195 protein-coding genes, 1 tRNA gene, 1 pseudogene and 2 riboswitches (2 of these 199 running past the window's edge) are annotated in these 226,267 nt (G+C 72.7%); of the genes and pseudogenes, 82 read left to right on the top strand and 115 right to left on the bottom strand.

Annotated elements, in window-relative coordinates; all coding sequences use genetic code 11:
* From ACFYUV_RS28610 to ACFYUV_RS28600, 3 genes are all read left to right on the top strand, one after another.
* On the top strand, window positions 1-1,243 hold the 3' portion of the coding sequence (locus tag ACFYUV_RS28610) for a hypothetical protein (protein WP_387673100.1). 5 nt of this gene lie to the left of the window's left edge; the window shows 1,243 of its 1,248 coding nt (coding positions 6-1,248); its start codon lies beyond the left edge, outside the window; the stop codon is at window positions 1,241-1,243.
* A gap of 4 nt (window positions 1,244-1,247) precedes the next feature.
* Window positions 1,248-2,858, top strand: a complete 1,611-nt coding sequence (locus ACFYUV_RS28605; protein WP_387673097.1) for a carbamoyltransferase — start codon at window positions 1,248-1,250, stop codon at window positions 2,856-2,858.
* A gap of 84 nt (window positions 2,859-2,942) precedes the next feature.
* Entirely contained in the window at window positions 2,943-4,004 is a 1,062-nt protein-coding gene (locus tag ACFYUV_RS28600; RefSeq protein WP_387673094.1) for a GNAT family N-acetyltransferase, read from the top strand.
* A 34-nt stretch (window positions 4,005-4,038) separates the two neighbouring features.
* Here the strand turns inward: ACFYUV_RS28600 and ACFYUV_RS28595 are convergent, their stop codons facing one another.
* The gene (locus tag ACFYUV_RS28595) at window positions 4,039-4,623 is read right to left on the bottom strand and encodes a carboxymuconolactone decarboxylase family protein (protein ID WP_387673091.1); all 585 of its coding nucleotides are present in this window, start codon (window positions 4,621-4,623) and stop codon (window positions 4,039-4,041) included.
* A 212-nt stretch (window positions 4,624-4,835) separates the two neighbouring features.
* On the opposite strand from ACFYUV_RS28595, the gene ACFYUV_RS28590 reads away from it, so the two are divergent.
* On the top strand, window positions 4,836-6,053 hold the full coding sequence (locus tag ACFYUV_RS28590) for a multidrug effflux MFS transporter (RefSeq protein ID WP_387673088.1): 1,218 nt from the start codon (window positions 4,836-4,838) through the stop codon (window positions 6,051-6,053).
* Between the two features lie 32 nt (window positions 6,054-6,085).
* On the opposite strand, the gene ACFYUV_RS28585 is transcribed toward ACFYUV_RS28590, so the two are convergent.
* Window positions 6,086-7,018, bottom strand: a complete 933-nt coding sequence (locus ACFYUV_RS28585) for a MerR family transcriptional regulator (RefSeq protein ID WP_387673085.1) — start codon at window positions 7,016-7,018, stop codon at window positions 6,086-6,088.
* A gap of 82 nt (window positions 7,019-7,100) precedes the next feature.
* A riboswitch (ZMP/ZTP riboswitch) is annotated at window positions 7,101-7,187 on the top strand.
* A 22-nt stretch (window positions 7,188-7,209) separates the two neighbouring features.
* Between ACFYUV_RS28585 and ACFYUV_RS28580 the strand changes: the two genes are divergently transcribed.
* Complete coding sequence (locus ACFYUV_RS28580; protein WP_387673082.1) at window positions 7,210-8,664, top strand: glycine hydroxymethyltransferase; 1,455 nt, start codon at window positions 7,210-7,212, stop codon at window positions 8,662-8,664.
* Between the two features lie 35 nt (window positions 8,665-8,699).
* Here the strand turns inward: ACFYUV_RS28580 and ACFYUV_RS28575 are convergent, their stop codons facing one another.
* Window positions 8,700-9,203: an NUDIX domain-containing protein gene (locus ACFYUV_RS28575; protein WP_387673081.1), complete on the bottom strand. Its 504-nt coding sequence runs from the start codon at window positions 9,201-9,203 to the stop codon at window positions 8,700-8,702.
* Between the two features lie 58 nt (window positions 9,204-9,261).
* The gene (locus ACFYUV_RS28570; protein ID WP_387673078.1) at window positions 9,262-10,593 is read right to left on the bottom strand and encodes a hypothetical protein; all 1,332 of its coding nucleotides are present in this window, start codon (window positions 10,591-10,593) and stop codon (window positions 9,262-9,264) included.
* Between the two features lie 125 nt (window positions 10,594-10,718).
* Between ACFYUV_RS28570 and ACFYUV_RS28565 the strand changes: the two genes are divergently transcribed.
* Both ACFYUV_RS28565 and ACFYUV_RS28560 read left to right on the top strand, forming a co-directional pair.
* Window positions 10,719-12,197 (top strand): hypothetical protein, encoded by a 1,479-nt coding sequence (locus tag ACFYUV_RS28565; RefSeq protein WP_387673075.1) that lies wholly within the window; start codon window positions 10,719-10,721, stop codon window positions 12,195-12,197.
* A 97-nt stretch (window positions 12,198-12,294) separates the two neighbouring features.
* Window positions 12,295-13,101 carry an alpha/beta fold hydrolase gene (locus ACFYUV_RS28560; RefSeq protein ID WP_387673074.1) on the top strand — a complete coding sequence of 269 codons (807 nt, stop codon included), beginning with the start codon at window positions 12,295-12,297 and terminating at the stop codon, window positions 13,099-13,101.
* An 83-nt stretch (window positions 13,102-13,184) separates the two neighbouring features.
* On the opposite strand, the gene ACFYUV_RS28555 is transcribed toward ACFYUV_RS28560, so the two are convergent.
* Window positions 13,185-13,655: a PPOX class F420-dependent oxidoreductase gene (locus tag ACFYUV_RS28555; protein ID WP_387673072.1), complete on the bottom strand. Its 471-nt coding sequence runs from the start codon at window positions 13,653-13,655 to the stop codon at window positions 13,185-13,187.
* 136 nt (window positions 13,656-13,791) lie between these two features.
* On the opposite strand from ACFYUV_RS28555, the gene ACFYUV_RS28550 reads away from it, so the two are divergent.
* Window positions 13,792-16,059, top strand: a complete 2,268-nt coding sequence (locus tag ACFYUV_RS28550; protein ID WP_387673069.1) for a WD40 repeat domain-containing serine/threonine protein kinase — start codon at window positions 13,792-13,794, stop codon at window positions 16,057-16,059.
* Between the two features lie 46 nt (window positions 16,060-16,105).
* Entirely contained in the window at window positions 16,106-17,086 is a 981-nt protein-coding gene (locus tag ACFYUV_RS28545) for an endonuclease/exonuclease/phosphatase family protein (protein ID WP_387673246.1), read from the top strand.
* A gap of 62 nt (window positions 17,087-17,148) precedes the next feature.
* Here the strand turns inward: ACFYUV_RS28545 and ACFYUV_RS28540 are convergent, their stop codons facing one another.
* From ACFYUV_RS28540 to ACFYUV_RS28520, 5 genes are all read right to left on the bottom strand, one after another.
* Window positions 17,149-18,666 carry a glycoside hydrolase family 13 protein gene (locus ACFYUV_RS28540; protein ID WP_387673067.1) on the bottom strand — a complete coding sequence of 506 codons (1,518 nt, stop codon included), beginning with the start codon at window positions 18,664-18,666 and terminating at the stop codon, window positions 17,149-17,151.
* A 34-nt stretch (window positions 18,667-18,700) separates the two neighbouring features.
* The gene (locus ACFYUV_RS28535; RefSeq protein ID WP_387673065.1) at window positions 18,701-19,660 is read right to left on the bottom strand and encodes a carbohydrate ABC transporter permease; all 960 of its coding nucleotides are present in this window, start codon (window positions 19,658-19,660) and stop codon (window positions 18,701-18,703) included.
* Window positions 19,661-19,662: 2 nt separating this feature from the next.
* A complete protein-coding gene (locus tag ACFYUV_RS28530) occupies window positions 19,663-20,583 on the bottom strand; it encodes a sugar ABC transporter permease (protein WP_352325894.1) in 921 nt (306 codons plus the stop codon).
* 71 nt (window positions 20,584-20,654) lie between these two features.
* The gene (locus tag ACFYUV_RS28525; RefSeq protein ID WP_387673062.1) at window positions 20,655-22,028 is read right to left on the bottom strand and encodes an ABC transporter substrate-binding protein; all 1,374 of its coding nucleotides are present in this window, start codon (window positions 22,026-22,028) and stop codon (window positions 20,655-20,657) included.
* Window positions 22,029-22,169: 141 nt separating this feature from the next.
* Complete coding sequence (locus ACFYUV_RS28520) at window positions 22,170-23,162, bottom strand: LacI family DNA-binding transcriptional regulator (protein WP_387673059.1); 993 nt, start codon at window positions 23,160-23,162, stop codon at window positions 22,170-22,172.
* Between the two features lie 235 nt (window positions 23,163-23,397).
* On the opposite strand from ACFYUV_RS28520, the gene ACFYUV_RS28515 reads away from it, so the two are divergent.
* The 5 genes from ACFYUV_RS28515 to ACFYUV_RS28495 all read left to right on the top strand — a co-directional run bounded on the left by ACFYUV_RS28515 (window position 23,398) and on the right by ACFYUV_RS28495 (window position 33,524).
* The gene (locus tag ACFYUV_RS28515) at window positions 23,398-26,967 is read left to right on the top strand and encodes a discoidin domain-containing protein (protein WP_387673056.1); all 3,570 of its coding nucleotides are present in this window, start codon (window positions 23,398-23,400) and stop codon (window positions 26,965-26,967) included.
* A gap of 166 nt (window positions 26,968-27,133) precedes the next feature.
* Window positions 27,134-28,714 (top strand): carbohydrate binding domain-containing protein, encoded by a 1,581-nt coding sequence (locus ACFYUV_RS28510; protein ID WP_352325889.1) that lies wholly within the window; start codon window positions 27,134-27,136, stop codon window positions 28,712-28,714.
* 205 nt (window positions 28,715-28,919) lie between these two features.
* On the top strand, window positions 28,920-30,254 hold the full coding sequence (locus tag ACFYUV_RS28505) for a xylan 1,4-beta-xylosidase (protein WP_387673054.1): 1,335 nt from the start codon (window positions 28,920-28,922) through the stop codon (window positions 30,252-30,254).
* A 127-nt stretch (window positions 30,255-30,381) separates the two neighbouring features.
* Window positions 30,382-31,971 carry a carboxylesterase/lipase family protein gene (locus tag ACFYUV_RS28500; RefSeq protein WP_387673052.1) on the top strand — a complete coding sequence of 530 codons (1,590 nt, stop codon included), beginning with the start codon at window positions 30,382-30,384 and terminating at the stop codon, window positions 31,969-31,971.
* Window positions 31,968-33,524 (top strand): PQQ-binding-like beta-propeller repeat protein, encoded by a 1,557-nt coding sequence (locus ACFYUV_RS28495; protein WP_387673049.1) that lies wholly within the window; start codon window positions 31,968-31,970, stop codon window positions 33,522-33,524. The genes ACFYUV_RS28500 and ACFYUV_RS28495 overlap by 4 nt, the downstream gene beginning before the upstream one ends.
* On the opposite strand, the gene ACFYUV_RS28490 is transcribed toward ACFYUV_RS28495, so the two are convergent.
* On the bottom strand, window positions 33,511-34,536 hold the full coding sequence (locus ACFYUV_RS28490) for a LacI family DNA-binding transcriptional regulator (RefSeq protein ID WP_387673047.1): 1,026 nt from the start codon (window positions 34,534-34,536) through the stop codon (window positions 33,511-33,513). The genes ACFYUV_RS28495 and ACFYUV_RS28490 overlap by 14 nt on opposite strands.
* The gene (locus ACFYUV_RS28485) at window positions 34,523-36,934 is read right to left on the bottom strand and encodes a glycoside hydrolase family 3 N-terminal domain-containing protein (RefSeq protein ID WP_387673044.1); all 2,412 of its coding nucleotides are present in this window, start codon (window positions 36,932-36,934) and stop codon (window positions 34,523-34,525) included. Before ACFYUV_RS28485 ends, ACFYUV_RS28490 begins: the two co-directional genes overlap by 14 nt.
* Before the next feature lie 353 nt (window positions 36,935-37,287).
* On the opposite strand from ACFYUV_RS28485, the gene ACFYUV_RS28480 reads away from it, so the two are divergent.
* The 3 genes from ACFYUV_RS28480 to ACFYUV_RS28470 are packed head-to-tail and all read left to right on the top strand — an operon-like array spanning window position 37,288 to window position 40,446.
* Window positions 37,288-38,640, top strand: coding sequence for an extracellular solute-binding protein (locus tag ACFYUV_RS28480; RefSeq protein WP_352328308.1), 1,353 nt, complete (start codon window positions 37,288-37,290; stop codon window positions 38,638-38,640).
* A complete protein-coding gene (locus tag ACFYUV_RS28475; RefSeq protein ID WP_387673041.1) occupies window positions 38,637-39,560 on the top strand; it encodes a carbohydrate ABC transporter permease in 924 nt (307 codons plus the stop codon). Before ACFYUV_RS28480 ends, ACFYUV_RS28475 begins: the two co-directional genes overlap by 4 nt.
* Before the next feature lies 1 nt (window position 39,561).
* Window positions 39,562-40,446: a carbohydrate ABC transporter permease gene (locus tag ACFYUV_RS28470; RefSeq protein ID WP_387673038.1), complete on the top strand. Its 885-nt coding sequence runs from the start codon at window positions 39,562-39,564 to the stop codon at window positions 40,444-40,446.
* Here the strand turns inward: ACFYUV_RS28470 and ACFYUV_RS28465 are convergent.
* The 5 genes from ACFYUV_RS28465 to ACFYUV_RS28445 all read right to left on the bottom strand — a co-directional run bounded on the left by ACFYUV_RS28465 (window position 40,407) and on the right by ACFYUV_RS28445 (window position 45,220).
* Window positions 40,407-41,396, bottom strand: coding sequence for a lysophospholipid acyltransferase family protein (locus ACFYUV_RS28465; RefSeq protein WP_387673035.1), 990 nt, complete (start codon window positions 41,394-41,396; stop codon window positions 40,407-40,409). The genes ACFYUV_RS28470 and ACFYUV_RS28465 overlap by 40 nt on opposite strands.
* Complete coding sequence (locus tag ACFYUV_RS28460) at window positions 41,393-42,109, bottom strand: GNAT family N-acetyltransferase (protein WP_387673033.1); 717 nt, start codon at window positions 42,107-42,109, stop codon at window positions 41,393-41,395. The genes ACFYUV_RS28465 and ACFYUV_RS28460 overlap by 4 nt, the downstream gene beginning before the upstream one ends.
* Before the next feature lie 101 nt (window positions 42,110-42,210).
* Window positions 42,211-43,215 carry a TerC/Alx family metal homeostasis membrane protein gene (locus ACFYUV_RS28455; RefSeq protein ID WP_364336855.1) on the bottom strand — a complete coding sequence of 335 codons (1,005 nt, stop codon included), beginning with the start codon at window positions 43,213-43,215 and terminating at the stop codon, window positions 42,211-42,213.
* A gap of 277 nt (window positions 43,216-43,492) precedes the next feature.
* Complete coding sequence (locus ACFYUV_RS28450) at window positions 43,493-44,068, bottom strand: HD family hydrolase (RefSeq protein WP_387673030.1); 576 nt, start codon at window positions 44,066-44,068, stop codon at window positions 43,493-43,495.
* Window positions 44,069-44,080: 12 nt separating this feature from the next.
* Window positions 44,081-45,220: a helix-turn-helix domain-containing protein gene (locus ACFYUV_RS28445; protein WP_387673027.1), complete on the bottom strand. Its 1,140-nt coding sequence runs from the start codon at window positions 45,218-45,220 to the stop codon at window positions 44,081-44,083.
* Between the two features lie 666 nt (window positions 45,221-45,886).
* Between ACFYUV_RS28445 and ACFYUV_RS28440 the strand changes: the two genes are divergently transcribed.
* Together ACFYUV_RS28440 and ACFYUV_RS28435 are read left to right on the top strand one after the other, a co-directional pair.
* The gene (locus ACFYUV_RS28440) at window positions 45,887-46,627 is read left to right on the top strand and encodes a lytic polysaccharide monooxygenase (RefSeq protein ID WP_364336853.1); all 741 of its coding nucleotides are present in this window, start codon (window positions 45,887-45,889) and stop codon (window positions 46,625-46,627) included.
* Window positions 46,628-46,722: 95 nt separating this feature from the next.
* Window positions 46,723-47,844, top strand: coding sequence for a hypothetical protein (locus tag ACFYUV_RS28435; protein ID WP_387673024.1), 1,122 nt, complete (start codon window positions 46,723-46,725; stop codon window positions 47,842-47,844).
* A gap of 4 nt (window positions 47,845-47,848) precedes the next feature.
* On the opposite strand, the gene ACFYUV_RS28430 is transcribed toward ACFYUV_RS28435, so the two are convergent.
* Genes ACFYUV_RS28430 through ACFYUV_RS28420 form a run of 3 tightly spaced genes read right to left on the bottom strand, consistent with a single transcriptional unit; the run spans window position 47,849 to window position 49,440 of the window.
* Window positions 47,849-48,319 carry an SRPBCC family protein gene (locus ACFYUV_RS28430; protein WP_387673021.1) on the bottom strand — a complete coding sequence of 157 codons (471 nt, stop codon included), beginning with the start codon at window positions 48,317-48,319 and terminating at the stop codon, window positions 47,849-47,851.
* Entirely contained in the window at window positions 48,312-48,659 is a 348-nt protein-coding gene (locus ACFYUV_RS28425; RefSeq protein WP_387673018.1) for an ArsR/SmtB family transcription factor, read from the bottom strand. The genes ACFYUV_RS28430 and ACFYUV_RS28425 overlap by 8 nt, the downstream gene beginning before the upstream one ends.
* Before the next feature lie 34 nt (window positions 48,660-48,693).
* Window positions 48,694-49,440, bottom strand: coding sequence for an SDR family NAD(P)-dependent oxidoreductase (locus ACFYUV_RS28420; protein WP_387673015.1), 747 nt, complete (start codon window positions 49,438-49,440; stop codon window positions 48,694-48,696).
* 171 nt (window positions 49,441-49,611) lie between these two features.
* Here ACFYUV_RS28420 and ACFYUV_RS28415 point away from each other — a divergent pair, with 171 nt between their 5' ends.
* Window positions 49,612-52,506, top strand: a complete 2,895-nt coding sequence (locus ACFYUV_RS28415; protein WP_387673012.1) for a M36 family metallopeptidase — start codon at window positions 49,612-49,614, stop codon at window positions 52,504-52,506.
* 49 nt (window positions 52,507-52,555) lie between these two features.
* On the opposite strand, the gene ACFYUV_RS28410 is transcribed toward ACFYUV_RS28415, so the two are convergent.
* The 8 genes from ACFYUV_RS28410 to ACFYUV_RS28375 are packed head-to-tail and all read right to left on the bottom strand — an operon-like array spanning window position 52,556 to window position 60,092.
* Complete coding sequence (locus ACFYUV_RS28410) at window positions 52,556-54,016, bottom strand: aldehyde dehydrogenase family protein (protein ID WP_387673009.1); 1,461 nt, start codon at window positions 54,014-54,016, stop codon at window positions 52,556-52,558.
* Entirely contained in the window at window positions 54,013-55,110 is a 1,098-nt protein-coding gene (gene pcaC, locus ACFYUV_RS28405; RefSeq protein ID WP_387673244.1) for a 4-carboxymuconolactone decarboxylase, read from the bottom strand. Before pcaC ends, ACFYUV_RS28410 begins: the two co-directional genes overlap by 4 nt.
* A 2-nt stretch (window positions 55,111-55,112) precedes the next feature.
* Window positions 55,113-56,300, bottom strand: coding sequence for a 3-carboxy-cis,cis-muconate cycloisomerase (gene pcaB / locus ACFYUV_RS28400; RefSeq protein ID WP_387673006.1), 1,188 nt, complete (start codon window positions 56,298-56,300; stop codon window positions 55,113-55,115).
* Window positions 56,287-56,811: a protocatechuate 3,4-dioxygenase subunit alpha gene (gene pcaG / locus ACFYUV_RS28395; RefSeq protein ID WP_358292527.1), complete on the bottom strand. Its 525-nt coding sequence runs from the start codon at window positions 56,809-56,811 to the stop codon at window positions 56,287-56,289. The genes pcaB and pcaG overlap by 14 nt, the downstream gene beginning before the upstream one ends.
* Entirely contained in the window at window positions 56,808-57,560 is a 753-nt protein-coding gene (gene pcaH / locus ACFYUV_RS28390; RefSeq protein WP_352328074.1) for a protocatechuate 3,4-dioxygenase subunit beta, read from the bottom strand. Before pcaH ends, pcaG begins: the two co-directional genes overlap by 4 nt.
* Window positions 57,561-57,565: 5 nt before the next feature.
* Entirely contained in the window at window positions 57,566-58,714 is a 1,149-nt protein-coding gene (locus ACFYUV_RS28385; protein ID WP_387673002.1) for a thiolase family protein, read from the bottom strand.
* Window positions 58,711-59,340, bottom strand: coding sequence for a CoA transferase subunit B (locus ACFYUV_RS28380; RefSeq protein WP_352328076.1), 630 nt, complete (start codon window positions 59,338-59,340; stop codon window positions 58,711-58,713). The genes ACFYUV_RS28385 and ACFYUV_RS28380 overlap by 4 nt, the downstream gene beginning before the upstream one ends.
* The gene (locus ACFYUV_RS28375; protein ID WP_387672999.1) at window positions 59,337-60,092 is read right to left on the bottom strand and encodes a CoA transferase subunit A; all 756 of its coding nucleotides are present in this window, start codon (window positions 60,090-60,092) and stop codon (window positions 59,337-59,339) included. The genes ACFYUV_RS28380 and ACFYUV_RS28375 overlap by 4 nt, the downstream gene beginning before the upstream one ends.
* 141 nt (window positions 60,093-60,233) lie before the next feature.
* Here ACFYUV_RS28375 and ACFYUV_RS28370 point away from each other — a divergent pair, with 141 nt between their 5' ends.
* Window positions 60,234-61,703, top strand: a complete 1,470-nt coding sequence (locus ACFYUV_RS28370) for an IclR family transcriptional regulator C-terminal domain-containing protein (RefSeq protein WP_387672996.1) — start codon at window positions 60,234-60,236, stop codon at window positions 61,701-61,703.
* Window positions 61,704-61,746: 43 nt separating this feature from the next.
* Here the strand turns inward: ACFYUV_RS28370 and ACFYUV_RS28365 are convergent, their stop codons facing one another.
* The 7 genes from ACFYUV_RS28365 to ACFYUV_RS28335 form a co-directional block, all read right to left on the bottom strand.
* The gene (locus ACFYUV_RS28365) at window positions 61,747-62,712 is read right to left on the bottom strand and encodes a helix-turn-helix domain-containing protein (protein WP_387672993.1); all 966 of its coding nucleotides are present in this window, start codon (window positions 62,710-62,712) and stop codon (window positions 61,747-61,749) included.
* A 54-nt stretch (window positions 62,713-62,766) separates the two neighbouring features.
* On the bottom strand, window positions 62,767-63,501 hold the full coding sequence (locus ACFYUV_RS28360) for an SDR family NAD(P)-dependent oxidoreductase (protein WP_364336828.1): 735 nt from the start codon (window positions 63,499-63,501) through the stop codon (window positions 62,767-62,769).
* Window positions 63,498-64,547 (bottom strand): 2,3-butanediol dehydrogenase, encoded by a 1,050-nt coding sequence (locus tag ACFYUV_RS28355; RefSeq protein ID WP_387672990.1) that lies wholly within the window; start codon window positions 64,545-64,547, stop codon window positions 63,498-63,500. The genes ACFYUV_RS28360 and ACFYUV_RS28355 overlap by 4 nt, the downstream gene beginning before the upstream one ends.
* Window positions 64,544-65,785, bottom strand: coding sequence for an MFS transporter (locus ACFYUV_RS28350; RefSeq protein WP_358292510.1), 1,242 nt, complete (start codon window positions 65,783-65,785; stop codon window positions 64,544-64,546). The genes ACFYUV_RS28355 and ACFYUV_RS28350 overlap by 4 nt, the downstream gene beginning before the upstream one ends.
* A gap of 36 nt (window positions 65,786-65,821) precedes the next feature.
* A complete protein-coding gene (locus ACFYUV_RS28345; protein WP_352324601.1) occupies window positions 65,822-66,355 on the bottom strand; it encodes a 2,4'-dihydroxyacetophenone dioxygenase family protein in 534 nt (177 codons plus the stop codon).
* A gap of 115 nt (window positions 66,356-66,470) precedes the next feature.
* Entirely contained in the window at window positions 66,471-66,722 is a 252-nt protein-coding gene (locus tag ACFYUV_RS28340; RefSeq protein WP_352352674.1) for a hypothetical protein, read from the bottom strand.
* Between the two features lie 78 nt (window positions 66,723-66,800).
* Window positions 66,801-67,163, bottom strand: a complete 363-nt coding sequence (locus ACFYUV_RS28335; RefSeq protein ID WP_364336820.1) for a hypothetical protein — start codon at window positions 67,161-67,163, stop codon at window positions 66,801-66,803.
* A gap of 115 nt (window positions 67,164-67,278) precedes the next feature.
* Between ACFYUV_RS28335 and ACFYUV_RS28330 the strand changes: the two genes are divergently transcribed.
* Window positions 67,279-67,758, top strand: a complete 480-nt coding sequence (locus tag ACFYUV_RS28330; protein ID WP_358292506.1) for a proteasome activator — start codon at window positions 67,279-67,281, stop codon at window positions 67,756-67,758.
* A 19-nt stretch (window positions 67,759-67,777) separates the two neighbouring features.
* Here the strand turns inward: ACFYUV_RS28330 and ACFYUV_RS28325 are convergent, their stop codons facing one another.
* Window positions 67,778-68,803: a DUF6221 family protein gene (locus ACFYUV_RS28325; protein ID WP_387672985.1), complete on the bottom strand. Its 1,026-nt coding sequence runs from the start codon at window positions 68,801-68,803 to the stop codon at window positions 67,778-67,780.
* Window positions 68,804-68,946: 143 nt separating this feature from the next.
* On the opposite strand from ACFYUV_RS28325, the gene ACFYUV_RS28320 reads away from it, so the two are divergent.
* The 4 genes from ACFYUV_RS28320 to ACFYUV_RS28305 all read left to right on the top strand — a co-directional run bounded on the left by ACFYUV_RS28320 (window position 68,947) and on the right by ACFYUV_RS28305 (window position 73,682).
* A complete protein-coding gene (locus ACFYUV_RS28320) occupies window positions 68,947-70,188 on the top strand; it encodes an SRPBCC family protein (RefSeq protein WP_387672983.1) in 1,242 nt (413 codons plus the stop codon).
* Window positions 70,189-70,373: 185 nt separating this feature from the next.
* Entirely contained in the window at window positions 70,374-72,557 is a 2,184-nt protein-coding gene (locus tag ACFYUV_RS28315) for a transglycosylase domain-containing protein (RefSeq protein WP_387672981.1), read from the top strand.
* A gap of 98 nt (window positions 72,558-72,655) precedes the next feature.
* Window positions 72,656-73,261, top strand: coding sequence for a superoxide dismutase family protein (locus tag ACFYUV_RS28310; RefSeq protein WP_387672978.1), 606 nt, complete (start codon window positions 72,656-72,658; stop codon window positions 73,259-73,261).
* Window positions 73,262-73,349: 88 nt separating this feature from the next.
* Window positions 73,350-73,682: a putative quinol monooxygenase gene (locus ACFYUV_RS28305; RefSeq protein WP_358292493.1), complete on the top strand. Its 333-nt coding sequence runs from the start codon at window positions 73,350-73,352 to the stop codon at window positions 73,680-73,682.
* 4 nt (window positions 73,683-73,686) lie between these two features.
* Here ACFYUV_RS28305 and ACFYUV_RS28300 read toward each other — a convergent pair whose 3' ends face one another.
* Complete coding sequence (locus ACFYUV_RS28300) at window positions 73,687-74,073, bottom strand: DoxX family protein (RefSeq protein ID WP_387672975.1); 387 nt, start codon at window positions 74,071-74,073, stop codon at window positions 73,687-73,689.
* Window positions 74,074-74,099: 26 nt separating this feature from the next.
* Window positions 74,100-75,095, bottom strand: a complete 996-nt coding sequence (locus ACFYUV_RS28295; RefSeq protein WP_387672972.1) for an NAD(P)H-binding protein — start codon at window positions 75,093-75,095, stop codon at window positions 74,100-74,102.
* A 117-nt stretch (window positions 75,096-75,212) separates the two neighbouring features.
* On the opposite strand from ACFYUV_RS28295, the gene ACFYUV_RS28290 reads away from it, so the two are divergent.
* The 3 genes from ACFYUV_RS28290 (at window position 75,213) to ACFYUV_RS28280 (ending at window position 79,482) form a co-directional block, all read left to right on the top strand.
* Window positions 75,213-75,992 (top strand): CPBP family intramembrane glutamic endopeptidase, encoded by a 780-nt coding sequence (locus ACFYUV_RS28290; RefSeq protein WP_387672969.1) that lies wholly within the window; start codon window positions 75,213-75,215, stop codon window positions 75,990-75,992.
* A 176-nt stretch (window positions 75,993-76,168) separates the two neighbouring features.
* Entirely contained in the window at window positions 76,169-78,133 is a 1,965-nt protein-coding gene (locus ACFYUV_RS28285; RefSeq protein ID WP_387672966.1) for a glycosyl hydrolase family 28-related protein, read from the top strand.
* 86 nt (window positions 78,134-78,219) lie between these two features.
* A complete protein-coding gene (locus ACFYUV_RS28280; RefSeq protein WP_387672963.1) occupies window positions 78,220-79,482 on the top strand; it encodes an FxsB family cyclophane-forming radical SAM/SPASM peptide maturase in 1,263 nt (420 codons plus the stop codon).
* A gap of 15 nt (window positions 79,483-79,497) precedes the next feature.
* Here ACFYUV_RS28280 and fxsT read toward each other — a convergent pair whose 3' ends face one another.
* Window positions 79,498-82,077 (bottom strand): FxSxx-COOH system tetratricopeptide repeat protein, encoded by a 2,580-nt coding sequence (gene fxsT, locus ACFYUV_RS28275; protein WP_387672960.1) that lies wholly within the window; start codon window positions 82,075-82,077, stop codon window positions 79,498-79,500.
* Window positions 82,078-82,364: 287 nt separating this feature from the next.
* Here fxsT and ACFYUV_RS28270 point away from each other — a divergent pair, with 287 nt between their 5' ends.
* The 3 genes from ACFYUV_RS28270 to ACFYUV_RS28260 all read left to right on the top strand — a co-directional run bounded on the left by ACFYUV_RS28270 (window position 82,365) and on the right by ACFYUV_RS28260 (window position 86,692).
* The gene (locus ACFYUV_RS28270) at window positions 82,365-82,544 is read left to right on the top strand and encodes a hypothetical protein (protein WP_358292479.1); all 180 of its coding nucleotides are present in this window, start codon (window positions 82,365-82,367) and stop codon (window positions 82,542-82,544) included.
* 186 nt (window positions 82,545-82,730) lie between these two features.
* Complete coding sequence (locus tag ACFYUV_RS28265) at window positions 82,731-85,856, top strand: NACHT domain-containing protein (RefSeq protein WP_387672957.1); 3,126 nt, start codon at window positions 82,731-82,733, stop codon at window positions 85,854-85,856.
* Window positions 85,857-85,897: 41 nt separating this feature from the next.
* Window positions 85,898-86,692 (top strand): SDR family oxidoreductase, encoded by a 795-nt coding sequence (locus tag ACFYUV_RS28260; RefSeq protein WP_387672954.1) that lies wholly within the window; start codon window positions 85,898-85,900, stop codon window positions 86,690-86,692.
* 106 nt (window positions 86,693-86,798) lie between these two features.
* Here the strand turns inward: ACFYUV_RS28260 and ACFYUV_RS28255 are convergent, their stop codons facing one another.
* Genes ACFYUV_RS28255 through ACFYUV_RS28235 form a run of 5 tightly spaced genes read right to left on the bottom strand, consistent with a single transcriptional unit; the run spans window position 86,799 to window position 91,509 of the window.
* On the bottom strand, window positions 86,799-87,326 hold the full coding sequence (locus ACFYUV_RS28255) for an NADPH-dependent FMN reductase (RefSeq protein WP_387672952.1): 528 nt from the start codon (window positions 87,324-87,326) through the stop codon (window positions 86,799-86,801).
* Complete coding sequence (locus tag ACFYUV_RS28250; RefSeq protein ID WP_387672950.1) at window positions 87,323-88,654, bottom strand: LLM class flavin-dependent oxidoreductase; 1,332 nt, start codon at window positions 88,652-88,654, stop codon at window positions 87,323-87,325. Before ACFYUV_RS28250 ends, ACFYUV_RS28255 begins: the two co-directional genes overlap by 4 nt.
* Complete coding sequence (locus tag ACFYUV_RS28245) at window positions 88,651-89,664, bottom strand: ABC transporter permease (protein WP_387672948.1); 1,014 nt, start codon at window positions 89,662-89,664, stop codon at window positions 88,651-88,653. The genes ACFYUV_RS28250 and ACFYUV_RS28245 overlap by 4 nt, the downstream gene beginning before the upstream one ends.
* Window positions 89,657-90,493 carry an ABC transporter ATP-binding protein gene (locus ACFYUV_RS28240; RefSeq protein WP_387672945.1) on the bottom strand — a complete coding sequence of 279 codons (837 nt, stop codon included), beginning with the start codon at window positions 90,491-90,493 and terminating at the stop codon, window positions 89,657-89,659. The genes ACFYUV_RS28245 and ACFYUV_RS28240 overlap by 8 nt, the downstream gene beginning before the upstream one ends.
* Window positions 90,490-91,509: an ABC transporter substrate-binding protein gene (locus tag ACFYUV_RS28235; protein ID WP_387672942.1), complete on the bottom strand. Its 1,020-nt coding sequence runs from the start codon at window positions 91,507-91,509 to the stop codon at window positions 90,490-90,492. Before ACFYUV_RS28235 ends, ACFYUV_RS28240 begins: the two co-directional genes overlap by 4 nt.
* Window positions 91,510-91,941: 432 nt before the next feature.
* Here ACFYUV_RS28235 and ACFYUV_RS28230 point away from each other — a divergent pair, with 432 nt between their 5' ends.
* On the top strand, window positions 91,942-92,136 hold the full coding sequence (locus ACFYUV_RS28230; RefSeq protein ID WP_387672939.1) for a hypothetical protein: 195 nt from the start codon (window positions 91,942-91,944) through the stop codon (window positions 92,134-92,136).
* 130 nt (window positions 92,137-92,266) lie between these two features.
* Here ACFYUV_RS28230 and ACFYUV_RS28225 read toward each other — a convergent pair whose 3' ends face one another.
* Window positions 92,267-92,956: a hypothetical protein gene (locus ACFYUV_RS28225; RefSeq protein ID WP_358292460.1), complete on the bottom strand. Its 690-nt coding sequence runs from the start codon at window positions 92,954-92,956 to the stop codon at window positions 92,267-92,269.
* A gap of 81 nt (window positions 92,957-93,037) precedes the next feature.
* On the bottom strand, window positions 93,038-94,213 hold the full coding sequence (locus ACFYUV_RS28220) for an Ig-like domain-containing protein (RefSeq protein ID WP_387672936.1): 1,176 nt from the start codon (window positions 94,211-94,213) through the stop codon (window positions 93,038-93,040).
* Between the two features lie 209 nt (window positions 94,214-94,422).
* Here ACFYUV_RS28220 and ACFYUV_RS28215 point away from each other — a divergent pair, with 209 nt between their 5' ends.
* Window positions 94,423-95,340 carry a polysaccharide deacetylase family protein gene (locus ACFYUV_RS28215; RefSeq protein ID WP_387672934.1) on the top strand — a complete coding sequence of 306 codons (918 nt, stop codon included), beginning with the start codon at window positions 94,423-94,425 and terminating at the stop codon, window positions 95,338-95,340.
* 47 nt (window positions 95,341-95,387) lie between these two features.
* On the opposite strand, the gene ACFYUV_RS28210 is transcribed toward ACFYUV_RS28215, so the two are convergent.
* Complete coding sequence (locus tag ACFYUV_RS28210) at window positions 95,388-96,014, bottom strand: hypothetical protein (RefSeq protein ID WP_387672931.1); 627 nt, start codon at window positions 96,012-96,014, stop codon at window positions 95,388-95,390.
* Window positions 96,015-96,241: 227 nt separating this feature from the next.
* On the opposite strand from ACFYUV_RS28210, the gene ACFYUV_RS28205 reads away from it, so the two are divergent.
* The 3 genes from ACFYUV_RS28205 to ACFYUV_RS28195 are packed head-to-tail and all read left to right on the top strand — an operon-like array spanning window position 96,242 to window position 98,887.
* Window positions 96,242-97,720, top strand: a complete 1,479-nt coding sequence (locus ACFYUV_RS28205; protein WP_387672928.1) for an aldehyde dehydrogenase — start codon at window positions 96,242-96,244, stop codon at window positions 97,718-97,720.
* Window positions 97,717-98,451, top strand: a complete 735-nt coding sequence (locus tag ACFYUV_RS28200; RefSeq protein WP_387672925.1) for a gamma-glutamyl-gamma-aminobutyrate hydrolase family protein — start codon at window positions 97,717-97,719, stop codon at window positions 98,449-98,451. The genes ACFYUV_RS28205 and ACFYUV_RS28200 overlap by 4 nt, the downstream gene beginning before the upstream one ends.
* Window positions 98,429-98,887 (top strand): GNAT family N-acetyltransferase, encoded by a 459-nt coding sequence (locus ACFYUV_RS28195; protein ID WP_387672922.1) that lies wholly within the window; start codon window positions 98,429-98,431, stop codon window positions 98,885-98,887. The genes ACFYUV_RS28200 and ACFYUV_RS28195 overlap by 23 nt, the downstream gene beginning before the upstream one ends.
* 84 nt (window positions 98,888-98,971) lie before the next feature.
* On the opposite strand, the gene ACFYUV_RS28190 is transcribed toward ACFYUV_RS28195, so the two are convergent.
* Genes ACFYUV_RS28190 through ACFYUV_RS28175 form a run of 4 tightly spaced genes read right to left on the bottom strand, consistent with a single transcriptional unit; the run spans window position 98,972 to window position 103,006 of the window.
* The gene (locus ACFYUV_RS28190) at window positions 98,972-99,820 is read right to left on the bottom strand and encodes a fumarylacetoacetate hydrolase family protein (RefSeq protein WP_387672920.1); all 849 of its coding nucleotides are present in this window, start codon (window positions 99,818-99,820) and stop codon (window positions 98,972-98,974) included.
* Entirely contained in the window at window positions 99,813-100,721 is a 909-nt protein-coding gene (locus ACFYUV_RS28185; protein WP_387672917.1) for a 3,4-dihydroxyphenylacetate 2,3-dioxygenase, read from the bottom strand. The genes ACFYUV_RS28190 and ACFYUV_RS28185 overlap by 8 nt, the downstream gene beginning before the upstream one ends.
* Window positions 100,714-102,174 carry an aldehyde dehydrogenase gene (locus ACFYUV_RS28180; protein ID WP_387672914.1) on the bottom strand — a complete coding sequence of 487 codons (1,461 nt, stop codon included), beginning with the start codon at window positions 102,172-102,174 and terminating at the stop codon, window positions 100,714-100,716. Before ACFYUV_RS28180 ends, ACFYUV_RS28185 begins: the two co-directional genes overlap by 8 nt.
* A 25-nt stretch (window positions 102,175-102,199) precedes the next feature.
* Window positions 102,200-103,006 (bottom strand): acetoacetate decarboxylase family protein, encoded by an 807-nt coding sequence (locus ACFYUV_RS28175; protein WP_352352640.1) that lies wholly within the window; start codon window positions 103,004-103,006, stop codon window positions 102,200-102,202.
* 127 nt (window positions 103,007-103,133) lie between these two features.
* Between ACFYUV_RS28175 and ACFYUV_RS28170 the strand changes: the two genes are divergently transcribed.
* Entirely contained in the window at window positions 103,134-104,459 is a 1,326-nt protein-coding gene (locus ACFYUV_RS28170; RefSeq protein ID WP_387672912.1) for a glutamine synthetase family protein, read from the top strand.
* Between the two features lie 4 nt (window positions 104,460-104,463).
* Here ACFYUV_RS28170 and ACFYUV_RS28165 read toward each other — a convergent pair whose 3' ends face one another.
* The 3 genes from ACFYUV_RS28165 to ACFYUV_RS28155 are packed head-to-tail and all read right to left on the bottom strand — an operon-like array spanning window position 104,464 to window position 108,792.
* Window positions 104,464-106,728, bottom strand: a complete 2,265-nt coding sequence (locus tag ACFYUV_RS28165) for an arylsulfatase (protein WP_387672909.1) — start codon at window positions 106,726-106,728, stop codon at window positions 104,464-104,466.
* On the bottom strand, window positions 106,725-107,678 hold the full coding sequence (locus ACFYUV_RS28160) for an aldo/keto reductase (protein WP_387672906.1): 954 nt from the start codon (window positions 107,676-107,678) through the stop codon (window positions 106,725-106,727). The genes ACFYUV_RS28165 and ACFYUV_RS28160 overlap by 4 nt, the downstream gene beginning before the upstream one ends.
* A 10-nt stretch (window positions 107,679-107,688) precedes the next feature.
* The gene (locus ACFYUV_RS28155) at window positions 107,689-108,792 is read right to left on the bottom strand and encodes a zinc-binding dehydrogenase (protein ID WP_387672903.1); all 1,104 of its coding nucleotides are present in this window, start codon (window positions 108,790-108,792) and stop codon (window positions 107,689-107,691) included.
* An 83-nt stretch (window positions 108,793-108,875) separates the two neighbouring features.
* On the opposite strand from ACFYUV_RS28155, the gene ACFYUV_RS28150 reads away from it, so the two are divergent.
* The gene (locus ACFYUV_RS28150; protein ID WP_387672900.1) at window positions 108,876-110,237 is read left to right on the top strand and encodes an amidohydrolase; all 1,362 of its coding nucleotides are present in this window, start codon (window positions 108,876-108,878) and stop codon (window positions 110,235-110,237) included.
* 42 nt (window positions 110,238-110,279) lie between these two features.
* Here ACFYUV_RS28150 and ACFYUV_RS28145 read toward each other — a convergent pair whose 3' ends face one another.
* Window positions 110,280-111,026 carry an SDR family NAD(P)-dependent oxidoreductase gene (locus ACFYUV_RS28145; RefSeq protein WP_387672897.1) on the bottom strand — a complete coding sequence of 249 codons (747 nt, stop codon included), beginning with the start codon at window positions 111,024-111,026 and terminating at the stop codon, window positions 110,280-110,282.
* A gap of 114 nt (window positions 111,027-111,140) precedes the next feature.
* On the opposite strand from ACFYUV_RS28145, the gene ACFYUV_RS28140 reads away from it, so the two are divergent.
* Window positions 111,141-112,112: an aldo/keto reductase gene (locus tag ACFYUV_RS28140; protein ID WP_387672895.1), complete on the top strand. Its 972-nt coding sequence runs from the start codon at window positions 111,141-111,143 to the stop codon at window positions 112,110-112,112.
* Between the two features lie 126 nt (window positions 112,113-112,238).
* Here ACFYUV_RS28140 and ACFYUV_RS28135 read toward each other — a convergent pair whose 3' ends face one another.
* Genes ACFYUV_RS28135 through ACFYUV_RS28120 form a run of 4 tightly spaced genes read right to left on the bottom strand, consistent with a single transcriptional unit; the run spans window position 112,239 to window position 117,500 of the window.
* The gene (locus ACFYUV_RS28135) at window positions 112,239-113,150 is read right to left on the bottom strand and encodes an ABC transporter permease (RefSeq protein WP_387672892.1); all 912 of its coding nucleotides are present in this window, start codon (window positions 113,148-113,150) and stop codon (window positions 112,239-112,241) included.
* A complete protein-coding gene (locus ACFYUV_RS28130; protein WP_352329439.1) occupies window positions 113,147-114,091 on the bottom strand; it encodes an ABC transporter permease in 945 nt (314 codons plus the stop codon). The genes ACFYUV_RS28135 and ACFYUV_RS28130 overlap by 4 nt, the downstream gene beginning before the upstream one ends.
* A gap of 10 nt (window positions 114,092-114,101) precedes the next feature.
* The gene (locus ACFYUV_RS28125) at window positions 114,102-115,706 is read right to left on the bottom strand and encodes an ABC transporter substrate-binding protein (RefSeq protein WP_387672889.1); all 1,605 of its coding nucleotides are present in this window, start codon (window positions 115,704-115,706) and stop codon (window positions 114,102-114,104) included.
* Between the two features lie 57 nt (window positions 115,707-115,763).
* Complete coding sequence (locus ACFYUV_RS28120) at window positions 115,764-117,500, bottom strand: dipeptide ABC transporter ATP-binding protein (protein ID WP_387672887.1); 1,737 nt, start codon at window positions 117,498-117,500, stop codon at window positions 115,764-115,766.
* Between the two features lie 214 nt (window positions 117,501-117,714).
* On the opposite strand from ACFYUV_RS28120, the gene ACFYUV_RS28115 reads away from it, so the two are divergent.
* Window positions 117,715-118,704, top strand: a complete 990-nt coding sequence (locus ACFYUV_RS28115; protein WP_387672884.1) for a methyltransferase dimerization domain-containing protein — start codon at window positions 117,715-117,717, stop codon at window positions 118,702-118,704.
* A 52-nt stretch (window positions 118,705-118,756) separates the two neighbouring features.
* Here ACFYUV_RS28115 and ACFYUV_RS28110 read toward each other — a convergent pair whose 3' ends face one another.
* The 4 genes from ACFYUV_RS28110 to hpaD all read right to left on the bottom strand — a co-directional run bounded on the left by ACFYUV_RS28110 (window position 118,757) and on the right by hpaD (window position 121,708).
* Window positions 118,757-119,344, bottom strand: a complete 588-nt coding sequence (locus ACFYUV_RS28110) for a TetR/AcrR family transcriptional regulator (protein ID WP_352329644.1) — start codon at window positions 119,342-119,344, stop codon at window positions 118,757-118,759.
* 71 nt (window positions 119,345-119,415) lie between these two features.
* Entirely contained in the window at window positions 119,416-120,081 is a 666-nt protein-coding gene (locus ACFYUV_RS28105) for a GntR family transcriptional regulator (RefSeq protein ID WP_358292395.1), read from the bottom strand.
* Entirely contained in the window at window positions 120,078-120,833 is a 756-nt protein-coding gene (locus ACFYUV_RS28100) for an alpha/beta fold hydrolase (RefSeq protein WP_387672881.1), read from the bottom strand. Before ACFYUV_RS28100 ends, ACFYUV_RS28105 begins: the two co-directional genes overlap by 4 nt.
* Window positions 120,834-120,847: 14 nt before the next feature.
* Window positions 120,848-121,708 (bottom strand): 3,4-dihydroxyphenylacetate 2,3-dioxygenase, encoded by an 861-nt coding sequence (gene hpaD / locus ACFYUV_RS28095; RefSeq protein ID WP_387672878.1) that lies wholly within the window; start codon window positions 121,706-121,708, stop codon window positions 120,848-120,850.
* 161 nt (window positions 121,709-121,869) lie between these two features.
* Here hpaD and ACFYUV_RS28090 point away from each other — a divergent pair, with 161 nt between their 5' ends.
* The 4 genes from ACFYUV_RS28090 (at window position 121,870) to ACFYUV_RS28075 (ending at window position 127,063) form a co-directional block, all read left to right on the top strand.
* Entirely contained in the window at window positions 121,870-123,282 is a 1,413-nt protein-coding gene (locus ACFYUV_RS28090) for a fumarylacetoacetate hydrolase family protein (RefSeq protein ID WP_387672875.1), read from the top strand.
* A gap of 20 nt (window positions 123,283-123,302) precedes the next feature.
* Window positions 123,303-124,214, top strand: a complete 912-nt coding sequence (gene dapA, locus ACFYUV_RS28085; protein WP_352352622.1) for a 4-hydroxy-tetrahydrodipicolinate synthase — start codon at window positions 123,303-123,305, stop codon at window positions 124,212-124,214.
* Window positions 124,214-125,680: a 5-carboxymethyl-2-hydroxymuconate semialdehyde dehydrogenase gene (gene hpaE, locus ACFYUV_RS28080; RefSeq protein WP_387672873.1), complete on the top strand. Its 1,467-nt coding sequence runs from the start codon at window positions 124,214-124,216 to the stop codon at window positions 125,678-125,680. Before dapA ends, hpaE begins: the two co-directional genes overlap by 1 nt.
* A 123-nt stretch (window positions 125,681-125,803) precedes the next feature.
* Entirely contained in the window at window positions 125,804-127,063 is a 1,260-nt protein-coding gene (locus ACFYUV_RS28075) for a lamin tail domain-containing protein (RefSeq protein ID WP_387672870.1), read from the top strand.
* A 62-nt stretch (window positions 127,064-127,125) separates the two neighbouring features.
* Here the strand turns inward: ACFYUV_RS28075 and ACFYUV_RS28070 are convergent, their stop codons facing one another.
* The 9 genes from ACFYUV_RS28070 to ACFYUV_RS28030 all read right to left on the bottom strand — a co-directional run bounded on the left by ACFYUV_RS28070 (window position 127,126) and on the right by ACFYUV_RS28030 (window position 137,400).
* Complete coding sequence (locus ACFYUV_RS28070) at window positions 127,126-129,879, bottom strand: DUF5682 family protein (RefSeq protein ID WP_387672867.1); 2,754 nt, start codon at window positions 129,877-129,879, stop codon at window positions 127,126-127,128.
* The gene (locus tag ACFYUV_RS28065; RefSeq protein ID WP_358292378.1) at window positions 129,876-130,988 is read right to left on the bottom strand and encodes an AAA family ATPase; all 1,113 of its coding nucleotides are present in this window, start codon (window positions 130,986-130,988) and stop codon (window positions 129,876-129,878) included. The genes ACFYUV_RS28070 and ACFYUV_RS28065 overlap by 4 nt, the downstream gene beginning before the upstream one ends.
* A gap of 14 nt (window positions 130,989-131,002) precedes the next feature.
* The gene (locus tag ACFYUV_RS28060) at window positions 131,003-132,304 is read right to left on the bottom strand and encodes a VWA domain-containing protein (RefSeq protein ID WP_387672864.1); all 1,302 of its coding nucleotides are present in this window, start codon (window positions 132,302-132,304) and stop codon (window positions 131,003-131,005) included.
* Window positions 132,301-133,740, bottom strand: coding sequence for a hypothetical protein (locus ACFYUV_RS28055; RefSeq protein ID WP_387672861.1), 1,440 nt, complete (start codon window positions 133,738-133,740; stop codon window positions 132,301-132,303). The genes ACFYUV_RS28060 and ACFYUV_RS28055 overlap by 4 nt, the downstream gene beginning before the upstream one ends.
* Complete coding sequence (locus ACFYUV_RS28050; protein ID WP_387672859.1) at window positions 133,740-134,243, bottom strand: hypothetical protein; 504 nt, start codon at window positions 134,241-134,243, stop codon at window positions 133,740-133,742. The genes ACFYUV_RS28055 and ACFYUV_RS28050 overlap by 1 nt, the downstream gene beginning before the upstream one ends.
* Window positions 134,244-134,424: 181 nt before the next feature.
* A complete protein-coding gene (locus ACFYUV_RS28045) occupies window positions 134,425-134,838 on the bottom strand; it encodes a cupin domain-containing protein (RefSeq protein ID WP_387672856.1) in 414 nt (137 codons plus the stop codon).
* A gap of 16 nt (window positions 134,839-134,854) precedes the next feature.
* Window positions 134,855-135,670, bottom strand: a complete 816-nt coding sequence (locus ACFYUV_RS28040; RefSeq protein ID WP_364339389.1) for a phosphoenolpyruvate hydrolase family protein — start codon at window positions 135,668-135,670, stop codon at window positions 134,855-134,857.
* Window positions 135,670-136,893, bottom strand: coding sequence for a Tm-1-like ATP-binding domain-containing protein (locus tag ACFYUV_RS28035; RefSeq protein ID WP_387672853.1), 1,224 nt, complete (start codon window positions 136,891-136,893; stop codon window positions 135,670-135,672). The genes ACFYUV_RS28040 and ACFYUV_RS28035 overlap by 1 nt, the downstream gene beginning before the upstream one ends.
* 30 nt (window positions 136,894-136,923) lie before the next feature.
* A complete protein-coding gene (locus tag ACFYUV_RS28030; protein WP_387672850.1) occupies window positions 136,924-137,400 on the bottom strand; it encodes a nuclear transport factor 2 family protein in 477 nt (158 codons plus the stop codon).
* 97 nt (window positions 137,401-137,497) lie between these two features.
* Here ACFYUV_RS28030 and ACFYUV_RS28025 point away from each other — a divergent pair, with 97 nt between their 5' ends.
* The gene (locus ACFYUV_RS28025; RefSeq protein WP_387672848.1) at window positions 137,498-138,046 is read left to right on the top strand and encodes a TetR/AcrR family transcriptional regulator; all 549 of its coding nucleotides are present in this window, start codon (window positions 137,498-137,500) and stop codon (window positions 138,044-138,046) included.
* 78 nt (window positions 138,047-138,124) lie between these two features.
* On the opposite strand, the gene ACFYUV_RS28020 is transcribed toward ACFYUV_RS28025, so the two are convergent.
* Both ACFYUV_RS28020 and ACFYUV_RS28015 read right to left on the bottom strand, forming a co-directional pair.
* Window positions 138,125-138,844 carry a CHAP domain-containing protein gene (locus ACFYUV_RS28020; RefSeq protein WP_387672845.1) on the bottom strand — a complete coding sequence of 240 codons (720 nt, stop codon included), beginning with the start codon at window positions 138,842-138,844 and terminating at the stop codon, window positions 138,125-138,127.
* Window positions 138,845-138,858: 14 nt separating this feature from the next.
* Window positions 138,859-138,996: riboswitch (cyclic di-AMP (ydaO/yuaA leader) on the bottom strand.
* 260 nt (window positions 138,997-139,256) lie between these two features.
* Window positions 139,257-139,604: a luciferase family protein gene (locus tag ACFYUV_RS28015; RefSeq protein WP_358292351.1), complete on the bottom strand. Its 348-nt coding sequence runs from the start codon at window positions 139,602-139,604 to the stop codon at window positions 139,257-139,259.
* A 242-nt stretch (window positions 139,605-139,846) separates the two neighbouring features.
* On the opposite strand from ACFYUV_RS28015, the gene ACFYUV_RS28010 reads away from it, so the two are divergent.
* The 5 genes from ACFYUV_RS28010 to ACFYUV_RS27990 all read left to right on the top strand — a co-directional run bounded on the left by ACFYUV_RS28010 (window position 139,847) and on the right by ACFYUV_RS27990 (window position 147,690).
* On the top strand, window positions 139,847-141,805 hold the full coding sequence (locus tag ACFYUV_RS28010) for a glycosyl hydrolase family 18 protein (RefSeq protein WP_387672841.1): 1,959 nt from the start codon (window positions 139,847-139,849) through the stop codon (window positions 141,803-141,805).
* A 174-nt stretch (window positions 141,806-141,979) separates the two neighbouring features.
* Entirely contained in the window at window positions 141,980-143,023 is a 1,044-nt protein-coding gene (locus ACFYUV_RS28005) for a PP2C family protein-serine/threonine phosphatase (protein ID WP_387672838.1), read from the top strand.
* A gap of 119 nt (window positions 143,024-143,142) precedes the next feature.
* Window positions 143,143-145,437: a chitinase C-terminal domain-containing protein gene (locus ACFYUV_RS28000; protein ID WP_387672836.1), complete on the top strand. Its 2,295-nt coding sequence runs from the start codon at window positions 143,143-143,145 to the stop codon at window positions 145,435-145,437.
* Between the two features lie 220 nt (window positions 145,438-145,657).
* Window positions 145,658-147,055, top strand: a complete 1,398-nt coding sequence (locus ACFYUV_RS27995) for an APC family permease (RefSeq protein WP_387672833.1) — start codon at window positions 145,658-145,660, stop codon at window positions 147,053-147,055.
* Entirely contained in the window at window positions 147,052-147,690 is a 639-nt protein-coding gene (locus tag ACFYUV_RS27990; RefSeq protein WP_387672831.1) for a GPP34 family phosphoprotein, read from the top strand. Before ACFYUV_RS27995 ends, ACFYUV_RS27990 begins: the two co-directional genes overlap by 4 nt.
* 26 nt (window positions 147,691-147,716) lie before the next feature.
* On the opposite strand, the gene ACFYUV_RS27985 is transcribed toward ACFYUV_RS27990, so the two are convergent.
* The 3 genes from ACFYUV_RS27985 to ACFYUV_RS27975 form a co-directional block, all read right to left on the bottom strand.
* Window positions 147,717-148,079, bottom strand: a complete 363-nt coding sequence (locus ACFYUV_RS27985; protein ID WP_387672829.1) for a hypothetical protein — start codon at window positions 148,077-148,079, stop codon at window positions 147,717-147,719.
* Window positions 148,076-149,854, bottom strand: coding sequence for a hypothetical protein (locus ACFYUV_RS27980; protein ID WP_387672827.1), 1,779 nt, complete (start codon window positions 149,852-149,854; stop codon window positions 148,076-148,078). Before ACFYUV_RS27980 ends, ACFYUV_RS27985 begins: the two co-directional genes overlap by 4 nt.
* Window positions 149,855-150,338: 484 nt before the next feature.
* Entirely contained in the window at window positions 150,339-150,740 is a 402-nt protein-coding gene (locus ACFYUV_RS27975; RefSeq protein WP_387672824.1) for a hypothetical protein, read from the bottom strand.
* On the opposite strand from ACFYUV_RS27975, the gene ACFYUV_RS27970 reads away from it, so the two are divergent.
* The 3 genes from ACFYUV_RS27970 (at window position 150,733) to ACFYUV_RS27960 (ending at window position 152,932) form a co-directional block, all read left to right on the top strand.
* Entirely contained in the window at window positions 150,733-151,065 is a 333-nt protein-coding gene (locus ACFYUV_RS27970; RefSeq protein ID WP_387672821.1) for a hypothetical protein, read from the top strand. The two genes, ACFYUV_RS27975 and ACFYUV_RS27970, sit on opposite strands and share 8 nt — an antisense overlap.
* Window positions 151,066-151,164: 99 nt before the next feature.
* A complete protein-coding gene (locus ACFYUV_RS27965; RefSeq protein ID WP_387672819.1) occupies window positions 151,165-151,767 on the top strand; it encodes a hypothetical protein in 603 nt (200 codons plus the stop codon).
* Window positions 151,768-151,924: 157 nt separating this feature from the next.
* Complete coding sequence (locus ACFYUV_RS27960) at window positions 151,925-152,932, top strand: endonuclease/exonuclease/phosphatase family protein (protein WP_387672816.1); 1,008 nt, start codon at window positions 151,925-151,927, stop codon at window positions 152,930-152,932.
* Between the two features lie 19 nt (window positions 152,933-152,951).
* On the opposite strand, the gene ACFYUV_RS27955 is transcribed toward ACFYUV_RS27960, so the two are convergent.
* Both ACFYUV_RS27955 and ACFYUV_RS27950 read right to left on the bottom strand, forming a co-directional pair.
* Window positions 152,952-153,263 carry a hypothetical protein gene (locus ACFYUV_RS27955; RefSeq protein WP_387673241.1) on the bottom strand — a complete coding sequence of 104 codons (312 nt, stop codon included), beginning with the start codon at window positions 153,261-153,263 and terminating at the stop codon, window positions 152,952-152,954.
* A gap of 174 nt (window positions 153,264-153,437) precedes the next feature.
* Window positions 153,438-154,393, bottom strand: a pseudogene (locus ACFYUV_RS27950) (AMP-binding protein); the annotation flags it as partial.
* A 212-nt stretch (window positions 154,394-154,605) separates the two neighbouring features.
* On the opposite strand from ACFYUV_RS27950, the gene ACFYUV_RS27945 reads away from it, so the two are divergent.
* Together ACFYUV_RS27945 and ACFYUV_RS27940 are read left to right on the top strand one after the other, a co-directional pair.
* A complete protein-coding gene (locus tag ACFYUV_RS27945; RefSeq protein ID WP_387672813.1) occupies window positions 154,606-157,443 on the top strand; it encodes an AAA family ATPase in 2,838 nt (945 codons plus the stop codon).
* A gap of 93 nt (window positions 157,444-157,536) precedes the next feature.
* Complete coding sequence (locus ACFYUV_RS27940) at window positions 157,537-158,448, top strand: alpha/beta hydrolase family protein (protein ID WP_387672810.1); 912 nt, start codon at window positions 157,537-157,539, stop codon at window positions 158,446-158,448.
* Window positions 158,449-158,544: 96 nt separating this feature from the next.
* Here ACFYUV_RS27940 and ACFYUV_RS27935 read toward each other — a convergent pair whose 3' ends face one another.
* Entirely contained in the window at window positions 158,545-159,366 is an 822-nt protein-coding gene (locus tag ACFYUV_RS27935) for an SDR family oxidoreductase (protein ID WP_387672807.1), read from the bottom strand.
* A 126-nt stretch (window positions 159,367-159,492) separates the two neighbouring features.
* Between ACFYUV_RS27935 and ACFYUV_RS27930 the strand changes: the two genes are divergently transcribed.
* Both ACFYUV_RS27930 and ACFYUV_RS27925 read left to right on the top strand, forming a co-directional pair.
* On the top strand, window positions 159,493-160,218 hold the full coding sequence (locus tag ACFYUV_RS27930; RefSeq protein WP_387672804.1) for an MgtC/SapB family protein: 726 nt from the start codon (window positions 159,493-159,495) through the stop codon (window positions 160,216-160,218).
* 89 nt (window positions 160,219-160,307) lie between these two features.
* Entirely contained in the window at window positions 160,308-161,210 is a 903-nt protein-coding gene (locus ACFYUV_RS27925; RefSeq protein WP_387672801.1) for an NAD(P)-dependent oxidoreductase, read from the top strand.
* On the opposite strand, the gene ACFYUV_RS27920 is transcribed toward ACFYUV_RS27925, so the two are convergent.
* Window positions 161,203-162,033: an AraC family transcriptional regulator gene (locus tag ACFYUV_RS27920; protein WP_387672798.1), complete on the bottom strand. Its 831-nt coding sequence runs from the start codon at window positions 162,031-162,033 to the stop codon at window positions 161,203-161,205. The genes ACFYUV_RS27925 and ACFYUV_RS27920 overlap by 8 nt on opposite strands.
* A gap of 17 nt (window positions 162,034-162,050) precedes the next feature.
* A complete protein-coding gene (locus ACFYUV_RS27915) occupies window positions 162,051-162,935 on the bottom strand; it encodes a fumarylacetoacetate hydrolase family protein (protein WP_387672795.1) in 885 nt (294 codons plus the stop codon).
* 66 nt (window positions 162,936-163,001) lie between these two features.
* Between ACFYUV_RS27915 and ACFYUV_RS27910 the strand changes: the two genes are divergently transcribed.
* Together ACFYUV_RS27910 and ACFYUV_RS27905 are read left to right on the top strand one after the other, a co-directional pair.
* Window positions 163,002-163,709 carry a FadR/GntR family transcriptional regulator gene (locus ACFYUV_RS27910; RefSeq protein ID WP_387672792.1) on the top strand — a complete coding sequence of 236 codons (708 nt, stop codon included), beginning with the start codon at window positions 163,002-163,004 and terminating at the stop codon, window positions 163,707-163,709.
* Window positions 163,710-163,728: 19 nt separating this feature from the next.
* Window positions 163,729-164,988, top strand: coding sequence for a DUF3500 domain-containing protein (locus ACFYUV_RS27905; protein WP_387672790.1), 1,260 nt, complete (start codon window positions 163,729-163,731; stop codon window positions 164,986-164,988).
* On the opposite strand, the gene ACFYUV_RS27900 is transcribed toward ACFYUV_RS27905, so the two are convergent.
* A complete protein-coding gene (locus tag ACFYUV_RS27900) occupies window positions 164,967-165,863 on the bottom strand; it encodes a cation diffusion facilitator family transporter (RefSeq protein ID WP_387672787.1) in 897 nt (298 codons plus the stop codon). The genes ACFYUV_RS27905 and ACFYUV_RS27900 overlap by 22 nt on opposite strands.
* Window positions 165,864-166,083: 220 nt before the next feature.
* On the opposite strand from ACFYUV_RS27900, the gene ACFYUV_RS27895 reads away from it, so the two are divergent.
* The 3 genes from ACFYUV_RS27895 (at window position 166,084) to ACFYUV_RS27885 (ending at window position 168,727) form a co-directional block, all read left to right on the top strand.
* Window positions 166,084-167,373 (top strand): cytochrome P450, encoded by a 1,290-nt coding sequence (locus tag ACFYUV_RS27895; RefSeq protein ID WP_387672784.1) that lies wholly within the window; start codon window positions 166,084-166,086, stop codon window positions 167,371-167,373.
* Window positions 167,374-167,429: 56 nt separating this feature from the next.
* Window positions 167,430-168,122, top strand: coding sequence for a TetR/AcrR family transcriptional regulator (locus ACFYUV_RS27890; RefSeq protein ID WP_387672781.1), 693 nt, complete (start codon window positions 167,430-167,432; stop codon window positions 168,120-168,122).
* Between the two features lie 116 nt (window positions 168,123-168,238).
* Window positions 168,239-168,727 carry a S26 family signal peptidase gene (locus tag ACFYUV_RS27885; RefSeq protein ID WP_387672778.1) on the top strand — a complete coding sequence of 163 codons (489 nt, stop codon included), beginning with the start codon at window positions 168,239-168,241 and terminating at the stop codon, window positions 168,725-168,727.
* Here ACFYUV_RS27885 and ACFYUV_RS27880 read toward each other — a convergent pair.
* The 6 genes from ACFYUV_RS27880 to ACFYUV_RS27855 all read right to left on the bottom strand — a co-directional run bounded on the left by ACFYUV_RS27880 (window position 168,643) and on the right by ACFYUV_RS27855 (window position 174,216).
* Window positions 168,643-170,535: an ABC transporter ATP-binding protein gene (locus ACFYUV_RS27880; protein WP_387672775.1), complete on the bottom strand. Its 1,893-nt coding sequence runs from the start codon at window positions 170,533-170,535 to the stop codon at window positions 168,643-168,645. The genes ACFYUV_RS27885 and ACFYUV_RS27880 overlap by 85 nt on opposite strands.
* Window positions 170,532-171,059 carry a TlpA family protein disulfide reductase gene (locus ACFYUV_RS27875; protein ID WP_387672773.1) on the bottom strand — a complete coding sequence of 176 codons (528 nt, stop codon included), beginning with the start codon at window positions 171,057-171,059 and terminating at the stop codon, window positions 170,532-170,534. The genes ACFYUV_RS27880 and ACFYUV_RS27875 overlap by 4 nt, the downstream gene beginning before the upstream one ends.
* A 9-nt stretch (window positions 171,060-171,068) precedes the next feature.
* A complete protein-coding gene (locus ACFYUV_RS27870) occupies window positions 171,069-171,593 on the bottom strand; it encodes a MauE/DoxX family redox-associated membrane protein (RefSeq protein ID WP_387672771.1) in 525 nt (174 codons plus the stop codon).
* Between the two features lie 28 nt (window positions 171,594-171,621).
* Entirely contained in the window at window positions 171,622-171,795 is a 174-nt protein-coding gene (locus tag ACFYUV_RS27865) for a hypothetical protein (RefSeq protein ID WP_352318817.1), read from the bottom strand.
* A gap of 158 nt (window positions 171,796-171,953) precedes the next feature.
* A complete protein-coding gene (locus tag ACFYUV_RS27860) occupies window positions 171,954-173,618 on the bottom strand; it encodes a protein kinase (RefSeq protein WP_387672769.1) in 1,665 nt (554 codons plus the stop codon).
* A gap of 277 nt (window positions 173,619-173,895) precedes the next feature.
* Window positions 173,896-174,216, bottom strand: a complete 321-nt coding sequence (locus tag ACFYUV_RS27855; protein ID WP_387672766.1) for a hypothetical protein — start codon at window positions 174,214-174,216, stop codon at window positions 173,896-173,898.
* A gap of 195 nt (window positions 174,217-174,411) precedes the next feature.
* Between ACFYUV_RS27855 and ACFYUV_RS27850 the strand changes: the two genes are divergently transcribed.
* On the top strand, window positions 174,412-174,972 hold the full coding sequence (locus ACFYUV_RS27850; RefSeq protein ID WP_387672763.1) for a GNAT family N-acetyltransferase: 561 nt from the start codon (window positions 174,412-174,414) through the stop codon (window positions 174,970-174,972).
* Between the two features lie 304 nt (window positions 174,973-175,276).
* Here ACFYUV_RS27850 and ACFYUV_RS27845 read toward each other — a convergent pair whose 3' ends face one another.
* Entirely contained in the window at window positions 175,277-176,641 is a 1,365-nt protein-coding gene (locus ACFYUV_RS27845; RefSeq protein ID WP_387673239.1) for an MFS transporter, read from the bottom strand.
* Between the two features lie 67 nt (window positions 176,642-176,708).
* On the opposite strand from ACFYUV_RS27845, the gene ACFYUV_RS27840 reads away from it, so the two are divergent.
* From ACFYUV_RS27840 to ACFYUV_RS27830, 3 genes are all read left to right on the top strand, one after another.
* Entirely contained in the window at window positions 176,709-177,443 is a 735-nt protein-coding gene (locus tag ACFYUV_RS27840; protein WP_387672760.1) for a helix-turn-helix domain-containing protein, read from the top strand.
* A gap of 87 nt (window positions 177,444-177,530) precedes the next feature.
* On the top strand, window positions 177,531-177,968 hold the full coding sequence (locus ACFYUV_RS27835; RefSeq protein ID WP_387672757.1) for a hypothetical protein: 438 nt from the start codon (window positions 177,531-177,533) through the stop codon (window positions 177,966-177,968).
* Window positions 177,956-178,117, top strand: coding sequence for a hypothetical protein (locus ACFYUV_RS27830; protein WP_387672754.1), 162 nt, complete (start codon window positions 177,956-177,958; stop codon window positions 178,115-178,117). The genes ACFYUV_RS27835 and ACFYUV_RS27830 overlap by 13 nt, the downstream gene beginning before the upstream one ends.
* Window positions 178,118-178,537: 420 nt before the next feature.
* Here the strand turns inward: ACFYUV_RS27830 and ACFYUV_RS27825 are convergent, their stop codons facing one another.
* Window positions 178,538-179,074, bottom strand: a complete 537-nt coding sequence (locus ACFYUV_RS27825) for a hypothetical protein (RefSeq protein ID WP_387672752.1) — start codon at window positions 179,072-179,074, stop codon at window positions 178,538-178,540.
* Between the two features lie 390 nt (window positions 179,075-179,464).
* On the opposite strand from ACFYUV_RS27825, the gene ACFYUV_RS27820 reads away from it, so the two are divergent.
* Window positions 179,465-181,519, top strand: coding sequence for a bifunctional polysaccharide deacetylase/glycosyltransferase family 2 protein (locus ACFYUV_RS27820; RefSeq protein WP_387672749.1), 2,055 nt, complete (start codon window positions 179,465-179,467; stop codon window positions 181,517-181,519).
* A 563-nt stretch (window positions 181,520-182,082) separates the two neighbouring features.
* Here ACFYUV_RS27820 and ACFYUV_RS27815 read toward each other — a convergent pair.
* Both ACFYUV_RS27815 and ACFYUV_RS27810 read right to left on the bottom strand, forming a co-directional pair.
* Complete coding sequence (locus ACFYUV_RS27815) at window positions 182,083-182,781, bottom strand: response regulator (protein ID WP_387672746.1); 699 nt, start codon at window positions 182,779-182,781, stop codon at window positions 182,083-182,085.
* A complete protein-coding gene (locus tag ACFYUV_RS27810; protein ID WP_387672743.1) occupies window positions 182,778-184,037 on the bottom strand; it encodes a sensor histidine kinase in 1,260 nt (419 codons plus the stop codon). The genes ACFYUV_RS27815 and ACFYUV_RS27810 overlap by 4 nt, the downstream gene beginning before the upstream one ends.
* A gap of 546 nt (window positions 184,038-184,583) precedes the next feature.
* Here ACFYUV_RS27810 and ACFYUV_RS27805 point away from each other — a divergent pair.
* From ACFYUV_RS27805 to ACFYUV_RS27790, 4 genes are all read left to right on the top strand, one after another.
* Window positions 184,584-184,772: a hypothetical protein gene (locus tag ACFYUV_RS27805; protein ID WP_387672740.1), complete on the top strand. Its 189-nt coding sequence runs from the start codon at window positions 184,584-184,586 to the stop codon at window positions 184,770-184,772.
* On the top strand, window positions 184,748-185,599 hold the full coding sequence (locus tag ACFYUV_RS27800) for a monooxygenase (protein ID WP_387672737.1): 852 nt from the start codon (window positions 184,748-184,750) through the stop codon (window positions 185,597-185,599). The genes ACFYUV_RS27805 and ACFYUV_RS27800 overlap by 25 nt, the downstream gene beginning before the upstream one ends.
* Window positions 185,596-186,561 (top strand): Rieske 2Fe-2S domain-containing protein, encoded by a 966-nt coding sequence (locus tag ACFYUV_RS27795; RefSeq protein ID WP_387672734.1) that lies wholly within the window; start codon window positions 185,596-185,598, stop codon window positions 186,559-186,561. The genes ACFYUV_RS27800 and ACFYUV_RS27795 overlap by 4 nt, the downstream gene beginning before the upstream one ends.
* Before the next feature lie 196 nt (window positions 186,562-186,757).
* Window positions 186,758-188,935, top strand: coding sequence for an MMPL family transporter (locus ACFYUV_RS27790; RefSeq protein ID WP_387672731.1), 2,178 nt, complete (start codon window positions 186,758-186,760; stop codon window positions 188,933-188,935).
* A gap of 304 nt (window positions 188,936-189,239) precedes the next feature.
* Here ACFYUV_RS27790 and ACFYUV_RS27785 read toward each other — a convergent pair whose 3' ends face one another.
* On the bottom strand, window positions 189,240-190,373 hold the full coding sequence (locus ACFYUV_RS27785) for an acyl-CoA dehydrogenase family protein (RefSeq protein WP_387672729.1): 1,134 nt from the start codon (window positions 190,371-190,373) through the stop codon (window positions 189,240-189,242).
* On the bottom strand, window positions 190,370-193,804 hold the full coding sequence (locus ACFYUV_RS27780; RefSeq protein WP_387673236.1) for an indolepyruvate ferredoxin oxidoreductase family protein: 3,435 nt from the start codon (window positions 193,802-193,804) through the stop codon (window positions 190,370-190,372). Before ACFYUV_RS27780 ends, ACFYUV_RS27785 begins: the two co-directional genes overlap by 4 nt.
* A 141-nt stretch (window positions 193,805-193,945) precedes the next feature.
* Between ACFYUV_RS27780 and ACFYUV_RS27775 the strand changes: the two genes are divergently transcribed.
* Window positions 193,946-194,392, top strand: a complete 447-nt coding sequence (locus tag ACFYUV_RS27775; RefSeq protein ID WP_387672726.1) for an Lrp/AsnC family transcriptional regulator — start codon at window positions 193,946-193,948, stop codon at window positions 194,390-194,392.
* 39 nt (window positions 194,393-194,431) lie between these two features.
* Here ACFYUV_RS27775 and ACFYUV_RS27770 read toward each other — a convergent pair whose 3' ends face one another.
* Both ACFYUV_RS27770 and ACFYUV_RS27765 read right to left on the bottom strand, forming a co-directional pair.
* Complete coding sequence (locus tag ACFYUV_RS27770) at window positions 194,432-194,890, bottom strand: GNAT family N-acetyltransferase (protein ID WP_387672723.1); 459 nt, start codon at window positions 194,888-194,890, stop codon at window positions 194,432-194,434.
* A 72-nt stretch (window positions 194,891-194,962) separates the two neighbouring features.
* Window positions 194,963-195,949, bottom strand: coding sequence for a polysaccharide deacetylase family protein (locus tag ACFYUV_RS27765; protein ID WP_387672720.1), 987 nt, complete (start codon window positions 195,947-195,949; stop codon window positions 194,963-194,965).
* 253 nt (window positions 195,950-196,202) lie between these two features.
* Between ACFYUV_RS27765 and ACFYUV_RS27760 the strand changes: the two genes are divergently transcribed.
* On the top strand, window positions 196,203-197,477 hold the full coding sequence (locus ACFYUV_RS27760) for a C39 family peptidase (RefSeq protein WP_387672717.1): 1,275 nt from the start codon (window positions 196,203-196,205) through the stop codon (window positions 197,475-197,477).
* On the opposite strand, the gene ACFYUV_RS27755 is transcribed toward ACFYUV_RS27760, so the two are convergent.
* Window positions 197,478-198,800 (bottom strand): FAD-binding oxidoreductase, encoded by a 1,323-nt coding sequence (locus ACFYUV_RS27755; RefSeq protein WP_387672714.1) that lies wholly within the window; start codon window positions 198,798-198,800, stop codon window positions 197,478-197,480. It abuts the gene before it with no gap.
* A gap of 204 nt (window positions 198,801-199,004) precedes the next feature.
* Between ACFYUV_RS27755 and ACFYUV_RS27750 the strand changes: the two genes are divergently transcribed.
* Window positions 199,005-199,925: a sigma-70 family RNA polymerase sigma factor gene (locus ACFYUV_RS27750; RefSeq protein WP_387672711.1), complete on the top strand. Its 921-nt coding sequence runs from the start codon at window positions 199,005-199,007 to the stop codon at window positions 199,923-199,925.
* Between the two features lie 4 nt (window positions 199,926-199,929).
* On the opposite strand, the gene ACFYUV_RS27745 is transcribed toward ACFYUV_RS27750, so the two are convergent.
* The 5 genes from ACFYUV_RS27745 to ACFYUV_RS27725 form a co-directional block, all read right to left on the bottom strand.
* A complete protein-coding gene (locus ACFYUV_RS27745) occupies window positions 199,930-200,991 on the bottom strand; it encodes an amidohydrolase family protein (RefSeq protein ID WP_387672708.1) in 1,062 nt (353 codons plus the stop codon).
* On the bottom strand, window positions 200,988-202,280 hold the full coding sequence (melA, locus tag ACFYUV_RS27740; protein WP_387672706.1) for an alpha-galactosidase: 1,293 nt from the start codon (window positions 202,278-202,280) through the stop codon (window positions 200,988-200,990). Before melA ends, ACFYUV_RS27745 begins: the two co-directional genes overlap by 4 nt.
* 3 nt (window positions 202,281-202,283) lie before the next feature.
* Complete coding sequence (locus ACFYUV_RS27735) at window positions 202,284-203,228, bottom strand: alcohol dehydrogenase catalytic domain-containing protein (RefSeq protein WP_387672703.1); 945 nt, start codon at window positions 203,226-203,228, stop codon at window positions 202,284-202,286.
* Between the two features lie 244 nt (window positions 203,229-203,472).
* Window positions 203,473-204,687, bottom strand: coding sequence for a cytochrome P450 (locus ACFYUV_RS27730; RefSeq protein ID WP_387672700.1), 1,215 nt, complete (start codon window positions 204,685-204,687; stop codon window positions 203,473-203,475).
* A gap of 131 nt (window positions 204,688-204,818) precedes the next feature.
* Complete coding sequence (locus tag ACFYUV_RS27725) at window positions 204,819-206,924, bottom strand: ATP-binding protein (RefSeq protein ID WP_387672697.1); 2,106 nt, start codon at window positions 206,922-206,924, stop codon at window positions 204,819-204,821.
* 138 nt (window positions 206,925-207,062) lie between these two features.
* Between ACFYUV_RS27725 and ACFYUV_RS27720 the strand changes: the two genes are divergently transcribed.
* A complete protein-coding gene (locus ACFYUV_RS27720; protein ID WP_387672694.1) occupies window positions 207,063-208,034 on the top strand; it encodes a PP2C family protein-serine/threonine phosphatase in 972 nt (323 codons plus the stop codon).
* An 82-nt stretch (window positions 208,035-208,116) separates the two neighbouring features.
* The gene (locus ACFYUV_RS27715; protein ID WP_387672691.1) at window positions 208,117-210,099 is read left to right on the top strand and encodes an amino acid transporter; all 1,983 of its coding nucleotides are present in this window, start codon (window positions 208,117-208,119) and stop codon (window positions 210,097-210,099) included.
* Between the two features lie 62 nt (window positions 210,100-210,161).
* On the opposite strand, the gene ACFYUV_RS27710 is transcribed toward ACFYUV_RS27715, so the two are convergent.
* The 4 genes from ACFYUV_RS27710 to ACFYUV_RS27695 are packed head-to-tail and all read right to left on the bottom strand — an operon-like array spanning window position 210,162 to window position 214,560.
* Window positions 210,162-211,172: a phosphotransferase family protein gene (locus ACFYUV_RS27710; protein ID WP_387672688.1), complete on the bottom strand. Its 1,011-nt coding sequence runs from the start codon at window positions 211,170-211,172 to the stop codon at window positions 210,162-210,164.
* Entirely contained in the window at window positions 211,159-211,305 is a 147-nt protein-coding gene (locus ACFYUV_RS27705) for a hypothetical protein (protein WP_387672686.1), read from the bottom strand. The genes ACFYUV_RS27710 and ACFYUV_RS27705 overlap by 14 nt, the downstream gene beginning before the upstream one ends.
* Window positions 211,306-211,354: 49 nt before the next feature.
* Window positions 211,355-213,832 carry a PEP/pyruvate-binding domain-containing protein gene (locus tag ACFYUV_RS27700; protein WP_387672684.1) on the bottom strand — a complete coding sequence of 826 codons (2,478 nt, stop codon included), beginning with the start codon at window positions 213,830-213,832 and terminating at the stop codon, window positions 211,355-211,357.
* On the bottom strand, window positions 213,829-214,560 hold the full coding sequence (locus ACFYUV_RS27695; RefSeq protein ID WP_387672681.1) for a TetR/AcrR family transcriptional regulator: 732 nt from the start codon (window positions 214,558-214,560) through the stop codon (window positions 213,829-213,831). The genes ACFYUV_RS27700 and ACFYUV_RS27695 overlap by 4 nt, the downstream gene beginning before the upstream one ends.
* A 114-nt stretch (window positions 214,561-214,674) precedes the next feature.
* Here ACFYUV_RS27695 and ACFYUV_RS27690 point away from each other — a divergent pair, with 114 nt between their 5' ends.
* The 3 genes from ACFYUV_RS27690 to ACFYUV_RS27680 all read left to right on the top strand — a co-directional run bounded on the left by ACFYUV_RS27690 (window position 214,675) and on the right by ACFYUV_RS27680 (window position 216,398).
* Window positions 214,675-215,220 (top strand): hypothetical protein, encoded by a 546-nt coding sequence (locus ACFYUV_RS27690; RefSeq protein WP_357979448.1) that lies wholly within the window; start codon window positions 214,675-214,677, stop codon window positions 215,218-215,220.
* A 46-nt stretch (window positions 215,221-215,266) separates the two neighbouring features.
* Entirely contained in the window at window positions 215,267-215,647 is a 381-nt protein-coding gene (locus ACFYUV_RS27685) for a hypothetical protein (protein ID WP_387672678.1), read from the top strand.
* 79 nt (window positions 215,648-215,726) lie between these two features.
* Entirely contained in the window at window positions 215,727-216,398 is a 672-nt protein-coding gene (locus tag ACFYUV_RS27680) for a DUF6766 family protein (RefSeq protein WP_387672675.1), read from the top strand.
* Here the strand turns inward: ACFYUV_RS27680 and ACFYUV_RS27675 are convergent.
* Window positions 216,332-217,168 carry a 1-aminocyclopropane-1-carboxylate deaminase/D-cysteine desulfhydrase gene (locus ACFYUV_RS27675; RefSeq protein WP_387672672.1) on the bottom strand — a complete coding sequence of 279 codons (837 nt, stop codon included), beginning with the start codon at window positions 217,166-217,168 and terminating at the stop codon, window positions 216,332-216,334. The genes ACFYUV_RS27680 and ACFYUV_RS27675 overlap by 67 nt on opposite strands.
* A gap of 43 nt (window positions 217,169-217,211) precedes the next feature.
* Here ACFYUV_RS27675 and galK point away from each other — a divergent pair, with 43 nt between their 5' ends.
* Window positions 217,212-218,324, top strand: coding sequence for a galactokinase (gene galK, locus ACFYUV_RS27670; RefSeq protein ID WP_387672669.1), 1,113 nt, complete (start codon window positions 217,212-217,214; stop codon window positions 218,322-218,324).
* Between the two features lie 54 nt (window positions 218,325-218,378).
* Here the strand turns inward: galK and ACFYUV_RS27665 are convergent, their stop codons facing one another.
* The 5 genes from ACFYUV_RS27665 to ACFYUV_RS27645 all read right to left on the bottom strand — a co-directional run bounded on the left by ACFYUV_RS27665 (window position 218,379) and on the right by ACFYUV_RS27645 (window position 224,132).
* Entirely contained in the window at window positions 218,379-220,208 is a 1,830-nt protein-coding gene (locus ACFYUV_RS27665; protein WP_387672666.1) for a glycoside hydrolase family 15 protein, read from the bottom strand.
* A gap of 24 nt (window positions 220,209-220,232) precedes the next feature.
* A complete protein-coding gene (locus ACFYUV_RS27660) occupies window positions 220,233-221,270 on the bottom strand; it encodes an NAD(P)-dependent alcohol dehydrogenase (protein ID WP_387672663.1) in 1,038 nt (345 codons plus the stop codon).
* 157 nt (window positions 221,271-221,427) lie between these two features.
* Window positions 221,428-222,201 carry an enoyl-CoA hydratase-related protein gene (locus tag ACFYUV_RS27655; RefSeq protein ID WP_352352551.1) on the bottom strand — a complete coding sequence of 258 codons (774 nt, stop codon included), beginning with the start codon at window positions 222,199-222,201 and terminating at the stop codon, window positions 221,428-221,430.
* Window positions 222,202-222,242: 41 nt separating this feature from the next.
* Entirely contained in the window at window positions 222,243-223,385 is a 1,143-nt protein-coding gene (locus ACFYUV_RS27650; protein WP_387672659.1) for a nitric oxide synthase oxygenase, read from the bottom strand.
* A 675-nt stretch (window positions 223,386-224,060) separates the two neighbouring features.
* Window positions 224,061-224,132 (bottom strand) — tRNA-Asn (locus ACFYUV_RS27645).
* A gap of 126 nt (window positions 224,133-224,258) precedes the next feature.
* On the opposite strand from ACFYUV_RS27645, the gene ACFYUV_RS27640 reads away from it, so the two are divergent.
* Window positions 224,259-224,576 carry a YtxH domain-containing protein gene (locus tag ACFYUV_RS27640; RefSeq protein ID WP_352318894.1) on the top strand — a complete coding sequence of 106 codons (318 nt, stop codon included), beginning with the start codon at window positions 224,259-224,261 and terminating at the stop codon, window positions 224,574-224,576.
* A gap of 56 nt (window positions 224,577-224,632) precedes the next feature.
* Here ACFYUV_RS27640 and ACFYUV_RS27635 read toward each other — a convergent pair whose 3' ends face one another.
* On the bottom strand, window positions 224,633-225,106 hold the full coding sequence (locus tag ACFYUV_RS27635) for a hypothetical protein (RefSeq protein ID WP_387672656.1): 474 nt from the start codon (window positions 225,104-225,106) through the stop codon (window positions 224,633-224,635).
* Window positions 225,103-226,267, bottom strand: partial view of an amylo-alpha-1,6-glucosidase gene (locus ACFYUV_RS27630; RefSeq protein WP_387672653.1) — the 3' portion only. Its footprint extends 110 nt past the window's final position; only the last 1,165 of its 1,275 coding nucleotides appear in the window; its start codon lies beyond the right edge, outside the window; its stop codon occupies window positions 225,103-225,105. Before ACFYUV_RS27630 ends, ACFYUV_RS27635 begins: the two co-directional genes overlap by 4 nt.

Raw genomic sequence — 226,267 nt, 5'->3', positions numbered from 1 at the left:
CCAGACCAGTGCCGACGCCCATGCCGCGGCCCGCCTCCGGCCGGCGGCGGTGCTGCGGCTGCTGGCGGGGCGGGGCGCGTTCCGGGCCGGTACGCAGGTCGCCGCGGCGGCGCCGGCGGCCGTGTGGGACGGGGCGGCGTTCGGCCACTACGCCACCGCGCTCGGGCTGTGCGGATGGCTGCTCCTGGTCGCGGACGCGCCGGAGAAGGCCGCGCTGAAGACGCTGGCGCGGGTGAGGCGGACCGGTCCGGCGGTGGCCAGGCTGACGGTGGCCATGTCCGCCGCGCCGGTCGCGGTGCTGCTGGCGGTGCTCGTTCCCGTGGCGGTGACCGCGCCGCTGTCGACGGCGGCCCTCTGTCTCGCGGCCGGGGCGTGGTCGGCCTGCACGGGCCTGCTGATGACGGTCTCCGGGCTGCACCGCGTGCGCGGCCGGCCCGTGCTGGACACGATGGCGTTCGTGGCCAGCGGCGGCGTGGTGCTCGCCGTCACCGCCGCCACCCTGTGGACCGGCTGGCCGCCACAGACGCACCTGCTGCTCGTCCTGGCCGGGACGGTCGCGGTGACCTGCGGGGCGCTCGCGGCGCTCCCCCGCGACTGGCTGCGCCCGCCTGCCGGTCATGGGCGGCGGGCGTTGCTGCGTCCCCTGTCGCGGGCCGCCTGGCTGCTGGGGGCGGCCGACCTGTGCGACGCGCTCTGCTTCGCGGTCGTGTACCTGGTGCTCGGCGTCTCGGGGCGGGCGGGGCAGAGCGGCGTGCTGTATCTCGCGCTGCTGCCGGCGGTCGCGGTCTGCCAGCTCGTCATCTACCTGCTGCGGGTCGCGCAGCCGGCGACCTCGCGGCGGCTGCGCGGGCTCGCCGGACGGGCCGGGCGGGCGCGGGCGGCACATCTCCTGGGCCGGGCCGGCTGGGCTGGGGCCGCCGCCGCCGTCGCCTGCGCGGCCCTGCTCCGGTGGGCGCCGGACGGGCTCGCGGCGTCGCCGGTGGTCCTGGCCGGGCTGGTCGTCGTCGTGCTCGCCCTGTTCCTGACCGTGATGTACGCGGCCTTCCTGGTGGAGAACACGAACAACGACGTGCTCGCCGTGACGTCGGCGGGCGCGTTCGCCGGGCTGGTGGCCACCGCCTCGCTGGCGGTCGTCGTCGTGCCGTGGTCGGGGGCGGCCGGGGGCCTGGTGGCGCTGGCCCTCGGGGTGCCCGTGAAGGCCCATGTGATGCGCCGGATGCTGATCTCGCGGAACTCGGAGTGACGACATGTACGTGATGGGCATCTCCCGGGCGCACGACTCCGCGGCGGCGCTGGTGCGCGACGGCGAGATCGTGGCGTTCGCCGAGGAGGAGCGGCTCACCCGCGTCCGGCACGACGGCCGCTTCCCCCGCCGGGCGGTCGCCTACTGCCTGGAACAGGCGGGGATCGGGCTGGACGAGGTGGACCACGTGGCCTTCCACGGGCCGCGGACCGGCTCCCCGCCCGGCTGGGAGGTCAGGGAGGCCGCCGGGCACGCCGGGCCGGCCGGGTTCGGGGTGCACCAGGTGGAACACCACCGCGCGTACGCGGCCGGCGCCTTCCACGTGAGCCCGTTCGACTCGGCCGCCGTGCTCACGATGGACGGGACCGGCACCTGCCTGGCCGTCGCCGACGGTGACCGGATCAGGCACCTGCGGCACGTCGGTCACCCCCACTCGCTGGGCGCCCTGTACGCGGCGGTCACCGGCTACCTCGGCTTCCGTCCCGGCCTGGACGAGGACAAGGTGATGGCGCTGGCGGCGTACGGCGGCGACACCTACGTGCAGCCCTTCGCCGACCTGCTGCGCCTGACCCCGTACGGCGGCCACGAGCTGGACCTGAGCTGGTTCGAGCCGCACGCGGGCGGCGGGCGGCACACCGTCTCGGCGAGGTTCCTCGACGCCTTCGGCCCGCCGCCCCCGCCCGCCGGGAAGATGCTCACCCAGCACGCCGTGGACATCGCCTTCGCCCTCCAGGCCACCCTTGAGCGGGCCGGGCTGCACCTGGCCCGATGGCTGCGCGAGACGACCGGGGCGACCCGGCTCGCGGTGGCCGGCGAGACCGCGATGAACCCGATGCTGAACGGCCGTCTGCTGGCCGAGTCCGGCTTCGAGGAGCTGTTCGCCCAGCCCGCCGCCGCCTCGCTCGGCGCGGCGCTGGAGGTGAGCGTCGGCCGGTACGGCCGGCCCCGCCCGGCGGGCGGTCACGTGTTCGCCGGGCCCGGCTTCACCGCGGAACGCATGGAGAAGGCGCTGCGCGACGCGGGCGTGGACTACCGGCGGCCGGACGACATCGCCGGGCACGCCGCCGCCCGCATCGCCGACGGCCTGATCGTGGGCTGGTTCCAGGGCCGGACGGAGTGCGGGCCGCGCGGCCTGGGCAACCGCTCGCTGCTGGCCGACCCGCGCGACCCCACGTCCGCCGCGCGCATGAACGAGCGGGTCAGGCGCCGGGAGCCGTTCCTGCCGCTCGCGCCGTCGTGCCTGGCCGAGCGGTCCGCGGACTACTTCGCCGGGGGGCATCCCTCGCCGGTCATGCTGCTCGGGTTGGACGTGCTGGACCACCGCCGCGGCGAGGTGCCCGCGATCACGCACGTGGACGGCAGCGCCCGCGTGCAGACGGTGAGCCGGGCCGCCAACCCGCTCTTCCACTCCCTGATCACCCGCTTCGAGGCGCTGACCGGCGTGCCGATGCTGGCCGGCGCCTCCTTCCGGGACGACGACGAGCCGATCGTGTGCACGCCCGAGGACGCCGTCGCCTGCTACCTCAGGACGGGCGCGGACGCGCTGGCCCTCGGCCCGTTCTGGGCCCGCAAACGCCGGACGGACGACCGGGCCGGCCGGGAGGCGGGCCGATGAGCGGCGGGAGGTCCCTGCGCCCGCACCCGCCCCGGCCGGTCCTGTGGCGGGTGCTCACCGCCGGGCGGGCGGGCGAGGCGGGCGATGTACAGCGTTGAGGTGGCGGCCTCCATCGGCGAGGTCGGGGCCGGGGAGTGGGACGCGCTCGCCGACGGCGTGCCCTTCGTGCGGCATCACTGGCTGGCCCTGGCCGAACGCGTCCTGTCCGGGCACCGGCCGCGCTACCTGCTGGTCCGCAAGGACGGCGGGCTCGTGGCCGCGGCGGTGTGCGCGCTGGAGCACCGGCTGCACAACCCGGTGCTGGAGTCCCGGTTCGGGCGGCTGACCAGGAGGTGGCCGTTCCTCCAGGTCCAGGCGCCGATGACGGCGACGTCCGGGCTGCTGGGCGGTGAGGGGCCGCAGCGGCGGGTGCTGCTGCGGGCGGTGCGGTCGCTGGTCAGGCGCGAGGGGCTGCTGTTCTGCGTCGTGGACCACCTGCCGTACGCCGCCGGGCAGCCGGGCTACAGCCGCCTGGGCTGGTTGCCGGAGACCCTGCTGGACCTGACGTGGCCGTCGTACGAGGCGTACCTGGACCATCTGCCGCGCAAGAGGCGGGCCGAGATCCGGCGCACGCAGCGCCGGGCCGCGCGGGAGGGCATCGAGGTCCGGCCGCTGACGGCCGGGCCGGGCGGGGAGCCGGACCGGCTGCTGGACCGGCTGGGCCCGATGGTGGCCGCGGTGGACCTCCGCCACGGGCCGCACGTCTTCTACCGGCCGCGTCTGTTCACCGAGGCGGCCGGCGCCCTGGGCGCGGACCTGACCGTCCTGGCCGCCCGCCGTGACGGCGCGCCGGCCGGCTGCGTCGCCCTGCTGCGCGACGGCGACGAGCTGGTCGCCCGGTGGATCGGGCGCGACTACGCCCTCACCGAGGGCACCGCCGTCTACCACGCGCTGCTCACGGCGTGCGTACGGGCCGCCGTCGGCTCGGGCGCGCGCAGGCTGCGGCTCGGCGGCGCGGCGTACGAGACGAAGAAGCAGTTCGGGGTGCGGCTGGAGCCGCGCAGCCGGTTGTTCGCCGCCCGCAGCGCGATGGTCACCCGGCTCGTCGGCGGGCTGGGCCACCGCCTCGACCCGCCGCAGCTCCCGTCCCCGCCGTCCAGCACGTGACCCGGCAAGGACGAGGGCCGGTGCGCGCCGCCGTTCAGCGCTCGCGGCGCTCCGGGGGGAGCTCGCCCGCGAAGACGCGTAGCTGGAGGGCCAGCGTGGCGTAGTAGCCGACCAGGGTGGTCAGCTCGAACAGGCCGCGCTCGCCGAGCGCCGCCGTGACCGCCCGGTAGTCCTCCTCGCCCAGCGTCCCCGTCCGGGTCAGCTCGCGGGCGGCGAGCACGGCGGCGCGTTCGGCGGGGTCGGCCAGGCCGGGCGGACGTCCCTCGCGCACCGCGGTCAGCTCGGCCTCGGTCAGGCCGCAGGACCGGCCCACCGCCTCGTGCGCGTCGCGTTCGAAGTCGCTGCCCCAGTGGGCGGCGACCACGAGGATCGCCAGCTCCCTGGCCCGGTCCGGCAGCACCGAGCCGTAGCGCACCGCCGCGCCCAGCGCCTGGAGCGCGCCGCCGACCGGCGGGCTCAGCAGCATGGCGTTGAACGGGCCGCGCAGCCGTCCCCGCTCGTCGGCGAGGGGGAAGACCTGGGGGCCCGCCGCCCGGGGGCCGCCGGTGATGGCGCGGTAGACCTCGGTCTGGGCGTCGTCCAGGTCTTCCGGGGGAAGGGCGGGCAGCCGGGCGGTCATGCGGTGCTCCTGTCTCGGCGACGCGGGCCACCCGGGCTCCGCCGGCGGGTGGACCTGCGGTGACGTCTCGCGCTCGGGTTCCGGTGGCGCGGTTAGCCGTGGCCGGATCACGGAACATCCTAGGTCTCTAGCCGCGCGGCCGTCTTGGAGATCATGACCATGGAGTTCGCCACTCCCCACCGCCACCGTCACCGCCCGCCGGGGCGTGTCTCGTGACCAGGACCGGGGTGTCCGGGCCGCTGCTGGTCGTGCTCGGCCTGCTGTCGGCGGTGGCGCCGCTGGCCACCGACATGTACCTGCCCGTGTTCACCGACCTGGCGGCCGACCTGGGGACGGGCGCGGCCGGCGTGCAGCTCACGCTGACCGCGTTCCTCACCGGGCTGGCGCTGGGGCAGCTCGTCATCGGGCCGCTGTCCGACCGGTTCGGCCGCCGCCGGCCGATCCTGCTGGCCACCGCCGCGGCCCTGGCCGCCTGCGTCCTGTGCGCGCTCGCGCCGGACATCCGGACGCTCGTCGCCCTGCGTTTCGTGCACGGGTTCGCCGGGTCGGCGGGCATCGTCATCGGCCGCGCGGTGGCGGCCGACCTGACGTCCGGCCGGGCGGCGGCGCGCATCTTCTCGCTGCTGGCCTCGGTGGTCGGCGTCGCGCCCGTCGTGGCCCCGCTGATCGGCGGCGCGCTGTCGCCCGCCGGGTGGCGCGCGGAGTTCTGGGTGATGGCCGGGATCTCGGCGGTGATGCTGCTCGGTTCGGCGCTCGTCGTGCCCGAGACGCTGCCGCCCGGACGCCGGCACGCGGGCGGCCTGGCCGCCACCGGGCGGACCGTGCGGCGGCTGTTCGCCGACCGGGGCTATCTCGGTTACGCCTTCTCCTTCGCGTTCGGCTTCGCGGGGCTGATGGGGTACATCTCGGCCTCGCCCTTCGTCGTGCAGAACGTCCTGGGCCTGTCCACCCCCGCCTACACCGTGACGTTCGCGGCCAACGCGCTGGGCATGACGCTGACCGGCCTGGCCGCGGCGCGCCTGGTGCGCCGGTTCAGCCCGGAAGGGCTGCTGCGGACCGGGCAGGGGGTCGTGCTGGGGCTGTCGGCCGTGCTGCTGGTGCTGCTGGGGGCGGGGGTGGCCGCGGTGGAGGTGCTGCCGGTGCTGTTCGCGCTGGTCAGCTCGTTCACGCTGATCATGGGGAACGCGGCGGCGCTGACGGTGGGGCGGGCGCCGTACGCGACCGGCACGGCGGCGGCCGTGATGGGCGCGTTGCAGTTCGCGCTCGGGGCGCTGGTCTCGCCGCTGGTCGGCCTGGGTGGCGCGGACACCGGGCTGCCGATGGGCGTCACGCTGGTCGTCAGCGCGCTGCTCGGCATCGGCGCCCGCCTGCTGACCCGGGGTCTGCCCGAGGCCGGCCCCACCACCGCCGAGGCCCCAGCCCGCGGCTGAGCCCCGCACGGTGGTGTCTTCCGGGCCCGGGTTCAGGGGGCCGGGTGGGTGCGCAGGGCCGTGTCGAGCCAGTCGAAGGCCGGGGCCGACGGGGCCGGGGGCGGCCAGGCGTTGATCACGGCGAGCAGGCGGAGGTAGCGCTCCCTGCGGGGGTCGTTCGCCGCCGTCAGCCTGGCCAGCAGCCGCTGCCGGAGGCCGGCGTCGTCGGGACGGCCCAGGAGGCGTGCGTACTCGCCGGCGACCGCCGCCACGATCGGCGCGGACTCGGGCGCGGCGGGATCCACGCCCACCGCCAGCGCTTTCCCCGCCGCCCACACGCCCCGCGACACGGCGTCCCGCAGCATCCCTTCCCCATGGCCCGCGGCGTGGTCGGTGGCGTGGTCGGTGGTCAGGTCGTGCAGTTTCGCGCGGAAGGACGGGTCCGCCATCAGCTCGGCCAGTTCCAGCCACGCCTCCACCTGCTCCGGCTCGGCGTCGTCCGGCAGTTCGGGGGTCAGCGAGACCCGCATCCCCGCCAGTCCCGGCCCGGCGTCCGGGACGGCGGCGTCCAGGAAGTCGCCGACCAGGCGGCGGCGTTCGTCCTCCGACAGTCCTGCGAGTCTGTGCATGAGCTCCATCTCCTCGGGCCCCGAGCCGCGCCGGGCCACCGCCGTCAGCACCGCGCGCCGCATCCGCAGCGTGCGGATCCGCACCGCCAGGGCCTCGGCGTGCGCCGCCGCGACCTGCGCGAGCGTCAGCTCCCGGTCCACGACCTTGCGGACCGTGACCAGGTCCACCCCGAGGTCGCGCAGCGTGCGGACGAGGTCGAGGCGGGCCGCGGCGGCGGCGTCATAGAGGCGGTAGCCGGCCGGGCTGCGTTCCACCGGCGGCACGATCCCGCGGTCGGAGTAGAACCTGATGGTCCTGACCGGCAGTCCGGTCCGCCGCGCCAGGTCGCCGATCGTGTAGAGGGTGCCGCCGTCCATGGCTCCACCTTGACGTCTCCCCCTGGTGGAGACTCAAGCGCCTCCCTCGTCGCGCGGCTCCGGCCGATGACCGTGGTGTCAAGCCTCGGATCGTGACCGGCGTGATCGTAAGGTGGGACTGACCACCGGGGAGCGGTCCTGGACGTCGCCGCGCGCCTGGGTGCCCTCACTTCGACGGCTCGGGAGAAGTCATGGCTGAAGAGCACCCCCATTCCTACGGCGCCCACGACGCGGCCACCGTGTCGGCCGCCTACCGCAACGCGCTCGACGTGATCGCCGCCGTGGAGCCCGGCGTGGCCGGCGCGATCCGCGCCGAGCTGGCCGACCAGCGCGCCTCGCTGAAGCTCATCGCGAGCGAGAACTACGCCTCCCCGGCCGTCCTGCTCACGATGGGCACGTGGCTGTCCGACAAGTACGCGGAAGGCACGATCGGCCACCGCTTCTACGCCGGTTGCCAGAACATCGACACCGTCGAGCAGCTGGCGGCCGACCACGCCAAGGCCCTGTTCGGCGCCGAGCACGCCTACGTCCAGCCCCATTCGGGCATCGACGCCAACCTGGTGGCGTTCTGGGGCATCCTGGCCCACCGGGTGGAGGCCCCGGCCCTGGCCGCCGCCGGGGCGCGGCACGTCAACGACCTGTCGGAGGACGACTGGGAGACCCTGCGCAAGGCCCTGGGCGACCAGCGGGCCCTCGGCATGTCGCTGGACGCGGGCGGGCACCTGACCCACGGCTTCCGCCCCAACATCTCCGGCAAGATGTTCCACCAGCGCTCCTACGGCACCGACCCGGAGAGCGGCCTGCTCGACTACGACGCGCTGCGCGCCACCGCCCGCGAGTTCCGCCCGCTGGTGCTGATCGCCGGGTACTCGGCCTACCCGCGGCGCATCGACTTCGCCCGCATGCGGGAGATCGCCGACGAGGTGGGCGCGGTCCTGATGGTGGACATGGCGCACTTCGCCGGGCTGGTCGCGGGCAAGGTGTTCACCGGCGTGCACGACCCGGTGCCGTACGCGCACGTCACGACGACCACCACGCACAAGTCGCTGCGCGGGCCGCGCGGCGGCCTGGTGCTGTGCCAACGGGAGTACGCCGACTCGATCGACCGGGGCTGCCCGATGGTGCTGGGCGGCCCGCTCGGCAACGTGATGGCGGCCAAGGCCGTCGCCCTGGCCGAGGCGCGGCAGTCCGCGTTCGCCGACTACGCGCGGGCGGTGGCCGGCAACGCGGTCGCCCTGGCCGAGGGCCTGGCGCGGCGCGGCGTACGGCTGGTCACCGGCGGCACCGACAACCACCTGGTGCTGCTCGACGTGTCCACGTACGGGCTGACCGGCCGGCAGGCGGAGTCGGCGCTGCTCGACGCCGGGATCGTCACCAACCGCAACGCGATCCCGCGCGACCCCAACGGCGCCTGGTACACCTCGGGCATCCGGGTCGGCACCCCGGCGCTCACCTCGCGCGGGTTCGGCACGCAGGAGTTCGACCAGGTCGCCGAGCTGATCGTCGGCGTGCTGACCGACACCACGCCGTCGGCCACCTCCAAGGCGAAGTACGACCTGCCGCAGAGCACCGCCGAGAAGACCCGCGCCGCGGCGGCCGAGCTGCTGGCCGCCCACCCGCTCTACCCGGGCCTCGACCTGAGCTGACCCACCGGCCGCCCACCCCGCTCACTCCGGCCCGCTCACTCCGGGCCGCGACGGGCCCGTCCCGTGAAGTAGGCGGCCGCCGCCCGGGTGTGGGCGGGGAACGCCAGCTCGGCGGGCCCGTCGATGACCAGCCACTCGCTCGTCTCGTCCGTGGCCTCCATCGGCGGCAGCGCGGACGCGGTGACGCGCGGGCCGAGCCCGAAGATCAGCACGGTTCCGTCCGGGGCGCTGACCACGTCGAAGAGCGTGACGTCGGCGGCCTCGGCCACCACGCCCGTCTCTTCGCGCAGCTCGCGCACGGCCGCCTGCTGCCAGGACTCCCCCAGGTCGATGAACCCGCCGGGCAGGGCGAGCCGGCCGCGGCGCGGCTCGACGTCCCGGCGTACGACGAGCAGCCCGTCGTCGACGGGCAGCAGCGTCACCGCGACCGGCAGCGGGTTGAGGTAGCTGGTGTTCCCGCAGGCCGCGCAGGTGCGGGGCCAGGGCTGGCCGGGGGCGAAGGCGGCGCCGCAGAAGGAGCAGTACGCGTTCCTGATCACGCCGCGATCCTAGAGCCCGGCCCGGCGACCGGGCCGGCTGGACGACGGTGCCATGGGGTCAGCCCGCGACCGAGCGGTCCGCGCGGCTGACCAGGGGGTTGCCGCGGTGGGGTTGCCAGGCGGCACGCAGGCCGCGCAGCTCCTCCCGGACCCGGGCCGAGGAGATCAGCCGGATGTCGTCGCTCAGGTCGAGGACGGTGGCCGCCGCCTGGTCCACCTCCCCCGCGCGGAGGAGGGAGTGGGCGGCCCGCAGCCCGATCAGGGCACGGGTGCGCAGCTCGACCGGCCGTCTGGCCCGCATGGACGCGGCGAAGTGGCGGGCGGCGGTGGCGTGGTCGCCGAGCTGGGTGAGGGTCAGGCCGATCTGGTGCTCCAGGGACTCGCGCCGGTAGTTGCCCGTCCATTCCGACTCGGGGACGGAGTCGGCGCGTTCGAGCTGGGTCTCGGTACGGCTGAGCAGCCTGAGCGCGTCCCAGCGGGTGCCGGCGGCGGCGTGGGTCTCGGCGCGCATGCCGGTGATCCACGCCTGGGTGCGGGCGGGACCGTGCCCGGCCAGCGCGGACGCGGCCGCCTCGGCCAGGGCCAGCGCCTCGCCGTCGTGGCCCAGCTCGGCCGCCTGGACGGCCATGCTGCGCAGGGCGGTGGCGCGCAGCAGCAGGTCGGCGGCCTCGTCGGCGAGACGCACGCTGCTGATGTAGTAGCGCTGGGCCAGGGCGTGGGCGCCGGCGTCCATGGCCATGTAGGCGGCCAGGTAGCTGAGCTCGGCGGCGGCGGTGAACAGGTCGGGCCTGCGGCGGCCGGTCGTGCCGTGCAGCAGGGGCGTGACCTCGCGGGACAGGTAGGCGGCGACCGCGGCGCGGGCGTGGCCGCCGCCGTAGCGGTCGTCCAGGTCGGCGAAGGCGCGGGTGGTGGCGCGGATCCGTTCGACGTCGCCCGCGCCGGCCCGGCGGGCCGCCGCGCGGCCGCCCGCCCGCCGCGCGGCCAGGACCGATAAGCCCGATAAGCCGGACAACGCGGCCAGGGTGAACGTGCGCCGGTTGAGCAGGTCGTCCTCGCCCAGCACGGCGAGCCGGGCGACCGGGTCGCCACGCCAGGGATCGTCGGCGGACGGCGGCCCGCCCGGCTCCGGCCAGCCCAGATGCGCCGGGCGCAGGCCGGGCCTGCCCAGGCGGCGGCGGAACGCCTCGACCGCCGCGCGCACCGCCTCGGGACGCGGGATCGTGCCGGTCAGCCAGTGGCCGACCGCCGAGCGGTCGTAGTGCACGCGCTCGCCACTCTCGGCGGCGACGGCGTTGACGTGCCGCGCGGTGGCCGCGTGGGTCCAGCCCGCCTGCTCGATCAACGCCGCCAGCGCCCGGTTGACGACTGGGTGGGTACGGCGGGGCGGCATCTCATCTTCACATCGCTTCACATCACTGTGGCCTCGACGGTGCGCCGGACGTGGCTCACCGTCAAGAGTGCGGGCCGTGCCCCTCGCGGGACGGCCCCGTACGCAGGACGGCGAGGGAGGGGCTGATGGACGGGCTGCACGGCGCGGGCCGGCACGAGACCGGCCTGGAGGAGGCGGCGCAGGAGGAGCTGACGGCCGCGCTGGCGGGCCGCCCGCTGGTCTGCGTCGAACGGTTCAGCACCGCGCTGCGCACCGGCTACACCGGCCCGGCCCCGGTCGAGGTGCTGCGCCCGGCGCTGAGCATCGGCTGCTACTCGGCGTGGGACCCGGCGCTGCCCGGCATGGTCGTCGCCGCCGAGGAGCGCACCAGGACCCGGTCGGTCGCCGAGCGGCACGCCTGGCTGCCCCGCGTCCGGCACGAGGCCGCCCGGCACCTGCTCAAGCTGGACCGTCCGCCGGTCGTCTTCACCTGGTACGACAACGCCCGCCTGCGCGAGCTGGCCGGCCCCGGCGGGGTGGTCGCGGCCATCGACGCCGACGTGCGGGCCGCGATCGAGGCCAAGCACCTGCTGGACGACCTGCTGCGGGCGGCCGGCGTGCCGGCGGTGGCCCGCGTCCCCTGCGTGCACGTCGAGCGGCTGCCCGGACTGGCCGAGCTGCGGCGCGCGGTCGGCACCGAGCGGGTGGTGGTGCAGGCGGGCCGGCGGGCGGACCGGCACGGCACCGTGGTCGTCGCGGGCGAGGACGACATGCCGCGCGCGGCCCGGCTGCTCGGGCCGTACCGGGTGGCGGCGTACGTGCCGGGGTGGCCGTGCACGATCGCGGTGCTCAGCGTGCCCGACCGCGACGGCGGCGTCCGGGTGTACGCCGACCGGCCCGCCCACACCTCGGCCGGGATCGCCGAACTGGGCGCCGGGCCGATGCGCAGCACGGGCGACGACTGGTCGCGCCCCTGGCCGACGCCCGCCGCCGCGCTGCTCATCGAGTGCGCCGAGCGCATCGCGTCCTGGGCCTGGCGCAGGTACGGCGCGGCCGGCCTGTTCAGCGTGGAGGCCATCCTCACCCCGGGCGAACGGGTCCACCTGACGGCGATCAAGTGGCGGCACCAGGAGGGCACCGAGGTGGCGTCGGTCAACCAGCAGGCCGCCGGGCTGCCCCCGTTCGTGCTGGCCCACCTGTCGGTGATGCTCGGCGGGCCGGTGACCTGGCTGGGGGACGCGCAGGAGTTCAACCAGCGCACGCTGCTGCGCTCGGCCCGGCCGGGCGGGCCGTTCCACGTCCGGGTCCGCCTGGCCCGCGACACCCCCGTACGCGTGTCGGCCGCCCACGGCCCCGGCGTCTACCGTCTGGACCGGTCGGGGAGCCTGCGGTGGGTGCGGCGGGGGGCGCACCCGTCGCAGGCGCGGGCGAGCCAGGGCGAGTTCCTGCTGGCCAACCTGCCCGAGCCGGACGTCGTCTGCCATCCGGGGGCCCACCTCGCCACCGTCGAGGGCGTCGCCGAGGACGGGGCGCACCCGTTCGACGGCCCGGACACCGCCTCCCTGGCGACCCGGCGGATCGTCGCGGCCGTCGAGGAGCTGTTCGACGAGGTCAAGGAGCTCTGATCGGCACGTTGCGACAGGGAGCCCGCGGACCGATGAGTTCTCCCGTCCCCGGTGGTCCAACCTGGTGTCACCCGACTCCGCGGAAGGACCCACACCGATGAGCACCACGCACATTCTCGACATACCGGGCGGACGCCTGCGCTACCACGTCCGCGGCAGCGGCCCGCTGCTGCTGCTCGTGGGCGCGCCGATGGACGCCGCCCCCTTCGCCCCGCTGGCCGAGGAGCTGGCCGGCGAGCACACCGTCGTCACCCACGACCCGCGCGGCGTGGCCGGCAGCACGCTCGACGACCCCGGCCAGGACTCCACCCCCGACCTGCGGGCCGGCGACGCGCTCGCGATCATCGACGCGCTCGGCGCCGAGTCGGCCGACGTGCTCGGCAGCAGCGGCGGCGCGGTCACCGGCCTCGCCCTGGTCACCCGCCACCCCACCCGCGTGCGCACCCTCGTCGCGCACGAGCCGCCCGTGCTGGAGCTGCTGCCCGACGTGGCCCGGCGCCGTGCCGAGGTGGACGACATGATCGAGACGTTCCGCCGGGAGGGCCCGGGAGCGGCGTTCGGGAAGTTCATGGCCACCGCGGGCTTCCAACCCGGCGAGGACGCCCCGGCCCCGCCGCCGAGCGAGTCGCCCGAGCAGGACCTGGCCGACGCCGCCCACTTCTTCCTGCACGAGCTGCGCGGCACCACCCGCTACGTGCCCGACGTCGCGGCGCTGAAGGCCGGGCCGGCCCGCGTCGTCGTGGGCGTCGGGGCCGACTCGGGCGGCCTGCTCACGCACCGCACCGCGCAGGCGCTGGCCGACCTGCTCGGCACGCCGCCGGTGGTGTTCCCCGGCGAGCACACCGGCTTCGTCGACCGTCCGAAGGAGTTCGCCGACGTGCTGCGCGAGGTGCTGGCCCGCTGACGCGGGAGGCCCGCCGAGGCGGCGGGCCCCGGGCGGCAGGCCCCGGGCGGCGCGCTCCTGGTGGCTCGCTCCTGGTCGGGCGCTCAGCCGCCGGGGGTCAGGTTCGCCGGGAAGCCGCCGGTCGCGATCGGCCCCCAGCGGTCGATCGTGATCCGGATCAGCGACTTGTCCTGGCGGCGCATGGCCTGCCGGTACTCCTCCCAGTCGGGGTGCTCGCCGGCGATGCACCGGTAGTAGTCCACCAGGGCGTCGAGGGCCTCGGGCATGTCCAGCACCTCGGCTCGCCCGTCCACCTGGACGTAGGGGCCGTCCCAGTCGTCGGACAGGACGCACATCGAGACGCGCTCGTCGCGCCGGGCGTTCGCGGCCTTGGCGCGCCCGGGGTAGGTGGAGACCACGATCCGGCCCTCGTCGTCGACGCCGCACGAGACCGGCGAGAGCTGGGGACGCCCGTCGGCGCGGGTCGTCGAGAGCAGGCCGTGGTGCCGGGGGCGGAGGAAGTCGAGCAGTTCGGGCAGATCGACGCGGCGGGCGGTCGCGATCCTGGGAGCCATACGGGACGCCTTTCCTGTGCGGTGCCGGCTTCGATCCTGCCATCCGGCGCGGGCCCCGGCTTCCGGGGCTCGCCCAGGCGGCCCTATGGTGTGGTTCGCTGGCATATGCCGGTACGCGCCCGAAGGGAGGAGCGGAATGCCGGAAGTCCGTCCGCTCCGGCCGGGCGATCCCGACAGGATCGGCGACCACCGGCTGCTCGGCGTGCTCGGCTCGGGCGGGCAGGGGGTCGTCTACAAGGGCGTCGACGGCGCGGGCCGCGAGGTCGCGATCAAGCTGCTGCACAGCCACCTGACCCAGGACGACGACGTCACCCGGGGCCTGCTGCGCGAGGCCGAGGCGGCGCGCCGGGTGGCCGCGTTCTGCACGGCCGCCGTGCTGGACGTGGGGGTGGCCGACGGGCGGCCGTACATCGTGAGCGAGTACGTCGCGGGCGACACGCTGCAGAGGCTCGTCCGGGAGTCGGGGCCGCGCACGGGGGGCGCCCTGGACCGGCTGGCGATCTCCACGCTGACCGCGCTGGCCGCCATCCACGAGGCCGGGATCGTGCACCGGGACTTCAAGCCGGGCAACGTGCTGATGGGGCCCGAGGGGCCGATCGTCATCGACTTCGGCATCGCCAAGGCCCTGGGCGCGACGACGCAGGCCTCGGCGCCGATGGGAACGCCGGCGTACATGTCGCCCGAGCAGTTCGCGGGCGAGCGGGTCGGGCCGGCGTCCGACGTGTTCAGCTGGGCGGGGACGATGGTGTTCGCCGCCACCGGCCATCCGCCGTACGCGGGTGAGACGGTCGCCGCCATCCTGCACAAGGTCATGAGCGGGACGCCCGACCTCACGGACGTGCCGGCCCGCCTGGTGGACCCGATCCGGTCCTGCCTCGCCAAGGACCCCGCCGCCCGTCCCACCCCCGCTGCCCTCCTCCGCCACCTCATCAGCGCCCCCGGCACCGCGGGGCCCGGTGCGCCGATCCCCCCGCCCGGAGCCGGAGCGACGGCCCGTCCGGCCGGACCCGGATCCGGTGCGACGGTTCCGCCGCGCGGGCCTGGGGCGACGGTTCCGCCCGCCGGGGGCGGAGCTGGGGCGACGGTTCCGCCGGCCCTGGCTGGGGCGACGGGGCCGGCGTTTCGTGGGGAGGCGACCAGGCCGGGTACGGATCGGCGGGTGAGCCGGCGGGCCGTGGTGGTCGGCGGTGCGACGGCCGCGGTGGCTGCGGCGGCGTCCGCCTTCCTTCTTCTGCGCCCCGCGAACGGCCTCGCCGACGACCCGTCCCCCCGCCCCACCGGCGACCCGACCGGCCCCCCGGCGACGGGCACGCCGACGACGCAGACCACGCCCACGACAGCGGCGACGAGCCCAGCGCCCAGCACGTCCGCCACGGAGTCCCCCACTGGGTCGCCCACCGGATCCCCCACGGCGTCCACCACCCGGTCCCCCGCCGCCGAGCCGTTCGGCGCGCCCGTCAGGGAGCCCGTGGCGCTGCCGGCGGGCAGCGGGACGCCGGCCGTCCTGGCCGCCGCCGGCGCCACCGTCGTCTGCGGCACGTCCAAGGGCACGGTGCTCGTCTGGGACCTCGGCCCGGCGTCCGCGCCCGTGCGCAGGCTGGGCGACGGCGGCGCCGCCGCGACCGCCGTGGCCTGCGCCGACGGCAAGGCCGCGTCCGGGCACGGCGACGGCGCGATGCGGCTGTGGAACCCGGCGGGCGGCGCTCTCCACACGAAGAAGGCGGCCGACCCGGTCATCGCCGTCACCACCGCCGGACGCGCGGTCGCCGTCACCCAGAAGTACGACAGCCTGAAGGACCTGCACAGCGTCGTCCGCCTGTGGGACCTCGCCACCGGCCGCCAGATCGGCCCCGCCGTCACCGACCACTTCCAGGGCGTCAACGGCCTGGCGTTCGGCCGCCTCGGCGACGAGGAGGTGCTGGTCACCGGCGACGGCGCCAACCGCGTCCGGGTGCGCCGCCTGTCAGACGGAAAGGTGACACATACCTACAAGACCGGCGAGATCGGCGGCATCGAGCTGCTCGCCTGCGGCGAGCTGGACGGCCGTCCCGTCCTGGTCTCCACCCACCTCGACGCCACCCTGCGCGTCTACGACCTGGCGACCGGCAGGCGCAGGAAGAAGTGGAACTTCAGCCGCCGCAGCCCCGACGACCGGGGGGCGTCCGCGCTGGTCGTGGGCGCGCTCGGCGGCAGGCCCGTCGCGGTCGTCGCGCACGCGCCGGGCGGCGGCGAGACGGTCGTCCGCGTCTGGAGCCTGACCGACGGCAAGGTCGTCGGGGAGCTGGGCCCGGGGCCGGGCGCCGAGGTGCGGGCCCTGGCGCTGGCCGAGCTGGAGGGCCGTCCCGTGGTCGTGGGCAGCGGCGGCGACGCTCTGCTGAGCGCGTGGAGCCTCGGTCCCGCCTGACGCTCATCCAGGTTTAAGAATCGCGGCCTAGGGTTCGGCTGTGCTCATGGACGAAGTGGTGAAGGAGCCCGTGCGGACGCGTCCGCGCCGGGTCTGGCGGCGGCGGCTGGCGACGGCGGTCGCGGTCCTGTTCGCGGCGGGGACGGCGGTCCGGCTCGGCGGCCTGGAGTCGGGCGTCCTGCTGGTCCCGCTGGTGTCCTTCACGCCGTACTTCGGGGTGGCGGCGCTGCTGATGCTGGGGACGGCCGCGCTGGCCCGCAGCCGGGCGGCGGTCGCGGTCATGCTGGCGGTGTGCGTGTGCCTGGCCTGGCTGGTGCTCCCGCGCGCCCTGCCCGGCGGTACGGACGCCTCGACCGGCCGCCCGTTGCGCGTGCTGACCGCCAACCTCAACGGCGGCCGCGGCGACGCCCGCACGATCGTCGACCTGGTCCGCACGCTGAACGTGGACGTGCTCAGCCTCCAGGAGCTGACCTGGGCGGAACGCGACCGGCTGGCGGCGGCCGGGCTGGAGACGCTGCTGCCGTACCAGGTCACCAAGCCGGAGACGTGGGGGCCGGTCGGCAGCGGCGTGTACGCGCGCCACCCGCTGCGCGAGCGCACGGGCCTGTTCCAGCCGGTCGGGCACCACATGCCGGTCGTGGAGGCGGCGCTGCCCGGCGGCGCGGTGGAGGTGGTGGTCGTGCATCCGGTGGCGCCGGTGCCCTCGACGGTGCCGGAGTGGGCGGCAGGGGTCGGGACGCTGCCGCCCGCGCCGTCCACGGGCGCGCCCCGGATCCTGGCCGGGGACTTCAACGCCACGCTGGACCACGCCGTGTTCCGGCGGCTGCTGGGCACCGGCTACACCGACGCGGCGGCGGCCACCGGCAAGGGGCTGGTCCCCACGTGGCCGATGCGCCGGATCCCGCCGCTGGTGGCAATCGACCACGTGCTCACGGACGGACGGGCGCGGGCGGTGGACGTGCGCGTCCTCGACCTGCCCGGCTCCGACCACCGCGCCCTGTTCGCCGACCTCCGCCTCCAGAGCTGACCCGCCGGAAGCCCGCGTCCGCCGACCGGCCGGGCACGGACCCCCGGACGGGCCGGGCGGTGTCAGGCGATCCAGGCTGCCGTGTCGGTGGGCAGGCGGTCGCCGTCCAGGGCGCCGCTGGCCAGCAGGACCGTGCCGTGGGCGGGCAGCGGCACCGGGTCGGCGCCCAGGTTGACCACGCAGGTCAGACCGGAGTCCCGGGTGAAGGCGAGCACGTCGGGCCCGAGGTCGAGCCAGGTGAGCGTGCCGTCGCCGAGCCGCTCGGCACGGATGCGCAGCCCGTCCCGGTAGAGGTTGAGCATCGAGCCCAGGTCGGCGGTCTGGGCCTCGACGGTGAGCTTGTTCCAGGCGTCCGGCTGCGGCAGCCACGGCGTGGCCGTGCCGAAGCCGAACGGCGGCTCGTCGCCCGACCACGGCAGCGGCACCCGGCACCCGTCGCGGCCCTTCACCGTGTGGTTCGAGCGCCGCCACATCGGGTCCTGGCGCAGCTCGTCGGGGATGTCGTCCACCTCCGGCAGGCCCAGCTCCTCGCCCTGGTAGATGTAGATGCCGCCGGGCAGCGCCATGGCCAGCAGCGCCGCCGCGCGCGCCCGGCGGTAGCCGAGCTCCAGGTCGGAGGGGGCGCCGTCCCTGCGGTCGGCGTGGTCCCAGGAGGTGTCGGCGCGGCCGTACCGGGTGACGACGCGGGCGACGTCGTGGTTGGACAGCACCCAGGTGGGCGGGGCGCCGAGCGGGGCGTGGGTGGCGAGGGTCTGCTCGATCACCTGGCGCAGCCCGGCGGGCTCCCAGGGGCAGGCCAGGAACGGGAAGTTGAAGACGGTGTGCAGCTCGTCGGAGCGCAGGTAGCGGGCCAGGCGCTGCTGGTCGGGCAGCCAGACCTCGCCGACCAGGACGCGGCCGTCGTACTCGTCGTTGATCAGGCGCCAGCTCCGGTAGACGTCGTGGACCTCGTCCAGGTCCTCGTACGAGCCGGTCAGGCCGTCGGGCTTGGCGAGCAGGGCGGCCGAGTCGATGCGGATGCCGTCCACGCCGCGGTCGTACCAGAAGCGCAGCACGTCGTGGAACTCGCGGTGGACGTCCGGGTTGGTCCAGTTGAGGTCGGGCTGGCCGGGGTCGAACAGGTGCAGGTACCACTGGCCGTCGGGCACCTGGGTCCAGGCGGGGCCGCCGAAGATCGACTGCCATTCGCCGGGCTCGTCCCGGAACCAGAACCGGTCGCGCACGGACGGGTCGCGCAGCGCCTCCTGGAACCACGCGCTCGCGGTCGAGCTGTGGTTCGGCACCACGTCGATGATGATCCGGATGTTCAGGGCGTGCGCCTCGGCGATGAGCTCCTCCGCCTCGGCCAGGGTGCCGAACACGGGGTCGATGTCCCGGTAGTCGGCCACGTCGTACCCGCCGTCGGCCAGCGGCGACGGATACCAGGGGTTGAGCCAGATCGCGTTCACCCCGAGCGCCGACAGGTACGGCAAACGTGCCCGCAGCCCCGCCAGGTCGCCCACGCCGTCACCGTTGCCGTCGGCGAAGCTGCGCAGGTAGACCTGATAGATCGCGGCTCCCCGCCACCACGTTTCGGACATGCTGAAGACAACTCCTTGCCATAGGTGGAGGCACTCAGCCCTTGAGGCTGCCGGCGGTGAGTCCCGCCATGATGTGCCGCTGGAAGATGAAGAAGACGATGACGGTCGGGATGCTGGCGATCACCAGGCCGCCCATGACCTGGTCCTGCGACACGGCTCCGGCGGTCTGGGCCAGGCCCACGCTGAGCGTCATCTTCTCGCTGTCGCTCATGACGAGCAGCGGCCAGATGAAGTCCTTGAACGAGGTGACGATCGTGAAGATCGACGTCACGCCGAGGATCGGGCGGGAGACCGGCAGCACCACCGACCACAGGATGCGGAACGGGCCGCCGCCGTCGATCTGGGCGGCTTCGAGCAGCTCGCGGGGGATGGAGTCGAAGAACCTCTTGAGCAGGAAGATGTTGAAGCCGTTGGCCGCGGCGGGCAGCCACAGGCCCCACGGGTTGTTCAGCAGGTCCCAGCCGAGGACCGGCACGTCGTGGATGGCGAGATAGGTGGGGATGAGCACGACCATCGGCGGGATCATCAGCGTGGCCAGCATGGCGCCGAGGATGACGTTGCCGAACGCCGGGCGCAGCTTCGACAGCGCGTACGCGGCGGCGACGTCGACCGACATGGTGATCAGCCAGCCGCCGCCGGCGTACAGGACGGTGTTCCTCAGCAGCGTGCCGATGTCGAACAGCTCCCACGACTCCAGGAACTTCCCGAAGTTCAGCTCCTTCGGGAAGAGCGTGGGCGGCACCTGGGCGAACTCCTCGGCCGACTTCAGCGCGCCGGTGATCATCCAGTACATCGGCAGGAGGAACACGACCGTGAACGTGACGACCGTCGCGACCAGGACCGTCCAGTAGACCCGCCGTCCCCACCGGCTGTTGAGCTGGTGCGGGGAGATGATCGTGCGGAACTGCACCTCGATGCGCCTGGGCGGCCGTCTCCTGGCCCGGCGTCCTGGCGAGGGCGGCGCGGCGGGGCGTCGCAGGGTGGCGTTCGACATGGTCAGCCCTTCTCCTCGCGGGTCAGCCGGAGCTGCACGGCGGCGAAGGCGAGCAGCACGACCATGAGCATCATCCCCAGCGCGCCGCCCGCGCCGTAGTCGCTGTAGGTGAACGCCTGCTGGAACATCAGGAAGACGACGGTGGCGGTGGCGTTCTCGGGGCCGCCGCCGGTGAGCAGGTACGGCTCGATGAAGACCTGCATGGTGGCGACGATCTGCAACATCAGCATGAGCAGCAGGATCAGCCGGGTCTGCGGGATCGTGATGTGCCTGATCCGCTTCCAGACGCCGGCGCCGTCGAGCTCGGCGGCCTCGTAGAGGTCGGGCGGGATGTTCTGCAGCGCGGCGAGGTAGATCAGGGTCGCCGAGCCCATGTTCATCCAGGTCGAGACGAGCACCAGGCAGAGCAGCGCGGTGTCGGTCGAGTAGATCCAGTTGAGTCCGGGCAGCGAGAAGAAGCCGAGGATCTGGTTGAACAGGCCGACGTCGGGGTCGTAGAACCAGCGGAAGAGCAGCACCGCGACGGCCGGGGGCAGCATGACCGGCAGGTACACCACGAACCGCAGGTAGGCCCGGCAGTGGCGGAGCTCGTTGAGCAGGATCGCCACCGCGAACGGCAACCCGTAGCCGAGCACCAGCGCGAGGACGGTGAACATGAGCGTGTTCAGCCACGCGGGCCCGAAGGCGGGGTCGGCGAAGGCGGCCCTGAAGTTGTCCAGCCCGACCCACTCCGGCTCGTTGACCAGGTCGGTCTTCTGGAAGCTGAGGATGAACTCCTGGACGATGGGATACCAGGAGAACAGGACGAAGCAGAACAGCGCCCCGACCATGAACCCGTAGGCCGTCAGGTTCCTCCGCAACGCCCGGCGCAACGGCGAGGGCGGCCTCGGCCGTCGCGCGGCTCCGGCGGTCGCAATGCTCATGGGGTGTCTCCGATCACCGACTCGACGTACCGGGGCGCCGGCGGGTGCGGCGCCCCGGTCTCACGTTCCGCTCAGCTCTTGCCGAGCATGGCGTTCGCCTTGGTCTCGGCGTCCGCGAGGAGCTGGTCGACATCGGCGTCCTCGCGGCTCAGCACGGCCGACATGGCGACGTCGAGGATGGCGTAGAGCTCCTGGGCGTGCGGCGGCTCCATCTTGGGCGGGATGGTGGCCGAGGCGTCCACGTACGGCTGGTAGTTCTCCACCGGCAGGGTGGCGTTGGCCTTGCGGGCCTCCTGGATGGCCTTGCCGGTGGGCGAGGCGCCGTAGACGTCGTTGTCGGGCACGCCGACCGGGTTGCCGAGCGACTTGCCGCGGGCGAAGTCGAAGCGGCCCTTGCCGACGGTGTTGAAGCGGAAGTTCACCCAGGCCAGGCCGGCCTTGGCCTGCTCGGGCGTGGCCTTGGGGTTGACGAAGAACGCCTCCCCGCCGCTCAGCGACGCCTTGGCCTCGGGGAAGCCGGTGATGCCGTAGTCGGTGGCGGCGCCCTTGAACTTGTTGACCACGTCGGTGACGACGTCGGGGGCGCCGAGCATCATGCCGACCTTGCCCGAGCCCATGGCCTGCATGAGGGGCTCCCAGGCGTTGAACAGCTTGGCGCCGGTGCTCTTGTCCACCCAGCGCAGGTCCTTGAGGAACTGCAGCACGGCCTTGCCCTCGGGCGAGTTGAACGCGGCGGTCCTGCCGTCGGCCGAGACCATGTCGCCGCCGCGGCCGTACAGGGCCTGGTTGAAGTGCCAGCCGCCGGTGTTGCCGCCGGAGTACTCGCCGTAGCCGATGACGCCGCCGCCGAGCGCGGCGATCTTCTTGGCCGCCTCGCGGACCTCGGCCCAGGTCTTGGGCGGGCTGTTGGGGTCGAGCCCGGCCTTGGTGAACAGCGCCCGGTTGTAGACCAGGCCGACGCTGTAGTGGACGTTGGGGACGCCGTAGACCTTGCCGTCCTTGGTGACCAGGTCGCGGACGTCCTGGCGCAGGTCGTTCCAGTTCTTGATCTCACCGGTGTACGGCGTGATGTCCAGGCCCTGCCCCTTGGCGATCACGTCGCCGTAGTTGGTGACCGGAACCACGAACACGGTCTCCATCTGGCCGCCGGCCAGCTTCGGGCCGAAGGTCTTGGGGTCGAAGCAGGGCTGCTGGTCGGTGCTCTTGACCGTCACGCCGGGGTTGGCCTTCATGAACGCGGCCACGTCGTCGTCCCAGGCCTGCCGCTCCTTGGGGGCGGACTTCGCGGGCTGGCAGGCGACGGTGATGCTCACCTGCGCGGCGCCGGAGGCGCTGCCCTGCGCCTCGGGCTTGGTGTCGTCGCCACTGCCGCAGGCCACGGCGCTCATGCTCAGGCCTGCCGCCACGAGCAGCCCCACAGTCCTGCGATAGTCCGATCTCTTCATCGATCTGACCCTTCCGAAGCTTGACGAAGCCGGGGGACGGTGAGGCGCCCCGCTGTGCGCTCACAATGGCAGATCCCTCAGATGTCCGCAATGTTTCGACATAGGGTTGCAAGATAACGACTAGGTCACCGGAAGTCGTTCTCAGGACGAGCCGCGAACCCGTCCCGTCGAGGCCCTGACCACCAGTTCCGGGTCGAAGAGCAGCTCGTCGGCGGGCACCACGTGCTTGTCGATCTGCGCGATGAGCAGGTCGACGGCGGCCCGGCCCATGGCGTCGATCGGCTGCCGCACGGTGGTCAGCGGCGGGTCGGTGCAGTTCATCAGGGCCGAGTCGTCGAACCCGACGACCGAGACGTCCGCCGGCACCGACAGGCCGGCCCGGCGCACGGCCCGCACCGCGCCGAGCGCGAGCACGTCGCTGGCGCACACGATGCCGGTCACGCCCCTGGCGACCAGCCTGGCGGCCGCCGCGTGGCCACCCTCCAGCGAGTACATGCTGTGCTCGACCAGCGCGGGATCGACCTGCCCCGCCACGGCGGCGAGCTTGCGCCGGGACGGCACGTGGTCGCGCGGCCCGAGCACCAGGCCCACCCGCTCGTGACCCAGGCTGCGCAGGTGGCCGAGCGCGATCTCGGCGGCCACCACGTCGTCGGCCGACACCTGCGGAAACCCCAGGTGCTCGACGGCGGCGTTGACCAGGACGGTCGGCAGTCTGCGCTCGTAGAGCAGCTCGTAGTGCTCGTGGGAGGCGTCGGCCTGGGCGTAGTGGCCGCCGGCGAAGACGACGCCGCTGACCTGCTGGGAGAGCAGGAGGCTCACGTAGTCGGCCTCGCTCACCCCGCCGACCGTGCGGGTGCACAGCACGGAGGTGAAGCCCTGCTGGGCCAGGGCGCCGCCGACGACCTCGGCGAACGCCGGGAAGATCGGGTTCTGCAGCTCGGGCAGCACCAGGCCGACCAGCCGGGCGCGGTCGCCGCGGAGCCGGGTGGGGCGCTCGTACCCGAGCACGTCGAGGGCCGTGAGCACGGCCTCCCTGGTGGCCTCCGACACGCCGGGCTTGCCGTTGAGCACCCGGCTCACGGTCGCCTCGCTCATGCCGACCTTCTTGGCCACGTCTCCGAGTCGTCGGGTCATGCGCAAACTATACGGCCAATCCCGCAAAGACTTGCAACAGCTTGCGCCCGTCCTTGCGGGCGATGAGCGGGTTTTCCGCCGCTTCCGCACGGGTCACGACCTGCTTCGTTCGCCGGGCCCGCGAAATCACGTCTTAGTCGCATATTTGCGAAACGAAGTAGAAACATTGCGGATTTCTAGGAGTCAACTTAAGGTGCGGGCAACCCTCCCAGCCCGACGAGAGGTGACACCCCCCATGAGACGCAAGCCCTCCCTCTTACGACCGCTCGCGGCGGCCGTGGCCGTCGCCCTGGCCCTGATCGGCTGGACGGCCCCACCGGCCGCGGCCGCGGGCCCGAACCTGGCGGCCGGGAAACCGGTCACGGTGAGCAGCACCACCGACGTCTACGGCGGCGGCAACGCCACCGACGGCGACCAGGCCACCTACTGGGAGAGCGCCAACAACGCCTTCCCCCAATGGATCCAGGTGGACCTCGGCTCGGCCGTCAGCGTGAACGAGGTGGTCCTGAAGCTGCCCTCCACGTGGGAGTCCAGGACGCAGACGCTGACGGTGCAGGGCGGCACCGAAGGCTCGCCGCTCACGACGCTCTCGGCCTCGGCCGTGCGCACGTTCGCCCCGGCGGCGACGATCACCTTCACCGCGGCGACCGTCCGGTACGTCCGGGTGACCGTCACCGCCAACACCGGCTGGCCCGCCGCCCAGATCTCGGAGTTCGAGGTGCGCGGCCCCGGCTCGGGCGACACCCAGGCCCCGTCCGCGCCCGGCGGCCTGGCCTTCACCGAGCCGGTCGCCGGGCAGATCAGGCTGACCTGGACCGCCGCCACCGACAACGTGGGCGTGACCGGCTACGACGTCTACGCCAACAACGCGTTGCGCGGCAGCGTGGCCGGGAACGTGCTGACCTACACCGACGCCCAGCCCGGCACGCTGACGGTCTCCTACCAGGTCAAGGCCAGGGACGCGGCGGGCAACCAGTCCCCGGCGAGCAACACCGTCACCCGCACCGGCAGCGGTGGCGGCGGCTCCAACCTCGCCGCCGGCAAGCCGATCACCGCCTCCTCCTACGTGCACACCTACGTCGCCGCCAACGCCAACGACAACAGCGTGACGACGTACTGGGAGGGCGCGGGCGGCAGCTATCCGAACACGCTGACCGTGCAGCTCGGCGCGAACGCCGACGTCTCCTCGGTCGTGGTCAGGCTGGACCCGGCCGCCGTGTGGAGCACCCGCACCCAGACGTTCCAGGTGCTCGGCAGGGAGCAGGGCGCCTCGGGGTTCACGAACCTGGTCTCCTCGGCGGCCTACACGTTCAATCCGGGCTCGGGCAACACGGTGACGGTGCCGGTCGGCGCGCGGGTGGCCGACGTGCGGCTCTCGTTCACGGCCAACACCGGGGCCCCGGCGGGGCAGGTGGCCGAGCTGCAGGTCATGGGCGTGCCCGCGCCGAACCCCGACCTGACCGTGACCTCCCTGTCCTGGTCGCCGCAGGCGCCGGTGGAGACCGACGCGGTCACGCTGTCGGCCGTGGTCAGGAACGCCGGCAACGCGGCGTCGGCCGCGACCGACGTCGCCTTCTCCCTCGGCGCCGGCAAGGTCGCCACGGCGAACGTGGGCGCGCTGGCCGCGGGCGCCTCGGCGACCGTGACCGCGAACATCGGCGCCCGGGACGCCGGCAGCTACCCGGTCACCGCCAAGGCCGACGACGCCGGGACCGTCATCGAGCAGAACGAGTCCAACAACTCCCTCACCGGCCCGTCCCCGCTGGTCGTCAAGCCGGTGGACACCTCCGACCTGGTCGCCGCGCCGGTCTCCTGGACGCCGGGCAACCCGGCCGCCGGCAGCGCGGTCGCCTTCTCGGTCGCGATCAGGAACCAGGGCACGGTGGCCTCCGCCGCCGGCGCGCACGGCGTCACGCTGACCGTCGCGAACGAGGCGGGCACGGTCGTCAGGACCCTGACCGGCGCCCACAGCGGCGCGATCGCGGCCGGCGCCACCACCGCCCCCGTGTCCCTGGGCACCTGGACGGCCGCCAACGGCAGGTACACGGTGAAGACCGTCATCGCGAACGACGCCAACGAGCTGCCGGTCAAGCAGGCCAACAACACCAGCGTCCAGCAGCTCTTCGTCGGCCGCGGCGCGAACATGCCGTACGACACCTACGAGGCCGAGGACGGCGTGACCGGCGGCGGCGCGCAGGTCGTCGGCCCGAGCAGGGACGTCGGCACGGTGGCCGGCGAGGCGTCGGGCCGCCGCGCGGTGACGCTGAACCAGACCGGCTCCTACGTCGAATGGACCACCAAGGCCGACACCAACACCCTGGTCACCCGCTTCTCCATCCCGGACGCCCCGGGCGGCGGCGGCACGAGCTCGACCCTGAACATCTACGTCAACGGCGCCTTCCACAAGGCCATCGACCTGACCTCGAAGTACGCCTGGCTGTACGGCGCGGAGGCGAGCCCCGGCAACTCCCCCGGCGCCGGCCCGGCCCGCCACATCTACGACGAGGCCAACGTCATGCTGAACGCCACGGTCCCCAAGGGCAGCAGGATCAGGCTGCAGAAGGACCCGGCCAACAGCACGACCTACGCCGTCGACTTCGTCAGCCTGGAGCAGGTCTCGCCGGCCGCCAACCCCGACCCCGCGCACTACGCCGTGCCGGCCGGGTTCTCCCAGCAGGACGTGCAGAACGCCCTGGACAAGGCGCGCCAGGACGCCAACCTGACCGGCGTCTACCTGCCCGCGGGCACGTACCAGACGACGGGCAAGTTCCAGGTGTACGGCAAGGCCGTCAGGGTGGTCGGCGCGGGCCCCTGGTACACCAGGTTCGTCTCGCCCTCGGGCCAGGACGGCACCGACGTCGGCTGGCGCACCGAGGCGTCGTCGAACGGCTCGACGTTCGCCGGGTTCGCCCACTTCGGCAACTACACCTCGCGCATCGACGGCCCCGGCAAGATCTTCGACCTGTCGAAGGTCTCGAACATCACGATCGACGACATCTGGGTCGAGCACCAGATCTGCATGTTCTGGGGAACGAACGTCGACCACGTCACGATCAGGAACTCGCGCATCAGGAACACCTTCGCCGACGGCGCGAACTTCACCAACGGCAGCACGAACAACCTGATCACCAACGTCGAGACCCGGGCCACCGGCGACGACAGCTTCGCGCTGTTCGCGGCGATCGACAACGTCAACGCCGACCAGTCGGGCAACGTCTTCGAGAACATCACCTCGCTGCTGACCTGGCGGGCCGCGGGCGTCGCGGTGTACGGCGGCCAGAACAACGTCGTGCGCAACGCCTACATCGCCGACACCCTGGTCTACTCGGGAATCACGATCAGCTCGCTGGACTTCGGCATCCCGATGCGGGACTTCGGGCCAGGCCAGACGAAGTTCGAGAACATCTCGCTCGTCCGCGCCGGCGGGCACTTCTGGGGGCAGCAGACGTTCCCGGCGATGTGGATCTTCTCCGCCTCCAAGAAGTTCACCGCGATCCGGGTCACCGACGTGGACATCGTGGACCCGACCTACAGCGGGATCATGTTCCAGACCGGCTACTCCAGCCCGGGCACGCCGCTGAACCCGGTCACCGACACCGTGTTCACGAACGTGTCGATCTCGGGGGCGCACCGCAGCGGCGACGCCTTCGACGCCAAGTCGGGCTTCGGCATCTGGGTCAACGAGCTGCCCGAGCCGGGGCAGGGCCCGGCGGTCGGCTCGGCGACGTTCGGCAATCTGCGGCTGAGCGACAACGCGACGAACATCCGCAACACGACGAGCACGTTCACCCTCGACGTGAACTGAGCCCGTCCCCGACGTGCCGTCCGGGTCCGCGGGGGCCCGGACGGCACGTCCGCGATATGACCCAAATGGTATGCAAGCTCCGTGGACAACTTTAAAGTTTCTTTACATAATCCGATGAACCCGCTGGTCGCGGGCCCGCGCTCGGGCGACGAAAGGGTTGTCCACCATGAAGCGAACGCGCCGTCTCCTCGTCGTGCTGCTGGCCTCCGTCCTGGCGGCACTGGGCGTCCTCGTCGTCCAGACCTCCGCCCAGGCGGCCAACCTCCTCACCAATCCGGACTTCGAGACCGGATCCCTGTCGCCGTGGTCGTGCACCGGCGGGCTGGGGTCGGTGGTCTCCACCCCGGTCCACTCCGGCACCAAGGCGCTGGCCGCGGCGGCCAGCGGGTCCGACACCGCGCAGTGCACCCAGTCGGTGTCGGTGCGGCCGAGCACGACGTACACGCTGAGCGCCTGGGTGCGCGGCAGCTACGTCTACCTCGGCGTGACCGGCGGCTCCTCCTCCTGGACGTCGTCGGCGGGGGCGTACACGCAGCTCACCGTGTCGTTCACGACCACCGCGAGCCAGAGCACCGCGGTCATCTTCCTGCACGGCTGGTACGGGCAGGGCACCTACTACGCCGACGACGTCAGCTTCGACGGCCCCGGCGGCACCGCCTCCCCCACGATCACGCCGACGGTCACCCCGACCGTGACGCCCACGGTCACCCCCACCGTGACCCCGACCGTCACGCCCACCGTGACCCCGACCGTGACGCCCACGGTCACGCCGACCGTGACGCCGACCGACACCACCTGCCCGACCAAGCCGCGGCCGGCCGGCAAGGTGATCCAGGGCTACTGGGAGAACTGGGACGGCGCGATCAACGGCGTGCACCCGCCGCTCGGCTGGATCCCGATCACCGACCCGCGCATCAAGGCGCACGGCTACAACGTGATCAACGCCGCGTTCCCCGTCATCCGCTCCGACGGCACCGTGCTGTGGGAGGACGGCATGGACGCCACCGTCAAGGTCGCCACCCCGGCCGAGATGTGCCAGGCCAAGGCCGCGGGCGCGACGATCCTCATGTCCATCGGCGGCGCGGCGGCCGGCATCGACCTCGGCTCCAGCGCCGTCGCCGACCGGTTCGTGGCGACCGTCGTGCCGATCCTGAAGAAGTACAACTTCGACGGCATCGACATCGACATCGAGACCGGCCTGACCGGCGGCGGCAGCATCACCCAGCTCTCCGCCTCGCAGTCGAACCTCATCCGGATCATCGACGGCGTGCTCGCCCAGATGCCGGCCGGGTTCGGCCTGACCATGGCGCCGGAGACGGCGTACGTGACGGGCGGCAGCGTGACGTACGGGTCGATCTGGGGCGCGTACCTGCCGATCATCAAGAAGTACGCCGACAACGGCCGCCTGTGGTGGCTGAACATGCAGTACTACAACGGCAGCATGTACGGCTGCTCCGGCGACTCCTACTCCGCCGGCACCGTGCAGGGCTTCACCGTCCAGACCACCTGCCTGAACAACGGCCTGACCATCCAGGGCACGACGATCACCGTGCCCTATGACAAGCAGGTGCCGGGCCTGCCCGCGCAGCCGGGCGCCGGCGGCGGGTACATGGCCCCCTCGCTGGTCTCGCAGGGCTGGAACGCCTTCAACGGCCAGCTCAAGGGCCTGATGACCTGGTCGATCAACTGGGACGGCTCTAAGGGCTGGACGTTCGGGGACAACGTCAAGGGCCTGCAGGGCCGCTAGGGACAGGACGCGGCGGCCTTCCGGCGCGCCAGGGGCGCCGGAAGCGCCGCCGTGTCCGCGAGATAACGCTTGGCTGTGAATCCGGCCCACTAGTTTGCCGCGTTTGCGGGGGCATGGAACGCTCTAGGCAAAAAGCGCCGAGGACCAGGTGGGGATTCAGGTGTCAACAGTAAGCGGGAGGGCGGCGGCGCGGCGTTCTGGCCGGTTGGCCACCTGCGTCATCGGGTTCGCCGCCATGGCGCTGCTCGCGGCCGGCTGCTCCCTCGGCGCCACCGCCGGCCAGGAGACCACCGGCGCCCAGCCGCCGCCGGCGTCCTCGCCCGCCGCCACCGCCGAGGCGCTGAAGCCGCCGCCCGTGGACGCCGACTGGCCGCGCTGGGGCCTGACCCACACCGGCGTCAGCGCCAACAACATCACCCCGCGCCTGGAGCAGGACGTCGCCCGCGCGCTGTCCGAGACGCCGATGCTGCAGAACCAGCACATCATGGGCTTCGGGGCGCTCAACCCCGAGCCGCGGCGGGGCGAGTACTTCTGGGAGGACCTCGACAGCCGGACGAACTTCATGCGGGAGTCCGGCGGCACCGGCGTGCTCACGCTGTGCTGCGCCCCCGACTGGATGAAGGGCGGCCCCGAGGGCCCGACCGAGGAGTCGGCCTGGAAGGAGCACCTGGAGGACGCGCCGTACCCGGAGCACTTCGACGACTTCGCCAAACTGGCGGCGACCGTGGCCGAGCGCTACCGGGACGTCAAGTACTTCATGGTCTGGAACGAGTTCAAGGGCTTCTGGCGGGACCACAAGAAGCCCGCGGACTACAAGGGCTACACCGAGCTGTACAACAAGGTGTACGACGCGGTGAAGGCGGTCCGTCCGGACGCCAAGATCGGCGGGCCGTACCTGGGCTTCGACAGCGACAGCAAGGGCGACACCGAGCTGCGCGGCCCGTGGGGAGCGGTCAACCAGCACGCCCTCGACGCCTTCGAGTACTGGTTCAAGAACAAGAAGGGCGCCGACTTCGTCGTCGTGGACGGCGCCTCCCCCACCGAGACCCACGAGCTGCTGCCCGACGCGTTCGGCGCCCTGGGCAAGTTCGGCGCGATCACCAAGTGGCTGCGCGAGAAGGCCGGCGACCTGCCGGTGTGGTGGTCGGAGTGGTACTTCGTGCCCGAGGACGGCACCGTCTGGGACGAGCCCATGCGGCTGGCCGTGCAGGCCGTCTCGATGATGGAGTTCGCCCGGAGCGGCGCGAGCACCGCCCTGTACTGGAACCCGCAGGCCAAGGACGGCGAGTGCCGGGCCTGCATGTGGGAGCCGCGCACGGGCGCGCTGATGCCCACCGGCAAGCTGGTCAGCGACTTCACCCGCTGGTTCCCGGCGGGGGCCGAGCTGGAGCCGGTCACGTCCTCCGACCCGCGGGTGCGGGTGCTGGCCCAGCCCCGGCAGCTCCTCGCAGTCAACACCACGGACAAGCAGGTCACCACGACGGTCGACGGCAAGGAGCTGACGCTCAAGCCGTACGAGATCAAGTGGAGCGACCGCTAGCCGGAGGCGGCGCGCGGTGATCACGCGGGCGAGATGGCGGTCCGGTATGACGGCCGCCATTGATCCGGCTGACTCGCCTTGACACGATGCGCAAGATCCCGCGTCAATCCATCGAGGGAACTTGCGCATGTTGAAGCTCCGACCAGGGCTGAGCGCGCTCGTCGTGATCGCGTCGCTCAGCCTGACGACGCCGCCCTCGCAGGCGGCCCCGCGCGGCGCGCCCGCCTGCGCGCCCGGCACGACCGTCACCACCGACTCGGGCCAGGTGTGCGGGATCGCGGGCGAGGGCCTGCGCTCCTGGCTCGGCATCCCCTACGCAGCCCCGCCCGTCGGCGACCTGCGCTGGACGCCCGCGCGCCGGGCCACGCCCTGGCCCGGCGTGTTCTCCGGCACCGGGCGGGGCAGCCCCTGCCCGCAGGCGGAGCTGCTCGGCGCCCCCTCCGAGGACGAGGACTGCCTCAAACTCAACGTCGCCGCCCCCGAAGGGGCGCGGAACCTGCCCGTCATGGTGGAGTTCCACGGCGGCGGCTTCCGGTACGGCGCCCCCTCCGACGGCTCCTACCTGGCGAAGGCCGGCGACGTCGTGCACGTCGGCGTCGGCTACCGGCTGGGCGTCCTGGGCTTCCTGTCCCACCGGGCCTTCGGCCGGAACGCCGGCAACTACGCCCTGTCCGACCAGCAGGAGGCGCTGCGCTGGGTGCGGCGCAACATCGCCCGCTTCGGCGGCGACCCCGGCAACGTGACGATCTTCGGGGCCAGCGCCGGCGGGTCGAGCGTCTGCGCGCACACGGCGTCGCCGACCGCGAAGGGCCTGTTCGAGAAGGGGATCGTGCAGAGCGGCGAGTACAACTCGCTGCGCGGCGTGAACACCTTCTGGCAGCCGCAGGACTGCAAGGCCGAGCTGCCCACGCAGGCCGAGGCGCAGGCCCAGGGCGGCCGGTTCGCCGCCGCGCTGGGCTGCGAGCAGGCCGCCGACCCGGCCGCGTGCCTGCGGGCCAAGCCGGTCAAGGCGCTGCTCGACCAGTCCGGCGACGGGCTCGGCCCGGACCGCGGGACGATCGCCCCCATCGTGGACGGCCGCATCCTGACCATGTCGCCGTCCCGGGCGTTCGCCAGGGGCAAGGTCAACAAGGTCGCCCTCATGCACGGCGTGGGCCGCGACGAGGTCCAGCTCCCCGCCGCGAACACCCCGGCCGAGTACGAGACCCTGGTCCGCCGGCAGTACGGCCCCCTCGCCCCCGAGGTGCTCGCCCGCTACCCGCTGGCCAGGTTCCCCGCTCCGGCGGCGTTCATCGCGTACCGGACGATCGTGGCCGACAGCAACTCGGTCTGCCCGGCGCTGCTCAACGACGAACGGCTGGCCGCGCACCTCCCGGTGTACGCCTTCCAGGTGGACAACACCGACGCGCCGCCGCTGTTCTTCCTCGACCAGGCCAAGCCGAACGGCGCCTTCCACATCAGCGAGGTGCCCTTCCTCTACTCCGACGTCAAGGACCTGGACGCCAACCAGCGCTCCTTCGGCGCCCAGCTCGTCGCCCAGTGGACGGGCTTCGCCCGGACCGGCGACCCGACCGCGGAGGGGACCCCGCTGTGGCCCCGGTACACCCGCACCGACCCCGCCGTCATGTCCCTGGCCCCGGCCGGTGACAGCCAGGTGACGCGGGAGATCGCCAGGCAGCACCAGTGCGCGTTCTGGAACAAGGAGGCGACCTCATGATCCGGCTGCTGACCGTCCTCTGCCTCGCGCTGCTGCAGGGCCCCGCGCCCGCGCAGGCGGCGACCGGCGGCGACTGGCCCATGTGGCAGCAGGGCCCGCTGGGCTGGCGGCACAACGCGGCCGAACGCGCGATCAACCCGCGCACGGTCGGCGGCCTCGCGCTGAAGTGGGCCTTCGCCTATCCCAAGGAGGCCGGCACGCCGCGCAGCCAGCCCGCCGTCGTGGGCGACACCGTGTACTTCGGCTCCCCCGAAGGCAAGCTCTACGCCAGGGACGCCGCCACCGGCGCCGCCCGCTGGGAGTTCGACCTGACCACCGTCGGCACCGGCCGCACCCAGGTGCAGGACGGCCCGGCCGTGGCCAGGGGCAAGGTGTACTTCGGCGACGTGCGCGGCTGGTTCTACGCCGTCGACCAGCGCACCGGCCGGCTGGCCTGGGCCCGCCGGCTCGACGACACCGTCACGGCGATCGTGACCAGCTCGCCCCTGGTCTTCGGCGACCGCGTCTACGTCGGCGTCTCCAGCGGCGAGAACATCCTCGGCAAGGAGCACGCCTGCTGCACCTTCCGCGGCCACCTCGACGCCATGGACGCCGACACCGGCCGCCCGGTCTGGCGCTTCAACACCGTCCCGAAGGCCCGCCAGGACGGCACCTGGCCCAACGGCGTCCCCCGGTACGCCCCCTCGGGCGGCGGCGTGTGGAGCTCCCCCGCCCTCGATCCGGTCACCCGCACCCTCTACGTCGGCACCGGCCAGAACTACACCGGCAGCGCCGGCCACTACGACTCGGTGCTGGCGCTGGACATCGACACCGGCCGCCCGCGCTGGACCCGGCGGATGACCGACGTGGACACCTGGCGGCTGGAGTGCTCGCTGCCCACCCCCGAGGACCGCGAGTACTGCCCCAACCTCCCCGACGGCACCGCGCTCGACTTCGACCTCGGGGCCGCGCCCAACCTGTTCCGGGCGGGCGGGCGGCCCTTGGTCGGCATCGGGCAGAAGGCGGGCGTGTACCACGTGCTCGACGCCCGTACCGGGAAGATCGTCTGGCAGCGGCAGCTGTCCAAGCCGATGCCCGGCGGCGGCCTGTCCGGCGTCCAGTGGGGCACCTCCTTCGACGGGCAGCGCCTGTACGTGGCCACGTACATGGCCCAGCCCGGCACCCTGTTCGCCCTCGACCCGGCCACCGGGCACCTGCTGTGGGAGACGCCCAACCCGGCCGACGGCTGCGCCACCGGCGGCGCGGCCCAGTACCCGAACGTCTGCCGGCTCGGCCACACCCCGGCCGTCTCCAGCACGCCCGGCCTGGTCTGGGAGGGCAGCATGGACGGCAAGATGCGGGCCTACTCGGCGCGCACCGGCGAGGTCGTGTGGGCCTACGACACCATGCAGGAGGTGCAGGGTGTCAACGGCCTGACCGGGCGCGGCGGGGCCGTCTCGGGCGGCGGCGGGGCCGTGGTGTCGCACGGCATGCTGTTCGTCCAGTCCGGGTACTCCTTCACGCCGTACCCGAACCCGTACGGGTCGGTGTTCCTGGCCTTCAGCCTTCCGTAGGCGCCGCCGGGGCGGTCGAGCCGCGCACCACCAGCTCGGTCGCCAGCTCGACGTGGTGGGAGTCGATGCGCTCGCCGGCCGCCAGCCGCAGCGCGGTGCGCAGGGCCGCCCGGCCCATCTCGCGCAGCGGCTGGCGCACGGTGGTGAGCTGCGGCGAGGCCATCCGGGCGATCTGGGTGTCGTCGAAGCCGACGATGCTCAGGTCCTCCGGGATGCGCAGGCCGCGCGACCTGGCGGCCTCCATGACCCCGAGCGCGATCTCGTCGCAGCCGGCGAAGATCGCGGTCGGGGGCTCCGGCAGGTCGAGCACGCTCGCGCCGTTGACCAGGCCGTCCTGGTAGTGGAAGTGGGCGGTGCGCACGTAGCCGGACGGCTCGGGCGCGCCGGCCGCCTCCAGCGCCGCGCGGTAGCCGTGCAGGCGGGCCTGGTTGCAGGCCGAGGTCGGCGGGCCGCCGATGTAGGCGATGCGGCGGTGGCCCAGCGACAGCAGGTGCTGGGTGGCGGTCAGGCCGCCGGCGAAGTTCGTCGAGCCGACGCTGGTCACGCTCGTGGTCGGCAGGTTGAGCGGGTCGATCACGACCAGCGGCAGCCGGGCCCGCGTCAGCGCCCCGAGCTGCGCGCCGGTCAGCTCGCTGGTCACCACGATGAGCGCCCGCCGCCCGGCGGCGACCAGGTCGCGCGCCCAGCCGCCGGTGCGCTGGTGGCTCTTCCTGATGCTGACGACGACCGACGTCTCCAGCTCGTCGCCGGCCTCGATCGCGCCGTGGATGATCTCGGTGGAGTAGGCGTTGAGGTCGTCGTCGAACTGCACCTCGACCGTGGCGGGGCCGCCCGCCTCGCCGCGGCGCGGCGTGGCGGGCACGTAGTCGTGCTGCTGGAGCAGCGACTGCACCAGCGAACGGGTCGCCGGTGCCACGTCGCTGCGGCCGTTGAGCACCTTGGAGACGGTGGCGACGGACACGCCGGCCGAGGCCGCGACGGTGGCCAGCGTGGCGCGCCTAGGAGCCGGCATCTGTTCCTCCTCGGATCTCCACGGGTGTGACCAGCCGCCTGCCCGCGCCGGCGGGCCGCGTCGGCCCGGTCAGCCGGACCACGCCGCGGCACGGCAGGTCGGCGGCGGACGTGCCGACGAGCACCTCGACGTCTCCCGGCTCCACGACGCGCCACAGGTCGCGCCCGGTGAAGGCGGTCCTGTCGGTGTGGACGAGGAAGGAGACCCGCCTGCTCTCGCCCGGTTCGAGGTGCACCCTGGCGAAGCCGGTGAGCTGCTTCACCGGCCTGGTGACCTGGGCGAGGACGTCGTGCAGGTAGAGCTGCACGACCTCGTCGCCCGCCCGGCCGCCGGTGTTGGCGACGCGGACCGAGACGGTGAACTCGCCGTCGGTCGGGACCTCGGCGGCGCTGATCCGCAGGTCGCCGACCTCGAAGGAGGTGTAGGAGCGGCCGTGCCCGAAGGGGAACAGCGGGGTGGGATCGAGGTTGCTGATGCCCTTGCTGTCGGCTCCGAGCGGGGGCTGCAGGTAGGTGCCCGGCTGCCCGCCAGGATGGCGGGGTATCTGCACGGGAAGCTTGCCTCCAGGCTGGACACGACCGCTCAGTATACCGGCGATCGCCCCGCCGCCCTCCTCTCCCGGCATGAACGCCTGGACCAGCCCGGCGGCTCCGGCGTGCGCCTCGCCCAGCGCGTACGGGCGGCCGGAGACGACCACCACGACGACCGGGGTGCCCGTCGCGAACAGCTCGGCCAGCAGGTCCCCCTGGAGGCCGGGCAGCCGCAGGTCCTCGGCGTCGCAGCCCTCGCCCGACGTGCCCTGGCCGAACAGCCCGGCCAGGTCGCCCACGACCGCGACGCACAGGTCGGCCGCGTGGGCGGCGGCGGCCGCCGCGGCGAACCCGGACCGGTCGCCGCCCTGGACCGCGCAGCCCGGCTCGTGCACGATCTCGGCGCCGGGCAGCTCGGCGCGCAGCGCGTCCAGCACGGTCGGGGCCTCGACGCCGAGCCCGAGCCCGGGGTAGCGGGGCAGCACGTGGTTGGGGAAGGCGTAGCAGCCCATGAACGTGCGCGGGTCGTCGGCGCACGGGCCGACGACGGCGATCCGGCCGAGGCCCGCGCGCAGCGGCAGCGCCGTTCCGGGGTCGAGCAGCACGATCGAGCGTTCGGCCAGCTCGCGGGCGAGGGCGCGGTTGGCGGCCGAGTCCAGCTCGACGTCCGGCGCGCCGGCGACCGAGCCCTCCGGCGTCCAGCCGGGGTCGAGCAGGCCGAGCTGCACCTTCTGGGTGAGCAGCCGGCGCGCGGCGCGGTCGATCAGCGACTCGGGCAGCTCGCCCCGGCGCACCCGCTCGACCAGGTGGGCGCCGAAGCCGAGGGTGTCGGGCAGCTCGACGTCCACGCCGGCGGCCAGCGCCTGCGCGCCCGCGTCCGCCGGGTCGGCGGCCACCTGGTGCATGGTCGCCAGGAACGGGACCGCCCAGTAGTCGGACACGACGGTGCCGGTGAACCCCCACTCCTCGCGCAGCAGCTCGGTCAGCAGCCAGGAGTCGACGGCGGCGGGCACGCCGTCCACGTCGGAGTAGGAGTTCATCACCGAACGGGCGCCGCCCAGGGTGATCGCCGCCTCGAACGGCGGCAGGATCATGTCCATCAGCTCGCGGCGGCCCATCGGGACCGGGCCGTGGTTGCGGGCGGCCCGCGAGGCCGAGTACCCGGCGAAGTGCTTGAGCGTGGCGATCACGCCGGCGCTCTCCAGGCCGCGCACGTACGCCGCGCCGAGCATCGAGACGAGGTACGGATCCTCGCCCATCGTCTCCTCGACCCGGCCCCACCGGTAGTCGCGGACCACGTCGAGCACCGGGGACAGGCCCTGGTGGGCGCCCACTGAGCGCATGTCCCGCCCGATGGCCGCGGCCATGCGCTCGACCAGGCCGGGGTCGAAGGTGGCGGCCCAGGCGATGGCCGCCGGGTAGACGGTGGCGCCGTAGGTGGTGAAACCGGTCAGGCATTCCTCGTGCACGAGGGCGGGGATGCCGAGCCTGGACAGCCCGACGACCTCGCGTTGCAGCCGCACCACCTCGGCGGCGCCCTCGGCCACCGTCACCGGGACGCTGCCGAACACGCGGGTCAGGTGGCCGAGCCCGTGCCGGGCGGCCTCGCGCAGGGGCACGGTGCCGGAGGCGGCGAAAACGTCCTGCATGGGGGCCACGTTGTGGGTGCCCGTGCCGTCCGGGTCGGGGGCGGGGGCCGCCTCCTCGTGCGCCATGTCGTTGCCCACCCACCGGCTGCCGAGCTGGGCGACCTTCTCCTCCAGCGTCAACTCCTGAAGGAGGGCCTCGACGCGCTCGGCCACGGGAAGCGCCGGGTCCAGCCACGGACCGAGGACCCGATCTGCCGGGGTCCGATCTAGAGCCGTCATGAACTGCACTCCTTCAAGAGTTCTGCCGCAAAGTTTCGAAACATTTCGGAGCTGGGCCCGCCACCTGCACAATGCCGCAACTGGGGCAGAATAGCCAGCTAGATGCCCGCGCGAGATTACTACACAGGCCCGGCCGCCGCCCAGCTCCGTTTCCGCGACAGAGGTCTTGACAGGGAAATGGTCGAAATCTAGATTGACGTGCCGCGCGGTCATGTCGCAAATGTTTCGACTAGTTCACTCAACGGCGAGCGGACGAGCGGCATTGGGGGGTTTGCCGATCCGACCGCCGGCCAACGCGTCCCAAGGACAACCGAGCCGCGGCCAGGCCACGGCATTCGAGTACGGAGATCAGCGTGGAGACCAGGACAACCTCTCGCCGCACCTTCCTCAGCCTCTCGATGGGGCTGCCCCTGGGAGCCGCGCTCGCCGCCTGCGGCACGTCGGGCCCCACCCGCGCCGGTGGCGGCGGCCCGACCGGCGGTGGCGGCGGCGGCGCCAAGGCCACCTACTGGTACCTGTCGGTCGAGCCGCAGGAAGGCGTGCGCCGCCGGGCGATCGAGCGCTTCAACAAGGCCAACCCCACCACCCAGATCGAGGGCACGGCGTTCCAGAACGACGCCTACAAGACCAAGATCAAGACGGCCATCGGCGCCGGCCAGGCCCCCACGCTGATCTGGGGCTGGGGCGGCGGCACGCTGCGCAGCTACGTGCAGGCCGGCCAGGTGGAGGACCTCACGTCCTGGTTCTCCGAGAACGCCGCCGTCAAGGACCGGCTGTTCCCCTCCTCCTTCGGCGCGGCCACCGTGGACGGCAAGATCTACGCGATGCCGTGCGAGACCGTGCAGCCGATCGTCCTGTACTACAACAAGGAGGTCCTGGAGAAGGTCGGCGTGCAGCCGCCGACGACCTGGGGCGAGATCATGGACATCGTGCCCAAGATCAACGCCAAGGGCATCGCGCCGTTCTCGCTCGGCGGCCAGTCGCGCTGGACCAACATGATGTGGCTGGAGTTCCTGTTCGACCGGATCGGCGGCCCCGAGGTGTTCCAGGCGGTGTTCGAGGGCCAGAAGGACGCCTGGTCACACCCCGCCGCCCTCGACGCCCTGACCAAGATGCAGGACCTGATCAAGGCGAACGGCTTCATCAAGGGCTTCTCCTCCATCACCGCCGACTCCAACGCCGACCAGGCGCTGCTCTACACCGGCAAGGCCGCGATGATGCTGCACGGCGGCTGGACGTACGGCGGCATGAAGAACGACGGCGGCGACTTCGTCCCCGGCGGCCACCTCGGCTACATGAACTTCCCGCCCGTGGACGGCGGCAAGGGCGACCCGAGCAACACCGTCGGCAACCCCGGCCAGTACCTGTCGATCTCCGCCAAGGCCACCCCCGAGCAGAAGGAGATCGCCAAGAAGTTCTTCACCAGCGGCGTGCTCGACCAGACCGAGGTCAAGGAGTGGGCGGACACGGGGGCCGTGCCGATCGTCAAGGGCGCCGACGCGGCCTTCGCCTCCTCCCCCGACGCCGAGTTCCTGAAGTTCGTCTACGGCATCGCCAGCAACGCCAAGACCTTCGCCCAGTCGTGGGACCAGGCGCTCAGCCCAACCGCCGCCGAGGTGCTGCTGGACAACATCGCCAAGCTGTTCCAGCTGTCCATCTCGCCGCAGCAGTTCCAGACGAACATGAACGCGGTCATCGGCAAGTGAGCGTGATCCCGATCCCCGCCGGGCGGCGGGCGCCGGCGGCGGCCGGGCGAGGGGGCCGCGGCGCCCTCGCCTGGCTGGCCGTCCCGGCGTTGCTGCTCTTCGTCGCCTTCGGCGTGATCCCGCTGATCGGGGTCCTCGTCCTCAGCTTCACCTCCTGGGACGGGCTGGGCGACATCGGCTTCGCCGGCCTGTCGAGCTGGCAGGCCGTGCTCGCCGACCCCGGGCTGCCGCACGCGCTGTGGGTGACGTTCCTGGTGATGGCCGCGTCCTGGGCGGTGCAGACGCCGGCCAGCATCCTGCTCGGGGTGTTCCTGGCCGGCCGGCAGCGCTACCGGGCCGTGCTGTCGGTGTTCTACTTCATCCCGCTGCTGCTCAGCTCGGCCGCCATCGCCATCACCTACAAGGCGCTGCTCGACCCGAACTTCGGGCTCGGCGCCGGGCTCGGCCTCGACCTGCTGGCCCAGGACTGGCTGGGCGAGCCCGTCCTCGCCTTCAGCGTGGTGATCTTCGTGGTGTCGTGGCAGTTCATCCCGTTCCACTCGCTGATCTACCAGGGCGGCGTGCGGCAGATCCCGCGCTCGATGTACGAGGCCGCCCAGCTCGACGGCGCGGGCCGGGTGCGCACGTTCTTCAGCATCACGCTGCCGCAGCTCAAGTACACGATCATCACGTCCTCGACGCTGATGGTGGTCGGGTCGCTGACGTTCTTCGACCTGATCTTCGTGCTGACCGCGGGCGGGCCCGGCGACGCCACCCGGGTGCTCGCCCTGGACATGTACAAGCGGGGGTTCCAGGCCAACCTGATGGGCCCGGCCAGCGCGATCGCGGTCATCCTCGTCCTCGTGGGGCTGGCGCTGGCGCTGCTGCTGCGCCGCCTGGGCGGCCGCGACGCCTCGGCGAGTCAGCTGGAAGGGGCCTGACATGGCGACGACGCTGACGAAGCCGGCGCGGCGGGCCGCCGGGGCGGCCCGGCGGGCGGGCGGCCCGGCCGCCGCCCGCCGCAACTGGGTGGCCGGGGTGGCCGGGTGGATCTGGCTGGCGATCGTGGTGGTCCCGATCTACTGGATCGTCATCACCAGCTTCAAGGAGCAGAGCTCCTACTACGCCTCCAACCCGCTCGCGCCGCCGGCGGAGCCGACGCTGGGGGCCTACAAGCTGGTGCTGGAGTCGGACTTCGCGCTGTACTTCCTCAACAGCCTCCTCGTCACCCTCGGCGCGGTGATCCCGGCCGTCGGGGTGTCGTTCATGGCGGCGTACGCGATCGTGCGCGGCGGCGGGCGCTTCCTGGGCGGGGTGAACTCGCTGTTCCTGATGGGGCTGGCGATCCCGCTCCAGGCCACGATCATCCCGATCTACCTGATCATCATCCGGCTGCACCTGTACGACTCGCTGCTGGGCATGATCCTGCCCTCCATCGCGTTCGCGATCCCGCTGTCGGTGCTGGTGCTGTCCAACTTCATCAGGGACGTGCCCAAGGAGCTGTTCGAGTCGATGCGGCTGGACGGCGCCACCGACTGGGGCATGCTCTGGCGGCTGACCTTCCCGCTGACCCGTCCGGCCGTGGTGACGGTGACGATCTACAACGCGCTGACGATCTGGAACGGCTTCCTGCTGCCGCTGATCCTGACCCAGAGCCCGGACAAGCGCACGCTGCCGCTGGCGTTGTGGACGTTCCAGGGCCAGTACAGCGTGAACGTGCCCGCCGTGCTCGCCTCGGTCGTCCTGACCACGCTGCCCATCCTGATCCTCTACGTGGTGGGCCGCCGTCAGCTGCTCAGCGGGCTGACCGCGGGCTTCGGCAAGTGAGCGGCGGTCCTCCCCCGCGTGGGAGGGCCGTCCATCGCGGCGCGTACCAGGGCCTCGGCGTCCCCGGCCAGGACGGCGCGCGCCCGCCGGCGGCCGGCCGGCGGCGCGGCGCGCAGGGGGGCCAGCAGGCGCACCTCGACGGCCAGCCGCCGGGTCGCGGTCACCCGGAGCACCGAGGCGAGCAGCGAGTCCTCGCCCACGTAGCAGGCGCGGGTCGAGGGCCGGCCGTCCTCGCGGTAGCGCAGCGTGGCGGGCCGTACGGCGGCGCCCGCGTCGATCGCCGCCTGGAACACCGCCGGCCGGAAGTCGCCCATGCCGAGCCCGCACCACGTGGTGCCCTCGGGGAAGGCCACGACGGTGTCGCCCGCCCGCAGCGCCGCGGCCACGGCGGCGACCGCCGACGGCAGCGCGGACAGGCGTTCCCTGTCGATGAACAGCGCGCCCGAGCCCGCGGCCAGCGTGCGGACGACCGGCCAGGCGGCGATCTCCCGCTTGGCCAGCGGGCGCGCGGGCACCGCGGCCGCGACGACCAGCGGGTCCAGCCACGACACGTGATTCGCCACGACCAGCACCCCGGCCTCCCCACCTCCCCTTGACCCCGCGGCCCCGACCCCGGCCCCGCACTCGACCCCGGCCCCGGCCCCGACCCCAACCCCGGCCCCGGCCCCGGCCCCGGCCGGCGGCCGGGGCGCCTCCGCCGGATCCTCGGCGACGAGGTCCAGGTGGATGCCCAGGGCGCGCAGCAGGAGCCGGGCCCACCGTCCGGTGACGCGCGCCCGCACGTCCGGGCGGGCGTGGCGGAACGCCAGCGCCACCGGCACCCCGGCCAGCACCACCAGGGCCGCCGCGAGCAGCCGCAGCGCCCGGCGCACCGCCCCCGCGCCGACGACCGCCGCCCCCACGCACATGTCCGGCGTGCACGGGCCCGTACGCAGCCAGGGGCCGGTCACGGCGTCCCGCCCAGGAAGTGACGCAGGTAGCGGGTGTTCGCCTGGGCCATCGAGAGCAGCACGAAGAAGTCGGCCGTGCCGAAGTCCCGGTCGTGCGCGGGCGGCCCGCACACCCACGCGCCCAGCCGCAGGTAGCCGCGGAGCAGCGCGGGCGGCACGAACCGGTCGGTGCGCGGCGCGCCGTCGGCCGCCCAGGGCACGTGCGGCGTGACCCGGTGCTCCTCGGGGCCGAGCGGCACCCGTCCGGCCACCCCGGCCGCCAGCGCGCCGCCGTCGTCGAGCGGCACCGAGCAGCAGCCCGCCAGCCACCGGTGGCCGCCGCTCACCATGTACCGGGCGATCCCGGCCCACATCAGCGCGACCACCGCGCCGTCCCGGTGGTCCGGGTGCACGGTGGTACGTCCTGCTTCGACCAGGTTGTTGCGGATGGGGGCGAGGGCGCGCAGGTCGAACTCGCCGTCGGAGTAGAGCCGGTCGGACCGCCCCGGCGGCAGCAGCCGGTACGTCCCCACCACCCGCCGCCCCTCCCGCACCAGGAGGTGGTCGCAGTAGGCGTCGAACCGGTCCACGTCGAGGCCGGAGACCGGGCTGTCGAGCCGCGCCCCCATCTCCTCGGCGAAGACCTCGTACCGCAGCCGCTGGGCCGCCTGGAGGTCGGCGGGGCTCGTGGCCATGCCGACCGTGTACCGGCTCGTGTCAAGAGAGATCGTCATGGGCGCGGGGTCCTTCCCTGAAAGCGTCTCGCGACCATGTCGTCATGCCGACATGACGGCCGGCTCTCGCGTCGGGGGCACCCAGGCGTCGGAGCGGTGAACTAGCTCGCGGCCTCCTTCTCGCGGTCGCGGCGGTTGGCGTACAGGCTGGTCAGGGTGACCGTGGTCAGGACGGCGACGATCACGCCGAGCGAGGCGAGCGTCGGGATCTGCGGCATCCAGTCCCAGACGCCGTGCGCCCAGTGCAGCATGAGCTTGACCCCGATGAAGGCCAGGATGACGCTCAGCCCGTGGTTGAGGTGGCGCAGCTTGGCCAGGACGCCCTGCAGCACGAAGTACAGCGCCCGCAGGCCCATCAGCGCGAAGGCGTTGGTGGCGAAGACCAGGAACGGGTCCTCGGTCACGCCGTACACGGCCGGCACGGAGTCCACGGCGAAGACGATGTCCGTGCCCAGGACGGCGACGGCGGCCAGGGCCAGCGGCGTCAGGGCCAGCCGCCCGCCCTCGCGCACGGCCAGCCGGGAGCCGCGGTAGTCGTCGGTGACCGGCACGAACCGGCGCACCAGCCGGACGCTGCGCATGGAGGAGATGTCCACCTGCTGCTCGTGGCCGCCGAGCACGTCCTTGAGGATCTTCCCGGCGGTGACGATGAGGATCGCGCCGAACAGCAGGAACGCCCACGTGCCGCTCTGGAGGGCGGCGGCGCCGAGCCAGATGAAGATGCCGCGCAGGACGAGCGCCCCGACGATCCCGTACAGCAGGACCTGCCGGGCCAGCGCCGGCGGGACGGCGAAGGCGGCCAGCAGCAGCATGAACACGAACAGGTTGTCCACCGACAACGACTTCTCCACCACGAACCCGGTGAAGAACTCCACGGCGACGCCGCCGCCGTGGTCCGCCCACAGGTAGAAGCCGAAGATCACCGGCAGCACCAGGTAGAACACCGACCAGCCGGCCGCCTCGCGCATGCGGACCTCGTGCGGGCGCCTGGTCAAGAGAAGATCCAGCGCCAGCAGCAGCACGAGCCCGGCGATCGCGACCAGCCAGAGGGTGGGCGTGGCGATGGTGGTCAGGGCGGGGGCAGCCTGCAATGTGCCCGGGGGCATGGGTCCTCCTCGAACGCGCGTCATCGTTCGAGGTCTCCTTCGCCCGTGCGCCGATCGCACGGGCGGCCGCCCGGGGACGTCTGGGACGTCCGTACTGACCGGGCCGGCGCTTGCGAAGTACTCCCCTCGGCACCCTCAGCCTAGGCGAAGTCACGACATGTCACCACCTGTTGGGCGGTCCCCATCCGCGACGGCTGCGAGAACGCAGGCCCAAGGCATGGTCTGCACCTGCTCGCCACGGGTCATGCGCTCCTCGGTTCGGTGAGCGCCGGGTGACTCAGTCTCCGTTGAGCACGCGCACCATCCACTCCAGCGATCCCGTGCTGAGCACCTCGTCCGCGAGGCGCTTCGCGGACGCCGTCCGGAGCGCGGCGAGCGAGCTGTCGATCCACGGCTGGACGTTCTGGTGCCCCTGCTCGCGGTACTCGACGGCCTGCATCAGGCATTCGAGCTTGTCGGCGTCACGAGCACAGAGGGCCTCAAGGCTGGTCTGCCCCTCGTACTCACCGACCGCGCCACCCAGCATCTCCGCCACCGACTCCGGAAGACCGCGTACCTGGTCGGCGGTGACCTCCTCGTTCTGCGCCGCCGTCAAGTAACGCTTGCCGACGTAGGGAATGTCGGTGACACGGGTTTCCTGGGTGTCGTGGAACAGGCTCATGAACGCCGCGCGCTCGGGGTTGCCGCCCTCCAGAGCCGCGATCACACTCGCGATGATCGCTGTCCGGAAGGAGTGATCGGCGATGCTCTCAGGGTCGCGCACCCCCGCGACCAGCCAGCCTGTGCGCTTGTAGCGCTTGAGCAGTCCGATCTCGTACAGCAGGCCCGTCAACCTCGCCAGTTCCTCCGCCATGGAAGTCCCTTCTCACCCTCGGTGGATCATGCGCAGAGCGTAGATGACCGCCTCCAGCTCGCGCTGGGACTGTGCTGACGCGATGGCCTCGTCCAGGGTGCGGGCAGCCGCGTCCCTGAGGGCGTCCACGGTCTGACTGTCCAAGGTCGAGGGGCGCAGCATGACCAGCGCCCACAGTGTGTGGGCCACCACGTCGAGGTAAGGATTCGCGGAGTTCAGCTTGCCGGTCAAATGCCGGAGAAGCTCGGTCCCGCGCCACACATCCGGTCTCAGCTCGATCATGAACGTATCCGCCGACTGGGGTTCGCCCACCTCCCCGAGCCAGTAGGCCCAGTAGTTGAGGTTGGCCACCTCGCAGACCTCGTCGGCCAGATGGACGCGGATGAAGTGCTGCAACCCCTCGCGGTCGCCGATCCTGGCCAGCGAGTGGGCGCCGGACCGGACAACGGCCCATGACGGCGTCCACCCGGCCGCCCGGCTCATCCGACGTTCTTCGGCGCGCTGCATCGTTGTGAGCCAGTCCGCGGTGTCCGCGGTGTCGTCGAAGCCGGCGACATAGCGGGCCTGGCGGCGCAGCAACATGCCGTCCGCCCGGCCCGTGTCGGCACGCTCGGCCACCACCTTCAGGTGCTCGAAGAAGTGCGCGCGTTCGTCGGGCAGAAGCGAAGGTGAGGTGGCCACGGGCCCCCGGCGGCCGGTCCCCCGCGCGGCTCCCGCCATGGCCGACGGTGCCGTCCTGGTGAACGGCCAGGCCACGAGGTCGGTGAACGGACGTGTGATCACCCATGAGGCCAGTGGATGATCTTCGGTCCGGGCCTTCCCCGGCTCGGTGCCGAGCACGTAGCCGACGAACCGATCGGCTTCAAGGGCCATGTCCAATTGGAAGAGCAGACGCGCTCGGATGCCGAGCCGCAGGAGCCAGTGCCGCAACGACAGATACGTCCCTGTGGAGATCGCCATCAGCGGGCGGCGTCCGGATTCCCAACCCTGAATCGTCGTGACGTCCAGACCGAGAAGTTCGGCGAACCGTTCCTGGGTCGTCCCGGTGGACTCACGGATGACCTTGAGCACATAGCCGGAGATCCGGCCCTCCCGGCCGTGCTCGGCATTGCCCCGACCGGCCGTCAGGGTTCCCACGCCCTGGGAGGTCATGACAGGAGCCACCGCCGTCCGTACTCGTACTTCCGGTCAGTTCTGCGACGTCCGCGCTGTTCATAGCGTTGCCACCAGCACGACAAGCCGATCCAGCGTAGCTCGCAAGGGGCTGGCGCGACCGGCTTCTTCAGGTGGATCAATGGAATCATCACTCGGGACGAAGACCGTCAGGGGCACCGATGGCGCAGAAGACCGGCAGACGGCTCCATGCCATCCACAGCACGTGGTGCACTGTGTTCCCGTCTGACAAGTGCCTGAGCCCTCACGTCCCCCCCGCTCAGCACGGTCATACTCGGCTGCGATGGCACAAGCCGTACCGGACGCTCGTACGAACGCGTCCGGTGGCCTGGACCTGCTTCTGCCAGGCCACCGTCTACGAACTGTGCGAGGGCGGCGGGCAGGCGTTCCTGCGGCGAACCGTCCACCTCAAGGGCAAGCCCGAAGTGCACGAGACCTCTCTTCGCTCGATCCGTGCAACTGCGGCGATCTGGACGGAATTGCTGTCCGGACGAGCCCGATAGGCCGGGTGGGGCGCGCACTTCACGGGCCCGACAGCGTCACACCAGCCTGACTGCGGGGCGGAAAAGCGCTGACTGTGCCATTTACCGTTAGGAAACTTTCCTTTATATTTGGGACTATCCCCCAGCATGAAGGAACGGTGACATGCGCAGAGTATGGACCTTCTTAGCCATGGCGGCGGTCTCCGTCGCCACCGTCGTCGCGCTCTCCCCGCCGGCCTCGGCGCACGGTTACATCTCCGACCCGCCCAGCCGCCAGGCCAACTGCGCGGCCGGCAAGGTCAAGAACTGCGGCCAGATCATCTGGGAGCCGCAGAGCGTCGAGGGCCCGAAGGGCCTGCGCAACTGCAGCGGCGGCGACGCCCGGTGGGCCCCGCTGGACGACGACAGCAAGGCCTGGCCCGCCGCGTCCGTCGGCGACACGGTCAACTTCAAGTGGCTCATCGAGGCCCGGCACGCGACCAGCACGTGGGACTACTACGTCGGCAGCACCCGGATCGCCTCGTTCAACGACCACGGCAGGGAACCGGGCGCGACGGTGACGCACACGGTCAGTCTGGGCGGCCGGACCGGGCGCATCAAGCTGCTGGCCATCTGGAACATCGCCGACACGGAGAACGCCTTCTACAACTGCGTCGACCTCCAGGTGGGCCCCGGCGGACCGACGCCGACCCCCACCGCCACCCCGACGCCGACCCCCACGCCCACCCCGACCCCCACGGTGACCCCGACCCAGGGCCCGACCGGCAACTGGACGGCGGGCACCGCGTACAAGTCGGGTGACCAGGTGGTCTACAACAACGTCACCTACCGCTGCCTCCAGCCGCACACGGCGCTGCCCGGCTGGGAGCCGCCGAACGTGCCCGCCCTGTGGCAGCGGGTGTGATCGTCTAGCTCCGGTGCACGGGGGCGGTGCGGTCGGCCATGATGGACGGGCCGGCCGCACCCCCCTTCCGGAAGGACGTCGATGACAGGCAGCGATTGGCTGTCGCCCCGCTGGTGGTGCGGGACAGCGTGATCACCGACGGCGGCGGCCAGGTCGTCGAGAAGCTCGCCCCCGACTGCGCGGCCAGCCGCCACCCCGCCTTCTGCCGCCGGGTGCACGACGAGCTGACCTCGATCGATCCGCGGCTGCTCACCCGGGGCGGCCTGGTCGTGGCCACCGCGCTCGATCCGCGGGCGCAGCAGGCGGCGCAACGGGCCGTCGAGGCGCAGGTCCGCCCGGGTGACGCGGCGCTGTCCGGCGGCTTCCGTTACGACGACGGCTTCCCCCGCGCCCGCTCCTTCCAGGCCACCGGCTACAACTCCTTCACCAACTGCAAGGGCGAGAACGTCGGCGACCCCGCCCACACGGTCGTCGGCCCCGGCGGCGAGGACGGCGGCGCGTTCACGACCCTGCGTTCGGCCGCCCGCGCCGTGCCGAACCCCTTCTTCCTGCGGCTGGAGGAGCGGGTCGGCCTCTGCCAAACCGTGCGCACGGCGCAGCGGCTCGGCCTCGCCCGCCGCGACGGGACACCGCTGCGGGAGTACGAGACCTTCACGCTCGGCATCAACGAGGCGGACACCGTCACCGTCGCCGCCACCTACGCCACGCTGGCCGCCCACGGCCTGCGCTGCGCGCCGCGGGCGGTCAAGGAGGTCCGCGACGGCTCCGGCAAGGTGCTGCACGCCCTCGCCCCCCGGTGCGAGCAGGTTCTGGACGCGCCCGTCGCCGACGCGGTGACCGGTCTGCTGCGGACCGGCGGCCTCGGCCGGGACGCGGCGGGCCTGGCGGGCAGGATCCCCGACCTCGGGTCGGCCTGGTACGCCGGTTACACCCCCGACCTGGCCGCCGCCGTCAGCCTCGGATTCCCCGACGAGTCCGAGCCCCGCACGTTCCCCGACGGGTCCCAGCGGCGCCCGTCCACCGCCGGGCGCGATCGGCCCACGCTCACCGGCCTGACCGTCTGCGGACGCCGCTACGACACCGTGGACGGCACCACCGTCCCCGAACCCATCTGGCGGGCCTCGATGGCCGAGGCGCTGCGCGGGATGCCGAAGTCCCGCTTCCCTGAGCCTGACGAAGCCCGCTTCGGCGGCTGCCGGCTGGCCTGCCCGCAGTAAGGCGTCAGCGCGCTCCCAGCAGCTCGGCCAGCCGGTCCATGGACTGGGCGCCGCCCTTGGGGCCGTCGGCGCGGACGATGGCGTCGCGCGCCTCGACGGACGGGTGCACCGACTGAGCCACGTACCGGGTACGGCCGCCGGCCTCCTCCAGCCGGACGGTCTCCAGGGCCACCTCGCCGGGCGTGCCCTCGAACTCCCACGTGCGCACGTACCGCTCCGGCGGCACGACCGCGTGGTAGACGCCGCCGAAGGCGTACTCCCGGCCGCGGGCGTCGGTGTTGACGAAGCGCCACCGGCCGCCCGGCGCGACCTCCATGGCGTCCACCCGGGTGTCCAGCCAGTGGGGGCCCCACCAGCGCGGGATCAGCGCCGGGTCGGTCACGACCCGGAAGACGACGTCCCTGGGGGCGTCGAAGGCGCGGATCATGATGATGTCCTGGCGGCCGGGTTCGATGACGAATTCGGTCTCAGCCATGGTCACGTCCTTCCTCGCTGTGCCGGAGCTTGCCGATCTCCTGGTCGAGCCGGTCGAAGCTGCCGGTCCAGCGTTCGCGGTAGCGGTCGATCCACGCGGAGGCGCCCTCCAGGGGCTCCGTCTCCAGGCGGCAGGGCCGCCACTGCGCGTCGCGTCCGCGGCTGATCAGCCCGGCCCGCTCCAGCACCTTCAGGTGCTTGGACACGGCCTGCAGGCTCATCTCGAAGGGCTCGGCCAGCTCGTTGACCGTCGCCTCGCCGTCGGCCAGCCGGGCGAGGATGGCCCGCCGGGTGGGGTCGGCCAGGGCGGCGAAGGTGAGGCTGAGCTGGTCGTCGGGCATCGGTGCGCGCGTTCCTTCCTGGGCGGTCCCGACCCTAATGGTCCACGATCGCGCCGCAGGAGACGTTCACGGTCGCCGACGTCATGGTCCGGGCCCGGTCGGAGGCGACGAACGCCGCCACGTCGCCCACGTCGGCGAGGGTGGCGAGCCGGCCGAGCAGGGTGGGCTCGCGCAGCTCCGCCTCCAGCGCGGCCTTGCCCGGGAACGAGTCGGGGATGCTCTCCGGCACGCCGCCGGTGATCAGGGTGACCACGCGCACGCCCTGCGCCCCGGCCTCGCACGCCCACTGGCGGCGGATGCCCTCCATGGTGTCCAGCGACACCTTGAACCCGCCCAGCCCCGGCTGCGTCTGCGGCCCGCCGCCGCCGAACAGCAGGACGACCCCCGAACCGGCCATGTGCCGCACGGCGGCCCTGATGGTGAGGAACTGGGTGCGCGCGGCGACCTGGATCGGCCGCAGGAAGTCCTCGACGGAGATCTCGGCCAGCGGGCGCTGCACGTCCTGGACGGAGACGGCGTTGAACGAGACGTCGATGCGGCCCTCGCGGGCGGCCACCGAGCCGGTGAACGCGTCGACGGCCTGCTCGTCCAGCGCGTCCACGAGGGCGGTCTCCGCCGTGCCGCCGGCCGCGCGGATGTCGTCGGCGACCTTGTCGAGCGAAGCCCGGGTGCGGCCGGCCAGGAAGACGCGGGCGCCCTCGCGGGCGAAGGCGCGGGCCACCGCGCCGCCGATCGAGCCGCCGCCGCCGTAGACCACCGCGACCTTTTCTCGGAGAAGCATCTCTTCCTCCTTGTTCAACCCGTTGGTTTATCAACCTATAGGTTGAATAAGCGACGGTGTCAAGAACTGGACAGTCCTGGAGGCTTTATCCGATCTTGTCAGGACTCCGAGGCGGTGTTACCTCTGGCGGGACGGGCGTCAACCGCGCGTCTTCCGTTCCCAGGAGGAATCGTGTCCACCAGACCCTGGTTACGCAGCGCCGTGATCGCCCTCGCGGTCACCGCCTCTGCCCTGCCCCTGACCGGCGCCGCGCGAGGCGAACCCGGCGGGCAGGCCCCGATCGTCCACGACTTCCAGGCCGAGCAGCACGGCAGGCCGGACCTGGACAACCGGCAGGGCCGCGTCCCGCCGCCCGCCGGGCTCGGCGCACGGGCCGCCGGCGCGGAGATCCGCTGGAACGCCCTCGGCACCCCCGCCGTCGTCACCGGCGCCGCGCCGCTCGCCGAGGGCCTGGGCGAGGATCCCGAACGGGCCGCCCGCGCCTACCTGACCGCCAACGAGCCGCTGTTCGGGCTGTCGGCGGAGGAGGTCGCCGGGCTGGAGAAGGTCGCGGTCAACCCCCTCGGCGCCGGTCACGCCGTGCTCCTGCGCCAGCGGTTCGGCGGGCTGCCGTCCGGGGTGGACGGGCTCGTCGCGGTCGGCGTCGTACGGGGGAAGGTGCGCCACGTGACCTCCTCGCTCGCCCGCGGGCAGGCCGCGCCCCCGGCCGCCGTGATCAGCGAGGCGCGGGCCCTGGAGATCGCGGCCCGCGACGGCGGCGTGGACCTGGCCACGGCGACGACCAAGCAGGTCACGAAGGTGGCCGTGCCCGCGCCCGACGGCGTGCACAGCGCGTACCAGGTGGTCCTGATCGGCGGCGGGAAGGGCGAGGCGGCGGCGTACACCACCCACGTGGACGCGGTCACCGGCGGCATCCTCACCCGCGAGAACCTGGTCGACCACTTCGATCCGGAGAACCCGCGCTGGGCGGCCTTCCCGGCCAACCCGCCCGGCGACTACTCCGCCACCGACACCCGGCGGACCTGGTGCCAGGCGGCCGGGCCCGGCTGCGACCTCGCCACCGGCGGCGACCCGGCGACCGGCCGCGCCTGGGACGTGGACCACGCCACCGGCGCGCCGACCCACACCAGCGCGGGCAACGCCGCCCGGACGTACGAGAACCGCGCGAACGGCGACCCGTTCACCGTCGGCACCCGCGCGAACGCCCCCTCCCCCGACCGCGACTACGTCCATCCGTGGCGCAACACCTGGCACCGGGCCAAGTGCGACCCGGCGACGTTCGACCAGCCGGGCGAGGCGGACCTGGAGGCCGCCATCGCCAACCTCAACGCCATGCACAACCGCATGCACGACTGGTCCTACCGGCTCGGCTTCACCGAGTCCGCCTGGAACATGCAGGTGGACAACGGCGACCGCGGCGGGCTCGGCAACGACCCCGAGCTGGGCAACGCCCAGGCCGGGGCGCGCGTGGCGTCGGTACGCGACAACGCCAACCAGATCACCGGCCCCGACGGCGTCGCCCCGATCACCAACATGTACCTGTGGCAGCCGATCGCCGGCTCGTTCTACGCCCCCTGCGTGGACGGCGACTACGACATGTCGGTCATCGGCCACGAGTACAGCCACGCCATCTCCGGCCGCATGATCGCCGGCCCGACCGCCGGCTGGAGCGGCGCGCAGGCAGGCGCCATGAACGAGAGCACCTCCGACCTGTTCGCCATGGAGTACCTGGACGAGTACGGCTTCCGCTCCTCCGGCGCGACCCCGTACGTGATCGGCCCGTACGTCACGGGCGACCGGACGCGCGGCATCCGCAACTACGACATGTCCAGGTCGCCGCTGAACTACAGCGACCTCGCCTACGACCTGGTCGGCACGCAGGTGCACGCCGACGGCGAGATCTGGACCGCCACCCAGTTCGACGTCCGCGAGGCGTTCGTCAAGCGGTACGGCAAGGGCACGCCGGCCCGGCAGCGCGACTGCGCCGACGGCAAGGTGGCGGTGGACCGGTGCCCGGGCAACCGGCGGTGGGCGCAGCTCTCGTACGACGCCCTGCTGCTGATGGCCTCCGGCGCGGTCAGCTACGTCGACCACCGGGACGCGATCCTGGCCGCCGACGCCATCCGCTTCGACGGCGCGAACCAGGACATCTTGTGGCGGGCGTTCGCCGAGCACGGCCTGGGCAAGGGCGCGGCCAGCAACGGCCCGAACGACCCCGACCCGACGCCGAGCTTCGTCGACCCGGCGGGCCGCAACGGCTCGCTCCAGCTCAAGCCGCTCGGCGAGGCCAGGGACGCGGCCCTGCGGCTCTACGTGGGCGACTACGAGGGCCGCGCGGTGCCGGTCGCCGACACCGATCCGGCCACGCCGCTGGGCGACACCGTCGAGATGACGCCGGGCACGTACCGGTTCGTGGTGGCGGGCGCCGGGTTCGGGCACGCGCGGCTGACGTTCCCGGTGGTGGCCGGGGCCAGGCTGCCGCTCCCGCTGCCGCTGCCGCGCAACCTCGCCTCGGCCGCGGCGGGCGCGACGGCCGCCGGCGACGGCGTCAACCAGGCCCGGCTGATCGACGACACCGAGGCCACGAACTGGGCCTCGCGCACCGGCGCGCCGGCCGGCCGGTCGGTCGTCGTGGACCTGGCGGGCGACAGTCCGGTCACGGTGCGCAGGGTCCAGGTGAGCGCGATGCTCCGGCCCGACGTCGGCGACGCCGCCGATCCGGGCGGGCAGAACAGGTTCTCGGCGCTGCGCGCGTTCGAGGTGCTGGCCTGCGCCGCGAACTGCGCCGACCCGGCGAGCTTCAGGAAGGTCTACACCAGCCCGGCGGACGCGTTCGACGCCACGCTGCCCCGGCCGCGCGGCGCGGACCTGCTGGTGCGCTCCTTCCGGGTGCCGCCGACCAGCGCCACCCACCTGATGCTGCGGGTGGTCAGCAGCCAGTGCACCGGCAACCCGCGCTACGCGGGCGAGCAGGACGCCGACCCCGGCTCCGCGACCGACTGCGCCACGGCGAGCCCGGCGCGCGAGCAGGTGCGGGCGGCGGAGTTCCAGGCGTACGCCCACTGACCCGCCGGCGGGCCGCCCGGCCCGCCCCTTCCAGGGGTGGGCCGGGTGGTCAGAACGGGTAGTGGGCCTGTTCGGTCGCCAGGGTGATCCAGCGGGTGTTGCTGAACGCCTCCAGGCCCCACCGGCCGCCGAACCGGCCGTAGCCGGAGGAGCCGGCCCCGCCGAACGGCGCCTGCGGCTCGTCGCCCACGGACTGGTCGTTGACGTGCACGATGCCGGTCCGCAGGCGGCGGGCCACGCGCAGGCCGTGGGTGCCGTTCTCGGTGATGATCCCGGCGGTCAGGCCGTGCTCGGTGTCGTTGGCCAGGGCCACGGCCTCGTCGTCGGTGGCGAAGGTGCCGAGCACGCACACCGGGCCGAACGCCTCGCCGTAGTACAGGCGGGCGTGCTTCGGCACATCGGCCAGCACCGTGGCCGGGTGCACCGCGCCCTCGGGCTCGCCGCCGCCGGCCAGCACCGTCGCACCCTCGGCGACCGCGTCGGCGACCAGCCCGGCCACCCGGCGGGCGGCGTCCGCGCTGACCAGCGGCCCGATCACGGTCTCCGGCCGGGACGGGTCGCCGGCGGGCAGCGCGCGCACCTTGTCGGCGAACCGGCGGCCGAACTCCTCGGCCAGCGACTCGTGCACCAGCACGCGGTCGCCCGACATGCAGATCTGGCCCGCGTTCATGTAGACGCCGAACGCGGCGGCGTCGACCGCGTGGTCGAGGTCGGCGTCCTCCAGGACGATGATGGCGTTCTTGCCGCCCAGTTCCAGCAGGGCGGGCTTGAGGTGGCGGGCGGCGTGGGTGCCGATGATCCGGCCGACCTCGGTGGAGCCGGTGAAGTTGACCGCGCGGACGCGGGGGTCGGCGATGAGCGCCTCGGCGACCACGGCGGCGTCGGCCGGGTCGTTGGTGACCACGTTGAGCACGCCCGCGGGCAGCCCGGCCTCGTGCAGCAGGTCGGCGACGAACAGGCCGCACGCGATGGGGGCGTCCTCGCTGGGCTTCATGACGACGGTGTTGCCCGCGGCCAGGGCGGCGGCCACCGAGCGCACGCCGAGGATGATCGGCGCGTTCCACGGCGAGAAGGCGGCGACCACGCCGAGCGGCTCGCGCACGGCCAGGCCGAGCACGCCCTCCTCCTGCGCGGCGAGCACCTCGCCGCGCGGCGCGGTGATCGCGGCGGCGGCCTCGCGCAGCATGTTCGCGGCCAGCCCGACGTTGAACAGCGCCCACGGACGGGTGCCGCCGACCTCGGCGGCCATCAGCGCCACGGCCTGCTCGCCGCGCTCCTGGAGCAGGTCGGCGGCCTTGAGGAAGATCGCCCGGCGGGCGAACGGGCTGGTGGCGGCCCAGCCGTCGAAGGCGGCCTGCGCCGCGTCCACGGCCGAGGTGACGTCCTCGACGCCCGCGGCGGCCACCGTCGCGTACACCTCGCCGGTGTAGGGGGCCAGGTCGGGCGTCGTACGGCCGCTCAGGGCGGGGACGTTCTTGCCGCCGATCAGCAGGTCACGGGTGATGGTCATGCGGGCTCCCCTGATATCTCGGTAAGGACGCGCTGGGCGACGGCGAACGCCGCGTTGGCGGCCGGCACCCCGCAGTAGATCGCGCTCTGCAGCAGCACCTCGCCGATCTCGTCGGCCGTCAGCCCGTTGCGCACGGCGGCGCGGACGTGCATGGCCAGCTCGTCGAGGTGCCCGTGCGCGACCAGCGCGGTGAGGGTGACGCAGCTCCTGGTGCGCCGGTCGAGGCCGGGCCTGGTCCAGATCTCCCCCCAGGCGTAGCGCGTGATGAGGTCCTGGAAGTCCCTGGTGAAGGCGGTGGTGCGGGCGACGGCCCGATCGACGTGGGCGTCCCCGAGCACTTCCCGGCGCACCCGCATGCCGGGGGCGGCGGGCAGGTGGGCGAGCAGCGCGGCGGTGACCCGTTCGGGCTGGTCGACGCCGGCCAGGTGGGCCGCTCCCGGCACCTCCACGAGCGTCGCGCCGGGGATGCCGTCGGCCAGCTCCCTGGCGTGCGCGGGCGGCGTGGCCGGGTCGTCGCGGCCGCCCAGGACCAGCGTCGGGACGGCGATGCCGGGCAGCTCGGCGCGCAGGTCGTAGCCGGCCAGGGCGTCGCAGCAGGCGGCGTAGCCGGCCGGGTCGGCGGCGGCGAGGTCGTCGAGCAGCGCCGGGTCGCCCGGCCCGGCGAACCAGCGCTTGGCCGTGGGCTCCAGCAGCGGCGCGGTGCCCCGCTCCCGGACCAGCGCGGCCCGCTCGCGCCAGCCGTCCGGCTCGCCGAAGCGGGCCGAGGAGCAGATCATCGCCAGGGACAGCAGGCGTCCGGGGTGGCGCAGGGCCAGGGTGGCGCCGATCGCGCCGCCGATGGAGATGCCGGCGTAGTGGAAGGCGTCCAGGCCCAGGTCGTCGGCCAGGTCCAGGACGAGCCCGGCCAGGCCGTCGATCGTGGACACGCCGGACGACGGGGAGCCGCCGTGTCCGGGCAGGTCGAAGCGGACCACGCGGAACCTGCGGGCCAGCGCGGCGACCTGCGGCTCCCACACCCGGGTCGAGGTGCCGACCGACGGGCCGAGGACGATCGGCTCCGCGTGTTCCGGGCCGTCCACCCGGTGCTGCAACAACGTCACTTCTCCTCCAGCGCCCGCTTGACCAGGGCGGCGGCGGCGCCGGGCGGTCCGGCGACGGTCAGGGCGGCGCGCATGCGCCCGGGATCGACCCGCAGGCCGGCGACCAGTTCCGCGGCGTCGCGGGCGGCGCCGGCGACCAGGCGCAGCGCCTCACGCAGCGGCTGCCATTCGGCGTGCCAGGCGCCGGGCGGGCGCTCGTCCTCGGCGGCGAGCGAGGCGTACAGGACGGCGGCCAGCGCGGGCACCTGGCGGGCCGCCGCGGCGATCATCGTGGCCCGCACGGGGTTGTGCTTGTGCGGCATCGACGACGAGCCGCCGCCGACGCCCTCGGACACCTCGCCGATCTCGGTCCGCGACATCACCAGCACGTCGGCGGCCGGCTTGCCCAGCGCGCCCGCGGTGAACGCCAGCGCCCCGGCCAGGTCGGCGACCGGGGTGCGCAGCACGTGCCAGGGCAGCGTGGGCGCGGCCAGCCCCAGCTCGGCGGCGAACCGGCCGGCCACCTCCAGCGCCCCTGCGCCTCCCTCGTCCAGGTCAGGGGCGGCGAACCGGTCGAGGGTGCCGGCGGGGCCGCCGAGCTGGGCGGGAAGCGCTTCGCGGACGACTCGGAGGCGGTCGCGGGCGTCGAGGGCCAGCCTCCGCCAGCCCGCCGCCTTGAGCCCGAACGTGGTGGGCACGGCCTGCTGGGTGAGCGTGCGGGCGGCCATGACGGTGTCGCGATGGTCCCACGCCAGCGTGGCCAGCCCGGCGGCCACCCGGTCGAGGTCGTCCAGGACCGGCCCGAGCGCCCGGTGGGCGACCAGCATGAGCGCGGTGTCGAGGATGTCCTGGCTGGTCGCGCCCGCGTGCACGTGCTCCGCGTACGGCCCGGCGGCCGCGCGCAGGTCCTCCACCAGCGGGATGACCGGATTGCCGCCCGAACGGGCCCGCGCGGCCAGGCCGGCCGGGTCGAACAGCTCGGCGCGGGCCGCGGCGGTCACGGCGTCGGCCGCCTCCCGCGGCGCGCGCCCGAGCGCGGCCAGCACCCGGGTGAGCGCGGCCTCCGCGTCGAGCATGGCCTGCAGGACCGCCGCGTCGCCGGTCGCCTCGGCCCCGCCGCGCATGGGCGCGAGCAGCCCGAAGTCGCCCAGGGCGCCCACGGAGGACGCGCCCGGGTTCCCGCCGCCGGGGTCAGCCGAAGTCAAGGAAGACCGTCTCCTTCTCGCCCTGAAGATGGATGTCGAAGCGGTGGACGCCCTCCCGCTCCTCGACCGCGACCAGCGTGCGCGCCCGGTCGGGCGGCAGCGAGTCGAGGAAGGCGTCGGGCCGCAGGTAGATGCGGGTGAACAGGTGGTGGAGCAGGCCGCGGGCGAACACGCACACGCTGATGTACCCGTTGCCCGGCTCGACCGTGCGCAGGGTCCAGTGACCGTCGGCGTCGGTGGGGACGCGGCCGAACCCGGTGAAGTCGACGCCGTGCCGGCCGATGACCGCGCCGTTGACCGGGTCGCGGCGCAGCGAGCCGGGCGCGCCCGACAGGTCGCCCGTGGGGTCGGCCTGCCAGAACTCCAGCAGCGCGTCGGGGATCGGGTCGCCGGCGCCGTCGTAGACGCGGCCGTGCACGGTGATGCCGCCGGTGGCCAGGTCGCCGCCGCCGGGGAAGGGCAGCGCGTAGCCGTAGAACGGGCCGACCGTCTGCGAGGGGGTGGGGTTCATCGGCCTTCCTCCATCCAGGTCGCGGCGGGCCCGTCGAGCACGATGTCCCACCGGTAGCCGAGCGACCACTCGGGCTTGGACAGGTCGTGCGCGTAGGTGGAGACCAGCCGCTGCCGGGCGCCGTCGTCGGTGACCGACTGCAGGATCGGGTCGTAGGGGAACAGCGGGTCGCCGGGGAAGTACATCTGGGTCACCAGCCGCTGGGCGAAGGCCGTGCCGAACAGCGAGAAGTGGATGTGCGCGGGCCGCCAGGCGTTGAGGTGGTTGCGCCAGGGGTAGGGGCCGGGCTTGATCGTGGTGAAGTGGTAGCGGCCGTCGTCGTCGGTCAGGCAGCGGCCGACGCCGGAGAAGTTGGGGTCGAGCGGCGCGGGGTGGTCGTCGCGCTGGTGCAGGTAACGACCGGCGGAGTTGGCCTGCCAGATCTCCACGAGCTGACCGCGTACGGGCCGGCCCTGGCGGTCGAGCACCCGGCCGGTCACGGTGATCCGCTCGCCCAGCGGCTCGCCGAGGTGCTGCCGGGTCAGGTCGGAGTCGAGGGCGGTCACGTCCGTGACGCCGAACACCGGGCCGGACAGCTCGCTCGCCTCCGGGTCCTTCAGCGCGACCAGCGGCTGCTTGGGGTGGCGCAGCAGGGTGCTGCGGTAGGGGGCGTAGTCGCGCGCGGGGTGGTCGGCGGGCCGCTCGCCGCGGGACTCGCTCAGCGCGGCGATCTCGCGGTCGATGTCGGCCTGCGTGAGGGGTTCGGACATGGACGCTACCTTTCGAGTACGACGGCCAGCCCCTGGCCGACGCCGATGCAGAGGGAGGCGAGCCCGACGCCCGAGCCGGCCGCGGCCAGCCGGTGGGCCACGGCGCCGGTGACGCGGGCCCCGGAGGCGCCGAGCGGGTGGCCGATCGCGATCGCGCCGCCGTCGGGGTTGACCAGGGCGGGGTCGAGCTCGGGCAGCTCGGCCAGGCAGCCCAGCACCTGCGCGGCGAACGCCTCGTTCAGCTCGACGGTCGACAGGTCGCCGAAGCCCTTGCCCGCCTTGGCCAGCGCCTTGCGCACGGCCTCGACCGGGCCGAGCCCGAAGTAGCGCGGCTCCAGCGCGCTGACGGCGCTCGCGGTGAGGCGGGCCAGCGGCTCGCGGCCGCGCAGCCCCTCCTCGTCGGTCAGCAGCAGCGCCGCCGCGCCGTCGTTCAGCGGGGAGGAGTTGCCGGCCGTGACCGTGCCGCCGTCCCTCCTGAACACCGGCTTGAGCCGGGCCAGCGCCTCGGCCGAGGTGTCGTCGCGGATGCCCTCGTCCCTGGTCAGGCCGGCGATCGGGACGATCTCGCGGTCGAGGGCCGCCTTGGCCGCCTTCCGGTGGCTGCCCAGCGCGTACGCGTCCTGCTCCTCGCGGGTGATGCCGTGCTTGTCGGCGATCAGCTCGGCGCCCTCGCCGAGCGCGACCGTGTGCTCGGCGGGCATCCTCGGGTTGACCAGCCGCCAGCCGAGCGTCGTGGAGACCAGCTCCCCGCCGCCCGCCGGGAAGGCGCGGTCGGGCTTGGGCAGCACCCAGGGCGCGCGGGTCATCGACTCCACGCCGCCCGCGATCACCGCCGAGGCGTCGCCGACCGCGATCGCCCGGTATGCCTGGATGATCGCCTCCATGCCGGAGCCGCACAGCCGGTTGACGGTGGCGCCGGGCGTGGTGACCGGCAGCCCGGCCAGCAGCGCGGCCATGCGGGCGACGTTGCGGTTCTCCTCGCCCGCGCCGTTGGCGTTGCCCAGGACCACCTCGTCGGCGCTCTCCTGGCCGGTCCGCTCGACCAGCGCCGCGACGACGTGCGCGGCCAGGTCGTCGGGGCGCACCTTGGCCAGCGCGCCGCCGTGGCGGCCGAACGGCGTGCGGACGGCGTCGACGATGTAGACGTCCTTCATGCGGTGACCTCCGCGTCGGTACGGTTGCGCAGCTCGTCCAGGCCCACGCCCGGCGCGCTCTCGACCAGGGCCAGCCCCTGCTCGGTGACGTCGAGGACGCCGAGGTCGGTGATGATCCGGTGCACGCATCGCCGGCCCGTCAGCGGCAGCGAGCACTCCTCGACGATCTTGGGTGAGCCGTCCTTGGCGTTGTGCTCCATGATCACGATGACCTTGCGCGCGCCGTGCACCAGGTCCATGGCCCCGCCCATGCCCTTGACCAGCTTGCCGGGGACCATCCAGTTGGCCAGGTCGCCGCGGGCCGAGACCTGCATCGCGCCGAGCACGGCCACGTCGATGTGACCCCCTCGGATCATGCCGAACGACAGCGAGGAGTCGAAGAACGACGCGCCGGGGAGCACGGTGACCGTCTCCTTGCCCGCGTTGATCAGGTCGGGGTCGACGTCGGCGGGCGCGGGGTAGGGGCCGACGCCGAGGATGCCGTTCTCGGAGTGGAGGACCACGTCGACGCCCGGCGGCAGGAACGACGGGATGCGGGTGGGCAGGCCGATGCCGAGGTTGACGTAGTCGCCGTCGCGCAGCTCGGCCGCCGCCCGCGCGACCATCTGGTCACGGGTCCAGCTCATTCGGTGACCGTCCTTTTCTCGATGCCCTTGTCGGCGGCCTGCTCAGGGGTGAGCGGGAGCACGCGTTGCACGAACACGCCGGGCAGGTGGACCTCGTCGGGGTCGATGTGCTCGGCCAGCTCCTCGACCTCGGCGACGGTGACGCGCCCCGCCATGGCGGCCAGCGGGTTGAAGTTCCTGGCGGCGCGGTGGAAGACCAGGTTGCCGGACCGGTCGCCCCTGGCCGCCCGGACCAGCGCGAAGTCGGTGCGGATGCCGTGCTCCAGGACGTACTCCCGGCCGTCGAACTCGCGCACCTCCTTGGGCGGCGAGGCGACGGCGACCGTGCCGTCGGGGTGGTGGCGCAGCGGCAGGCCGCCGTCGGCGACGGGGGTGCCGACCCCGGCCGGGGTGTAGAAGGCGGGGATGCCGCTGCCGCCGGCCCGCAGCCGCTCGGCCAGGCTGCCCTGCGGGGTCAGCTCGACCTCCAGGTCACCGCCGAGGTACTGCCGGGCGAACTCCTTGTTGTCGCCGATGTAGGAGGCGGTCACGCGGGCGATGCGCCCGGCGGCCAGCAGGATGCCGAGGCCGCCGCCGTCGACGCCGCAGTTGTTGGACACGACGCCGATGCCGGTCACGCCGGTGTCGTAGAGGGCCTGGATCAGCACGTTGGGGATGCCGCTGAGCCCGAAGCCGCCGACCGCGAACGAAGCGCCGTCCCGCACGCCGGCCAGCGCCTCCGCGGCCGTCGCGACCACCTTGTCTCTCCGCACGACGCTCCGTTCAGCCGAGGATGTCCGCCGAGTGCCCGCCCGAGGGTGTTCGCTCTGCGAACTTTAGTTCACTATTATGAGTTCGAGTATCTGTAACTGGGGCGTTCCTGTCAAAGCCCCCACCTGGACGAGGAGTCGCCGATGGAACCGGCCGGGACCCTGGAGCGCGGCCTGGCCGTGCTGCGCGTGCTGGCCGCCGACCCCGGGCGGCCCATGCGCGCGACCGACCTCGTCCGCGCCACCGGGCTGGCCAGGTCCACGGTCGACCGCGTGCTGGCCACGCTCGTGCACCTCGGCCACCTGCGGGCGCAGGGCCGCGACGTGCTGCTCGCGCCGCCGCTGATGGAGCTGGGCGCGGCCTACCTGGCCTGCGACGGCCTCCAGGAGAGCCTGTCGCCCCTGGCCGAGCGGCTGGCCGCCGAGCTGGAGGAGTCGGTCTCGCTGGCCGTGCCCGACGGCGACGGCGTGCGCTTCGTCGGCCAGTTCACCCGGCGGCGGACGATGTCGGTGGCCTTCCGGGTGGGCGACCTGCTGCCCGCCGGGCGGTGCGCGGCCGGGCTGGCCCTGCTCGACCCCGCCGCGCCGTGGGCCGAGGACGACCAGCTCATCGAGCCGGGGCTGATCGCGGTCGCGCTGCCCGTCCGCGACCCCGGCGGCACGGCGGTCTGCGCGGTCAGCGTGGTCAGCCACACCAGCAGGCACACGGTGGCGGGGTTGCGCGAGCACGCCCTGCCCCGCCTGCGCGCGACGGTGGCGGACATGGAGGCCGTCCTGGCGGCCCAGGCCGCCCGCCCTCGGGAGCCGCGCCGCGCGCCCGCCGGGCTGGACGGTTCGCGGGCCGTCAAGGAGGAGCTGGGCATGGGCTATCTGCAGTCGCTCGCCCGCGGCCTGGCCGTGCTGGTCTCGCTCGGGTCGGCGCGCGGCGGCTGCACGCTGGCCGAGTCCGCCAGGGTGACCGGCCTGCCCCGGGCCACCGTCCGGCGCGCGGTGCAGAGCCTGGAGGGCCTCGGCTACGCCGCCGCCGTGGGCGACCGCCACGTGCTGCTGCCCAAGGTGCTCGAACTCGGCTACGCCCACCTGTCGGGGCGTACGTTCGGCGAGGTGGTCCAGCCGCACCTGGCCGACCTGGTGGCGCGCGTCCGCGAGTCGGCGTCGGTCGCGGTGCTGTCCGGCGACGACGTGCTCTACGTGGCCCGGGTGCCCACGGTCAGCATCATGAGCGTGGACATCACGGTCGGCACCCGCTTTCCGGCGTACGCCACGTCCATGGGCCGGGTGCTGCTGGCCGGGCAGCCCGCCGCGCGGGTGGCCGCCATCGAGCCGAAGCCGCTGTCCCGGCACACGATCACCTCGCCGGACGAGCTGGCCGCGGCCGTGCGGCAGGCCGCCGCCGACGGCTACGCGCTGGTGGACCAGGAGCTGGAGGAGGGCGTGCGGTCGATCGCCGTCCCCGTGCGCGGGCCGGACGGACGCGTGGTGGCGGCGGTCAACGTGGCCACGCACGCCGGCCGGGCCAGCCGCGACCACCTGCTGCGCGACGTGCTGCCCGAGCTCAGGCGGACGGCCGCGCGCATGGAGGCCGACCTCGCGCACACCGGCCGGCTCCCCTGACGGGCCTCCCGGCTGCCGACCGGCGCCCTGGCGGGCCTTCCGGCTACCGGGTGGCCTCGGCGCGGGCCTCGCTCGGGGTCAGGCCGTACCGGGCGCGGAAGAGGCGGGCGAAGTGGGCCTGGCTGGAGAAGCCCCACCGGTGGGCCACGTCCGCGATCGTGGTCTCCAGCGCGCGCGGCCCGGTCAGCTCGGCGTGCGCCCGGACCAGCCGCCGCTCCACGATGTGCCGGGCGGGCGTGCGGCCGGTGGACTCGAAGATGCGCGCCAGGTGCCGCACGGAGATGCCCATGACCCCGGCCACCTGCGCCGCCCCCAGGCAGGGGTCGTGCAGGTGCCGGTCGATGTAGTCCTCGGCGACGATGAGCTGCGACCGGTAGGCGTCCGGCCCGGGACGCCCGCCCGTGCGCTCCTCGGCGAGCTGCCTGAGCAGGTCGAGCACGGCCCGCTCGGCCTCGGCCGGGTCGGGCGCGGAGCGCAGGGCGGCCAGGCCGCCGATCATCGAGCGCAGCGCGGCCACGAGCACGCCCTCCCGCGCCGTCGCCCTGCCGAACACCATCGGCCCCGGCAGCCCGCCCGCCACGCACGCCTGCGCGAACAGCTCGCGCGGGACGTCCACCAGGATCTGCCGCATCGAGGAGGAGAACCCGAACAGGTACGGCCGGCGCGTGTCGTAGACGACCAGCTCGCCCGCCGTGGCGGCCAGGCAGCCGTTCTCGTGCAGGAACACCGCCTCGCCCTTGAGCAGCAGGGTCGCGAACACCGAGTCCTTCGGTGTGGACCTGACGGTCTGCGGGCTGCGCTCGATCGCGTGGGCGTTCCCGGCGATCTCGGCCAGCCGCAGCCCGGCCAGCTCGATGTTGGTCTGCCTGGCCAGCAGGCCGTGCTCGGAGTACGACGTGCACGACAGGCCCACCAGCGCCCTGCGGTTGTAGTCCTCCCAGAAATGGATGCGCTCGGCGGGTTCGACGTGCTCGGTCGTGGCCTGGGAGATCACGGAGACGGCGGACAAGGCGACCCTCCTCGCGTTCGTGCCGGTCAGGGGACACACAGCTTAGGTGAGATGTCACACAGCCAGATAGCCTCCGTCCACGGGGACGACCGCCCCGGTGACGTACGACGCGGCCGGCGAGCACAGGAACGCCACCACCGAGGCGACCTCGCGCGGCCTGCCCAGCCGCCCGCCGGGGATGCGGGCCAGCACCTGGGCCAGGGCCGGCGGGTCGTCGAGCACGCCCCGGGCCAGCGGGGTGACCACGAAGCCGGGGGCGACGGCGTTGACCCTGATGCCGTCGGCGGCGTACTCGGCCGCCAGCGACTTCGTGAGCTGGGAGACGCCGCCCTTGCTGGCGCTGTAGGCGGGCCGGTCCCTGCTGCCGGAGAAGGCGAACATGGAGGAGACGTTCACGATCGCGCCGCCGTGCTCGGCCAGCGCCGGGCGGGCGGCCTGGCAGGCGACCATGGTGGCGGTCAGGTTGACCTCGATGACGCGCTGCCAGCGGGCCAGGTCGTACTCCTCGCGGTCGTGGCTGACGCCCGCGCAGTTGACCAGCGCGTCGAGCGGGTCGCCGGCCGACAGCAGGCGGGCCAGGCCGCCCCGGTCGAGCACGTCGTGCTCCACCACCCGGACCAGCGGGTGCGCGGGCAGCTCGGCGGGGTCGGCGGGCGGCAGGCCGAGCGCGGTCACGGCGGCGCCCAGCTCGGCGAGGAGCACGGCGGTCGCCGCGCCGATGCCGGACGTGCCGCCGGTCACGAACGCGTGCCGCCCGGCGAACAGCCCTGGGGCGAGTCCGTCGGTCACCGGAGCCGCCCCTCGTCCTGAGCGGGTCGTACCAGCACCTTGACCTGGTCCTCGCCGCGCAGCAGCGCCTCGAACCCGTCGCGGACCACGTGCTCCAGCGGGATGGTCGCGGTGACGATCGCGGCCAGGTCCACGCCCTCCTCGGCGACCATGCGGATCAGCTCGGGGTAGGCGTCGCGGTAGCCGACGCTGGTCACGATCGTCTGCTCGTTGTTGACCAGGGCGAAGGCGTCGAGGGAGACCGTGCCGGTCAGCCCGAGGAACACCACCCGGCCGCCGCGTCTGGTGGCGGCCAGGCAGGCGCGCAGCGTGCCCTCCGAGCCGACGGCCTCGAAGACGACGTCCGCGCCCTCCCCGCCGACCGTCTCGGCCAGCCCGTCGCCCGTCGCCGTCTCGACGCCGAGGCGGCGGGCCAGCTCCAGGCGGGCGGGCGAGCGGTCGGCGGCCACCACGCGGCCCGCGCCGGCCCGCGCCGCGAAGCGGGCCGCGAGCAGCCCGATCGGGCCGAGCCCGAGGACCGCGACGGTGTCGCCGGCGCGGATCCCGGCCCGCCGCACCGCGTGCAGGGCCACGGCCGCGGGCTCGAACACCGCCGCCTGCTCCAGCGGCACCGACCCGGGCAGCCGGTGCAGCATGTACGCGGGCACCGTCGCCCGTTCGGCGAGCCCGCCGTGCCCCATCAGCCCGGCGAACCCGAAATGGCGGCAGATGTTGTACTCCCCCGCCAGGCAGCGCGGGCAGTTCCCGCACCGGTAGTGCGGCTCCACCGCGACCCGGTCGCCCACGGCCAGGCCGGTCACGCCCGCGCCGAGGCCGGTGACCGTGCCGCAGAACTCGTGGCCGAGGACGATCGGCGCGCGCACGCCGGACTCCGGATGCGGCTCGCCCACGGGGATCGCGTGCGGGCCGTCGGCGTACTCGTGCAGGTCGCTGCCGCAGATCCCGCAGTACGCCACCGCGATCGCCGCCTCGCCGGGGCCGGGCTCGCGCACGGGGACGTCCTCGACCCGCACGTCCTTGGCCCCGTGCCAGACCGCGGCCCTCACGCGGCCGCCCTGCGCAGCACGGCGGGGGCCGTCTCCTTCAGGGCGAAGGCGAGCCCCACCACGACCAGCGCGCCGCCGGCGGCGATGAACATCGCGGCCTGCAACCCCCACTGGTCGGACGCCCAACCGGCGACCATCGGGCCCAGGAAGCCGCCCGCCAGCTCGCCCACGCCCATGATCACGCCGAGCGCGGTGGCCAGCGCGCCGCGCGGCACGGTCTCGGCCGGGATGGTGGCCATGAACAGCGTGAAGCAGCCGAGCCCGGTGTAGGTGACGATCATGATCGCGCCGAGCAGCACGGGGCTCTCGACGTAGACCACGGCCAGCGGGCAGAACACCGCGAGCGCGGTGAAGCCGATCAGCGCGGGCTTGCGTCCCAGCCGGTCGGAGATGGCCGGGGTGGCGAAGCCCCAGAGCACCCAGGCCACGCCCAGGCACGTCATGACGCCGCTCATCGTGCCCGGCCCGAAGCCCTTCACCTGCGTCAGGTACGTCGGCGTGAAGGTGATGATGGTGACGAACCAGGTCAGGTAACAGCAGGCGATGAGCATGCAGACGACGATGTTGCGCAGCTTCAGCACCTCGCCCAGCGGCACCCGCGGCTCCTTGGCGGGCGCCTCGGCCGCCGCCCGCGGCGACCGCTCGCGGACGAACTTGGCGATCAGCAGCGCCATCACCAGGCCCGGCACGATCGTGACGTAGAAGGCGACCCGCCAGTCGTAGGTCTCGGCGATCCACACCACGACCAGCGGCGCGAGGATGCCGCCGAGCAGCCCGGCCGACGAGCCCTGCAACAGGCCCATGTTGAAGCCCCTGCGGCGTTCCCGGCTGGCCTCGACCATGAGCGACTGCGCCATCGGCAGCACGGCGCCCTCGGCCGTGCCCATCAGCGCGCGGGCGGCCAGCAGCCCGGCGAACCCGCCCATCAGCCCGGACGAGGCCGAGAACAGCGAGAACAGCACCACGGCCACGACCAGGATGGGCTTGCGCCTGCCGAGCGCGTCGGACAGGCGGCCGGCGAACATCCCGGCCAGCGCCCAGGTGAGCGCGAGCACGCCGGACAGCGTGCCCAGCTCGGCGTTGGACAGGCCGAAGTCCTGGTCCATGTAGGGCGCCAGGAACGACAGCGCCTGCCGGTCGAAGAAGACGAAGCCGAAGGACAGGAAGAGGATGACGAGAAGGCGGTTCTCGTACCGGTCGGCGGCCCTGGTGTCCGGCGCGGCCGCGATGTCGGTCATGACGCTCTCATTTCGGGGGATGCGGCGGGGCGGCGATCAGCGGAACAGGGAGTTGACGTAGTCGGCGCCGATGCCGACCTTCTCGTAGTGCTCGCGGCACATCTTGATGTAGTCGTGCACGTCGAAGAAGCCGTCGGGGTCGCCGTTCTCGTCCAGCCAGACCAGCGGGCCCTTGACGATGAAGAACGTCTTCATCGGCTCGCCGCTGTCGTAGGCGACCAGCGTGTGGCCCTCGCCCGGGGCCTCGTAGACGAAGTCGCCCGCGGTGGCCGTCCAGGGGCGTTCCAGGTAGCCCCACTTGCCGGAGATCGTGTACGCGAACACCTCGTGCGGGTGGTAGTGCCGGTTGACCAGCCCGGCCTCCTTGGCCCGCAGGATGTCGGCCCAGCTGTTGTCCTTGACGTTGATCCACAGCGGCCGGGAGCCGACGGTCTCGGTGAAGGGCACGTAGTACCGGTCGTCGTCGGTGGCCACCTTGGACAGGTACACCTCGGGCAGCGCGTCCGGCCGGAAGGAGTTCTCGATCGGCCGCAGGTCCTTCCAGAACTCGCCGGTGGGGTTGTCGGGCATCTGAACGGCCCCTTTCGTGTCGTGTTCCCGGCAGTGAATCCCGGCCGGGCCGACACCGTCTTTCCCCAGGTGGACGTGGCGGCTTGCAGATTCAGGACATGCGACCGCGCCCGCGTCAGGCGCCGAGGTCGCGCACCACGTTGTCCAGCCGCACGGCGAGGTCGTCGAGGGCCTGCCCGTCCGTCGCGGCGCCGTCGGGGAGCTGGGCCATGACGTCCTCGCGGCTGGCTATCACCAGCCCCCGGTGGGCGTCGTCGATCTCCGCGGCCCGCAGCACGACGCAGTCGCCCCGGACGAACACGAGCGTCGCGTCGGCGTGCTCCGACTCCAGCAGCCTGCGGACACAGTCACGGTCGATGAGAGACATCTCGGCTCCTTCTTCCCCTCAGCGGGCGTGTACCCCCACAGAAGGACCGAAACCCCAGGTGGTTGCCCCGGCGTCGCGCTAGCCGAAGGTGGGCGGGCCGCCGTCGTCGCGCGCGCGCCGCCGCGCGAACACCACCAGGTACGCGGCGGCGGCCACCGCCAGGATCGCCGGCGGCAGCGCCAGCGGCAGCCGTCCGGCCAGCACCGCGAGCACCGCCAGCACGACCCCGGCGAGCAGCAGCAGCGCGGCGGCCAGCAGGCGCAGGCCGAGCGCGTTGGACGGCGGCGGCTTGCGCGGCCAGTGCCCCTCGCCGCCGCCGTGCACGCCGGGCACGCCGGTGTCGCTCACCACGCCTGAGCGGCTGATCTCGTCCGGGGGCGGCGGCTCGCGCAGCACCGGAGCGAAGAACTCGTCCTCGGGATCGTCGTCTCGCCGGTTCATGAGGGTGACCCCTACCCAGGATTCCGGCCGCTCCCACGAGTGAACGGCGGGGCACCGGGAAGAGCTGTTGCTGGCGGTAGCGAGCCGCTCACCTGCGTGAACGAGGACTGAGGACATGACGACGACGCCGCATCCAGCATCGGGGGACGAGCAGCGCGAGCACACCCTGCGCGATGCCGTGAGGACGGACATCGAGAGCGTCGAGGAGCCCGCCCGGCTGCTCCGCGTGAGCGCGATGGCCCGCAGCCTGCTGGAGGAGGCCAAGGGGGTGCACCTGGAGGAGCGCGCCAGGGAGCGCATGCACCGCATCTACGAGCAGGCCATCCGGGAGGTCGCCGGTGCGGTCGCGCCCGAGCTGCGCGACGAGCTGGAGCGCCTGCGACCCACCCCGAACGGCGGGACGCCGACGGAGATGGAGATCCGGGTCATGCAGGGGCAGCTCGTGGGCTGGCTGGAGGGCGTCTTCCAGGGCATCCAGGCCGGGCTCCAGCTCCAGCAGGCCGCCGCCCGCCAGCAGCAGCTCGGCCTGCACGCCGGCCGCGCCCTGCCCCGCCCCGACGGCGTCCGCGCCCAGGGCGACGGCAACTACATGTAGACGCCGGAGCCGGGAGCCGTCAGCGGGAGGGGCTCCATTCGGGCCGCCAGCCGGGGCGCAGGCGGTAGCCGTAGGCCAGGTGGCGCAGCGTCTGGCAGGGAGAGCCGGCGGCCTCGCCGCACACCGGGCAGAGAGCGTCCCCGGCCGACAGCGGCGGGGTGTGCTCGTTCAGCAACGCCAGTTCGGCGCCGCAGCGGGCGATCGCGTCGGCCGGGTCGTGCAGGGCGATGTGGATCGCCTCGACCGGGTGGAGCAGGTCGTCGTCGTGGAAGCCGACGCGGGTGACCGTCCGCCCGCCGCCGAACTCCAGCCGCCGCGCGCCGCCCGCGCCCTGGCGTACCGGGGCGGTGGCCGGGCCGGCGGCCGTGAGGTAGCGCCAGGGCCCGGCGCCGGCCGCCTCCGCGGTGGCCTTGTCGGCCTCGATCTGCGTGCGCAGCCACTGGACCAGCGTGGCGCCGTCGGTGTCGGGGGCGCCCTCGGCGCCCTCCAGCTCGCGCAGGAACGGGGTGACCGCCGCGTTCAGCTCGGCGACGAACGCCTCCAGCGACGCCTGGGCGTCGTCCAGGTTGGGCAGGCCCTCGGCGCGCGGCCGGGTGGGCGTCGGCAGCCGGTCGCCGGACAGGGGGATGCGCAGCTCCAGCGTGCTCAGGGCGGTCGGCGTGCCCTCCGCGCCGGCCGCGTACGGCTGCTCGCCCTGGTGCCGCCAGCTCGACCAGCCGTCCGGCAGCGGGACGGGCGGCGGCGCGGCGAGCTCGACCACGGCCAGCGGGTCGCGGCCGTCCTCGGCCCGGTGGCAGGCCGCGTCCAGGACCCGGGGGTGGGTGCGCACGTACGGCGAGTCGGCGACCGGGCGGGTGGCGACCTCCCAGGCGGCCAGCGCGAAGTGCAGCGGGTCCAGCGTGACGCCGCTCGCGCCCGGCTCCCCGCCCGTGGCCGCGAACGCGTGCCGCCACCTGCGTAGCTGTTCGCCGTAGTGCTCCTGCGTCCCGCCGTGCCCGGCGTCGATCCAGAACGCCTGCGTCGCGGTGCGAGCCGTGCTCTTCATGGCAGAACTCCCCTTAAATCCCCTATCGTGCTTTCTGCCCGGTATCGCGGGCGACCAACGCCTCCGGACCGCCCTCCGTTAGCGCTGTGACCTGCGGGGTAGGCCACGGCCAGCGGGAAGTGCGAGCGAGGGGGATTGTGGTCATGCGCACGACTGCTTTTCGGGGCATCAGCTCCTTCAACGGGGAATCGCGGCAACCGGCTCCGCGGCGCATCCAGATCGTGCACACGGAGTCGCGAGGACGGTCGCACCCGTTCGTCGCGGCCGTGCTCGGCGCCTGCGCCGGGGCCGCGGTGACGTACCTGCTGGATCCGGACCGGGGCCGGACGCGCCGCGCCCGCGTGCGGGACAAGGGCTCGCACGCCACCCACGAGGTGCGCGACGGCCTGGGCGTGCTCGGCCGCGACCTGTCCAACAGGGGCCGCGGGTCGGCCGCGGCGGCCAGGTACCGCCTGACCGGCGGCACCGCCGACGACCGCGTCCTGCACGAACGCGTACGCGCCGAACTGGGCCGCCACATCAGCCACCCGCACGCCGTCGAGGTCGACGTGCGCGAGCGCGTCGTGACGCTCTCCGGCGACGTGCTCGCGGGCGAGGACGAGCGCGCCCGCCAGAAGGTGCGCCGCATCCCGGGCGTCAAGCGGGTGGAGACCAACTGGCACGTGCACAGGGACGGCACCGACGCGCCCCGGCTGCAGGGCCAGGGCCGCCGCCGCAAGGCGGTGCCGGAGCTGCTGCAGCAGCGCTGGTCGCCCTCGGCCAGGCTGGTCGCGGGCGGGGCGGCGGCCTCGATCTGGGCGGTCACCGGCAAGCTGCCGAGGCCGCTGTCCTGGCTGACCCGCTGCGCCGCCTCCGCGCTGGCCGTGCGGGCGGCGACGAACCTGCCGCTGCGCCGCCTCACCGGCGTCAACGCCGGTCGCGAGGCGATCGACGTCAACGCGGCCGTCTCGATCGCGGCGCCGGTGGCGGCCGTGTGGCCGCTGGTGAGCGACTACTCGCTGTTCCCGCGCTTCATGCCGGACGTCGAGGAGGTCCGGCTGTCGGCCGACGAGCTGCGCTCCCACTGGGTGATCAGGGGCCCGGCCGGGACGCGCATCCGCTTCACGGCCACCGAGACCAAGCGCGAGGAGGGCGCGGAGATCGCCTGGAAGTCCGGCGACGGCGAGCTCATCGCCCACACCGGCGTGCTGCGTGTGGACGCCCAGGCCGACGGCCGGACGCGCGTCCAGGTGCACCTGTGCTACAACCCCATCGCGGGGGCGGCCGGGCACGCCATCGCCGGGCTGCTCGGCGCGCATCCCGCGCGCAAGCTGCGGCAGGATCTGATCCGGCTGAAGGAGCACGTCGAGAACCAGGTGCAGCCGGCCGCGCCGTCCCTGCTCTGACCGCTCTCCGGCCGCTCTCCGGCCGCCGGACGGCCACGCGCGACGGGGGTTCGCGCGTGGCCCGTACGCTGGCGTGATATCGATCCCGATATCACCCGATGGCCGATATCGGTCTTGGACGCCGCCTTTCGTCCTGTGCTGTCATGTCCGGGCTTGCCCCTGTTCCCGCCCGGAGGTGCTCCCGCATGCCCAATCGCCTGTCGAACGTCGGTCGGCTCACGGTCGCGGCGATGTCGGCCGGGTTGCTGACGGCCGCAATCACGCTGCCCGCCGTCGGCGGCACCGGCACGCTGGTCGTCTCCGCCACCGAGCAGCTGAACCTCAAGCCGGTGGCGCTGGCCGAGCCGCCCCTGGCGCAGACCTCCACCGTGTACGACGCCCGCGGCGACGTGATCGCCCGCTTCTACGACCAGAACCGCGAGATCGTCCGCCTGGACCAGATATCCGAGGTGATGCGGACGGCGGTCGTCGCCATCGAGGACGACCGGTTCTACCAGCACGGCGCGATCGACCTGGAGGGCACGCTGCGCGCCCTGGTCAAGAACCTCAGCTCCGACCGGCTCAGCCAGGGCGGTTCCAGCATCACCCAGCAGTACGTCAAGCAGGTGCTGCTCAACGCGGCCGGCAGCGAGCAGGACAAGAACAAGGCCCTGGAGGCCAGCTACGCCCGCAAGCTCAAAGAGCTGCGCTACGCGATGGGCGTCGAGCAGAAGTACGGCAAGGACGAGATCCTGCGCCGCTACCTCAACATCGCCTACTTCGGCGCGGGGGCCAACGGCGTGCAGGCCGCGGCCAGGCGGTTCTTCGGCGTCCCGGCGTCCCGCCTGGACCTGGCCCAGGCCGCCACGCTGGCGGGCGCCGTGCAGGACCCGAACACGACCGACCCGAGCCGCGGCAGGAAGGCCCGCGCGCTGCTGCTGGCCCGGCGGAACGTGGTGCTCGACCGGATGGCCGAGCTGGGCAGGATCACGCCGGAGCAGGCGGCCGCGGCCAAGGCGAGGAAGCTGGGGTTCAAGGACGTCCGGCTGCCCAACGGCTGCGGTGACAGCGACTATCCGTACTTCTGCGAGTACGTCCGGCACGAGCTGCTGGCCGACCCGGCCTTCGGCGGCACGCGGCGGGCCAGGGAACGCGCCTTCGCGCAGGGCGGCCTGAAGATCTACACCACGCTCGACCCGAAGGCCCAGGCCGCCGCCGACCGGGCGATCAGGAAGCACGTCGACGCCACCGACGACGCCCTGGCCGCCGAGGCGCTGGTCGAGCCCGGCACCGGCGCGATCAGGGCCATGGCCGCCAGCCGCGGCTACGGCTCCTCGGCCAGGAAGAAGCAGATCTCCTTCAACGCGGTGGCCGACGCGCGGCACGGCGGGCTGATCGGCTTCCAGGCGGGCTCGACGTTCAAGACGTTCACCCTGGTCGAGGCGCTCAAGCAGGGCATGAAGGTGGACGACGGCATCACCGTGGGCAACGGCTACAACGCCCCCTCCACGGCCGCCTTCAAGAACTGCGCCGGCGCCGGCGTCGGCGACCCGTCCTGGACGGTCACCAACGACGAGGGCTCCCCCGGTTTCAAGACGCTGCGGACCGGCACGTGGGGCTCGGTGAACACCTTCTTCATGGCGCTGGAGCAGCGGGTGGGGCTGTGCCGGACGGTGGAGACGGCCAAGTCGCTCGGCATCGCCCGCGCCGACGGCCGCAAGCTGCAGGAGTACGAGACGTTCACGCTCGGCATCAACGAGACCGACCCGGTGACGGTGGCCACCGCGTACGCCGCCATCGCCGCCCGGGGCAGATACTGCGCGCCGATGGCCATCACCAAGATCACCGATGCCGCCACCGGCCGGCCGACCTCGTACCGGCCGTCGTGCCGGCAGGCGCTCGATCCGGGCGTCGCCGACGCGACCGCGCACATCCTGTCGGGCGTGTTCACCAAGGGCACGATGAGCCGCGTCGGCGGCATCGGCCGCCCGGCGGCCGGCAAGACCGGCACCACCGACGGGTACGCCACGGCGTGGTTCGCCGGGTTCACCCCGGACCTGGCGGGCGCGGTCAGCATCGGCGACCCGCGCGGCTCGCAGCGGTACAAGCTGGTGAACACCACGATCGGCGGCCGGCACTTCGCCATCGTGGCCGGGGCCTCGCTGCCGGGGCCGATCTGGAACGACACGATGAGGGCGGCGCTGAAGGGCGTGCCCGCCACGCGGTTCACGCCGATCGACACCGGGCGCTTCGGCGGGTGCGGCGACGCCTGCGCGCCCGCCCGTCCCGACCGGGACGCGGACCGTCCCGACGCGGGCGAGCCCGGCCTCGGGGAGCCGGACCTCGACGACCAGGGCGCGGGGAGGACGCCCGTGGTTCCCGGTCCATAACCCCGACGGGTGACTCAAGAGCTATACGACAGGCGGCGCGGCGCGACCGTACCCTCGATGAGTCCGCACATCTCCGCCTCACGAGGGACGGTTCCGCCATGCCCAAGGCACGGACGTTCGGCCGGACACATCTGGCGCTCTGCCTCGCGCTCGCCGCCGGGGTCGCCGCCATCGGCGTGAGCGCGGTGGCCGACGCCACCGCCGCACGCCCGGGCGACCCGCGGCCCGTGGTCATCCGCGACACGAACGGCGTCGCGGTCGGGCGGCTCAGCATCCTGCGCGAGGGGTTCGGGACGGCGCGCGTCTCGGTCTCGGTCAAGGGCCTGACGCCCGGCTTCCACGGCTTCCACATCCACACGACGGGCCTGTGCGACCCGAAGGCCGTCGATCCGGCGACCGGCCAGGTCTCCCCCTTCTTCACCGCCGGCGGCCACCTCGACCTGGCCGGCGCCGTCCACGCCGGGCACTCGGGCGACCTGCCGCCGCTGCTGGTCGGCAAGGACGGGTCGGGCGCCGCGTCGGTCGTCACCGACCGGTTCGGCCTGCGCGAGCTGACCGACGCCGACGGCAGCGCGGTCATCGTGCACGCGCTCCCCGACAACCTGGCCAACATCCCCGCCCGCTACGCCCCGGACGGCCCCGACGAGGCCACCCACAGGACGGGCGACGCGGGCGGCCGCACCGCCTGCGGCGTGATCAGGTGACGCGACGCGCGTGAGACCCGCCGTGGCCGGGCGGCGGTGTGCGGCTAGTCTCGTGCCGTAACGCCGCCGACCTCGGGGAGTTCCCGTCATGATCTTCATCACCGCGAAGTTCCGCGTCCTGCCGGAGCACGCCGGCCGCTGGCCGGAGATCTCGGCCGAGTTCACCGAGGCCACCCGCGCCGAGCCGGGCTGCCTGTGGTTCGACTGGTCGCGCAGCCTCGACGACCCGGCCGAGTACGTCCTCGTCGAGGCCTTCCGCGACGACGCCGCCGGGGCGGCGCACGTGGGGTCGGCGCACTTCAAGCAGGCCCAGCAGGTGCTGCCCGGCTACCTGGCCGAGACGCCGCGCATCGTCAACGCGAACGTCCCGCAGGACGACTGGTCGCTGCTCGGCGAGATGGCCGTCCCCGAGCGCGGCTGACCGCTCAGTGCCGCAGCACCAGCGCCGGATCCAGCGCCAGGGTGGCGACCGCCAGCGCGAGGAACGCGATCGCCAGGTAGAACTGCGGCGAGCGGTCGGCCACGCGCAGGTGCGTGTAGAGGGCGCAGACGAAGTAGAGGACGAGCCCGGCCGCGGCCGCCGTCCCGGCCAGGGGCACGCCCAGCAGGCCGAGCGTCAGCCCGGCCGCGCCGGCCGCCTTCAGCGTGCCGATCGGCCAGACCAGCCACGACCGCGGCACCCCGGTCCGGTCGAGCGCGGGGCCGAGCGACCGCATCACCGGGGCGAGCCGGGTCATGGCGGCGAACCCGGAGAAGGCGTTGCAGGCGATCGCCACCAGCGCGGTGACGACGTAGGCGGTGGAGTGCGGCACGGGATCCTCCGGTCGGTGTCGGCTGGTCATCCCTGCGGCCGGAGCCCGGACGCGTGGCCCGCGGCCGGGTCGTCCTGAGGCTCCTGGGCGGGCGAACGGTCGTCGGCCCGGTCGTCCAGGGGCTGCTGGGCGGGCGAACGGTCGTCGGCCCGGTCGTATTGGCGGGCGAAGGCCGGGGCGTGGGCGGCGGCCCAGGCGCCGAAGGTGCGGGGCGGGCGGCCGAGCACCGCGGCCGCGTCCCCGGTGACCGGGTGCTGGGGGCGCGTGGCGTACCTGGCGTAGCGCGCCAGCAGGGCCTGGACGAACGGCTCCGGCAGGCCGCCCGCGACCAGGCGCCGCTCGGCGGCCTCCGGCGGGATCTCCTCGAAGCGCAGCGGCCGGCCGATCGCCTCGCCGAGCACGGCCACCATCGCGGCGTGGGTCAGCGACTCGGGCCCGGTCAGTTCGAGCCGGCGTCCGGCGTACCCGCCGAGCAGCGTCCTGGCGGCGATCTCGACCAGGTCCCGCTCGTCGATCGGCACCTCCTGGAAGCCCGCGTGCACGTACCGGACGACGTCCCCGGCCCGGATCTGCGGGGCCCACGCCTGGAGGGCGTTGCCGGCGAAGGAGGCGGCGCGCAGGCTGGTCCACTCCAGGCCGCTGTCCACGGCGGCGGCCTCGGCCTCCTTGTTCCGGTCGCCGCGGAAGCGGGAGGGCTGCTCGTCGAGGGGGTCGTCGACGTTCATCGCCGACAGGGCCACCACCCGCCGCGCCCCGCGCTCGGCGGCACGGGTGAGCAGGCCGGGCGCCCCGTCGCCGATGGCGCGCGGGTGCAGGAAGACGGCGGTGACGCCGTCCAGGTGGCCGGCGAGGGTCTCGGGGCGGGCCGGGTCGCCCTCGACGGCCTCGGCCCCCGCGGGCAGGCGCACCCCGGCCGCCGAGCGGGTGACGGCGCGCACCTTGGCCCCTCGGGCGGTGAGCAGTTCGACCAGCGGGCGTCCGAACGTCCCGGTGGCGCCGGTGACGAGAATCATGTCGTTCATGCCCCTTGAGAGGAACCCAGGACGGGAAGTGTGACATCGGCTGGGGCCGATTCACGGGACCCGCCGACAAGGGGTGCTTTATCCGGATCGGAGCGCTGGGCGGCTACTCTGCGGCCCATGCACACCCAGTCACTCGCACACGGTCCGGCCCTCGGCCCCAGGCTCATCAGAGCCGAGATCCTCGTCGTGCTGTCGGTCTCGCTCGGCGCCAGCGCGGTGTTGTCGCTGGTCCGGCTGATCGGCTCGCTGACCGCGCCCAAGGAGCTGAAGGGGCAGCAGGCCGTGCTGGTCGGCTCGCTGGCCCCCGGGCGGCCGTGGCTGGACCTGACGTTGCAGCTCGTGGACATCGCGATCTCGGTGGCGCCGGTCGCGCTGGTGGCGTACCTGCTGGTGCGGTCGGGCGAGTCGTTGCGGACGATCGGGGTGGACCTGCGCGAGCCGGGCCGCGACACGTTGCGCGGCGCGCTGCTCGCCGCCGCGATCGGCGGCACGGGGCTGGCCTTCTACCTGGTGGTCTACGCGCTGGGCGTCAACCTGACGGTGGTGCCGGGGCAGTTGCCCGAGGTGTGGTGGCGGGTGCCGGTGCTGCTGCTGGCCGCCGCGCAGAACGGCGTGCTGGAGGAGGTGCTGGTCAGCGGCTACCTGCTGCACCGGCTGGACCAGGCGGGCTGGGGTCCGTGGCGGGCGGTGGCCGTGTCGTCGGTGTTGCGGGGGTCGTACCACCTGTATCAGGGATTCGGGGGGTTCGTCGGGAACGTGGTCATGGGGCTGGTGTTCGGACGGCTGTACCAGCGGTGGGGGCGCGCGATGCCGCTGGTGATCGCGCACACGCTGATCGACGTGGTGGCCTTCGTCGGGTACGCCGCCCTGCACGGCCGGGTGAGCTGGCTCCCCTGACGCAAGCAACTTGCACGACTGTCGCAAGAAACCGATGAACGCTTGCAGCTCGACAACAAAGCCCCGAAACTCCTTCGCAGGAGCCTTGTGTCGCGGGGTCGTGGGGTCCTACTGTCACCTCACCCCCCGAGAGAATCGAGCTTCGGATGTCAGGCACGAGCACATCCCGGAGGGTCGTGGCGGTGCTCGCCGCGGCCCTCGGCCTCCCCCTCGCCTCGCTCGCCGTCCCCGCGCAGGCCGTGGCGGCACATGGGCCCGTGGTCACCAGGGCCGCCCTCGACCCGGCCCTGGTCGCCGGCCGGGGCGCGCGCGTCGGCTTCGCCGAGCAGGAGGCCGAGAACGCCTCGACGGACGGCACGGTCATCGGCCCCGACCGCACCGCGTACACGCTGCCCGCCGAGGCGTCCGGACGGCGAGCGGTCCGGCTGACGCCCGGCCGGCACGTCGAGTTCACCCTGCCGGCCGCGGCCAACGCGATCACGGTCCGCTACAGCATCCCCGACGCGCCCACGGGCGGCGGCATCACCGCGCCGCTCGACGTCGCGGTCAACGGCCGTCACCGGGCCACCATGACGCTGACCTCGCAGTACTCCTGGCTGTACAACCAGTACCCCTTCACCAACGACCCCGGCGCCGACCTGCTGCACCCGGACTGGTGGATCACCGAGTGCTCCTGCGTGCCCAGCGCCACCACCCCGGCCCCGGCGATCGCCAAGCCGTTCCGGCCCAGCCACTTCTACGACGAGCAGCGCCTGCTGCTCGGGCGCACGTACCGGGCGGGCGACCGGATCCGGCTGACGGCGAGCGCCGGAGCCGCCTGGACGGTCATCGACCTGCTCGACTCCGAGCTCGTCGCCCCGCCGCGGATCGAGCCGGTCTCGGCCAACGTGCTGGCCTTCGGCGCGGACCCGTCCGGGCGCCGCGAGTCGTCGGCGGCCTTCGACCGGGCCGTCGCCTTCGCCCGGCGCGCCCATCTGAAGGTGTACGTCCCGCCCGGCACGTACCAGGTCAACCGGCACATCATCGTGGACGACGTGACGATCACGGGCGCCGGAAGCTGGTACACGATCATCAAGGGCCGCGAGGTCACCCTGGACGCCCCGGCGCCCGACGGGTCCGTCCACACCGGCGTCGGCTTCTACGGCAAGGACGCCGCGGACGGCGGCAGCCGCAACGTGCACCTGTCCGGGTTCGCCATCGAGGGCGACGTCCGCGAGCGCGTCGACACCGACCAGGTCAACGGCGTCGGCGGCGCGATGAGCGACTCCACGATCGAGGGCCTGCACATCCACCACACCAAGGTCGGCCTCTGGTTCGACGGCCCGATGAGCGGCACCCGCGTCACCGGCAACGTGATCGCCGACCAGATCGCCGACGGGCTCAACCTGCACACCGGCGTCACCGGCACGGTCGTGTCGGACAACTTCGTCCGCAACTCCGGCGACGACGGCCTGGCCATGTGGTCGGAGCACACGGCGGACGCGCGCAACACCTTCGACCACAACACGGTCCAGACGCCGGTGCTGGCGAACGGCATCGCGATCTACGGCGGCACGGACAACACGGTCTCGGCCAACCTGATCGCCGACCCCGTCCGCGAGGGCAGCGCCCTGCAGGTCGGCTCCCGCTTCGGCGCCGAGCCGTTCGCCGGCCGCCTGGACATCACCGGCAACACCACCGTGCGGGCCGGCACGTACGAGCTGAACTGGAAGATCGGCCTCGGCGCCATCTGGTTCTACGCCCTGGAGCGGAACATCGACGCCGACATCCGGGTGACCGGCGACCACTACCTGGACAACACCTACAACGCCGTCATGCTGGTCGCCGACTGGCCCGTCAAGGACCTCTACTCCATCACCGACCTGCGCTTCAAGGACGTCCGGGTGGACGGCGCCGGCACCTCGGTGCTCAGCGCCCGCGCCGCCGGCTCGGCCGCCTTCGAGAACGTGGACGCCCGCAACGTGGGCGCGGTCCCCGTGAACAACTGCGGCACCTTCCACTTCACCCCGTCCGGCTCGGAGTTCACGCTGACGGACGGCGGCGGCAACGACGGCTGGCTCGCCCCCTGGCTCCTGCCCAACACCCTCACCTGCGACGACCGCCCTCCGGCGATCCCGCCGCCGGCCCCCGCCCCCTGGTGAGGTCGAAAACACCGGCGAAGGGATTTTGACAGCGTGATTCCTGCGACCATGATGGAGGAGCACATTCGTCCCAGGAGCTGATCGACGTGCACGGAGACGGCGGAGCGCCCACCGGTCCGGGCGGCAACGAATGGCCCGCCGACCTCGACGTCGGGCTCCTGCTGGAGTCCGGCTGGCGCCCCACCGCCTTCCGGCAGTTCATCCTCAAGCTGCACAGCCGCTGCAACCTCGCCTGCGACTACTGCTACATGTACGAGATGGCCGACCAGAGCTGGCGCCGCCAGCCGCGGAGCATGGCGAAGCCGACCATCGACCGCGTGGCCGCCCGCATCGCCGAACACGCCGATGCTCACCAGCTGAAGAGCGTGGACATCACCCTGCACGGCGGCGAGCCCCTGCTGGCCGGCATGCCACACGTCCGATACGCGGTGAACGCCCTGAGATCGGCGCTCGGCGAGCGGACAGACGCGGTCGTCCAGGTGCAGACCAACGGCGTCCTGCTCAGCGAGGCGTTCCTGGACCTGCTCGCCGAGCTCGACGTGTACGTCGGCGTCAGCCTCGACGGTGACGCCGACGGGCACGACCGCCACCGCCGGCGCTCCGACGGGGAGGGCAGCTACGGCAAGGTGCGCGCCGGGCTGGCCCGGCTCACCTCCCCCGCCTATCGCCACCTGTTCAGCGGCCTGCTGTGCACGCTCGACCTGGCCAACGACCCCGTCATCACCTACAAGGCCCTGCTGGAGTTCCAGCCGCCGACGGTGGACTTCCTGCTGCCGCACGGCAACTGGGAGACTCCACCGCCCGGCTGGTCGGCCACCGCGCAGCCCTACGGCGACTGGCTCGTCGCCGTCTTCGAGCACTGGCGTTCGGTCCGGCCCAGGGCGACCCGGATCCGGCTGTTCAGCGAGATCATCCGGCAGTTGTGCGGCAGCCCGTCCAGGAGCGAGTCGATCGGGCTGGCGCCCGTGGCCATGGTCGTGGTGGAGACGGACGGCAGCATCGAGCAGGTCGACACGCTCAAGTCCGCCTACGAGGGGGCGACGCGCACCGCGCTGCACGTGTTGCGCGACTCCTTCGACACGGCGCTGCTCGAACCGGCCATCGTCGCCCGGCAGATCGGCCGTGACGCGATGTCGGAGACCTGCGCGTCCTGCGACATCGTGGGGATCTGCGGCGGCGGCCTCTACCCGCATCGTTATCGCGAGGGCAGCGGCTTCCGCAATCCGTCCGTCTACAGCCGCGATCTGTACCGGCTGATCACGCACATCCGGGGCGCGCTCCACCAGGAGCTGGCCGCGCTGTCCGGGACGGCCCCGGCGGCGCCGCGCCCGTCCTCCGGCGGGGAGTGACCGCGGCGCCTGCCGTCACACGGGCGGGGGGTCGAAGTCCAGGTCGAGATGGCGGCCTTCGTCCGCCGCCCGCGCGTCCGGATGCTCCATGCCGCGCGTCTCGCGGTAGTGGCGCATCGTCTCCTCGCGCAGGGCGGCCGCCTCCTCCTTGTAGTCGGCCCTGGCCAGGTCGGCGGCGAGGTTGGCGGCACAGGCCAGGGTGGTGGGATGTTGCTCGCCCACCAGGGGGCGAAGCTGCCGATGCGTGTCCCTGCCCAGCCGGCAGGCCGCCTCCAGCTCGCCGAGGGCGGCCAGGTCGCTGGCGAGGTTGACGGACGCGGTCAGCGCGTAGTGGTGCCCACCGCCCACCGTGGCCTTCAGCCCGGCGATGACGCGTTCGTTCAGCTCGCGGGCGCCCTCCAGGTCGCCGCGCACCCGTAGCAGGACCGCCACGTTGCTGGCGCTGCCGAAATAGTACGGATGGTTGGGCCCGTACACCCTCGGATAGCGCACCATGGCGTCCTGGGCCAGCTTGAACGCCCTGTCGATCAGGTCGTTGACCCGGAACGCGTTGGCCAGGCACAGAGCGGCGCCCAGCGTGCTCGGATGGTCGATGCCGTAGTTGCGCACGTAGCGCGCGTGCACGGTGGCGGCGAGTTCGAGGGCCTCGGCCGCCTCGCCCACCCGGAGCCGGGCGATGGCGAGGTCCTTCTGCGTGAGCAGGATGCGCGGATGGTCGGCGTCGAGCTGCTCCTGACCGTAGGCCAGCGCCTCCTCGCCGATGTCGCAGGCCTCCGCGTAGTCTCCGCAGAGCCGGGTCATGCGGCTCAGGCTGGCCCACAGGTTCAGGACCGTGCCCCGGGCCACGGCCGACTCGGCCAGTTGCGCCGCCCTCAGCGCCTCTTCGAGCAGTGTCCGCGCGCCGCGGTAGTCGCTGTTGAGCCCCAGGTCGAGCGCCAGGTTGTTGACCGCCATGAGCGTACGGGCGTGGTCGGGACCGAGGACGGCCTGGTGCACGCTCACCGATTCGGTGTCATGCTCGCGTGCCTCGACGAACAGGCCGCGACCGCGCAGATCGGCGCCGATGCCGTTGCGCAGCACCAGGGTGTCACGATGCTCGTCGCCGACCGTCTCCCGCATGGCGGCGAGCGTGGCCATGTCCAGGTCGTACGCTTCGTCGTAGCGGCCCAGGAACCGGAGCAGGTCGCCCTTGACGCGCTGCGCCCGCAACACGCTGATGTCCTGCCGGCCGGAGTCGGCCTTCCACCGCTCCAGGAAGCTGTCGACGTGCGTGCGCGCGACGTTGTGGTTGCCGGAGGCCATCAGGTATTCGAGGATCCGCAGCGCGAACTCCCGCACGTCCTCACGCTCGCTGTCGGCCAGCCTGGTCGGCGCGACATGGGCCAGCAGGGCGTCGAACCGGGGCCAGTTCGCGGGGTCGCCGGTGTCGCCGGGCGCCGCTCCGGCGAGCAGGGAGTGCACCTCCGCCCGGATCAGGTCCTGGGTGTCGGCCGGCAGGCCCTCCCGCAGCAGCGCCTGGATGAGCCGGTGCACCTGGATCGTGCGCTCGCCGGTGACCGTGCCCTGGCCGGGCTCGGCCTCGATGCGGACCAGCGCGTACTTCCCCAGTCTCTTGATCGCCTTGCTCAGCCGGAGCGGGTCGGCGAGCAACTCGGCCATGACCGGCCGCACCGGACCCCTGACCGGGCGGAACACCCCGCGCGGAATGGGCTCGGGCCCGAAGAAGGCGCAGCAACGCAGCAGCTCCATGGCTTCGGGCAGGTGCTCCTGGAGCGTGCTGACCGACAGCTCCCAGGCCGCGGACATCGACAACGGGTACTCGGCGGGCTTGCCCTCGCTCAGCAGGCTCGCGGTGCGCTCCTTGAGCAGGCGCAGGTACTCCTCCGGCGACATGCCGGTCTCGCTCTGCAGCGCGGCCGACTGCTCCAGCGCCAGCGGAAGATCCCCGAGAGCGTCGGCGAGCCGGGCGGCGTCGGCGTCGCTGATCGAGCGGCGCATGCGTCTGCCGAGGAACTGCATGCTCTCCTCGCGGCTGAACACGTCGACGGCGACCGTGCCGACCACGCCCTCCCACCGGTGGTTGCGCGAGGTGATGAGCACGTGCCCGGGGCCGGGGGGAATGTTCGGCTGGAGGTCTTCGGGCTCGTCGGCGTTGTCGAAGATCAGCAGCCACCGCTCGTACGGCTCCCCGCTGCGCAATCTCTCGATCACGGCGTCGGCGGCGTCCTCCGTGCTGGTCATGGTGGATCCCGGCACGCCCAGCCGCGGCGCGAGCTGCGCCAGGTTCGATCGCACGAGGCCCGGCTGGTCCGCGGGGATCCACCAGACGAGGTCGTACTGGTCGCGGAAGCGGTAGGCGTACTCGATGGCCATCTGGGTCTTGCCGACACCGCCCAGGCCGTGCAGGGCGCGCGGGCCTTGCGGCAGGTTGGGGGCGTGTGCCACCACCGCGGTGACCTGGCCCACGATCCCGCTGCGCAGCCTGTCGAGCAGCTCTTCACGCCCGGTGAAGTTCTGGTTCCGCGGCGGGACCTTCCAGACCGCGGGATACGGGCCCGTGGTCCCCCACGCCACCGACTCCGGTGAATCCGTCACGCGTTATCGCCTCCCGTCCGCGAGTCCCAGTGAGGGATTACCGCACTGGTGGCAGGGGCAAGATGGAGATGGCCGACATTATGCTGATTAGCGTACAGGTTTCATGCACGCCGGTCATTACGGTCAGCACTGTTAGCTGTTTTCCGGACAGCTATAATAGGGCAACGATAATGCCGGCACGCAGACAGTACCTTCCAGATCAACGTTCTCGCGAAACTTCGGAGCCGGTGTTCCGCGCCGCTCACGCCTCGCGAGGCGGCGAGTGTCGACCAGCAGAGGAGATGGCCATGGCACCGCAGCAGAGCGACCTGATCGACGCGCTCTCCATCGTGTCCGACCTTGACAGGCTCGGCGACTCCCCCATCGGCCTGACCGTCCGGGAGCTACTGGAGGAGCCCCGCCAGGCGGAGGACTGCAGGAAGTTCGACAACAGCACCCCGCCGCCGCCCCTGGTCGGCGACCGCTAGGGACCGGGTCCGGAATCGGCGGGGAACCAACACCTCGCCGATGCGGACCAAATACGTCATTCCACAACTTAATCGACATTAATTCCCATGCCGCTTTAATCCGGATAAACGGATCAAATATTGATTCGTCCGACGTCTAACCATATGGTCACATCAGTAACACAACCGTAGACGGCTCATCCTCCGATGTGGTGTAGGTCTTGTGTGACCGTAGGGTGGTTCAACTATTCGGATGCCGTGAAAGTGCTGGGCGGCGAGGGGAAACTGGTCAAGGCGCTCGACCGCCTGGTCGGAGGGCTGTTGCTCAGCGCGACCGGCCCGACGGGCGAGCTGGTGGTCAGCCTGTTCGACGTCGAGGGAGAGCTCGCCCGCGTGAGCGGACAGCTCGGCACGGCACTCCACGACCGCTTCTCCGGCCTCGGCAGATACCAGCGCACCCAACGGATCGCCGCCGCCCACGCCGTCATCGTCGTCACCGCGTTCTTCGAGGCCGTCCGGCAGGGGGAGGAGCACTTCGGCGCCGGGAAGCTGCGCATGCTCAGGTCGGAGCAGGTGATCATAGCGGGCGCCTCGGACGTGACCGGGAACCGGCTGGGCGACCTGGTCGAGCACCTCCTGCACGTCCAACTTCCCTGCCCAGGACCGACGCAGCCGTACGAGCAGGTCGAGAAGGCTCTGGACGACTACTACCGGCTGTTGTCCGCCCGGCTGCTGACGTTCCTGCGCGGGCTGCGCATGTGGGAGTCCATGACCGAGGCCCAGCGCGAGCAGGCCGAACGCTGGCTGACCGACGGCGTGCCGCAGGCGGCGCGCCGCCAGTACGCCGAGCTGTTCCACCGCCTGTGCACCGAGGTGCCCGAGATCGCGTACTGGGCGGCCCGCGTCGACCACCAGGCCACCCGTACCGTCATCGGATCGCTCGACACCGGTCTGCGCGATCTGCGCCGACTGCTCGAATCGGTCGTGTCGGGAGCCGTGCCCGGCGGCATCCGCGACGCGCTCTCGCAGCACTACCGGACGGCGTTGAACCAGCCCGTCATCTCCAGCGCCGACCTGCCCGACGACATGACCATGCCCACACTCGACCAGGCGTACATCAGCCCGTGCTTCCGCCGGGCGGTCGTGACCGGCTCGTCCCGGCCGGCCGAGTGGAGCTGGTGGCGGGACCGTCCTCTGGAGAACGACCTGCGCACGTTGCTCTTCGGCTACCTCACGCATCCGAGCGCCACCCAGCTCCCGCTGCTGGTGCTGGGGCAGCCCGGTGCGGGGAAGTCCGTCCTGACCAAGATCCTGGCAGCCAGGCTGCCGCCGGAGCAGTTCGCCGTCGTCCGCGTCCCGCTCCGGGAGGCGCCCGCCGAGCAGGACCTGCAGACGCAGATCGAGCACGCCATCCGGCAGGCCACGGGCGAGAACGTGCGATGGCCCGCGCTGTACGCCGGGGCCGCGAACATCGTCGGCGTGGTCATCCTGGACGGCTTCGACGAGCTGCTCCAGGCGACGGGCGTGAGCAACACGAACTACCTGGAGAAGGTGGCCGCGTTCCAGGAGCGCGAGGCTGCCCAGGGAAGGCCCACCGCGGTGATCGTCACGAGCCGTACCGTGGTGGCCGACCGGGCCCGCCTGCCGCGGGAGACCGTGGTGATCCACCTGGAACCGTTCAACGAGACCCAGGTCAAGCGGTGGCTGGACATGTGGAACCGGTTGAACGCCCGGTATTTCAGCGACCACTCCCTCTTCCCGCTGGAGCTGTCCACCGTCGCCGGGCTCGGCGAACTCGCCTCCCAGCCGCTCCTCCTGCTGATGCTCGCGCTCTACGACATGGACGGCAACCCCCTGCGTCACGAGCTGGGCAGACTGGACCGGGCACAGCTCTACGAACGGCTGCTCGTCAGGTTCGCCCGCAGGGAGGTCCGCAAGTCCGGCGACGCGCTGTCGGAGCAGGCGCTGGAGCGTTCCGTGGACCGGGAGCTGCTGCGGCTGTCGGTCGTGGCGTTCGCCATGTTCAACCGCAACAGCCAGTGGGCGACCGAGGAGGACCTCAAGGGAGACCTGCTCCACCTGCTCGCCGAGGAGAGCAGCCAGGCCGGCGAGTTCCGGACGCCGTTGAACCCCGCCCAGCTCGTCGTAGGGCGCTTCTTCTTCGTGCACGAATCGCAGGCGACGCAGGACGACCAGCAGCGGAAGACCTACGAGTTCCTGCACTCCACCTTCGGCGAGTATCTGGTCGCCCGGCTCACCACCCACGAGGTCGAGGACCTGGTGGCCGCGGCGGAACTGGACACCGGGCACGCCCGGCGCAACCGCCCGAACGACGATTTCCTGCACGCGCTGCTCTGCCACAACCCGCTGTCATCCAGGGAATCGGTGCTGGAGTTCCTTCAGGACCTGATCCGCGGGCTGAGCCGCGATTCGCGGGACATGCTCAAGCGCACCCTGCTGGCCCTGTTTCACGACGCGCTGTACTTCCGCAGCTCCCTGACCTTCGGCTCGTACCTGCCCGGCCGCGTCCGCGAGCTGCGCACCGCCCCCATGCAGTTCGCCACCTACAGCCTCAACCTGCTCGTCCTGCTGACCCTCGCCTGTGACGAGGTCACCGGCGAGGAGCTGTTCCCCGCGCCGCCGGTCACGGCGGGCACCCCGGTCTCGGTGGTGAGCAGGTGGCGGAGCATCGCCCGGCTGTGGCGGTCCCAGATCGCCTACAACGCCTGGACGAACCTGGTCCGCCACGTGGAGGTCCAGCGGTCGTGGCAGGACGGCGAACGCACCCTGCTCCTCAGGTGGGTGGGCAGCAGAGGATCCACCCCGCCGCTGGTCGACCTCTACTGGACCTTCGAGAGGGGGCCGGATCACGAGACCCGCGGACAGTCCTCCTGGATGCACGAGGAGTTCATGGCGGCCGCCCGCCACTTCCACTTCATCTGCGGTTACGAGGAAGAGCTGCTCGTCCACGCCCTGGCGCCGCTCACGGCCGAGCTGAGCCGCTCGCTGATGACCGTCGCCGGCTACTGGCCCGACCGCGCGATGTCGCCCGCTCATGCCCTGCTCCGCCTGTGGCTGCTGTCCAGCCGCGGCGGCGACCCGGCCGAACTGGCCGGCGCCTACGCCGACTGCATCCTGCTGAGCCAGGCGTTCGCCCCCTATGCCGACAAGGATGCGACCGCCTTCCTCGACATCGTCCTGGGACACCTCAAGCTGGACGCGCCCCGGCTGCGCGGCGTGCTCGCCCTGCGAGATCTGCGGCTCGGGCGGGACAAGCCCGAGATGGTGGCCAAGGTCCGCTCGGTGCTGACGGAGCTCGGCCTGACGCGGTGAGGCGGGCGCGTCAGGGGGCCGGAGGTGGGCAGGGAGAGGGCATGACCGACACCTACGACCGGGTCGCCATTGTGACGGGCGCCGACTCCGGCATCGGCAGGGCCACCGCCGTGCTGCTGGCCGAGCACGGGTTCGACGTGGGGATCACCTACCACGAGGACGAGGACGGCGCACGGGAGACCGCCGCGCTGGTACGGGACGCGGGCAAGGCGGCGGCCGTGCGCCGCCACGACCTGACCGACCCGGTCCGCGCCGCGCACGTCGTCGACGAGCTGGCCGGGGATCTGGGCGGGCTCGGCGTGCTGGTCAACAACGCCGGCACCGGGTCGTCGGAGCCGCTGCTCGACATGGACTACGAGCGCTGGCGTTCGGTGTTGTCGGTGGACCTGGACGGGCCGTTCCTGTGCGCGCAGCGGGCGGCGCGGCGGATGGTCGCCGAGGGGCGCGGCGGCCGGATCGTGAACGTCACCAGCGTGCACGAGGAGTACCCGAGGGTGGGGGCGGGGCCGTACTGCGCGGCCAAGGGCGGGTTGAAGCTGCTCAGCCGGGTGCTGGCGCTGGAGCTGGCCGCGCACGGCATCACGGTCAACACGGTCGCGCCCGGCGAGATCGCCACTCCGATGACCGGGCAGGAGGACCGGCCGCCGCGGGCCGGGAGCCGTCCGGGGTACCCGATCCCGCGGCCGGGCGACGCCCGGGAGGTCGCCGCGGTCATCGCCTTCCTGGCCTCGCCGGCCGCCTCGTACATGACCGGGTCGTCGGTGTTCGTGGACGGCGGCCTGGTCACGATGGGACCGCAGGCGGCGGGGGCGCTCCAGTCCGGCGACTGGCGTTGACCCCGCACCCCCGCCCGCCCGCTACCCACGCGGCACCCCCGCCCCCAGGCGAATGGCACCGCGGTCCTTCAGCCGACCCGCCGTGCTTCAGGCGGCCCGCCGTCGTTCAGGCGGTGGCCGGATGGCCGACCGCGAGGGCCGCGGCCACCTGCGGCGCGACCCGCTCCGCCCAGCGGCCCAGCAGCTCCTCCAGCACGGGCAGCTGCGACTCCAGCACCGCGAGCCCTGGTGTCGGCACGGTCGCGCCGAGCTCCACCAGCAGCGGACGCAGGTGCACCTCGACCGCCAGCGCGTGCTTCGGATCCCCCATGACCAGCAGCGGCAACGCCACCACCCCGGCCAGCGCCTCCGGCCGCAACCGGTCGAGGAACGCCTTCAGCAGCCCGGTGTACGTGCCCTTGTAGGTGGGGCTGGCCACCACCAGCACCCGTGCCTCGGCGACCAGCTCCAGCGCCACCTCTACACCGGGCGTGGGCCCGGGGGCGAGCAGGTGCGGCCCGAGCGCCGACAGGTCGATCACGTCGTGCGCGCCCGGGAGGCCGAGCCGCCGCGCGACGGCCTCGGCGGCCTCCACGGCCACGGTCCGCGTCCTGGAGCCCTCGCGGGGGTTGCCGACCAGCGCGACGACGCTCATCCGGCCACCGCCGCCGCCAGCCCGGCGGCGTACCGGGAGACGGGCCGGGTCAGGCCGTAGTTGTCGCGGAGGGTACGGCCCTCGTACTCGTACCGGAACAGGCCCCTGACCTGCAACTCCGGCACGACGTGGTCCACGAAGTCGGACAGTCCCGACGGGAGCAGCGGCGGCATGATGTTGAAGCCGTCGGCGGCCCCGGTGAAGAACCACTCCTGGAGCTGGTCGGCGATCTGCTCGGGCGTCCCGGCGACCACGCGGTGGCCGCGGCCGCCGGCCAGCCGGTTGAGCAGTTGCCTGACCGTCAGGCGTTCCCGCCTGGCCAGGTCGATGACGAGCTTGCGCCGGCTCTGCGCGCCCTCGGTCTCGACGGCCACGTCCGGCAGCGGCCGGTCGAGGTCGTCCTCGGACAGCTCGATGCCGGTCAGGTGGGAGAGCTGGGCCAGGCCGTAGGCGGGGATGATCAGGTCTTCGAGCTCCTTCTCCAGGTGCAGCGCCTCCCGTTCGGTCGAGCCGATGATCGGCGAGATGCCGGGCAGGACGAGCACGTCGCCGGGCTGCCTGCCGTGGGCGGCCACCCGTCGCTTGAGGTCGCTGTAGAACTCCTGGCCCTCCTCCAGGGTCTGCTGGGCGGTGAAGACGGCCTCGGCGTGCCGGGCGGCGAACTCCTTGCCGTCCTCCGACGACCCGGCCTGCACCAGCAGCGGACGGCCCTGCGGGGAACGGGAGGTGTTCAACGGCCCCCGGACGGCGAAGTGGCGGCCGATGTGCTCGACGGGATGGATCTTGCCGGTGTCGGCGTAGCGGCCGCCGGTGCGGTCGCCCAGGATGGCGTCGTCCTCCCAGCTGTCCCAGAGCTTGCCGACGACCTCCAGGAACTCGTCCGCCCTGGCGTAGCGGGCGGCGTGCGTGGGGCGTTCGACGCCGAAGTTGAGCGCCTCGGCCTCGCTGGCGGAGGTGACGATGTTCCAGCCGGCCCGGCCGCCGCTGATGTGGTCGAGGGAGGCGAACTTGCGCGCCACGTGGAAGGGCTCGTTGTACGTCGTGGAGACGGTCGCGATCAGGCCGATGTGGTCGGTCACCGAGGCCAGCGCGGCCAGCAGCGTGAGCGGCTCCAGCCCGCCGAGCGCGTTGTGCCGGACGTCGCCCTGCAGCGCCACGCCGTCGGCGAGGAAGAGCGAGTCGAGCTTGCCGCGCTCGGCGATCCTGGCCAGCTCCTGGTAGTGGCGGACGTCGGTCAGGCGGCTCGGCTCGGTGCGGGGGTGCCGCCAGGCGGCCTCGTGATGGCCGACGCCCATGAGGAAGGCGTTCAGGTGGAGCTTTCTCGTCACGTGGTCCTCCAGGTGGAGAAGCGGCGCTCGACGCCGATCAGGAGCAGGTTGAACAGCAGGCCGACCACGGAGATCGTGATGATGCCGGCGTACATGTCGGGGATGCGGAAGCTGGACTGGGCGTCGAGGATGAGGTACCCGAGCCCGGCCTTGGCGCCGACCATCTCGGCGAACAGCAGCACGAGGATCGAGTACGCGCCCGCCAGGCGCACCCCCGTGAAGATGGTGGGCACGGCGGCCGGCAGGACCACCTTCTGGAACAGCCGCACCGGGCCGAGGCCCATCGACCGGGCCGACTTGATCAGCAGGGGTTCGACGGTCTTCACGCCGCTGACGGTGTTGAGCAGGATGGGCCAGGAGCAGGCGTACAGGACGAACGCCACCTTCGTCGTCTCGCCGATGCCGAGGATGAGCGTGAAGACCGGCAGCAGCGCGACCGCCGAGGTGTTGCGGAACACCTCCAGCAGCGGGGTGAGGAAGTCGGCGACGGGCTTGTACCAGCCGATCAGCAGCCCGAGCGGGATGGCCAGCACGATCGCCAGGCCGAACCCGGACAGCGAGCGCGCCAGCGACGCCCCCAGGTGCTCCGGGAGCCGGCCCGTGAGCAGCAGGTCCGCGCCGGCGGCCAGGCTCTCCGACAACGGGGGCACGAACACGGGGTCCACCACGCCGAGGCGGGGCAGCACCTCCCAAGCGGCCAGGAGCAGCAGGATCGCGGCCGAGTTCCGCACCGCCCGCCGCGCCGGCCCGCCCGCCCGCCGCCACGTCGCCGCCTTCCGGCTCGTCCCGGCCGGGGCCGTCTTCCGGCTCGTCCCGGCCGACGCCGCCTTCCGGTCCTCCCCCTCGGTGGGCCGTACAGCGGCGGGCAGGACAGCGGTGGGCCGGACAGCGGCGGGCAGGACAGCGGCGGGTTCGTCCCGGGTGGCGGGGTCGGGGTCGTCGTCGGGGAGGTCGTACCAGTGGACGTCGCCCTCGGGACGCGTCCGTTCGTCGGCGCGGGCGTCAGTCATGCCGGATGGCCGCCTTCCGCTCCTGCACCTGCGCCGCGGCGACCTCGTCGCGCAGCAGCCCCCACACGTGGTGCCGGTACTCGCCGAAGCGCGGGTCGGCCCGCAGGTCGCCCTCGCGCGAGTCGAAGTCCACCTCGATGATCTCCTTGATCCGGCCCGGTCTGGAGGTCATCACGGCGACGCGTTGCCCCAGGTAGACGGCCTCGTCGATGCCGTGCGTGATGAACACGACGGTCTTGCGGGTGTGCTGCCAGATGCGCAGCAGCTCCTCCTGGAGCGACTCGCGGGTCTGCGCGTCGAGCGCGGCGAACGGCTCGTCCATCAGCAGGACGTCGGGGTCGAAGGCCAGGCTGCGGGCGATGGCGACGCGCTGGCGCATGCCGCCCGACAGTTCGTGCGGGTAGCGGTCCTCGAAGCCGGACAGTCCGACCAGTTCCAGGTGCCGCCGCGCCCGTTCCGTACGCTCGGCCCTGGGCACGCCCTTGGCCTCCAGCCCGAAGGCCACGTTGGCCAGCGCGGTCCGCCAGGGGAACAGCGCGTACTGCTGGAAGACGATCCCCCGGTCGAGGCCGGGCCCGGTGACGGGCGCGCCGTTGACCACGATCTGGCCCGACGTCGGCTCGGTGAGGCCCGCGACCAGGTCGAGGAGGGTGGACTTGCCGCAGCCGCTGGGCCCGACGAGCGTGAGGAACTCCCCTTCGCGGACGTCCAGCTCGATCCCGGACAGGGCGGTGAACGGCTCGCCCGCGTCCCTGACCGTGAACTCCTTGGAGACGTTCCGGATGCCGATCTTGGTCTGGACGCCGGTCTCGCCGATCGTGGCGGTCATGAGCCGCTCCCGTTCGCGTAGGGGTTGAACTCGTTGGTGTAGAGGTCGGTGGCCTTGACCTGGCCAGGACGGATCTCGCCCTCGCGCTGGAGCCAGTCGATCCACCGCTGGAACTCCCGGCTGTCGATGACGCCGCCCCTGCCCGCGATGCCGGTGCTCTTCCAGAGCTGCACGACGTCGGTGCTCTCGTTGCGCCCGCGCTTGGCGATGATCTGCTGGAACTTGGCGACGACCTCCTCGCGCGGGTGGGTCTGCGCCCAGGCGATGGCCTTGGCGAAGCCGGCGACGAAGGTCCGAACGGTGCCGGGGTTCCTGGCGATGAAGTCCTCGCGCAGCACGACGGACCCGGCCGTGAACGGCCCGAACAGCTCGACGTCGGTGAACAGCGGACGCAGCCCGCCGCGTTCGAGCGCCTTGTCCTTGAGCACGCCGCCGAGCGTGCCGACGTCGAGCTGCCCCTGCCGCAGCGCCTGCTCGGTGTTGACCGGCGGGATGACCACGAGCTGGACCTGCTCGATCTCGGCCGGGGTCAGCCCCTGACGCTTGAGGTACTCCTTGATGACGGCCTCGTGGTGGGCGCCGAGGGTGTTGACGCCGATCTTCTTGCCGATGAGGTCGCGGGCGGTTCTGATGGGGCTGTCGTCCTTGACGTAGTAGCCGTTGAACGACTTCTCGTCCGAGCCGTAGTAGCCGATCACCGCCTTGATCGGGGCCTTGGCCGCCTTGAGCTTGATGACGGCGCCGTCGAAGGCGCCGCCGAAGTCGGTCTGGCCGGTGGCCGCGGACTGGATGTCCTGCGGCCCCGAGGTGGTGTTGCCCACCCACTTGAGCTTGACGTCGCCGAGGTAGCCGAGCTCCGCGGCCAGTTCGGGGAAGGTGACGGTGCCCGTGCTGCCCTGGTAGCGGAGCTCCTTCACCTCCGGTTCGCCGGGTTTCGCCGAGCCCTCGGCCGCGCCGCAGCCGACGGTCACGGTGGCGAGCAGCACGGCGAGGAGTGCACGTCTGATGTTGATCACGATGAGTTCCTCTGGGGAGAACTGCGCAGGGGGTAGGGAGGTCTGCCGGAGGTGCGTGATCAGCGACACTGCGCGCTGGCGACGTGGCCGTGGTCCACGTGCGGGCGCCGGGTCAGGTAGAGGCCCTGGCTCATGCGTACGAAGCTACGGAACCCCGGACGCTAAGTCAACATTTCCTACTGGCTATACATGAAAAGGAGACCATGCCGGATGGGAATGCCTTTTCCACAGACGGCACGACGGGCGTGACGCGCCTGGTCAGCGAGGCACTGCCCGGCCTTGCGGCACGCCGGATCATCCGTTCGGCACGGCGGTGGGCCGGAAGGGCATTGGCGGGCCGGCGAAAGTCCGTCAATGTGAGACCTGCCTGTCGAGCACTTCGCCTCGCACCAGGAACGCCACGGGCAGGCCGGAGCCGATGAAGGAGCAGCCATGGCACCGCGGATCGTCACCCACCACCAGGACCTCGTCGACCTGTCCGTGCTCGCACCCGCGCGGCCGGCGGAACTCGGCAACTCCGTCATCGCCATGGAGCTGCTCGAACTGCTCCAATCGGCGCCGGAGGACGAGGTGTTCGCCGCGTTCGACAACAGCACGCCCGCGCCGCGCCGCCCCGGCGGCCGATGATCACGGCACCGGCCCCCACGTAAGGGCGCGGCGGTGGCCGGTCGTCCTGACCGGCCACACGCCACGCGAACGCCGTCCCCGGCCCTTCCCTGACCGGTCACGCACCAGGCGACTTCCCCGCTGTCCGGGGTCAGGCGAAGCGTTCGATCGTGACCGGGATCAGGCCCTGGCCGCGGATCGCCTGCCGGTGGTGGTGGAGCAGGGCGCCGATGGCGGCCAGCGGGCCGGCGCTCAGGCGTACGGTGACGTCCAGGCACCAGGCGATGCCGGGGCCGATGCGCCGCAGCTCCCAGGTGAAGGTGTGTCCGGCGGCGGTCGCCGTGGCGGTGCCGGCGATCCTGGCCCGCGGGTTCTCCCGCGGCGGCTCCAGGCGCAGGACCGTGCTGACGTTCGCCAGGCCGCGCTCGCCGAGCTCGCCCGCGAACAGGATGCGGTAGCGCCGGGTCTGCGCCGAAGGGGAGCCGCCCAGGTCGAGCGGGGCCGCGGCGGGAAGCGCCTGGCGGTACTGGAAGAAGGCCCGCAGCTCGGCCTCCTCCGGCAGCGCGCCGCCGCCGAGCATCGAGTAGGTCTCGCGGGCGTCGCGCCGGGTCACGGGCAGCACCCGGTCGCGCAGCGCGGGGTCGGCGCGGATGGCCCGGCTGGATCCGGGTGACTCGCGCCACTCGCCGCACTCGGCGGTCCATTCCGCGCAGTCGATGCCCGCGGCGGTGTAGTCGTCGCAGAGCACGAACTCCTCGACCAGGATGCCCAGGGGAAGTGTTCCGCGGCCACGGTCGGCGGCGTAGATCAGGTAGTAGTCCAGGGGTACGTCGGCGTCCATTGGCGACATGATCGTGGTGCGGGCCCCCGCGGGCAAGGCGACATTCTGATGTTCGCGCAGGTCCTGCAGTCAGATGACGGTCTAGCCGGTCACGGGTTTGCCCGTGGCGCTGCCGGCGAGCCATTCCGTCCACGACTTGGCCCACGGGGTCGGGCCGTTGCCGAATCGCAGCTTGCGCGAGGTGCCCGTGACCTGGATGACGTCGCCGCGCTGGGTGAAGTCGTAGAACCAGCGGGCGTCGGCGGGGCTGGCGTTGACGCAGCCGTGGCTGACGTTGGAGTTGCCCTGCGCGCCGGTGGACCAGGGCGCGGCGTGGAAGAAGGTGCCGCTGTAGGTCATCCGGACGTTCCACTTGGTCTTGATCCGGTACTCGCCCGGCTCCCCGATGGTGGCCGAGTCCATGACGGTCTCCGCGGCCTTCTCCTGAGCGATCATGGTGCCGGAGTAGCTGTCGTCGCCGGGTTTGCCCAGGCTGACGGGGATCGTCCGGACGACCTTGCCGTCCGCGGTGACGACGGCCCGGTGGCGGTCGGCGTCCACCTTGGTGACGTGCCGGGGGCCGACGGTGAAGGACAGGCTGCGGTCCCTGGTCCCCCACAGGTCCTCGCCCGCGCGCAGCCCGGCCAGGTGGGCGACGACCTTGACCTTCTCCCCCACCGGCCAGTACTCGCGCGGCCGGAACTGCACCTCGCGGTCGCTCACCCAGCTCCACGCGCCTTCGACCGGCTCGGACATCTCCACCACCAGCGAGCGCTCGACCGCCGCGCGGGCCTGCCTGGAGGTGACCGGGTGGGACAGCAGGAGCTGGACCGGCATCCCGACGCCGACCTTCTCGCCGTCCAGCGGCGACATGCCGCTCCGCAGGGCCCGCCTGGGCTTGAGCGTGGTGAAGGACGACCGCCCGGTGACGGCCTTGCCGTCGGTGCCGGTGGCCTGCGCGCTCACCGTGTACGACGTCGCCGGGCGCAGCGGCCACCGTGGCCGCCAGGTGCCGTCGGCCGCCGTCGAGCCGGTCACCTGACGTCCCTTGGCGTCGGCGACGGTCACCTTGGTGACCTTGCCGCCGGTGACCCGCACGCTGATCCCGGTGTCGGGGGCGACCTTCTCGGTGCCGTCCGCCGGGGTGATCGCGAGCTTGGCCACCGGGCCCTCGGCCTGCCGCGGGCCGCCCGGCGGCTGGGCGCCGCCGCCGGAGGCGCATCCGGCGAGCAGGAGCCCCGCGAGGGCGAGCGTCGTACTGGTCCGGCCGTTCCGCATCCTCGATGCCTCCCGTGCCTGACAAGGCGTCAACTTCTTCATTGAACGGTCTGTGCTGTCACGTGCGGACACTTCTGCCCAATGAGCATGGGAGAAACCTTCATCCGCCGATGACCACTCTTGCGAACCTTGCGGGCGGATCTGGTGTCCAACTCTCTGGAACGGTCCTTCTGGGCCGCTCTCAGGGGATGACGCACCGGGGGTGGTGCATGAGGGGGAACGTCATGAACGGCGGCATGAAGCGGTACCTGTCCGGTATCGGGATGACCGCGGCGACACTGGCCGTCACGACCGCGCTCACGGGGGCCACCCCGGCCCATCCCACGCCCTCCCCCACCCACCCGGCGCCGTCGGCCTCCCCCGAGCCGAAGCCCGACCACAAGCAGGACCACAAGCAGGACAACAAGCCCGGACACAAGCCGGACCGGACCGGGCCGTCCGCCGAGCCCACCGAGACCGCCGAGCCCACGGGGCCCGCCGAACCCGCCGAGCCCGCCGAGGCGGGCAAGCCCGACTGCCGCAAGGTCAAGTGCGTGGCGCTCACCTTCGACGACGGCCCGGGGCCCTACACCGGGACGCTGCTGCGTCACCTGGCGAAGTACCAGGCCCACGCCACGTTCTTCGTCGTCGGACAGAACGTCGGCGTCCACCCCGACGTGGTGCGGCGCACGGCCGAGGCGGGGCACGAGCTGGGCAACCACACCTGGTCCCACCCCGACCTGACCCGGCTGTCGCCGGCCGCGATCAGGTCCCAGCTCGCCCGCACCGACCAGGCCGTGAAGTCGGCCGCGGGCGTCGTGCCCGGCCTGGTGCGTCCCCCGTACGGCGCGACGGACGGCGACGTGCGGCGGCAGGCGCACCGGCCGCTGGTCCTGTGGAGCGTGGACACCCTCGACTGGCGCTACCGCGACAGCGCCAGGGTGGCCCGCGTCTCGCTCAAGCGGGTCCGCCCCGGCAGCGTCATCCTGTTCCACGACATCCACCCGACCACGGTCAAGGCCCTCCCGCGGGTGCTGAAGGGCCTGTCCGCCCGCGGCTACCGGTTCGTCACGGTCAGCGAGCTGTTCGGCGGCCGGCCGCCGAAGGTCGTCCACAACGCCCGCCGGCTCTCCGGCGGCCCCAGGTAGCCGGGCGCGTCCCGGCCCTCGCCCCTCGCCCCCGCGGCCGGTGGGCCCTACTCCTCGACGGTCTCCTCGTAGCCGATCGCGGCGTCCGCCGCGTCGCCGCCCGACTCGCGGGCCCGGTAGCTGTCGCCGCCGTAGAACCTGAAGGCGCCGTTGTCGGCCCGTTCTCCGACGGGCGGCACGCGGCCGTCGATGGCGATGTAGTACCAGCCGTAGCCGCCCTGCCGGTCCTCGCAGAAGTTGTTGACCACGCGCCGCCGGGACGGCTTCGCGACGCACACCTCGACCCACTCCGAGGGCGTCTCGATGGCGGTCTCCGCGCCGGGGCCGCCCTGCGGCGACGCCTTGGTGAGCTCGTCGTCCCCGGGGTCCTCGTAGGTGCCGCCGTCGGCCCGCTCGCCCACCGCGGGGACGGTGGCGTCGCCGGCGTAGAAGTACCAGGCGTAGCCCCGGCGCTCGTCCTCGCACGGGCGGTAGTCGGCCCTGGCCTGCGTGCCGGTGTCCACGCAGACGGCGATGCGGGCGGACGCGTCCTGCGCCGCGGCGTCGGACTCGCCGTCGGGCTCGTCGTCGATGACCTCTTCGGTCTCCTCCGGCGCGGCCGGCGGGCCGGTGTCGGCGACGGTGCAGCCGGTGGCCAGGACGGCGACGAGCGCGAGGCAGGCGAGTCGTAACAAGGATCCTCCACGGACTCGGAGTGACGACCGGCCAACGAGCGGGCCACCGGGCCGGGTTCCCCGCACGCGGCGGCGGGCCATTGACGACTAATCGTTTGGGACCGTACATTTTCGGAGCACCCGTCCGCGACAGAAGGGCCGACGATGCCGGTCAACGGCGACATGCCGACGCTCGACCAGACGTTCGTCACCGAACAAGCGGTGGCCGCCGGGGAGCGGGGCGCGTCGTGACCCACGAGGAATGGCTGAGCCGGGCCGCGGCGGTCGCGCGGCCGTCCGCGCACCACATCGACGGCGCCGACGAGCCCGGCGGCGCGTCCTTCACGGTGCGCTCGCCGCGCGACGGCCGGGTGCTGGCCGAGGTGGCCGACGGCGGCGAGGCGGAGGTCGGGCTCGCGGTGTCGGCGGCGCGGCGGGCGTTCGACTCCGGGCCGTGGCCGCGGATGGCGCCCGCCGAGCGCGGGCGGGCGCTGGTGCGGCTGGCGTCCCTGATCGAGGAGCGGCGCGAGCACCTGGCGCTGCTCGTCAGCCTGGAGATGGGCAAGCCGATCACCGACGCGCACGACATCGAGCTGCGCGCCGCGATCACCACCTTCCGCTGGTACGGCGAGCTGGCCGGCAAGCTGGCCGACGAGGCCCCGCACGTGCCCGCCGACGCCCTCGCCCTGGTCACCCGCGAGCCCGCCGGGGTCGTCGGCGCGGTCGTGCCGTGGAACTTCCCGCTCACGCTGGCCTCGTGGAAGGTGGCCCCCGCCCTGGCCGCGGGGTGCACGGTCGTGCTGAAGCCGTCGGAGCTGTCGCCGCTGTCGGCCCTGGAGCTGGGACGGCTGGCCACCGAGGCGGGGCTGCCGCCGGGCGTGCTCAACGTGGTCGCCGGCGACGGCCCCACCGCCGGGCGGGCGCTCGGCCTGCACCCCGGCGTGGACGTGCTGGCCTTCACCGGCTCCACCGCCGTCGGACGGCACTTCCTGCGTTACTCGGCCGACTCCAACCTCAAGCGCGTGTGGCTGGAGCTGGGCGGCAAGTCGCCCAACATCATCCTTCCCGACGCCCCCGACCTGGAGGCCGCCGCGGCCACCGCCGCCTGGGGCATCTTCTTCAACCAGGGCGAGATGTGCACCGCGCCGTCCCGCCTGCTGGTCCACCGGTCGGTGGCCGACCGGGTGACGGAGGCCGTGATCGCCCGCGCCCGCGCGCTGCGCGTCGGCGACCCGCTCGACCCGGCCACGGAGATGGGCGCCCTGGTCGGCGAGGCCCATCTGGAACGGGTGCGCGGCCACGTCGAGGCCGGTCTCGCCGAGGGCGCGCGGCTGCGTACGGGCGGCGGCCGGATCCTGGCCGGCACCGGCGGCGCCTACCTCGAACCCACCGTCTTCGACCGGGTGGACCCCGGCTCCCGGCTGGCCAGGGAGGAGATCTTCGGCCCGGTGCTGTCCGTGCTGGCCTTCGACGACGTCGAGGAGGCCGTCCGCCTGGCCAACGACACCGAGTACGGCCTCGCGGCCGGCCTGTGGACCTCCGACCTGGGCACCGCGCACCGCGTCGCCCGCGCGCTGAGGGCGGGCACCGTCTGGGTCAACTGCTACGAGGAGGGCGACCTGACCGTGCCCTTCGGCGGCATGCGGCAGTCGGGCAACGGCCGCGACAAGTCGGCGCACGCGCTGGAGAAGTACACCGAGCTCAAGACCACCTGGATCCAGCTGTGAGACCGCTGATCGCGATCCCCGCCCGCTTCTCCGCCACCGCCTCGGCCCTGCGCTATGCCGCCGAGGTGAGCGCCCGCGCCCTGGTGGAGGCCGTGTGGCGGGCGGGCGGCGAACCGGCGACCATCCACCCGGCGGGCACCGATGGCGTGGACGGCGCGGCGGCCCGGATGGCCAGGTTCGACGGCCTGCTCCTGCCCGGCGGCGGCGACGTCGCCCCCCACCGCTACGGCGCCCCCGACACCCACCAGGACGTCTACGACGTGGACGACGACCAGGACGCCTTCGACCTGGCCCTGGCCCGCCACGCCCTGGCCGCCGGGCTGCCCACGCTGGCGATCTGCCGCGGCCTCCAGGTCGTCAACGTGGCCCTCGGGGGCACGCTGGAGCAGGACATGGGCGGCCCCGAGGGCGGCCACCGGCACGTCGTGCACCCGGTGTCGCTGCGCCCCGGCACCCTGCTGGAACGGGCGGCCGGGACGGCGAAGGTGGAGGCGTCCTGCTTCCACCACCAGCGGGTCGAGCGGCTCGGCGACGGCCTGTCCCCCGCCGCGCACGCCGCCGACGGCACGGTGGAGGCCCTTGAGGTCGACGGCGCGCCCGGCTGGTTCGCCGCCGTGCAGTGGCATCCCGAGGACACCGCCCATCGCGATCCGGCCCAGCAGGCCCTGTTCGACGCGCTCGTCCGCGAGTCGGGGCATCATGGCTGTCATGATCCGCGCCGCCGTCCCTGAGGACCTGCCCGCACTCCACGACCTCGCCGTCGCCTTCTACGCCGAGGACGGCTTCACCACCCCGGCGCAGACGCTGAAGGCCAACCTCGCCAGGCTGATCGCCGCGCCCGGCGTCCGGGTCGCGGTGAGCGAGAGCGAGGGCGGGGGCGGGGGCGAGGGCCGGCTGGTCGCGTTCGGCATCACCACGACCACGTTCGGGCTGGAGCAGGGGCTGTACGCCGAGCTGGAGGACCTGTTCGTCGTGCCGGAGGCGCGGCGGCGGGGCGAGGCGGAGCGGCTGATCGAGGACAGCCGCCGGTGGGCCGCCGCCCAGGGCTGCACGGCCCTGGAGATCGTGATCGCCCCGAACGGCGCCGACGTGAGCCACCTGTTCGCCTACTACGGCAGGCGCGGCTTCCGCGACGAGGGCCGCCGCATCCTCAGCCACCCCCTGTGAGCCTCCGGGGGACGACGGGCCGCCGCCTCCCGGACGCTCACAGGCGCCCCGCGGCTCACCAGCGGCGGGCCGCCGCCCCCGACGCTACGGGCGGTGTGGTGGGCGGATGCCGCGGAACTCCCAGTCGCCGCCGAGTGCGGTCGAGCGCACCTCCTCCGACTCCGTCGGCTGCGCGCCGACGTCGGAGCGGATCGGCACCGGCCCGGTCACGACGTGGTTGGTCAGCCGGCCGAGCCCTTCGGCCTCGACCTCGACGACGTCCCCCGGCCGGACGGGCCGCGAGCCCGCCGGGGTGCCCGACAGCAGCACGTCGCCGGGGAAGAGGGTGATCGTCCGGGCGATGTCGGCGACCAGGTAGTGCATGTCCCAGGTCATCTCGTCGGTGTTGCCGTCCTGGACGACCTCGCCGTTGACGTACGTGCGTAGGCGTTTGCCGCGGAAGTCCCAGCCGGTCACCAGGCCGGGGCCGAGCGGGCAGAGCGTGTCGGAGCCCTTGACGCGCAGCATCGAGCCGGCGTCGGTGTCGCGGAAGTCGTGCAGCCCGAAGTCGTTGGCCACGGTGTAGCCCGCGATGTGCGCGCCGGCCTCGGAGGGGGCGATGTTGCGGCAGGTCCGGCCGATGACGATGGCGATCTCGCCCTCGTAGTTGAGCCACTTGCAGCCCTCGGGCCGCACGACCGCGCCCCGGTGGGAGTTGAGCGAGGAGGTGGGCTTGTGGAAGTAGGTCGGCGCGTCCGGCAGCCGGGTCCGGAACTCCTCGACCCGGCTGCGGTGGTTCAGGTGCACCGCGATGATCTTCGTGGGGACGACCGGCGGCAGGTGCGCGGCCTCGTCGGCGCCGATCCGGCGGCCGTCCGCGGCGACGAGCTCGTCCCCGTCGCGGACGGTCTCGGTGACGGCGCCGTCGAGCAGGACGCGGCGGTACTCAGGCATGGGCGTTCTCCTGTCGGGGTGCGGTCCAGCCGCCGGACGGGCGGTCGAACCAGAGCAGGGCCTGGCCGGTGCCGACGGAGTTCTCGTACTCGCCGTACTGGCGGGCGGGGGCCGTGCAGCGCTCCTCGCCGAGGGCGCCGGCCAGCATGACGTAGTGGTGGAAGCGGGCCTCGGGCTTGTACGTCCGGAACTCCGGCATCGTGCGCAGGACCTCGTCGTGCCGGCCCTGCCGGAACCATTCGATGCGCCGCAGGTCGGCGGCGCGGGCCTCGGGGGTGAAGACGTGCCGCGGGTCGCTGGACTCGTGGTCGCGCAGCTCGCGCAGCGGCCAGAACGTGTGCGACAGCGCGCCGGAGGCGATCACCAGCACCCGCCGGTCGGTGGCCGCGACGCCGTCGGCCAGCGCGCGGCCGAGCCGCAGGTGGTCCTCCATGTCGCCGGTCTGGCAGACGCCGATGCTCACCCAGCGTTTGCCGGGCAGGCCCTCGCCGAGGTACTTCCACAGGTTGGTGGTGGCGTAGTAGATCGGCAGGTACTCGTCGTCGATGGGGGTGATCCAGGTGCCGTGCCGGCCCGCGAAGGAGGCCACGTTGCGGGCCAGCTCGGGGTCGCCGGGGAAGTCGTACGGCATCCGGCACATGCCGCGCGGCAGCTCCTCGGAGGTGTACAGCCCGGCCCGGCGCGCCTGGGCGGTGACCACGAACTCGACCGTGGTGGCCCAGTGGGAGTCCAGCACCACGACGGTGTCGTAGTCGTCGCGCTCGAAGACGTCCCGGCGCAGCTCGCGCAGGCCGGTGACGAGGGTGATCTCCTTGCCCTCGTTCAGCTCCAGCCGGGTGGGCTCGGGCAGCACGATGGTGGGGACGTGCGCGAGCAGGCCCGCGCCGACGATCTCACCCATGGTCGTTCCAGCCCTTCGGCGCGGTGACGGTGTTCTTCAGGTCGCAGTAGAAGTCGAAGCTCCAGGTGCCGCCCTCGCGGCCGACGCCGGACTCGCGGGAGCCGCCGAAGGGCGCGCGCAGGTCGCGCACGAAGAAGCAGTTGACCCACACCGTGCCCGCCACCAGCCGTTCGGTGACCCGGCGGGCGCGCTCGCGGTCGCCGGTCGCGACGGTGGCGGCCAGGCCGAAGCGGGTGTCGTTGGCCAGCCGGACGGCCTCCTCCTCGGTCTCGAACGTCTGCAGCGTGAGCACCGGGCCGAAGACCTCCTCCTGGACGATCTCGCTGTCCTGGGCCACGTCGGTGAGCAGGGTGGGCCGGTAGTACAGGCCGTCGCCGCGCTCGCCGCCGATGACGGCGCGCGCCCCGGCCGCGAGGGCCCGCCGGACGAACCCGTCGATCTTCTCCACCTGGCGCGGGTGGATGTTGGGGCCGACGTCGGTGGCCTCGTCGCGCGGGTCGCCCTGGACCAGGGCCGTGGCCCGTTCGGTGAATCGGCGGACGAACTCCTCGGCGATCGGCGCCTCGACCAGCAGCCGGGTGGCGGCCAGGCAGACCTGCCCGGCGTTGTCGTACTGCTCGACGGCCAGGGCAACGGCGAGGTCGAGGTCGGCGTCGGCGAAGACCAGCAGCGGCGACTTGCCGCCCAGCTCCAGGCTGAGCGGGGTGAGGTTGGCGGCGGCCGAGCGGGCGATGCGCCGCGCGGTCGGCACCGAGCCGGTGAAGCTGACGCGGCGCACGCCGTGGTGCTCGACCAGGGCCTGCCCGGCCTCCTCGCCGAACCCCTGGACGACGTTGAAGACGCCGTCCGGCAGCCCGGCCGCGGCGGCGACGTCGGCCAGCAGGGAGGCGGTGAGCGGCGACCACTCGGCGGGCTTGAGCACCACCGTGTTCCCGGCGGCGAGCGCGGGGGCGATCTTCCAGGTGGCCAGCATGAGCGGCGCGTTCCACGGCGTGATCAGGGCGCAGGGGCCGGCCGGGTCCCAGGAGACGTGGTTGGCGTGGCCGCGGGTGTCGAAGTCGTCGTGGCCGAGGCCCTCCAGCCAGTCGGCGAAGAAGCGGAAGTTGTGCGCCACGCGCGGCATGACGCCGCGGCGGTGCGAGCGCAGCAGGGCGCCGTTGTCGCGGGTCTCGACGGCGGCCAGCTCCTCCAGCCGCTTCTCGACGCCGTCGGCGATGGCCCGCAGCACGGCGGCCCGGCCGGCGCGCGGGGTGGCGGCCCAGCCGGGGAAGGCGTCCTGGGCGGCGGTGACGGCGGCGTGCACCTCGTCGGGGCCGCCGCGGGCGATCTCGCCGAGCGCGGCGCCGTCGATGGGCGAGAGGTCGGTGAACGTGCGCGCGGAGGCGACGCGCCGGCCGCCGATCCAGTGGCGGGTGTCGACGGTGACCCCGGCGACGGTGATCTGTTCGGACATGTCGGGTGCTTCCAATCTCAAGGGGCTAGTGCGCGCCGGAGGTGCCGGATTCCAGCAGCGTGCCGCCGTCCCACACCACGCCGACCTGGCGGAAGTAGGCGCCGATGGGCTCGCGGACGGCCAGCCGGGACAGCTCCTCGGTGGGGGCGTCGAACAGCTCCAGCTCGGCGTCGCCCGCCCACGCCTGGCCGGCCTCGAAGGCGGCGGCGCCGGACTCGACCAGCTCGTCGAGCGCCAGCCCCCCACCCTTGCCGATGGCGGGCAGCCAGCGGTGGTGGGCCATGGGGTGTCCGTTGACGAACCCGTTGTGCGGCGACGGCTCACGCAGGGTCACCACGGCCTGGGCCAGGCGGCGGTCGGCGGCGGCCAGCGTCGCGCCGAACCGGGCGCCCGCCTCGATGCGCGGCGCGGGGCCGTACGGGTGCGGCCTGGTCTGGTGGATCGACCCCAGCTTCTTCGGATAGCCCTGGTGCAGCCCCCTGGCGAGGGCGAAGTCCTTGTCCACCCAGATGTAGACGCACCTGGAGTAGGTCCGCCCCCGGTAGGAGCACCGGACGACGGCGAACGCCTCCTTGTACTGCGAGCGCACCGGGTCCAGGAGCTCCTCGCCGGAGGCGGCGCAGGACTGCCAGTCGGCCCAGATGAGCGCGACCGCGCCCGGGTCCTCGGCGGCGAGTTCCAGCGGCTCGGGCAGCAGCTCACGCACCCGGCCGGGGTCGGTGCGGTACTCGATCGTGAGCAGGTCGCCGGAGTAGTGCCAGGGCGGCTCCGGGACGAGGGACGAGCGGCCCGTGGCCGTCTTGGGATGGAAGTAGCCGCGGACGCCGGCCAAGATGGTCCTCCTGGAACTCGTTTGGTTCCAAATAAAATATGAACATCCAGGCCGATCGGTCAACAGCTCTTGCGGCAGCCAATACGGGGCCGTTACGTTTGGCGTCAAACGACCCTAGGAGAGACCGGTGCAGCAGCACATCGACCGCCTGACCGAGCGGGGCGTCGACGTGGTCCGCGTGACCTACCCCGACCTGACCGGGACCGACCGCGCCCGCGACGTCCTGCTGGAGGCGCTGCCCGACGCCCTCGGTCACGGCCTCGCCTTCTGCCGCGCCGTCTACCACTCCACCCCGCGCGGCGGCACCGCCGACATCAGCGGCGGCCTGGACGCGGGGCTGCCCGACATCGCCGTCGTTCCCGACCTGGCCACGCTCGCCCCGCTGCCGTGGGAGCCCGGCGTGGCCTGGTGCCACGGCGACGTCGTCGACCCGGCCACCGGCGCCGCGGCCCCGGAGTCGCCCCGCGACCTGCTGCGCGCCGTGCTGGCCCGGTGCGCCGAGCAGGGCCTGCGCCCGGTCGTCGGGCCCGAGCTGGAGTACTTCCTGTGCGACCCGGCCCCCGCGGGCGGCTGGCAGCGCTACGCCGAGGCCACCGGCAACGTCTACACCGCCGGCCGCCGCGGCGACCCCGACGGCCACCTCACCCGCACGCTGCGGCACCTGCGCGACCTCGGCCTCGGCGTGACGGCGGGCAACCACGAGTTCAGCAGCGGCCAGTTCGAGATCAACCTGCGGCACTCCGAGGCGCTCGACGCGGCCGACCGGGCCTTCTGGTTCAAGGCCGCGGTCAAGGAGCTGGCGCGGGTGGAGGGCAGGCTGGCGACGTTCATGGCCAAGCCGTTCAACGACGAGGGCGGGTCGGGGTTCCACCTGCACCTGTCGTGCCTGGGCGAGGACGGCGGCAACGCCTTCGACGACCCGGCCGCGCCGTACGGGCTGTCGGCGACCGCGCGGCACGCGATCGCGGGCGTGCTGGCCCACGCCCCCGCGCTGGCGGCGCTGGCCAACCCGACGGTCAACTCCTACAAGCGGTTCGGCCCCGACACGCTGGCCCCCTGGCTCGTCGACTGGGGGCTCGACAACCGCAGCGCGATGCTCCGCGTCCCGCCGGAGCGCGGCGCGGGCGCCCGCTTCGAGCTGCGGCTCGGTGACGCCAGCGCCAACCCGTACCTGCTGGTCGCCGGGACCGCGGCCGCCGCGCTGCTGGGGGTGCGGGCGGCCCAGGAGCCGCCCGCGCCGCTCGTCGGGTACGGCTACGACGCCTCCAAGGCCCCCGTGCTGCCGATGACCCTGCCCGAGGCCCTGGACGCCCTGGAGGCCGACGGCGAGCTCACCGAGCTGCTCGGCAAGGACTTCACCGCCGCCTTCCTGGCCTACAAGCGCGACGAGGTCGCCCGCTTCCAGCGGCACGTCACCGACTGGGAGTTCGGCGAGTACGCCTACCACCTGTGACCCGTCATTCGATCGCGCGCTGCGCCAGGTCCTCGGCCAGCGCGATGATCTCCGGGTTGTAGGGCGCCTTCTCCCCCGGGACGTACCGCACCCGGTCCAGGCCGCGCCGGTAGCGGAACACGCCCCGGCGCTCGTGCAGCTCCCAGTCCACCGGGCCGCCGTAGTCGAAGCCGACGCTGATGCCGGTGAAGGGGGCCATGCCGAGCAGCTGCGGGACCCGCTCGACGGCCAGCACCGGCTTGTCGTCCACCAGCACCTCGACGTCCCAGCGCACCTCCGGCAGCGCCGTGAAGCGGGCCGTGACGGTCACCGGCCCCGCCGCCGGGATCGGGCCGGCCGCCCGCACCGGCACGCCGTAGGCGTTGTACGTCAGCCGCAGCTCGCCGTCCTCGACGTACAGGACGTAGCCGCCGCCCTGGTCGCCGTGGGCCACGATCACGCCCTCGTCGCCCGGCCGCCGCTCCAGCCACGCCTCGATCGTGAACGACCGCAGGGCGGTGAGCCTGCTCGACCGGAACCGTTCCAGCACCGGGGTGCCCGGGTGGATCGTGACCGGCTCCGACAGCGCCAGCTCGGCCGGCGGCCGGGTGTTGAGCATGTCCGGCGTGTCGGCCAGCGGGAAGACCGTGTTGAGCCAGGCCGCCGCCCGCCACTTCGCGGCCAGGTCGGCCACCCGTTCCGGCTGCTCGGCGGCCAGGTCGGTGGTCTCGGCCGGGTCGCGGGCGATGTCGTACAGCTCCCAGCCGTCGTCGGTGAACGGCGTGCCGGGCAGGTGCGGGGCGATGAGCTTGTAGTGGTCCTCGAAGTAGCCGCGCTGCCCGCCGCTCTCGACGTACTGCGAGCGGTGCCGGCTCGGCCGGTCGCGCTCGCGCAGGAAGTGGTCGAACGGCACGCCGTCCACGTCCTCGGGAAGCTCCAGGCCGGCCAGCGTGAGGAGGGTGGGCGCGACGTCGGTGACGTAGGCGTACTGGTCGCGCACGCCCGGGTCGCCGGCCTGCCTGGGCAGCCCGGCCGGCCACGACAACACGAACGGCACGTGGATGCCGCCCGCGTAGGCGTGGCCCTTGTAAAGGCGGAACGGGGTGTTGGAGACGTTCCCCCAGCCGCGCGGGTAGTGGCCGTGGACCTGGGGGCCGCCGACGAGGTCGAGGTCGCGCGGCACGTCGTGGCACCAGTCGTCGGGCAGGCCGGCCAGGCGCACGAAGCGGCTGAGGTAGCTGCGGGTGCCCTCGGGGCCGCCCTCGGCGGTCGCGCCGTTGTCGCTGGTGACGACGATGACGGTGTTGTCGTACTCGCCGATGCGCTTGAGGTGCTCGACCAGCCGGCCGAGGCTCTGGTCCACGGCGTCCACGGCGGCGGCGTAGACCTCCATGTGGCGGGCGTACAGCTCGGTGCGCTCCTCCCACGGCGCCAGGTCCGGGTCGGACGGCCGGGTGCCCTCGGGGAAGAGGCCGTCGCGGAGCTGGCGGGCGAAGCGTTCCTCGCGGATCCTGGCCCAGCCCGCGTCGTAGCGGCCGCGGTACTTGGCGACGTCGGCCGGCTTGGCCTGCACCGGGCCGTGCACGGCCTGGTGGGCGAAGTAGAGGAAGAACGGCTTGTCGGCGTCGTTGGCGCGCAGGCCGTTGATCATGCCGATGGCGCGGTCGGTGAGGGCGTCGGTCAGGTAGAAGTCGTCCGGGAAGCCCTCGTCGGGGATCGGGCCGTTGTCGCTGATCAGGCGGTGCGGGTGGAACAGGGACGTGAAGCCGTCCATGGAGCCGTAGTAGCGGTCGAAGCCGCGCTGGAGCGGCCATGAGCTCTTGTCGGCGCCGTCGTGCAGCTTGGACTCGATGGTCAGGTGCCACTTGCCGACCATGAACGTCGCGTACCCGCCGGCCCGGAACGACTCGGCCAGCGTGGGCACCTCCTGCGGGATCTCCATCCGGTAGCCGGGATAGCCCGGGTCGACGTGGGCCACCATCGCGAACCCGGCCCGGTGCGGGTTGAGCCCGGTCATCAGGGCGGCCCTGGAGGGCGAGCAGAGCGGGGTGCTGTGGTAGTTGCTGAACCGGTAGCCCGACTCGGCCAGCGCCTGCACGTGCGGCGTGTCGATCTCCGACCCGAACGGCGACAGGTCGCTGAACCCCAGGTCGTCCACCAGCACGACCACCACGTTGGGCGCTCCGGGACGCGCCCGCCGCGGCCGCGGCCACCAGGGCGTGGACTGCGAGGCCAGCTCGCGGGCCGTGCCGCCGAAGCCCTCGTACCCCCTGCTCGGCGGCGTGCTCACGGGCCCTCCGGATCGACGGCGTCCTGGTCGGCCCACAGCGGCGCCACCAGCGCCCGCAGCTCCTCGGCGCCGACCCGCTCGACCAGCTCCACGGCCGCCAGGTTGTCGCGCAGCTGCTCCAGGCTGGTCGCGCCGAACAGGGTGGTGGTGTTGGCCGGGTGGGTGAGCGTGAAGGCCACGCAGACCTGCGCCGGGGTGGCGTCCAGGTCGGCGGCGATCGCGGCCAGCTCGGCCGCCGAGGCCGCGATGCGCTCCCTGATGCCGCCGGGGTCGCGGCCGACCTGCCGGTCCACGCCCTTGCCCAGCAGCACGCCGCCCTCCAGCACGTCGGAGGACTGCAGCGTGACGCCCTGGGCGAAGATGCGGGCGAACGGCGCGCCGTCGGGGATCGAGCGGCGCGAGACGCTGTACTTCAGCTGCGCGATGGCCGGGCCCTCGACGCCCTCGCCGGCGGCGGCGTCGATGAGCGTCTGCACGTTCGACGCCGACCAGTTGTTGACGCCCCAGCTCCGGATCAGCCCCTCCTTCGCCAGACCGGCCAGGTCGAGGACGAGCCGGTGCAGGTCCACGCCGTCGTGCCGCAGGTCGCCGAGCACCACGAGGTCGGCGTGGTCGGCGCCGGCCCGGAACAGGGCGTTGAGCAGCTGGTCGCGCAGGCTGTGCTCCGGATAGCCCTCCAGCCACAGCTTGGAGGAGAGCAGGTAGTCCTCGCGGCGCAGCCCGGCCGCGCGCACCAGGGCCGAGAAGATCACGTCGGTGAACACGGGCGGCATGCCGGGGAAGCCGTAGACGCCGACGTCGAACAGGTCGATGCCGCGGTCCACGGCCTCGCGGATCATGGCGACCGCGTCGTGGAAGTCCATGCGGTCGTAGGTGTGCCAGGAGCCGAGCGCGAGCACGCCCGTCTCCGGTCCGGTGCGGCCGATGCGGCGGCGCGGGATGGTCTGCACGGCAGGTCTCCTAGGGCAGGCGGGGGTCGACGACGGCCTTGATCTCACCGAGCCTGGACATCGACTCGACGCAGGCGGTGGCCTGAGCCAGGCCGACGGGCTCGCTGAACAGCTCGTCCCACGGCATGCGGGCGGCGAAGGTCTGGAAGAACTCGATCGAGCGGTGGTAGTCGGCGATGTCGCCGTTGAGCGAGCCGACGACGGTCAGCTCCTTGCCCATGACCGCGCCGAGCGGCACGGGCGCGAGCTCGAAGCCGGTGGAGCCGACGATCACCACGGTGCCGCGCTGGGCGGCCACCGCGACCGCCTCCTCGGCCACGGTGGGCGCGCCGGCCAGGTCGAACACGTAGTCCGCGCCGCGCTCCCCGGCCAGCTCCCTGATCCGGGCGACGCGCTCGTCCTTGCCGAGGTCGGTCGAGACGGTCGCGTCGGCGCCGAAGCGCCGGGCGGCGGCCAGCCGGTCGTCCGGGCCGCCCACGGTGATGACGGTGCCCGCCCCGGCGATCCTGGCGACGGCCGTGGCGAAGATGCCGAGCGCGCCCGCGCCCTGCACCACCACGGTCGAGCCGGTCCTGATGCCGCCGGCCCGGTCCACGGCGCGCAGCACGGTCTTGGCCGCGCAGCCCGACATCGAGGCCCAGGTGTCCTTGACGTCGGCCGGCAGCAGCAGCTTGGCCGCGCCCGGGGGCACGTAGCAGTACTCGACCAGGCCGCCCGTGGCGTACGGGGGGCGGTCGGCGCGCTGCGTGAAGCCGTAGCCGCGGTTGGCGCAGGCGACCGGCTGGCGCAGCACGGCGCAGCCGTAGCAGTGGCCGCAGGTGGACTCCGACCAGCCGATGCGGTCGCCCGGGGCGATCGGGCGGCCGAGGGCGTCGGTGGTGCCCGGCCCGGCCTCGACGACCTCGCCGACCATCTCGTGGCCGAGGATCATCGGCAGCATCCCGGGGAACGTCATCTGGCCGGCCCACAGGTGCACGTCGGTGCCGCACAGGGTGGTGCACGTGATGCGCACCAGGGCGGCGCCGGGCTCGACGGCGTCGGGCAGCGGGACGTCCTGAAGGCTGAGGGGCTTGCCGTGCTCGGTGAGGACGGCGGCGGCGGTTCTCGTAGGCATGGTCACCTTCGTAGCTTTCGACCGTTAAGTGTGGTTAATCTACACTCGTTGACAAACAATTACAGCCCCTCAGGAGGAACCCGGTGTCAGCGGACGAGTACGCGGACCTCGTGGCGGTCGGCGGCAACGTGCTCACCTTCGACGCCCGCGACGGGCGGGCGAGCGGCCTGGCGGCGCGCGCCGGCCGCCTGGTCGCGGTCGGCACGGACGAGGAGGCCCTGGCGCACGCCGGCCCCGGCACCCGCGTGCTCTCCCTGGCCGGCCGGACGGTCCTGCCCGGCATCAACGACTCGCACCTGCACGCCGCCTGGCTGGGAGCGGTCTGGCCGGACACGCTGATCAGCGAGAACGGCCTGTCCGCCCACCAGGGCCGGCTGCTGGCCGACGAGGAGTCCAGGCGGGCCGCCATCCTGCGCGCCGGGCGGATCTGCGCCTCGCTCGGCATCACCAGCTACACCGAGCCCGGCCTCGGCCCCGGCGAGGACGACGGCGAGACCGGCTGCTTCTCGCAGGCCGTCCTGGACACCTACGCGACGCTGGCGAAGGAGGGCGAGCTGCGGGCACGGGTGACCGCGTTGCGGCTGTTCGGCACCCTCGACGGCCCCAGCACCCTGGAGGACGTCGCCGCCGGCCTGGACGCGCCCCTCCCCCGCACCGACCCCGCCTGGCTCAACGTGACCGGGCTCAAGATCTTCGCCGACGGCATCCCGCCCATGGGCTCGGCCTGGACCTGCCACCGCTACACCTCGGGCGGCCACGGATCGCTGCTGGTGGCGGGGGCGGACGACGCCGCGCGGGAGCACAACCTGCGCGCCATGATCCGGCTGGCGCACCGCGCGGGCCTCCAGGTCGGCGTGCACGCCACCGGCGACCGGTCCATCGACGCTTTCGTGGACACCGTGGCTGAACTGGCGGGCGAGCATGGGCCCGCGAGGCGGCACTACGTCATCCACGGCGACCTGGTGAACCCCGCCCAGATCGCCCGCATGGCCGGGCTCGGCATGGGCCTCACCACGCAGCCGATGATCGCGGCGGCCACCGCCGACTGGGTGGCCGGCGCGCTCGGCCCGGAGGTCGCCGGGACGGCCTGGCCGCTGCAGGAGCTGCTGGCCGGCGGGGTGACGTTCACCCTGAGCAGCGACGGGCCGGTGACCACGCCCGACTGGCGGGCGCAGGTGGCGGCGGCGTGCGGGCTGCTGGGCGAGCGGGCGCCGCGCCCCCGGCTGATGGCCCGTCTGCTGCGCTGCTACACCACGGCGCCCGCCGTCCAGGACGGCGCGGAGGCGTGGAAGGGGTCGCTGGAGTGGGGCAAGGCCGCCGACTTCTGCGTGCTGGACCGCGACCCCCTGGAGGTCGCGCCGGCGGACCTGCCGCAGGTCGCGGTCGACGCCACCGTGACCGCGGGCCGGATCGTCCACCTGCGTGACGGGGTGTCCCTGGACTGACCGGCGGGGCCGAGGGGCGGCCCGGCCCCGCCGGTGGAGGGGTCAGGCCAGGAGCTGGCCGCCGTCCACCTGGAGGCTGACGCCGGTGATGTGGCGGGCGCCGTCGGAGGCCAGGAAGAGCACGGCGGGGACGATGTCGGCCACCTGGGCGATCGAGCCCAGCGGGATCCGGGCCTCCCACGCCTTCTTGGCCGCGTCGTCGGTGGCGAACATGGCCGTCATCGGGGTGAGCACCGGCCCGGGGGCGACGCCGTTCACGCGGATGCCGTGGGGGGCGAGCTCGATGCCGGCCGAGCGGGTCAGGGCGTCGATGGCGGCCTTGGTGGCCTCGTAGTGGCCGAGGCCGGGCGTGGGCTGGCGGGCGCCGATGGAGGAGATGTTGACCATGCAGCCGCGGACGCCCCGCTGCACCATGTGCGCCCCGACGGCCCGGGTCATCAGGAACGTGCCGCGGAAGTTGACCCGGGCGCAGGCGTCGAAGACGTCCACGTCGAGCCCGATGAGCGGGCCGCCGCCCGCGGTGTGCCCGGCGTTGTTGACCAGCACGCCGATGTCGCCGTGCTCGGCGGCGACGGCCGCGACGGCGGACTCGACGGAGGCGGCGTCCCCGACGTCCACCTGGACGTGGTGGGTGCCCAGCTCGGCGGCGACCGCCCTGGCCCGCGCCTCGTCGAGGTCGGCGATGACGACCCGATCGCCCGCCGCGGCGAAGGCTTCGGCGACGCCGCGGCCGATGCCGCTCGCGCCGCCGGTGACGAGGACGGTCCTGGGAACGACAGGTTCGCTCATGTGGGGGTTCCTGTTCGGTGCGGGCCTTCGCAGACGGGGCTGCGCGGGCGTCCTGGGTTTATTATTATACAAGCGTAGACAAAAAAGGCTTCATCCGGCAGGGAGTGGATCGACGTGAGCGACACACAGCGGGTTCCGGCACGGCGCCTCGGACCGGGCGGCACGACGACGTCCCTGTTCGGGCTGGGCTCCTGGAACACCTGGGACCGCATGGAGTTCGGCGACGCGGTGGCCCTGATCAGGGCGGCGCTCGACGCCGGGGTGACCCTCTTCGACGTCGCCCACTACAACATGGGCCCGCACGCCGAGCAGGCCCGTACGGACCTCATCTTCGGCCGGGCGGTGCGCGAGGCCGGCGCGAGCCGGGACGACTGGCAGCTCTGCGGCAAGCTGTGGCTGTGGGAGTACCCGCGCACGGGCTTCCGCGAGCAGCTCGACGTCAGCTTCGACCGCGTCGGCGTCGAGAGCGCCGAGACCGTCGTGGTGGGCGACTACCTGCAGCGGCCCGACATCCGGCGGATCGTGACCGACGTCGCCGAGCAGATCGCGGCCGGCCGCTTCACGAGCTGGGGCGTCAACAACTGGATCGCCGAGGACGTCGACCTCGCGCTGAGCTTCGCCGCCGAGGAGGGCCTGACGCCGCCGAGCTTCGCCCAGCTCAAGTACAGCATCGCCCGGCGTTCGATGGCCGAGGGCGGCTTCTACGGCCGGCATTTCGCCTCCGGGGCGCTGGCGCTGCAGGCCAGCGACGTCTTCGAGGGCGGCATCCTGGTGGGCAGGAAGTTCCCCGAACGGAAGATCGGCGCGGACCCGGGCGGCATCCGGGAGGCCGTCAGGCAGGCCGCCGACGCCGTCGCCCGGGTCGCGGACGAGTTCGGCGCGACCCCCGCCCAGGTCGCGATCGTGTTCTGCCTGGAGCACCCGGCGGTGGCCAACGTGCTGTTCGGGGTGAGCAGGATGGCCCAGCTGGAGGACAACCTGGGCGCGTTGCGGCTGTGGAGCGAGCACGGCCCGCAGGTGCGCGCGGCCCTGGCCGACCTGTGGCTGGACCGCGACGTGCGCGCCGACGGCGTCTGGACCCCCTGACCCGCGACTTGCCGGGCGGGGAGCCACTGACCTGCGACTTGCCGGGTCGGAAGCCTCTGACGCGGGGGCGGGGACGCCCGGCGGCGATCGCCGGGGTCCCCGCGCGGGCCCGCCGTCACTGTGCCGTCACTGTGCCGGACGGCGGGTGCGCAGCTTCTGCAGGTCGCTCATCGACCGGGCGCGCGCGTCCACCACGTTGCGCATGCTCGACCCGATGAGGTTCAGCAGCAGCACGCAGGACATGATCGCCGCACCCGGCAGCACGATCAGCCACGGCGCCTGCGTCAGGTACGACCGCCCCTCGGCGATCATGTTGCCCCACGTCGGCGTGGGCGGCGCGATGCCCAGCCCGAGGAAGCTCATCGCGCCGTCCACCAGCATCGCCGAGGCCGACAGGATCACGACCTGCACCAGCGCCAGCGGCAGCACGTTGGGCAGCACGTGCACGAACAGGATCTTCGCCGGCCGCATGCCGGACACCCGCGCCGCCCCGATGTACTGCCGCGCCGCCACGCCGAGCACCCGGCTGCGGATCACCCGGGCCGTGAACGGCGTGAAGATGACCGTCAGCGCGATCAGCTCGGTCCAGATGCTGGCGCCGAGCCCGATGGCCAGCGCCATGGCCAGGATGATCGCCGGGAACGACATCCAGGCGTCCATGATCCGCATGACGATCGCGTCCACGGCCCGGTAGAAGCCGCTGACCAGGCCGATCACCATGCCGGTGAACGCCGCGCAGAGCGTGATGAGCGCCGAGAGGCCGAGCGAGGCCCGGCCGCCGGAGACCAGGCGGCTCAGCACGTCCCGGCCGTAGGAGTCGGTGCCGAGCAGGTGGTCGGCCGAGGGCGGCAGCAGCCGGTGCACCGGGTCGGTCGCGTTCGCGTCCGGCAGGAACACCGGCAGCAGCACGACGGCCAGCACGACGAGGACGAGCAGCGCGGTGGCGGTGATCAGCACCCGGTTGCGGCGCCAGGCGCGGGAGGCCGCGGAGGGCCGCCCTGCCGTCCCGACGCGCCCGGCGACGGCCTCGGAAGTCACGAAACACGCACCTTGGGGTCGAGGAGGGCGTAGGACAGGTCGACGACCAGGTTGACGACCACGAACATCAGCGCGACGAACAGCGTCACGCCTTGGACGAGCGGGAAGTCCCGGGTCGAGACCGCGCCCATGAGCAACGAGCCCAGCCCGGGGATGACGAAGATCGACTCAATGATCACGATGCCGCCGACCATCATCGCGAAGTTGCTGCCGAGCTGGGTGATCAGCGGCATGAGCGCGTTCGGCAGCACGTGCCTGAGCATGACCTGCCGCTCCGACAGGCCCTTGACCCGCGCGGTGCGCAGGTACGTCTGCGGCAGCTCGCCGAGCACGCTCTCCCGCAGGGTCAGCGTGAACAGCGCCGACTGCCCGATGACCAGGCACACCACCGGCAGCACCAGCATCGGCACCCCGGCGACCGGATCGGCGAAGAGGTCGGCGTACCCGCTGGAGGGGAACCAGCGCAGCGACACGGCGAACACCAGCACCAGGATCAGCGCGATCCAGAAGTCGGGGATCGCCATGCCGAGCGAGGAGAGCAGGTTGAGCGCGCGGGCCACGGGGTTGCGCGGCGAGACCGCGTTCCACGAGGTGACCAGCACCGCGACGACGAAGCTGAGGACGGTGCTGAGCACCGCCAGGGTCAGCGTCGGGACGAAGTGCTCGGCCACCACCCCCACCACCGGCGCGTGGTAGGTGATCGACGAGCCGAAGTCGCCGCCCGCCACGTTGCCGAGCCAGCTCAGGTACTGCTCCCACAGCGAGCCCGTCAGGCCCATGCTCTGCCGGAGCGCCTCGACGTCCTGCGGCCTGGCCGTCGGGCCGAGGATGGCGATGGCCGGGTCCCCCGGGATCAGGCGGATGACGAAGAACATCATCGTGCCCACGATCAGCAGGATGACGACCAGGTCACGCAGCCGCCGGAGCAGGAGTCCCGCCATGTTCCCCCCCTCACTTCCGCAGCCAGGAGTTCCAGAACACGCGGTAGAACGTGTCGTACCCCTTGAGCTTGGGCGAGTAGGCGGCGTACAGCTTCGACTGGCTGATCGTGATGACCGGGAGCTGCTGCCACACGAACGCCTGGAGCTGGTCCATGAGCGTCCTGGCGGTCTCGGGGGAGGTCGCGGCGTTGTAGTCCTCGATCAGCTTGGCCATCTCGGGCGAGCCGGAGCCGTTGAACGCCCCGAGGGTCAGCGCGGGCATCTGCGAGGGCGAGGTGAGCGCGGCGTTGAAGAACAGGGTGGTGACGTCCCAGCCGCCGGGGTCCTTGGTGATCGTGCCGAGCATCGTCGGGAAGTCGTAGGTGTCGATCTTCGTCTTGATGCCGATCTTGGAGAGCTGGTCCTGCAGCAGCACCGCCCACTGGCTGAACTGCGGGTAGCTGCTGGAGGTCAGGATCCGCACGGTGTCCCCGGCGTTGACGCCGGCCTGCGCGAACAGCTCCTTGGCCCGGTTCGGGTCGTGCTGCTTGTAGACGTCGTCGCCGGCGGTGGAGTACAGGCCCTTGTTGTCCTGCGAGACCAGCGCGCCCACCTCGACGGTGAGGTCGGGGCCGCCGCCGGTGGCGGCGTTCAGCGCGGGCTTGTCCATCAGCAGGTTGAGCGCCTGCCGCGCGCGCACGTCGGAGAACTTGGAGCCCTTGTTGAAGTTGGGGATCAGCACGTTCTGGTTGGCCCCGGCCAGGTTCGACACGACCACGGCGGGGTTGTTCTTCAGCGGGGTGTACTGGTCGTCGCCCGGCATGGCGTGCGCCCACTGGCCGGTCTGCAGGCCGTTGACCACGGCGTCCTGGTCGGCGACGACCTTGTAGGTGACCGTGTCGAGGTAGGCGTGCTTGGCGCCGGCCTGGCCGCCCCAGTCCTCCTCGGCGCGCGACTTGTAGCCGTCGTAACGCTCCAGCACGACCTGCTGCCCGATGTCCCAGCTCTTCAGCTTGTACGGCCCGGTGCCGACCGCGCCCTCCTTGGCGAAGCCGGTGGCCGGCACGTCCTTGAGGTTCTTGGCCTCGTAGATCTCCGCGCCGGGGCTGGCCAGCTCGTCGATCAGCGGGTAACGCGGCTTCTTCAGCTCCAGCGTGACCGTGCGGTCGCCGGTGGCCTTGAGGCTCTTGACGTCGGCGGCCACCTGCTGGCCGGTGACGTGGCTCTTCAGCCAGCGCTCCAGGCTGGCGACCACGTCGGCGGCGGTGAGCGGGGCGCCGTCCTGGAACGTGACACCGGCGCGCAGCTCGAAGGTGTAGGTGAGCCGGTCGTCGCTGCGCTTGTAGGTGTCGACCAGCATCGGCCTGGCCGCGAAGGTCTTGTCGACCTCGAAGAGCTTCTCGTACAGCATGTTGCCGATGTGGGCGGTGACCTGGCCGGGGTTGGCGACCATGTCGAGCGACTGCGGGTCGGTCGGCACCGCGACCACGAGGTCGCCGCCGCGTACGGGGGTGCCGGCGTCGGCGGAGGAGGACGAGGAGGACGACGTCGCACCGCCCGCGCAGCCGGAGAGCAGCAGGGCGCTCGCCGCGGCGGCGGAGACGAGCCCGGCCCTCAGGCTCTTGAGCACGTTCATGATGGGTTCTCGCTCTTGCTCTAAAAGGGGGGACAGAAGGAGAAGGTCGGCCCGGGGCTATCCCACGTATGCCGACAAGTCGGGGTTCGCGGCCAGGAGTCGGCGCGTGTACTCGTGGGTGGAGGAGGAGGCGATGGTTTCCGGGGCGCCGACCTCGACGAGGTCGCCCTTGTACATCACGCCGACGCGGTCGGCCACCGACAGCACCAGGCTGAGGTTGTGCGTGATGAACAGGAAGCTGATGCCGTGCGAGCGGCGCAGCTGCAGGAGGAGGTTCATGACCTGGCCCTGGACGGAGACGTCGAGGGCGGAGGTGGGCTCGTCGGCGACGATGAGCTTCGGCTCGGCGGCGACCGCGCGCGCGATGGACACGCGCTGGCGCATGCCGCCGGACAGTTGCGAGGGCAGCTTGCGGGCGCAGTCGGCGGGCAGGCCGACCTCGTCGATCAGCTCGGCCACCCGCCGGTCGAGGTCCGCGCCGCGCAGCGGGGTCAGCTCGCGCAGCGGCTCGGCGATGATGCGCGCCACGGTGTGCCGGGGGTCGAGCGAGCTCTGCGGGTCCTGGAAGATCAGCTGGCTGGCGCGGCGGAAGGCACGCTCGTCACCGCGCAGCCCCGCCTCGGTGATGCGGTGCTCGCCGAAGGAGATGCTGCCCGAGGTCGGCCGTTCCAGGGCGCTGACCATGCGGCCGAGCGTCGTCTTGCCCGAGCCGGACTCGCCGACCAGGCCGAAGAACTCGCCGGGCGCGATCTCCAGCGAGACGCCGCCGACCGCGCGCACGCTCGCCCGGCGGCCGGTCCGGTAGACCTTGGTGACGTTCTCGACGACCAGGGGCGGGGTGCCGGTCACCGGCGCCGGCTCGTCGCCGAGCGCCGGAGTCTCGGTCACGCTCCCGCCGGCGGGCACGCCGTCGGCTTCGGTCGCGGCCCGCAGCCTGGTCTCCGAGATCGTCGGGAATCCGGTACGGCGGCTGACACCCAGCTGTGGCACGCATTCCAGCAGCGCCTTGGTGTACGGATGCGTAGGCTTGCGGAGGATGTCCATCTTGTCGCCGACCTCCACCAGCCTGCCCCGGTACATGACGGCGATCCGGTCGGCGATCTCGGCGGCGACGCCCATGTCATGGGTGATGAACACGCAGGCGGTCCGATGCTCACGCTGCACGCGGCGGAACAGCGCCAGGATCTCGGCCTGCGTGGTCACGTCGAGGGCGGTGGTCGGCTCGTCGGCGATGAGGACGTCGGGGTCGGACATCAGCGCCATGGCGATCATCACGCGCTGCTGCATGCCGCCGGACATCTGGTGCGGATAGAGCGCCATGATCCGGTCGGTGTCGGCCAGCCCGACCTCGGTGAGCAGGCTCCTGGCCTTGGCCTCGGCCTCGCGGCGCAGCCGGCTCCCCCGGCGCAGCGCCTGCCGGGGCAGCGCGCCCTCGGGCCGGTAGCCCTCGATGAGCTGCGCGCCGACGCGCTGGGCGGGGTTGAGCGAGTCCAGTGCCTCCTGGAAGATCATGCCGATCCGGGCGCCCCGGTAGGCGCGCATGCCCTCGGCGCTCAGCCGCGTGACGTCCACGCCGCCGACCTCGATCGTGCCCTCGGTGTAGGCCGGGGCCACGAACTCCAGCAGGCGGATGATCGACAGCGCCGTCACGGTCTTGCCGCTGCCCGACTCCCCCACCACGCAGAGCGTCTGCCCGGAGGCGACGTCGAGGGTGAGCCGGTGGACGAGTTCCTGGGGCTCGGCGTCCTCCCGGGTGACGCCGATGGTCAGATCCGTCAGGTTGAGCAGCGACATGCGCGAGAGCTCCATTCCAGGCACCGGTCCCGTGCTCGAAGTGGGGCACGCAAACCCACACTGAGCTGCCGAAAAGCCATGTTCGAGCCAGATAGTTCTACAAAGGTTGACAGAGGGGTCCCCTACTGTCAACGGTTATTCCACGTTCGTAGACAGAGGGTCTATGGTGAACGTCTACATTCGTAGACAATACAGAAAGGGCAGGGCCTTGACCATGTCCACGCCTTCCCCCACGCCGGATCCGATCGTCGCCATCGCCACCGGTTACATGGGCGCCAAGCAGCTCTTCGCGGCCAGCCGCATCGGGCTGTTCGAGGCGCTCGCGGACGGCGAGCGCAGCGCCGGGGAGATCGCGACGGCCACTGGCGTCACCCCCCGCATGGCCCGCATCCTGGCCGACAGCATGGCCGGGCTCGGCCTGCTGACCAGGACCGACGGCCGGTACGCCCTCGGCGCCGACGCGGCCGGCTACCTGGCCGGGCGGAAGTCGTCCGAGCTCGACCTCGGGCCGTTCCTCACGTTCCTCAACCAGATCAGCTACGGCCACTGGCTGCAGTTCGACACGACCGTGGACACCACCGAGCCGGGCGTCCTGGACACCTCCGGCGACCGGTGGGGCACGTTCATGGCCGGGGTCATGACGTACAACAGCCTGCACGCCAGGATGCTGGGCGGCGCGTTCGACTTCACCGGCTTCCGCAGCCTGCTGGACCTGGGCGGCCTGTCCAGCGCGTTCGCCTTCGAGGCCCTGCGCGCCAACCCGGGGCTGCGGGCCTCCTTCGTGTACGACCCGACCTTCGCCGACTCCATCACCGCGCAGGTGGCCGAGGCCGGGTTCGCCGACCGGGCCGAGGTGACCGGCGTCCCGACCGACACGGCCACGCCCGCCGGCCCGTACGACCTGGTCATGGTCAACCACGTCATCCACCGCTTCGGCGTCGAGCAGAACCGGGCCATCCTGCGCAACGCCCGCGCGGCGGCGGCGCCGGGGGCGCGGCTGCTGCTGCTCGACTTCTTCCTCGACGACGACGCCGAGCAGCGGGCCATCGACGCGCTGCACGCCGGGGAGTACCTGGTGATCGACGGGACCGTCGTCTACGAGGAGTCGCAGGTGCGCGCCTGGCTCGACGAGGCCGCCTGGAAGCCGGTGGACAAGCTGGCCCTGCCGGGCAGCCCGCGCGTCATCGTGGCCGAAGCGGTCTGAGCACGACGCGGCCCGCGCCGCCCAGGTGGCGGCGCGGGCCGGAAGGCGCGGGTCAGGGCCGGGAGATGCGGTCGAAGAAGGACTCCAGGTGGCGCTTCTGCAGCTCGACCGTGGAGAACTGCGGGCCGACCAGGCTCATCACGTTGGCCCCTGCGTTGAGCAGCACGAGCTCGTCCACGAGCTGCTCGTCGGGGATCGAGGTGCGGATGTCGCCGTCGGCGCGGCCCTCCTCGATCAGCCGGTGCAGCATGCCGCGCCAGGCCCGCAGGTGCTCCAGGTACTTGTCGTACAGCTTGGGGTTGGTCAGCGAGGTCTGCCAGAAGATCAGCAGCACCCGGCCGGCCGTGATGCGCTCCTCGTCGATCGGCATCGCGGCCTCGCACATCTCGCGCAGCGCGCCCAGCCCGCGGCGGCCGTCGAGCTTGACGTAGCTGGTCACGATGGCCAGGGCGCGCTCGTACGTCGCCTCGATGATGTCTTCCTTGCCGGGGAAGTAGTGCTTGAGCGCGCCGTTGGCGAAGCCCGCCGCGTTCGCGATCTCGCGCATGGTGGCCGCCTCGATGCCCCCCTTCGTGATCAGGTCCCACGTGACGTCGATGATGTCGCTGCGACGCTGGTCGTGGTCGATGATCTTGGGCATGCGGGCACCCCTCCGTACGGCGTTTCGTCTACCAGTGTAGGACAAAATGCCGGGAGGGTATGACCCGATCGTTAGCCGTGGGTGACCCGGACGTCATAGAGGGCGCCGGCGGTGTTCGTCTTGTGCGCGCAGGCCAGCCGTTCGATCTCGGCGGGGTCGGCTCCCCCGGCGATGAGGTCGAGCAGGTGCTCGTGCTCCTCGACCGAACGGCGGGCCCGGCCCGGCAGGTAGCCGAACACCGAGCGCCGCATGTGGTCCAGCCTGGTCCATTCGGCCTCCAGCAGGAAGTTCAGGTGCTCGTCGTCGCAGTGCTCGTAGACCGAGAAGTGGAAGGCGCGGTTGAGCGCGGTGAACGCGGTGGGGTCGAAGGAGTCGAGCGCCTGGAACAGCCGGGCGTTGATCTCGCGGGAGCGCGCCACGTCCGCCGGGCCCATGCGCGGGGCCGCGACGGCGGTCGCGTACCCCTCCAGCCGGGCCAGCACCTCCAGCGTGTGCCGCACCTGCGCCGCGTCGAAGACCGCGACGCGGGCGCCGACGTTGCGCACGACCTCCACCAGCCCGTCGGACTGCAGGCGGCGCAGCGCCTCGCGCAGGGGGATCGTGCTGACGCCGATCTCCCGCGCGAGGCGGTCCATGACGAGCTGGTAGCCGGGGCCGTAGGTGCCGTCCAGGATGCGCGAACGCAGGATCTCGTAGCTGAGCTCCGCCTTCGACGCGACTCCGCCGGTGCTGGTCACGTGCCGGACGCCGGGTCGAGCCCGGCGCCGGACGCTGCCCGGAGCGCCTCGCCGAGGACGGCGCGGAACTCCGGCCCGGCCAGCGCGCCGCGGTGGTCGCCGGGGACGGTGACCAGCCGGGCGCCGGGGACCAGCGCGACGACGTTCTCGATGCCGGAGGTCATCATGTCCTGCGCGCCCGCCACGAACACCGGCGGCGTGCGCCCGGCCCAGCCCTTGGGCTCGAACGGCGTGCCGCGCAGGCCCTCGACCAGCCGGACCAGCCCGGCGGCCCGTTCGGGGTCGCCGCCGGAGGCGCCCGCGATCATCGCCGCGATCATGCCGGTCATCGGGTCGCCCGGCTCGCCGCCCGCGACGGCCGAGCGCAGCGCCGCCACGTCCAGCGCGGCGAACGGCTCGAACGGGCTGAGCCCGCCCAGCACGACCGCGCGCACCCGATCGGGGGCCAGCTCCGGCAGTTCCCAGGCGAGCCGGGCGCCGAGCGAGTACCCCACCACGTCGAGCGGCCCGTCGCCGGCCAGGGCGAGCAGCGCGGCCGCGATCTCGGGCGCGCCCGCCGGCCCGTCCGGAACCGGGCTCTCACCGTGACCGGGCAGGTCGGGCACGACGACCACGCGCCCGGCCGCGGCCAGCTCCGCCGCGATCCCGGTCTCCACCCAGTCCTGCCGTCCGCTGGAGGCGAACCCGTGCAGCAGCAGCACGGGCGGCGCCCCGGCGGGCCGGTCGGGCGTGAACGTCTGTACGGCCGTCATGTGCGCCGGCTCCTTCATCTCGTGTGGTGGGCGGGTACGGGGAAGTCGACGACCACCTGGCCGGTGCCGCTGCTGCCGAAGTACGGGCACAGCTGCTCGCCGCGCCCGGTGTACTCGCGCCAGCCCAGCAGCCCGAACAGCATGGCGGTGTCGGCCATCGCCCCCTCGCCGGTGCACCGCTCGTTGTAGTCCGGCAGCATGTCGAGGAACTCCGGGATGCGGCCTTCGTCCCACATCTCCAGCACCGCGTGGTCGACCTTGCGGTTCAGCTCGCTGCTCACGTCGTCGAGCAGCGACTCGGCGATCTCGTTGGGCGGGAAGGCGTGCGAGAGCGACCCGCTGGCCAGGAAGGCCACCTTCCTGTCGCTGCGAAGCACGGCCCGCAGCAGCGCCTCGCCGATCCGCCGGTTCTCCTCGACGGTCGAGTAGATGTTGCAGCCGATGGGCAGGACCCGGATGTCGGAGTCCTGGTTCATGAAGTACATCGGCACGAGTGTGGCGTACTCCAGGCCCAGGTCCTGGTAGGTGTGCACGCGGGCCTTCTGGCCGCCCGCGACGATCTCCTCGCGGATCAGCTCGGCCAGCTCGGGATCGCCCGCGTAGTCGTAGGCGAGGTCGTGGATGAAGTGCGGCAACTCATGGCTGACGTACGTGGCCTGGTGGCGCGGCTTGCCGTTGAGGTGGAAGCCGATGCTGTTCATCCAATGGGTGTCGGCGATCAGGAACGTGTCCGCCCCGCGCTCGCGCGCCCGCCTGCCGACCTCGGTGAGGGCGAGCTCCGCGGGACGGCGGATGCCGAAGTGTCTGCCGGGCTGGATCGACAGCCAGATCGACGGCACATGCGTGATCTTGGCGGCCAGCACGATCTCACCCATCACGCCACTCCCGGCCTGCTTGGGCGGTCTGAACCATCATCCGCACTCTCCTCTCCACTGATGACGTGATGAGCATCATGTAGGCATCTGAGGGGGTATGTCGATATTGTTCCACATGCCATAACATAAATGATGTCGTATATGATTTGGAAGGAGACGAGGTGGGACACCCTCTCGGACTGTCACCAGGGAAGATCGTCGCGGTCCATCTGAACTACCGCAGCCGGGCCGCCGAGCGCGGTCGTGTCCCTGCCGTCCCCTCCTATTTCCTCAAGCCGCCGACGTCCCTGTCCTGGTCCGGACGGCCCGTGGTGCGTCCCGAAGGGTGCGAGCTGCTGGCGTTCGAGGGCGAGATCGGCATCCTCGTCGGCAGCCGGGCCCATCGCGTCCCCCCCGGGCGCGCGCTGGAGCACGTGGCCGGGTACGTGGCGGCCAACGACTTCGGCGTCTACGACTTCAAGCACGCCGACCTCGGCTCCAACCTGCGGGCCAAGGGCCAGGACGGGTTCACGCCGGTCGGCTCGGAGCTGCTCACCGGCGCCGATCCCGGACGGTTGTGGCTGCGCACCTACGTCAACGGCGAGCTCGCCCAGGAGGCGTGCACCGACGAGCTGCTGTTCGGCTTCGACCTGCTCGTCGCCGACCTGTCCCGGTACATGACGCTGGAGCCCGGCGACCTGATCCTGGCCGGCACCCCGGCGGGCTCGACTGTCGTCCGGCCCGGCGACGTGGTGGAGGTCGAGCTGGCGGGCACGGCCCGGCTGCGCAACGAGGTCGTCGCCGGCCAGGATCCCCCAGCGGCGTACGGCGTCCAGCCCCAGGTCAGCGAGGCGACCAGGGCCGCCGCGTACGGCGCCGCCCGACCCGTCCCCGCCCCTGACCCCGGCCCGCTGCCCCCGGAGGTCGTCGCCGCGCTGCGCTCGGTCTCCACCGCGACGCTCTCCTCCCAGCTCCGCGCGCGCGGCATCGACCACCACTTCATCGAGGGCGTCCGCCCCGCCCGTCCCGACCTGCGCATGGTCGGCGTCGCGCGCACCCTGCGCTACCTGCCGCTGCGCGAGGACGTCTTCGCCGAGCGCGGCGGCGGCATGAACGCCCAGAAGCGCACCGTCGAGGAGCTCCAGCCGGGCGAGGTGCTGGTCATCTCCGCCCGCGGCGAGCACGGCGCGGGCACGCTGGGCGACATCCTGGCCATGCGCGCCCTGCGCCGCGGCGCGGCCGGCGTCGTCACCGACGGCGGGCTGCGCGACAGCCCCTCCTTCGCCTCGCTCGACCTGCCCTCCTACTACGGCGCCGCGCACGCCGCCGTGCTCGGCCGCCGGCACGTCCCGATGGACTCGCAGGTGCCGGTGGACTGCGGCGGCGTGCTGGTGTGCCCAGGCGACGTGCTGGTGGGCGACGCGGAAGGGGTCGTCGTCATCCCGCCCGCGCTGGTCGCCGAGGTCGCCCGGGACGCCGCCCGGCAGGAGGACGAGGAGCGTTTCATTCTCGATCGCGTCCGCGAGGGCGCCTCGATCGACGGCCTCTACCCGCTGAAGGGCGCCTGGCGCGAGGCGTACGAGCAGCAGCGCTGACCCCCCAAGAAGGAGAATCCATGAAGTTCCGCTCGGATCCGTCGACCATCCGCGGATCCATCGCCCCCGTGGTGACGCCGTTCGCCGCCGACGGGTCGCTGGACCTCGACTCGTTGCGCTCGCTGGTGCGCTGGCAGCTCGACCAGGGCTCGCACGGCATCTCGACCGGCGGGTCCACCGGCGAGCCCGGCGCCCAGTCCGTCGAGGAGCGCGTCGCGGCGATGGCCGTGGTGGCCGAGGAGACCGCCGACCGGGTGCCGTTCCTGCCCGGCACCGGCTCGGCCAAGCTCGACGAGACGCTGCGGCTGACCGCCGAGGCCGAGCGTCTGGGCGCCGACGCCGCCCTGGTCATCACGCCCTACTACGCCCGTCCCACCCAGGAAGCCCTCTACCGCTGGTACGCCACGGTCGCCGCGGAGTTCCCCGCGCTGCCGATCGTCATCTACAACGTGCCCTCGCGCACCGCCGTCGACATCGCCCCCGCGACCGTGGCCAGGCTGCGCCGCGACCACGACAACATCGTCGGCGTCAAGGAGACCACCAAGGACTTCGAGCACTTCTCGCACGTGCTCAACCTGTGCGGGCGCGACTTCCTCATGTGGTCCGGCATCGAGCTGCTCTGCCTGCCGCTGCTGGCCATCGGCGGCGTCGGCTTCGTCAGCGCGGCGGCCAACCTCGCGCCGAAGACCGTGGCCCGCATGTACGAGGCGTACACCGCCGGCGACCACGCGACCGCGCTGGAACTGCACTACTCGCTGCACCCGCTGGTCGAGCTGCTGTTCGTGGAGACGAACCCGGCCCCCGCCAAGTGGGTGCTGGAACAGCGCGGCCTGATCGCCTCCGGCCACGTACGAGCCCCCCTGATCACCCCCACCGAGCCCGGCATCGCCCGGATCAACGAACTACTGGCACAGAGCGAGGGAGTCGCCTGATGAAACTGGAGCACTACATCGGCGGCCGGCACGTCCCGAGCCAGTCCGGTGCGACCTTCACCGCGCTCGACCCGACCACGAACGAGCCGTACCTGGAGGTGGCCGCGGGCGGCGCGGCCGACGTGGACGCGGCCGTCGCCGCCGCCCAGAAGGCGTTCACCGACGGCCCGTGGAGCACGATGCCCTCCGAGCAGCGGGCCGGCACGCTGCGCGCGGTCGCGGCGGCCATCGAGTCCAGGGACGACGAGATCGCCGCGCTGGAGTGCCGGGACACCGGCCTGCCGATCACCCAGGCCCGCGGCCAGGCCCGCCGCGCGGCGCACAACTTCCGCTTCTTCGCCGACGTGATCACCACCATGGGCGAGGACGTCTACCGCGTCGGCTCCGCGCAGCTCAACTACGTCGTGCGCAAGCCGGTCGGCGTGGCCGGGCTGATCACGCCGTGGAACACGCCGTTCATGCTGGAGACCTGGAAGCTGGCCCCGGCGCTGGCGGCCGGCTGCCCGGTGGTGCTCAAGCCGGCCGAGTGGTCACCGGCGTCGGCGAGCCTGCTGCCGGAGATCATGGAGGAGGCCGGGCTGCCCGAGGGCGTGTTCAACCTCGTCCACGGCATCGGCGAGGACGCGGGCGCGGCGCTGGTGGCCCACCCCGACGTGCCGGTGATCTCCTTCACCGGCGAGAGCGGCACCGGGCAGACCATCATGCGCAACGCCGCGTCGTCGCTGAAGACGTTGTCGATGGAGCTGGGCGGCAAGTCGCCGCTGCTCGTCTTCGCGGACGCCGACCTGGAGCGGGCGCTCGACGCGGCCGTCTTCGGCGTCTTCTCGCTGAACGGCGAGCGCTGCACGGCCAGCTCGCGGATCCTCGTCCAGGACACCGTGTACGAGGAGTTCGTGGCCAGGCTGGCCGAGCGGGCCGCGCGGGTACGCGTCGGCGCGCCCGGCGACCCGGCCACCGAGCTGGGCGCGCTCATCCACCCCGAGCACTACGAGCGGGTCATGGAGTACGTCGAGCTCGGCTCGCGCGAGGGCGCCCGCCTGGTCGCCGGCGGTTCCCGGCCCGAGCACCTGACGGCGGGCAACTTCCTGGCCGCGACGGTGTTCGCCGACGTGGCCCCGCACATGCGGATCTTCCAGGAGGAGATCTTCGGGCCGGTCGTCTGCGTGACGCCCTTCTCCACCGAGACGGAGGCGGTGGAGCTGGCCAACGCGACCCGGTACGGCCTGGCGGCATACCTGTGGACCAACGACCTGCGCCGGACGCACCGGCTGGCCCAGTCGATCGAGGCGGGCATGGTCTGGGTCAACTCCCAGAACGTGCGCGACCTGCGCACGCCGTTCGGCGGGGTCAAGGCCAGCGGCGTGGGCCGGGAGGGCGGCCGGCACAGCATCGACGTCTACACCGAGTCGCACATCGTGCACCTGGCCACCGAGGACCTGCCGATCCCCCGGTTCGGCGCCGCCTGAGCCGGCACGTCCCGCGCCGGGCCGCTCCCCGGTCCGGCGTGGGACGTGGACGCCGGGAAGTGCGCGGAGTTACGCTCCCGATGGCCGATAGGGCGGTGATGGCCATCTTTGGGGGGGTACCCAATGAGCTACACACTTCTGCGCGGCAGCTTCGTGATCCGTTACCCGGACCTTCCCCGGCAGGGCCCCGAGCCCGACGGCGACACGGTCAAGTTCAGGCCGGACACGCCCGCGCTGGTCGAAGGGCTGGCCCGGCCGTCCGGACGGCCGCCGGAGCTCGGCGCGCGCGGCATCTCCGTCCGCCTGGAGGCCATCGACGCCCTCGAGACCCACTTCCAGGACACCCACCAGGAGCTGACCGGCGCGAACGCCGCCCGCGACGAGCTGCTGCGGCTGCTCGGCTTCACGAACGTGCGCTTCTTCGACGACCTGCCCAACAAGGTCCAGTCGGCCGACCAGGACGAGCTGCGCGGGCACGTCCTCAGCAACGGCATCGACGCCAACGGCCGGCTGATCGGGTTCGTGTTCACCGGCGAGCACCCCGGCCCCGACGGGCAGGCCGTGTTCCTCGACGAGGCGCTGGTGGACACGTCCGCGAACGCCGAACTGCTGGCCGCCGGGCTGACGTACCCGGCCTTCTACGCCACGCTGCCCGCGACGCTGCGCACGCACCTGGCCGGCGTGTCGCGCACGGCCAGGGCGGCGGCGTCGCCCGCCGGCATCTGGCCGCGCTCGGCCGCCGACCCCGACGGCCCCGCCGAGGTCGCCTCGCTGGAGGCGCTCACCGGGCTCGTCATGTGGCCGAAGTTGTTCCGCCGGCTGGTGCCCTATCTGGCGACCGGGGCGGCGAACCTGGACGGCTTCGACGCCTGGCTCCGGGCCGACCCCGTCAACCGGGACGACGCGGTGTTCCTGCTGGACCGGCTCGAACACGGCAACCTGCACGACGTGATCCGGGCCTCGGGCAGCCAGATCCAGCTCACGGCCTGGCCCGAGGACTTCGTCATCAGCCCCGACCCGGCGCCGCCCGGCGCGCCCGTCGTCGCGCGCCCGCCGTCCACCGGGGACGTGCTGATCGTGGCCGCGCTGCCCGACCCGGTGGGAGCCGACCGGGGGCACGAGACGGTCACCCTCCTCAACGTCACCGGACGGCCCGTGGACCTCGGCGGGTGGCGGCTGGCGGACTCGGCGGGCGGGCACATGGAGCTGACCGGGGTGCTCGCGGGCGGTGGCGTGCTGCAGGTCGTGCTCGACGGCCGGGTACAGCTCCGCAACCAGGGCGAGACCATCCTGCTCGTGTCCCCCGAGGGCGTCACGATCGACCAGGCCGCCTACAAACCCGACCACGTCCACCCCGGCCACACCATCTGCTTCGGCCGCTGACCGTCCCCCGCCGGGAAACCCGACCCCGAGCACCGGCGTTCCGGCGCTCGGGGCGGGGACCGTCAGGCGAGGAGGGTCGCCAACGCGGCGGCTGTGGCGGGGTGGTCGGTGAGGAGGGTCTCGACCTCGCGGTTCCCGGGCCCGACGGCGGAGACGGGCTGTTGCCAGCCGCCCTCGCAGCCCAGCAGCCCCGCCACCGCGTCGCACGCCGCCGGATGCGCCGCCAGCAGCTCGGCGACCGGCCCGGACGCGACCGCGGGCGCCGCCTTCGGCGCGGCCACCGGCGTCCTGGCCCATGGCGGTGTCCAGGCGTCGACCGCCGTCAGGCTGCCGGGGAACGTGCGCCCGGCCTCCCGGACGAGGACCGGCATCAGCTCGCCCGCCTGGTCGCGCAGCGTCGTGATCAGCTTCGGCAGCCACGGCAGCAGCACCTGGTCGGGCAGCCGTCCGAACGCCTTGGAGATCACCTCCACCACGAACCCGGACAGCGCCGGAGCCGGCTCCATCGCCTGCACGAACCCGGTGATGTACTGCGGGAACGACGGGATGACCAGCGGGTTGCCGAGCAGCTCGTCGCACCGCGACCGCAGCTCGGCCAGCGGCAGCAGCCCCAGCAGGTGCTGGGCGGCCCACAGCAGCGCCACCTTGGCCGGCGCCTCCGGATGCGACTGCCGCACCGCGATCTCCAGCTGCGCCCGGTCGCACCCGAGCGCCAGCGCCAGCCCCTCCATCGTGAACAGGAAGCCGAGCATCGCCGACACCTGCCGCACCCCGGTGTCGTCCTCGACGAACGCGGTCGGGAGCAGGGTGCAGTAGTGCGCGTACCCCTCGGTCACGAACGCCTCGCACCACGCCGGCAGCGTGGGTTCGGCGGTGCGGTAGTAGGCCAGCAGGCGGCGGATGCGGCGCAGCACGTCGGGCGCGTCGTCGACGCCGCGCTCGCCGGCCAGCAGCTCCACCGCCCGCGCGCCCAGCTCGTCGGCGACGCGCCCGCCGCCCAGGTAGAGGATGGCGTCCTCGACGGCGGCCAGGGCCACGGCTGCGGTGGCGTCGGGCTCCCAGACCGCGCGCCGCAGCCGCTGTTCGACCACCTGCTCGATGGTGACGCCCTCGTAGCCGAGCTCGATGATGGCCCGCTGGTTGCGGCCGAGCGCGAGGTCCCAGCTCTCCTGGATGGCCCGCTCGCCGAGCTTGCGCTCGCCCATGATCGGCCGGGCCGCGTCGGCGGGCAGCACGAAGCGCAGCATCCACAGCAGGTCGGAGCAGGGCCGCAGCTCCGGGTCGGAGTGCAGGTCGAGCAGTGCCCGCTGGATCGTGCGCTTGTCGAAGTCGACGCCGAGCGGCCGCAGCCGGTCGTAGACGTTCTGGGCCAGCGGCGGCAGCGCGTCGTAGCCGACCGAGCCGATGCGGTCGCCGCCGAGCAGGATCTCGCACAGGCGCCGCACGTCGCGCCGGCCCGGCACGACGTCCTTCTCGATGCAGGTGACCGCCGCGTCCTGGAAGTCGTACGGCGTGGGCCTGGCCCGGTTGCGCATGCCGGCCAGCAGGATCGACGTCTCGAACACCGCGATGGCGTCGGCGGTGCTGGCGAGGTAGCCGTTGCGCCGGGCCAGCCGGACGATGTCGACGCTCCAGCCCAGCAGCTCGGCCTCGTCGAGCGCGTCGAGCGTCGGCGGCCTGGACAGGAACCCGGTCAGCCGGTCGGTGACCTGCGCCGGCGCGGCGGGCGCGGGCAGCTTGACCGGCCGTTTCCTGGCCCCCTTCTGCCCGCTGAGCTGGAACGGGGTCAGCTTGCTCCGCGTCACCGCCTTGGCCCAGGTGGCGGCGGCGATCGACACCGACCCCGAGGCCAGCCCGAACTGCGCCTCGATGGCCGAGTGGCTGGAGGGGATCAGCCCGTACAGCCAGCGGGTCGCGGTGCGGGGGCCGATCTCGTACGGGGCCGCGGCGGCCAGGCCGAACTGCTCGACGCGGCTGGCGGCGTGGAAGGCGCCGCAGACGTAGAGGCAGTCGGCCGGGTCGGCGCCCGAGGCGGACAGGTGCTCGCGCATCCTGGTCCACATGTAGCGCTCGCGCTCCTCGTCGCCGGCCAGCCGGTCGTCGTCGGGGCGCAACCGGCGGAACAGGCTGCCGATGAGGACCATGACCTGGCGGTAGGTGTCGTAGTCGGCGCCGGAGAGCGGCTGCTCGACGTACTGGTCCCACCACTCCGACCAGTGGCGGACCTTGCCGTGGTGGAGCAGGTGCTCCTCCAGCTCGGCGAAGCGGGGGCGCAGGTCGCCGATCTCCACGCCGACGGCGTCGCCGTGCAGGCCGGCCTCCTCCCCCGGTTTCGCCGGCTCCTCCCGTTCGCGCGGCAGCCACTGGAAGACGTGGTCGGCCGAGCGGTCGACCAGCACCAGCTCGACGCCCGGGGTCTCCAGCGCGTACGAGATGGCCTGGTACTCGGCCGACGCCTCGGTGATCGGGGCCACCACGCTCAGCGGCCCCGACCCCTTGGGGAAGCCGTCGAGGTCGGTCGCGAACGCCTGGAGCGCCACCGGGAGCCGGCAGTTGCGCAGCTCGGTCAGCAGCGGTGCCAGGTCTTCGCAGAGCTCCAGGTAGATGACCTTGGGCTGCTTCTCCCGCAGGCGGCGCACCATGGCCAGCGCCGAGGCCGGCGAGTGGTGGCAGACCGGGAAGATCTCCAGCTCCTCGCGCAGCGCCCGGTCGACGTCCTCGACGATGCCGGTGAGGATGGACGACACCGCGCCGTCGCCCGCGAAGGCCGCGGCGGCCTCGCTGAGCTGATCCTTCAGCGGTTGGAAGAGGCTCATGACAGGGTGGAGATGGCCTGGCGGCCGCCCTCGAGGAAGTCCTGCCACGGGCCGCCGTCCTTCTTGCTGCGCGGCTCGACCACACCGTGCCAGTACTTGTTGAGGATGGCCAGGTCTTCCGGGCTGCGCCGGGCCAGCGAGCCGACCAGTGAACCGGCCAGCGTCTCGGGGCGCAGCGTGCGGTCGCCGAAGAAGTGGCTGTGCAGGATGGCGTCCTCCAGCACGCCGATCTGCTCGGCCGTGGACAGCGCGGACTCCAGCTTCTCGTCGTCGCTGGTCGCCGAGGCGGCCGCGGCCCGCAGGTCGGCGAAGCTCTGCAGCAGGATGTCCAGCAGCGTGGGCGGCAGGTCGAGCTCGATCTGGTGCCGGCGCAGCAGCTCCTCGGTGCGGAACCGGACGATCTCCGCCTCGCTCTTCTTGTTCGTCACCACCGGGATGCGGACGAAGTTGAAGCGGCGCTTGAGCGCGGAGGACAGGTCGTTGACGCCCCGGTCGCGGCTGTTGGCGGTGGCGATGATCGAGAAGCCGGGCTGGGCGAAGACGATGTTGTCGTCGTCGAGCTCGGGGATGGAGACGTACTTCTCCGACAGGATGGAGATCAGCGCGTCCTGGACGTCGCTGGTCGAGCGGGTCAGCTCCTCGAAACGGCCGATCACGCCCTGCTCCATGGCGTTCATGATCGGCGAGGGGATCATCGACTCGCGCGACTGGCCCTTGGCGATGACCATCGAGACGTTCCACGAGTATTTGATGTGGTCTTCGGTGGTGCCCGCGGTGCCCTGCACGACCAGCGTGGAGTTGCGGCTGATCGCCGCGGACAGCAGCTCGGCCAGCCAGCTCTTGCCCGTGCCGGGGTCGCCGATCAGCAGCAGGCCGCGGTCGGAGGCCAGCGTCACGATGCTGCGCTCGACGAAGCTGCGGTCACCGAACCACTTCTGCGGGATCTCGCGGTCGAGCCCGTCGGAGCGCTCGGAGCCGAGGATGAAGATGCGGATCATGCGCGGGCTGAGCCGCCACGAGAACGGCTTGGGGCCGTCGTCGACCGACTCCAGCCAGTCGAGCTCGTCGGCGTACTTCACCTCTGCGGGGGCGCGCAGCATGTCACTCATGGTCGGGGGTTCTCCTAGGTGAGGAAGTTCTTGAGCTCGAAGACGAGCTTGCGGACGTGGCCGGAGAGCACGGGGGTGCCCAGGTCCTTGAGTTTCTGGCGGTACCACGGGTCGACGCTCTGGTGGCCGGAGCTGTTGACCGAGCCGACGGGGATGAACTTGACCCCCGAGCGGTGGATCGACCCGAAGTCGTTGATCAGCGAGCGGTTGTCGTAGAAGTCGGAGATCCACACCATCACGGTGTTGCGTGGATCGGCGATCTTCGGCCTGGCCAGGGCCATCGCGGCCGTGCCGTCTGTGCCGCCGCCGAGCGTCGTGCGCAGCAGCACCTCGAACGGGTCGTGCACCCACGGCGTCAGGTCGAGCGCGCGGGTGTCGTACGCGACGAGGTGCACGTCGACCTTGGGCAGACCGGCGAAGATCGAGGCCAGGATGGTGCAGTTGACCATCGCGTCGACCATCGAGCCCGACTGGTCGACGACCACGATGAGCCGGGCCGGCGTGGTGCGGCGGGCCGTCTGCCGGTAGTAGAGCCGGTCGACGTAGAGCCGCTGGTCTTCGGGGCTCCAGTTGGTGAGGTTCTTCCAGATCGTGCGCTCGATGTCGAGGTTGCGGAAGACCAGCTTCGGCGGCACCGACCGGTCGATGACGCCCACGCTGGTCTTCTCCACCTGCGTGCGCAGCACCTCGGCGACCTCGTCGACGAACCTGCGGATGAGCGCCTTGGCGTTGGCGAGGGCGACGCCGGACAGGTTGGACTTGTCGCGCAGCAGCTGCTCGATGAGCGACATGCTGGGCGTGAGCTGCCTGGCCAGAGCCGGGTCGGCGAGCACCTCGCGCAGCCGCATGCGCTTGACCAGATCGCCCTCGATCATGGCGAGGACGGCGGCCAGCTCGTCGTTGCCCGGCCCGTTCCGCAGGCCGCCGGGCTCGCAGCCCATGCCCTTCTCGAACCAGGCGGCGTCCTGCTTCCAGCGGGCCAGGTCGCCCGCCGTGACGTCGCCCGTGCCGGTGGAGAACACGTTGAGCAGCAGCTTGGAGACCAGGGCGGCGCGGCGCACCTCGCCGCCCTCCTCGTGCTCCTTGTCGGCCATCAGGTCCTGGAGCTCGGCGCCCAGCTCGGGGAAGCGCTGGACGAGCGTGTCCACCGAGACGCCGGGGTCGAGCAGCGCGGGCGGCAGCTCCAGGTCGCCGACGATGCCCATGCTGGCCGTCTCCAGCGCGGGCTGCTCGTCGGCCGAGAACAGCCGCGACATGAGCCGCCAGTACAGCACTTGGCGCCGGGTCTCGTCGGCGCTCGTGGTCGGGTCGGTCATTTCCGCAGCAGCCGTCCTGCCCGTTCGCGCAGCACGGCGACCACGTCGCCGGCCTTGGCCTCGGCCTTGACGACCTTGGGGTCGGTCGGGCCGTTCGCCCAGTCGCCGTTGTGCACGGTGACCGGCTTCTTCTTGACCGTGGCCTGGACGGCCAGCGGCTGCAGCAGCCACCTGCCGCCGTCGCGGCGCACCAGCCCGACGCACGCCGAGGACGCGGCCACCAGCTCCGGCGTGAGCGGGCAGCTCGCCGGGAGCCGGTCGAGGTCGAGGGCGAGCTTGTTGCCGCCCAGGTCGAGGGTGTGCCCGTCGACCGTGTACCCCTCGACCAGCACCGGCTCGGCGATGCGCACGGGGTGGCGGTCGAGCGGCGGCGTGGCCGGGGCGAGCGCGCCCGCGAGCTGCACCCGCGCGGTGGTGAACGGGTCGGCCTCGGCGCCGGTGCGGGCGCGGTCGTCGTGCCACAGCAGGTCGCCGCCGGGCAGCAGCGGCATGCCGTCGATCTCCACGGACCGGTGGTCGGCCAGCGCGCCCATGAGCACGGGCCGGCCGCCGAACAGCCGCCACACCGACGGGCCCACGATGGTGTCGACCTTGGCCGCCGCGACGCTCGTGCGTACCAGCCGGGTCGGGCCGCCGGCCTCCTCCAGGACGCCGTGCACCTGCACCCGGACGACCGTGGCGTGCTCGTGCACGTCGGCGCCGAGGATCAGCAGCCGCCCCGACACCGGCTCGGGCACGCCGTGCCACGGCCCGGACTGGGCGAGCAGCAGCCCGCGCGTCCACAGGTCGGCCCACCGCCTGAGCGGCAGCCGGTCCATCGTCGCCACCGGGGACGAGGCCCGCAGCTCGGTCGCCAGCCCGTCGAGCAGCACGGCGAGCCCGCGCAGCTCGGGCACCCCGAGCAGCGCCTCGATCGCCTGGTCGGCGCCGGAGACGAGGTCGTCGTCGACGCCCCGCCAGCCGGTGATCGCCAGCTCCCGCAACCAGACCCGGCACCCGGCCAGCAGGTTCTCCGGCACGCCGCCGGACGCCGCCCCGCCGCCCGGCACGCCGCCCACGGACGCCGCCCCTGTTGTGGCGTCCGTGGCGGCGGCCGGCGGCCAGGGTGCGCGGCTGCGGCCCAGAGCCTGGTCGAGTTGCGCGAGCAGGGCGTCGTGTACCGCGCCGAACAGCGCGGCCCGCCCGCCGGCCAGCGCGGCCAGGTGCTCGTCGGCGACCGACCCCGCGGTCACCTTCTCCACCGCCTCGCCCAGTCGCTCGCCGAGCGGGGAGCCCGCGAGCGCGCCGGCCAGCGCGGCCAGCGCCGCGGCCGGCTCCTCGGCGACCCTGGCGAACCCGTGCCCGAGCGCGCCGTCGAACCCCGTGGCGAGCGCGAGCGCCTCCGCGACCCCGGCCGGCCCGTCGCCGGCCAGCTCTCCGAGCTGTACGTCGAGCATCAGCCCACCTTTCCCGTCTCGGGCCCCATCGCCGGGAACCAGTGCAGCTCGGCCAGCGGCTCGGTGCTGTCGGGCACCTCCAGGTAGGCCAGGTGGCGCAGGAACCGGCTGAACACCACGGCCGCCGGGGTGCGCTGGGGGGCGCCGTTCAGCGCGCTCATCAGGTGGCCGCCCTCGGGCACCTCGACGCGCAGGTAGCGGGCCACCCGGTCGAGGCCGTACTGGAGCACGGCCTCGTCGGCCAGCAGGCGGATGTGCTTGCACGCGTAGCCGTGCAGCGCGCCGCACGGGCGGTTGTTGTTGGTGCTGCAGCTCAGGTCGTGGGTGCCGGCGGCGATCGAGGAGACGTAGACCCGCTCGATGTCGGACCCGCTCGACACGACCCCCTGCAACCTGCCGTCAGCCAGCTCGACGAAGGGCACCTTCGCCAGCTTGCGCGGCTGGACCGGCGGCACCACCCGCACGACGCTGCGCTGCTCCCACGCGGTTTCGTCCGCGTCCAAGGTCTCGACCTCCAGTCTGACGGCATGCTCGCGCCGACAGCCAACTCCGATGGGCTTGATCAACAGACCCGGAAATCTACCGGAGGCCACCGACAGACCGGACGTGAACGATCATTCACATGGAGGTCGAGCACGCCGGAGGCCGTGCGCGGGCTCGCACCCCGCGCACGGCCTGCGCCGCTCAGGAGGTGGCGGCCGCCCAGGTGGGGTGGTCGCCGGGGCCGAGCTCCACGAAGCCGGGCAGCTCGCGCAGCGCCAGCTCGGCCCCGCCCGGCGTGTACGTCGCGATGATCCGCAGCGGCCGCCAGCCGGTGTTGAAGGTGGAGTGCAGCGTGCCCTTCGGGATGTAGATCGCCTCACCGGCCCTGACCGGGAACTCCGGGTCGTCGCCGACGGTCTGCCGCCCCTCGCCCTCGATGACGTAGAGGACCTCGTCGGAGTCGGGGTGCAGGTGGCGTTCGTGGCCCTTGTTCGGGTTGATGACGACCTCGCCGAACGTGGAGGACGCGCCCGGCACGGCGTCGGGCGTCACGTGCCATTTGATGGCCCCCCAGTCGAAGATCATCGTGGGCAGGGCGTCCGGTGGTCGGTGCATGGCGGGTTCCTCCCGGTCAGAGCTGCTTGAAGGCGCGGACCTGTTCGGCGATGGCCCGCTCGGCGGGCAGGCGTTCCATCGATGACGCGCCGAAGAACCCGGCGACGCCGACCGTGCGCTGCTGGATGTGGCGCACGTCGTCGGGCTCGGCGATGGGACCGCCGTGGCACAGCACGATGACGTCGGGGTTGACGGCGACGGCGGCGTCGCGCATCTCCTGGATGCGCACGGCCGCCTCGTCGAGGCCGATCGCGGTGACGGCGCCGATGCTGCCCTTGGTGGTCAGGCCCATGTGCGGGACGAGGATGTCGGCGCCCGCCCGCGCCATGGCCGTGGCCTGCTCGGGGGTGAACACGTAGGGGGCGGTGAGCAGGTCGCGCTCGGCGGCCAGCCTGATCATCTCCACCTCCAGGTCGAAGCCCATGCCGGTCTCCTCCAGGTTCGCCCGGAAGACACCGTCGATCAGGCCGACCGTCGGGAAGTTCTGGACGCCGGTGAAGCCCATGTCCTTCAGCTCGTCCAGGAAGCGCGGCATCAGCCGGAACGGGTCGGTCCCGCACACCCCGGCCAGCACCGGCGTGTCCTTGACGACCGGCAGGACCTCCCCCGCCATCTCCACGACGATCGCGTTGGCGTCGCCGTACGGCATCAGGCCGGCGAGCGAGCCGCGGCCGGCCATCCGGAACCGCCCGGAGTTGTAGATGATGAGCAGATCGACCCCGCCCGCCTCGGCGGACTTGGCCGACAGCCCGGTGCCCGCGCCGCCGCCGATGATCAGCCGGCCCGCCTCCCGCTCGGCGCGCAACCTCCGTAGTGCCTCGTCGCGTCGCATCAAGCCCCCTTCTCGATCAGCCGGTGCAGCCGGTCGGCGGCCGCCACGGCGAACTGCGCGTCGTTGATGTCCTGGTCGCTCTGCACGACCTCGACGGCGGTGCCCGCGACGGCCGCGAGCACGGCGTCGAAGCAGGCCGCGTCGGCCGCCGGGTCGTGGAACGGGCCGCCCTCGACGTCGACGGCCGAGACGCCGCCGCGCGGCACGAACAGCGTGACCGGCCCCGACGCGCGGGCCAGCCGCTCGCCGATCGCCCGCCCGATCTCGGCGTTCTCGGCCGGAGTGGTGCGCATGAGCGTCACCGTCGGGTTGTGCACCAGGAGCTGCCGTGACCTGAACCGTTCCGGCACGGTCTCCATCGGGCCGAAGTTGACCATGTCGACGGCGCCCAGGCTGACGACCTGCGGGATGCCGGCCCGCCCGGCGGCGGTCAGGCGGTCGGGGCCGGCCGACAACACGCCGCCGACGAGCTCGTCGGCCAGCTCGGTGGTGGTCAGGTCGAGCACCCCGGCGAAGTGGCCGCCGGCCGCCAGCGCCTCCATGGCCCTGCCGCCCGAGCCGGTGGCGTGGAAGACCAGCACCTCGTAGCCCAGGGACTCCAGCCGGGCCCGCGCGGCGTCGACGGCGGGCGTGGTGACGCCGAACATCGTGGCCGCGACCAGCGGTTTGTCCTCCCCGGACGGCTCGGCGCCGGCGTCGTAGGAGGCGGCCATCGCGCTGATCGCGGCGGCGGCGTTGGTCAGGATGCGGCGGGAGACGGAGTTGACGCCCGCGACGTCGACGACGCTGTACATGAGCGTCACGTCGGTCTCCCCGACGTAGGCCGAGACGTCGCCGCTGACCATGGTCGAGACGAGCAGCTTGGGCAGGCCGACGGGCAGCGCCCGCATGACGGCGGCGGCGATGGAGGAGCCGCCGCTGCCGCCGAGCGCGAGCACGCCGCTCAGCTCGCCGCGGGCGTGCAGGTCCTTGGCCAGGGCGGTGGCCCCGGCCGCCATGGCCGCGAGCGCGGCGCCGCGGTCGCCGGCGCTCCTGAGCCGGTCGAGGCCGGTGCCCGCGGCCCGCGCGACGGCCTCGGCGGGGACGTCGGCGGCCAGCGCCGGGGCGCCCATGACGCCGGTGTCCATGAGGACGACGCCCTGGCCGGCCCGGATGATCAGGTCGCGGACGAGGGCGTACTCCTCCCCCTTGGTGTCGAGGGTGCCCAGCAGCAAGACCGCCATGTCAGACCTCCTACGATCGGCCTTCCGACCTTACCCGGCGATCTCCGCGTGGCGGATGCCCAGCACGTCCACGCCGTGCTCGGACAGCGGGCGGGAGCCGAAGATGCGGCGTTCCTCCTCGGTGATGGCGACGTCGTTGATGCTGGCCTCGCGGCGGCGCATCAGCCCCGAGGCGTCGAACTCCCACTGCTCGTTGCCGTAGCTGCGCCACCACTGGCCGGCGGCGTCGCGGGACTCGTACTGGAAGCGCACGGCGATGCGGTCGCCGGTGACCGCCCACAGCTCTTTGCGCAGGGCGTAGTCCAGTTCGCGGGCCCACTTGCGGCGCAGGAACTCCGCGATCTCGGCGCGGCCGGTGACGAACTCGCCGCGGTTGCGCCACACGGAGTCCTCGGTGTAGGCGAGCGCGACGCGGTCGGGGTCGCGGGTGTTCCAGGCGTCCTCGGCGGCCTGGACCTTGATCCGGGCGGTCTCCTCGGTGAACGGCGGGACGGGCGGGCGGGTCATGGGCTGTCCTCTCCGATCGAGAGAACGGGCGTTCTCCCGGGGTGTGCGCTAGCGTAGAGAACGACCGTTCTCCGCGGCAAGCACCTGGAGGGGTGTCATGGATCACGAGCAGCGGCTGCTGGACGCCGCGGGCGACCTGTTCTACCGCCGCGGCGTGCAGGCGGTCGGCATGGACGAGATCCGGGCCGCCTCCGGCGTCTCGCTGAAACGCCTCTACCAGTGTTTCCCGTCGAAGGAGGCGCTGGTCGTGGCCTATCTGCGGCGGCGCGACGAACGCTGGATGGCCTCGCTCACCGCGTACGTGGCCGACGCCGGCGACCGCATCCCGGCGGTCTTCGCGTGGCTGGAACGCTGGTTCACCGAGGACGACTTCCGCGGCTGCGGGTTCGCCAACGCCTTCGCCGAGCTGGGCGCCGGTTCGGCCGCCGTCCGCGCGGCGGTGCGCGAGCACAAGGGGCGCCTGCGCGCCTACCTGCGCTCGCTCGCCGAGGAGGCGGGAGCCGGGGACCCCGGCCTGCTCGCCGAGCAGTTGCTCACCCTGATCGACGGCGCCACGGTCACCGCGATGATCTCGGAGGAGCCGGGCGCGGCCCGCTCGGCCGGGCAGGCCGCGGCGGTCCTGGTCCACCGGCACCGGCGGCCCTGAAACGCGAAAAGCGCACTCCCGTCCTGAAACGCGAAAGAGCGCACTCCCCGCGGGGAGTGCGCTCTTCGCTTGGCAGGATCAGGCGGCGTACGACGGGTAGCCGTAGCCGACGACCTGGGAGGTCGGGCGGACGCGCTGCTCGACCTTGCCGTTGCCGGTGTTGCCCTCGATCGTGGAGATCGTGCCGTCGCCGTTGTCCTTGACGACGAAGCCGACGTGCTGGATGTCGCTCAGGCTCTTGCTGCCGCTCCAGGAGAAGAAGACGACGGCGCCCGGCTTGGCCTCGGTGCCCCAGCGGTCGTTGGCGGCGAACCACTTGGCGTGGGTCACGGTGTAGGCGTCCCAGCCGACCTGCGGGCGGGCGCCGGTCTGCTCGCCGACCCAGGAGACGAACATCGAGCACCAGGGGGCGTTCAGGTACATGGCGCGGTTGCCGCCGTCACGCGCGGCGGTCTCGGCGGCGCGCTGCGAGTCGGCGTACCACTTCTGGAACTTGGTGCCGCCGCCGTTGGCGTCCTCGGAGGTGCCGACCTGGGCGCGGGCGGTGGCCAGCACCTGGGCGGCGGTGACGTTGACCTTGCCCTTGGCGCTCTCGTCGGCGGCGCGGTGCTGCGCGACGAGCGGCTGGGCGGCCACGCCGGCGACCTTGGCGGTCTGGGTGGCGGTGTGGGCGGTGGCGTGGGTGGTGTCGGCGTTCACTGCCGCGTGCGTGCCGAGCACGCCGGCGACGGCGGTCGCGCCGAGAGCGATCTTGGCGAGGTCGAGCTTGAAGGCACGGTGAAGACGGTGCTTGGCCATGAGGGTGTTACTCCTTGAGCTTCCGTGCCGCTTGCCGGGTTAGCTGACGGGTTCGGGCGGGAAGCTGCCCTACGGCACCACGGTGCCGATTCACCCCATTGGACACATGGGTCCCCGGTTCCGCGCACAGGCGGATTCAGCGGTCTCTTGGTCAGGCAAAGGGCTGACGCATCGTCTTCCCGGGCCCGGGAAAGGGCCTGAAGATATATGTGCGACGCCCGGATGCGGGGATGTCCGCATCGACTCTGTACAACACGGGTCCCGCTTGGGTAATTCCCAGGCAATGCCATCCCTACCTGGGACGACTCCCCGTTCGGCTGTGTACAACCAAGCTACCCGGCGAGTAATTCCCAGGCAAATGGAGGCAATGAATTCGACGCTGCGTGGGAGAAACGCTACGCACCGAATCGGTTCACGCCACGTGCGCCTTTATCGCCACGCTCGTGAGCGCCAGCAACAATTCCAGATCGGGCTCGGCGTCGACCTGTACGGCGACCCAGGCGCGGTCGCGGCAGGCATGGACCTGGTCGCACGCCCGCAGGTACGGTTCCAGGCGGCCGATGGCGGGGGCGGTGAGCCGTACGTGGATCTCGTCCCGGCCGGCCAGGCGCAGGATCTCGGTTCCGTGTACGGCGAAGGTGACCTGCTGACCGGTGCCGCTGACGTTCAGCGACGGCCAGGACCGTAACTCCGCGACCGCGCGGACCACGTAGGGCCCGCGTCGCGTGGGCGTCCGCCGCCAGGCGGAGATTCCTGCCACGCTCCAATGCTGAGCCACGGCTCACCCCGCCGTCAGCCCCCGTTCCTGAACCGTTATCCCCTCGTGAACGGGCGCGCCCGGGGTCTGACCGGCACGATTACGGACACCTGACCGATACGTATTGACGCTCCCCCAGGCAGAAGCTACCGTCGATTCACAACTTAAAGGAAACTTTCCTAATAGTTTCCCCAGAAGTCTCCCATCCCACTCCCCACACACCCCCCAACGGATGTCGGAGCGACATGAAACACACCATTCTGAGCAAGGTCCTGGCGGGAATGGCGGCGTTGGCCCTGCCCCTCACCGCGGCCGTGGCCGCCCCGGCGCTCGCCTCCGCCAGCACGGTGGCGTACGCGGCGGCCTGGGCCCCGTGGACCGCCTACACGGCGGGCACGGTCGTCACCTACAACGGCGTCGACTACGTCTGTCTCCAGGCGCACACCTCCCAGCCCGGCTGGGAGCCGCCGAACGTGGCGGCGCTGTGGAAGGTCTCCGGCGGCGGCGGCAGCGACACGACCGCGCCGTCCGTGCCGGGCAACCTGCGCTCGACCGGCGTCACGGACACGAGCGTGGCCCTGGCCTGGAACGCCTCCACCGACAACGTGGCCGTGACCGGCTACGAGGTCTACCGCGGCGGCACCCTGGTCACCACCGTCACGGGCACCACGTACAACGACACCGGCCTCACCGCGAACACGGCCTACAGCTACACCGTGCGCGCGCGTGACGCGGCCGGCAACCGCTCGGCCAACAGCAACCAGATCTCCGCGACGACCACCGGCGGCGGTGGCGGCGACGACAAGACCCCGCCGTCGGTCCCCGGCAACCTGCGCTCGACCGGCGTCAGCAACAACAGCGTCTCGCTGGCCTGGAACGCCTCCACCGACAACGTGGCGGTCACCGGCTACGAGGTCTACCGCGGCGGCACCCTGGTCACCACCGTCACGGGCACGTCGTACAACGACACCGGCCTCAGCGCCAACACCTCCTACAACTACACCGTGCGGGCGCGTGACGCGGCCGGCAACCGCTCGGCCGACAGCAACCAGATCACCGCGACCACCACGGGCGGCGGCGGCGGTGGCGGCAACAAGGTGCTGGGCTACTTCGTCCAGTGGGGCATCTACCAGCGCGGCTACCACGTCAAGAACATCGACACCAGCGGCTCGGCGGCCAAGCTGACCCACATCAACTACGCGTTCGGCAACGTGCAGAACGGGCAGTGCACGATCGGCGACAGCTACGCCGACTACGACCGCTTCTACCAGGCGGGCGAGAGCGTCGACGGCGTCGCCGACACCTGGGACAACGGCGCGCTGCGCGGCAACTTCAACCAGCTGCGCAAGCTGAAGAAGAAGTACCCCAACCTGAAGGTGCTCTTCTCCTTCGGCGGCTGGACCTGGTCCGGCGGCTTCGGCCAGGCGGCGCAGAACCCGACGGCCTTCGCCGACTCCTGCTACAAGCTGGTGGAGGACCCCCGCTGGGCCGACGTCTTCGACGGCATCGACATCGACTGGGAGTACCCGAACGCCTGCGGCCTGACCTGTGACACCAGCGGCGCGGCGGCGTTCAAGAACGTGATGTCCGCGCTGCGCTCGCGCTTCGGCGCGAACAACCTGGTCACCGCGGCCATCACCGCCGACGGCAACGACGGCGGCAAGATCGACGCGGCCGACTACGGCGGCGCCGCCCAGTACGTCGACTGGTACAACGTCATGACGTACGACTTCTTCGGCGGCTGGGACGCGCAGGGCCCGACCGCCCCGCACTCCCCGCTCACCACCTGGGACAAGATCCCGGTCCCCGGCTTCTACACCGACAACGCCATCCAGAAGCTCAAGAGCAAGGGCGTCCCGGCCGCCAAGCTGCTGCTCGGCATCGGCTTCTACGGCCGCGGCTGGACCGGCGTGACCCAGGCCGCGCCCGGCGGCACGGCGACCGGCCCGGCGCCCGGCACGTACGAGCAGGGCATCGAGGACTACAAGGTCATCAAGACCCGCTGCCCGTCCACCGGCACGGTCGCGGGCACGGCCTACGCCTACTGCGGCAACCAGTGGTGGAGCTACGACACGCCGAGCACCATCGGCGGCAAGATGAGCTACTCGAAGAACCAGGGCCTCGGCGGCGCGTTCTTCTGGGAGCTCAGCGGTGACACCACCAACGCCGAACTCCTCACGGCCATGAAGAACGGCCTCGGATAAGTTCCTCGGACAGGTTCGCACGTCAGGGGTCGGTCCCGGGTTTCGGGGCCGGCCCTTCGCCGTGCCCGGCGCGCCTCAGGACGGAACACGGACGCCTTGGGAGAAGCTGGTCACCGGGGGTGAACGACGATTCTCTGGGGTGGCGGGCACAGGCGGCCCTTCTTCACGACACCGGTGTTCCTGGTCGGCCTGATCGGGATCACGGTGCTGGTGGTCGGGCTGGACAGGTTCACCGGCGGGGGCGCGGAGCTCGTGCCGGTGCTGATCTTCCTGCCCGCGATCGTGTCGGGTCTGGGCTCGGTGGTGCAGACGTCGATCGCGTCGGTGTGGGTGCTGGCGGTGGTGTCGGCCTCGGTCGCCTATCTGGGCGGCAGTCTGCGGACGAACCTGGAGGTCTCCGGCTTCACCGCGGCGTTCGGGCTGATGAGCGTGGTCGGCGCGAGCTACCGGATCCAGCGCGAGGAGGAGGTCCGCCGGTTGCGCTCGGCCGCCGCGGCGTTGCAGCGGCAGCTCGTCAGGCCGCTGCCGCTGCGCTCGCTCGACGTGGTCGTGGACGGCCTCTACCAGCCCATCGAGGAGGACACGATGGTGGGCGGCGACATGTACGAGGTGGCGCCGTCGCCGTACGGGACCCGGGTGATGATCGCCGACGTGCAGGGCAAGGGGCTGCCCGCGATCGGCGCCGCGCTGGCCGTGCTGGGCGCCTTCCGGGAGGCGGCCTACCGCGAGATCTCCCTCATGGGCGTGGCCGACGCCCTGGAGGACGCCGTGATCAGGCACAACAGGTTCGCCGCGCACACCGGCGAGCCCGAGCGGTTCGTCACCGCGCTGCTGCTGGACATCGGCCCGGAGCTGGAGGTGGACGCGGTCAACTGCGGGCACATCGCGCCGTACCTGATCCACGGCGGGAACGCCGGGCAGCTCTGGCTCGGCGAGCCGGAGGTGCCGCTCGGCCTGGCCGGGCTGGCGGGCGAGCCGCGCCACGGCGCGCGCTTCGCCTTCCCGCGCGGGGCCTCGCTGCTGCTGTGCACCGACGGCGTGACCGAGGCCCGCGACCGCGACGGCTCCTTCTACCCGCTGGAGCAGCGGCTGCGCTCCTGGGCCCGCGACCCGCCGGCCAGGACCGTCGAGGCCCTGGCCGCCGACCTGGCCACCTTCACGCACGGCGCGCCGCGCGACGACATCGCGGTGCTCATCCTGCGCCGGACCGGATCGTGACCGCCCGAGCGACGGGACGGCAACTATTAAGAAAGTTTCCTAACAGAACGCATTGACGGCCCTGGTCACCAGGCTTACCTTCCGATCAACCCCCCAGTCATGCCCCATCGGAGGTGGCCTTGAAGCCCACACGCCTACGCGCGGCCCTGGCCGCGTGCGGCACCTCACTGGTCCTCATCGCGGGAGCCCTGGCCGGTACGGCCACCGCCGCGGCCGACAACGCCGCCTGCCGCCCGGACGGCCTCTACCAGACCCCCGGCGTGGACGTCCCCTACTGCCTGGCCTACGACGAGGACGGCCGCGAGAAGATGGGGGCCGACCACCCCCGCCGCATCATCGGCTACTTCACCAGCTGGCGCACCGGCAAGAACGGTCAGCCCGCCTACCTGGCCGGCAACATCCCGTGGGGCAAGGTCACCCACATCAACTACGCCTTCGCCCACGTCGACGGCAACAACAAGATCGCCGTGGACGCCGACGCGACCGCGACCGAGTGGCCCGGCGTCGCCGGCGCCGAGATGGACCCGGCCTACGCCTACAAAGGCCACTTCAACCTGCTGAACAAGTACAAGAAGCAGTACCCCGGCACCAAGACGCTGGTGTCGGTCGGCGGCTGGGCCGAGACCGGCGGCTACTTCGACGCGAGCGGCGCCCGCGTGCCCTCCGGCGGCTTCTACTCGATGACCACCAACGCCGACGGCTCGGTCAACCAGGCCGGCATCGGCACGTTCGCCGACTCGGTCGTCGCGTTCGTGCGCGCGTACGGGTTCAACGGCGTCGACATCGACTACGAGTACCCGACCTCGATGAAGGACGCGGGGAACCCGCTCGACTGGACCATCGCCAACGCCCGCAGGTCGAGCCTGATGAAGGGCTACGCGGCCCTGATGAGGACGCTGCGCCAGAAGCTGGACACCGCGGCCGCCGCCGACGGCAGGTACTACATGCTGACCGTCGCCGCCCCCGCCTCCGGCTACCTGCTGCGCGGCATGGAGACCTTCCAGGTCACCCAGTACCTGGACTACGTCAACATCATGTCCTACGACCTGCACGGCGCCTGGAACGAGTTCGTCGGCCCCAACGCCGCCCTGTACGACGACGGCAAGGACGCCGAGCTGGCCAAGTGGGGCGTCTACACCGCCGCCCAGTACGGCGGCCTCGGCTACCTCAACACCGACTGGGCCTACCACTACTTCCGCGGCGCGATGCCGGCCGGCCGGATCAACATCGGCGTGCCGTACTACACGCGCGGCTGGAAGAACGTCAACGGCGGCGCGAACGGCCTGTGGGGCACCTCCAACGGCCCGAGCGGCAGCTGCCCGCAGGGCCTGACCACCTGCGGCGACGGCGCCCGCGGCATCGACAACCTGTGGCACGACGAGGAGAACGGCAAGGAGGTCGGCGCCGGCTCCAACCCCATGTGGCACGCCATGAACCTGGCCAAGGGCATCGCCGGCTCCTACGGCCCCGCCTACGGCCTGGACCCGGCGGGCGACCCCGAGGACCGGCTGACCGGCACCTACACCCGCAACTACAACGCCACCCTGACCGCTCCCTGGTTGTGGAACGCCGCCAAGAAGGTGTTCCTGTCCACCGAGGACGACCAGTCGCTCGGCGCCAAGGCCGACTACGTCAGGAACCAGGGCATCGGCGGCGTGATGATCTGGGAACTGGCCGGCGACTACGCCTGGGACGCGGCCAAGGGCGAGTACTTCATGGGCCAGACCCTGACCGGCCTGCTCTACGACAAGCTCAGGACCGCCGCCCCGTACGGCGCGGCCAAGGCCAAGGTGGCCGTCCCCGCCGAGAAGGTGGACGTCACTATCGAGGCCACCGGCTTCCCCGCCGGCGACAGCAACTACCCGATCAACCCCAAGCTCGTCATCACCAACAAGACGCAGACCACCATCCCGGGCGGCGCGGAGTTCCAGTGGGACTACGCGACCTCCGCCCCGAACAACGCCAAGGACCAGTCGGGCTTCGGCCTGCGGGTGATCAGCAGTGAGCACACCGGCAACAACGTCGGCGGGCTCAAGGGCGACTTCCACCGGGTGTCGGTGAAGCTGCCCACCTGGCAGACGCTCGCCCCCGGCGCGTCGGTGACCCTCGACTACGTGTACTACCTGCCCGTCCCCGGCCAGGCGAACTACACGCTGACCTTCGGCGGCAGGACGTACGGGCTGGTCCAGGACCTGGCGCGGGGCGGCGTCGCGCCCAGCCCGAGCCCGACCCCGACCGTCACCCCGACCGGCGGCGCCTGCACCGCGCCCGCCTGGAGCGCGACGGCCGTCTACAACGGCGGCCAGCGCGTCTCGCACAAGGCCCACACGTGGGAGGCCAAGTGGTGGACGCAGGGCCAGGAGCCCGGCACCACCGGCGAGTGGGGCGTCTGGAAGGACGTCGGCGCCTGCTGAGGCGGCGCCGCCGGCCGGCGGGCGGGACGTCGCGCGTCCCGCCCGCCTCCGCCGGCGCGGGCCCTGCGGCGAGGTCAGGTACGCAACCGCCTGGAGCAGCCTCTTGCGACGTGACCGTGGGCTACGGAAGGATCGCCAGATCGAGCCCCACCGGTATCCGTGACCCCATGCGTATACCGAGGCTCGTCACCCCCCGCATGGACGACATGGAGAGGCTGTCGTGCAACCTCAGGAGAGCATCGAGCAGTTCGGCTACCGTCAGGAATTACGCCGCGGGGTCGGACTGACCGACCTCGTGTTCTACGGCCTGATCTTCATGGTGCCGATCGCGCCGTTCGCGATCTTCGGCCCGGTCTACAAGGCCTCGGGCGGCATGCCCGTCCTGGCGTACCTGGTGGGCATGGTCGCGATGTTGTTCACCGCGGCCTCCTACGCGCAGATGGTCAAGGCCTTCCCGCTGTCGGGGTCGGTCTACAACTACGCGGGCCGCGGCATCGCCCCGTCGGTCGGCTTCATGACCGGGTGGGCGATCCTGCTCGACTACCTGCTCGTGCCGAGCCTGCTCTACCTGGTCGCCTCGATCGCCATGAACGCCAGCGTGCCGGGGGTGCCGGTCTGGGGGTGGCTGCTCGTCTTCGTGGCCGTCAACACGGTGGTCAACCTGCGCGGCATCCGGATGACGATCACCCTCACCAAGGTGCTGATCACCTGTGAGCTGGTCGTGCTCGGCCTGTTCGTGCTGATCGGGATCTGGGCCCTGCTCCAGGGCAAGGGCCACGGGTTCAGCCTCTCACCGCTGTTCAACCCCGACACCTTCTCCTGGCCGGTGATCTTCGCCGCGGTCTCCGTCGCGGTGCTGTCCTTCCTCGGCTTCGACGGCATCAGCATGCTCGTCGAGGAGTCCGCGGGCGGCTCGGCCCAGGTGGCCCGGGCCATGCGGCTGGCGCTGATCCTGGCCGGGCTGCTGTTCGTGGCCCAGGTCTGGGTGGCCGCGCTGGTGGTGCCCGACCCGGCGGGCCTGCTGAACACCGGCTCGGAGACCGCCTTCTACGACGCCGCCGCCTCGGCGGGCGGCGAGTGGCTGCGGCACGTCACCTCGACGGCCACCGCCATCTCCTGGGGCTTCGCCGACACCCTGGTCGCCCAGGTCGCCGTCTCCCGCCTGCTGTACGCCATGGCCCGCGACCGGCAGCTGCCGGCCTTCCTCGCCAAGGTGTCGGTCAAGCACTCGGTCCCGGCCAACGCCATCCTGCTCGTCTCGGCGCTGTCCGTCGGCATCGGCCTGTGGGCCTCGCAGCTCAAGGAGGGCGTCGGCCTGCTGAGCAGCCTGGTCAACATGGGCGGCCTGATCGCGTTCGTCGTGCTGCACGTGTCGGTGATCGTCCACTACCGGGTCCGGCAGCGCTCGTCCGACTTCTGGTCGCACCTGGTGGCGCCGCTGATCGGCATGGCGATCCTGATCTTCGTGATCGTCAACGCCAACATCCTGGCCCAGCGGGTGGGCCTGATCTGGCTCGCCGTCGGCGTCGTCGTCCTCGGCGTCCTGTACGCCCGCGGCCGCCGCCCGGTGCTGGACGGCGACGACAAGGCCGGCCTGACCGGGATCCGGTCGCCGTGACGCGGCCGCCGCTCCACCACGAGCTGTTCCTCATCGCTCACGACCAGTCCGGCAAGCCCCTGGTGCACCAGCACTCGATGGCGCTCGGGCTGGCCGGGGCGGTGCTGCTCGACCTGGCGCTGAGCGGGCGCGTCACGGTCGGGCAGGGCCGGATCGCCGTCGTCGACCCCACCCCGGTCGGCGACGCGGTCGTGGACTCCCTGGTCCCGCTGATGGCCCGCGACCGGGCCGAGGGCGAGGCCAGGTTCTGGATCAAGAAACTGGCCGAGGACGCCTACGACCGCACCCGGCAGAGCCTGGTCACCGCGGGCGTGCTGGTCATGGTGACCAGGCGGCGCATGGGCATGTTGCCGTACACGCGGTACCAGCTCGCCGACATCGCCTCGGTGGTGCGCGCCTCGGCCGGGGTGCGCTCGGCGGTGGAGGGCTGGAAGCAGCCCGACGGGCGCGGCGCGGCGCTGTGCGGGCTGGTGGGGGCGCTGCGGCTGGAGGCCGAGCTCTACCTCGACCAGCCCTCGGCCCGGCTCGTCGAACGCCTCCGGGAGATCGCGGGCGAGCACTCCCCCGTCGTCAGGGAGGTCGTGCAGCTGATCGACGACATGCTCGGCGAGGCCGCGGTCGCGGTCTTCCGCTGACCGCGGCCTCCTTCGAGAGCCGCTGGTCAGCCGAACAGCTCGCGGATCTGGCCGACGACCTCCACGATCACCGACACCTCGGCGGCGCGGGCCGACAGCCGCTTGAGGGCGTCGAGGACGCGGGAGCGGTCGGGGTCGGCCTGCTCGATCTCCTGGCGCACGTCGGCGACGTCCCGGCGGGCCCGCGCGGGCTCGGTCACCTCCGCCTCGTGCTCGGCGAGCAGGCGTTCCAGCCGGTCGAGCAGCCGGGCCGCCTCGCCGGGTGCCGTGCCGCCCAGGTTGTTGACCGTGGCGCGGGAGTGCGGGCCCACCGCGATCGGGCCGCTCACCTCGCCGCCGCTGATGTGCACGCCGTACGAGCCGGGCGTGGGGGTCTGCTCGTTCGTCACGCGCCCTGTCCTCCCAGGTTGTTGACCGTCGCCGCGGCCTGGTGCCCGAAGGCGACCGGGCCGCTGACCGTGGCGCCGCCGCTGACCGACAGCGTGTTCATGGTCACGCTCGCCGCCTGCAACCGGTAGGCGCCGGTCTCCACGCCCTTGTCCTCCAGGAAGTCGAGGACCGCCTCGGTGAGCCGCTGCTCGATCATCCGCACGTACTTGGAGACGTCGAGCACCTGGATGTGGGTCTGCAGGTCGTCGCTCGCGCCCAGCTCCCGGACGCTGAAGCGGGCGCCGTAGGGGTAGACGATGTGCTTGCGCGGGTCGGGCGCCAGCATGTTCTGCCGGACGGCCTGCACCCCCGTACGGACGAGCCGGGCGGGCGCGGCCAGCACGTCGCGCAGCAGCCGCAGCTTCAACGACCTGACCGCCTCCCAGGCGATGCGGCCGCCGGTCATCGTGGGCAGCCGGTCGACCACGTGGTAGGGGCCGTGGGCGGGCGGGAGCACGGTGACCACGAACTGGGTGTAGAGCATCCGTCCCTCGACGGCCAGGTAGATGAACGCGGAGGTCAGCGCCTCCTGATCCTCGGCCGGCGCGACGAGCCGGCCGTTGCGGTCGCGGATCTCCTGCCCGGCGTTGTTGATCGTGACGCGCTGGTAGTAGCGCACGCCGCCCTGCGGATGGCGGACGATCGCCTCGATCTCCTCGGGCGTGGCGTGGGACCTGGGCAGGCCGTTCTTGCCGATCAGCGGATGGGACACCGGGGCGCCGCCGTCGTGCCAGTCGGCCACGGTGAAGATCCCCCTGGTGACGACGTGGTCGCCGATGTCGAGCCGCTGGATGCCCTCGTTGGGACGCAGCACCCGGTCGCGCATGTCCTTCAGCCGCTCGCGGACGAAGGCGTGCAGCTCGACGGGGTCGAGGTCGACCGGGTCGTCCTGGCGGCGCGGCGGGCCCTCGCGGCCGCGCACCCGGTCGAGCTCGACGGCGATCGACCAGGTCCTGGCGATGGACCCGGCGCCCATGAAGGCGTCCTCGTTGGCGTACATGGTGATGTTGCCCCACTGGGCGCTGCGCACGTAGTCGACGCGATGGGCGGTGCGGGGGCCGGTCGCGCCGGTGACCGGCTCGGGCGCGCCCGGCCGCAGCGTGCCGGCCAGCGTCATGTACGTCGCGATCCGGTAGACCAGCGCCACCCCGAGCGTGGTGAAGGGCACGGCCATCGCCAGCGCCAGCGTGCCGAGCCCCTGGCCCAGGACGTCGGCGACGCCGTAGGAGGGGCCGTCGTCGTAGAGCGAGGAGCTGGAGAGGCTCTGCAGCAGCAGCACGGACAGCGCGGTGGAGAACACCGCGGCCAGCAGGAGCAGGGCCATGCTCGCGGCCCAGAACCAGAGCATGGCCCGCAGCACGAGCGAGCCGCGCCGGACCCGCCCCGACGTGAGCAGCACCAGCGGGACGAGCGTCGCCACCCACGCGATCGTGGTCAGCGGGGACATCACGAACCCGACGAGGAAGAACACGGTGATGAGCGCGTCGCGGACGACGAGCATCGAGCGCGAGCGCCGGCAGTGGTGGATCACCGGGATGAGGTCGAAGCCGCCGTAGGACGGGGGGACCGCGCGGTAGGGGTCGAACATCAGCTCGCCCAGCACCCGGTCGCGGAACCCGCTGTCGAGGTAGGCGGCGGCGCTGAGGTAGCGGGTGACGTTGCTCATGCGGGGCACGCGGGGGTGGGCCCTGGTGTCCCGCGTGGAGCCGGTGGCGCCGGAGCTGTCGACGGCCATGACCCTCCTTCGTCGGTGAACCCGGCCGAGCTTATGAGGGGCGAGTGCTTTGGGGGGCTCGTTGTTATCAAATAGTCTCGTTCACCGGAAGTGAAGCTCGGGACAAAAGCCCGATAAATTGAAATTCTTCCCTTTACGGAGCATTACGGGAGGGTGTATTGGTCCACCATTCAGGCGCCGGGGGGCGGTGCGGGCGATGCGGCAGCGACACCGGCGCCCTCACCCAGTGCCCCCGCTGCGGCGCCCTCCTCCCCGCCCCCTCACCCCCCACCCCCACATCTCCCGCCTCCTCCGGCCCCTCACCCGCAGGCCCCACAGACACCGGCGCCCCACCCGGTGGCCCCGGTTCCCCGCCCGCCGGCAGTGGTGTCCCGTTCGTAGGGGTCGGCACGCCGGGGGCCGGCGCCGGTGGTGTCCCGCCTGTGGTGCGCTCGTCCGGGGAGGGGGCGTTCGCCGGTCTCTCACGGGGGCCGCTGGGGGACGATCATCCGCCGCCGCCCTCGCGGTTGCGTCCGCCGGGGTGGCGGCGGCCGGTGGTGCTGGCCAGCGTGGCGGCGGCGTGCGCGACGACGGCGCTGGTCTGGTGGGTGGCCGGGAGCCGCCCGTCCTCTCCGGCGGAGGCGGGCGGGCGCTCTGGCGGCGCGCCGTCGGCCGTCCAGCCGCAGACCTCGCACGAGGCGACGGAGGACCCGGCGACCGGGGACGCCACCCCCACCGGCGACCCGGCCGCGAGCACCGGCCCGACACCGAGCGCGGACCCCACGGCAGGTGCGGCCGGGCAGGCCGGGCGGGTGGACGAGCTGCTGTCCAGCAGCAGTTCCGCCCGTTCCAGCCTGTCGGCGGCGATCGCGGACGCGACCGGCTGCCGCCGGAGCGGCGTGACCACGATCGAGGACATCACCGCCGGCCGCCGCGACCAGCTCGCCGCCGCCCGGACCCTGGAGGTGACGGCCCTGCCCGAGGGCGCGGCGCTGAAGCAGACGCTCATCGCCGCACTCGACGCCTCCTACGACGCCGACACCGCCTTCCTCTCCTGGGCCCGGCGCCATCTGGCGGGCGGCTGCACCGGCCCGGTCTCGGACGACCGCGATTACCGGCGAGGTCTCAGCAGATCGGAGGCCGCGCAGACGGCGAAGGCGCAATTCGCGCAGGCGTGGCGGCCGATTGCGGAGACATATGGCCTGACAATATGGAAAGCCGACCAGATCTAGCCATATTGGCCCATAATTCAGCGTAAGCACCGAAATTCCGAGCGCCGATCGACGAGAGGCCGGCGACAGGTCTCGTCAGTGACACGAAGGAGTGCTGCGATGTTCCTGCCAGGCCGGGTGTTCCGGCTGGCCGCGGGCGCGGCGGCCGGGTACCTGCTCGCCGTGCGCCCTTGGCACCTGCGCTGGGGCGCGACCGACAGAGAGGTGCACGAGGACCTGCCGGGTGACGACATCGTGCCGCTCCCCCAGCTCCAGGCCACCCGTGCCGTCACCGTGGACGCGCCGCCGCCGGTCGTGTGGGCCTGGGTGGTCCGGCTCGGCGGGTACCCGGGCCCGGGCACCCGTCCCGGCACCCGTCCTGGCGCCGGACCCGACGCGCGGGCGGAAGCCGCCGGCGAGCCCGCGCAGCCCCCGCACGACCTCAAGCCCGGCGACGTCATGGACGGCGGCGCCTTCGTGGTCGAGCGGATCGAGCCCCCGCACAGCCTCGTGCTGGCCGACCGCGGCGCCGACGCCACCACGACCTGCTCCATCGCGCTCCGCGACACCGGCGGCGGCACCCGGCTGATCTACCGGCTCCGGATGCGCGGCGAGGCCACCGTGCGCGGCGCCGCCCACGTCGCGATGACGGACGTCGGCGACTTCGTCGCGATGCGCAGGCAGCTCCTCGCCGTCAAGACGGGAGCCGAGTCGGCGAGGTGAGCCGCTGAGCCGACCCGGTGAGCCCGGGTGGCCGAACCGAGCAGGGCCGGGCCCGGGGCCGGGGGCGGGGGCAGGGCAGGGGGCCGGGCGGGGCGGGGCCGGGGGCCGGGTGGGCGGCCTGGTTCGGGTTCTTCGCCGCTGCCTTAGGGTTCATGCTGTGGATCAACGGGCAGCGAGCGCGACCGCCGAACGCGCATCCGCCGGCAAGCGTCCCTCACCCCGGCGGCGCAGGCGCTGGTTCGCCTGGACGGTGGTCGCGCTGCTGGCGGCCTGGGCGGCGCTGCGGGTCGGCGGCCTGGAGACCGGCTCCTTCCTCATCCAGCTCATGACGGTGACGCCGATCGGCGCGGGGCTGGCCGCGCTGACCGCGCTGCTGGCGGTGCTCAGGCGCAACCGCCCGGCGGGGCTGAGCGCGGCCGTCGTGGGCATGGTGTTCGTCGCGTGCCTGATCCCGCGGACGTCCGGGGTGGAGCCGGGCAAAGTGATCGAGGGCGTCCCGCTGCGGGTGTTGTCGGTCAACCTGTTCGGATGGGCCGACGCCGAGACCGTGGTCCGCCTGGTGCGCCTGTACGAGATCGATGTGTTCAGCGCGCTGGAGCTGACCCCCGACGCGGTCCGGCGGCTCGACCAGGCGGGGCTGCGCAAGCTGCTCCCGTACCGGGTGCTCCAGGCGGCGGACGGCGCGATCGGCAGCGGCCTGTTCGCCAGGCACCCGCTGCGGCCGCTGCGGGGGCTGTTCACCCCGATCGGCCACAACATGCCGGCCGCCACGCTGTCCCTGCCCTCGGGCGGCAAGGTCGAGGTCGTGGCGGTGCACCCCGACCCGCCGCTCGGCCGGATGGCGGCCGAGTGGGACGCCTCGCTCAAGGCGCTGCCGTCCCCGTCGCCGTCGGTGATCAGGATCCTGGCCGGCGACTTCAACGCCAGCCTCGACCATCGCGCCTTCCGCGACCTGCTGGCCAGGGGTTACGTCGACGCGGCCGACCAGGTGGGCAAGGGGCTCGTCCCGACCTGGCCCAACAACAGGGCGATACCGCCGATCATCACGATCGACCACGTGCTGGCCGACCGCCGGGTGAACGTGGCCAGTACGGAGATCCTCGACGTGCCCGGCACCGACCACCGCGGCGTCTTCGCCGACCTGCGCGTGCCCGCCATCGGCTGACCCGCCGCTGCCTGCCCGGTCACCGCGCCTGCTGCCCGTGCAGCGTCCTGAGGGACGCCTTGAGCAGCTTGCCGGCGCCGTTCCGTGGCAGGCCGGGGACGAGCTCCAGATACCGCGGGATCTTGAAGCGGGCCAGGCGGCCGTCGAGGTGGGCGAGCAGTTCCCCGGGCTCCGCGCTCGCACCCGGCCGCAGCACGACCAGCGCCTTGCCGGTCTCCCCCCACTTCTCGTCCGGTACGCCGATCACCGCGCACTCGGCCACCGCCGGATGGGCGAGGAGCAGGTTCTCGATCTCGGCCGGGTAGACGTTCTCGCCGCCGGAGATGTACATGTCGCTGATCCGGTCGCGGATGTGGACGTACCCGCCCTCGTCGGCCACGCCGATGTCGCCCGACCTGAACCAGCCGTCGGCGGACAACACCTTCGCGGTCTCCTTCGGACGCCGCCAGTAGCCGGGCATGACGTTGGGGCCCTGGACGTACACCTCGCCGGGCTCGCCGGGGGCGGCGGGCGAGCCGTCGGGGGCGACCAGCCGCACGTCGGAGAAGAAGCACGGCACCCCGGCCGAACCGAGCCCGGCGTCCGGGTGCCCCGCCCCGAGGAAGAGCGCGCCCGGGGAGGTCTCCGTCATGCCGTACCCCTGCAGGAACGGCAGCCCGCGCTCCCGGTACGTCCTGATCAGCGGCTCGGGCACCGGCGCTCCCCCGCACAGCAGGTGCCGCAGGCTGGACAGGTCGGCGTCCGCCCAGCGCGGCGACTGCGCGAGGGCCGCGAACATCGACGGCACGCCGAACATCATCGTGACCCGCTCGGACTCGACCAGGTCGAACGTCCTGTCCACCCGGAACGACGGCTCCAGCAGCGCCCGGCCGCCCTTCAGCACGGTCGGCAGGAGTGTCTGTGCCAGGGCCGCGATGTGCCACAGCGGCGCGCTGACCAGCGTCACCTCGTCGTGCGCGAGCGGCACGTCGACCAGCAGGTTCACGGCGTTCCAGATGAGGTTGCCGTGGGTGAGCATCGCGCCCTTGGGGCGGCCGGTGGTGCCCGAGGTGTACATGATCAGGCAGAGGTCGTCCTGGCTCACCGGCTCGTCCACGGGGTCGGCGGGCGCGCCGGCGATCAGCTCCTCGAAGGCGTCCTGGTCCAGGTGCCGGCCGGGCAGGCCGCCGCCGTCCTGGCCTGCACCGAGGACGACGACGCGGGCGCCGGAGTCGTCCAGGAGGAAGCGCAGCTCGGGCGGGGCCAGCCGGGCGTTGAGCGGGACGAACACCGCGCCCAGCAGTCCGGCGGCGAAGAACGTCTCCACCAGGGACGGGTGGTTGGCCCGAGATAGGCGATCCGGTCGCCGCGGCCCACGTCCAGGCCGGTCAGCCCGTGGGCCAGGCGGGTGACCCGGTCGTACAGGTCGCCGTAGGTGCGGTCGATCCCCTGGTAACCGACGGCGGGCCGGGCGGGCGTCATCCGCGCCCTGCGTGCCGGCCATGACCCAAGCCCCTGATTCCGCATCGGCACTCCTTGACGGTCAGGACTCAAGGTAGGTCACCAAGCGCTTGCTGTCACCGGAATGCCGCACTTTCTCCCGTCCGCCCCCTCTCGTACGGTCGGGGGCGTCGGCGGCTTTCGTGGCCGGCGGCCTCTTTCAGCGGCGGCACCCGCGCGTGACACTGGACGGCGTGTCCCCAGTCACGCGCGTTCCCGTGTTACGCGGCCGCGACGCGGAGGAGAACGTCCTGCTGCGACTGCTCGACGACGCCCGGGCCGGCTCCGGAGGGGCGCTGCTGCTGACCGGCGCGGCGGGCATGGGCAAGACGGCGCTGCTCGACCTGGCCGCCGCGCGGGCCTCCGGGTTCCGGGTGCTGCGGGTGTCGGGGGTGGAGCCGGAGTCGCGGGTGCCGTACGCGGGGCTGCACGGCCTGCTGAGACCGGTGGCCGGGGCCGTCGCGGCGCTGCCGGCCGCCCAGGCCCGCGCGCTGGCCGAGGCCCTGGAGTCCGGGACCTGCGGGGATGGGCTCGTGCTGCCCGCCGCCGTGCTCGGGCTGCTGTCGGCGGTCGCCGCCGAGCGTCCCGTACTGGCCTGCGTGGACGACGCCGACCGGCTGGACGCGGCGAGCCTGGACGCGCTCTCGTTCGTGGCCCGCCGCCTGTCCTGCGAGCCGATCGCCCTGCTCTTCACCACCAGCCCCCCGCCCTCCCACGCCGTCCCGTACGGCGAGCGGGAGCCGGAGGGGTTCGACGGCGAGGCGATGTGGCGGCTTGAGGGCGTGCCCGCGCTGGAGCTGCGCGGGCTCGACGGGCCGGCGGTGCGGGAGCTGGCCGCGGACCTGGCGCCCGGCGGGCTCGCCGAGGACCTGCCGGCCGCGCTCGACCGGATCGCCCGCGGGAACCCGCTGGCGCTGCGCGAGCTGATCGGCGCGCTCACCCCCGACCAGCGGGCCGGGCTCGCGGCGCCGCCCGCCGTCCTGCCTCCTGGTGGGCGGTTGTGGCGGGAGCACACGGGCGTGCTGGCCCGGCTGCCCGCGCGTACGCGCTGGCTGTCGCTGCTGATCGCCGCCGATCCGGCCCTGGACGTGGCGACCCTGGCCAGGGCGGCGAGCCCGGCGTGCGCGTTGTCGGCGCTCGAACCGGCCGAACGGGCGGGCGTCCTGCGGGCCGACGGGGACGCGTTCGTGTTCCGGGAACCCGCGATGCGGGCGGTCACGTACCAGGCGGCGTCGCTGGCCGAGCGCCGCCGCGCCCACCGCCTCCTCGCCGACCTGCTCACCCCGGGCGGGTGCCATGCGGATGGTTGGGAGAGGTTGCGGCGGGCGTGGCATCGGGCGTGGGCGGGAGGCGGCGGGGAGGAGGCCGGGGACGAGCTGGCGCGGGCGGCGCTGGCCGTGCGGTGGGCCGCCGGGAACTCCGAGTCGTGCCTGGCCTCGGAGCGTCGTGCCGGGTTCCCCGAGCCCTACCTGGCGTTGGAGCGCGCCGCCGAGCTGACCGCTCATCCCGCGGTCGAGGCCGAACGGCTGGCCGCCGCCGCCAGGCACGCCTGGGTGTCCGGACGTCCCCTGGCCGCGCGTTCCCTGCTGGCCCGGCTGCGGTCGCCCGGCGCGCCCGAGGAGCTGCGCGGCCACGTCCAGCTCCTGCGCGGCAGCCTGGAGCTGCTGGGCGGCGAGACCAGCAGCGCCCGCGAGGAGCTGCTGGCGGCGGCCCGCGGGCTGCTGGACAGCCACCGCGTGCTCGGCGTGCGCGCGCTGGTCGGCGCGGCGGACGCCAGCTACCGGGCGGGCGACAACCGGGCGTTCATCGCGATCGCCCGGCAGGCGGCGGCCCTGCGGCGTCCGGACGAGCCGGCGCCGGCGCAGCTCATGTTCGAGTACCTGGCGGGCATGGCCCACACCTTCAGCGGCCTGCACCAGGAGGCGGCCGGGCCGTTGCGGCGGGTGCTGGAGCTGGCCGGCTCGGTACGCGACCCGGCCGTCCTCACGTGGGCGTGCGTGGCGGGCATGCTGCTGGGCGAGGACGCGGTGGCCCACCGGCTGTCGGCGCGGGCCGTGGAGGAGGCCCGGCTGCGCGGGGCCGCGTCGGCGGTGCCGCAGCTCCTGGAGTTCACGATCTACCCCGACGTCTGGACGGGCCGGTACGCCTCCGTCGCCGCCACCGCCGCGAAGGGCCTGCGGCTGGCCCGCGAGACGGGCCAGCACAACACCGCGGCCCAGCACCTGGCCTGGCTGGCGGTCAGCGCCGCCGTGGAGGGCGACCAGGAGACGTGCCGGATCCGCGCGGACGCCGCCATCGAGCTGGCCGACGCCCACGAGCTGGGCCTGGCCGGCGCGGTCGGCAACTGGGCGCTGGCCTGCCTCGACCTGGCCGCGGGCCGCGTGGCCGACGCCGCGGGCAGGCTGCGGGCCGAGCGGCGCAACCGCCACGTCGTCATCAGGGTCATGTCCACCCCGCACTACATCGAGGCGGCCGCCCGCACCGGCGACCGCGAGCGGGGCGCGGCGGCCCTGCGGGTGCTCGAACGCTGGGTCGGCAGCACGCGCAGCCCCGGCCTGCGGGCGCTGGTCTCGCGCTGCCGGGCGCTGCTGTCGGTGCGTCCCGGCGAGGCCGAGGAGCTGTTCCTGGACGCCCTGCGCCTGCACGGCCAGGGCGTCTGCGGGTTCGAGGCGGCCCGTACGCACCTGCTGCTGGGCAGCGCGCTGCGGCGCGACCGGCGGCCCGGCGCGGCCAGGAACCACCTGCACACGGCGCTGGAGACGTTCGAACGGCACGGCGCGCGGCTGTGGACCGAGCAGGCCAGGGCCGAGCTGCGGGCCTCCGGCGAGCCGGTCCGGCCGGCCGCGGACGCGACGGTGTCGCAGCTCACCGCGCAGCAGGCGCAGATCGCCCGCTTGGTGGCCGCGGGCGCCACCAACAAGGAGGTCGCCGAGCAGCTCTTCCTCAGCAGGCGCACGGTCGAGCACCATCTCAGGAACATCTTCAGCAAGCTCGGCATCCGCTCACGGGTGGAGCTGGCCAGGTTCATGTAGCGCCTGAACCGGGCGGCACGAGACCGGTGATTTCACCGATGCACGGCTGACCGTGTGTCCCGACAATGGCGACAGACAGCAGTCATTCCCCCGATGAGCAGGGAGTTCGACGACGTGCAGCTCTCCACCCCCCACTTCGGCGCGCGAACGTTCACCAAGCTCGCCCTGGCCGTCACGCTGCTCGCCGGCGGCGTCGCGGCGGCGCCGGCCGCCCACGCGGCCGGCCCGTACGAGCGCGGCCCCGACCCGACCGGCGCGATCCTGGAAGCCGCGCGCGGCCCGTTCGCGACCGCGGAGCTCGGCGTCTCGCGGCTGAGCGTCTCCGGCTTCGGCGGCGGGACGATCTACTACCCGACCGACACCAGCCAGGGCACCTTCGGCGCGATCGCCATCTCGCCCGGCTACACGGCGACCTGGTCCAGCCTCGCCTGGCTGGGGCCGCGGATCGCCTCGCACGGGTTCGTGGTGATCGGCATCGAGACCATCACGATCTACGACCAGCCGGCCAGCCGCGGCCGTCAGCTCCTGGCCGCGCTGGACTACCTGACCTCGGGCAGCCCGTCGGCCGTGCGCAGCAGGATCGACGCGTCCCGGCTCGCGGTGGCCGGTCACTCCATGGGCGGCGGCGGCACGCTGGAGGCCGCCGACGCGCGCCCGTCGCTCCAGGCGGCGGTGCCGCTCGCGCCGTGGAACCTCACCAAGAGCTGGTCGGGCCTCCGGGTGCCGACGATGATCATCGGGGGTGAGGCCGACACGATCGCGCCGGTGGCGACCCACTCCGAGCCGTTCTACCAGTCGATCCCGTCGTCGGTGGAGAAGGCGTACCTGGAGCTGAACGGCGCCTCGCACTTCTTCCCGCAGGTCACCAACACCACGATGGCCAAGTCGATGGTGGCCTGGCTGAAGCGGTTCGTCGACGACGACACCCGCTACGACCAGTTCCTGTGCCCCGCCCCGCGCGGGACCGCGATCGAGGAGTACCGCGACACCTGCCCGATCACCTGACGGGCGCTGCTCCGGAGCCGGTGACGCCCTCCGTCACCGGCTTCCGGCCGGCCGGCGCCCTCCGTCTCGCCACGCCGCCGTGCTCGTCGCCGGTGGTCAGCGGAAGGCGGCGGCGTTGCGCTCGGCCCAGGCGGCGAACGGGCGGGCGGGACGGCCGAGGACGCGCTCGACGTCCGGGCTGACGCTCCGCTCGTCGGGGGTGGGCTCGCCCAGGATGGCGAGCGTGCCCTCCACCACGGGCAGCGGCATGACCTGCGCCATCTGCGCGTGGGCGGCCTCGCGGGTCTGCTCGGCGAAGCGCACCGGCTCGCCCAGCGCCGCCGCGATCGCCGCCGCCCGGTCCCGCGGGGTGGTGGCCTCGGGGCCGGTCAGCACGTACGTCGCCCCGTCGTGCCCGTCCTCGCGCAGGACGGCGGCCGCCACGGCGGCGACGTCGGCGGGGTCGACGAAGGGCAGGCCGACGTCGCCGAAGGGAGCCTCGGCGGTGCGGCTCAGGCGTACGGGCTCGGCCCAGGCGTAGGCGTTGGAGGCCAGGCCGCCCGAACGCAGGACCGTCCAGGCCAGCCCCGACCCGCGGACGGCCTCCTCGAACCGGACGGCGTGCGGGTAGGCCCCCGGCCGGGTTCCGGCGCCCTGGCTGGACAGCAGGACGACCTTGCGCACGCCCGCCTCCCCGGCCGCCGCGATCACGCCCTCCGGGTCCTCCCCCGCCACCAGCAGGAACAGCGCGTCCGCACCCGCCAGAGCCGGACGCAGGCTCGCGACGTCGCCCAGGTCGGCGGCGACGGCCCGGACGCCCGGCGGCACGTCGGCCTCCGTGACGCGGCGGGCGACGGCGGTGACCGGCAGGCCCTCCTCGGCCAGCAGACCGACCAGCGTGCGGCCGACGTTCCCGGTGGCACCCGTGACAACGAACATGGCGGTTCTCCCCAGTTATTAGTTAGTTGCCTGACTGAGAAGAACCGTAGCACAGAACCTAAGTCAGGCAACTAACTTTTCGCCGGGAAGGTGTGAGACCCCCGCACGCCGGGGACATCTGGGCAAATGGGGACGGCGTTCGCCACGACGGCACTGGCCGGGCAAGGATGGACCCAGCTGGGAGAACTGGGCCTGGCCCTGCTGCTGTCGGCCGCCATCGGGCTCGAACGCGAGATCCGCCAGAAGAGCGCCGGCCTGCGCACCCACACACTGGTCGGCTTCGCCTCGGCCCTGATCATGCTGGTGTCCAAGTACGGCTTCGCCGACGTCCTGGGCGAGCACGTCACGCTCGACCCGTCCCGGGTGGCCGCGCAGATCGTGTCGGGCATCGGGTTCATCGGCGGCGGCCTGATCTTCGTCCGCCGGGACGCGGTGCGCGGGCTCACCACCGCCGCGGTGGTCTGGCTGACCTGCGCGGTCGGCATGGCCGCCGGGGCCGGACTGTGGCTGCTGGCGGTCGCCGTCACCGCCGGCCACTTCCTGGTCCTGTTCGGCTTCACCCCGCTCAGCGCCCGGCTGCCCCGCTCGAAGTACGCCCAGTCGCGCCTGCATCTGACCTACCTCGACCGCCACGGCGCGCTCCGCCGGGTGCTGGCGCTGTGCAGCGACAGGGGCTTCGTCATCGCCGAGCTCACCCTCGAACGCGACCAGCCGAGCAAGGACCGGGAGTCGATCTCGATCTGGCTCGTCGTCCAGGGCGCGGGGCCGGTCGAGGTGCTGATCACCGAGCTGCTGGAGATCGACGGCGTGCTCGGCGTCTCCAGCGTCGACCTCGACGTCACCACGCCCTGACGCGGGCGCGGGCCGCACAACCGTTCAAGACCGGAGCCGGTCCCTGCCGCTACAACGGTGACGGCGGGACACGCGGAGCGGGAGGGCGGATGGCCGGAACGGGATTCATCGGACTGGGGATCATGGGCCGGCCCATGGCGCTCAACCTGGTGCGGGCGGGCACGCCGGTCGTGGTCTGGAACCGTACGGCGGCCGGGTGCGAGCCGCTGCGGGCGGCCGGCGCGCACGTGGCGGCGAGCCCGGACGAGGTGTTCGCGCGGGCCAGGGTCGTGCTGCTCATGCTGGCCGACGAGGCCGCCGTGGACGCGGTGCTCGGGCGCGGCACGCCGCGGTTCGCGTCCATGGTGGCCGGGCGGATCGTGGTGCACATGGGCACGACGTCCCCGGCGTGGTCGGCGGACCTGGGCGCGGCGGTGCGGGCGGCCGGCGGCGACTACGTCGAGGCGCCCGTCTCGGGCTCGCGCGGCCCGGCCGAGGCCGGGCGGCTGGTGGCGATGCTGGCCGGCGAGCCCGCGGCGGTCGAGGAGGTGGGCCCCCTGCTCGCGCCGATGTGCGCCGGGACGATCGCGTGCGGCCCGGTGCCCGGCGGGCTGCTGATGAAGCTGGCGGTGAACATCTTCCTGATCACCATGGTCAGCGGTCTGGCCGAGGCCGCGCACTTCGCCGCCCGGCACGGCCTGGACCTGGACAGGTTCGCCCAGGTGCTCGACTCGGGCCCGATGGCCAGCGACGTGTCGCGGGGGAAGGTCCGCAAGCTGCTGGACGGCGACCTCGCCGCCCAGGCGGCCATCGCCGACGTGCTGAAGAACAACCGGCTCATCGCCGGGGCGGCGCGGGCGTCGGGCGTGGCCTCGCCGCTGATCGACGTCTGCCACGCGCTGTTCGCCGAGACCCTGGCGCTCGGGCACGGCACGCTCGACATGGTGGCCGTGATCCGCGCGATCGAGGCCAGGACCGACGGGCTCACGGCGGATTCACCGAGCGTCAGGTGAGGGCGGTGGTCCATTCGCCGGGGGTGAGCCCGTAGGCGCGCTTGAACATGCGGGTCAGGTGGCTCTGGTCGGCGAAGCCCGCCCGCAGCGCGGCCTCCCGCAGCGGCAGGCCGCCGCTCATCGCCCGCCGGGCCACGTCCAGCTGCCGCATCGTCCGGTACCGGGTCGGGCTGGTGCCGAAGGCGGCGCGGAACTGGCGGGCGATCGTCCAGCGGTCGAGCCCCGAGACGCGTTCGAACTCGGTCACCGGGTGCCGGGTCGCGGGGTCGGCGGCGATGAGCTCGCGCACGCGTGCCAGCGCCTCGACCGCGAGGGGGTCGCGCCGCCGCCGGACGGGGACGTCGGCGTGCCGCTCCAGGGCCGCCGCGACCAGCAGCGCGACCTCCAGCCGGGCCAGCTCCTCCAGGGGCTCGTCCAGGTGCCGCAACCAGGCGAGCAGCGCCGGCGACATCCCCTCCGGCCGCACGACGGGGTCGGCGACGAACGGCAGCGGCCGGCCGCCCAGCGCCTCCTGGATCAGGTACGGGTCGACGTAGAAGATCCGGTAGCCGAAGCCCGCGTCGGTGCCCGCGGCCCCGTCGTGCAGCTCGTCGGGGTGCAGGACGTGCCACTCCCCCGGCAGGCATCGCCGCAGCTCGCCGCGGTAGCGAAAGGTCTGCACGCCGGCCAGCGTGACGCCGATCGCGTACGTGTCGTGGCGGTGGGGCGCGAACGCCTCGCCGACGAGCGAGGCCGCCAGCCGCTCGATGCCCTCGGCGGCCGGGCCGAAGCGCAACCGGTGCCCCGGCCGCCCCGCCCCGCCGCGGACAGGTCGTGTCTCCACCACCCCAGTGTCGCGCTTCACCCCTCCGGCGCGGTCACCCCTCCGGCGCCCGTCAGCGCCCGCGCGTCGTTGCCGACGATCGGGTTGCGCACGCTGCCGAGACGTTCGGCCTCGACCTCGACGACGTCGCCGGGCCGCAGCAGCCACGGCGGGGTGCGCGCGTAGCCGACCCCGGCGGGCGTGCCGGTGGCCAGCAGGTCACCGGGCCGCAGCGTGAACGTGCGCGAGATCAGCGCCAGGGTGTCGCCGACGCCGTAGACCATCTCGTCGGTACGCCCGTCCTGGACGACCTCGCCGTTCACCCGGGTCCGCACCCGCAGCCCGTCGCGCAGGTCACCGACCTCGGACGCGGGCACCAGCGGGCCGAGCGGGCCGGACCGGTCGGCGTTCTTGCCGAGGATCCACTGGCTGGTGAGCTTCTGCGCCCGGCGCGCGGTGAGGTCGTTGAAGACCGAGTAGCCGGCGACCGCGGCCAGCGCCTCCTCCGGGTCCGCGTCCACCAGCGGCGCGCCGACGTACGCGACCACCTCGCCCTCCCAGTCCAGGCCGTCCTCGCCCGAGGGCACCGGCACCGGGACGCCGCCCACGGTCAGCGACCGCGTCCAGCGGGCGAACAGCGTCGGGTGCGGCGGCACGCCCTCCCCCGCGTAGGAGCCCTCGGCGACGTGCCTGAGGTAGTTCAGCCCGATGCAGATCACCCGGGCCTCCGGCAGCACCGGCGGCACGAGGGTGACCGACGCGACCGGGAGCCGCTCGCCGGCCGGCTCGCGGGCCAGGAAGGCGGCCGCGCCGGCCCAGAACCGCTCCAGCGGGGCGAGCACGGTGACCTCGGCCCCGTCGGCCGACAACGCGCCGGCCTCGACGCCCCCGGCGGCGTGCCGGCGGATCCCGACGATCCTCATCGCTCATCTCCTCACGGCGGCTAAAACCTGCCAAAGGTTCGCAGGTTTTATGGTTGGATCCGGACTATGCCCTACTCCTCCTCGCCCGGACAACCGGCCGCCGCGCTCGGGCAGGGCGCGGGCACGCGGGCCGAGCGGCTGGCCGCCGCGCTCGACGAGCGGATCAGGTCGCGCGGGCTGGGTCCCGGGGAGCCGGTCGGCACGCTGGAGTCGCTGCGCGCGGAGACGGGCCTCGGTTACGCCACGGTCAGCGAGGCCGTCCGGCTGCTGCGCGACCGTGGCGTGCTGGAGATCCGGCCGGGCCGCGGCGGCGGGCTGTTCGTCGCCGACCCCGGCCCGGTGGTGCGGCTGCGGCACACCCTGCTCGGCGTCGCCGAGGAGCCGGGCACGGTCGCCGACGCCGTCGAGCTGCGCGACCACCTGGAGGAGCTGATCGACGTCGGCGCCGCCCGCAACCGCACCCGCCGGGACGTCGCCGACCTGCGCCGCCTGCTGCGACGGCTGCACTTCGCGCCCGGCTGGGACGCCTTCATGCGCGCCAACTGGGCCCTGCACGAGCGCATCGCCGCCATCAGCCCGAACGCCATGGCCCGGGCCGTCTACATCGGCACGCTCGGCCATCTGGGCGCCGCGTCCCCGCGTCCCGACGACGCGGCCGACGCCGGCTACCGCGAGCTGCGCCACCGGATCCACGCCGACCTGGTCGAGGCGATCGCGGCCGGCGACGAGAGCGCCGTACGGGCCGCCGTCGCCCGGCACAACACCACCGTCTGAGACAGACCGGAGAGCCCTCATGCCCGGCGAGTTCCGCCAGTACCTGTTCCCGCACGACCACCCGCGCCTGGCCGGCGTACGCGGCCTCGACCCCTACGCCTACCGCGAGCTGGCCAGGAGGCCGGGGACGTTCACCGGCGGCCTGATCGAGGGCTGGACCCCGCTGTACGGCAACGACTTCCGCGGCGTCACCGAGGACGGCGTCCTGCGGGACGGCCTGTACCCGCTGACACCGGCCGCCCCCGACGAGCAGGCGCCGGTCGCCGCGATGGTGTCGGCCGCCCGCGACCTGCTGGCCTGCCTCGACGACGAGGACCGCGAACGCCTCTCGCACGAGGCCGACGACGTGGCGTGGCAGACCTGGGCCAATCCGGAGTTCATGCAGTTCGACACCGGCCTGCGGCTGGACCTGCGAGCTCCGGCCGTCAGGGAGAGGGCGCTGGCGCTGGTGGGCGCCTCGCTCTCGCCCGAGGGCGGCCGGCTCGTCCGCGCGGTGATGCGGGTCAACGGCTTCCTGGGCGAGGTGGTCGGCCTGGAGACGATACTCAACGAGTTCAGCTACAACTTCGCCCTCTACGGCACGCCCGACCCCCGGGCCCCCTGGGGCTGGCAGCTCTACGGCCACCACTGCGCGCTCAACTGCCTGGTCGTCGAGGGCCGCATGGCGTTGTCGCCGGTGTTCCTCGGCGCCGAGCCCGACGAGATCGACGCAGGTCCGCACGCCGGCCTGCGCGACCTGTTCGCCGACCGGGTCGCCCGCGGCCTGCGGCTGATGGCCGCCCTGCCGGAGGAGCACCGCCGGCAGGCCGTCGTCCACGAGCTAATGGTCGACCCGGCGATGCCCGAGGGACGGGTGCACCCGGGGGACGAACGCCACCTGGCCGGGGCGTTCCAGGACAACCGCGTGATCCCGTTCGAGGGGGTGCGGGTCGCCGCCATGCCCGCGGCGGCCCGGGAGCACGCGCTGGCCGTCGCCGAGTCGTTCGTCGGCCTGCTCCCGGCAGGGCCGCGCGCCGCCCGGCTGCGCGAGATCGCCGCGCACCTCGACGAGACCTGGTTCTGCTGGATCGGCGGCCACCGGCCGGGCGACGTCTTCTACTACCGGCTCCAGTCACCGGTGATCGTCGCCGAGCTCGACCACCACCGCGGCGTCTTCCTCGACTACGACACGCCCAAGCCGTTCCACGTCCACACCGTGCTGCGCACGCCGCACGGCAACGACTACGGCCGCTCCTGGGTGCGGCAGTGGCAGCGGGGTCAGGGCTCGGGCTGCAGGTAGACGACCGTGGACATCGGGACGCGTTCGCGGATGCGCCCCTCGGCCTTGGCCAGCGCCTCGGCCACGGCGTCCCCCTGCTCGGCGACGGTGACCCGGGCGGCCACGAGCAGCTCCTCCGGGCCCAGGTGCAGGGTGCGCAGGCGGGTGAAGGAGGCGACGGCGTCGTCCTCGCGCAGGGCCTCCTCGATGGCCCGCTGGACCTCCGGCGACGCCGACTCACCGATGATCATGCTCTTGGTCTCGGTGGCCAGGGTGACGGCCACGATGATCAGGAGCACGCCGATGGCGATCGAGCCGATGCCGTCGTAGACCGGGTCGCCGACGACCAGCGTGAGCGTGACCCCGATGAGGGCGAAGGCCAGCCCGAGCAGGGCGGCGGTGTCCTCCAGCAGGACCACGGGCAGCTCGGGGGCCTTGGCCTCGCGGATGTAGCGCAGCCACGACCGGCCCCCGCGGGCCCGGTTGGCGTTGCGCACCGCCGTGCGCAGGGACAGCCCCTCCATGACGATCGCGCCCACCAGCACCCCGATCGCCCACGGCCAGCTCTCCAGCGGCTTCGGGTGGCTGATCTTCTCGTAACCCTCGTACAGGGCGAACAGTCCGCCGCCGAAGAACAGCACGACCGAGACCAGGAAGGCGTAGAAGTACCGCTCGCGCCCGTGGCCGAAGGGATGGGACGGGGTGGGCCCGCGCTTGGCGCGGGACTGGCCGAGCAGCAGCAGCCCCTGGTTGCCCGAGTCGGCGAAGGAATGGATGCCTTCGGCGAGCATCGAGGACGAGCCGGTGAAGAAGAACGCCACGAACTTGGTGACGGCGATCCCCAGGTTGGCGGCCAGCGCCGCGTAGGTCGCCTCCTGCGAGCCCTTACCGCTCACGCCGTCCCCGCAACCGGTGCCGCAATCGGTGCTCGTACAGGCTGTCGCGTCATCACGTTCCTCCCGTGCGGGTGAGCTGTCGGATGCGTGCCTTTGCCCCGTGGGCCCGCGGGCACACCTTGATCCGGCGATCGAATGGACATGCACAACGTGCATTGATGCGCGTCGTGCACCTTTGTAGGGTGGAACGGCCCGCACCCGCGAGAACAGGGACGTGCCGATGAGCGACCGCAGCCTGACCGACGACTCCCCCGGCGCGAGCCCCACGGCGATGCGCCGGATCCTGCCCGCCGACCTGGTCGTGCGCGGCGGGTGCCCGTTCGACCCGCCGCCGGGCCTGCGGGAGCGGCGCGGCCAGGACCCGGTCCGGCCGGTGGAGCTGCTCAACGGCGCGCGGGCGTGGCTGGTCACCGGTTTCGACGAGGCCCGCACCGTCCTGTCGGACGCCCGCTTCAGCGCCGACCGGGTCCGCCACCGCGAGGCCACGTCGCTGCAACCGCACGAGGTGGCCGAGCAGGCGGCGGGCGTCCTTCCGGCGGGCCCGTCCGTCGAGAGCCGCGAGGACGGCTTCTTCGTGTTCATGGACCCGCCCGAGCACACGCGCATCCGGCGGCTGCTGACCGGCCAGTTCACCGTCCGGCGCATGCGCGAGCTGGAGGCCAGGGTCACCGAGATCGCGGTCGAGCACATCGAGGCGATGAAGGCGGCCGGCACGGAGGCCGACCTCGTGCCGTCGTTCGCGCTGCCGCTGCCGTCCCTGGTCATCTGCGAGCTGCTCGGCGTCGACTACGCCGACCGCGCCGAGTTCCAGGAACGCACCTCCGTCGGGCTGAACGCCGGCTCCACCGACGAGGAGCGGGCCGTGGCGGGCGTCGAGCTGTACGCGTTCATGCAGCGGCTGGTGGCCGCCAAGCGCGCCGCGCCGGCCGACGACCTGCTGTCGGGGCTCGTCCACGACGCCGACCCGCCGCTGACCGACGCCCAGCTCGTGGACGTCGCCCTCGTCCTGCTCGGCGCGGGCCACGAGACCACCGCCAACATGCTGGGACTGGGCGCGTTCGCCCTGCTGGAGCACCCCGACCAGCTCGCCGCCCTGCGGGCGGACCCCTCCCTCGTCGACAACGCGGTCGAGGAGCTGCTGCGCTTCCTGAGCATCATCCAGCTCGGCGTCAGCCGCGTCACGACCGAGCCCGTCACGCTGGGCGGCGCCGACCTCCCCGCCGGCGCGACCGTCGTGATCGCCACGCCCGAGGTCAACCGCGACCCCCGCCACTGGCCCGACGCCGACCGGTTCGACGTCAACCGCGCCCGCGTCCCGCACCTGGCCTTCGGGCACGGCGTGCACCAGTGCCTGGGCCAGCAGCTCGCCCGGGTGGAGATGCGCATCGGCCTGACGGAGCTGATCACCCGCCTGCCGGACCTGCGGCTGGCCGTGCCGGCCGGCCAGGTGCCGGTGCGCGACGAGATGCTCATCTTCGGCGTGCACTCCCTGCCCGTCGCCTGGTCCTGACCGGGCGCAGTGCCCGCCGGAGCCCCGTCGCCCTGCCGGAGCCCATAATGAGGACCGTGGCAGAGGAGGCCGGGGTGGTTCAGCTCGCATCGGGCGCCGGGGAGCCCGCGTCGCCCGGCCGCCGCGAACGCAAGAAGCAGGCCACCCGCGCCGCCCTTCGCGAGGCGGCGCTCCGGCTGGCCCTGCGCCACGGCGTCGAGAACGTGACCGTCGAGCAGATCGCCGGCGAGGCCGACATCGCGCTGCGCACGTTCTTCAACTACTTCTCCAGCAAGGAGGAGGCGGTCGTGGCCTCGCTGGCCGCCGCCGCGCAGGAGCTCGTCGCCCGGTTCAGGGCCCGGCCGCGCACCGAGCCGGTCCTGCGCGCCTTCCGCGAGGCCGTGCTGACGGTCATGAAGGAGAGCGACGCCGCCGGCCGCGACCACGTCCGGGCGTTGCAGCTCGTCCGGTCGGCGCCCACGCTGGTGCCGCAGCAACTGGCCGTGCTCGCCGCGCAGGAGCAGGCTCTGGCCGAGGCGATCGCCGAGCACGTCGGCCAGCCCGCCCCCGGGCGTCCCGGCGACACCGGCTATCCCCTGCTGTGCGCGGCCGCGGCCCTGACGGCGCTGCGCGTCGTCCTCGACCAGTGGCTCCGGCAGACCGCGGCCTCCGCAGGGCCGCCGGACACCGCCCTGCTCGCACGGCGCATCGACACGGCGATCGACCAGCTCACCGCCGGCCTCGACCACCCCGGCCGGCCCGGCCCGTGAGGTGAGCGGCCCCTTCGGCGGGCCGCACGGGCTGTCCGGGCTGTCCGGGCTGTCCGGCGAGGAGATCCGCCGCTAGTGTCGGCAGTCTCCGGTGATGATCGACTTGGGAGGGCGTCGTGCGGCGTGTCCTGATCCTGCTGGCCCCGATCGCGGCCCTGGCCGCCGGGCTGGCCGTCGCCCGGCGGCGCCTGGTCGTCGTCCGGATCAGCGGGGCGAGCATGCTGCCGACCTACCGCACCGGCGACCGGGTGCTCGTCCGCAGGACGACGGGGGCGGGCGTCGGACGCGGTCAGGTCGTGGTGCTGCAGACGTTGCCGCCCGGGGGCGAATGGCGTACCGGGCCGCTGCCGGCGCCGGGGGCGGCCATGTGGTTCATCAAGCGGGCGGTGGCCGTGCCGGGCGACCCGGTTCCGCCCGAGGTCGCGGGCCGGGTGGGGGCGTCGCCGGGCGACACGGTCCCGGCCGGCCGGCTGGTGGTCCTGGGGGACGGGCCGGTCAGCGAGGACTCGCGGGTGTGGGGTTACGTGCCGTTCGACCGGGTGCTCGGCGTCGTCGTCCGGTCGATGTCGCCCGTCCGCGGGTCCGGTGGGGTGGCCGGTTCGTAGCCCTGGGCCTGGAGGGTGAACAGGCTCGCGTACTCCCCGCCGAGCGCCATCAGCTCCGCGTGCGAGCCCTGCTCCGCGATCCGCCCTTCGGCGAGCACGACGATCGTGTCCGCCTCCCGGACCGCGCCCAGCCGGTGGGAGATCAGCAGGCTGGTGCGTCCGGCGCGGTGGCGGCGCAGGCTCTGGTGGATGGCGTGCTCGGCCTGCGCGTCCAGGCCGGAGCTCGGCTCGTCCAGCACGAGCAGGTCGCGTCCCTTCCGCATCAGGGCGCGGGCCAGCGCCAGACGCTGCCACTGACCGCCGGACAGCACCACTCCGGCCTGGGGGTCGTCCCGGTCGCCGAAGAAGATCCGGCTCAGCAGCGTGTCGTAGCCCCGCGGCAGCCCGGCGACCGTCTCGTGCACGCCGGCCAGCCGGGCGGCGGCCTCGACCCGCTCCCGGTCGCTGATCGCCGCGACGTCGCCGAGGCCGATGTTCTCGGCCGCGGTCAGGTCGTAGGACATGTAGTCCTGGAAGACCGCGCCGATGCGGCCGCGCAGCTCGGCGGGGTCCGTTTCGCGCAGGTCGACGCCGTCCCACAGGATGGACCCGCGCACCGGGTCGTACAGCCGGCAGATCAGCTTGACCAGGGTGCTCTTGCCCGCGCCGTTCAGGCCGACGAGGGCGAGCGAGCCGCCGCGGGGCACGAAGAGGTCGACCCCGCGCAGCACCCACGGATGGGCCTCGTCGTACCGGAACCAGACGTCGCGCACCTCGATGCCCTCGCGCAACGCCGGGACGGGCCGCGGCCGCCGCGGCACGGGCAGGTCGGGCGGGTCGGCCACCACGTCGAGGTAGTGCCCGAACATCAGCAGCGCGTTGTGCGCGTCCGCCGACTGGCCGACGATCGACGCCAGCGCCGACTGCACCCCGGCCACGGCCGCGACGAACACGGCGACGTCGCCGACGCTCAGCGCGCCCGACGCGGCGGCGATGATCGCCCAGAGCAGGCCGGCCGCCGCGACGGCCGCCCCCACCAGCGACAACGCGCCCTGAGTACGCAGGGTCCGGCGGGCCAGCCCCTGCTCGGCGGCGTTCACCGCGCGCAGCTCGGCCAGCATCCGGCCGCGCAGCAGGTCGCCCAGCCCGAACAGGCGGATCTCCTTGGCCGCGTCGGGGCTGGTGAGCAGGCCGGCGAAGAAGATCTGCCGCCGGGCCATGGAGCTGACGCCCCACATCATGCCCGCGCGACGCCTCGACAGGTCGAGCTGGGCGCGGACCGACGGGATCGCGGAGAGCGCCACCACGACGATCATCCCCGGCGCGAGCACGGCCAGCGCCGCGGTGAACCCGGCGAGGGTGACGGCTCCCTGGGCGATCCCCAGGGTCGAGCGGACGATCCGCTGCGGCGCGTTCTGCCCGGCCTCCTGCGCCAGCCGCATGCGGTCGTGGAAGGCCGGGTTCTCGAACCGGCTCAGCCCCGGATGGGCGTTGACCGCCTGGAACAGCCGGTCCTGGATCAGCACCTGGAGGGCCCGGCGGAGCTGCTCCTGGGCGTACTCCGCGACCGCGGGCAGGGCCGCGCCGGCCAGGCCGGTCACGCCGAGGGCCACGCCCGGCGGCAGCAGCTCGGCGAGCCCCGCCCCGGCGGCCAGGCCGTCCAGGACGAGCTTGGTCAGCCACGCGGCGGCCACCGGGACCAGCCCCATGAGCAGCACCGCGATCCCCGACCCCAGGACGGCGGCCGGATGCGCCCGCCAGGCGAGCGCCACGGCCGCGCGCGCCCGCCGTCCCCGGGCGGCGCCACCGTGCCCGGCGGGAGGGGTCATCGGCGGGTGACCGCCGGCAGCCTGCCCGGGGCGGTGTCGGCCGCCACGACGACCGCGTCACCGTCGACCAGGAAGAAGCTGGGGAACTGCGAGACCTGCAACGCCCTGCTCACCGGGCCGCCCATCGGCTCCACGACGACGGTGGCCGAGGTCAGCTCGCGGGTGAACCGCCGGGCCTCGTCCGGGTCGCCCGTGACCACGGCCAGCACCCGCTCGGGACGCGTGTCGGCGAGGTAGGACGTGAACTCCGGCAGCAGCTCGTGGCAGGACGCGCACTCGGTGGAGAACACCGCCACCACGGAGATCCCCGAGAAGAACGCGCGCGACACGGTCCCGCCGTCGGCGGTCGTCGCGCTGAACTCGCCGATCGTCGTGCCCGGCTGCACCGTCGGGGGGCGCGTCGGCCCCAGCTCCGACAGCCGCAGCGTGTGCGCGCGCAGGCGGCGGATCACCGCCAGCGTCAGCACCAGGTTCACCAGGCACAACAGTCCGACGATGACGACGGCGGCGACGAGATAGGGCATGCGGGCTCCTCAGGGGTGACGCGGTTGTGCGGCGAACAGGTCGGCGAGGTCGTCGAAGAAGATCACGATGACGGCGAGGACGCCGCCGGCCAGCACGCTCAGGACGACGCCCGCCGGATGCGGCGCGGCGTGCCCCGGCACGAGCCCGGCGGCGACCAGCGCGAGCAGCCCGGCGTTGCGGACGAGGTGGCGGCCACCGAGCGGCGTCCCGGCGGCGCCGAAGCACCGGCACGGCGTCGTGGCGCCCGAACGCATCGCCCTGACGATCCCGGCGCAGAAACCCACCAGGACGGTGCCGGCCAGCAGCACGCCGGCCCGCACTGTCCCGGGGATCGCCAGCAGCACGACGACGCACCCTTCCGCCAGGACGACGGCGCCGCTCACCGCCGTGACGGCCCGCGGCCCCAGCGGGACCAGGCCGCGCACGGACCCGCGGAACCCGGCGAACGCGGACCTGCCGCGCACCTTTCCGGCCACCGCGACCAGGAAGACGACGCCCAGCGCCACCCGGCAGGCCGGCGCGACGTACTGCATGGCTGTCATGGGAGATCGGGAGGAGGCGTCAGCAGTAGTCGAAGCTGCCGCAGCTGACCGTGCCGCTGGAGTCGTGGTAGCAGCAGGTCCGGCAGAACTTGCCCTGGCAGCACCAGTCGGTCCAGCACGCGGCCGAGGCGTTCGCCGAGGGGAGGAGTTTGTCGAGGAGGCGGTCTCCCAGCTGGTTGAGTGCGCGGATCATGGCAGCTCCTTGCGTGGGGATCTTTACGCGATCAACGTCGCCCAGCAAGAGACCGGAGTTAACGGAGAGATCGGCTGATACTGGAGATGGCTTTGAGCAGGAAGTGATCTTGACATTTCCGGACTGATCATTATCCGCACGTAGGCCGTTGGTTTCGTTCACTGCCCGTTCTGGTGGAGCAGGGGGCCCGAGTTCTTGAACGCCGCGCGCGAGGCGTCCTTGAGCCACTTGGCCGCCGCGGCGGCTCTGGTGAGGTTCGTGTGGACGGCGAGGGTGCGGATCACGTACCGGCCGCGCTGCCCGGTCCACGAGGACAGCTGCACGTCCCACCAGTTCGACGTGTAGCAGATTCCGGTCGACCCCGGACCGGTCTGAGGGCACCGGATGCCCCACTCCTGCGCGTAGGCGTCCTTGAGCCTCGCGTACGCGGCGCGGGCCCGGCCCGAGTCCTTCAGCGGGACGACCCAGACGGTCACCATGACGCGTCCCTTCGGGGCGCCCGAGCCGATGTAGACGCCCACGGCCATGTCCTCGCAGCGCGCCTTGCGCAGGGCGGACTTGACCCGGGCGACGGGCCACGGGCTCGGGCAGTCCTCCACCCCGGCCGCCTTACGGCTGAAGCGCATCCCCATGGCACTCGTGAAGGACTGCGGGAGCAGGGCGTCGGCGGTGATCGGGGTCGGGTCCGTGCTCTCCTTGTCGAGGTCGGCGGGGGTGAACGGGTCCTCGCGCGGCTTTTCCGAGGGCGTCTGCGAGGGTGTCTGTGAAGGTGTCTGCGCAGATGTCTGTGAAGGCATCGGCGTGTCGGAGGGGTTCGGCTGGGGGGAGGAGCCGGCGGTGGAGGGCCGGCCGATCGACAGCGCTCCCCGTACCGCGCCCTTGACCACCGCTCGTACGCCCACCACTGCCAGCACCAGAGCGACCGCTCCAGCGCCGACGGCCAGGGCGGCCCTCTTCGACCGCCCGCCGCCGTCGCCGGGTGCAGGCCGGGACGGGACATCCCATCCGGACGGCCCGTGCGGCGCCGGAGGTCCGTCGCCGGTCAGGCGGCGTACCAGGGCCGCGGCGTCCGGCCGGGCGGCGGGCTCCTTGACCAGGCACGCCGCCAGCACCGGACGCAGTTCCGGCGGCACGGACGACAGGTCGGGTTCGCGGGTCAGAATGGCGTGCATGATCGCCGCAAGGGTGTCTCCGCGGAAGGCCTGCTGCCCGGTGGCCGCGTAGACCATGGTGGCCGCCCAGCTGAACAGGTCGGCCGCCGGGGTGATCGGCGCGCCGCCGAACTGCTCCGGCGCCATGTAGACGGGGGTGCCCACCACGCTGTGCGTGGCCGTCTGGGCGGTCACCCTGGCGATCCCGAAGTCGATCACCACGGGCCCCTCCGGACCCATGATCACATTGTGCGGCTTGAAATCGCGGTGGACGATGCCGGCCCGGTGGATGGCCGCCAGCGCGGTGAGCGTGGCCACCGCGAGCCGCTCCAGCCCGCTGCCCGATCGCGGCCCCTCGGTCCTGACCAGCAGATCGAGCGACGGCCCCGGAATGTGCTCGCTGACGATGTACGGCCTGCCGGCCACCAGGCCCGTGTCCAGCACCCGCGCCGTGCAGAACGCGGCCACCCGGCGGGCCGCCTCGGCCTCGCGCAGGAACCGGCGGCGTGCGTTCTCGTCCGCCGCGGCATCGGCGTGCAGCACCTTGACCGCGACCTGCTCGCCGGACGGCCCCTGCCCCAGGAGAACCGTTCCCTGACCGCCTCGCCCCAGCACCCCGACCAGCCGATAGGGGCCGATCCGCGATAAGTCTTCCGGCGTGAGCGACTGCACGAGATCTCACCCTAGCGTTCGCCGGCAAGATCTCTTCAAAGTCACACACAGCGGGTCAAGTCACCCCCGCAAGGCGCGGGCGGAGGACCGGCGGGAACGTTCGGCGCCGCCTGGCGGATCGGCCCGCCGGATGAGCGGCCCCCCGGCCGCTCCCGGCCGCCGCCGGACCGGCGGCGCTCACGATGCAGTCACCAGTCCCGGCGTTTCGCGGACTTTCCGGACGGACTCCCCCACGCGCCCGCGACGGTTCGGGCCACCGGTCTGAACCGTCGGCCGGTCAGGAGGTCTGGAGCCGCCGGCATCCTTGGCCACGGACCCACAGGCTGCCTTCGGCCCAGCCGGTGACGCAGCGGTAGACGGCCCGGTCTCTGGAGTTGATGACGAAGTCGGACAGAGGCCCCCAGTGGTCGGTGTCGCAGGCGCGGGCGAAGATGTCCGGCAGTTGCGCGTCCACCTCCTGGCACGTGATGACCTCGCCCGCCCGCGCCATCGGCGCGTTCAGCGAAACGGCGGTGGCGGCCTGGGCTGTGGCGAGCGGGACCATCGCCACGGCGCCGGCGGCGGCGAGGGCGGCCAGCGCGATCGGGATGCGTCGCATGATCGATTTCCCTTCGGGACGGGGGCGGCGGATGCCACCCAATCCCGACCCTAAGCATAGAGTGATTAATCAACTACTATCCGTTACGCCAGTAATCAGGGCCTACCCCCCGGCGCCTTGCCACTCCTGCGGTGAGCACCGAAAACGGGCCAAAAACTCGTGGACGTCTGTCGGACACCTTGCGACCATCGCACCGTGACAGATGAAGCCGATCGCCAGACGTCGTTCCCCACCAGTCCGAAGCAGGTGCGCTTCGTCGAGTTGTCGAGCACCGCGATGTCCGCTCTGCTCGACGGGGATCTGGCCACAGCCGGCGATGCGGCCGGGGTCGCTCTGACCGATTACTTCGTGACAGACAGAGCACGGTGGCTGTGGCGGGTTCGCATCGACCAGATGGCCGCCGATCCTGACCACGCAGCGTGGATGGTGCGGCAGGCGGTGACCGGGCCTGAAGGTGTCGTCGTCGGCCATGCCGGCTTTCACGGACCGCCCGACGAGGCGGGCATGGTGGAGATCGGCTACGCGGTCGCTCCCGAGTTCCGTCGCCAGGGCTACGGCCGAGCCATCCTGATCGAGTTGCTGCACCGGGCCGCGGCCGAACCGGCGGTCAAGACCGTACGGGCGACGATCAGCCCCGACAACGCGGCGTCCCTGGCCACGATCGCCGGCTTCGGCTTCGTCAAGGTCGGAGAAGACTGGGACGAAGAGGACGGCCGCGGACTCATCTTCGAAGCCCCCGCCAACCACAGCCGCTAGCTAGCCAGCCAGGACCGTTGAAATGGGAAAGGGGCCCATGTAAAGCCTCCTGATGAAAGGGGCGCCAGGAGCCTCACAATGAGCATCCAGAACATCACGCAGAGTGCCCGGAAGCTCTGGCGCAGTAACGGTAAGCCCGCGCCTCGCCGTACGGCCTGTCGGTAGGGCGTTCTCCGCCTTTGCCGTGGGTGCTGCGGATACGGCAGGCGTCCAGGTCGGCGCTCGGTCGGCGTGAATGAGATTGCGCGGAGTCGGCCTCTCCAAGAGGGCGCGCCCCCTCGGATTCAGGCGGAGCTGCGACCGCTCATAGCCGGGGAGCAGCTGGCGGCTTGCTTCGGTCGCTGGCTTTATGCCCAGCGGTCTGCCGCGGGCCACTGGCCCGCGACGGCAGCAACACGACGATGATCACAGCGCCGAGCGCTACGCAGATCGCGCCCGCCGTGAGCCCACCCGAGTAGCCCATGATGGCCAGCGCGGCCACCCCGACGGCACCGCCGACCTGCTGAACGGAGGTGAACAGAGCCGAGCCGAGACCGGCGTCCTCCTCGGTGGTGCCGTCGACCGCGGCCACCGCCATAACGGGCAGGCTCAGCCCGTTGCCCACACTCAGTATGAGCATGCCGGGCAGGACGTGGGCGGCGTAGGAGTCGCCCGCCGCCACGCCGGACAGCAGCAGCAGGCCGGCGATGTTGACCAGGAACGCCAGCAGGAGCGCCCAGCGCGTCCCGATCCTGAAAGAGACGCGGGAGGACAGCCACATGCCCGCCAGGATGCCGGCGCCGTAGGGCAGGTAGGCGATGCCGGCCAGGAGCGGGCTGTAGTCCAGAACGGTCTGGATCTGGATCATCAGCAGGAACGACATCGCGTACATCGCCATCGAGAACAGCAGGGTCGCAACGTTGGCCACCGCCCGCGTCCGCGAGGCCAGGAACGACGCGGGCACCAGCGGCGCCGCCGCCCGCGACTCGGCCACCAGGAACGCCGCCGCCAAGGCCGCGGACAGCACGACGGCGCCGATGACGATCGGGTCGCTCCAGCCGGTCTCTCCGGCCCGCAGCAGTCCGTACACCAGCGACACCGCGGCGCCGGTGACCAGGACCGCGCCGGGAACGTCGAGGCGGCGCCGGCCGGGGGCGCGGGACTCGGGGACCAGGCGCGGGAGCAGCGCCAGGGCCACGGCGACGATGGGCAGGTTGATCAGGAAGATCCCGCGCCAGGAGACCAGATCGGTCAGTGCCCCGGACAGCACCAGGCCCGAGGTCCCGCCCAGGGCCGCGATGCCGCCCCAGACGCCCAGCGCCTTGGCCCGCTCCGGCCCCGGATACAGCAACGTGATCATCGACATCGCGGCGGGGCTGGCCATCGCAGAACCCGCGCCCTGCACGAACCGCCCGATCACGAGCTGCCACGGCTCCTGCGCGAGCCCGCAGGCCAGGCTGGCCACCCCGAACAGCGCGACCCCCACGAGGAAGACGCGACGGCGGCCCAGCAGGTCCGCCATCCGGCCGCACAGCAGCAGCAAACCGCCGAAGGTTAGGAAGTAGGCGTTGACGACCCAGGGCAACCCGGCCGCGCCGAAGCCCAGCTCATCGCGGATGCTGGGCAGGGCCACGCTCACGACGGTGTCATCGAGCACGAGCATGAACTGGACAAGACACAACACAATCATCGGCACCCGACGACGCTATGATCCGCCGCATTTGGCCACAATCCGCGACGAGGCCAAACTGTGTCGCATGGAGGACATAGGCGCGATCATCGTCGGCCACTTCCCGCTCGCCTCGGGGGAATGGATCCCCCCGCACAGCCACACCCACCACCAACTCGCCTGGACCCGTCGCGGCGTCCTGAGCGTCGGCGTGGGCGAGGTGTACTGGGTCCTGCCGCCCACCAGGGCACTGTGGTTGCCCGCAGGCGTTACCCACGCGACCGGCGCGACCCGCGACGCCGTGCTCTGCAGCCTGTACCTGGCACCGGAGCGCTGCCCGATGGACTGGCCCGAGCCCACGGCGGTCAGCGTCAACGGCATACTGGCCGAGCTGATCGGGTACCTGGCCCGCACCGACCTCACCGACGACGCGCGGCTGCGCGCCGAGGCGGTGCTGCCCGACCTGCTACACCCGCTGCCCACCACGCCCATCGACGTGCCGCAGCCCACCGACGAGCGGGTCCGGGTGGTGGCGGCCGCCCTGCTGGCCAACCCGGCCGACCCGCGCAGCCTGGAGGCTCACGCCTGCGCGGCGGGCGTGAGCAGGCGGACGTTGACGCGGTTGTTCGTGCGCGACACGGGCATGAGCTTCGACCATTGGCGCACGCAGGTACGGCTGCGCGCCGCCCTGCCGCTGCTGGCCGAAGGGCAGCCGGTGTCGTTGGTGGCACACAGCGTGGGGTACGCCACGGCCAGCGCGTTCCTGGCGGCCTTCCGCCGCACGGTCGGCACCACGCCCCGGCGCTACCTGCTCAGTCGCTAACTTTGATCTCCTTCGGGTAAGCCGGGGAGAAGACTCTGGCAATGTGCTGACGGATTGAGATACGCCCTGATTCTGAGCGCAGTGGGCGTGGACGTGAGCATTGGGCCCAGCCGGGTGACGCGCTGGCGCTCCACGCCGGACCTGGTCGGCGAGGCGCGCGTCCAGGACCTGTCACACGCGATGCCGCTGCTGGCCAACAGCGCGTTCACCCTGCTGGTCGTGGCGTTCCTCGCCGCCAACCTCAGCTTCTTCCTGACCACCAAGACGATCGAGCTTGCCAACGCGATCTCGACCGCGCTGCTCACCCAGGACTTCGACACCGAGCGTGCCGCCAACTCCATCCGCGCGCTGATCATCCCGCCCGAGGGCATGCAGATCTTCTACATCCTGCTCGAGCTGGTCGCGATCATTCTGCTGGTCCTGCTCCTGATCGCCTTCATCTTCCGGGCGGCGATGACGACCCTACTGGTCGTCGCAGCTCCCCTTGCCCCGGCGTGCCTGGCCCTGCCGCAATGGAAGGACTGACCAGGTCGTGGTGGCGCTCGTTCTGCGGGCTGCTCATCACGCAACTGGCGCAGGCGCTCACCTTGATCACCGCCGTGCGGATCTTCTTCAACCAGGACGGCCGCGAGGCGGCCGGAGTGACCATCACCGGTCAGCTCCACGAGCGGTGAAGACGGCGGCGGCAAGGAGGCTGCCCGGGGTGGGCGCGCCTGCCGGCTACGGGCCAGAGCCTCGCAGTGGTGCCTGTCGTGCGGTCCACGACAGCACGCCACCGGCCCGATCGTGCAAACCCGGGACCGCCTGTTCTGCTGCGCGATGAGATGAGTGAAGGGCTGCGGATCATCACGACCCTGCCGCCGATCACGAGGATGGACACCATCTGTGAGCGCGTCAGCGGCACTCCGCGCCGTGCACTTCTGGACCGGCCCCTGATCCCTCAGCGAACGCCGCCTGGCCTTCGCGCTGCACGAGTACCTGATCCACTCCAGCGGACACCGGCCGCACCAGTCCCGGCCAGTCCTGTCAAACAGGCGCTTGATGGTCACCTCTCCCCATTTGTCACTACGATTTCAGCTCGTGTCCCTAGAGCATCACCGCCCTGAGCCGCCTCCCACGGCTGTCTTCGAGGCGCCTACCAGCGCCGTCGAGCCGCCTCCCACCGCCGTGTTCGTGGACCACAGCGGCCGTCGCCGGCGGCTCGTCATGTTCGGCTCGATCGTCGGCAGCGTGGTCGTGTTCGGGATGCTGATCGTCGTGGTCGGCGGAATCTTCTCCGGCACGACGCTCTCCGTGAACGGCTGGCCCGGGGACCGCTCCGGCGGCCCGGCCGACACGGCTTCACCCGACCGTACGAGCCCTACGGCGACACCCCGCCGCACCGTCCAAGCAAGCCGGCCGCCGGCGACGACCCCCGCCCGTACCGAACCCTCCTCCCCCACGGCCCAGCCGACGGGGGTGCGGAACCAGCAGGAGCCCTTGCCGGTGAGGACCACGGACGCCAGGGGACGTCCCGCGACCAGACAGCCGAGCGCCGAGCCGGGCAGCGAGCCGACCGACCAGGACAGCGCCGGACCCGAGCCCACGACCGAGCCCGTGCCGACCGAGCTGGATCCGCCGGGCCGCGACATGCCGCCAGGACACGACTCTGACAAGACGAGGGGCCCGAAGAGGTGAGCCGCCACGCCGTGCCTGACGGAAAGGATCCCCACCTCGTCACTGGCCACTCACCGGTTGCCCCACAGCACCCGCAGCCGCCATTCGGGCAGCCGCCGCACGGGCAGCCACCGCAAGCCCAGCCTCCGCACGGACAGCAGCCGCACGAAGGCGCGCCCCCCGAAGGACCGCCATCCGGGCGACGCCGGAGCCGGGCACCCAGGACACGGCCGCCGGTGGCCCGGCCGCCCATGGACGGGGTCTCCGCGCCGGCGTCCAGGAAGCGGACAGATCCGCGAGGCCACTGGTTCCTGCTGGTCACCGGACTTCTGCTGGTCTCCGCCATGCTCGTCCTCAACGGCTACGTGACCAACGTCGCGGGCGAGACCCAGGCCGTCCCGCCCGCCACCGACCGCCCGAGCCCCGACCTGGAGCGGGCTCGCCGTGGCGGCCCCGTGCTCAACCTGACTGACGGCAAACCGGCGAGCGCGCGTCTGCCTGCGCGCACGATTGCCCTGACGTTCGACGACGGCCCCGATCCGGAGTGGACGCCGAAGGTGCTGGACGTGCTGCGGCGCTACGATGCCAAGGCCACTTTCTTCCTGGTCGGCTCGAAGGCCGCCCAGCATCCCGAACTCGTCCGGCGGATCGTCGCCGAGGGCCACGAGATCGGTAACCACACCTACACCCATGCCGACCTGGCGTCCGTACCGGCGTGGCGGCTGCGGCTGGAGCTGTCGCTGACCCAGCACGCGCTGGCCGGCGCGACGGGCCTGCACACCACGCTGGTACGCCCGCCGTACTCCTCGACGCCGCGCTCGATCACCGTCCCCCAGTGGGAGGGGCTGCGCGTGGCGGCGAGCCAGGGCTACCTGGTCACGCTCACGGACCTCGACACCAAGGACTGGAGTCACCCCGGCGCCGACAAGATCACCGCTTCGTCGATTCCCAATGGGGATCGGGGCGCGATCGTGATGATGCACGATTCGGGCGGGAACCGGAGCCAGACCGTCGACGCTCTGGACCGCGCCCTGCGGGAGCTCACCGCACGCAAGTACCGGACAGCCACCGTGACCGACGCGTTGGGCATGCCGTCGGCGCATCAGAAGGCGGGTGGCGGGGAGTGGTTCGTGGGCACGATGTTCTCATTCGCCCAGCGCGCCTCCGGCTGGTTCACCACGGCCCTGTCGTGGGCGCTGCTCGTCGCCGGAGTACTCACAGCGGGCCGGCTGGCGTTCTTCGCGGTGCTCGCGATGCTGCACGCCCACCGCACCCGAGGCGGACGCCGCCGCAAGGGCCGTGCCCCCGACTGGGCCGCGCCGCCTCCCGTAACCGTCATCGTCCCGGCCTACAACGAGCAGGCCGGGATCCAGGCGACGGTCCGCTCGCTGGTCACCACGTCGTACCAGGGCCAGGTGGAGGTGCTGGTGGTCGATGACGGCTCTACCGACCGCACCGCCGAACTGGCGTCGGCACTCGGCTACGACAACGTCCGCGTGATCACGAAGCCGAACGGAGGCAAGCCTTCGGCGCTCAACATCGGCATCACGCAGGCCTCCCACGAAATCCTGATCATGGTGGACGGTGACACCGTCTTCGAGCCCGCCACGATCGGGCACCTCGTCCGCCAGCTCGCCGATCCGGCCATCGGTGCGGTCAGCGGTAACACCAAGGTGGGCAACCGGCGCGGCATGATCGGACGCTGGCAGCACATCGAGTACGTGATCGGGTTCAACTTGGACCGGCGCGCTTTCGAGCTGCTTGACTGCATGGCGACCGTTCCGGGCGCGATCGGGGCGTTCCGTCGTTCGGCGCTGGTGGCGCTGGGCGGGGTGAGTACGGACACGCTCGCCGAGGACACCGACCTGACGATGGCGCTGTGCCGGGCCGGCTGGCGGGTGGTGTACGAGGAGAAGGCGCTGGCCTGGACCGAGGCCCCGACGACGCTCGGCCAGCTGTGGAAGCAGCGCTACCGTTGGTGCTACGGCACCCTGCAGGCCATGTGGAAGCACCGGCGTTCGCTGCTGGAAGAGGCGCCCTTCGGCCGCCGCTGCCTGGGTTACCTGATCCTTTTCCAGGTGGTGCTGCCGCTTCTCGCGCCCGTGGTGGACCTCATGGCCTTCTACAGCACGGCGGTGGGCGATCCGCTGCCGGTCGTCGCGGTGTGGGCCGGATTCGTCGCCGTGCAGGCCGGGACCGGCTGGTACGCGTTGCGCCTCGACGGCGAGCGGGCTTCGGCGCTGTGGGTGCTGCCGCTGCAGCAGTTCGTCTACCGCCAGTTGATGTACCTCGTGGTGATCCAGTCGGTGGCCACGGCTGTCCTCGGTGTACGGCTGCGCTGGCACACGATCAACCGGCAGGGCACCTTCAACACGCCGGACACGTTGAGCGGCGAGCTCGCCGGACCGGTCGGCCGGTGAGCAAGGGCGGCCGGCCCGTGACCGGGCCGGCGCTCTCCTTCTCCGGAGATCTGCCGTGGCCTGACCCGGACCCTGCTCAGCGATCGGAATCTGACGACGGCGTCGCGGACGCGGAACTGGGCGTCAGACTGACTTGCTGATCTCGAGCAACGACTACAGCTCCGGCGACGGTGGTCGAGCCCACCCTGTGCGAGCGGGTGACGCAGATGGGCGACGCGCACGGCCCTGTGACCTTGAGCGACATCGAAGCTCTCGGCGAGCCGCTTCGGCTGCGCTTCCGTCTGCCGGGAAGCCGGAGCTCGCGCACGCCACGCGAAGCCCGTGCAGAGTCATCACCTGGGCTGATGTGATGATCGGCAGGCGCCGAACACCGTCCGATCAGCCCAGCGAGCCGAGGTCGAAGCTGACGTCGGCCTACGACATGCCGTCGATCCGGCTGGAACCGTTCCTGACGCTGCACGCGACCGGTCCGGAGCTGTCCGCTCTGGAAGGGCTACGACGGGCAGGCCGCGGCCTTCGACAAGGACATGATCTTCTTCGCTGGGTCGCGGCGTGGCCGTGCCCTACATCGCAGGGCTGACCAGCCCTGTTTGATAAGCGATGACGACCAGTTGGGCACGGTCGCGCGCAGCCAGTTTCGTCATCGCGCGGCTGACATGGGTGCGTGCGGTGGCCGGGCTGAGAAACAACTCGGCGCCGATCTCGTCGTTGCTCAGGCCCTGTCCCACCAGGGCCAGCACCTCGCGCTCGCGCTGGGTCAGTACCGTGAGCCGGCCCTCTCCGGCATGGGCGGCTGTTCGTCGCGCGGTGACCTGCGCGATGAGGCGTCGGGTGACCCGCGGCGCGAGCAGCGCGTCTCCGGCGGCGATCACCCGGATGGCATGCAGGAGCTCGGCCGGGCCGGCGTCTTTGAGCAGGAAGCCGCTGGCGCCGGCTTGTAGTGCCTCGAAGACGTACTCGTCGGTGTCGTAGGTGGTGAGGATGAGGACGCGGACCTGCTCCAACCCGTGCGTCTCGGCGATTTGGGCGGTGGCTTGGATGCCGTCCAGCTTCGGCATGCGGATGTCCATGAGGACGACGTCGGGACGGGTGGCGCGGGCCAGCTCGACGGCTTCGGCGCCGTTGGTGGCTTCCCCCACCACCGTGATGTCGTCCTCAAGGTCGAGCAGGACCTTGAACCCGGATCGCACCAGCCTCTCGTCATCGGCGAGCAGCACGTTGATCGGAGCGTTGGTCAAGCGTGAGGCGGCCGCCGCGTTCACAGGCGCGCCCCGGTCGGCGCGAGGGGCAGTCGTGCCTTGACTTCGAAGCCGCCGCCTGCGATCGGCCCGGCGTCGAGTTCTCCGCCCAGCAGCCGGCAGCGCTCGCGCATGCCGACGATCCCGCGGCCGGACGTGGCCGAGCTGCCCGTGCCACTCGTATGCCGGCCTGCTGGGCGTGGATCCGCGGAGTCGTGATCTGAGGCGGTACGGCGGCCTTCGTCGGTCACCCGGATCTCCAAGACCTCGACCCCGGGGTTCAGCGCCACCGTCACCCGAGTCGGACCGACGTGGCGGACCACGTTGGTGATCGATTCCTGAAGGATGCGGTAGGCGGCACTTCCCACCGCGCTCGGCAGCGGCGCCGCGGGCGAGGTCTCCTCGACCTTGATGTCGAGTCCCGCCTCACGTGCCTTGGCGGCGAGTTCGTCGATCTGCCCCAGACCGGGGTACGGCACGCGCCCGTTGCTGTTGTCGTCGCCGTCGTCGTCGCGGAGCACCCCGAGGATGGCCCGCATCTCCCGCAGCGCCCGGGAGCTGGTCTGCTCGATGACGCGCAGCGCCTCGCGCGCCACTTCCGGCCGCTTGTCGAGCACGTGCGCGGTGACACCGGACTGGACGTTGATGATCGCTATGGCGTGCGCGACGGTGTCGTGGACTTCACGGGCGATCCGGAGCCGTTCGGCGTCGACCCGTGCCCGCGCTTCCTCCTCGCGAGTCCGTTCAGCCAACTCGGCGCGCTCCTGAGCTTCGGCGGCGATGACCTGCCGGGACCGGAAGGACTCGCCGAGGGCCGCGCTCATGACCGACGCGCCGATCCGGAAGTACACCCAGCCGATGGCGACGCGTGGCTCGATGTCGGCCGCGGCGACCAGCCAGCCGACGGCCAGTACCGAGGTGCCCACGCCGGCGATCACCAGCGACCGGCGCCCGTCGCCGAAGGCGGCGAGGGTGTAGAGGGCGACCACGAGCGAGAGCGCACTGGGCCCGTCCGGGAAGTCGAGGCCGTAGTACACCAAGCTGGTGAGCGCGGTGATGACGAACACCGGCACCGGCCACCGACGGCGGAAGGCGATGACCACGCCACTCACGATCAGCAGGACATATCCCAGGTGTCCGAGGTCGGCAAGAGGGCGCTGTACCACCTCGTCGGCATTGCGGACGATCGTCCCCTGAACCTGCATCACGGTGATGAGCAGCGCGAGCAACGCCTCCTGCGCAGGCAGCGGCAGGCGCAACGACACCACGCGATGTTTCATGCCGAGATCCTATGGTTCCCGCTCGTGAGAACACTCCGCCCAGAAGCGCGACCGCCTACGACGACGGACGTAGCCGGGCACGAGGGAGCCTACGTAGAACTGCGTAGACGCTGCCGTCCGCCGTCGGAGGCGGCGGACGCTCGGCAACGCGACGATGGAATCCACGCAAGACCTACGGACGCCTCCATGGACAGCCTGTCAGCCGGATGCCGTCGCCGAGCAGGCGAAGGTCGTGGAGCCGGACGACTCGAAGGCGCGGGTCGTACGTAGGCCTTTCACCAACCCGGCGAGGCTGCTGCCGGCTGTCGCAGCACAGTTCCTTGCCGGCGTGGGCGTGCCCGTGAAGCCAGGAATCTCCTGGAAACACCCCAGACACGAGAGGTCATCATGAGGAAACGGATGAAGCACCGGCGAATGATCGCCCTGGCAGCGTGTTCGCTGACCATGGCGACGGGTCTCACCGCCTGTGCGTCGGACTCCACGGATTCCGCGGCCGACGCCCCGCACGCCGGTCATGGCACCTCCTCTCCCGCGGCATCACAGCCGTTGCGAACCGGCGAGCGGTTTCTCAACCTGACCATGCCGGAGTCCTATACACCGTCCGCTCCCAACGGCGGCACCGACGACTATCGGTGCCTGCTGGTCGATCCACACGTGACCAGGTCGATGTTCCTGACCGGAGCCCTGTTCCAGCCCCAGAACGCGAACTCGTGCACCACGCCGTCGTCCAGGTGATCGGACCCGAGGCCGCGACACTGGCGCACGCCAAGGACGCCGAGACGCCGGGCCCGGGCTGGACCTGTTTCGGCGACACCGGGCTGGGCCGGGTGGCGGGAACCTACGCCAGCGCCTGGACCCCCAACGGCACGGAGAGCGTCCTCAAGCAGGACGTCGGCTTCCCCGTCAAGCCCGGCAGCCTGATCGTCGTTCAGGCGCATTACAACCTGCTGGCCACCGACGGCCGCCCAGGCGAAACGGACCGGTCCAGCGTCCGGTTGCGACTGACCGACGGCACATCGGCCACCGAACCGCTACGCACTCTCCCCCTGCAGGCACCGATCGAACTGCCCTGCGCCAGTGGTGAGTCCGGTGCGCTGTGCGAGCGCGCCGCGTCGGTCGCGGATGTCACCAAGCGCTTCGGCGACAGAGTCGGCGGTATCGCGCAGCAACTGCTGGAACTGTGCGGCAGCGGCAAGCCGGTGCCCGGCGACACCCAGCGCTGCGACTATCCGGTTCGACAGCCCATGACGGTGTACGCGGCGCTGGGACACATGCACATGCTCGGGCGCTCGATCAAGGTCGAGCTCAATCCCGGCACCGCCCAGGCTCAGACCTTGCTCGACGTCCCCAACTTCGACTTCGACAACCAGAAGACCCAGCCGTTGCCCACCCCTGTCGGCGTCAAGCCAGGAGACACGCTGCGGGTCACCTGTACCCACGACGCCACCCTGCGGCGGCAAGTGCCGTCGCTGAGCAAGCTCCCACCGCGATACGTGGTGTGGGGCGACGGCTCGAGCGACGAAATGTGCACCGGCTTCATGATCACCTCAGCCACCGAATGACCACGATGCGCGGGGGTTCCCCGCTGCGGTCACCGCTCTGGGCGCTGCTGCCGCTGCGCGCCTTTCTCGGCGGCACCCTGGTGTACGCCGGTCTCTCCAAGCTCTTCGACACGCACTACTTGGACGAAACCGCACCGCTTGGCGTCCACTCCCAGATGCTGCAGGCCGCCGAGACCTCCCCGATCGGCTCACTGCTGTCGCTGACCGCCGACCAGTCGGTCGTCACAGGCCTGACGATCGCCTTCGGGGAGATCGCGGTCGGACTCGGTACCGTCCTCGGACTGTTCACCCGGCTCGCCGCTCTCGGCGGCGTCCTCCTGTCGGTCAGCTTCTTCCTGACGGTGAGCTGGACGACCAGTCCGTACTATTACGGCGCCGACATTGTTTTCGCTTTCGCATGGACCCCGCTGCTGATAATGGGCGACGCCGGGGTGTTGTCATTGACCGCCTGGCTGCGTGCGAAGGTGCGTCACAAGCTCGGGCTGCCGATGCGCAGCACGCCGGACGAAAGCGCGGCCGTACAGAACGACGTCAAGCGACGTACCGTGCTGCGGGGCGGTCTGATCGCGACGACGACGGCCGCTGTCGGGGTGGCCGCGGGGAGCGCCCTGGCACTCTCACGGCGCCCCGCCGGCTCGCCGAGGGAATCAGCGAGCCCAGGGGCGGGGAGCGGGCCGATGATCGCTGCCGCCGCCGACATCGCCGTCGGATCGTCGAAGAGCTTCACCGCGCCAAGCGGGGCACCTGCCTATCTTCTGCACCCGGCCCCGGACACGTTCCTGGCGTTCAACGCCAGGTGCACCCATCAGGGCTGCCCGGTCTCCTACGTCGGACCTGGGTTTCGTTGCCCCTGCCACGGCTCCACCTTCGATGAGAACGGACAGGTGACCGGAGGGCCGGCGCGCGCACCGCTGATCGAGATCCCGGTGAAGGTGATCGACGGCCAGGTCAGGGTCTCCTGATTCAGCGTGCCACGAGAGCACATCGGGCGAAGGGCCGCCCGCCGATGAGACAGCTCCGGTCCTGGCGGCACCTGATCACTCGCCCTGCTCAGGTGCCGCCACCTGCCCCAGCCCCCCGACCGAACTCAGGAAAAGGGATGACCTGCGAATTCAGGCTGGAATCTGCCCCATCCACAAAACGACTGGAGGAGAAGAATTGAGAGCCGAGACTTCCCGTACCGATGGAGCGCTGGGGAGGCTGGCCCGGTTCTGTTATCGGCGCCGCCGTCTGGTGCTGCTCACCTGGATCGTCGGTGTGATCGCCGTGGCATTGGTCGGCTTCGGATACGGCGCAGCCCCCGACAACGACTTCTCCGGCGGAAACTCCGAATCCGCCAAGGCTCAGGAACTGATCGAGCGGCATTTCCCCGAGCAGCAAGGCGACACGCTGACCCTCGCGATCAAGGCGGAAAAGGGAATCGATGATCCCACCGCCCGGCAGAAGATCGAGAAGGTCCTCGCCGGGCTCGCCGACTCTCCGGTCTCCGGACCGATGACTTCGCCGTATGACGACAAGAACCTGGTGACGGCGGACCGTCGGATCGCCCGCACGACCATCCCGCTGAGCGACAAGGAGGTGGACAAGACCGAGGTCAAGCCCCTGGTGGACATGGTCAAGGCGGCCTCCGGCGGCGACGTCACGCTTGCCCTGAGCGGGTACATGGCGGAGAAGGCCGAGACGCCCCCGCAGGGCCCGGCCGAGAGCGTCGGCCTCCTGGCGGCAGCGGTGATCTTGTTCATCGCCTTCGGCTCGCTGGTGGCCATGGGCTTGCCGATCGTGACCGCCCTCCTGGCGATCGTAGCCGGCCTCGCGCTGATGAAGCTGGTCGGGTACCTGGTTCCCGGGCCCGACTTCACGTTGGCCTTCGGCGCGATGATCGGGCTCGGTGTCGGCATCGACTACGCCCTGTTCATCGTGACCCGATACAAGGACAGCCTGAAGGATGGCGATGCCCCCGAGAGCGCCACGGTCAAGGCCATCACCACTGCCGGTCACGCGGTGCTGTTCGCCGGCGTCACCGTCGTGATCGCGTTGCTCGGCCTGGCCGTCATGGGACAGCGGTTGATGACCGGGGTGGCCGTCGCCACGTCGGTGATCGTGCTGGTGACGATGATCGCCGCGGTGACCCTGCTGCCCGCGTTCCTGGGCTTCACCGGCTACAAGATCAACGCGCTGCGCCTGCCCCGTCGCACACCCCGCGGGAACCGGTCCGTCACCGATCCGTCCCGGCAGCGACGTACCCCTGCCGAGCGCTGGGCCGGCACGGTCCAGCGCAGGCCGGTGATCGCCGCGACGCTGGCCGGCGCGGCCCTGCTGGTGCTGGCCGCACCCACGCTGTCCATGCGGCTGAGCCAGCCTGACGCCAGTGTCCAGCCTCACGACAGGAGCAGCCACACCTCCTACAAGATCCTTTCCGAGGGCTTCGGCCCCGGCTACAGCGCACCGCTGATCTTCACCACGAGGGTCCACTCCACCGACGCCGACCTGAGTCCCGTCGTCGAAACGGTCCGCAACACCGACGGCATCGCCTACGCCACACCAGCCCGGGTCAGCAAGGACGGGCAGGCCGCCACCTTCATCGCCTTCCCTGAGACCGGGTACCAGGACGAGGCGACCGCGAACCTGGTGCACAAGCTCCGCGACAGCGTGCTGCCCAATGCGCCCGGCGGCCAATCAGTACTCATCGGAGGCCCGAACGCCGCCACCATCGACCTCGCCGAGGAGTCCGGCTCCCGCCTGCCCCTGATGATCGCAGTCGTCATCGCGATCTCCATGGTGCTGCTGATCGCGCTGGTCCGGTCGGTCACGATCGCCCTGCAGGCCGCCGTGATGAACCTGCTGTCCATCGGCGCCGCCTACGGCGTGATCGTCGCGGTCGTCCAGTGGGGATGGCTCGGCCCCGCGCTCGGCTTCCCCGCCGCGATGCCGGTCACGACCTGGGTCCCGATGATGATGTTCCCGGTCCTGTTCGGCCTTTCGATGGACTACCAGGTCTTCCTGATCTCACGGGTCCGTGAGGAGTACGAGCGAACGGGCGACACCCGCACAGCGGTTGCCCGAGGGCTGGCGGGGACCGCCAAGGTCATCACGGCCGCGGCCGCGATCATGGTCGCCGTCTTCACCACCTCCCTGCTCGGGCCTGACATCGCCGTCAAACAGGGCGGCCTGGGGATGGCCGTCGCCGTGCTCATCGACGCCACCATCGTCCGGATGGTCCTCGTCCCGGCAGTCATGGAACTGTTCGGCAAGGCCAACTGGTGGATGCCCAGCCGCCGCAAGTCGAAGTCGGCCGAGGCCGCACAGGCCAGGCTCGAAGAACAAGCCCGGGTCTGACCCCGTCACCGAGTGCCACAGCCGCTCCGCGGCCTCGGCCGGCCGCTGTGCTGGGCGTAGGGCCAGCAGTGGGCGAGGCGCTGGATGATCCGGCACACGGTGGCCGGGCAGATTGACAGGCAGTCGCCACCGGCGATCGCCCACCAGACTTCGGCGCCCCGCCGATAGATCTCTATCACTCTCCGTGACGCCCGCGCGAACACTGAACGATCAACCGTCGGAGCCCTCGCTGGACTCCGACGGAACAGCGACGGAACAGGGGCAGAAAACGCCGACCAGCGATCAGCGCTCTCGCGCCCAAAGGCTATCTGGCCAGGTGTCGGGCGATGACCATGCGCTGGATCTGGTTGGTGCCCTCGAAGATTTGCATGATCTTGGCTTCGCGCATGTAGCGCTCCACCCGGAACTCCCTGGTGTAGCCGTAGCCGCCGAACACCTGGACCGCGTCCGTCGTGACCTTCATCGCGGTGTCCGTGGCGACCAGTTTGGCCACGCTGGCCTGCCGGCCGTAGTCGAGGCCGGCGTCGCGGCGGCGGGCGGCGTCCAGGTACGTCGCCCGCGCGCTGTCCACTCCCGCCGCCATGTCGGCCAGCAGGAAGCCGAGGCCCTGGTGGTCGATGATGCGCTTGCCGAAGGTCTGCCGCTCCTTGGCGTAGGCGACGGCCTCGTCGAGGGCCGCCTGGGCCAGGCCGACGGCGCAGGCCGCGATGCCGAGCCGGCCGGAGTCGAGGGCGCTGAAGGCGATCTGCAGGCCCTGGCCCTCCTCGCCGATCAGCCGGTCGCCGTCGATGACGGCGCCGTCCCAGTGGGCGCTGGTGGTCGGCACGGCGTGCAGGCCCATCTTCTCCTCGGGGCGGCCGAACGTGAGCCCTTCGGCCGCGCCGGGGGCGAGGAAGCAGGAGATGCGCTCGCCGGTGCGGGCGAACAGGGCGTAGAAGTCGGCGATGCCGCCATGGGTGATCCAGGCCTTGTTGCCGGTGATGCGGTAGTCGCCGCTCTCGGTGCGCTCGGCCCGGCAGGTGAGCGCGCCCGCGTCCGAGCCCGCCTGCGGCTCCGACAGGCTGTAGCCGCCGACGATCCGTCCGGCCAGCATGTCGGGCAGCCAGCGTTCGCGCTGCTCGGGGGTGCCGTACGCGGCCACGGGGAAGCAGGCCAGCGTGTGCACGCTCGTCGCCACCGCGACCGCCGCCCAGCGGGCCGCCAGCTCCTCGATCACCTGGAGGTACACCTCGTACGGCTGCCCGCCCCCGCCGAACTCCTCGGGGTAGGGCAGGCCGAGCAGTCCGGCCGCGCCGAGGGTGGCGAACAGCCCCTCCGGGTACGTCTCCGCGCGCTCGTGCTCGTCGACCCGGCGCGCGAGCTCCTTGTCGGCGATGTCGCGGGTCAGCTCGATCAGGTCTTTGGCGTCCTGGTCGGGGAGCAGGCGGTCAACGGTCACGACGACTCCTTGGGTGCGGCTTCGGCGAGGCGGGCCAGGGCGGCCGCGGCCCGCTCACGGAACTCGGCGACGCGGGCGAGCTTGATGTCCTCGTACCCGCGGATCGACTCGGGAAGGCCGGCGATCTCGGCGACGGCGTCGATCGTGCCGGGGGTCAGCCGGGCGAGGGCGGCACGCATGAGATCACGATATTCGGTGATCAGTTCCCTTTCGACCCGGCGGACCTCGGCCTGGCCGAACACGTCGAGGGCGGTCCCGCGCAGCACGCGCGCGGCCCGCAGGCCGCGGAACAGCACCGGCGCGGAGCGGCGCAGCCGGATCTTGCGCTTCATGCCCATCGCGCGCAGCAGCGGCGGGTGCAGCATCACGGACACGACCGCGTCGGCGCCGTACTCGCGCTCGCGCCTGGCCTGCTCCTCGGGGTCGAGGTGCAGCCGGGCGACCTCGTACTCGTCCTTGTAGGCCATGAGCTTGTGCAGGGAGCGGGCGTAGGCGAGCCCGACGCGCGCGCCGGCCTCCTCCCCCGCCCGCCTGGCCGCCTCGGCGGTCACGCGCCTGACGTCGGTCTCGTACGTACGGGCGTAGGTCTGGTTCTGGTAGCCGGTCAGGTCCGCCACCCGCAGGGCCAGCGTCTCCTCCAGGCCGGGCGCGGGCCGCTCGGCGGGCTCGGCGAGCGCGGCCCGGCGTACCGCCTCACGGTCGGCGACGGCGGCCCGGCCCCAGCGGAAGGCCGCGAGGTTCTTCTCGACGGCGGCCTTGTTGAGCCTGATCGCCGCCTCGATCGAGGCGGCCGAGACGGGCAGGCAGCCGTGCTGGTACGCCGCGCCGACCAGCAGCATGTTGGCCGGCATGTGGTCGCCGAACAGCGCCTCGGACAGCTCGTGGGCGTCGAGGTACAGGTTGTCCGCGCCCTCCGTGGCCGACTCCAGCCTGACCACGGCGTCGGCCGAGGAGCCGGGCACGGTCGCCCGTCCGGTGACCATGGCGGCGGTGGGCACGATGGAGGTGTTCACCACGGCGACCGTCCGGCCGGGCGCGGCGACGGCGAGGTTGGCGTCGGCGGCGACCCCGAGCAGGTCGAACCCGATCAGCACGTCGGCCGTGCCGCGCGAGGCGCGCACCGAGCCGTCCACCGGCCGCTTGGCGATGCGCACGTCGCTGACGACCGGGCCGCCCTTCTGCGCGAGGCCGGTCTGCTCGATGCCGGCGGCGTGCAGGCCGTCGAGGTGGGCGGCCATCTGAAGGATCTGCGAGACCGTGACGACGCCGGTGCCGCCGATGCCGGGCATCCGGATCAGCGTCTCGGCGTCGCCGTCGAGCCTGACGACCGGCTCCGGCAGCCGGACGGGCAGCGGCGGCAGCTCGCGCGGCGCCCTGGTGCCGGGCTCGACCAGCAGGAACGACGGGCAGTCGCCCTTGAGGCAGCTCAGGTCGGAGTTGCAGGACGGCTGGTGGATGCGCGTCTTGCGGCCGTACTCGGTCTCGACGGGCTGGACGGACAGGCACGTCGAGACGTCGCCGCAGTCGCCGCAGCCCTCGCAGACGCGCTCGTTGACCACGACCTTCGCCGTCGGGGTGGGCAGCTTGCCGCGCTTGCGCAACCGCCGCTCCTCGGCCGCGCACTTGTCGTCGTGCAGCAGGACGGTCACGCCGTCGAGGGCGGCCAGCTCGCGCTCGACGTCGGCGAGGTCGTCGCGGTGCCGCACGGAGGCGATCGGCGCGAGCCGCACCCCGCGGTACGTCTCCGGCTCCGGCGTGGTGATGACGATCCTGCGCACGCCCTCCTCGGCCAGCGAGCGCGTGAGCGCGGGCACGTCGAGCCGCCCTTCGGCGCGCTGGCCGCCGGTCATGGCGACGGCGTCGTTGTAGAGCAGTTTGTAGGTCATCGTCACCCCGGCCGCCACCGCGGCCCGCACGGCCAGGGAGCCGGAGTGGTGGAAGGTGCCGTCGCCGAGGTTCTGCACGAAGTGCCGGTCCCGGGTGAACGGCGCGAGCCCGATCCACTGGGCGCCCTCGCCGCCCATCTGGGTGATGCCGATCTGGGTGCCGCGGCCGTGCCCGTCGAGGGCGATCATGGCGTGGCAGCCGATGCCGACGCCGACCAGCGTGTCGTCGGACGTGCGGGTGGAGGAGTTGTGCGGGCAGCCCGAGCAGAAGTACGGCGTGCGCGCGGCGACCATCGGCAGCAGGCGGCGCGCGGCGGACGCGGGCCGGGACAGGTGGACCGTCCCGCGCGGGAGCCGGTCGGGGCCGAGGCAGGCGGCCAGCGCCTTGGCGACGTCCTCGGCGCCGAGGGTGCCGCGGGCGGTCAGCAGGTCCCGGCCCGACACGACGGGGGCGCGCTCACCGCCGTAGAGGGCCTGCTTGAGCTGCCCTTCCAGGAACGGCACCTTGTCCTCGACCACCAGCACCCGGTCGAGGTCGGAGGTCATGGCGGCCAGGTCGGCCTCGGCCAGCGGGAAGGGCATGCCCAGCCGGATCAGGCGCAGCCCGAGGTCCTCGGTGGCGCTCTCGTCCAGCCCGAGGTCGGCCAGGGCGCGCAGGACCACGGCGTACGTGGTGCCGGAGGCCAGGACGCCGAGGGTGGCGCGGGGGGCGTCGCGCATGACGCGGTTGAGCCCGTGCCTGCGGCCGTAGTCGCGGGCCAGCTCCAGCCTGCGGGTGAGCAGGTCGTACTCGGCGTCCAGGGCGGAGGGGCCGACCAGGATCGGTGACTTGCCGCGGTCGGCGTGGTCAGGGGTGGGGATGTCGTACGGCGCGCCCAGCTCGACGGTGGCCGAGGCGTCGGCGATGTCGGCGACGATCTTCAGGCCCGTCCACAGGCCGGTGGCGCGGGACAGGGCGACCGCGTGCAGGCCGAACTCGATGATCTCGGCCACCGAGCCGGGCGCGAGCAGCGGCATCGACAGGCTCTGGCACATCGGCTCGCACGAGCTGGGCACGGTGGAGGACTTGCAGCCGGGGTCGTCGCCGATCCAGGCCACCGCGCCGCCCAGCGCGGCGGTGCCGGCCATGTTGCCGTGCCTGATGGCGTCGGCGGCGCGGTCGAGGCCGGGGTTCTTGCCGTACCAGAAGGCGGTGACGCCGTCGTGGCTGCGGCCGGGGACCTGGCCGAGGAGCTGCGTGCCGGCCACGGCCGTCGCGGCCAGCTCCTCGTTGAGTCCGGGCTGGAAGACGACGCCGGCCTCGTCCAGGAAGCGGGCCGCGCGGCCCATCTCCAGGTCCAGGCCGCCCAGCGGGGAGCCCTGGTAGCCGGAGACGAAGGCCCTGGTGTTCAGGCCGCGGTCCCGGTCCAGGCGCCGCTGTTCGAGGGTCAGCCGGACGAGGGCCTGGATGCCGGAGATCAGCACCCGGCCGTCCGGCGCGGCGTACTTGTCGTCGAGCGACACGGTCGCGCTGTTCACGCTCACGCGAACCTCCTGGCGGGCAATGCGTATGTGGGGTTTCCCAGCACAGCAACGGAGAGCTACTGTGCGCAAGTATCAGACGTGAAACCACAACGAAGACGCAAATAATGTGAGCTGGGCGATTCTGGCGCAGAAGAACTTTGCGTCACCAAGGAGGATTCTCACATGCCGGACATCGACGACATCGACCATCACGTGCTCCGGCTGCTGCGCGAGGACGGCCGCCGCACCTTCTCCGAGATGGCCGAGCAGGTCGGGCTGTCGGTGGCGGCGGTCAAGCGGCGGGTCGACCGGCTCAGGGAGATCGGGGTGATCACCGGGTTCACCGTCCAGATCGACTACGCCAAGCTCGGCTGGGGCATCGAGGCGTTCACCGAGCTGCGGTACCCGGGGACCACGCCGGTGGGCGAGATCGTCCGCACGGCGACGGACGTGCCCGAGGTGCAGGCCGTCTTCACCATCGCCGGCGACCCCGACGCCCTCATCCACGTACGGGTGCGCGACCTCGGACACCTCCAGCAGGTCATCGACCGGCTGCGCCGGGCCGGCAACGTCACCGGCACCAAATCCCTGCTGGTCCTGGGCTCCTGGACACGCGACGCCCTCACCTGACGACCCGGCCGTCCGCTCGCGGCGCGCGTCGCCGGAGGGTCAGCTCACCCAGGCGTACTCCAGCTCGGGCAGCTCGAACCCCTGCTGGAAACGGCACATCCGCTCGTCGGTGCGGCGCGCGCCGTGCCGTTCGTAGAAGCCGATGGCCCGGGTGTTCGCCCTGAGCACCTCCAGGTAGACCTCCCGGCCGGGATGCTCGTCCGCCGCCCAGGCCAGTCCGTGCCGCAACAGGCGCGATCCGGCGCCGGAGCCCGTGCTCCCGGGCCGCACGTGCAGGTTGTCGAGCAGGATCCGGCCGTCCGGGGCCGGCAGCAGGTAGGCGAAGCCGAGCAGCTTCCCCTCGTCGTCGTGGCCGACGAACAGGCCAGCCCCCCGGACGGGCGGGTCCAGCCGCTCCCGCCAGAGCGCGAGCCGGTCGTCGTCCAGGGGGCCGTTCAGGAAACCGTCGGGCATGATGCCCGCGTAGGCCGTACGCCAGCTCTCCACGTGCAACGCCACGATCGGGGAAATGTCGTCAATTGTCCCGTTCCTTATCAGCATGGCGGAGAGCATTCCATACCGGGACGGGCCTCACCCCACCCGGCAGGAGACCGCGGGCCAGCTCCAGTCGCCGTTGTGCTGGACGGTGAACCCGAAGGTGTTGCCGTTGCCGTTCGGCCGCATCGTCATGACGTTGCCGGTGCCGTCCCAGGTCGGGGTGCCGTTCCAAGTGGCGATGATCTTCTGCGGGCTGCGCACGGTGACGGTGACGATCCAGGAGTTCGTGCCGGAGACCGCGACCGACAGGTTGAAGCGGTCGGCCCACTGCTGGCCCGCCGACACGGTCGCCGTGCAGGCGCCGCCGCCGGGCGGCGGGGACGAGGGCGGGGTGGTCGGGCCGCTCCCGTCGGGCGCGACGGCCCGGCCGGTCACCGGCGAGATCATGCCCGCGCACATGTTGCGGGCGCGCAGGTTCGCGGCGATCTGCGGGATCGCGGCGATGGTCGTCGCGTAGTTGTCGTGCATCAGGATGACCTGGCCGTTCTGCAGCCGGCCGGCGGCCTGGACGATCTGGGCGGTGCTCGCGCCGTTCCAGTCCTGGGAGTCGACGTCCCAGATGATCTCGGTGAGGCCGAGTTGCTGCTCGACCGACCGGAGGGTGGCGTTGGTCTCCCCGTACGGCGGCCTGAACAGCCTCGGCGCGGCGCCGGTGGCCTGCTGGATCGCCTGCTGGGTGCGTTGCAGCTCGGACTGCATCTGGGCGGCGCTTAGCTGCGTCAGGTGCGGGTGGGTCCAGCTGTGGTTGCCGATCCACATGCCCGCGTTCTGCTGGGCGCGGACCAGGGCCTGGTTGTTCTGCGCGTTCTGGCCGACGTTGAACATCGTGGCCCGCAGGCCGTTGGAGGTCAGCGCGTTGAGCAGGCTGGAGGTGGTGGCGGGGTTGGGGCCGTCGTCGTAGGTGAGGCCGACGTAGCCGCCACTGCAGTCGGCGGCGTTCGAGGGGGTGGTGGCCCAGGTCAGCGCGAGGCCCGCGGCGAACGTGCACGCGGCGCCGAGGATGAGCAACTTCCTGATCATGGTCTGCCTCCAAGGCGGGCGGCGGGTACGGAAGCTCGATCGCGAGTGTGATGACCATGCCGAAATATGTCAATCAACTACAGAAACTTTCAAGCAGATTCATCGAACAGCATTACGACGACCTGCGGCGATCGACCGAGAAAGTTTCGGAGCTCGGAAAGCTTCATGGCCCATACGTAGATTTCCCGATGCTTTGCCCGCCGGATGTCCCTACTGTCGGGCCCATCCGAAGCCTTCCGAGCAAGGTGGGTTCATGCGCGCGCTGACCGTCCTCCTGTCCGGACTCCTGCTGGCCACCACCCTCCAACCGCCCGCCGTCGCCGCCGTCGCCGGGAAGGACGCCGCCGGGACGAAGCCGGGCCCCGTCGTGCCCGACGTCGTCTACCAGCGGGCCGACTTCGCCACCGGCACCGGCGAGGGCACGTCCGCCGCCGACGGGCTGTCGTTCGCCTCGGCCGCCGGCACCACCTCCTACACCGACGCCCTGGGCACCAGGACGTGGGAGTACGCCCGCTGGACCGGCCCCGAGCGCACGGTCGGCTTCCCCGCCACCCAGCTGATCGCCTCCTGGACGGCCGACGTGCCCCAGGGAAGCTGGCTGCAGGTCGAGGCCAGGGCCAGGAACACCGCCGGGCTGAGCAAGTGGTACGTCCTCGGCCGCTGGTCCTACGCGGAGGGCGACATCCTGCGCACCTCCGTGGCCGGCCAGGGCGACGCGGACGCGTCCGTCGCCGTGGACACGCTGGTGGCGGCGTCCGGGCGGCAGCTGTCGGCGTACCAGCTCCGCCTGACCCTCTACCGCAGTCCGGGCTCGGCCGTGACGCCCCGGGTGCGCACGTTCGGCGCGATGGCCTCGAACGTGCCCGACCGCAAGACCGTCCCGGTCAGCCCCGGCGGCGGGGCGTGGGGCGTCGAGCTGAACGTCCCGCGCCGCTCCCAGAACGTGCACGCGGGCCACTACCCCGAGTGGGACGGCGGCGGCGAGGCGTGGTGCAGCCCGACCTCGACCACGATGGTGCTCGGCTACTGGGACACGTGGCCGAGCGCGCAGGACACCTCCTGGGTGGACCCGTCCGACCCGAACCCCGAGGTGGACCACGCGGCCCGGTACACCTACGACCACGCCTACCAGGGCGCCGGCAACTGGCCGTTCAACACCGCCTACGCCGGCCGCTACGGCCTGGACGGCTTCGTCACCCGCCTGCGCACCCTGACCGAGCTGGAGCGGCTGATCAAGGCGGGCATCCCGGTGATCACCTCGCAGTCGTTCAAGAAGGGCGAGCTGCCCGGCGCCGGTTACGGCACCGACGGCCACCTCATGGTGATCGTCGGCTTCACCGCGACGGGCGACGTGATCGCCAACGACCCGGCCTCGCCCAGCAACGACGCCGTCCGCCACGTCTATCCGCGCGCCGACTTCGAGAACGTGTGGCTGCGCAGTTCGAGCAGCGGCGGCGTCGCCTACGTCATCCGCCCGCCCGGCCACGCCCTGCCCGCCACGACGCCGGGCCTGCCCGCCAACTGGTGATCAGTCCAGCACCGGGTAGTTGGCGCGGAACACGCCCTGTGGGTCGCGCGACCGCTTGATCTCGCGCAGCCGGGCGAGCGCCGGCTCGGGGAACGCCTGAGCCGCCCGCTCGCCCGGCGACAGGAACGTGTACGGCTTGCGCCCGCTCACCCGGTCGCCCAGGGCGGCGACGACCGCGTCCTGCTTGGCCCGTACGGCCTGGCCCAGCTCGGGGCTGATCCCGGCCCCGAGCAGGTAGAGCAGGTACGGCTCGGCCAGCGCTCCCCCGGCGCCGCCGCCCGGCCGGGTCAGCGCCCCGCCCAGGTGCCTGACCTGCATGGCGACCAGCGGACCGACCGGCTCGGCCAGCAGGATCTCCACGGCGCCGGCGTCCAGCCCGGTCAGCAGCTCGGTGCGGGCCACCGCGGGCGCCGGGTCGGTCGGCTCGGCGGTGATCGCGCCGAGGTCGGCCGTGGCCATGGCGGACCGGGTGTCGCTCAGCACGCCGTCGATCTTGGCGAGCCGGCCCAGCAGGTCCTCGGCCTCGGCCGCCTCGCCCAGGTGGGCCAGGTCCACGGTCACCATCGGGGGCGCCTTGGGGAACTGGACCCGGTTCACCCACAACGACAGCTCGGGCGGCGCGTCGGCGGTCAGCTCGCGGAAGGCCGCGAACACCTCGGCCTCCTTCGCGCCGGGCCACATGAGGCGGCCGCCGTACAGGGCGCGCTCGGCGTACAGGTCGAACTCGACGGCGGTGACCAGCGCGAAGTCGCCGCCGCCGCCGCGCAGCGCCCAGAACAGGTCGGGGTCGCTCTCCCCGGTCACCCGCGCGGGCCGGCCCTCGGCGTCCACGACGTCGAAGGCGCGCACGCTGTCGGCCGCCCAGCCGTACCTGCGGCCGAACCAGCTCAGGCCGCCGCCGAGGGTGTAGCCGGTGACGGTGACGGCGGGGTTGCTGCCGGCGAGCCCGGTCAGGCCGTGCCTGCCCGCCTCGGCCTGCACCGCGCCCCAGGTCACGCCTGCCCCCGCGCGGGCGCGCCGCTCGGCCGGGTGGATCTCCAGCTCGTCCAGCCGGTTGGTGCGCAGCAGGATCACGCCGTCGGCGGTGCCGCTCGCGCCGTGGCCGCGCGGCTGGGCGGAGACGGTCAGCCCCTCCTCGCGGGCATGGCGGACCAGGGCGGCCACGTCGGCGGCGTCGGCCGCCTCGACCACGGCGGCCACCGGCTGGGCCACGGTCAGGTTCCACGCCCTGGCCGCCGCCTCGAAACCCTCGTCGCCGGGCAGCCACACGCGTCCCTCGACCGCGGTGCGCAGCTTGTCGTACGTCATCGTCCACTCCTTCATGAAGACTCACCTCCTTGACGACGCGAGCCCGGGAAAGGTGACCGACCGCCGGAAAGATCGCCCCGGGGACATGCCGGCGGGCCCCGGCGCGCTCGTGCGCCGGGGCCCCTCACCATGTCCTGACGGGCTTAGGATGCCGCCATGGTCGCCCCCCGTCGTCGCCCAGCCGCCTGTATGACGACCCGGCGCGACGAAAGGTGACCGATGAACGCGCAAGCCGACCTGGCCGGCCACTTCGACCTGACCAGGAGCCACCTGCGGGCGGTGGCGCACCGCATGCTCGGCTCGGCCGACGAGGCCGACGACGCCGTCCAGGAGACCTGGCTGCGGGCCGCCCGCGCCGGCACGGACGGGGTCGCGAACGTGCCCGGCTGGCTGACCACGATCGTCGGCCGGGTCTGCCTCGACATGCTGCGCGCCCGCGGACGCAGGGACGAGCAGCTCGTCGAGGGCGAGCGGTTCGACCAGGTGAGCGTCCATGACGGCGATCCGGCCGACGCGGCGGTGCTGGCCGACTCGGTCGGGCTCGCCCTGCTGGTGGTCCTCGACACGCTGAGCCCGGCCGAGCGGGTCGCGTTCGTGCTGCACGACCTGTTCGCGGTGCCGTTCGGGGAGATCGCGCAGATCGTGGCCCGCTCCCCCGCCACGGCCAAGAAGCTGGCCAGCCGGGCGCGGCAGCGGGTGCACGGCACGCCCGTCCTGCCCGCCGCCGACCACGCCAGGCAGCGCAGGCTCGTGGCCGCCTTCCTCGCCGCGGCCCGCGCCGGCGACCTGGACGCCCTGCTCGCGGTCCTCGACCCCGACGTGCTGCACCGGTCGGACGTGCCGGGGTCGGGCGGCGAGCGGCGCGGCGCCCGTCCGGTGGCCCAGGGCACGCTCACCGACTCCGGCGGCGCGCGCTTCGCCGACCTCGTGCTCGTCGACGGCAGGCCGGGCATCGGCGTGCTGCGCGGCGGCCGGCTGTTCCTGGTGCTGCGCGTCACGACGGACGGCGAGCGCATCACGGAGATCGACATCGTCTCCGACCCGGCCCGCCTGGCCGCCCTCGACCTCGCCCTCGACCTCGCCCTCGCCCTCGACCCCGAGTCCGGCCCCGCCCCGGACGGCGGCGTGGCCGCGCCCTGAGCGGTCAGGCCAGCCGCGGCACGAGCCGCAGCGCGTTGCCCGCGTACACCCGCTCCAGGACGTCGTCGGGCAGGTCGAGCCCGGAGATCGTCCACCGGCCCATCAGCGGCGGGTCGTCGAGGGAGTGCGCGAACGCCTCGTCGTCGGTCTCCATGAACCGGAAGTGGATCCGGTAGACGTCCGGGTGCGGCGGGATCTCGTCGGTGCCGAACAGCACCCGGCCGGGGTGGCGGAGCATGAGCGCCCGCGCGGCGCGCGGCTGGCGTCCCAGCTCGGCGACGCGCGCCGCGATGTCGATGTGGAAGTTCGGGTACGCGTCCAGCATCCGGCCGGCGAACCGCAGGTTCTCCGGCCAGCACCCGGCGTGCACCCCGATCACGGTCGTGGCCGGATGCCGGGCCACCATCGACTCCATGGCCTCCATGAGCCGCTCGAACGGCGGGAACCCCGGCCCGGAGAAGTTCCAGTCCGGCCGGGCGGCCAGCAGTTCGAGGCGTTCGTTGCGCTCGTCCACGGGCTGGAAGAAGGCGACCGGGTCGGCGGTGTGCAGGGCGATGGGCACGCCCGCCTCCCCCACGGCGGCCCACAGCGGGTCCAGCCGGGGGTCGTCGAGCATGACCAGCTCGCCCCGGTGGTCGCGGATCCGCAGCCCGACGTCCTTCCACACCTTCAGCCCGGCCGCGCCCTCGGCGACCGAGCGGCGCAGCTGGGCGGCCAGCCGCTCGCCGAAGCCGGGCGTCGCGGTCTCGGACCAGTCGACGTGGCAGAACGTGGCGAACCGGCCCGGATGGGCGGCGTCGTAGCGTTCGAGGTTCTCGGCCAGCTCCCGGCCCCAGCGGCCGTCGAGGTTGACCATGCCGCGCAGGTTGAGCTCGTCCATCATGCCGATCAGGGCGGGGACGTCCTCGACCATCCAGCCGCCGTCCTCGGTCAGCCAGCGGCCGAGGTGGATGTGGGCGTCCACGACGGGCAGCCGGGCCCGGTCGACCTCGTGCACGGCCACCCGGAGCTGCGACACCGGGCGGTAGCGGGACAGCGGCAGGCCGGCGTCGGACGACAGGGTCACTTCCTGATGCCTTCGGGCAGCAGGTCGCCGTGGGCCTCGATGAGGGCGTCCACCAGCTCGCGGACCTTGCGGACCGGCAGGGTGGCGGCGGTGTTGGGGTCGAGCAGCGCGGCCTGGTAGACGTGGTCGCGCCGCCCTTCCAGGGCCGCCTTGACGGTCAGCTCGCCGACGCTGAGGAAGGCCCGGTTGAGTGCGGCGACCTGGGCGGGCAGCTCGCCGACGGGCAGCGGCCGCACGCCGGACCGGTCGACGTGGCAGGGCACCTCGACGGTGGCCTCCGGCGGCAGGTTGGAGATCAGGCCGCCGTTGCGCACGTTGCCGTGGATCAGCCTGCGGGTGCCGGTCTCCATCGAGTGGACGGCCAGCGAGGCCAGCTCGTCGCCGCGTTCGATCGGCACGCCCCGGCCGGCCTCCAGCGAGCTCTTGTACTGCTCGTACTCCTCGTAGCCCTCGGCCAGCCACTCCAGGTAGACGTTGATCGGGATGCGGTACCGCTCGACCTCCTCGGCGTGCGGCAGGAACCACGGCAGGTACTCCGAGCCGTGCTCGGAGGACTCGGTCGGGAAGTAGCCGAAGTTGCGGTAGACCTCCACGCGCACCCGCCGCCGCAGCTCGGGGTCCCGGTCGATCAGCTCGTCGAGCCGCCGGTAGAGGTTCTCGCCGTCGCGCTCGAAGCGCAGCACGAACGCCTGGTGGTTGACGCCCGCGGTGAGGAAGGAGATCTCCTCCTCCGGGACGCCGACCATGGCGGCCAGCGTGCTCTGCGTGTCGCGGGCGGCGTGGCAGACGCCCACGACGTTCTTGAACGGGGTGCCGGCGTAGACCGACCAGGGGATCATCGACATCGGGTTGGTGTAGCTGAACAGCACCGAGTCGGGGGCGAGCTCGGCCAGGTCGTCGCCGATGCCGACCATGACGGGGATCGTGCGCAGGGCGCGGAAGATGCCGCCGATGCCCAGGGTGTCGCCGATCGTCTGCCGCACGCCGTACGCGGCGGGGATCTCCAGGTCGCGCCTGACCGCCTCCAGGCCGCCCACCGCGATCTCGTTGATCACGTAGTCGGCGCCCTCGACGGCGGGCCGGCGGTCGGCGTACGCCTCGATCCGGGCGCCGATGCCCAGCTCGGCGACCATCCAGCGGGCCATCGCCGCGGCGGTGTCGAGCCGGGCCCTGTCGATGTCGTGGAGCACGATCGTGGACTCCGACAATTCCGGAAATGTCAGGATGTCCGAGAGGAGGTTCTTGGCGAACGTGATGCTGCCGGCGCCCACCAGGACGATGCGGGCCATGGGTTACCTCGATTCCGGGGTCAGCAGGGCTTTGACGGGGGTGGCCTGGCCGTTCATCAGCCGGGTGAAGACCTCGGCGCCCTCTTCCAGGGGGAAGGTCCGGACCCAGCTCAGGTCCCAGCGGCCGACCAGGCCGACGGCCGCGGCGAAGTCGGCCGCGTCGTAGGCGAACGAGCCCAGCACGCGCTTCTCGCCGCGCACCAGGTCGGCGGCGTCGTACCCGGCGACGTGGTCGGCCAGGCCGAGCCAGACGGCCACGCCGCCGGGGCGCAGCCGGGACAGGGACTGCTCGTGGGTGGCGGCGGCGCCGACCGCGTCGAAGATCACGTCGTACTCGCCGGTCAGCTCGGCGCCCGCCGCCACGCCGCCGAGCGCCGCGGCGACGGCCAGCCGCTCGGGCGAGCGGTCGGCCACGTCCACGCCGGCCGCGCCACCGGACAGGGCGGTGAGCAGGCAGGTCAGGCCGATGGCACCGGCGCCGAGCACGCCCACGCGCGCCCCGGCCGGCCGCCCGGCCAGCCCCCAGGCGTGCACGGCGTTCGCGGCCGGCTCCACCACGCCGGCCGCGGTCCAGCCGAGCCCGTCGGGCAGCGGCACCACAGCCCCGGCCGGCACCGCGACGCGCTCGGCGAAGGCGCCCGGCCGGTGCACGCCGATGATCTGCCGCTTCCTGCACACGTTGGGCCGGCCGAGCAGGCACACGTCGCACGCGCCGCACGACAGGATCGGGTTGACCGTCACCGGCCGCCCGTCGTCGGTGCGCCCGGCGAACTCGTGCCCCATGACCAGCGGCGGCACCCGGAACCCGGGGGTCCGCACGCCGTGCAGCTCACTGCCGCAGATGCCGGAGGCCACCACGTGCACCAGCACCTCGTCCGGCCCGGCCACGGGCTCGGGCACGTCCCGCTGCTCCACGACGCCGGGGGCGGTGAAGACGAGAGCCCTCACGAGGGCCGGCCGGCGGTCGAATGCGCGCGTTCCATTGATGCCCCGTCCTGTTCGTGTTCCGCCATAAGGAATGCTATTCCGAACTGGCGCTAGGAGACCACTGCAGTGAAGATCATGTCAAGAGGCCAGGGGAAGTGCGGCGGCGTCGCCGCACCCGGTAAGCCCGGAGCGGCCGGGTCGTGGACGTCATCCTCGACCCGGCCGCCCCGTTCCGAATTACGGAAAGCTGGTGCGACAGGCAGAATCAGCGCAGCAGTACGGGCACCGCCAGCGGCCCCTCGGTGATGATCGACGCCGTGTAGGCGATCTCCTCGGGGCGGACCGCCAGCCGCAGCCCCGGGAACCTGCCGAACAGCGACGACAGCGCGATCCTGGCCTCCAGCCGGGCCAGCGGCGCCCCCAGGCAGAAGTGCGGGCCCCGGCCGAAGCCGAGATGTCCCTCCTTGGCCTTGCCCAGGTCGAAGCGGCCGGCGTCCGGGCCGTAGCGGGCCGGGTCGGTGCCCGCGCCGGTGAGCCCGACGATGATGGGCCGGCCCGCCGGGATGGTGGTGCCGGCGACCGTGACGTCCTTGAGCGCGTAGCGGAAGACCAGGCCGACGACCGAGTTGCGGCTGCGCAGCGCCTCCTCCACCACCTGCTCCCACGCGTCCTCCGTACGGGCGCGGTCGAGCTGGGCGGGGTCGGCGCACAGGGCCACGACCGCCTTGGCGATCAGGTGCACGGTCGTCTCGTGGCCGGCGACGAGCACGACCCAGAGGATCCACAGCAGCTCGTTGTCGGACAGGCGGCCGCCGTCGTCCTCGTTGGCGCGGATCAGGCCGGTGGTCAGGTCGTCGGCCGGATCGCGGCGGCGGCGCGCGATGAAGGCCGCCAGGTAGCCGAGCAGCGACCCGGCCGCCGCGTTCACCTCGTCGGGGGCGGCGGCGTGCGACAACATCACCCCCGTCCACTCGCGGATCTGCGCCCGCTCCTCCTGCGGGACGCCGAACAGCTCGCAGATGACGGCGACCGGCAGCGGCTCGGTGAAGGCGGGCACGAGATCGACCTCGCCGTCCCGCTCGGCCATGCGGTCGAGCAGCTCGTCGGTCATCTCCTGGACGCGCGGCGCGAGGGCGGCCACCCGGGCCGGGGTGAAGGCGCGGTTGATGAGGCTGCGCAGCCGCCGGTGGTCGGCGCCGTCCTTGGTCAGCAGGTGGTCGCCCTCGATGACCTGGCGCAGCGGCCAGTCGGCGGGGACGGTGCCGTCATGAAGGCCGGTGAAGTTCCTGGCGTCCTTGCTGTAGAGCGCCTCGTCGTTGGCCAGCACCTCGTCCGTCGCCTCGTAGGAGGTCACCAGCCAGCCGTTCACCTCCCCCGGCAGCAGGACGGGCAGGACCGGTCCGTGCTCGTCCCGCAGGCGGCGGATCGTGTCGGACGTCCGCTCGCCGGGAACCGGGAACGGAAGTGGCGCGGTGTCCAATGCAGCCTCCCATGTACGGATGTCTCCCTACTCTCCGTGGTAACGCCGATGGATCCAAGGGGTGAGGTTGTCACCGCCAGGCAGGCAACATCTGCCTCCTCCGCCACGTCGGAGCCCCAGGATCGGTGGTCTCACACGTTCGGCAGCCCCTCCCCCTCGGGTTCCAGCGCGTACGCGATCCCGGCGTCGACCTCGCCGTCGTACCCGGCGCGGAACGCCGACCCGTACGCGTCGTCGCCCAGGGCCTCGCGCGCCTGCCGCTCGCACTCCTGCCGGGCCGCCACCCAGGCCGGGACGCTGGCCTGCGCCTGACCGTGGCTGCTCCAGATCCGCTGCGCCAGCCCCAGCAGCCGGGCCGCCCGCTCGGGCCGGCCCGCGGCCCCCGCGCCGAGCGCCAGCAGGTCGACGGTCAGCCCGATGCCGAAGTCGTCGTGCAGCCGCCGCTTGGTGCGCAACGCCGCCTGCCCGTAGGCGACGGCCGCCGCCACCCGCCCGCGGGCCAGCTCGGCCTGGCCGCGCAGCAGGTCGCCGTGGGAGCGCATGGCCTGCTCGCCCTGCTGGTCGCACAGGGCGCGCAGGTCCTCCAGCACCGAGATCGCCTCCTCGATCCGGCCGGCGACGGTGTGCGCGACCGCCCGGCACATCAGCGCCAGCAGCCCGGCGATCGTCAGCTCGTCGCCGCTCCAGCGCATCGCGTACGCCGGCTCCGACTCCGCCATGGCCTGCTCCAGGTCGCCGCGGATCACGCCGGCCGACGAGCGCAGCGCCTTGACGCACAGCGCGGCGAAGGCGTCGTCGTCGGCCGCGGCGGCCTCGCACTCATCGGCCCGCGCCTCGACCGCGGCGGCGTCCCCCTGGGTGGCGGCGAGCAGGCCGTCGGCCCACAGGGCGCGGGCGCGGACGGGGCCGGGGGCCGGGTCGAGCGCCAGGGCCTGGCCCAGGTAGTGGCGGCCCTCCTTGGCGTAGCCGCAGCCGTACCAGAAGAAGGCCAGCGTGCCGGCCAGGTCGAGGGCGGCCGCGCCGTCCCGCTCGCCGAGCGCGGTCTCCAGCGCGGCGCGCAGGTTGTCGTGCTCGCCGACCATCCGGTCGTACCAGCCGGGCTGGGCGGCGCCGAGCCAGCCGGCCGCGCCGCGCACGGCCAGGTCCTGGTAGTGGGCGCGGTGCCGGCGGCGCAGCTCCTCCTCCTCGCCGAGGCCGCGCAGCCAGCCCGCGCCGTACTCGCGCAGCGTGTCCAGCATGCGGTAGCGCTCGCCCGAGCCGGTCGGCAGCCAGGTCAGGATCGACTCGTCGGCCAGGGCGTCGAGCAGCAGCCCGATGTCGGCCTCGGGCAGCCGCTCGTCGGCGCACACCCGGCGCGCCGCCTCGGCGTCGAAGTCGCCGGCGAACACCGACACCCGCGCCCACAGCAGCCGCTCGGCGGGCTCGCACAGCTCGTGGCTCCACCCGACGGCGGTGCGCAGCGCCTGGTGCCAGGGCGGGTCGGCCTCCTGGGTGAGCGCGAGGTCGTCCTCCAGGGTGGCGAAGCGGTCCTCCAGCCGGTCGGCCAGATGGCCCAGGGGCAGGTCGCGCAGCCGGGCCGCGGCCAGCTCGATCGCCAGCGGGATGCCTTCGAGCCTGCGGCACAGCCGGACGACGTCGTCGCGGTTGGTGTCGGTGATCTCGAAGGTCGGCATCGTCGCCGCGGCGCGCTCGACGAGCAGGGTCACGGCGTCGTGGCCGAGCGGCGCGGTGGCGCCCGCTGCCGGCACCGGCAGCGGGTCGACCACGATCACCAGCTCGGGGTCCACCTCCAGCGGACGGCGGCTGGTGGCCAGGACGTGCAGCCCGGGCACCGCCGCCAGCAGCCCCTCGACGACCGCCGCGCACGCCCCGACCAGGTGCTCGCAGGTGTCGAGCACGAGCAGCAGCTCGCGCCCGAACAGGTGCTCGGCCAGCACCTCGGACATGGGCCTGGTGGTCTGGTCGGTGAGCCGGAGCGCCTCGGCGATGGCGTGCGGCAGCAGGGTCCCGTCGTCCAGCGGCGACAGCTCCACCAGCCAGCAGCCGCCGGCGAAGTCGGGCCGCAGGTCGGCGGCGGCGCGCAGGGCCAGGCGGGTCTTGCCGACGCCGCCCACCCCGGTCAGGGTCACCAGCCGCGACCGCCGGCACGCCCTGCGCACCTGCTCCAGCTCCGCGCCGCGGCCGATCAGGCTCGTGAGTTCCGCTGGAAGGTTGCCCGCCTGCCACTTACCTGCCATCGTGATCGCCACCTATCGGATGAAGTTGTGACAGCAGCTTGCCGGAACCTGATGCACTGCGTGACTAAAAGTGAGAAAGTAGCTACTCACCCTGTTCGCCGCGTCCGGAAAGAAGAAGCCGATAACCGGAGACACACCATGCGTTCACAGCGAGGCTGGTTCCTGCTGTTCCTGCTGGTCGAAGGGGTTGTCGCGCTCTATGTCACCTTCGGGCGCGCCGGTTTCGACCCGCTGACGGGGCTGCTCGTCCTCGCCCCTGCGATGGGGCTGGCGTCCGTGGCCTACCGGTTCCAGTGCGACCAGGAGCGCGAGTTGTGCCGGGTGCGGCAGATCGCCGAGCTGGCCCAGCAGGCGATCGTCCGGCCGCTGCCGCCCCGGCTCGGCGGCATGAGCCTGGCCGTCCACACCCGTTCTGCCACCGACCAGGCGCTGATCGGCGGCGACCTGCACGACGCGCTGGTCGCGCCCTCCGGGGTGCGGCTGATCGTCGGCGACGTCAAGGGCAAGGGCATGGAGGCCGTCCGCCTGAGCGCCGTCGTGCTGGCCTCCTTCCGGCGGCACGCGCCCGACGCGCCCGACCTGGTGACGCTCGTCACAGCGCTCGACGCCGACCTCGTCCCGCATCTGGGCGAGGAGGACTTCGTGACCGTCCTGCTGGCCGAGTTCGTGCCCGGCGAGGTGCGGCTGGTCAACTGCGGCCATCCGGCTCCCCTGCGCATCGGCCACCGCCTGGAGGCGCTGGAGCCGCCCGAGCCCTCGCCGCCGCTCGGCCTGGGCCCCGAGCCGCGGATGCGGCGCGCCGGGCTCGGCCTGTCCCAGCGGCTGCTGCTCTACACCGACGGCCTGAGCGAGGCCAGGGACGCCGACGGCATGGAGTTCCCGCTCGACCAGCACGTCCGGCACGCCCTGGCCGCGCCCGGCCTCGACCACGCGCTGCCCAACCTGCTCGACCTGCTGGACGAGCACGCCGGCGACCTGCGCGACGACCTGACGCTGGTGCTGGTGCAGCCGGTGCCCGCGCCGGACCCGGCCGAGCGCGCGGCCGGTCCCGCGCCGGACGGCCCGGCCGCCACCGCCCTTCCGGCCGACTCCCGCAAGGACGGCTTCTGAGGGAGGACCGCGGCGGGGCCGCCGGGATCGGACCCCCTAAGGTGGGGACGTTCGTTGGCGGCGTCCCCGAGAGGAAGTTCCGGTGAGCGGTACCGGTGAGCTTGCCATACCCGAGTCGGTCGAGAGCGCGGGCCGTACCGGGCCGCCTTCGAGCCGACCGGCGCGATGGTTGCTGCGGCACCAGGTCCAGCCCGTCGGCCCGGAGTCGGCCGAGGGCCACGGCGAGCCGCAGCCCTGGTGGAAGGTCATGTGCCTGACCGGCGTCGACTACTTCTCCACCCTGGCCTACCTGCCCGGCATCGCCGCGCTCGCGGCCGGCGCGCTGTCGCCGCTGGCCACGCTGCTCATCGTGGCGCTGACGCTGCTGGGCATGTTGCCGATGTACCGGCGGGTGGCCAAGGAGAGCCCGCACGGGCAGGGGTCGGTCGCCATGCTCGAACGCCTGCTGCCGTTCTGGCGGGGCAAGCTGTTCGTGCTGGTCCTGCTGGGGTTCGTGGCCACGTCGTGGATCATCACGATCACGCTGTCGGCCGCCGACGCCTCGGTGCACATCCTGGAGAACCCGTACTTCCCGAGCTTCCTGCACGGGCACGCGGTGATCATCACCGTGGTGCTGCTGGTGGTGCTCGGCGGGGTGTTCCTCATGGGCTTCACCGAGGCGGTCGGCGTCGCCATCCCGCTGGTGGCGCTGTTCCTGCTGCTCAACGCGGTCGTCGTGGCCGTCGGGTTCGCCGACGTGGCGGCCGAGCCGGAGACCCTGTCGCGCTGGACGGACGCGCTGCTCAACGGGCGCGGCGGCTTCACCGGGCTGGTCGGCCCGGCGGTGCTGGCCTTCCCGCTGCTGGTGCTGGGCCTGTCCGGGTTCGAGACGGGCGTCAGCATGATGCCGCTCGTGGCCGCCCAGGGCGACGACCCCGAGCAGCGGCTGCGCTCGCGCATCGGCAACACCCGCAAGCTGCTGACCGTGGCCGCGCTCATCATGAGCGTCTACCTGATCGCCACCAGCTTCGTCACGACCGTGCTCATCCCGGCCGAGCAGTTCGCGCCGGGCGGACAGGCCAACGGCCGGGCGCTGGCGTACCTGGCGCACGAACGGCTCGGCGAGGGCTTCGGCACGGTCTACGACGTCAGCACCATCCTCATCCTCTGGTTCGCCGGCGCCTCGGCCATGGCGGGCCTGATCAACATCGTGCCGCGCTACCTGCCCTCGTACGGCATGGCGCCCGAGTGGGGCAAGGCCGTCCGGCCCGTCGTGCTGGTCTACACGGCCATCTGCGTCCTGCTCACCCTGGCCTTCAACGCCGACGTCGACGCCCAGGCCGGCGCGTACGCCACCGGCATCCTGGCGATGATGGTCTCCGGCGCGGTGGCGGTGACCATCTCGGCCGTCCGCCACCGCCAGACCCCGGCCGTCGTGGGCTTCGCCGTCCTCACTCTGGTGCTGGTCTACGCGCTGGTGGAGAACATCAGGGAGAAGCCCGACGGCATCACCATCTCGGCGTTCTTCATCCTCGGCATCGTCGCGATCTCGCTGATCTCGCGGGTGTCGCGCACGACCGAGCTGCGGGCCGACCGGATCGAGTTCGACGCGGCGGCCCGCCGGTTCGTCACCGACTCGCTGAACCACGACGGCGCGCTCAACATCATCGCCAACCGGCGCGGTCCCGGCGACGCGGCCGAATACCTGGCCAAGGAGAGCGAGCAGCGGTCCATGAACCCGGTGCCGGGCCGGGCCGACGTGCTGTTCCTGGAGATCGACGTCATCGACCCGTCCAGCTTCAGCGACGTGCTGCGGGTGCGCGGCGTCGAGGTCGACGGCCACCGCGTGCTGCGCGCGGAGAGCCCGGCGGCGCCCAACGCGATCGCGGCCGTGCTGCTGGCGCTGCGCGACGGCACCGGGGTACGGCCCCACTGCTACTTCGAGTGGGCCGAGGGCTCGCCGATGGTCCACCTGCTGCGTTACCTCATCCTGGGTCGCGGCGACACCGCGCCGGTCGTCCGCGAGATCATCCGCAAGGTCGAGCCCGAGCCCCAGCGGCGGCCCGGCATCCACGTCGGCGGCTGACCCGTCCAGAGGCGCTCAGGGGCCGGTCCAGGGCCTCTGTCAGGCGCCGGTTCGGGGGCGCGTCAGGGCCAGCGGGTGCGCAGCCAGGCGAGGGTGGCGCGGCGGGAGCGTTCGCGACGGTCGCGCAGCGCCGGCGGCGCGGGCTCGGTGGCCGAGCGCGTCCAGTAGCCGAGGAGGACGACCAGGAGGGCGTCCACCTGGTCGGCGGGCGCCCGGCGGCCGAGCGGGTGCGTGGTGAGCAGGCGCTCGGGGTCGCGCGGCCCGAGGTCCGACTGCAGCAGCAGGCAGACCAGGTCGGCCCAGGCCGGGCCGGTGCAGGCGCGTCCCCAGTCCACCAGGCGGGCGGTCACGTCGCGGGCGATGAGGATGTTGTCGAAGCGCGGGTCGAAGTGCAGCAGCGTGCCGCCGGTGACCAGGGCGGTCCAGCGGCGTTCGACCGCGGCAAGACGGGGCAGGCGGGCGCGTTCCCAGGCTCCGGCGCGGGCCGGGTCGAGGGTGTTCCACAGCTCGCAGCGTCCCGACATGCGCCCGGCCAGCGTGGGCAGGCCGCCCAGCGGGGACGGGGTCAGCTCGCGGGCGCACGCGGTGAGCAGGGCGAGCGCGGCGGCCAGTTCGCCGTCGTGCCAGGGCTCGTGCGGGACGCGGCCGGGCGCGACCTCCGAGCAGAGCAGGACCCACCCCGCCGCCTCGCAGGAGAACAGGAACCGGGGGGCGGGCACGCCCGGCGGCAGGGCCGCGCCCACCACGGCCTCCGCCCGGTAGTCGGCCGCGTGCGGCGAACCGGCGGGCACGGCCTTGACGAACACCCGGCCGCCGCCGGCGAGCGTGAGCACGCCGCGCACGCCGCCGGTGAAGCCGCCGTGCCGCTCCGCGAAGCCGGCCGCCGCCCGCCCGAGCCGCCGCTCGACCTCCCGGACGAGAGCACCGGGCAGGTCCTCCCACCCGGGCGGCCCGCTCCGGGGGCCGGGCAGGTCGTGCCGTTCGGGCGGAGTCATCCGGGGGCCGGGCGGGTCGTGCTGTTCAGGTGGTGTCATCCGGGGGCCGGGCGGGTCGTGCTGTTCAGGTGGTGTCATCCGGTTGCCGGGCCTCCTGGAGGTCAGGCTGGGCGGCGTCGCGGTCGAGGCCCAGCAGGGCGAGGCGGAAGCGGGCGCAGCGCGCTTCGAGCTCGCGCTCGTCTTCGAGGATCCACTGTTCGATCATGGTCATCCAGTGAACACACCGGCCGCCGGGGGACGGCCGACTTGGCGCAGTCTTTTCACTGGAGCAACTCGACCGTGCCGCGCTCGCCGTCCACGCGGACGCGGTCGCCGTCGCGCAGTCGCATGGTGGCGTTGCCGGTGCCGACCACGGCCGGGATGCCCAGCTCGCGGGCCACGATCGAGGCGTGCGACAGCGGCGCGCCCATGTCGGTGACGACGGCGGCCGCGCGCGGGAACATGGGGGTCCAGCCGACGTTCGTCAGGGTCGTCACCAGGATCTCGCCGGGCGCCAGCCGGTCGCCGTCCTCCGGGCCGGCGATGACCCTGGCCACGCCCTCGACCACGCCCGGCGCGCCGGGGAACCCGGTCACGGTGTCGCTGACCGGGACGTCGAAGCCGCGCGCGTCGTAGACGTCGGCCCGGCGGCCCGGGTCGGCGGCCCACCGGACGGGGTCGAACCGGCCGACGATCACCGTCGGGTACGGCGGCAGCGCGGCGTACCGGTCGTGGGTCGCCCGCCGGACCGGGACCCGGGCCAGGGCCGAGGCGTCGCCGCGCAGCACGTCGAGGATCTCCTCCAGGTAGAGGTGGAACAGGTCGTCGCCGTGCCCGGTCAGCTCCCCGGCGCGCACGACGAACGCCCGCAGCACCCAGAAGGCCCGGATGTTCTCCGAGCGGGCGCTCTCCCGGTCGCGGACGACCGCGTTCCACCGCCGTACCCGGGCGCGCATCCGGGCCTCCTTGCCGGGGTGGCGGGCGGCGAACCGGGCCCATGCCTCCTGCCTGGCCTTCTCCTGCCGGGCCAGCAGCGCCTCGGTGCCGGCCCGCAGGTCGCGCAGGCCGGCGAGCTGGGCGTCGATCCAGGCCGGGTCCTCGCCGGGCCGGGGCCTTGAGACCTCGAACTCGTGCGGGCCGCGGTGCCCGTAGGCCAGCGCGAATTCCTCCCTGCTGATCTCGCCCCTGGCCAGCCGGCCCAGGCCCAGGACCGGTCCGAGGCTGGCCAGCTCGCCGTCGGCGTTGACGCCGGTGAGCATGGCCTCGGCGTCCGCCTCGCCCATCAGCCTGCGCAGCCGGTCGCGGGTCCAGACCAGCGTGGCGCCGCCCTGGCGGCCGGCGGCCTCCAGCATGCGGCTGGAGATGACCAGGTGGGGCTCGATGGCGGACGTCCACAGGTCGGCCAGCTCGGGGCCGGAGGACGTGGCGGCGACGCGTTCGCGCAGCTCCTCGCAGCGCTGCCGGGAGGTGGCGAGGAAGGCCGGCAGGTCCTTGATGTTCCGGCGCACCCGCCGCTGGAGGGTGACGGCCATCGGCAGGACGCGCCGGACGATCTCCCAGCGCGACAGCCGCACCAGCGGCACCTCCAGGCCGGCCGGCAGCCTGCCGAAGACCTGCTCGACCGCGCCCAGCCTGCTCCGCATGCCCAGGGCCGCGGCGATGGAGTGGACGACGCTGAGGTTCATGTAGAAGCGGCCGCCGATGTTGCCCACCAGGTCGAACCCGGGCAGCGCCGAGGCCGACATGGCCTCGTGGATGAAGATCCGGACGAACGACCAGGTCGCCGGCGTCATCACGTCGGGGATGGCCTCGCCCAGGTTGCCCGCGGTCCACAGGTAGTCGCCCTTGAGGCTGTCGTTCCACTCCTCGACCTGCGGTTTCAGGCCGGTGATCGGGCGGGCCTGGAGGATCGCGAACGTGCCGTCGCGCCTGGCCCACTCGACGTCCATGGGCATGCCGTACAGGGCCTGGACGCGTTCGCCGAGCGCGGCCAGCTCCACCGCCTGCGCCGGGTCGAGGACGGGAGCGCGGCGCAGCTCCTCGGGCACGGGCTCCTCGCGGGTGCCGCTCGCGGTGCGCACGGTCATGACGGTCTTGTCGGCGACCCGCGAGCCGGTGACCCGGCCGCCGGACAGGGTGATCGTGTCCGGCGTGACCTGCCCGCCGACGACGGCCTCGCCGAGCCCCCAGGACGCGTTGACCACGATCTCGTCGCGCGCGCCGGTGACCGGGTCGGCGGTGAACATGATCCCGGCCGCGTCGGCGTCCACCAGCTCCTGGACGACCACCGCCAGGGCCACGTCGTCGTGCGGGACGCCGTTGCGCTCGCGGTAGGCGACGGCGCGCGGGTTCCACAGCGAGGCCCAGCAGCGGCGGACCGCCTCCAGCAGGCCGTCGGCCCTGACGTTGAGAAAGGTGTCCTGCTGCCCGGCGAACGACAGCTCGGGCAGGTCCTCGGCGGTGGCCGAGGAGCGCACGGCCACCGCGACGTCGTCGCCGAGCGCGGCGTGCGCGGCCCGGATCTCCTCGGCCAGGCCGGCCGGGATCTCGTGCGCGGCGAACAGCGCGCCGGGGTCGCCGCTGGAGGCGATCTCGTCGCCGAACGCCGTCACGAACGACCGGTACGCCCGGGTCGTGACGACGAACCCGCCGGGCACCGGCAGCCCCGCCCTGACCAGCCGGGCCAGCGAGGCGCCCTTGCCGCCCGCGGTGCCGAGGTCGGCGGCGGCTTCGTCGTCGAGGGGAATGACTGCTTTCATTGCACGCGCTCCTTGGCCGGGCTCATGGATGTCGCCAGTTTGCGCCGGGCGACGTCGGCGAGGGCGTCGATGAGGTCGAGCGTGGCCCGGGCGACGGCGGCGGCTTCGTCGGGCGGCAGCGCGCGTCCGGTGCCCACCGCGCGTTCGACGGTCTCGGCCAGCAGCTCGGCGACGCGGTCGTCGGGCAGCCGCTCGGACTCCGGGCGCGCGCCGGGCAGGAACATGAAGCCGTAGAAGATCGAGCCGATCACCGTGACGTGCTCGGCCGGCTCCGCGCGCACGGCGCCCAGCCGGACCAGCTCGCGCAGGTAGGCGTCGAAGGGGCCGCCGAGTTCGAGGCCGCCGGCCGCCGGGCCCTGCCGCTTGAGCCGGGTGAGCTTGCCGAGCACCTCGGAGTCGTCGAGCAGCACCGCGTGCAGCAGCGGCCGGTGCAGCAGCGCCGAGGCCAGGCTCCCGAACAGCTCGCCGAGGGTGGCGGGCGCACTGTCGCGCACCCGGTCCGTCATGAGCACCCGCTCGCGCCGCAGCAGCGCGGCGAACAGCTCCTCACGCGTCTTCCAGTGCAGGTAGATCGTGCCCTTGGCGACCCCGGCGCGCCTGGCGACGTCGTCGACGGTGGTCTTGTCGTAGCCCCAGCGCAGGATCAGCTCGGCGGCGGCGTCGAGGATCCGGTGGGCGCGCTCGGCCTGCCGCGCGGGGTCCTGCGGCGGCCTGCCCGCTCTGGCCATGCGTCATCCTCCAATTGTTTGACCGGATGAGCTTAAGCGGTCATGTAATTGATGGCAAGGCCGGATCTCCCGTACGCCGCCGGGAAGGCGCCGCCGGGCCGTAGCGTAGGGGGCATGGGCAAGGCGTTCTGGATCGACCAGGAGTTCGACAGGGACCGTGACGGGCGCTACGCCGTGCACGTGCGCAAGAACCTCGACGAGTTCGAGTGGGGCGACATCGCGCCGGTCAGGTTCGCCTGCGCGGCCTGGCGGCTGGCCACCCCGCCCGCCCTCACCCCCGGCTACGTGCGCTGGGACCGTCGCGTCCTGGAGGCCACCTGCCACCGCAACACCTGGGACGGCACCCTGTTCGCGCGCGTCCGGATCGTCTCGCCGCCGCCCGCCGAGCTGACCAGGTCGCGCGCCTGGTGGCGCGACCGCGGCTGGCTGGGCTGGCAGGAGACCTTCGGCCAGTACGTCGAGCCGAGCCAGCAGGACCTCGCCCGCATCCCGTTCCTGCGCGCCACGCTGCTCGTCGAGGCGCCCGTGCCGCTCGGCGACCTCCCGCCGGAGCCCGAGGGGCCGCACGACGAGGTCGAGCAGCGCGCCCACCGGGCCGTGCTCGTGCTGGTCCGCGAGCTCAACGCGCTGGTCGCGCCGGTGCTCGACCAGCTCGGGTAGCCCGCCGGCCAGCATGCCCGCTGCTCCAGTGGGTAGCGGGAGGCTCATGAGATTTCCGTTCGTCGTGGCGGCGCTCCTCCTGGCGGCCGTCGGCTGCGCCGTGGACACGACGTCCCCCGCCCGCGCGGCCGAGCGTTTCCACGCGGCCCTGGAGGCTCACCAGGAGGACGCCGCGTGCGGGCTGCTGGCCCGGACCACCGCCGAGAAGCTGCCCGACCGCGGCCAGACCTGTGCCCAGGCGCTGGGCGACCTCAAGCTGGGGCCCGGCGGCGCGGTCACCGAGGTGAACGTGTGGGGCAAGGAGGCCCAGGTGCGGCTGGCCGGCGACACCCTGTTCCTGCACCGCTTCGACGACGGCTGGCGGGTCAAGGCCGCGGGCTGCCGGCCCGTGCACGACCTGCCCTACGAATGCGAGGTGGAGGACTGATGCGGGTGATGTTCACGCTGACCCTGCTCGTCATCGCGGCGGGGCTGGCCTGGTTCCTGGCCATAGGGTGGGCGCGGTTGTGAAGTGGTTGAAGGAGAACTCCCTCTCGCTGGCCTTCCTGGTCATGTTCCTGCTGGCGCTCGGCGGGCAGGCGGTGGCGGGCATGCTGCAGTTCAACGACGTGCAGCTGGTCCAGGGCGCCGACCCGGTGTCGTTCGCCGAGTACGTGACCTCCTCCGACTTCGCCGTGGACGTGGCCGAGAACTGGCAGTCGGAGTACCTGCAGTTCTTCCTGTACATCATGCTGACCGTCTGGCTCGTCCAGAAGGGCTCCCCCGAGTCCAAGAAGGTGGAGGACGCCGGGGCCGAGTCGGACGAGGAGCAGCAGGTCGGCGCGCACGCCACCAGCTACTCCCCCGCCTGGGCCAGGGCCCGCGGCGCCCGGCTGTGGCTGTTCAGCAACTCGCTCGGGCTGGTGATGGGGGCCATCTTCGTGCTGTCGTGGCTGGCCCAGTCGGTGGCGGGCCAGGCGGCCTACAACTCCGGACGGCTCGGCGACCTGCGCGACCCCGTCTCGTGGGGCCAGTACGTGACCTCCGCCGAGTTCTGGAACCGCAGCCTGCAGAACTGGCAGTCGGAGCTGCTGGCCGTGTTGTCGATGGTGGTGCTGTCGGTCTACCTGCGTCAGCGCGGCTCGCCCGAGTCGAAGCCGGTCGGCGCCCCGCACGCGGCCACGGACGTCGAGGGCTGACCGGTCAGCACGGCCACGACGCGGGTGCCCGGCGCGAACGCCCCCCGCCGGGCCAGGTCGAGGACGCCGTAGAGCATCTTGGCCACGTAGACGCCCTCGACCCGGTGCTCGGCGGCGAACCGGTCGAGGGCGGGGGTCGTACGGGCGTAGCCGCCGAAGTGGTGGTCGAGGTCGAGCGACCAGTTCGTCCAGGTGCGGCCGTAGGCCTCGCGCTGGAGCCGGGCCACCTCGCCGGCCAGGAAGCCGGCCCCCTTGAGCACCGCGAAGCCCAGCGCCCGCCTGCCCTCGGGCAGCCCGGCCGAGATGCCGGCCAGCGTGCCGCCGGTGCCGACCGGGCAGCAGACGACGTCGTAGTCGACGTCGATCTCGGGCGGCAGCTCGGCGCAGCCGCGCACGGCCGCGGCGTTGCTGCCGCCCTCGGGCAGGATCGTGACGTCGCCCCACCGCTCCCGCAGCCGGGCCTGCACCTCGGGCGTGTGCTTGAGCCGGTAGGTGGCGCGGTCGAGGTAGGTGAGGGTCATCCCGCAGGAGGCGGCGAAGGCGAGCGTGGGGTTGAGCGGCAGGTGCTCCTCGCCCCTGATCACCCCGATCGTCTCGATGCCGTGCAGCCTTCCCGCCTGGGCCACGGCCCTGATGTGATGGGAGTACGCCCCGCCGAAGGTGAGCAGCCGCCGATGGCCCAGGTTGTACTTGAGCTTGCGCCGCTTGTTGTCGTCGTGCATCAGGAACACCCGGACCTGGCCGAGCGCTGGATCCAGGAGCTCCTCCATGGCGCTAGTCTACGGTCGGGCCTTTGTTGAGGAGTGTTGGATTATGCGCGTTGCTGAAGCTTTTCGTGCCGCCTTCGGTGCCGATCCCCGGACGGTCTGGCGCGCGCCCGGCCGGGTCAACCTGATCGGCGAGCACACCGACTACAACGACGGTTTCGTCCTGCCCTTCGCGGTGCCGTGGGGGGTGAGCGCCGCCGTCACCTCGCGCGCCGACCAGACCGTCCGGCTGCTGTCCCTCCAGTCCTCCGGCGGCCCGATCGAGCTTTCGGCCAGGGAGGAGGCGACCGGCTGGGCCCGCTACGCCGTGGGCGTCCTGGCCATGCTCGGCGACCGGGTCGCCGGCGCGGACATCGCGATCGACGGCGACGTGCCCCAGGGCGCGGGGCTCAGCTCCAGCGCCGCGCTGGAGGTGGCCGTCGCCTCCGCGCTGAACGACGTCCACGGGCTCGGCCTGACGCCGATGGAGATCGCGCTGCTCAGCCAGCGGGCCGAGAACGACTTCGTCGGCATGCCGTGCGGGATCATGGACCAGGCCGCCTCGGCGCTGTGCGAGGAGGGCCACGCGCTGTTCCTCGACTGCCGCTCGCTCGGCTCCAGGAAGATCCCCCTCGACCTGGCCACCGAGGGCCTGAGCATCCTCATCATCGACACCCAGGTCCACCACGAGCACGCCGGCGGCGAGTACGCCAAGCGCCGCGCCGAGTGCGAGTCCGCCGCCCGCAAGCTGGGCGTGGCGTCCCTGCGCGACGTCACCGACCTGGCCGCGGCCCTCGACCGGCTCCAGGGCGACGAGCGCAAGCGCGTCATGCACGTCGTCACCGAGAACCACCGCGTCGAGGCCCTGGTCGGCCTGCTGCGCGCGGGCAAGGTGACCGAGATCGGCGCCCTGCTCAACGCCTCCCACCTGTCGCTGCGCGACCAGTACGAGGTCTCCTCGCCGGAGCTCGACGTGGCCGTGGAGGCCGCCTTCCGCGGCGGGGCCCGCGGCGCCAGGATGACGGGCGGCGGCTTCGGCGGCTCGGCCATCGCCCTGGTCCCGGACGACCGCCTGGACGGCGTGCGCGAGTCGGTCTCGGCCGCCTACGCCGAGCGCGGCTTCCAGGCCCCGCGCTTCCTGGCCGCCACCGCCGCCAAGGGCGCCCACCGCCTGGCCTGAGCCGGTCAGGGCGTGCGGGCCAGCCGAGGGCGCCCATCGGCTGGCCTGAGCCGGTCAGGGCGTGCGGGCCGCTCCCGCCCGTGCCAGGTTGACCCCGCTGGCGATCACCCCGATGTGGCTGAACGCCTGCGGGTAGTTGCCCGCGAACGCGCCCGTGGCCGGGTCGATCTGCTCCGGGAGCAGGCCGAGCGGGCCGGCGCGGGCGCACAGGGAGGCGTACAGCTCCTCGGCGCGGGCCAGGTGGCCTTGCAGGATGAGGTTGTCCACCAGCCAGAAGCTGCACAGCAGGAAGGCGCCCTCGTCGCCGGGCAGGCCGTCCGGCGACCGGTCGTGCAGGTAGCGGTAGAGCAGGCCGTCACCGGCGGACAGGCGTTCGGCGACGGCGGCGGTGGTCGCCGCCATCCGCGGGTCGTCGGCCGGCACGACCTTGCGCAGCGGCAGCGCGAGCAGGCTGGCGTCCAGGCCGCCGCCGCCGTCGAGGTGCTCGCTCAGGCACTGCGCGTCCTCGTCCCACGCCTGCTCCAGGATCAGTCGGCGCAGCTCCTCGGCGGTGGCGCGCCACCTGGCGATCGGACCGGCCAGGCCCAGCCGTTCGCCGATGGCCGCGGCCCGGTCGAGCGCCACCTGGCACATGCCCGCCGAGTAGGTGAACACCCGGCCCTGGCTGCGTACCTCCCAGATGCCCTGGTCGGGCTGCCGCCAGCTGTGCGCGGCGGCCTCGGCCAGCGCCGACAGCCCCGACCACAGCGCGGGCTGCAGGTCGCGGCCGGGCAGCAGCCACTGGTCGGCGCAGTCCAGCACCTCGCCGTAGACGTCGTGCTGGCGCTGGTCGGCCGCGCCGTTGCCCCACCGCACCGGCGCCGAGCGCCGGTAGCCCTCCAGGTCGGCGTCGACGACCTCCTCGGGTACGGGGTCGCCGCGCAGCGTGTACATGATCCGCGGCCGGCCGCTCTGCTCGAAGGCGTCGAGGACCCAGCCGAGGAAACCGTCGGCCTCCTCCGCGAAGCCGACGCGGCGCAGCGCGAAGACGGCGTAGGCGGCGTCGCGGATCCAGGTGTAGCGGTAGTCCCAATTGCGCACCCCGCCGACGGGCGCCGGCAACGAGGACGTCGGCGCCGCGACCAGCGAGCCGTTCACCCAGTCGTCGCACAGCTTCAGCGTGATCACCGAACGCCGGACCAGCGCCTCCTGCGGCCCCTGGTAGGTGCACGCGCCCATCCAGCGCCGCCAGGCGTCGGCGGTCTGCCGCACCATCGCCTCGGGGTCGAACCGGTGGTGACGGTGGATGCGCCCCCACGACAGCACCAGGTCCAGGCGCTCGCCCTCCTGGAGGTCGTGCACGGTGCGCAGCCCGGTCAGCGGCCGGTTGGAGCGCAGGTGCAGCCGCAGGTCGGGCCGGCGGGACGCGCGCACCTCCAGGCCGCTGCCGAGCATCCGGGCCTGCCCGCCGCCGCGCGGCGCCAGCTCGGCCCGCAGGCGCACGTCCCCCGCCAGGGCGACCGCGGACCTGACCAGCTCGCCCCGTCCGCCGCCCGCGTCGTCGCCGAGGTCGGCGCCGGCGCGCAGGGCCAGCGCGTCGGTGATCCGGACCACGCCGGACGGGCCGCGCAGCTCGGTGACCAGCACGGCGGTGTCCGGCTCGTAGTACTGCCTGGCCTCGCGCAGGTCGTCGGCCGTCAGCGTGAAGCAGCCGCCGCGCTCACGGTCGAGCAGGCCGCACAGCAGCGGGTCGCTGTCGAAGCGCGGCAGGCACAACCACGGGATCGAACCGTCGAGGGCGACCAGCGCCGCCGTCGTGCCGTCACCGATGAGCCCGAGGTCCTCCAGCGCCGGGTAGCCCTCCCGGTGGCGCACCGGGCGGAAGGGTGGATCGAGATCGAGCATGGCCGCCGTTCTCCTCCGAGGTCCTCACGTGAAGGTGATCATCACCTTCACCACGTCGTCGAGCTTCTTGTCCGAGACCTCGAAGGCGCGTTCCATCTCCGCGAAGGGGAACGTGTGGGTGGTCAGCGGCGTGGGATCGACCCGGCCGCCCTCCAGGACGCGCAGCAGGCGTTCCATGCGCAGCCGCCCGCCCGGGCACAGGCCGGTCGTGATCTTCTTCTCGGCCATGCCGACGCCCCACTCGACGCGCGGGATGCGGACGAACTCGCCCTGGCCGTAGTAGCCGGTGTTGGAGACCGTCCCGCCCGGCTTGGTGATTTTGATCGCGGTCTGGAAGGTGGCGTCCGCGCCGAGCGCCTCGATGGCGGTGTCCACACCCTGTCCGCCGGTCAGGCGGAGCACGCCCTCGACGACGTCCTCGGCACTGAAGTCGACGACCTCGTCGGCGCCGAAGTCGCGGGCCAGCTGCTTGCGGCGGGGCACCGACTCGACCCCGATGACCAGGCCCGCGCCGCGCAGCCGGGCGCCCGCGGTGGCCATGAGGCCCACCGGGCCCTGGGCCAGCACGGCGACCGCCCCGCCGATGGGGATGTCGCCGTTCTCGGCGCCCATGAACCCGGTCGAGAGCATGTCCGCGCAGTAGACGGCCGTCTCGTCCGGCACCCCGGCGGGGATCTTCGCCATGTTGGCGTCGGCCTCGTTGACGTGGAAGAACTCGGCGAAGACGCCGTCCTTGGAGTTGGCGAACTTGAACCCGCCGAGCGGGCCGCCCGACTGCGACGGATGGCCGTCCTGGCAGGCGAGGTCGCCCCAGTCGGGGGTGATGGCCCCCACCAGGACGCGGTCGCCCGGCCGGAAGTCGCGCACCTCCTCGCCCACCTCGTGCACCACGCCGACGCCCTCGTGCCCGAGCGTGAGATCGGTGCGCGGCCCGATGCCGCCCTGGACGGTGTGGGAGTCGGAGGTGCAGATGAGGGCGGTGGTGGTGCGGACGACGGCGTCGCGCGGCCCCGGCCGCGGCACCGGTTTGTCCATGAAGCCGACCCGGCCGATCTCCTTCATGACGAAAGCCTGCACCGCGCCCCCCGAACGTGGCCCCGCTGGACGTCCCCCACGCCCCGGCCTGGCCGCGGACCCTTCGGACACGCCCAGCCCTACCCGGCGGGGATCGCCGTCTAACCTCGGCGTGCTCCGCTCGTACCCCCTCCGGCCTGCGGTTTCACAGCGCGGGGAAGTCCGGCGGACGGCGCTCCAGGAAGCTGGCGACGCCCTCGGCGAAGTCGGGCCGCCCGAAGGAGGCCAGCATCTCGTGGACGGCCTTCCTGGCCGACTCCTCCAGGGTGACGTCCCAGTCCTGCCACACCTGCCGCTTGATCACCGCCATGGACGCCGGCGAGCTGTGCACGGCCAGTTCCCTGGCGTACTCCTGGGCCTGCGCCAGCAGCGACTCCCCCGGCACCGCGCGGTTGGCCAGCCCCAGCTCGTACGCCTCCCGCCCGCTGAACACCCGGCCCGACAGCAGGACGTCCATGGCCCGCTGCTGGCCCATGACCCGGGGCAGCACCCAGGACAGGCCGTACTCGGCGACCAGGCCGCGGCGCGGGAAGGCGGTCGTCCACTTGGCCTCCTCGGCCGTGAAGACCAGGTCGCAGACGAGCGCGTGCACCATGCCGAGCCCGGCGCAGGCGCCGTTGACCGCGGCGATGATCGGCTTGCCGATGGTCGTGGGGAAGGTGTTGGGACGGGGGTCGGGGGTCTCGTCGTAGGAGCCGGTCTGGATGGCGGCGAGCGTCCTGAAGTCGGCGCCGGCGCAGAAGCCCTTGCCCGCGCCGGTCACCACGATCGCCCGGACGTCGGGGTCCTTCTCGGCCTCGGCCAGCAGGTCGAAGTAGCGCCGGCCCATGGCGTCCGTCCAGGCGTTGAGCGTGTCGGGACGGTTGAAGGTCAGCGTGAGCACGCCCCGGTCCGACGATGAGAGCACGAGTTCCGCCATGCGCTAACCGAACCATGTTCTGGGCGGGGCTGGCAAGCGCATCAGCGGGCGGGGTGGCGGTGCACGTACGCGGGGGTCAGCTCGCAGGTGTCGTAGTAGCGGTGGAAGACCGGGGTCGCGCCGCCCGACAGCGGCGGCACGATCCACGACCAGTCGGCCGGGCAGCGCCGTCCGGCGCGCTCCTCGCGTTCCAGGTGGGTCAGGAAGCGCCGGGACTCGGTGTGGTGGTCGGTGATCGTCACCCCCGCCCGTTCGAACGAGTGCAGCACCGCCACGTTGAGCTCGACCAGCGCGTGGTCGCGCCAGAGCGAGCGCTCGGTGGAGGTGTCCAGGCCGAGGTGCTCGGCCACCTCGGGGAGCAGGTCGTACCGATCGGAGTCGGCCAGGTTGCGCGCCCCGATCTCGGTGCCCATGTACCAGCCGTTGAACGGCGCGCACGGGTAGCAGACGCCTCCGATCTCCAGGCACATGTCCGAGATGACCGGCACGGCGTGCCAGCGCAGCTCCAGCTCCGCGAACCACGCGTACTCGGGATGCAGCAGCGGCACCTCCAGCACGGCGTCGCCCGGCAGGTTGCACACCAGCGGGTCGCCGAGCCCGGCCCGCACGACCAGCGGCAGCACGTCGAACCGGCCCGGCCCGCCGCGCCAGCCCAGTTCCTTGGCCAGGTCGGTGAGCTCGGCGTTGCGCGGGTCGCCGAGGACGCCGCCGCCGTTCAGCCGGTGCCCGGCGTAGCGGACGAGCTGGTCGTTGAGCACCCGGGGGCCCGGCATGGCCGGGGTGTCCGGGGCGAAGACGGTGACGGTGGGCCTGATGCGCCCCTCCCCCGTCGCCTCGCGCAGGTGCGCCACGCACTCCACCGCCACGCCCTCGGCCGTCGTCACCTCCCGCCGGTCGCGCACCTTCAGCGAACGCCAGTACAGGCGTCCGATGCACCGGCCGCTGTTGCGCCAGGCGACCCGGGCGCCGAACTCCAGCTCCTCGAAGGTGTGGACGTAGGTGCCGTGGCGGGCGACGTCTCTGGCGACGTCGCGCAGCCGGGCGGCCAGGCCGCCGGCGGAGGGGTTCTCGGCGTGGAAGAGCCTGATGAACCGCTCCGCCTCGCGGAGGTCCGTGGTGCGCTCGAACAGCGCGTGCACGGCATGCACATCGAAGGGACGCAGTGACCTGATCCAGGTACGCACGCGGCAACCAACATTTCGCTCAGCGGAGCGCCCCGCCGATTCCGGGTCGGCGGCACGTCCTGCCGGCGGCGCCCTCTCCACGCCCCCGTCACGACTTCCCGCGGCTGCCGGCCACACCCGGCCGGCTCCCCCATCTTGCCGCCGCGAACGCCCGTTGTCCCGCGTAACGCCAAAATCGGTAACTCACCCACTACAACGCGTGAATCCCTCTCCTTTCAGGACATGCCCTGCCAGGCCAGCAGCGCGGAGGTGAACGCGCCAGGGCGCCCGATCCGGCCAGGACGACCGCGAGGCCGAGAACATCGGTCATCGGCCCGCCGCCCATCCGACGCAGGCGGCACCAGTTCCCCCACCGCCGCGGCGGCCGGCACCCCGAAGATCACCCCGAACGCCACCCAGAGCGTGAGACGCCCGACGATCTGCCGCGCCCTGGCACGCGTCAGGCCCGCCGGCGGAGTGCGGCCCCGCTCCGGACTGAAGGGTGCTTCAGACCTGGTCAACGGCCTCTCGCGGAGTGAGGAAGACGTCACTGGAACCGCTGCGGATGGACGACTTCCCGATGAGGGTGTCAGCGAGATGACCCCCTGGAGCCCTCAGCGACGGAACGTCCCATGGAACGCCTAAGGCCCTCTCACCTGTCTCGGTGAGAGGGCCTTAGTTGCTGTCTGACTACAGCTCCCGCGATAGGACTCGAACCTATAACCTGCCGGTTAACAGCCGGCTGCTCTGCCGTTGAGCTACGCGGGATCGAACGTTCGCCCTGCTGGTCGGGCTTGTTGGGCCCTTCCGTCGTGCGCAGGAATAGATTAGCGCACTCTTGGAGTGCGTGTCGCATCGCAACTGGGGTAGGCCGGGAGACAGCGGAGGTGCAAGATGCGTTATCGGATGACATTCGCGGTCGGTCTGGCTGTCGGTTACGTGCTCGGCAGCAGGGCGGGCCGCGAGCGGTACGAACAGATCAAGCGGGCGGCCCAGCGTGTGGCCGACAGCCCGAGGGTCCAGGAGGCCGCGGGGGTGGTCGGCGCGCAGGCGTCGAGGCTGGCCGGGGCGGCCAGGGAGAAGGTGGGCGGGACGCTTCAGGAGAAGATCCCGTTCCTCGGCTCCGACGGCCACCACAGGTCCGGCAGCGGCTGGCCCGAGGAGGAGGATCTCGCGGAACGGAAGTCCCGCGAGACCGGCATCCCCTACTGACGGCCCGGTCCTGAGATCCGGCCCCGAGATCCGGCGCGGCACGGACGTGTGATGCCTCACACGCCCATGCTGCGCCGGACGCCTTCCAGGGCCTGTTCGGCCTGCGCGCGCAGGCCCGGGTCCGTCGGATCGAGCCCGTCGTCGAAGACGAGCGTCCAGCCCAGCACCTCGCCGCCCGGCGGACGCCTGGCCACCAGCCGGACGCCGCCGCGCCCCGGCAGGCTGACGCGCTTGTTGACCACGATGGTGGAGTTCACCCGCTCGCGCACGGTCTCGGGCACCATCCGCGGTTCGGCGACGCGCTCGAAGTGGCGGACGCCGCCGGTGGTGACGACCCGCAGCCCCTCGTCGTCCCAGGACGCCTTGTCGATCTCCTCGTACGGCACCCGCGTCCCGTCCGACAGGAACAGGGCGAGGTTGGTGGCCACCAGGTGACCGTCGGCGGTCTCGGTGAACGTCAGCACCCGCTCCCCCGGCCGGGTGTCCAGGGATCGGCGCACGTCGGCGGGCAGGCGGCGAAGAATGCTCATATCTCCACGGTATCGGCGAGCAGGTCGAGGGTGAGCGCCGCGCTCCAGGAGAAGTCCCTGCACCCGCGCCCGCTGCCGTCGAACGGGTCGAAGCACTCGCGGAACCCGGCCTGCCGGACCAGCCGCAGGGTGCCGTTGGCGAGCTGCCGGCCGAGCTGGTCGAGCGAGTGGACGGCGGCGGCCCGGCGTAACAGCCAGTTGGTGTTCACCCAGGACGGCCCGCGCCAGTAGCGGGTGCGGTCGAACTGGGCGGCGCGGATCTCGCAGCTCGGCACCGGGTAGCCGGTCGCGCCCATGAACCGGGCCGACTCCAGCACCTCGACGCAGGCGTGCAGGTGGTCGCTGGGCAGCCCGGGATCGAGCAGCGGCCCGAACGCGCCCACCGTGCAGACCTTGATCAGCCGGCCGGAGCGCAGGTCAAGGGGGTAGAAGCAGCCGTCCCAGAGCCGGTCGAGCATGGCCTGCCTGATGCGTTCGGCCTGTTCGGCGTGGGGTGCGGGGTCGGCCCCGGCCACCGGCGCCAGCTCGGCCAGCGCCTGGCAGGAGGCGAGCCAGATGCCGTTGAACATCGGGTCCTCGACCGCGAAGGGGTGCTCGTCGCGCAGGTACTCGGGCCGGTAGCCGGCGTCGCGGTACCGCATGGCCAGCCAGACGTAGCGGTCGTGGTCGCTGTCGGGGTGGCGGTCGGCCAGCTGAACGTTGCGGTAGCCGTAACCGATGGCGGGCAGCGCGGCGAGCGGCTGGTCCCAGGCCGGGCTGTCGTCCATGCCCGACTCCCAGGGATGGACGATCGCCGCCAGTCCGGCGCCGCCGAGGTCGCGGGCCGAGGCCAGGTAGTGGTGCTGGGCGACGAGCAGCGGGAACGTCCGCCGGACGAACGCGACGTCGCCGGTGTGCCGGTAGAGCCACCGCAGCGCCAGCGCCTGCAGCGGCGGGGAGGTGAGCCCGGAGGTGTAGACCCGGGGCGCGGAGGCGTGCTCCTGCGAGCGCCAGACCGACGGCCCGGGGAAGTACGCCTCGCGGGTGTGGAAGACGATGTGGGGCACCATGCCGGTCGCCCACTGGCCGCTCAGCAGGCTGAGCAGCTCCTCCCGGGCTCGCTCCGGACGGTGCCTGGCCAGGCCGATGACGACGAACGCGGAGTCCCAGCTCCACTGGTGC

This window comes from Nonomuraea sp. NPDC003560 (assembly GCF_042878785.1).
Taxonomy (GTDB): Bacteria; Actinomycetota; Actinomycetes; order Streptosporangiales; family Streptosporangiaceae; genus Nonomuraea.
This window is presented reverse-complemented; position numbering and strand designations above follow the sequence as displayed.

What these genes read in the sequence shown, in the direction of transcription:
- ACFYUV_RS28605 (WP_387673097.1), top strand. Translation starts at nt 1,248, where the DNA reads ATGTACGTGATGGGCATCTCCCGGGCGCACGACTCCGCGGCGGCGCTG.
- ACFYUV_RS28600 (WP_387673094.1), top strand. Translation starts at nt 2,943, where the DNA reads ATGTACAGCGTTGAGGTGGCGGCCTCCATCGGCGAGGTCGGGGCCGGG.
- ACFYUV_RS28595 (WP_387673091.1), bottom strand. Translation starts at nt 4,623, where the DNA reads ATGACCGCCCGGCTGCCCGCCCTTCCCCCGGAAGACCTGGACGACGCC.
- ACFYUV_RS28585 (WP_387673085.1), bottom strand. Translation starts at nt 7,018, where the DNA reads ATGGACGGCGGCACCCTCTACACGATCGGCGACCTGGCGCGGCGGACC.
- ACFYUV_RS28580 (WP_387673082.1), top strand. Translation starts at nt 7,210, where the DNA reads ATGGCTGAAGAGCACCCCCATTCCTACGGCGCCCACGACGCGGCCACC.
- ACFYUV_RS28570 (WP_387673078.1), bottom strand. Translation starts at nt 10,593, where the DNA reads ATGCCGCCCCGCCGTACCCACCCAGTCGTCAACCGGGCGCTGGCGGCG.
- ACFYUV_RS28565 (WP_387673075.1), top strand. Translation starts at nt 10,719, where the DNA reads ATGGACGGGCTGCACGGCGCGGGCCGGCACGAGACCGGCCTGGAGGAG.
- ACFYUV_RS28560 (WP_387673074.1), top strand. Translation starts at nt 12,295, where the DNA reads ATGAGCACCACGCACATTCTCGACATACCGGGCGGACGCCTGCGCTAC.
- ACFYUV_RS28555 (WP_387673072.1), bottom strand. Translation starts at nt 13,655, where the DNA reads ATGGCTCCCAGGATCGCGACCGCCCGCCGCGTCGATCTGCCCGAACTG.
- ACFYUV_RS28550 (WP_387673069.1), top strand. Translation starts at nt 13,792, where the DNA reads ATGCCGGAAGTCCGTCCGCTCCGGCCGGGCGATCCCGACAGGATCGGC.
- ACFYUV_RS28545 (WP_387673246.1), top strand. Translation starts at nt 16,106, where the DNA reads ATGGACGAAGTGGTGAAGGAGCCCGTGCGGACGCGTCCGCGCCGGGTC.
- ACFYUV_RS28540 (WP_387673067.1), bottom strand. Translation starts at nt 18,666, where the DNA reads ATGTCCGAAACGTGGTGGCGGGGAGCCGCGATCTATCAGGTCTACCTG.
- ACFYUV_RS28535 (WP_387673065.1), bottom strand. Translation starts at nt 19,660, where the DNA reads ATGTCGAACGCCACCCTGCGACGCCCCGCCGCGCCGCCCTCGCCAGGA.
- ACFYUV_RS28530 (WP_352325894.1), bottom strand. Translation starts at nt 20,583, where the DNA reads ATGAGCATTGCGACCGCCGGAGCCGCGCGACGGCCGAGGCCGCCCTCG.
- ACFYUV_RS28525 (WP_387673062.1), bottom strand. Translation starts at nt 22,028, where the DNA reads ATGAAGAGATCGGACTATCGCAGGACTGTGGGGCTGCTCGTGGCGGCA.
- ACFYUV_RS28520 (WP_387673059.1), bottom strand. Translation starts at nt 23,162, where the DNA reads ATGACCCGACGACTCGGAGACGTGGCCAAGAAGGTCGGCATGAGCGAG.
- ACFYUV_RS28515 (WP_387673056.1), top strand. Translation starts at nt 23,398, where the DNA reads ATGAGACGCAAGCCCTCCCTCTTACGACCGCTCGCGGCGGCCGTGGCC.
- ACFYUV_RS28510 (WP_352325889.1), top strand. Translation starts at nt 27,134, where the DNA reads ATGAAGCGAACGCGCCGTCTCCTCGTCGTGCTGCTGGCCTCCGTCCTG.
- ACFYUV_RS28500 (WP_387673052.1), top strand. Translation starts at nt 30,382, where the DNA reads ATGTTGAAGCTCCGACCAGGGCTGAGCGCGCTCGTCGTGATCGCGTCG.
- ACFYUV_RS28495 (WP_387673049.1), top strand. Translation starts at nt 31,968, where the DNA reads ATGATCCGGCTGCTGACCGTCCTCTGCCTCGCGCTGCTGCAGGGCCCC.
- ACFYUV_RS28490 (WP_387673047.1), bottom strand. Translation starts at nt 34,536, where the DNA reads ATGCCGGCTCCTAGGCGCGCCACGCTGGCCACCGTCGCGGCCTCGGCC.
- ACFYUV_RS28485 (WP_387673044.1), bottom strand. Translation starts at nt 36,934, where the DNA reads ATGACGGCTCTAGATCGGACCCCGGCAGATCGGGTCCTCGGTCCGTGG.
- ACFYUV_RS28470 (WP_387673038.1), top strand. Translation starts at nt 39,562, where the DNA reads ATGGCGACGACGCTGACGAAGCCGGCGCGGCGGGCCGCCGGGGCGGCC.
- ACFYUV_RS28460 (WP_387673033.1), bottom strand. Translation starts at nt 42,109, where the DNA reads ATGACGATCTCTCTTGACACGAGCCGGTACACGGTCGGCATGGCCACG.
- ACFYUV_RS28455 (WP_364336855.1), bottom strand. Translation starts at nt 43,215, where the DNA reads ATGCCCCCGGGCACATTGCAGGCTGCCCCCGCCCTGACCACCATCGCC.
- ACFYUV_RS28450 (WP_387673030.1), bottom strand. Translation starts at nt 44,068, where the DNA reads ATGGCGGAGGAACTGGCGAGGTTGACGGGCCTGCTGTACGAGATCGGA.
- ACFYUV_RS28445 (WP_387673027.1), bottom strand. Translation starts at nt 45,220, where the DNA reads ATGACCTCCCAGGGCGTGGGAACCCTGACGGCCGGTCGGGGCAATGCC.
- ACFYUV_RS28440 (WP_364336853.1), top strand. Translation starts at nt 45,887, where the DNA reads ATGCGCAGAGTATGGACCTTCTTAGCCATGGCGGCGGTCTCCGTCGCC.
- ACFYUV_RS28430 (WP_387673021.1), bottom strand. Translation starts at nt 48,319, where the DNA reads ATGGCTGAGACCGAATTCGTCATCGAACCCGGCCGCCAGGACATCATC.
- ACFYUV_RS28425 (WP_387673018.1), bottom strand. Translation starts at nt 48,659, where the DNA reads ATGCCCGACGACCAGCTCAGCCTCACCTTCGCCGCCCTGGCCGACCCC.
- ACFYUV_RS28420 (WP_387673015.1), bottom strand. Translation starts at nt 49,440, where the DNA reads ATGCTTCTCCGAGAAAAGGTCGCGGTGGTCTACGGCGGCGGCGGCTCG.
- ACFYUV_RS28410 (WP_387673009.1), bottom strand. Translation starts at nt 54,016, where the DNA reads ATGACCATCACCCGTGACCTGCTGATCGGCGGCAAGAACGTCCCCGCC.
- pcaG (WP_358292527.1), bottom strand. Translation starts at nt 56,811, where the DNA reads ATGAACCCCACCCCCTCGCAGACGGTCGGCCCGTTCTACGGCTACGCG.
- pcaH (WP_352328074.1), bottom strand. Translation starts at nt 57,560, where the DNA reads ATGTCCGAACCCCTCACGCAGGCCGACATCGACCGCGAGATCGCCGCG.
- ACFYUV_RS28385 (WP_387673002.1), bottom strand. Translation starts at nt 58,714, where the DNA reads ATGAAGGACGTCTACATCGTCGACGCCGTCCGCACGCCGTTCGGCCGC.
- ACFYUV_RS28380 (WP_352328076.1), bottom strand. Translation starts at nt 59,340, where the DNA reads ATGAGCTGGACCCGTGACCAGATGGTCGCGCGGGCGGCGGCCGAGCTG.
- ACFYUV_RS28370 (WP_387672996.1), top strand. Translation starts at nt 60,234, where the DNA reads ATGGAACCGGCCGGGACCCTGGAGCGCGGCCTGGCCGTGCTGCGCGTG.
- ACFYUV_RS28350 (WP_358292510.1), bottom strand. Translation starts at nt 65,785, where the DNA reads ATGACCGACATCGCGGCCGCGCCGGACACCAGGGCCGCCGACCGGTAC.
- ACFYUV_RS28345 (WP_352324601.1), bottom strand. Translation starts at nt 66,355, where the DNA reads ATGCCCGACAACCCCACCGGCGAGTTCTGGAAGGACCTGCGGCCGATC.
- ACFYUV_RS28340 (WP_352352674.1), bottom strand. Translation starts at nt 66,722, where the DNA reads ATGTCTCTCATCGACCGTGACTGTGTCCGCAGGCTGCTGGAGTCGGAG.
- ACFYUV_RS28335 (WP_364336820.1), bottom strand. Translation starts at nt 67,163, where the DNA reads ATGAACCGGCGAGACGACGATCCCGAGGACGAGTTCTTCGCTCCGGTG.
- ACFYUV_RS28330 (WP_358292506.1), top strand. Translation starts at nt 67,279, where the DNA reads ATGACGACGACGCCGCATCCAGCATCGGGGGACGAGCAGCGCGAGCAC.
- ACFYUV_RS28325 (WP_387672985.1), bottom strand. Translation starts at nt 68,803, where the DNA reads ATGAAGAGCACGGCTCGCACCGCGACGCAGGCGTTCTGGATCGACGCC.
- ACFYUV_RS28320 (WP_387672983.1), top strand. Translation starts at nt 68,947, where the DNA reads ATGCGCACGACTGCTTTTCGGGGCATCAGCTCCTTCAACGGGGAATCG.
- ACFYUV_RS28315 (WP_387672981.1), top strand. Translation starts at nt 70,374, where the DNA reads ATGCCCAATCGCCTGTCGAACGTCGGTCGGCTCACGGTCGCGGCGATG.
- ACFYUV_RS28310 (WP_387672978.1), top strand. Translation starts at nt 72,656, where the DNA reads ATGCCCAAGGCACGGACGTTCGGCCGGACACATCTGGCGCTCTGCCTC.
- ACFYUV_RS28305 (WP_358292493.1), top strand. Translation starts at nt 73,350, where the DNA reads ATGATCTTCATCACCGCGAAGTTCCGCGTCCTGCCGGAGCACGCCGGC.
- ACFYUV_RS28295 (WP_387672972.1), bottom strand. Translation starts at nt 75,095, where the DNA reads ATGAACGACATGATTCTCGTCACCGGCGCCACCGGGACGTTCGGACGC.
- ACFYUV_RS28290 (WP_387672969.1), top strand. Translation starts at nt 75,213, where the DNA reads ATGCACACCCAGTCACTCGCACACGGTCCGGCCCTCGGCCCCAGGCTC.
- ACFYUV_RS28270 (WP_358292479.1), top strand. Translation starts at nt 82,365, where the DNA reads ATGGCACCGCAGCAGAGCGACCTGATCGACGCGCTCTCCATCGTGTCC.
- ACFYUV_RS28265 (WP_387672957.1), top strand. Translation starts at nt 82,731, where the DNA reads ATGTGGTGTAGGTCTTGTGTGACCGTAGGGTGGTTCAACTATTCGGAT.
- ACFYUV_RS28260 (WP_387672954.1), top strand. Translation starts at nt 85,898, where the DNA reads ATGACCGACACCTACGACCGGGTCGCCATTGTGACGGGCGCCGACTCC.
- ACFYUV_RS28255 (WP_387672952.1), bottom strand. Translation starts at nt 87,326, where the DNA reads ATGAGCGTCGTCGCGCTGGTCGGCAACCCCCGCGAGGGCTCCAGGACG.
- ACFYUV_RS28245 (WP_387672948.1), bottom strand. Translation starts at nt 89,664, where the DNA reads ATGACTGACGCCCGCGCCGACGAACGGACGCGTCCCGAGGGCGACGTC.
- ACFYUV_RS28240 (WP_387672945.1), bottom strand. Translation starts at nt 90,493, where the DNA reads ATGACCGCCACGATCGGCGAGACCGGCGTCCAGACCAAGATCGGCATC.
- ACFYUV_RS28230 (WP_387672939.1), top strand. Translation starts at nt 91,942, where the DNA reads ATGGCACCGCGGATCGTCACCCACCACCAGGACCTCGTCGACCTGTCC.
- ACFYUV_RS28225 (WP_358292460.1), bottom strand. Translation starts at nt 92,956, where the DNA reads ATGGACGCCGACGTACCCCTGGACTACTACCTGATCTACGCCGCCGAC.
- ACFYUV_RS28220 (WP_387672936.1), bottom strand. Translation starts at nt 94,213, where the DNA reads ATGCGGAACGGCCGGACCAGTACGACGCTCGCCCTCGCGGGGCTCCTG.
- ACFYUV_RS28215 (WP_387672934.1), top strand. Translation starts at nt 94,423, where the DNA reads ATGAGGGGGAACGTCATGAACGGCGGCATGAAGCGGTACCTGTCCGGT.
- ACFYUV_RS28195 (WP_387672922.1), top strand. Translation starts at nt 98,429, where the DNA reads ATGATCCGCGCCGCCGTCCCTGAGGACCTGCCCGCACTCCACGACCTC.
- ACFYUV_RS28190 (WP_387672920.1), bottom strand. Translation starts at nt 99,820, where the DNA reads ATGCCTGAGTACCGCCGCGTCCTGCTCGACGGCGCCGTCACCGAGACC.
- ACFYUV_RS28185 (WP_387672917.1), bottom strand. Translation starts at nt 100,721, where the DNA reads ATGGGTGAGATCGTCGGCGCGGGCCTGCTCGCGCACGTCCCCACCATC.
- ACFYUV_RS28180 (WP_387672914.1), bottom strand. Translation starts at nt 102,174, where the DNA reads ATGTCCGAACAGATCACCGTCGCCGGGGTCACCGTCGACACCCGCCAC.
- ACFYUV_RS28155 (WP_387672903.1), bottom strand. Translation starts at nt 108,792, where the DNA reads ATGCCTACGAGAACCGCCGCCGCCGTCCTCACCGAGCACGGCAAGCCC.
- ACFYUV_RS28145 (WP_387672897.1), bottom strand. Translation starts at nt 111,026, where the DNA reads ATGAGCGAACCTGTCGTTCCCAGGACCGTCCTCGTCACCGGCGGCGCG.
- ACFYUV_RS28130 (WP_352329439.1), bottom strand. Translation starts at nt 114,091, where the DNA reads ATGGCGGGACTCCTGCTCCGGCGGCTGCGTGACCTGGTCGTCATCCTG.
- ACFYUV_RS28125 (WP_387672889.1), bottom strand. Translation starts at nt 115,706, where the DNA reads ATGAACGTGCTCAAGAGCCTGAGGGCCGGGCTCGTCTCCGCCGCCGCG.
- ACFYUV_RS28120 (WP_387672887.1), bottom strand. Translation starts at nt 117,500, where the DNA reads ATGTCGCTGCTCAACCTGACGGATCTGACCATCGGCGTCACCCGGGAG.
- ACFYUV_RS28115 (WP_387672884.1), top strand. Translation starts at nt 117,715, where the DNA reads ATGTCCACGCCTTCCCCCACGCCGGATCCGATCGTCGCCATCGCCACC.
- ACFYUV_RS28110 (WP_352329644.1), bottom strand. Translation starts at nt 119,344, where the DNA reads ATGCCCAAGATCATCGACCACGACCAGCGTCGCAGCGACATCATCGAC.
- ACFYUV_RS28100 (WP_387672881.1), bottom strand. Translation starts at nt 120,833, where the DNA reads ATGACGGCCGTACAGACGTTCACGCCCGACCGGCCCGCCGGGGCGCCG.
- hpaD (WP_387672878.1), bottom strand. Translation starts at nt 121,708, where the DNA reads ATGGGTGAGATCGTGCTGGCCGCCAAGATCACGCATGTGCCGTCGATC.
- dapA (WP_352352622.1), top strand. Translation starts at nt 123,303, where the DNA reads ATGAAGTTCCGCTCGGATCCGTCGACCATCCGCGGATCCATCGCCCCC.
- hpaE (WP_387672873.1), top strand. Translation starts at nt 124,214, where the DNA reads ATGAAACTGGAGCACTACATCGGCGGCCGGCACGTCCCGAGCCAGTCC.
- ACFYUV_RS28075 (WP_387672870.1), top strand. Translation starts at nt 125,804, where the DNA reads ATGAGCTACACACTTCTGCGCGGCAGCTTCGTGATCCGTTACCCGGAC.
- ACFYUV_RS28070 (WP_387672867.1), bottom strand. Translation starts at nt 129,879, where the DNA reads ATGAGCCTCTTCCAACCGCTGAAGGATCAGCTCAGCGAGGCCGCCGCG.
- ACFYUV_RS28065 (WP_358292378.1), bottom strand. Translation starts at nt 130,988, where the DNA reads ATGAGTGACATGCTGCGCGCCCCCGCAGAGGTGAAGTACGCCGACGAG.
- ACFYUV_RS28060 (WP_387672864.1), bottom strand. Translation starts at nt 132,304, where the DNA reads ATGACCGACCCGACCACGAGCGCCGACGAGACCCGGCGCCAAGTGCTG.
- ACFYUV_RS28055 (WP_387672861.1), bottom strand. Translation starts at nt 133,740, where the DNA reads ATGCTCGACGTACAGCTCGGAGAGCTGGCCGGCGACGGGCCGGCCGGG.
- ACFYUV_RS28045 (WP_387672856.1), bottom strand. Translation starts at nt 134,838, where the DNA reads ATGCACCGACCACCGGACGCCCTGCCCACGATGATCTTCGACTGGGGG.
- ACFYUV_RS28040 (WP_364339389.1), bottom strand. Translation starts at nt 135,670, where the DNA reads ATGCGACGCGACGAGGCACTACGGAGGTTGCGCGCCGAGCGGGAGGCG.
- ACFYUV_RS28035 (WP_387672853.1), bottom strand. Translation starts at nt 136,893, where the DNA reads ATGGCGGTCTTGCTGCTGGGCACCCTCGACACCAAGGGGGAGGAGTAC.
- ACFYUV_RS28030 (WP_387672850.1), bottom strand. Translation starts at nt 137,400, where the DNA reads ATGACCCGCCCGCCCGTCCCGCCGTTCACCGAGGAGACCGCCCGGATC.
- ACFYUV_RS28025 (WP_387672848.1), top strand. Translation starts at nt 137,498, where the DNA reads ATGGATCACGAGCAGCGGCTGCTGGACGCCGCGGGCGACCTGTTCTAC.
- ACFYUV_RS28020 (WP_387672845.1), bottom strand. Translation starts at nt 138,844, where the DNA reads ATGGCCAAGCACCGTCTTCACCGTGCCTTCAAGCTCGACCTCGCCAAG.
- ACFYUV_RS28010 (WP_387672841.1), top strand. Translation starts at nt 139,847, where the DNA reads ATGAAACACACCATTCTGAGCAAGGTCCTGGCGGGAATGGCGGCGTTG.
- ACFYUV_RS27980 (WP_387672827.1), bottom strand. Translation starts at nt 149,854, where the DNA reads ATGGCCGTCGACAGCTCCGGCGCCACCGGCTCCACGCGGGACACCAGG.
- ACFYUV_RS27965 (WP_387672819.1), top strand. Translation starts at nt 151,165, where the DNA reads ATGTTCCTGCCAGGCCGGGTGTTCCGGCTGGCCGCGGGCGCGGCGGCC.
- ACFYUV_RS27955 (WP_387673241.1), bottom strand. Translation starts at nt 153,263, where the DNA reads ATGTACATCTCCGGCGGCGAGAACGTCTACCCGGCCGAGATCGAGAAC.
- ACFYUV_RS27940 (WP_387672810.1), top strand. Translation starts at nt 157,537, where the DNA reads ATGAGCAGGGAGTTCGACGACGTGCAGCTCTCCACCCCCCACTTCGGC.
- ACFYUV_RS27935 (WP_387672807.1), bottom strand. Translation starts at nt 159,366, where the DNA reads ATGTTCGTTGTCACGGGTGCCACCGGGAACGTCGGCCGCACGCTGGTC.
- ACFYUV_RS27930 (WP_387672804.1), top strand. Translation starts at nt 159,493, where the DNA reads ATGGGGACGGCGTTCGCCACGACGGCACTGGCCGGGCAAGGATGGACC.
- ACFYUV_RS27925 (WP_387672801.1), top strand. Translation starts at nt 160,308, where the DNA reads ATGGCCGGAACGGGATTCATCGGACTGGGGATCATGGGCCGGCCCATG.
- ACFYUV_RS27915 (WP_387672795.1), bottom strand. Translation starts at nt 162,935, where the DNA reads ATGAGGATCGTCGGGATCCGCCGGCACGCCGCCGGGGGCGTCGAGGCC.
- ACFYUV_RS27910 (WP_387672792.1), top strand. Translation starts at nt 163,002, where the DNA reads ATGCCCTACTCCTCCTCGCCCGGACAACCGGCCGCCGCGCTCGGGCAG.
- ACFYUV_RS27905 (WP_387672790.1), top strand. Translation starts at nt 163,729, where the DNA reads ATGCCCGGCGAGTTCCGCCAGTACCTGTTCCCGCACGACCACCCGCGC.
- ACFYUV_RS27895 (WP_387672784.1), top strand. Translation starts at nt 166,084, where the DNA reads ATGAGCGACCGCAGCCTGACCGACGACTCCCCCGGCGCGAGCCCCACG.
- ACFYUV_RS27880 (WP_387672775.1), bottom strand. Translation starts at nt 170,535, where the DNA reads ATGACCCCTCCCGCCGGGCACGGTGGCGCCGCCCGGGGACGGCGGGCG.
- ACFYUV_RS27875 (WP_387672773.1), bottom strand. Translation starts at nt 171,059, where the DNA reads ATGCCCTATCTCGTCGCCGCCGTCGTCATCGTCGGACTGTTGTGCCTG.
- ACFYUV_RS27870 (WP_387672771.1), bottom strand. Translation starts at nt 171,593, where the DNA reads ATGCAGTACGTCGCGCCGGCCTGCCGGGTGGCGCTGGGCGTCGTCTTC.
- ACFYUV_RS27865 (WP_352318817.1), bottom strand. Translation starts at nt 171,795, where the DNA reads ATGATCCGCGCACTCAACCAGCTGGGAGACCGCCTCCTCGACAAACTC.
- ACFYUV_RS27855 (WP_387672766.1), bottom strand. Translation starts at nt 174,216, where the DNA reads ATGCGACGCATCCCGATCGCGCTGGCCGCCCTCGCCGCCGCCGGCGCC.
- ACFYUV_RS27845 (WP_387673239.1), bottom strand. Translation starts at nt 176,641, where the DNA reads ATGATTGTGTTGTGTCTTGTCCAGTTCATGCTCGTGCTCGATGACACC.
- ACFYUV_RS27840 (WP_387672760.1), top strand. Translation starts at nt 176,709, where the DNA reads ATGGAGGACATAGGCGCGATCATCGTCGGCCACTTCCCGCTCGCCTCG.
- ACFYUV_RS27830 (WP_387672754.1), top strand. Translation starts at nt 177,956, where the DNA reads ATGGAAGGACTGACCAGGTCGTGGTGGCGCTCGTTCTGCGGGCTGCTC.
- ACFYUV_RS27825 (WP_387672752.1), bottom strand. Translation starts at nt 179,074, where the DNA reads ATGTCGCGGCCCGGCGGATCCAGCTCGGTCGGCACGGGCTCGGTCGTG.
- ACFYUV_RS27810 (WP_387672743.1), bottom strand. Translation starts at nt 184,037, where the DNA reads ATGAAACATCGCGTGGTGTCGTTGCGCCTGCCGCTGCCTGCGCAGGAG.
- ACFYUV_RS27795 (WP_387672734.1), top strand. Translation starts at nt 185,596, where the DNA reads ATGACCACGATGCGCGGGGGTTCCCCGCTGCGGTCACCGCTCTGGGCG.
- ACFYUV_RS27775 (WP_387672726.1), top strand. Translation starts at nt 193,946, where the DNA reads ATGCCGGACATCGACGACATCGACCATCACGTGCTCCGGCTGCTGCGC.
- ACFYUV_RS27765 (WP_387672720.1), bottom strand. Translation starts at nt 195,949, where the DNA reads ATGATCAGGAAGTTGCTCATCCTCGGCGCCGCGTGCACGTTCGCCGCG.
- ACFYUV_RS27760 (WP_387672717.1), top strand. Translation starts at nt 196,203, where the DNA reads ATGCGCGCGCTGACCGTCCTCCTGTCCGGACTCCTGCTGGCCACCACC.
- ACFYUV_RS27755 (WP_387672714.1), bottom strand. Translation starts at nt 198,800, where the DNA reads ATGAAGGAGTGGACGATGACGTACGACAAGCTGCGCACCGCGGTCGAG.
- ACFYUV_RS27750 (WP_387672711.1), top strand. Translation starts at nt 199,005, where the DNA reads ATGAACGCGCAAGCCGACCTGGCCGGCCACTTCGACCTGACCAGGAGC.
- melA (WP_387672706.1), bottom strand. Translation starts at nt 202,280, where the DNA reads ATGGCCCGCATCGTCCTGGTGGGCGCCGGCAGCATCACGTTCGCCAAG.
- ACFYUV_RS27725 (WP_387672697.1), bottom strand. Translation starts at nt 206,924, where the DNA reads ATGGCAGGTAAGTGGCAGGCGGGCAACCTTCCAGCGGAACTCACGAGC.
- ACFYUV_RS27720 (WP_387672694.1), top strand. Translation starts at nt 207,063, where the DNA reads ATGCGTTCACAGCGAGGCTGGTTCCTGCTGTTCCTGCTGGTCGAAGGG.
- ACFYUV_RS27710 (WP_387672688.1), bottom strand. Translation starts at nt 211,172, where the DNA reads ATGACACCACCTGAACAGCACGACCCGCCCGGCCCCCGGATGACACCA.
- ACFYUV_RS27705 (WP_387672686.1), bottom strand. Translation starts at nt 211,305, where the DNA reads ATGACCATGATCGAACAGTGGATCCTCGAAGACGAGCGCGAGCTCGAA.
- ACFYUV_RS27700 (WP_387672684.1), bottom strand. Translation starts at nt 213,832, where the DNA reads ATGAAAGCAGTCATTCCCCTCGACGACGAAGCCGCCGCCGACCTCGGC.
- ACFYUV_RS27695 (WP_387672681.1), bottom strand. Translation starts at nt 214,560, where the DNA reads ATGGCCAGAGCGGGCAGGCCGCCGCAGGACCCCGCGCGGCAGGCCGAG.
- ACFYUV_RS27690 (WP_357979448.1), top strand. Translation starts at nt 214,675, where the DNA reads ATGGGCAAGGCGTTCTGGATCGACCAGGAGTTCGACAGGGACCGTGAC.
- ACFYUV_RS27685 (WP_387672678.1), top strand. Translation starts at nt 215,267, where the DNA reads ATGAGATTTCCGTTCGTCGTGGCGGCGCTCCTCCTGGCGGCCGTCGGC.
- ACFYUV_RS27675 (WP_387672672.1), bottom strand. Translation starts at nt 217,168, where the DNA reads ATGGAGGAGCTCCTGGATCCAGCGCTCGGCCAGGTCCGGGTGTTCCTG.
- galK (WP_387672669.1), top strand. Translation starts at nt 217,212, where the DNA reads ATGCGCGTTGCTGAAGCTTTTCGTGCCGCCTTCGGTGCCGATCCCCGG.
- ACFYUV_RS27665 (WP_387672666.1), bottom strand. Translation starts at nt 220,208, where the DNA reads ATGCTCGATCTCGATCCACCCTTCCGCCCGGTGCGCCACCGGGAGGGC.
- ACFYUV_RS27660 (WP_387672663.1), bottom strand. Translation starts at nt 221,270, where the DNA reads ATGAAGGAGATCGGCCGGGTCGGCTTCATGGACAAACCGGTGCCGCGG.
- ACFYUV_RS27655 (WP_352352551.1), bottom strand. Translation starts at nt 222,201, where the DNA reads ATGGCGGAACTCGTGCTCTCATCGTCGGACCGGGGCGTGCTCACGCTG.
- ACFYUV_RS27640 (WP_352318894.1), top strand. Translation starts at nt 224,259, where the DNA reads ATGCGTTATCGGATGACATTCGCGGTCGGTCTGGCTGTCGGTTACGTG.
- ACFYUV_RS27635 (WP_387672656.1), bottom strand. Translation starts at nt 225,106, where the DNA reads ATGAGCATTCTTCGCCGCCTGCCCGCCGACGTGCGCCGATCCCTGGAC.